The sequence below is a fragment of the Streptomyces sp. NPDC048751 genome, assembly GCF_043198595.1.
GTDB lineage: Bacteria > Actinomycetota > Actinomycetes > Streptomycetales > Streptomycetaceae > Streptomyces.
The window spans coordinates 56,687-269,370 of sequence record NZ_JBICUX010000013.1 but is presented as its reverse complement, the minus strand read 5'-3'; the positions used below and the strand labels follow the sequence as shown (position 1 = coordinate 269,370).

Annotated in this window: 199 protein-coding genes, 7 pseudogenes and 1 riboswitch (1 of these 207 cut by a window edge); of the genes and pseudogenes, 89 read left to right on the top strand and 117 right to left on the bottom strand. The window is 71.7% G+C overall.

The annotated features are described in order from the left end of the window. Nucleotides 1-366, bottom strand: a 366-nt coding sequence (locus ACGFNV_RS35190) for a transposase (protein ID WP_393628200.1), incomplete at its 3' end; no start/stop codon positions are given. 681 nt (nt 367-1,047) lie between these two features. Between ACGFNV_RS35190 and ACGFNV_RS35185 the strand changes: the two genes are divergently transcribed. From ACGFNV_RS35185 to ACGFNV_RS35165, 5 genes and pseudogenes are all read left to right on the top strand, one after another. Further along, entirely contained in the window at nt 1,048-2,238 is a 1,191-nt protein-coding gene (locus ACGFNV_RS35185; protein ID WP_393628179.1) for an IS110 family transposase, read from the top strand. An 81-nt stretch (nt 2,239-2,319) separates the two neighbouring features. Continuing rightward, a pseudogene (locus ACGFNV_RS35180) lies at nt 2,320-2,999 on the top strand (transposase); the annotation flags it as partial. A 555-nt stretch (nt 3,000-3,554) separates the two neighbouring features. Next, nucleotides 3,555-3,722, top strand: a pseudogene (locus tag ACGFNV_RS35175) (transposase); the annotation flags it as partial. A gap of 137 nt (nt 3,723-3,859) precedes the next feature. After that, nucleotides 3,860-4,264 (top strand): DUF4265 domain-containing protein, encoded by a 405-nt coding sequence (locus ACGFNV_RS35170; protein WP_393628177.1) that lies wholly within the window; start codon nt 3,860-3,862, stop codon nt 4,262-4,264. Between the two features lie 39 nt (nt 4,265-4,303). After that, a pseudogene (locus ACGFNV_RS35165) lies at nt 4,304-5,687 on the top strand (NF041680 family putative transposase); the annotation flags it as partial. A gap of 52 nt (nt 5,688-5,739) precedes the next feature. Here ACGFNV_RS35165 and ACGFNV_RS35160 read toward each other — a convergent pair. From ACGFNV_RS35160 to ACGFNV_RS35110, 11 genes and pseudogenes are all read right to left on the bottom strand, one after another. After that, on the bottom strand, nt 5,740-6,861 hold the full coding sequence (locus tag ACGFNV_RS35160) for an FAD-dependent oxidoreductase (protein ID WP_393628175.1): 1,122 nt from the start codon (nt 6,859-6,861) through the stop codon (nt 5,740-5,742). Nucleotides 6,862-7,155: 294 nt separating this feature from the next. Further along, on the bottom strand, nt 7,156-7,569 hold the full coding sequence (locus ACGFNV_RS35155) for a DUF6193 family natural product biosynthesis protein (protein ID WP_393628199.1): 414 nt from the start codon (nt 7,567-7,569) through the stop codon (nt 7,156-7,158). Between the two features lie 116 nt (nt 7,570-7,685). Continuing rightward, on the bottom strand, nt 7,686-8,048 hold the full coding sequence (locus tag ACGFNV_RS35150; RefSeq protein ID WP_393628173.1) for a transposase: 363 nt from the start codon (nt 8,046-8,048) through the stop codon (nt 7,686-7,688). 33 nt (nt 8,049-8,081) lie between these two features. Continuing rightward, nucleotides 8,082-8,267 (bottom strand): annotated as a pseudogene (locus ACGFNV_RS35145) (gfo/Idh/MocA family oxidoreductase); the annotation flags it as partial. Between the two features lie 114 nt (nt 8,268-8,381). Then, a pseudogene (locus ACGFNV_RS35140) lies at nt 8,382-8,531 on the bottom strand (transposase); the annotation flags it as partial. 90 nt (nt 8,532-8,621) lie between these two features. Beyond that, on the bottom strand, nt 8,622-9,155 hold the full coding sequence (locus ACGFNV_RS35135; protein WP_393628198.1) for a transposase family protein: 534 nt from the start codon (nt 9,153-9,155) through the stop codon (nt 8,622-8,624). A 122-nt stretch (nt 9,156-9,277) separates the two neighbouring features. Continuing rightward, nucleotides 9,278-9,927: pseudogene (locus ACGFNV_RS35130) on the bottom strand (IS5 family transposase); the annotation flags it as partial. A gap of 95 nt (nt 9,928-10,022) precedes the next feature. After that, a complete protein-coding gene (locus ACGFNV_RS35125; protein ID WP_393628172.1) occupies nt 10,023-10,628 on the bottom strand; it encodes a hypothetical protein in 606 nt (201 codons plus the stop codon). Nucleotides 10,629-10,678: 50 nt separating this feature from the next. Next, nucleotides 10,679-11,047, bottom strand: coding sequence for a hypothetical protein (locus ACGFNV_RS35120; RefSeq protein ID WP_393628170.1), 369 nt, complete (start codon nt 11,045-11,047; stop codon nt 10,679-10,681). Between the two features lie 481 nt (nt 11,048-11,528). Beyond that, nucleotides 11,529-12,437: pseudogene (locus ACGFNV_RS35115) on the bottom strand (IS110 family transposase); the annotation flags it as partial. Nucleotides 12,438-12,616: 179 nt separating this feature from the next. Further along, entirely contained in the window at nt 12,617-12,790 is a 174-nt protein-coding gene (locus ACGFNV_RS35110) for a hypothetical protein (RefSeq protein WP_393628168.1), read from the bottom strand. Between the two features lie 80 nt (nt 12,791-12,870). On the opposite strand from ACGFNV_RS35110, the gene ACGFNV_RS35105 reads away from it, so the two are divergent. Next, nucleotides 12,871-13,032, top strand: coding sequence for a hypothetical protein (locus ACGFNV_RS35105; RefSeq protein ID WP_393628165.1), 162 nt, complete (start codon nt 12,871-12,873; stop codon nt 13,030-13,032). Nucleotides 13,033-13,203: 171 nt separating this feature from the next. After that, a complete protein-coding gene (locus ACGFNV_RS35100) occupies nt 13,204-13,740 on the top strand; it encodes a GNAT family N-acetyltransferase (RefSeq protein WP_393628163.1) in 537 nt (178 codons plus the stop codon). Nucleotides 13,741-14,184: 444 nt separating this feature from the next. Here the strand turns inward: ACGFNV_RS35100 and ACGFNV_RS35095 are convergent, their stop codons facing one another. Next, complete coding sequence (locus ACGFNV_RS35095) at nt 14,185-14,907, bottom strand: hypothetical protein (RefSeq protein WP_393628162.1); 723 nt, start codon at nt 14,905-14,907, stop codon at nt 14,185-14,187. 295 nt (nt 14,908-15,202) lie between these two features. Next, entirely contained in the window at nt 15,203-15,403 is a 201-nt protein-coding gene (locus tag ACGFNV_RS35090; RefSeq protein ID WP_393628161.1) for a hypothetical protein, read from the bottom strand. A gap of 47 nt (nt 15,404-15,450) precedes the next feature. Here ACGFNV_RS35090 and ACGFNV_RS35085 point away from each other — a divergent pair, with 47 nt between their 5' ends. Next, nucleotides 15,451-16,188: a BTAD domain-containing putative transcriptional regulator gene (locus ACGFNV_RS35085; RefSeq protein WP_393628159.1), complete on the top strand. Its 738-nt coding sequence runs from the start codon at nt 15,451-15,453 to the stop codon at nt 16,186-16,188. Here the strand turns inward: ACGFNV_RS35085 and ACGFNV_RS35080 are convergent. Next, nucleotides 16,116-16,904 (bottom strand): alpha/beta fold hydrolase, encoded by a 789-nt coding sequence (locus tag ACGFNV_RS35080; protein ID WP_393628157.1) that lies wholly within the window; start codon nt 16,902-16,904, stop codon nt 16,116-16,118. The genes ACGFNV_RS35085 and ACGFNV_RS35080 overlap by 73 nt on opposite strands. 70 nt (nt 16,905-16,974) lie before the next feature. Next, complete coding sequence (locus tag ACGFNV_RS35075) at nt 16,975-17,598, bottom strand: LysE family translocator (protein ID WP_393628155.1); 624 nt, start codon at nt 17,596-17,598, stop codon at nt 16,975-16,977. A gap of 110 nt (nt 17,599-17,708) precedes the next feature. On the opposite strand from ACGFNV_RS35075, the gene ACGFNV_RS35070 reads away from it, so the two are divergent. Together ACGFNV_RS35070 and ACGFNV_RS35065 are read left to right on the top strand one after the other, a co-directional pair. Beyond that, entirely contained in the window at nt 17,709-18,656 is a 948-nt protein-coding gene (locus ACGFNV_RS35070; RefSeq protein ID WP_393628153.1) for a LysR family transcriptional regulator, read from the top strand. A gap of 4 nt (nt 18,657-18,660) precedes the next feature. Then, nucleotides 18,661-18,885 (top strand): hypothetical protein, encoded by a 225-nt coding sequence (locus ACGFNV_RS35065; RefSeq protein WP_393628151.1) that lies wholly within the window; start codon nt 18,661-18,663, stop codon nt 18,883-18,885. 572 nt (nt 18,886-19,457) lie between these two features. Here ACGFNV_RS35065 and ACGFNV_RS35060 read toward each other — a convergent pair. After that, on the bottom strand, nt 19,458-19,661 hold the full coding sequence (locus tag ACGFNV_RS35060; protein WP_393628149.1) for a cold-shock protein: 204 nt from the start codon (nt 19,659-19,661) through the stop codon (nt 19,458-19,460). Between ACGFNV_RS35060 and ACGFNV_RS35055 the strand changes: the two genes are divergently transcribed. Further along, the gene (locus ACGFNV_RS35055; protein WP_393628147.1) at nt 19,660-19,839 is read left to right on the top strand and encodes a hypothetical protein; all 180 of its coding nucleotides are present in this window, start codon (nt 19,660-19,662) and stop codon (nt 19,837-19,839) included. The genes ACGFNV_RS35060 and ACGFNV_RS35055 overlap by 2 nt on opposite strands. Nucleotides 19,840-20,153: 314 nt before the next feature. Here the strand turns inward: ACGFNV_RS35055 and ACGFNV_RS35050 are convergent, their stop codons facing one another. Together ACGFNV_RS35050 and ACGFNV_RS35045 are read right to left on the bottom strand one after the other, a co-directional pair. Continuing rightward, nucleotides 20,154-21,143 (bottom strand): aldo/keto reductase, encoded by a 990-nt coding sequence (locus ACGFNV_RS35050; protein ID WP_393628145.1) that lies wholly within the window; start codon nt 21,141-21,143, stop codon nt 20,154-20,156. A 228-nt stretch (nt 21,144-21,371) separates the two neighbouring features. Then, nucleotides 21,372-21,950 carry an alpha/beta hydrolase gene (locus ACGFNV_RS35045; protein ID WP_393628197.1) on the bottom strand — a complete coding sequence of 193 codons (579 nt, stop codon included), beginning with the start codon at nt 21,948-21,950 and terminating at the stop codon, nt 21,372-21,374. On the opposite strand from ACGFNV_RS35045, the gene ACGFNV_RS35040 reads away from it, so the two are divergent. After that, nucleotides 21,879-22,496, top strand: coding sequence for a TetR/AcrR family transcriptional regulator (locus ACGFNV_RS35040; RefSeq protein ID WP_393628143.1), 618 nt, complete (start codon nt 21,879-21,881; stop codon nt 22,494-22,496). The genes ACGFNV_RS35045 and ACGFNV_RS35040 overlap by 72 nt on opposite strands. A 61-nt stretch (nt 22,497-22,557) precedes the next feature. Here the strand turns inward: ACGFNV_RS35040 and ACGFNV_RS35035 are convergent, their stop codons facing one another. Together ACGFNV_RS35035 and ACGFNV_RS35030 are read right to left on the bottom strand one after the other, a co-directional pair. Further along, on the bottom strand, nt 22,558-23,004 hold the full coding sequence (locus tag ACGFNV_RS35035) for a hypothetical protein (protein ID WP_393628141.1): 447 nt from the start codon (nt 23,002-23,004) through the stop codon (nt 22,558-22,560). A gap of 4 nt (nt 23,005-23,008) precedes the next feature. After that, nucleotides 23,009-23,479, bottom strand: coding sequence for a cupredoxin domain-containing protein (locus ACGFNV_RS35030; protein WP_393628140.1), 471 nt, complete (start codon nt 23,477-23,479; stop codon nt 23,009-23,011). Nucleotides 23,480-23,613: 134 nt separating this feature from the next. Here ACGFNV_RS35030 and ACGFNV_RS35025 point away from each other — a divergent pair, with 134 nt between their 5' ends. Both ACGFNV_RS35025 and ACGFNV_RS35020 read left to right on the top strand, forming a co-directional pair. Beyond that, on the top strand, nt 23,614-24,189 hold the full coding sequence (locus tag ACGFNV_RS35025) for an RNA polymerase sigma factor (protein ID WP_393628138.1): 576 nt from the start codon (nt 23,614-23,616) through the stop codon (nt 24,187-24,189). A gap of 5 nt (nt 24,190-24,194) precedes the next feature. Next, the gene (locus tag ACGFNV_RS35020; protein ID WP_393628196.1) at nt 24,195-24,854 is read left to right on the top strand and encodes a hypothetical protein; all 660 of its coding nucleotides are present in this window, start codon (nt 24,195-24,197) and stop codon (nt 24,852-24,854) included. 91 nt (nt 24,855-24,945) lie between these two features. Here ACGFNV_RS35020 and ACGFNV_RS35015 read toward each other — a convergent pair whose 3' ends face one another. After that, nucleotides 24,946-26,148 carry an MFS transporter gene (locus tag ACGFNV_RS35015; protein ID WP_393628136.1) on the bottom strand — a complete coding sequence of 401 codons (1,203 nt, stop codon included), beginning with the start codon at nt 26,146-26,148 and terminating at the stop codon, nt 24,946-24,948. Nucleotides 26,149-26,641: 493 nt separating this feature from the next. After that, entirely contained in the window at nt 26,642-27,241 is a 600-nt protein-coding gene (locus ACGFNV_RS35010) for a TetR/AcrR family transcriptional regulator (protein ID WP_393628135.1), read from the bottom strand. A 62-nt stretch (nt 27,242-27,303) separates the two neighbouring features. On the opposite strand from ACGFNV_RS35010, the gene ACGFNV_RS35005 reads away from it, so the two are divergent. Beyond that, nucleotides 27,304-28,134, top strand: a complete 831-nt coding sequence (locus tag ACGFNV_RS35005) for a class I SAM-dependent methyltransferase (protein ID WP_393628133.1) — start codon at nt 27,304-27,306, stop codon at nt 28,132-28,134. 554 nt (nt 28,135-28,688) lie between these two features. Further along, the gene (locus tag ACGFNV_RS35000; RefSeq protein ID WP_393628131.1) at nt 28,689-30,131 is read left to right on the top strand and encodes an ISL3 family transposase; all 1,443 of its coding nucleotides are present in this window, start codon (nt 28,689-28,691) and stop codon (nt 30,129-30,131) included. Between the two features lie 29 nt (nt 30,132-30,160). Here the strand turns inward: ACGFNV_RS35000 and ACGFNV_RS34995 are convergent, their stop codons facing one another. Continuing rightward, the gene (locus ACGFNV_RS34995; protein ID WP_393628129.1) at nt 30,161-30,652 is read right to left on the bottom strand and encodes a DUF4265 domain-containing protein; all 492 of its coding nucleotides are present in this window, start codon (nt 30,650-30,652) and stop codon (nt 30,161-30,163) included. A 244-nt stretch (nt 30,653-30,896) separates the two neighbouring features. Here ACGFNV_RS34995 and ACGFNV_RS34990 point away from each other — a divergent pair, with 244 nt between their 5' ends. From ACGFNV_RS34990 to ACGFNV_RS34975, 4 genes are all read left to right on the top strand, one after another. Then, nucleotides 30,897-31,430 (top strand): DUF2231 domain-containing protein, encoded by a 534-nt coding sequence (locus ACGFNV_RS34990; RefSeq protein WP_393628128.1) that lies wholly within the window; start codon nt 30,897-30,899, stop codon nt 31,428-31,430. A gap of 323 nt (nt 31,431-31,753) precedes the next feature. Then, nucleotides 31,754-31,903, top strand: a complete 150-nt coding sequence (locus ACGFNV_RS34985) for a hypothetical protein (RefSeq protein WP_393628126.1) — start codon at nt 31,754-31,756, stop codon at nt 31,901-31,903. A 270-nt stretch (nt 31,904-32,173) separates the two neighbouring features. Then, nucleotides 32,174-32,866 carry a GAF and ANTAR domain-containing protein gene (locus tag ACGFNV_RS34980; RefSeq protein ID WP_393628124.1) on the top strand — a complete coding sequence of 231 codons (693 nt, stop codon included), beginning with the start codon at nt 32,174-32,176 and terminating at the stop codon, nt 32,864-32,866. A 198-nt stretch (nt 32,867-33,064) separates the two neighbouring features. Beyond that, entirely contained in the window at nt 33,065-33,592 is a 528-nt protein-coding gene (locus ACGFNV_RS34975; protein ID WP_393628122.1) for an ATP-binding protein, read from the top strand. A 69-nt stretch (nt 33,593-33,661) separates the two neighbouring features. Here ACGFNV_RS34975 and ACGFNV_RS34970 read toward each other — a convergent pair whose 3' ends face one another. The 5 genes from ACGFNV_RS34970 to chvE all read right to left on the bottom strand — a co-directional run bounded on the left by ACGFNV_RS34970 (nt 33,662) and on the right by chvE (nt 38,376). Continuing rightward, nucleotides 33,662-34,468, bottom strand: a complete 807-nt coding sequence (locus ACGFNV_RS34970; RefSeq protein ID WP_393628120.1) for an MBL fold metallo-hydrolase — start codon at nt 34,466-34,468, stop codon at nt 33,662-33,664. A gap of 44 nt (nt 34,469-34,512) precedes the next feature. Further along, nucleotides 34,513-35,127, bottom strand: coding sequence for a DsbA family protein (locus ACGFNV_RS34965; protein WP_393628118.1), 615 nt, complete (start codon nt 35,125-35,127; stop codon nt 34,513-34,515). A 159-nt stretch (nt 35,128-35,286) separates the two neighbouring features. After that, nucleotides 35,287-35,781, bottom strand: a complete 495-nt coding sequence (locus ACGFNV_RS34960) for a MarR family winged helix-turn-helix transcriptional regulator (protein WP_393628116.1) — start codon at nt 35,779-35,781, stop codon at nt 35,287-35,289. Between the two features lie 153 nt (nt 35,782-35,934). Next, the gene (locus ACGFNV_RS34955) at nt 35,935-36,396 is read right to left on the bottom strand and encodes a VOC family protein (protein WP_393628115.1); all 462 of its coding nucleotides are present in this window, start codon (nt 36,394-36,396) and stop codon (nt 35,935-35,937) included. A 903-nt stretch (nt 36,397-37,299) separates the two neighbouring features. Continuing rightward, nucleotides 37,300-38,376: a multiple monosaccharide ABC transporter substrate-binding protein gene (chvE, locus tag ACGFNV_RS34950; RefSeq protein WP_393628113.1), complete on the bottom strand. Its 1,077-nt coding sequence runs from the start codon at nt 38,374-38,376 to the stop codon at nt 37,300-37,302. 535 nt (nt 38,377-38,911) lie between these two features. Between chvE and ACGFNV_RS34945 the strand changes: the two genes are divergently transcribed. Beyond that, a complete protein-coding gene (locus ACGFNV_RS34945) occupies nt 38,912-39,640 on the top strand; it encodes a helix-turn-helix transcriptional regulator (RefSeq protein ID WP_393628111.1) in 729 nt (242 codons plus the stop codon). A 41-nt stretch (nt 39,641-39,681) separates the two neighbouring features. Here the strand turns inward: ACGFNV_RS34945 and ACGFNV_RS34940 are convergent, their stop codons facing one another. After that, nucleotides 39,682-40,635: an NAD-dependent epimerase/dehydratase family protein gene (locus tag ACGFNV_RS34940; RefSeq protein ID WP_393628109.1), complete on the bottom strand. Its 954-nt coding sequence runs from the start codon at nt 40,633-40,635 to the stop codon at nt 39,682-39,684. Nucleotides 40,636-40,775: 140 nt separating this feature from the next. On the opposite strand from ACGFNV_RS34940, the gene ACGFNV_RS34935 reads away from it, so the two are divergent. The 5 genes from ACGFNV_RS34935 (at nt 40,776) to ACGFNV_RS34915 (ending at nt 45,557) form a co-directional block, all read left to right on the top strand. Then, the gene (locus ACGFNV_RS34935; protein WP_393628107.1) at nt 40,776-42,167 is read left to right on the top strand and encodes a M1 family metallopeptidase; all 1,392 of its coding nucleotides are present in this window, start codon (nt 40,776-40,778) and stop codon (nt 42,165-42,167) included. Then, complete coding sequence (locus ACGFNV_RS34930) at nt 42,164-42,574, top strand: DUF2809 domain-containing protein (RefSeq protein ID WP_393628105.1); 411 nt, start codon at nt 42,164-42,166, stop codon at nt 42,572-42,574. Before ACGFNV_RS34935 ends, ACGFNV_RS34930 begins: the two co-directional genes overlap by 4 nt. Nucleotides 42,575-42,615: 41 nt before the next feature. Next, a complete protein-coding gene (locus ACGFNV_RS34925) occupies nt 42,616-43,881 on the top strand; it encodes a glycosyltransferase family 4 protein (RefSeq protein WP_393628104.1) in 1,266 nt (421 codons plus the stop codon). Beyond that, the gene (locus tag ACGFNV_RS34920; protein WP_393628102.1) at nt 43,878-44,696 is read left to right on the top strand and encodes a hypothetical protein; all 819 of its coding nucleotides are present in this window, start codon (nt 43,878-43,880) and stop codon (nt 44,694-44,696) included. Before ACGFNV_RS34925 ends, ACGFNV_RS34920 begins: the two co-directional genes overlap by 4 nt. A 186-nt stretch (nt 44,697-44,882) precedes the next feature. Continuing rightward, on the top strand, nt 44,883-45,557 hold the full coding sequence (locus ACGFNV_RS34915; protein ID WP_393628100.1) for an expansin EXLX1 family cellulose-binding protein: 675 nt from the start codon (nt 44,883-44,885) through the stop codon (nt 45,555-45,557). A 49-nt stretch (nt 45,558-45,606) separates the two neighbouring features. Here the strand turns inward: ACGFNV_RS34915 and ACGFNV_RS34910 are convergent, their stop codons facing one another. Next, on the bottom strand, nt 45,607-45,897 hold the full coding sequence (locus ACGFNV_RS34910; RefSeq protein ID WP_133932888.1) for a zinc-ribbon domain-containing protein: 291 nt from the start codon (nt 45,895-45,897) through the stop codon (nt 45,607-45,609). Between the two features lie 177 nt (nt 45,898-46,074). On the opposite strand from ACGFNV_RS34910, the gene ACGFNV_RS34905 reads away from it, so the two are divergent. Beyond that, a complete protein-coding gene (locus ACGFNV_RS34905; RefSeq protein ID WP_393628098.1) occupies nt 46,075-46,221 on the top strand; it encodes a hypothetical protein in 147 nt (48 codons plus the stop codon). After that, nucleotides 46,218-47,183, top strand: coding sequence for a D-2-hydroxyacid dehydrogenase family protein (locus ACGFNV_RS34900; protein WP_393628096.1), 966 nt, complete (start codon nt 46,218-46,220; stop codon nt 47,181-47,183). Before ACGFNV_RS34905 ends, ACGFNV_RS34900 begins: the two co-directional genes overlap by 4 nt. An 18-nt stretch (nt 47,184-47,201) precedes the next feature. On the opposite strand, the gene ACGFNV_RS34895 is transcribed toward ACGFNV_RS34900, so the two are convergent. Beyond that, nucleotides 47,202-47,567: an STAS domain-containing protein gene (locus ACGFNV_RS34895; RefSeq protein WP_133932886.1), complete on the bottom strand. Its 366-nt coding sequence runs from the start codon at nt 47,565-47,567 to the stop codon at nt 47,202-47,204. Between the two features lie 213 nt (nt 47,568-47,780). Between ACGFNV_RS34895 and ACGFNV_RS34890 the strand changes: the two genes are divergently transcribed. Next, complete coding sequence (locus tag ACGFNV_RS34890; protein ID WP_393628095.1) at nt 47,781-48,194, top strand: ATP-binding protein; 414 nt, start codon at nt 47,781-47,783, stop codon at nt 48,192-48,194. Between the two features lie 107 nt (nt 48,195-48,301). After that, nucleotides 48,302-48,526 carry a hypothetical protein gene (locus ACGFNV_RS34885; RefSeq protein WP_393628093.1) on the top strand — a complete coding sequence of 75 codons (225 nt, stop codon included), beginning with the start codon at nt 48,302-48,304 and terminating at the stop codon, nt 48,524-48,526. Between the two features lie 67 nt (nt 48,527-48,593). On the opposite strand, the gene ACGFNV_RS34880 is transcribed toward ACGFNV_RS34885, so the two are convergent. After that, on the bottom strand, nt 48,594-49,145 hold the full coding sequence (locus ACGFNV_RS34880; RefSeq protein WP_393628091.1) for a hypothetical protein: 552 nt from the start codon (nt 49,143-49,145) through the stop codon (nt 48,594-48,596). Nucleotides 49,146-49,412: 267 nt separating this feature from the next. Between ACGFNV_RS34880 and ACGFNV_RS34875 the strand changes: the two genes are divergently transcribed. Together ACGFNV_RS34875 and ACGFNV_RS34870 are read left to right on the top strand one after the other, a co-directional pair. Next, a complete protein-coding gene (locus tag ACGFNV_RS34875; RefSeq protein WP_393628089.1) occupies nt 49,413-50,417 on the top strand; it encodes a hypothetical protein in 1,005 nt (334 codons plus the stop codon). Between the two features lie 55 nt (nt 50,418-50,472). After that, nucleotides 50,473-50,796 carry a hypothetical protein gene (locus tag ACGFNV_RS34870; protein WP_393628088.1) on the top strand — a complete coding sequence of 108 codons (324 nt, stop codon included), beginning with the start codon at nt 50,473-50,475 and terminating at the stop codon, nt 50,794-50,796. A gap of 18 nt (nt 50,797-50,814) precedes the next feature. On the opposite strand, the gene ACGFNV_RS34865 is transcribed toward ACGFNV_RS34870, so the two are convergent. The 3 genes from ACGFNV_RS34865 to ACGFNV_RS34855 all read right to left on the bottom strand — a co-directional run bounded on the left by ACGFNV_RS34865 (nt 50,815) and on the right by ACGFNV_RS34855 (nt 52,415). Continuing rightward, the gene (locus tag ACGFNV_RS34865) at nt 50,815-51,597 is read right to left on the bottom strand and encodes a YqjF family protein (protein ID WP_393628086.1); all 783 of its coding nucleotides are present in this window, start codon (nt 51,595-51,597) and stop codon (nt 50,815-50,817) included. 71 nt (nt 51,598-51,668) lie between these two features. Then, nucleotides 51,669-51,935: a hypothetical protein gene (locus tag ACGFNV_RS34860; RefSeq protein WP_393628084.1), complete on the bottom strand. Its 267-nt coding sequence runs from the start codon at nt 51,933-51,935 to the stop codon at nt 51,669-51,671. Between the two features lie 90 nt (nt 51,936-52,025). Beyond that, nucleotides 52,026-52,415, bottom strand: a complete 390-nt coding sequence (locus ACGFNV_RS34855; protein ID WP_393628083.1) for an amino acid decarboxylase — start codon at nt 52,413-52,415, stop codon at nt 52,026-52,028. Here ACGFNV_RS34855 and ACGFNV_RS34850 point away from each other — a divergent pair. From ACGFNV_RS34850 to ACGFNV_RS34835, 4 genes are all read left to right on the top strand, one after another. Continuing rightward, nucleotides 52,398-53,141, top strand: coding sequence for a M20/M25/M40 family metallo-hydrolase (locus ACGFNV_RS34850; protein ID WP_393628082.1), 744 nt, complete (start codon nt 52,398-52,400; stop codon nt 53,139-53,141). The genes ACGFNV_RS34855 and ACGFNV_RS34850 overlap by 18 nt on opposite strands. Beyond that, complete coding sequence (locus tag ACGFNV_RS34845) at nt 53,119-53,253, top strand: hypothetical protein (protein ID WP_393628080.1); 135 nt, start codon at nt 53,119-53,121, stop codon at nt 53,251-53,253. The genes ACGFNV_RS34850 and ACGFNV_RS34845 overlap by 23 nt, the downstream gene beginning before the upstream one ends. A gap of 63 nt (nt 53,254-53,316) precedes the next feature. Further along, a complete protein-coding gene (locus ACGFNV_RS34840) occupies nt 53,317-53,874 on the top strand; it encodes a hypothetical protein (RefSeq protein ID WP_393628079.1) in 558 nt (185 codons plus the stop codon). Between the two features lie 9 nt (nt 53,875-53,883). Next, nucleotides 53,884-58,236, top strand: coding sequence for an HAD-IC family P-type ATPase (locus ACGFNV_RS34835; protein WP_393628078.1), 4,353 nt, complete (start codon nt 53,884-53,886; stop codon nt 58,234-58,236). A gap of 36 nt (nt 58,237-58,272) precedes the next feature. Here ACGFNV_RS34835 and ACGFNV_RS34830 read toward each other — a convergent pair whose 3' ends face one another. From ACGFNV_RS34830 to ACGFNV_RS34810, 5 genes are read right to left on the bottom strand one after another with little or no spacing between them, the layout of a single operon-like run. Then, the gene (locus ACGFNV_RS34830; RefSeq protein ID WP_393628076.1) at nt 58,273-60,072 is read right to left on the bottom strand and encodes an ABC transporter ATP-binding protein; all 1,800 of its coding nucleotides are present in this window, start codon (nt 60,070-60,072) and stop codon (nt 58,273-58,275) included. Next, complete coding sequence (locus ACGFNV_RS34825; protein ID WP_393628075.1) at nt 60,069-60,506, bottom strand: lasso peptide biosynthesis B2 protein; 438 nt, start codon at nt 60,504-60,506, stop codon at nt 60,069-60,071. The genes ACGFNV_RS34830 and ACGFNV_RS34825 overlap by 4 nt, the downstream gene beginning before the upstream one ends. Then, complete coding sequence (locus ACGFNV_RS34820) at nt 60,503-60,757, bottom strand: lasso peptide biosynthesis PqqD family chaperone (protein ID WP_133932874.1); 255 nt, start codon at nt 60,755-60,757, stop codon at nt 60,503-60,505. The genes ACGFNV_RS34825 and ACGFNV_RS34820 overlap by 4 nt, the downstream gene beginning before the upstream one ends. 31 nt (nt 60,758-60,788) lie before the next feature. After that, entirely contained in the window at nt 60,789-62,636 is a 1,848-nt protein-coding gene (locus ACGFNV_RS34815; protein WP_393628074.1) for a lasso peptide isopeptide bond-forming cyclase, read from the bottom strand. 24 nt (nt 62,637-62,660) lie between these two features. Further along, a complete protein-coding gene (locus ACGFNV_RS34810; protein WP_107102704.1) occupies nt 62,661-62,771 on the bottom strand; it encodes a keywimysin-related RiPP in 111 nt (36 codons plus the stop codon). Between the two features lie 477 nt (nt 62,772-63,248). On the opposite strand from ACGFNV_RS34810, the gene ACGFNV_RS34805 reads away from it, so the two are divergent. After that, the gene (locus ACGFNV_RS34805) at nt 63,249-63,743 is read left to right on the top strand and encodes a lamin tail domain-containing protein (protein WP_393628072.1); all 495 of its coding nucleotides are present in this window, start codon (nt 63,249-63,251) and stop codon (nt 63,741-63,743) included. Between the two features lie 69 nt (nt 63,744-63,812). On the opposite strand, the gene ACGFNV_RS34800 is transcribed toward ACGFNV_RS34805, so the two are convergent. From ACGFNV_RS34800 to ACGFNV_RS34755, 10 genes are read right to left on the bottom strand one after another with little or no spacing between them, the layout of a single operon-like run. Then, nucleotides 63,813-63,944, bottom strand: a complete 132-nt coding sequence (locus tag ACGFNV_RS34800; protein ID WP_393628070.1) for a hypothetical protein — start codon at nt 63,942-63,944, stop codon at nt 63,813-63,815. Further along, nucleotides 63,941-64,717, bottom strand: coding sequence for a hydrogenase maturation protease (locus tag ACGFNV_RS34795; protein ID WP_393628069.1), 777 nt, complete (start codon nt 64,715-64,717; stop codon nt 63,941-63,943). Before ACGFNV_RS34795 ends, ACGFNV_RS34800 begins: the two co-directional genes overlap by 4 nt. Beyond that, entirely contained in the window at nt 64,714-65,748 is a 1,035-nt protein-coding gene (locus tag ACGFNV_RS34790; RefSeq protein ID WP_393628067.1) for a hypothetical protein, read from the bottom strand. The genes ACGFNV_RS34795 and ACGFNV_RS34790 overlap by 4 nt, the downstream gene beginning before the upstream one ends. Further along, nucleotides 65,745-66,446, bottom strand: a complete 702-nt coding sequence (locus ACGFNV_RS34785; RefSeq protein ID WP_393628065.1) for a DUF6084 family protein — start codon at nt 66,444-66,446, stop codon at nt 65,745-65,747. Before ACGFNV_RS34785 ends, ACGFNV_RS34790 begins: the two co-directional genes overlap by 4 nt. After that, entirely contained in the window at nt 66,443-66,649 is a 207-nt protein-coding gene (locus ACGFNV_RS34780) for a hypothetical protein (protein WP_393628064.1), read from the bottom strand. The genes ACGFNV_RS34785 and ACGFNV_RS34780 overlap by 4 nt, the downstream gene beginning before the upstream one ends. Then, complete coding sequence (locus tag ACGFNV_RS34775; protein WP_393628062.1) at nt 66,634-67,293, bottom strand: DUF5947 family protein; 660 nt, start codon at nt 67,291-67,293, stop codon at nt 66,634-66,636. The genes ACGFNV_RS34780 and ACGFNV_RS34775 overlap by 16 nt, the downstream gene beginning before the upstream one ends. Beyond that, nucleotides 67,290-67,820 carry a NifU family protein gene (locus ACGFNV_RS34770; RefSeq protein WP_393628060.1) on the bottom strand — a complete coding sequence of 177 codons (531 nt, stop codon included), beginning with the start codon at nt 67,818-67,820 and terminating at the stop codon, nt 67,290-67,292. Before ACGFNV_RS34770 ends, ACGFNV_RS34775 begins: the two co-directional genes overlap by 4 nt. 13 nt (nt 67,821-67,833) lie before the next feature. Next, a complete protein-coding gene (locus ACGFNV_RS34765; protein ID WP_393628059.1) occupies nt 67,834-69,624 on the bottom strand; it encodes a nickel-dependent hydrogenase large subunit in 1,791 nt (596 codons plus the stop codon). 51 nt (nt 69,625-69,675) lie between these two features. Then, nucleotides 69,676-70,731, bottom strand: coding sequence for a hydrogenase expression protein HypE (locus tag ACGFNV_RS34760; protein ID WP_393628057.1), 1,056 nt, complete (start codon nt 70,729-70,731; stop codon nt 69,676-69,678). A gap of 50 nt (nt 70,732-70,781) precedes the next feature. Further along, nucleotides 70,782-72,503, bottom strand: coding sequence for an enoyl-CoA hydratase-related protein (locus ACGFNV_RS34755; protein ID WP_393628195.1), 1,722 nt, complete (start codon nt 72,501-72,503; stop codon nt 70,782-70,784). Nucleotides 72,504-72,649: 146 nt separating this feature from the next. On the opposite strand from ACGFNV_RS34755, the gene hypA reads away from it, so the two are divergent. From hypA to hypE, 6 genes are all read left to right on the top strand, one after another. Then, on the top strand, nt 72,650-73,003 hold the full coding sequence (hypA, locus tag ACGFNV_RS34750; RefSeq protein WP_393628055.1) for a hydrogenase maturation nickel metallochaperone HypA: 354 nt from the start codon (nt 72,650-72,652) through the stop codon (nt 73,001-73,003). Further along, nucleotides 73,003-73,773 carry a hydrogenase nickel incorporation protein HypB gene (hypB, locus tag ACGFNV_RS34745; RefSeq protein ID WP_393628054.1) on the top strand — a complete coding sequence of 257 codons (771 nt, stop codon included), beginning with the start codon at nt 73,003-73,005 and terminating at the stop codon, nt 73,771-73,773. Before hypA ends, hypB begins: the two co-directional genes overlap by 1 nt. Further along, nucleotides 73,770-76,118: a carbamoyltransferase HypF gene (gene hypF, locus ACGFNV_RS34740; RefSeq protein ID WP_393628053.1), complete on the top strand. Its 2,349-nt coding sequence runs from the start codon at nt 73,770-73,772 to the stop codon at nt 76,116-76,118. Before hypB ends, hypF begins: the two co-directional genes overlap by 4 nt. Beyond that, nucleotides 76,118-76,426, top strand: coding sequence for a HypC/HybG/HupF family hydrogenase formation chaperone (locus tag ACGFNV_RS34735; protein ID WP_133932862.1), 309 nt, complete (start codon nt 76,118-76,120; stop codon nt 76,424-76,426). The genes hypF and ACGFNV_RS34735 overlap by 1 nt, the downstream gene beginning before the upstream one ends. Next, entirely contained in the window at nt 76,423-77,526 is a 1,104-nt protein-coding gene (gene hypD / locus ACGFNV_RS34730) for a hydrogenase formation protein HypD (RefSeq protein WP_393628051.1), read from the top strand. The genes ACGFNV_RS34735 and hypD overlap by 4 nt, the downstream gene beginning before the upstream one ends. A gap of 70 nt (nt 77,527-77,596) precedes the next feature. Continuing rightward, on the top strand, nt 77,597-78,586 hold the full coding sequence (hypE, locus tag ACGFNV_RS34725; RefSeq protein WP_393628194.1) for a hydrogenase expression/formation protein HypE: 990 nt from the start codon (nt 77,597-77,599) through the stop codon (nt 78,584-78,586). Nucleotides 78,587-78,636: 50 nt separating this feature from the next. Here hypE and ACGFNV_RS34720 read toward each other — a convergent pair whose 3' ends face one another. From ACGFNV_RS34720 to ACGFNV_RS34695, 6 genes are all read right to left on the bottom strand, one after another. Beyond that, complete coding sequence (locus tag ACGFNV_RS34720; protein WP_393628049.1) at nt 78,637-79,998, bottom strand: HEAT repeat domain-containing protein; 1,362 nt, start codon at nt 79,996-79,998, stop codon at nt 78,637-78,639. 91 nt (nt 79,999-80,089) lie between these two features. Further along, nucleotides 80,090-81,055 carry a TIGR03619 family F420-dependent LLM class oxidoreductase gene (locus ACGFNV_RS34715; RefSeq protein WP_393628047.1) on the bottom strand — a complete coding sequence of 322 codons (966 nt, stop codon included), beginning with the start codon at nt 81,053-81,055 and terminating at the stop codon, nt 80,090-80,092. Beyond that, entirely contained in the window at nt 81,052-82,773 is a 1,722-nt protein-coding gene (locus tag ACGFNV_RS34710; RefSeq protein ID WP_393628193.1) for an amidohydrolase, read from the bottom strand. Before ACGFNV_RS34710 ends, ACGFNV_RS34715 begins: the two co-directional genes overlap by 4 nt. Before the next feature lie 58 nt (nt 82,774-82,831). Then, complete coding sequence (locus ACGFNV_RS34705) at nt 82,832-83,830, bottom strand: ABC transporter permease (protein WP_393628045.1); 999 nt, start codon at nt 83,828-83,830, stop codon at nt 82,832-82,834. Between the two features lie 203 nt (nt 83,831-84,033). Continuing rightward, nucleotides 84,034-85,749, bottom strand: coding sequence for a sugar ABC transporter ATP-binding protein (locus ACGFNV_RS34700; RefSeq protein ID WP_393628044.1), 1,716 nt, complete (start codon nt 85,747-85,749; stop codon nt 84,034-84,036). Nucleotides 85,750-85,758: 9 nt separating this feature from the next. Beyond that, nucleotides 85,759-86,793 carry a sugar ABC transporter substrate-binding protein gene (locus ACGFNV_RS34695; RefSeq protein ID WP_393628043.1) on the bottom strand — a complete coding sequence of 345 codons (1,035 nt, stop codon included), beginning with the start codon at nt 86,791-86,793 and terminating at the stop codon, nt 85,759-85,761. Between the two features lie 232 nt (nt 86,794-87,025). On the opposite strand from ACGFNV_RS34695, the gene ACGFNV_RS34690 reads away from it, so the two are divergent. The 6 genes from ACGFNV_RS34690 to ACGFNV_RS34665 all read left to right on the top strand — a co-directional run bounded on the left by ACGFNV_RS34690 (nt 87,026) and on the right by ACGFNV_RS34665 (nt 92,946). Continuing rightward, a complete protein-coding gene (locus ACGFNV_RS34690; protein ID WP_393628041.1) occupies nt 87,026-88,057 on the top strand; it encodes a response regulator transcription factor in 1,032 nt (343 codons plus the stop codon). Between the two features lie 175 nt (nt 88,058-88,232). Beyond that, entirely contained in the window at nt 88,233-89,309 is a 1,077-nt protein-coding gene (locus tag ACGFNV_RS34685) for a hypothetical protein (RefSeq protein ID WP_393628039.1), read from the top strand. Then, nucleotides 89,299-90,969 (top strand): polyprenyl synthetase family protein, encoded by a 1,671-nt coding sequence (locus ACGFNV_RS34680; protein ID WP_393628038.1) that lies wholly within the window; start codon nt 89,299-89,301, stop codon nt 90,967-90,969. The genes ACGFNV_RS34685 and ACGFNV_RS34680 overlap by 11 nt, the downstream gene beginning before the upstream one ends. After that, nucleotides 90,966-91,448: a hypothetical protein gene (locus tag ACGFNV_RS34675; protein ID WP_393628036.1), complete on the top strand. Its 483-nt coding sequence runs from the start codon at nt 90,966-90,968 to the stop codon at nt 91,446-91,448. The genes ACGFNV_RS34680 and ACGFNV_RS34675 overlap by 4 nt, the downstream gene beginning before the upstream one ends. 110 nt (nt 91,449-91,558) lie before the next feature. Next, nucleotides 91,559-92,146, top strand: a complete 588-nt coding sequence (locus ACGFNV_RS34670; protein WP_393628034.1) for a hypothetical protein — start codon at nt 91,559-91,561, stop codon at nt 92,144-92,146. Between the two features lie 113 nt (nt 92,147-92,259). Next, complete coding sequence (locus ACGFNV_RS34665) at nt 92,260-92,946, top strand: class F sortase (protein WP_393628032.1); 687 nt, start codon at nt 92,260-92,262, stop codon at nt 92,944-92,946. Between the two features lie 187 nt (nt 92,947-93,133). Here ACGFNV_RS34665 and ACGFNV_RS34660 read toward each other — a convergent pair whose 3' ends face one another. Further along, a complete protein-coding gene (locus ACGFNV_RS34660; RefSeq protein ID WP_393628030.1) occupies nt 93,134-94,783 on the bottom strand; it encodes an FAD-dependent oxidoreductase in 1,650 nt (549 codons plus the stop codon). Between the two features lie 182 nt (nt 94,784-94,965). On the opposite strand from ACGFNV_RS34660, the gene ACGFNV_RS34655 reads away from it, so the two are divergent. The 3 genes from ACGFNV_RS34655 (at nt 94,966) to ACGFNV_RS34645 (ending at nt 97,318) form a co-directional block, all read left to right on the top strand. Next, entirely contained in the window at nt 94,966-96,105 is a 1,140-nt protein-coding gene (locus ACGFNV_RS34655; protein ID WP_393628028.1) for a SchA/CurD-like domain-containing protein, read from the top strand. A 52-nt stretch (nt 96,106-96,157) separates the two neighbouring features. After that, nucleotides 96,158-96,559, top strand: coding sequence for a cupin domain-containing protein (locus ACGFNV_RS34650; protein ID WP_393628026.1), 402 nt, complete (start codon nt 96,158-96,160; stop codon nt 96,557-96,559). Between the two features lie 216 nt (nt 96,560-96,775). Then, a complete protein-coding gene (locus ACGFNV_RS34645) occupies nt 96,776-97,318 on the top strand; it encodes an AAA family ATPase (protein WP_393628024.1) in 543 nt (180 codons plus the stop codon). 10 nt (nt 97,319-97,328) lie between these two features. On the opposite strand, the gene ACGFNV_RS34640 is transcribed toward ACGFNV_RS34645, so the two are convergent. Then, nucleotides 97,329-97,886: a TetR/AcrR family transcriptional regulator gene (locus tag ACGFNV_RS34640; protein ID WP_393628022.1), complete on the bottom strand. Its 558-nt coding sequence runs from the start codon at nt 97,884-97,886 to the stop codon at nt 97,329-97,331. A 124-nt stretch (nt 97,887-98,010) separates the two neighbouring features. On the opposite strand from ACGFNV_RS34640, the gene ACGFNV_RS34635 reads away from it, so the two are divergent. The 7 genes from ACGFNV_RS34635 (at nt 98,011) to ACGFNV_RS34605 (ending at nt 104,185) form a co-directional block, all read left to right on the top strand. After that, entirely contained in the window at nt 98,011-99,162 is a 1,152-nt protein-coding gene (locus ACGFNV_RS34635) for an FAD-dependent monooxygenase (RefSeq protein WP_393628020.1), read from the top strand. Nucleotides 99,163-99,206: 44 nt separating this feature from the next. After that, entirely contained in the window at nt 99,207-100,274 is a 1,068-nt protein-coding gene (locus tag ACGFNV_RS34630; protein ID WP_393628018.1) for a permease, read from the top strand. Next, complete coding sequence (locus ACGFNV_RS34625; RefSeq protein ID WP_393628016.1) at nt 100,271-101,032, top strand: TIGR03943 family putative permease subunit; 762 nt, start codon at nt 100,271-100,273, stop codon at nt 101,030-101,032. Before ACGFNV_RS34630 ends, ACGFNV_RS34625 begins: the two co-directional genes overlap by 4 nt. Nucleotides 101,033-101,098: 66 nt before the next feature. Beyond that, nucleotides 101,099-102,172 (top strand): YhjD/YihY/BrkB family envelope integrity protein, encoded by a 1,074-nt coding sequence (locus ACGFNV_RS34620; RefSeq protein ID WP_393628015.1) that lies wholly within the window; start codon nt 101,099-101,101, stop codon nt 102,170-102,172. A gap of 216 nt (nt 102,173-102,388) precedes the next feature. Then, nucleotides 102,389-103,102, top strand: coding sequence for an alpha/beta fold hydrolase (locus ACGFNV_RS34615; RefSeq protein ID WP_393628014.1), 714 nt, complete (start codon nt 102,389-102,391; stop codon nt 103,100-103,102). 88 nt (nt 103,103-103,190) lie between these two features. Then, entirely contained in the window at nt 103,191-103,553 is a 363-nt protein-coding gene (locus tag ACGFNV_RS34610; protein ID WP_393628012.1) for a DUF952 domain-containing protein, read from the top strand. Nucleotides 103,554-103,612: 59 nt separating this feature from the next. Further along, a complete protein-coding gene (locus ACGFNV_RS34605) occupies nt 103,613-104,185 on the top strand; it encodes a MarR family winged helix-turn-helix transcriptional regulator (protein ID WP_393628010.1) in 573 nt (190 codons plus the stop codon). A gap of 34 nt (nt 104,186-104,219) precedes the next feature. Here the strand turns inward: ACGFNV_RS34605 and ACGFNV_RS34600 are convergent, their stop codons facing one another. Both ACGFNV_RS34600 and ACGFNV_RS34595 read right to left on the bottom strand, forming a co-directional pair. Beyond that, the gene (locus ACGFNV_RS34600) at nt 104,220-105,452 is read right to left on the bottom strand and encodes an RNA polymerase sigma factor (RefSeq protein WP_393628008.1); all 1,233 of its coding nucleotides are present in this window, start codon (nt 105,450-105,452) and stop codon (nt 104,220-104,222) included. Further along, entirely contained in the window at nt 105,452-105,802 is a 351-nt protein-coding gene (locus ACGFNV_RS34595) for a YciI family protein (RefSeq protein WP_393628006.1), read from the bottom strand. Before ACGFNV_RS34595 ends, ACGFNV_RS34600 begins: the two co-directional genes overlap by 1 nt. Nucleotides 105,803-105,908: 106 nt before the next feature. Here ACGFNV_RS34595 and ACGFNV_RS34590 point away from each other — a divergent pair, with 106 nt between their 5' ends. Continuing rightward, nucleotides 105,909-107,045, top strand: coding sequence for an acyl-CoA dehydrogenase family protein (locus ACGFNV_RS34590; protein WP_393628004.1), 1,137 nt, complete (start codon nt 105,909-105,911; stop codon nt 107,043-107,045). Here ACGFNV_RS34590 and ACGFNV_RS34585 read toward each other — a convergent pair. The 4 genes from ACGFNV_RS34585 to ACGFNV_RS34570 form a co-directional block, all read right to left on the bottom strand. Then, complete coding sequence (locus ACGFNV_RS34585; RefSeq protein ID WP_393628002.1) at nt 107,009-108,148, bottom strand: LLM class flavin-dependent oxidoreductase; 1,140 nt, start codon at nt 108,146-108,148, stop codon at nt 107,009-107,011. The genes ACGFNV_RS34590 and ACGFNV_RS34585 overlap by 37 nt on opposite strands. A gap of 91 nt (nt 108,149-108,239) precedes the next feature. Continuing rightward, nucleotides 108,240-108,794 (bottom strand): NADPH-dependent FMN reductase, encoded by a 555-nt coding sequence (ssuE, locus tag ACGFNV_RS34580; RefSeq protein ID WP_393628000.1) that lies wholly within the window; start codon nt 108,792-108,794, stop codon nt 108,240-108,242. A gap of 308 nt (nt 108,795-109,102) precedes the next feature. Then, nucleotides 109,103-109,180: a putative leader peptide gene (locus ACGFNV_RS34575; protein WP_350786652.1), complete on the bottom strand. Its 78-nt coding sequence runs from the start codon at nt 109,178-109,180 to the stop codon at nt 109,103-109,105. Nucleotides 109,181-109,314: 134 nt separating this feature from the next. Further along, nucleotides 109,315-109,482: a hypothetical protein gene (locus ACGFNV_RS34570; protein ID WP_393627999.1), complete on the bottom strand. Its 168-nt coding sequence runs from the start codon at nt 109,480-109,482 to the stop codon at nt 109,315-109,317. Nucleotides 109,483-109,693: 211 nt separating this feature from the next. Between ACGFNV_RS34570 and ACGFNV_RS34565 the strand changes: the two genes are divergently transcribed. Continuing rightward, complete coding sequence (locus ACGFNV_RS34565; protein ID WP_393627997.1) at nt 109,694-111,250, top strand: SDR family oxidoreductase; 1,557 nt, start codon at nt 109,694-109,696, stop codon at nt 111,248-111,250. A 98-nt stretch (nt 111,251-111,348) separates the two neighbouring features. After that, the gene (locus tag ACGFNV_RS34560) at nt 111,349-112,740 is read left to right on the top strand and encodes a cryptochrome/photolyase family protein (RefSeq protein WP_393627996.1); all 1,392 of its coding nucleotides are present in this window, start codon (nt 111,349-111,351) and stop codon (nt 112,738-112,740) included. Here the strand turns inward: ACGFNV_RS34560 and ACGFNV_RS34555 are convergent. Then, a complete protein-coding gene (locus ACGFNV_RS34555; RefSeq protein WP_393627995.1) occupies nt 112,715-113,731 on the bottom strand; it encodes a MerR family transcriptional regulator in 1,017 nt (338 codons plus the stop codon). The genes ACGFNV_RS34560 and ACGFNV_RS34555 overlap by 26 nt on opposite strands. Before the next feature lie 89 nt (nt 113,732-113,820). On the opposite strand from ACGFNV_RS34555, the gene ACGFNV_RS34550 reads away from it, so the two are divergent. After that, nucleotides 113,821-114,471, top strand: a complete 651-nt coding sequence (locus ACGFNV_RS34550; protein ID WP_393627993.1) for a sigma-70 family RNA polymerase sigma factor — start codon at nt 113,821-113,823, stop codon at nt 114,469-114,471. 89 nt (nt 114,472-114,560) lie between these two features. Next, nucleotides 114,561-114,998, top strand: a complete 438-nt coding sequence (locus tag ACGFNV_RS34545) for an SPW repeat protein (RefSeq protein WP_393627991.1) — start codon at nt 114,561-114,563, stop codon at nt 114,996-114,998. A 111-nt stretch (nt 114,999-115,109) separates the two neighbouring features. Here the strand turns inward: ACGFNV_RS34545 and ACGFNV_RS34540 are convergent, their stop codons facing one another. Next, nucleotides 115,110-115,877 carry an ArsR/SmtB family transcription factor gene (locus tag ACGFNV_RS34540; RefSeq protein ID WP_393628192.1) on the bottom strand — a complete coding sequence of 256 codons (768 nt, stop codon included), beginning with the start codon at nt 115,875-115,877 and terminating at the stop codon, nt 115,110-115,112. 109 nt (nt 115,878-115,986) lie between these two features. After that, nucleotides 115,987-116,958, bottom strand: a complete 972-nt coding sequence (locus tag ACGFNV_RS34535) for a nucleotidyl transferase AbiEii/AbiGii toxin family protein (RefSeq protein WP_393627989.1) — start codon at nt 116,956-116,958, stop codon at nt 115,987-115,989. Between the two features lie 188 nt (nt 116,959-117,146). Here ACGFNV_RS34535 and ACGFNV_RS34530 point away from each other — a divergent pair, with 188 nt between their 5' ends. Continuing rightward, nucleotides 117,147-117,422 carry a GlsB/YeaQ/YmgE family stress response membrane protein gene (locus tag ACGFNV_RS34530; RefSeq protein ID WP_393628191.1) on the top strand — a complete coding sequence of 92 codons (276 nt, stop codon included), beginning with the start codon at nt 117,147-117,149 and terminating at the stop codon, nt 117,420-117,422. Between the two features lie 150 nt (nt 117,423-117,572). Then, a complete protein-coding gene (locus ACGFNV_RS34525; RefSeq protein ID WP_393627987.1) occupies nt 117,573-118,454 on the top strand; it encodes a GNAT family N-acetyltransferase in 882 nt (293 codons plus the stop codon). 34 nt (nt 118,455-118,488) lie between these two features. Here the strand turns inward: ACGFNV_RS34525 and ACGFNV_RS34520 are convergent, their stop codons facing one another. After that, complete coding sequence (locus ACGFNV_RS34520; RefSeq protein ID WP_393627985.1) at nt 118,489-119,268, bottom strand: GNAT family N-acetyltransferase; 780 nt, start codon at nt 119,266-119,268, stop codon at nt 118,489-118,491. A gap of 105 nt (nt 119,269-119,373) precedes the next feature. Between ACGFNV_RS34520 and ACGFNV_RS34515 the strand changes: the two genes are divergently transcribed. Both ACGFNV_RS34515 and ACGFNV_RS34510 read left to right on the top strand, forming a co-directional pair. Continuing rightward, nucleotides 119,374-120,531, top strand: coding sequence for a DUF6183 family protein (locus tag ACGFNV_RS34515; RefSeq protein WP_393627983.1), 1,158 nt, complete (start codon nt 119,374-119,376; stop codon nt 120,529-120,531). 37 nt (nt 120,532-120,568) lie between these two features. Next, nucleotides 120,569-121,051 (top strand): nucleoside deaminase, encoded by a 483-nt coding sequence (locus tag ACGFNV_RS34510; protein ID WP_393627981.1) that lies wholly within the window; start codon nt 120,569-120,571, stop codon nt 121,049-121,051. Between the two features lie 272 nt (nt 121,052-121,323). Here ACGFNV_RS34510 and ACGFNV_RS34505 read toward each other — a convergent pair whose 3' ends face one another. Further along, a complete protein-coding gene (locus ACGFNV_RS34505) occupies nt 121,324-122,082 on the bottom strand; it encodes a chaplin (protein WP_393627979.1) in 759 nt (252 codons plus the stop codon). A gap of 222 nt (nt 122,083-122,304) precedes the next feature. Here ACGFNV_RS34505 and ACGFNV_RS34500 point away from each other — a divergent pair, with 222 nt between their 5' ends. After that, complete coding sequence (locus tag ACGFNV_RS34500) at nt 122,305-123,891, top strand: alpha/beta hydrolase (RefSeq protein ID WP_393627978.1); 1,587 nt, start codon at nt 122,305-122,307, stop codon at nt 123,889-123,891. Nucleotides 123,892-123,895: 4 nt separating this feature from the next. Here the strand turns inward: ACGFNV_RS34500 and ACGFNV_RS34495 are convergent, their stop codons facing one another. From ACGFNV_RS34495 to ACGFNV_RS34475, 5 genes are all read right to left on the bottom strand, one after another. Next, nucleotides 123,896-124,675, bottom strand: coding sequence for an alpha/beta fold hydrolase (locus ACGFNV_RS34495; protein ID WP_393627976.1), 780 nt, complete (start codon nt 124,673-124,675; stop codon nt 123,896-123,898). 62 nt (nt 124,676-124,737) lie between these two features. After that, a complete protein-coding gene (locus tag ACGFNV_RS34490; RefSeq protein WP_393627974.1) occupies nt 124,738-125,871 on the bottom strand; it encodes an alpha/beta hydrolase in 1,134 nt (377 codons plus the stop codon). Next, nucleotides 125,868-128,453 carry a thioester reductase domain-containing protein gene (locus ACGFNV_RS34485; RefSeq protein ID WP_393627973.1) on the bottom strand — a complete coding sequence of 862 codons (2,586 nt, stop codon included), beginning with the start codon at nt 128,451-128,453 and terminating at the stop codon, nt 125,868-125,870. The genes ACGFNV_RS34490 and ACGFNV_RS34485 overlap by 4 nt, the downstream gene beginning before the upstream one ends. Nucleotides 128,454-128,522: 69 nt before the next feature. After that, the gene (locus tag ACGFNV_RS34480; RefSeq protein ID WP_393627971.1) at nt 128,523-142,469 is read right to left on the bottom strand and encodes an SDR family NAD(P)-dependent oxidoreductase; all 13,947 of its coding nucleotides are present in this window, start codon (nt 142,467-142,469) and stop codon (nt 128,523-128,525) included. Between the two features lie 199 nt (nt 142,470-142,668). Next, nucleotides 142,669-144,399: a fatty acyl-AMP ligase gene (locus ACGFNV_RS34475; RefSeq protein ID WP_393627969.1), complete on the bottom strand. Its 1,731-nt coding sequence runs from the start codon at nt 144,397-144,399 to the stop codon at nt 142,669-142,671. Between the two features lie 362 nt (nt 144,400-144,761). On the opposite strand from ACGFNV_RS34475, the gene ACGFNV_RS34470 reads away from it, so the two are divergent. Next, a complete protein-coding gene (locus tag ACGFNV_RS34470; RefSeq protein WP_393627968.1) occupies nt 144,762-145,856 on the top strand; it encodes a chemotaxis protein in 1,095 nt (364 codons plus the stop codon). A 25-nt stretch (nt 145,857-145,881) separates the two neighbouring features. On the opposite strand, the gene ACGFNV_RS34465 is transcribed toward ACGFNV_RS34470, so the two are convergent. Further along, entirely contained in the window at nt 145,882-146,295 is a 414-nt protein-coding gene (locus ACGFNV_RS34465) for an SsgA family sporulation/cell division regulator (protein WP_393627966.1), read from the bottom strand. Between the two features lie 345 nt (nt 146,296-146,640). Here ACGFNV_RS34465 and ACGFNV_RS34460 point away from each other — a divergent pair, with 345 nt between their 5' ends. Continuing rightward, nucleotides 146,641-148,059, top strand: a complete 1,419-nt coding sequence (locus ACGFNV_RS34460) for a PP2C family protein-serine/threonine phosphatase (RefSeq protein ID WP_393627964.1) — start codon at nt 146,641-146,643, stop codon at nt 148,057-148,059. A gap of 21 nt (nt 148,060-148,080) precedes the next feature. Here ACGFNV_RS34460 and ACGFNV_RS34455 read toward each other — a convergent pair whose 3' ends face one another. Beyond that, nucleotides 148,081-149,574 (bottom strand): hypothetical protein, encoded by a 1,494-nt coding sequence (locus ACGFNV_RS34455; protein WP_393627962.1) that lies wholly within the window; start codon nt 149,572-149,574, stop codon nt 148,081-148,083. A 244-nt stretch (nt 149,575-149,818) separates the two neighbouring features. Between ACGFNV_RS34455 and ACGFNV_RS34450 the strand changes: the two genes are divergently transcribed. Both ACGFNV_RS34450 and ACGFNV_RS34445 read left to right on the top strand, forming a co-directional pair. Then, nucleotides 149,819-150,958 carry an aminoglycoside phosphotransferase family protein gene (locus ACGFNV_RS34450; RefSeq protein ID WP_393627961.1) on the top strand — a complete coding sequence of 380 codons (1,140 nt, stop codon included), beginning with the start codon at nt 149,819-149,821 and terminating at the stop codon, nt 150,956-150,958. A gap of 179 nt (nt 150,959-151,137) precedes the next feature. Continuing rightward, on the top strand, nt 151,138-153,084 hold the full coding sequence (locus tag ACGFNV_RS34445) for an N-acetylmuramoyl-L-alanine amidase (protein WP_393627959.1): 1,947 nt from the start codon (nt 151,138-151,140) through the stop codon (nt 153,082-153,084). 16 nt (nt 153,085-153,100) lie between these two features. Here the strand turns inward: ACGFNV_RS34445 and ACGFNV_RS34440 are convergent, their stop codons facing one another. The 8 genes from ACGFNV_RS34440 to ACGFNV_RS34405 all read right to left on the bottom strand — a co-directional run bounded on the left by ACGFNV_RS34440 (nt 153,101) and on the right by ACGFNV_RS34405 (nt 159,884). Then, the gene (locus ACGFNV_RS34440) at nt 153,101-153,598 is read right to left on the bottom strand and encodes a hypothetical protein (RefSeq protein WP_133931641.1); all 498 of its coding nucleotides are present in this window, start codon (nt 153,596-153,598) and stop codon (nt 153,101-153,103) included. A 171-nt stretch (nt 153,599-153,769) separates the two neighbouring features. After that, nucleotides 153,770-154,369 (bottom strand): CGNR zinc finger domain-containing protein, encoded by a 600-nt coding sequence (locus ACGFNV_RS34435; protein WP_393627957.1) that lies wholly within the window; start codon nt 154,367-154,369, stop codon nt 153,770-153,772. Between the two features lie 52 nt (nt 154,370-154,421). Further along, a complete protein-coding gene (locus tag ACGFNV_RS34430; protein WP_393627955.1) occupies nt 154,422-155,321 on the bottom strand; it encodes a universal stress protein in 900 nt (299 codons plus the stop codon). Between the two features lie 158 nt (nt 155,322-155,479). Further along, nucleotides 155,480-155,722: a DUF397 domain-containing protein gene (locus ACGFNV_RS34425; RefSeq protein ID WP_393627953.1), complete on the bottom strand. Its 243-nt coding sequence runs from the start codon at nt 155,720-155,722 to the stop codon at nt 155,480-155,482. 81 nt (nt 155,723-155,803) lie between these two features. Continuing rightward, nucleotides 155,804-156,970, bottom strand: coding sequence for a thiolase domain-containing protein (locus ACGFNV_RS34420; protein ID WP_393627952.1), 1,167 nt, complete (start codon nt 156,968-156,970; stop codon nt 155,804-155,806). After that, complete coding sequence (locus ACGFNV_RS34415; RefSeq protein WP_393627950.1) at nt 156,967-158,010, bottom strand: thiolase domain-containing protein; 1,044 nt, start codon at nt 158,008-158,010, stop codon at nt 156,967-156,969. Before ACGFNV_RS34415 ends, ACGFNV_RS34420 begins: the two co-directional genes overlap by 4 nt. Then, nucleotides 158,007-158,948, bottom strand: coding sequence for a Zn-ribbon domain-containing OB-fold protein (locus tag ACGFNV_RS34410; protein WP_393627949.1), 942 nt, complete (start codon nt 158,946-158,948; stop codon nt 158,007-158,009). Before ACGFNV_RS34410 ends, ACGFNV_RS34415 begins: the two co-directional genes overlap by 4 nt. Nucleotides 158,949-159,083: 135 nt before the next feature. Then, nucleotides 159,084-159,884 (bottom strand): crotonase/enoyl-CoA hydratase family protein, encoded by an 801-nt coding sequence (locus tag ACGFNV_RS34405; RefSeq protein ID WP_393627947.1) that lies wholly within the window; start codon nt 159,882-159,884, stop codon nt 159,084-159,086. Between the two features lie 174 nt (nt 159,885-160,058). Between ACGFNV_RS34405 and ACGFNV_RS34400 the strand changes: the two genes are divergently transcribed. Further along, nucleotides 160,059-161,663 (top strand): acyl-CoA synthetase, encoded by a 1,605-nt coding sequence (locus tag ACGFNV_RS34400; RefSeq protein ID WP_393627945.1) that lies wholly within the window; start codon nt 160,059-160,061, stop codon nt 161,661-161,663. Nucleotides 161,664-161,972: 309 nt separating this feature from the next. Here ACGFNV_RS34400 and ACGFNV_RS34395 read toward each other — a convergent pair whose 3' ends face one another. After that, nucleotides 161,973-162,812 (bottom strand): alpha/beta fold hydrolase, encoded by an 840-nt coding sequence (locus ACGFNV_RS34395; protein WP_393627944.1) that lies wholly within the window; start codon nt 162,810-162,812, stop codon nt 161,973-161,975. 265 nt (nt 162,813-163,077) lie between these two features. On the opposite strand from ACGFNV_RS34395, the gene paaK reads away from it, so the two are divergent. Further along, complete coding sequence (gene paaK / locus ACGFNV_RS34390; protein WP_393627942.1) at nt 163,078-164,379, top strand: phenylacetate--CoA ligase PaaK; 1,302 nt, start codon at nt 163,078-163,080, stop codon at nt 164,377-164,379. On the opposite strand, the gene ACGFNV_RS34385 is transcribed toward paaK, so the two are convergent. Continuing rightward, nucleotides 164,374-165,870, bottom strand: coding sequence for an acyl-CoA synthetase (locus ACGFNV_RS34385; protein WP_393627940.1), 1,497 nt, complete (start codon nt 165,868-165,870; stop codon nt 164,374-164,376). The two genes, paaK and ACGFNV_RS34385, sit on opposite strands and share 6 nt — an antisense overlap. 109 nt (nt 165,871-165,979) lie before the next feature. Here ACGFNV_RS34385 and ACGFNV_RS34380 point away from each other — a divergent pair, with 109 nt between their 5' ends. Further along, nucleotides 165,980-168,382: a penicillin acylase family protein gene (locus ACGFNV_RS34380; protein WP_393627939.1), complete on the top strand. Its 2,403-nt coding sequence runs from the start codon at nt 165,980-165,982 to the stop codon at nt 168,380-168,382. Nucleotides 168,383-168,442: 60 nt separating this feature from the next. On the opposite strand, the gene ACGFNV_RS34375 is transcribed toward ACGFNV_RS34380, so the two are convergent. From ACGFNV_RS34375 to ACGFNV_RS34365, 3 genes are all read right to left on the bottom strand, one after another. Next, a complete protein-coding gene (locus tag ACGFNV_RS34375; protein WP_393627937.1) occupies nt 168,443-170,002 on the bottom strand; it encodes an acyl-CoA synthetase in 1,560 nt (519 codons plus the stop codon). Next, nucleotides 169,999-171,108 (bottom strand): NAD(P)H-dependent flavin oxidoreductase, encoded by a 1,110-nt coding sequence (locus ACGFNV_RS34370; RefSeq protein ID WP_393627936.1) that lies wholly within the window; start codon nt 171,106-171,108, stop codon nt 169,999-170,001. Before ACGFNV_RS34370 ends, ACGFNV_RS34375 begins: the two co-directional genes overlap by 4 nt. Nucleotides 171,109-171,214: 106 nt before the next feature. Continuing rightward, nucleotides 171,215-172,783, bottom strand: coding sequence for a phytoene desaturase family protein (locus ACGFNV_RS34365; protein ID WP_393627935.1), 1,569 nt, complete (start codon nt 172,781-172,783; stop codon nt 171,215-171,217). 110 nt (nt 172,784-172,893) lie between these two features. On the opposite strand from ACGFNV_RS34365, the gene ACGFNV_RS34360 reads away from it, so the two are divergent. Continuing rightward, nucleotides 172,894-173,760, top strand: coding sequence for an NUDIX domain-containing protein (locus ACGFNV_RS34360; RefSeq protein ID WP_393627933.1), 867 nt, complete (start codon nt 172,894-172,896; stop codon nt 173,758-173,760). Between the two features lie 40 nt (nt 173,761-173,800). On the opposite strand, the gene ACGFNV_RS34355 is transcribed toward ACGFNV_RS34360, so the two are convergent. The 4 genes from ACGFNV_RS34355 to ACGFNV_RS34340 form a co-directional block, all read right to left on the bottom strand. Beyond that, entirely contained in the window at nt 173,801-173,998 is a 198-nt protein-coding gene (locus tag ACGFNV_RS34355; RefSeq protein WP_393627932.1) for a hypothetical protein, read from the bottom strand. 21 nt (nt 173,999-174,019) lie between these two features. Then, entirely contained in the window at nt 174,020-176,257 is a 2,238-nt protein-coding gene (locus tag ACGFNV_RS34350; protein ID WP_393627930.1) for a tetratricopeptide repeat protein, read from the bottom strand. A 60-nt stretch (nt 176,258-176,317) separates the two neighbouring features. Then, nucleotides 176,318-177,172 carry an oxygenase MpaB family protein gene (locus ACGFNV_RS34345; protein ID WP_393627928.1) on the bottom strand — a complete coding sequence of 285 codons (855 nt, stop codon included), beginning with the start codon at nt 177,170-177,172 and terminating at the stop codon, nt 176,318-176,320. A gap of 557 nt (nt 177,173-177,729) precedes the next feature. Then, nucleotides 177,730-178,830: a hypothetical protein gene (locus ACGFNV_RS34340; RefSeq protein ID WP_393627927.1), complete on the bottom strand. Its 1,101-nt coding sequence runs from the start codon at nt 178,828-178,830 to the stop codon at nt 177,730-177,732. Nucleotides 178,831-179,307: 477 nt separating this feature from the next. On the opposite strand from ACGFNV_RS34340, the gene ACGFNV_RS34335 reads away from it, so the two are divergent. After that, nucleotides 179,308-179,757, top strand: coding sequence for a DUF1931 family protein (locus ACGFNV_RS34335; RefSeq protein WP_393627926.1), 450 nt, complete (start codon nt 179,308-179,310; stop codon nt 179,755-179,757). A gap of 270 nt (nt 179,758-180,027) precedes the next feature. Here ACGFNV_RS34335 and ACGFNV_RS34330 read toward each other — a convergent pair whose 3' ends face one another. From ACGFNV_RS34330 to ACGFNV_RS34290, 9 genes are read right to left on the bottom strand one after another with little or no spacing between them, the layout of a single operon-like run. After that, nucleotides 180,028-181,809, bottom strand: a complete 1,782-nt coding sequence (locus tag ACGFNV_RS34330) for an FAD-dependent oxidoreductase (RefSeq protein WP_393627924.1) — start codon at nt 181,807-181,809, stop codon at nt 180,028-180,030. Next, nucleotides 181,809-182,072, bottom strand: coding sequence for a UBP-type zinc finger domain-containing protein (locus ACGFNV_RS34325; RefSeq protein ID WP_361235495.1), 264 nt, complete (start codon nt 182,070-182,072; stop codon nt 181,809-181,811). Before ACGFNV_RS34325 ends, ACGFNV_RS34330 begins: the two co-directional genes overlap by 1 nt. 6 nt (nt 182,073-182,078) lie before the next feature. Continuing rightward, a complete protein-coding gene (gene trxA / locus ACGFNV_RS34320) occupies nt 182,079-182,537 on the bottom strand; it encodes a thioredoxin (RefSeq protein WP_030039833.1) in 459 nt (152 codons plus the stop codon). After that, a complete protein-coding gene (clpB, locus tag ACGFNV_RS34315) occupies nt 182,534-185,173 on the bottom strand; it encodes an ATP-dependent chaperone ClpB (protein WP_393627921.1) in 2,640 nt (879 codons plus the stop codon). The genes trxA and clpB overlap by 4 nt, the downstream gene beginning before the upstream one ends. Next, entirely contained in the window at nt 185,164-185,571 is a 408-nt protein-coding gene (locus ACGFNV_RS34310) for a chaperone modulator CbpM (protein WP_393627920.1), read from the bottom strand. Before ACGFNV_RS34310 ends, clpB begins: the two co-directional genes overlap by 10 nt. After that, entirely contained in the window at nt 185,571-186,518 is a 948-nt protein-coding gene (locus ACGFNV_RS34305; RefSeq protein ID WP_393627918.1) for a DnaJ C-terminal domain-containing protein, read from the bottom strand. Before ACGFNV_RS34305 ends, ACGFNV_RS34310 begins: the two co-directional genes overlap by 1 nt. Nucleotides 186,519-186,524: 6 nt before the next feature. After that, nucleotides 186,525-187,142, bottom strand: a complete 618-nt coding sequence (locus tag ACGFNV_RS34300; RefSeq protein ID WP_393627916.1) for a nucleotide exchange factor GrpE — start codon at nt 187,140-187,142, stop codon at nt 186,525-186,527. A gap of 9 nt (nt 187,143-187,151) precedes the next feature. Then, on the bottom strand, nt 187,152-189,062 hold the full coding sequence (dnaK, locus tag ACGFNV_RS34295) for a molecular chaperone DnaK (protein ID WP_393627915.1): 1,911 nt from the start codon (nt 189,060-189,062) through the stop codon (nt 187,152-187,154). A 51-nt stretch (nt 189,063-189,113) separates the two neighbouring features. Continuing rightward, entirely contained in the window at nt 189,114-189,602 is a 489-nt protein-coding gene (locus ACGFNV_RS34290) for a general stress protein (protein WP_393627913.1), read from the bottom strand. Nucleotides 189,603-189,846: 244 nt separating this feature from the next. Here ACGFNV_RS34290 and ACGFNV_RS34285 point away from each other — a divergent pair, with 244 nt between their 5' ends. After that, nucleotides 189,847-191,595, top strand: coding sequence for a PucR family transcriptional regulator (locus ACGFNV_RS34285; RefSeq protein WP_393628190.1), 1,749 nt, complete (start codon nt 189,847-189,849; stop codon nt 191,593-191,595). Nucleotides 191,596-191,827: 232 nt separating this feature from the next. Here the strand turns inward: ACGFNV_RS34285 and ACGFNV_RS34280 are convergent, their stop codons facing one another. The 3 genes from ACGFNV_RS34280 to ACGFNV_RS34270 all read right to left on the bottom strand — a co-directional run bounded on the left by ACGFNV_RS34280 (nt 191,828) and on the right by ACGFNV_RS34270 (nt 194,150). Beyond that, nucleotides 191,828-193,006 (bottom strand): acyl-CoA dehydrogenase family protein, encoded by a 1,179-nt coding sequence (locus ACGFNV_RS34280; RefSeq protein ID WP_393627911.1) that lies wholly within the window; start codon nt 193,004-193,006, stop codon nt 191,828-191,830. Nucleotides 193,007-193,138: 132 nt separating this feature from the next. After that, nucleotides 193,139-193,903, bottom strand: a complete 765-nt coding sequence (locus tag ACGFNV_RS34275; RefSeq protein WP_133931573.1) for a CbtA family protein — start codon at nt 193,901-193,903, stop codon at nt 193,139-193,141. A 25-nt stretch (nt 193,904-193,928) separates the two neighbouring features. Next, complete coding sequence (locus ACGFNV_RS34270; RefSeq protein WP_037679945.1) at nt 193,929-194,150, bottom strand: CbtB-domain containing protein; 222 nt, start codon at nt 194,148-194,150, stop codon at nt 193,929-193,931. Nucleotides 194,151-194,186: 36 nt separating this feature from the next. Further along, a riboswitch (cobalamin riboswitch) is annotated at nt 194,187-194,334 on the bottom strand. A 114-nt stretch (nt 194,335-194,448) separates the two neighbouring features. On the opposite strand from ACGFNV_RS34270, the gene ACGFNV_RS34265 reads away from it, so the two are divergent. Beyond that, a complete protein-coding gene (locus tag ACGFNV_RS34265) occupies nt 194,449-195,027 on the top strand; it encodes a histidine phosphatase family protein (RefSeq protein WP_393627909.1) in 579 nt (192 codons plus the stop codon). 513 nt (nt 195,028-195,540) lie between these two features. Here the strand turns inward: ACGFNV_RS34265 and ACGFNV_RS34260 are convergent. Beyond that, entirely contained in the window at nt 195,541-195,912 is a 372-nt protein-coding gene (locus ACGFNV_RS34260; RefSeq protein ID WP_393628188.1) for a four-helix bundle copper-binding protein, read from the bottom strand. 127 nt (nt 195,913-196,039) lie between these two features. Between ACGFNV_RS34260 and ACGFNV_RS34255 the strand changes: the two genes are divergently transcribed. Both ACGFNV_RS34255 and ACGFNV_RS34250 read left to right on the top strand, forming a co-directional pair. Further along, nucleotides 196,040-196,405: a DUF6479 family protein gene (locus ACGFNV_RS34255; RefSeq protein WP_393627907.1), complete on the top strand. Its 366-nt coding sequence runs from the start codon at nt 196,040-196,042 to the stop codon at nt 196,403-196,405. A gap of 105 nt (nt 196,406-196,510) precedes the next feature. Next, entirely contained in the window at nt 196,511-196,861 is a 351-nt protein-coding gene (locus ACGFNV_RS34250) for a hypothetical protein (RefSeq protein ID WP_393627905.1), read from the top strand. Nucleotides 196,862-196,922: 61 nt separating this feature from the next. Here the strand turns inward: ACGFNV_RS34250 and ACGFNV_RS34245 are convergent, their stop codons facing one another. The 3 genes from ACGFNV_RS34245 to ACGFNV_RS34235 all read right to left on the bottom strand — a co-directional run bounded on the left by ACGFNV_RS34245 (nt 196,923) and on the right by ACGFNV_RS34235 (nt 199,613). Beyond that, the gene (locus ACGFNV_RS34245; RefSeq protein ID WP_393627903.1) at nt 196,923-197,936 is read right to left on the bottom strand and encodes a RimK family alpha-L-glutamate ligase; all 1,014 of its coding nucleotides are present in this window, start codon (nt 197,934-197,936) and stop codon (nt 196,923-196,925) included. A 367-nt stretch (nt 197,937-198,303) separates the two neighbouring features. Continuing rightward, complete coding sequence (locus ACGFNV_RS34240; protein ID WP_393627901.1) at nt 198,304-198,678, bottom strand: RpiB/LacA/LacB family sugar-phosphate isomerase; 375 nt, start codon at nt 198,676-198,678, stop codon at nt 198,304-198,306. Next, on the bottom strand, nt 198,600-199,613 hold the full coding sequence (locus ACGFNV_RS34235; protein ID WP_393627899.1) for a cytochrome P450: 1,014 nt from the start codon (nt 199,611-199,613) through the stop codon (nt 198,600-198,602). The genes ACGFNV_RS34240 and ACGFNV_RS34235 overlap by 79 nt, the downstream gene beginning before the upstream one ends. On the opposite strand from ACGFNV_RS34235, the gene ACGFNV_RS34230 reads away from it, so the two are divergent. Beyond that, a complete protein-coding gene (locus tag ACGFNV_RS34230; RefSeq protein ID WP_393627897.1) occupies nt 199,600-200,523 on the top strand; it encodes a transketolase C-terminal domain-containing protein in 924 nt (307 codons plus the stop codon). The two genes, ACGFNV_RS34235 and ACGFNV_RS34230, sit on opposite strands and share 14 nt — an antisense overlap. 139 nt (nt 200,524-200,662) lie before the next feature. Next, complete coding sequence (locus ACGFNV_RS34225) at nt 200,663-201,412, top strand: 2-oxo acid dehydrogenase subunit E2 (RefSeq protein WP_393627895.1); 750 nt, start codon at nt 200,663-200,665, stop codon at nt 201,410-201,412. On the opposite strand, the gene ACGFNV_RS34220 is transcribed toward ACGFNV_RS34225, so the two are convergent. The 3 genes from ACGFNV_RS34220 to ACGFNV_RS34210 all read right to left on the bottom strand — a co-directional run bounded on the left by ACGFNV_RS34220 (nt 201,348) and on the right by ACGFNV_RS34210 (nt 205,343). Continuing rightward, nucleotides 201,348-202,850 (bottom strand): MFS transporter, encoded by a 1,503-nt coding sequence (locus ACGFNV_RS34220; RefSeq protein WP_393628186.1) that lies wholly within the window; start codon nt 202,848-202,850, stop codon nt 201,348-201,350. The genes ACGFNV_RS34225 and ACGFNV_RS34220 overlap by 65 nt on opposite strands. A 200-nt stretch (nt 202,851-203,050) precedes the next feature. Beyond that, nucleotides 203,051-204,733: a protein kinase gene (locus ACGFNV_RS34215; RefSeq protein ID WP_393627893.1), complete on the bottom strand. Its 1,683-nt coding sequence runs from the start codon at nt 204,731-204,733 to the stop codon at nt 203,051-203,053. Between the two features lie 10 nt (nt 204,734-204,743). After that, nucleotides 204,744-205,343, bottom strand: coding sequence for an exonuclease domain-containing protein (locus tag ACGFNV_RS34210; protein ID WP_393627891.1), 600 nt, complete (start codon nt 205,341-205,343; stop codon nt 204,744-204,746). A gap of 146 nt (nt 205,344-205,489) precedes the next feature. Here ACGFNV_RS34210 and ACGFNV_RS34205 point away from each other — a divergent pair, with 146 nt between their 5' ends. Then, complete coding sequence (locus tag ACGFNV_RS34205; RefSeq protein ID WP_393627889.1) at nt 205,490-206,332, top strand: chitosanase; 843 nt, start codon at nt 205,490-205,492, stop codon at nt 206,330-206,332. Between the two features lie 114 nt (nt 206,333-206,446). Then, nucleotides 206,447-206,956: a molybdenum cofactor biosysynthesis protein gene (locus tag ACGFNV_RS34200; protein ID WP_393627887.1), complete on the top strand. Its 510-nt coding sequence runs from the start codon at nt 206,447-206,449 to the stop codon at nt 206,954-206,956. Nucleotides 206,957-206,961: 5 nt separating this feature from the next. Here ACGFNV_RS34200 and ACGFNV_RS34195 read toward each other — a convergent pair whose 3' ends face one another. Further along, the gene (locus tag ACGFNV_RS34195) at nt 206,962-207,552 is read right to left on the bottom strand and encodes a phosphatase PAP2 family protein (protein WP_393627885.1); all 591 of its coding nucleotides are present in this window, start codon (nt 207,550-207,552) and stop codon (nt 206,962-206,964) included. Continuing rightward, on the bottom strand, nt 207,545-208,906 hold the full coding sequence (locus tag ACGFNV_RS34190) for a diacylglycerol/lipid kinase family protein (RefSeq protein ID WP_393627884.1): 1,362 nt from the start codon (nt 208,904-208,906) through the stop codon (nt 207,545-207,547). Before ACGFNV_RS34190 ends, ACGFNV_RS34195 begins: the two co-directional genes overlap by 8 nt. A 210-nt stretch (nt 208,907-209,116) precedes the next feature. Here ACGFNV_RS34190 and ACGFNV_RS34185 point away from each other — a divergent pair, with 210 nt between their 5' ends. Then, nucleotides 209,117-209,287, top strand: coding sequence for a hydrophobic protein (locus tag ACGFNV_RS34185; protein WP_393627882.1), 171 nt, complete (start codon nt 209,117-209,119; stop codon nt 209,285-209,287). A 76-nt stretch (nt 209,288-209,363) separates the two neighbouring features. On the opposite strand, the gene ACGFNV_RS34180 is transcribed toward ACGFNV_RS34185, so the two are convergent. Both ACGFNV_RS34180 and ACGFNV_RS34175 read right to left on the bottom strand, forming a co-directional pair. Beyond that, on the bottom strand, nt 209,364-210,245 hold the full coding sequence (locus ACGFNV_RS34180; protein ID WP_393627880.1) for a diacylglycerol/lipid kinase family protein: 882 nt from the start codon (nt 210,243-210,245) through the stop codon (nt 209,364-209,366). 77 nt (nt 210,246-210,322) lie between these two features. Continuing rightward, nucleotides 210,323-211,918 carry an FAD-binding oxidoreductase gene (locus tag ACGFNV_RS34175; protein WP_393627878.1) on the bottom strand — a complete coding sequence of 532 codons (1,596 nt, stop codon included), beginning with the start codon at nt 211,916-211,918 and terminating at the stop codon, nt 210,323-210,325. 101 nt (nt 211,919-212,019) lie between these two features. Here ACGFNV_RS34175 and ACGFNV_RS34170 point away from each other — a divergent pair, with 101 nt between their 5' ends. Together ACGFNV_RS34170 and ACGFNV_RS34165 are read left to right on the top strand one after the other, a co-directional pair. Next, complete coding sequence (locus tag ACGFNV_RS34170) at nt 212,020-212,619, top strand: TetR/AcrR family transcriptional regulator (protein ID WP_393627877.1); 600 nt, start codon at nt 212,020-212,022, stop codon at nt 212,617-212,619. Continuing rightward, nucleotides 212,616-212,684, top strand: the beginning of a protein-coding gene (locus ACGFNV_RS34165; RefSeq protein WP_393627875.1) for a glycerol-3-phosphate dehydrogenase/oxidase. The gene runs 1,518 nt beyond the window's last position; the window shows 69 of its 1,587 coding nt (coding positions 1-69); its start codon is at nt 212,616-212,618; the stop codon falls past the right edge of the window. The genes ACGFNV_RS34170 and ACGFNV_RS34165 overlap by 4 nt, the downstream gene beginning before the upstream one ends.

Genomic DNA, 212,684 nt, shown 5'->3' with positions numbered 1-212,684 from the left:
GACGCCCTGGCCGGCGGCGGGGACGCTGGTGGAGGTCTTGACGCTCTGGGCGTCGATCACACAGGCCGATGGCTCGGCGTCCCGTCCCTCCTTCTCCCGCAGCAGCCGCCTGAGCAGGCCGTTGAGCTGAGCGAACACGCCTTCCTGCTGCCACTTGGCGAAGTATCCGTAGACCGTGTTCCAGTGCGGAAAGTCGTGCGGAAGGTAGCGCCACTGCACGCCGGTGCGGTCCACATACAAGATCGCATCCATGATGTCGCGCAGATCGTGCTCGGGCGGCCGGCCGAAGTCCAGGGCCCTGCCACGGCGCTCGAAGCGCCAGGCCGAGAGCACCGGCTTGACCAACTCCCAGCGGGTATCGGACAGATCACTCGGCTACGGGCGTCGCGTCGGCATGCCTCCGGCGTATCGCCACGGACCCGAGTGCGCCCAGGCGCACAGCAGTGGCGACAGAAGCACGCAGCCAGGGTCCTGGGATGAGACAGGAACAAGCCGCATCCCGCCCCACCAGTCACCCCGCCCAGCACACAGGCCTCGAGTACACCCGACTACCTCTTCCGCACCGCGATCCCACACCTCCAGAACCGCCATATATGCGGGCAATGCAGAAGAACACAACCTCTTACCTTGTTCTTTTTCTTCCGGCCTCGAACGGTGTCTCGTACTGAGTCGCTCACCTGAGGGTTTGCCGGACGTGGGGGCGGCCTTCGCCTGATCCTGTGCTCCGACCAAGGTGCACGTGACCGAGACGAAGGCCGTGAGGGTGAGTCTGCTGCCTGATGTTGCGCGGAGGGATGCGTTCGCGGAAGCGTCACGCTTCCCTACGTTGTTCTGCGGGACGTGGTTAGCCCTTCGTATGGTTGACCCGCCCAGGGGCGTCGGGTGTGGCTCTCACGCTTCTGCCGCTTGTGGCTTCCCCGGCTTGGCCGCCCGGCGCCCCACGACGACTCGGCTGCCAATTAGGAAATGCGAATGATCGCTCTGTAGGGAATCGACAGCGAGGTCGTCCGTGGGAGGCACCATGAGTAGACCGCATGGAGGCACCAAATGACCGCGATTTGGGCTGGCATCGACGCAGGCAAGACCCACCACCACTGCGTCGCGATCGACGAGAGCGGCCGCCGGCTGCTGTCACGACGCGTCGCCAACGACGAACCCGACCTCATTGAACTCCTCGCCGATGTCATGGACCTGGGCGATGAGGTGACCTGGGGCATCGACCTGGCTGACGGCGGAGCTGCCCTGGCCATCACGATCCTCCTCAACCACGGCCAGACGATGCACTACATCTCCGGCCGGGCCGTCCACCGCGCTTCGGAGAGCTACCGCGGCGAAGGTAAAACCGATGCCAAAGACGCCGCCGTCATCGCCGACCAGATCCGCATCCGCCGCGACCTGCACCCCTTACGCATCAGCGATGACACGGTGACCGACCTCAAAATTCTCACTGTGCGACGCATGGACCTGGTGGCCGACCGGACGCGGGTCATCAACCGCCTACGTGCTCAACTCAACGGGATATTCCCCAGTTTGGAACGCGCGCTGGACCTCAGCAACACCGGCCCGCTCGTCCTGCTGACGGGCTACCAGACCCCTGCCGCCTTGCGCCGGCTCGGTGTCCGGCGGCTGGAGGCTTGGCTGCGTAACCGCAAAGTCAACCGTGCAAATCGGCTCGCCGAAGCGGCCGTACAGGCCGCCGAGCGCCAGCACACGAGCCTGCCCGGCGAGACACTGGCCGCCCAAATGGTGCACACACTCGCGAAGGAGGTGATGACCCTCAACGAGCAGGTCGCCGAGCTCGACAAGCGCATTGAGGCCCGGTTCCGCGATCACAGCTCCTTCGACGTGATCACCAGCATGCCCGGCCTGGGCGTCATCCTCGGCGCAGAGTTCCTGGCCGCCACCGGCGGCGACATGGCCGCCTTCGGTACACCGGACCGCCTTGCGGGCTTTGGCGGCGTCGCTCCCCTGCCCCGCGACTCCGGAAAGATCAGCGGCAACCTGAAGCGCCCCCAGCGATACAACCGCCGCCTGCAGCGTGTCTTCTACACGTCGGCGTTCTTCAGCATCCGCTACTGCGAGGACTCCAGGCGCTTTTACGAACGCAAGCGAGCCGAGGGCAAGCGACACACCCAGGCGGTTCTCGCCCTCGCGCGACGTCGGGTCAATGTCCTGTGGGCTCTCCTCCGCGACGGGCGATGCTACGAGCCCGCACCACCCATCGCCCTGGCAACTTGACAAACAGCATTAGGAATCCGGGGCGAGTTCTACGAGTGTCTGACCGCTCGGCGCGACGAGTTGTTCGAGCTGACGGATGCGGTGCTATGTGCGGATGGTGCGGTGAAGTCCCCGGTGGACCTGACGCTGCTGCCCGAGCATCGGCGTGGACACGGAGCGATGTACGGAGGCCTGAACCACGGCCGGATCGATGTCGACCAGGTGCGGACGGTGCTGGCCGGGCTGTCGCTGCCGCGGTTCGACGGCGGGCGTCTGATCCTGGCCGTCGATGTGTCGCCATCGCTTCGTTCGGACGCGCCGTGCTCGGCCGAGCGGCTGTTCTGCCATGTCTATGGCCGTGCGAAGACAGCGTCGCAGTTCATCCCGGGCTGGCCCTACTCTTCGGCGCCGTCCTGGAGCCGGGCGCCACCTCTTGGACCGCGATCCTGGACGCGGTCCGGCTCGGACCGGTGGACGACGCCACCGCGGTCACCGCCGCCCAGCTGCGGGGAGTCGTTGAACGGCTCATCGCCGCGGGTCAGTGGCAGGCCGGGGACCCGGACATCGTGATCGGCAGAGATGCTGGCTACGACGTCACCCGCCTGGCCTGGGTCCTGCGCGATCTACCGGTCGAGCTGGTCGGCCGGGTCCGCTCCGACCGCGTCATGCGACTGCCGAAGCCGCCTCGTGTCTACGACCCGAAGGGCGGCCGGCCGCCTAAGCATGGCCCGGAATTCCGCTTCGCCAAGCCGGAGACCTGGCCCGAGCCCGCGATCACCACGGTCACCGCAACTACCAACTACGGCAAGGCCGAGACGCAGGCATGGGACCGGGTCCACCCAAGGCTCACCCACCGCTCCTCATGGCTCGACCATGACGGTGAACTTCCCCTGGTTGAAGGCACGTTGATCCGGTTGAAGGTCGAGCATCTATCGAAGAACCGTGATGCCCCGCCGGTGTGGTTATGGTCCTCCAGGACCGGCCTCACTCCGGACGACGTGGACCGTTTCTGGCAGGCATTTCTCCGCCGCTTCGACCTGGAGCACACCTTCCGCTTCGCGAAGCAGACCCTCGGCTGGACCACTCCGAAGCTCCGTACTCCCGAGGCGGCGGACCGCTGGACCTGGATCCTGATCGTCGCTCACACTCAGCTCCGGCTCGCCCGGCCTCTCGCCGAGGACCTCCGCCGCCCCTGGGAGAAACCCACCACTTCCGACCGGCTCACCCCTGCCCGGGTCCGCCGGGGGTTCAGGAACATCCGCGCTCACCTCGCCTGCCCGACCCGTGTTCACGACAAGTACCGGCGCCTGGTCTGGGGGCTGGGGCTGAAACCGTTGGTCGCTCGCCGTGGAACCGAGCACGGATCCGGGCTGGGCGCTCAACGTTGGGTTGTCGAGCATGCGTTCGCCCATCTGCACTGGTTCCGCCGCCTGCGGATCCGCTGGGAGATGCGCGACGACATCCATGAAGCTTTCCTCGTCCTAGGATGCGCACTGATCTGCTGGCGACGCCTGAACACGCCCCGCTTCAGCGAGGCCGAGGAAGCTGTTGCAGGATCTTGGAGTCGGGACCCAGCTCCGGGAGGCACCCCATCACCATCATCACGCACGAAGACCCGATCGGCCGAGGTCCTACCAACTACATGATCCACGCCGATCTGTCGGACCGGCAGGACGGCTGGCGCGAGCAGCTCTGGACACGCCAGCTCACCGAGGACACGTTCGAGGTGGCCTGTCTGCCGTTCTTCACCTACGGAATCTGCTATCGCGACGTCGTGACCATCGACAGCAACCACCTAGTGACCAGGGTCGTGCGCAAGTCCGGCCACCGGACCCTTCGCGTAGCACTCGTCGTGGAACACGCAGACCGAGACCAGGCACACGAGCTCCTACACGGCAAGGCCGTCGACGCCGGTCTGCCTCATGAGTGGCTTCAGGGCACCTACCTCGCGGTGGACCTCCCGCCTGGCTCGGACGAGGCTCCTTTCGTCGAGGCGCTGGAGCCCCTTGCGCAGGCTGGCACCCTCCACTGGGAGATCGACTCCTGACCCGAAAGGCCATTTCGTTAGGAGCTCTTATTCGACTGCCTGACCGCGCGCGGGGACGAACTGTTCGACCTCGTGGACGCGTTGCTGTGCGCGGACGGGCCGGTGACCTCGCCGGTGGACCTCACACTGGTGGCCGAGCACCGGCGCGGGCACGGCGCGATGTACGAGGCGCTGAACTGCGGGAACGTGGACGTGCCCCGGCTGCGGCAGGTGCTGGCCGGTCTGCCGATGCCGAGGGCCGCCGACGGGCGACTGGTCCTGGCGGTCGACGTCAGCAACTGGCTCCGTCCCGACGCGCCGACCAGCGCGGACCGCCTGTTCTGCCACGTCTACGGCCGCAGCGGACGCTCCTCGGACCAGTTCATCCCCGGCTGGCCGTACTCTTTCGTCGCCGCCCTCGAATCAGGCCGGACGTCCTGGTGCCAGCTCCTGGACGCCGTGCGTCTCGGGCCCGAGGACGACGTCGCCGAGGTCACCGCCACCCAACTCCGCCGTGTGGTCGCGGACCTGATCGAGATGGGCCGCTGGCATGCCGGCGACCGTGACATCCTCATCGTCTTCGACGCCGGCTACGACGCCCCACGCATGGCCCACCTCCTTACCGGTCTCCCGATCGAGGTGCTGGGGCGGATGCGCTCCGACCGCGTCAACCGCGTCATGCGACGGCCGACGCCCACGCTCAAGGAGTACGCCCTGTCCTACCCCAGGGCGGGCGACCGCCGAAGCACGGCAAGGAGTTCCGCTTCGCCAAGCCGGAGACCTGGGGCGAGCCGGACGCGGCAACCGTGCAGGTCACCGACCGGTACCGAACCGTCCGCGCAATGGCCTGGGACCGCATCCACCCCCGCCTGACCACCCGCTCCGCTTGGATCGACCACACCGGCGAACTCCCCATCATCGAAGGCACACTGATCCGCCTCCAGGTCGACCGCCTGCCCGGCGGAGGCGTCCGCTCCCGCTCTGGCTCTGGTCGTCCGCCACCGGCCTGAACAGCGAGGACGTCGACGTGCGCTGGCAGGCATTCCTGCGGCGCTTCGACCTGGAGCACACCTTCCGCATGATCAAACAGACCCTCGGGTGGACCCGTCCGAAGCCGCGAACACCCGAGACCAGCGAGCGCTGGACATGGCTGATCATCGCCGCGCACACCCAGATCCGCCTCCTGCGCGGCGCAGCCGCCGACTTACGGCGGCAGTGGGAGAAGCCCGCCGAGCCCGGCCGGCTCACCCCGGCCCAAGTTCGCCGGGGGTTTCGGAACCTCCGCCCGCACCTGCACTGCCCCGCCCGTGCACCGGCCAAACCCTCAACACCCGGCCCAGGCAGGCCACTTGGCTCGAAGAACCGGCGGCCCGCCACCCGCTACGACGTGGGCAAGACCGTGAAACGACCCGAGAGCATCATCGAACGAAACCGACTCAGACCACAAAGAACAAGCTTAGGCCGTAAGAAGAACATCGGTTCGGGGCTTGAGTGGCTCATTGGCCCTTCTCGGTGAACATGTTGATCAGGCCGTGGGCTGTGTTGTCGGGGGAGTCGATCCCGGGCATCTGGTCGGTCACGGTTTCGGCACTGCGGAGGAACATGGCCTGCTCGTACTCGGTGAGTGCCGTCTCGATGTCGTCGGGGTGCGCGGCGAGGGCTTCACCGAGTTCGGCGCCGTCGAGCATGGCCAGGTTGGCGCCCTCGCCGTTGGGAGCCGCGAGGTGGGCGGCGTCGCCGAGCAGGGTCACCCCCGGCACCCGGTCCCACCGGTGCCCGATCGGCAGAGCATAGAGGGGGCGCAGGACCGGCGCGACGTCGCTGTCGGTGATCAGCGCGGTGAGCTCCGGTGCCCATCGGTCGAATTCCTGCGCGATCCGCGCGGTGGCCGTGGCGGCATCGGCGAAATCGATGGCGGCGAACCAGTCCTGCGGCTCGGACAGACCCACATAGGCGTGCAGCGTGTCGTCCTTTTCCCGGTGAGCGAAGATCTCCCTGCCCGGCGAAGGAGCGATCAGCATCCCGCCGCCGACCGCTTTCGCGGCGGCCGGGTGCCTTATGCCGGCGTCGAACAGGTAGGTCTCGACGACCGACTTGCCGATGTACTCGGGTGTGGCGGTGGACAGCAGCGGCCGGACCCGTGACCAGGCGCCGTCCGCGCCGACCAGCAGGCTGGTGACGACGGCGCCGCCGTCGGCGAACGTCACCTCGTGGCGCCCCTCGCCGAGGGCGCGGGTGCGGCTGACCTTGTGCCCCCACCGGACGGTGCCGGCCGGGAGTGCGTCGAGCAGGACCTGTCGCAGGTCTCCGCGCTGCACCTCGGGGCGTCCACCCGTGCCGTCGTCGGCTTGGTCGAGCATGACGGTCCCGTCCGGGTCGAGGATCCGCAGCGCCTGGCGGCCCTCCAGGATGATGGCGTGGAACTCGTCCATCAGCCCGGCTGCCTGGAGGGCGAGCTGCCCGTTGTAGTCGTGGATGTCGAGCAATCCGCCCTGCGCGCGCTCCGAGGGGGAGGACTCCGCCTCGTAGACCGTGACCGGGATTCCGTGAACGTGCAGGACGCGGGCCAGCGTGAGTCCGCCGAGTCCGGCGCCGATGATCGTGACTGGGGTGTGCATGGTGGCTCCTTCGGGGTCGGGCCGCCCGGTGAGCTCCGGCCAGCCGTCTCTGGAAAGGTGCCAGCTCCCGCCTACGAACCACCGACATCCGACCGACAGCCCCCTGCAGTGCTCCGACATGGCACCGACACCAGATCAGCTGGCTGTCAGGTGGACACGCCCCCTGGTTGAGCCCGCGACCAAGTGGGGAGGGCAAGCGGTGGTGGCCGTTTTCAAGGCTCCGGCCGCTCTATCGTGATGGATCTTGAGGAGAGGCCGCGGGGTGCTGATACCGACGGACGTGGCCACACACCGTCACACGTGCTCGTCCGCGGAGGCGGTGATGACGGGCTCGGGGCCGGTGGGCAGGAGTTCAAGCACCATGGCCACGGCCTCTTCGGCGGTCTCGACTTCGCCGATCACGGCGAAAGGACTGCGTCGGCGAACCTTGAACCGTCCGTTGTGCAGGGGCTCGATCGATCCGGCCTGCACACTCCAGGGGTAGCTGGTGGAGCTGCTGAAGAGCAGGGCAAAGTGGCTGGTAAACGGATACAGCCGTCGGAGTCGTGGTTGAGCGGCGGCAGCCTCCAACAGCGGAACGATGCCCGGATACGGGCGCCCGGGCGAGCGGATCTTGTGTACTGCGTGCCTCCACTGCCAGCTGAGTCGTAGGGACTGCCAATGGGCCTCGACAACGTCAGCTGGCCCGCGACTGCGTGCTGCGGCCATGTCTGGCAGAACTGGCCTTGGAGGCAGGGGCAACTGTTGATCGCGGGTCTCGTCATTCTCGTCCACTGTCATAGTGTCGCGGCCGTTGCCTGAAATCGGTGGCCTGATAACGAAGATCACGGCCGGGTGAGAATGCGTATCCGGAGGAGCCGGAACGAGGCTCGGCCGTACATGGCTCGCTTGAGCGTCTTCACCCGGTTTACGTGTCCTTCGACGACTCCGGAGCTCCAGCGCAGGGTCAGGCCGGCGCTCACTGCGTCGAGGTCCTGGCGGAGGAAACCGGCGGAGCCCTTCATGGGCTTCGGACCGTCCTGCTCGGCCTGTCGGATCCACTCCAGCAAAAGGTATCCGCGCTGGTGACGGACCAGAGCGGCGAACGCCCGAGCGAGATCGCAGGCCCGGGTGATGTCCGGGCAGGCGAGCCGGACTTGCAGGAGTCGCTCGTCCTGGCTTTCGGTGAGCGTCTCCAGGGGACGCATAATCCACGAGGTGATCTTGCGGGGGCTCGGGCGTCACAGCTCGGGCGCGTCCCCGAAGTCCAGGATCTCCAGCCGTACCCCGCCCTGCCGTGCGGACTCGTGCGCGACGATGCCCGGCAGGGTGTAGCGGGCGGCGACCCACGCGTTCACCGACGGCAGGGTGCGGGTGTTGACCGCGGTCACGAAGTCGTCGACCAGGAAGTGATGGCTGCCCTCGTAGCGATGGCGGGTGCGTTCGATGATCTGGGTGGGGGGCGGTTCTGAGGGCGGTAACAGCATCGGGGTCACTTCGGCCACTTCGGCCACTTCAGTCGCCGTCTCCTCTTCGGCACGTTTGCGCAGGCAATTGCGGTGCTGGTGACAGGTCTTCTCCACCGCCGCAGACAGGTTCTGCAACAGGTGCCAGCGATCAGCGACTTCCAGGGCATGAGGGGCAGCTTCCCTGACCGCCTTGGTGTAGGCGGTGGCCCGGTCCCGGCAGATGATCTCCGCTCCGGGATGCTCGGTCAGCCAGGCCGTAACGTCCCGCAGGTGCGATCGGGCAACACGTCCACGACTCGGCCGGCCTCGACGTCAACGAGCACGGTGCCGTAGGTACAGCCCTTGCGGAAGGCGAACTCGTCCACCCTGAGCACCCGCGGCGCACGGGCCGGCACCGTCGGCGCCGTCAACAGGCCGAGCAGCCGGGTCCGGCCCGCGGCCAGCCGCAGGCGGCGGCACAACCGCGCGGCCGGACGTCCGCCGCTCGATCGCGATCGACCGCAGCCAGCCCGTCAGCCAGGTGCTGGAGCGACGGTGCCGCTCGGACAGGCCCGGTACCTGCTCGACGAACGTTTTACGGGAACTACTCTTCCGGTCACACAAGTACCGGCGGACCCGCAGCCGGATCACCACCTGGCGAGATCCCAACGGCCTTTCATTCAGGGCGCGTTGGTACGTGCTGTGTATGCGTCTCGCCTGTTTCCGGCAGTCTGGGCACCGACCGGGGCGAGCGGTGGACGCCGCCTCCACTGTCAGGACGTCGAAGGAGTCGCTGACGCACTCCACTCGCACATCGATCCCGGAAACAGCACAGCCTCGACCGTCTCGCTCGCCATGCCGGGACATACTCTGCCGAAACGATCCCTCGTTCACTTCGCTGACCTGGGGATTCACGTAACTGCGGACAGAGCCAAATTCAAAGAGCGCCAACAGGACTGAGCGAGAGAGCCAATCCGCCCCCGTCTCGCTCAAACTAAGACCGTGTCCAACGTGGTGAGGCGGACGAGTCGCTTGTAGCAGCAGAGGGCGGCTGCGGGTCCGAGGAAGGCCAAGTAGTTGCGGGGATGGCGCTCGTAGCGGGGGCTGAGTCTGCGGTAGCCGGACAGCCAGGACATGGTCCGCTCGATGACCCAGCGGCGTCGCCCTTATTGTTCGCGGGACTCGATCCCTTTTCGGGCGACGCGCACTCCGATCCGTTTCCATCGGAGCCATCTGCGCAGGTCGGCACGATCGTAGGCCTTGTCTGCGTGCAGGCGTTGAGGCTTGAAGTGCCTGCCGTTGTGAGGGTCGTGTTTCGTTTGGTGACCCTCGACCATGAACTTCAGCCCTTCGCTGTCGTGGGTGTTGCCGGCCGAAACGCCGACGACCAGGGGCAGTCCGTTCGCGTCCGACAGGATTGTGCATCTTGGAACCCGGCTTGCCCCGGTCCACGGGGCTCGGACCTGTGGATGCGCCCCCTTTTTTTAGCCCTGACGTGGGCGGTGTCGAGGACGACGCGGGAGACGTCGATGGGGCCGGCGTCGTCGAGCCGGTGCAGCACGGCCTCGTGCAGGCGACCACAGACACCGGCTCTCGACCAGATCAGGAACCGGCGGTGGGCAGTCGACTTCGATATGCCACAACTCCACGTACCCCGCCCCATACCGAGGTCAACGATGCTCACCACGTAGGACACGGTCATAGATGTGCCGTCTCAGGAGGTTGGTGCCACGGTCACGATCCCTGCGCAGTGGGGTTGTTGTAGTCGTTGATAAGGCTGCTGTGGCGTTCGGTGAGTGGGCCAACTCCGAGATCTTCACGCATGAGCTTGCGCATCTTGGCGGCTGCTTTGCCACGTGCCTCCCAGCGGGCGCGATCTTCTGAGCTGTTGACAGCAGTGCCGTCGATGTAGCCATCGCAGATGCGTCGCAGGCAATGGAACACGCTGTTGGATGCCTTGACGACGGATTGGGGGGCGATGAGCCACATTCGTTCCGACGCGATGGCTATTCCTGAATCCCGAAAGGCTTCGCGCAACGCAAGCGCCCGCTCGTCGTCGGAAGGGTGCTCTCGCTCGGCCAAGGCCCGCAGGGTCTCACCGAGGACCTTCACGGTGGTGGTGTACTGCGTGTAGATGTCGAGCCGCAGCCGAAGAGCTTCTTTGACGTCCTCGTGTTTCCACCGATTCCGATCGGCGATGAGAGTAGCGACGATGCCGATCGCGGCGCCCGCGAGGGTGGAGAGCAGTGGCAACCAATCCATGCGGGTCAGCTTGGGCCATCCCGTAACGGTGACACCAGGTGGGCTCCAACGACGAACCTGCACTGCCAGCGCCGCCACCCGACCCTGCCCCCCTAACCAGCCTCCCGAGTCAACCGCTGACTGACGATCTACTCCGCAGACAGTCGCCGACGACCAGCCGTGAGCACCCCGAACTGGCTCATCAGATCCGTGCACAGTTCGTCGGCGCGGTTGGCGTCCTTCGTCGTCTGCCGCCGCGGGAGAGACCACGGTGTGCGCGGGTTGGATGTGGTGGGGCCTGCGAGCGTACAGCGGCTCGGTCTCCGGGCCGTCTCCCCAGCGCGCGTGAAGCGGCCGCGACAAGCCCGCTCGATCTGGTGCTCTGCCATCCAGGCGGTGTGGTCGTTGTCCCGGTACGGGATGACCGCGGCCTGCTGTTCCTTGTCCCGTGCTGCGGTGCCGTACACGAAGTGCGGTGCCATCTCGCTGGCCGGGACGTCGACAACCAGGACGGACACCGCCGAAGTCGGCGGCGACTAGTACGACAGCTTCACTCTGCCCACCGGCCACACCACGGTGATCATCGGCGATGTCACTGGCCACGACCTGCGGCGCGGTCACGATGAGCCAGATGTGCAACATGCTGCGCGGCATCGGCTGCGACCGCCAAGAGCCCTCCGGAACACCCTGCGCCGCCTGGACCTGGCGTACCACAACCTGTATCCGCATGCGACCGCCACCTGCCTGTACGGCCTGCTTGGCGAGCACGAGGACGGCAGGTGGGGGCTGGAGTCTCCAGCCCCGGGCACCCGCCGCCCCTGCTGATCACCCACGACGGCGACACCCGCTACCTCACCGGCGGCCACGGCCTCGACCCCGACGCGCCCGCACGCGACCGAGCCACTGCCCGCCCGCTCCACCGTGTTGCTCTGCACCGACGGACTGATCGAGCGCCTTCTTCACGGCCGGAGTGAGGTTGATGCCCCTATGGATGTCAACTCACGGCTCCAGCCGGGCCCCGTGGGCAACAGCCGTTCTGATGGGGATGATCAGCCGGTAGATCTCGCGCGCGACGTACCGCTTCAGGCAACGGATGATCTCTCGGCGCGTTTTGCCCTCGGCCAGCCGTGGCCGTAGGTAGTCCTGGGAGCGGTCGTCCCAGCGCAGGCGGCTGAGGACGATTCGGTAGAGGGCGGCGTTGGCCTGGCGATCGCCTCCGCGGTTGAGGCGACGTCTCTGGGGCTTGCCGGAGGACGCCTCGACAGGGCTGGTGCCGCATAGGGCGGCGAAGGCCGCCTCGTTGATGAGGCGCTCGGGGTTGTCGCCGGCCGAGATCAGGAGGGCGGCGGCGCTGTCCGGGCCGACGCCGGCCACGTCGAGCAGGCCGGGAACGCTGGCCTCGACACCCTCGGCTATGCGCTTGTTCAGATCGTCGATCTCCACGGTCAGGTGCTGGATCCGGCGAGCCAGGAGTTTCAGAACATGCCTGGCGGTGCCCGGCGGCCCTGCGGTCTCCGTATCGTCCAACTCGGTGCAGCGCTTGAACAGGCGCGGGTTACTCAACCCGGCCAGCGACTCGCGCAGCGCAGCGTCTGCCGAGACCAGGACGCTCTTCAGCTGGTTGATGGCCTGGGTCCTGGACTTGATGGCGGACCCCTTCGCCAGCTTGAGCAGCCGCAGCATCTCGACCGGACCGTCGCTTGCCTTCGCGGTCGCGGTCGCGCGGCCGGACAGCACCGCGCGGGCCGCCGCCTCGGCGTCGATGGCGTCCGTCTTGCCGCCGCGCCGGCGCACGGCCTTGTCCGGCTGGTTGACCTCGGTCACCTCGATGCCCTCGGCGTGCAGGTGACGGGCCAGCGCGGCGCCGTAGGAACCGGTGCACTCCACCCCGGCCCGTCGCAGGGTGCCGAATGAGCGTGCCCAACCGACGAGCTGGCGATACCCGCTGGGCGCTGTGGACGCGGTGGTGGGCTGGAGACGGCCAGCAGGACGCTCTGCGGTACGTGGTACTCGGCGGCCGCCGCGGCGAACTCAGTCGTAGCGCGAGTCAGGCCACCGCTCGAAGCGGCACCCGATCATCCTCACAGTCATAGCGCACCTTGCCCGGCCGGCACCCCGCCCAGCGTGGTCAGCGCGTGGACGTGGCCTTCGAAGAACGCCCGCTGCCCGAACGATCGTGAGATGCGGTGCACGGCCTTGCCCGAGTAGGCCGGCCGGAAGGCGAACAGATAGCAGCGGGTCCGCTGGCCGGCCAGATCCACATAGCCGTCCCGAAGTCGACTTCGGCAGCCGCACCGAGCGCGTTGTGCCGGGTCACGAACGCCTCAACGGGCGCCCCCACGTGAGCGGCGATCTCCTGGCGGCGGCCGCGACAAAGTACCGGACCGTCGGATACGGGATCGCCTCGCCGAACTCCTCCTCGATCTGCGCAACGATGCGCCGCACCGACCGTCTGGCCCTTACCCAGGCCCGGGCTGCCGCACGGGAAGCCACCGCGGGCTGACGTCATACGTGGCCCTTCCTGAACAGGTGCGGCCATCATCACGGCGCCGAGGAAGGTCTCCGGCCTCGGAAGCAAACGATGCCCACTTGGCCTGAACTCCCTGCTCTGGACGGCGCAGATCGGCTGGGGAATCGCTTGGCCAGCGCTCGGCGGAGAGATCATCATGTGGGAATGTCTGAGAACCGATCCACTGTGGCACCGACTGTGGTGCGGCTCGCCCAGTACACGAAGGCGGACCAGGAGGAGATCCTTGGCAATAGCGATGATCCCTTCGGCGTCGCCTGGACCGGTCTGACCTGGCTGCCGAAAGAAGAGCACTTCGGCATCCGGCACGACGGCCGCCTCGTGGCACACGCCGGCCTGTTGCGACTGCCTGCCGCGATCGGCGACGCCGAGACAGAGGTGGTGGGCGTCGGCGGGGTGGCCGTCGCACCCGGCATGCAAGGTCAGGGCCTCGCTCGCCTCGTCGTCGCAGCTGCCCTGGAGCACGCCCGAACGATGGGTCCTCAACACGCACTTCTCTTCTGTCGGCCTCCCCTCGTGTCGCTCTACCAGCGCCTCGGATGGCACCCGCTCGACAAGGACGTACTCGTCGAACAACCCGAAGGCCGCCTGGTGACCATGCCGCTGCGGACCATGGTGACGCCCCTGCGCGACGATGCCCGGTGGCCCTCAGGGCCAGTACGGTTGTTCTCACTCCCTATGTGACGGGCCCCTTTAGCAAGAGCCGCGCAGCGCGGCGACACAGAGTTCACCCACCCCGCACCGGTGTCAGTTCTCACCAACATTTTCCGGCTCTGCGATCAACAAGCGCTGCCCAAACTCGGTGACGAACGGTGTCGGCTCCCGGTTACGAAGCCACGGCGCCGTGGGCGCTGTCGTCATCAACTCCGGCCGCCAGGCGTATGGACCTGCTACCTCAACGACGGCACGTACGGGAATCGGCGGTCCAAGTCCTCCTTGCGGAGGCGCGTGCACAGACCGTTCCCCGCGTCACGCTGACATAGCAACAAGGGCGGCTGCCGCCCCACCGCCCCGGGCCGGGAAGGCCGACGCCGTGCGCACCGCGTACCTGGAAGGCCAGTCCATCGCCAGCCTCGCTGCGCCCTTACCCGAAGAACGTGCCGGCGCCAAGGGCGGGGCCTGTGCAGTTCAGGACAGGAAGCGGCCGTAGGGGCCGTTGCGTATCCCGTCCTTCTGCTGCTGGTTGAAGTGGCAGTCGGGGTAGTCGTAGAACGAGGCGGACATCGGTGTGCCGTCAGTGAACGAGGAGTCGGGCAGACCGAAGGCATGGCCCAACTCGTGCACCATGCCGCCGTACCACCGGTTCATCGCTCCGTTGATCCCGGCGGCGCCGTCGGCGTCGTGGCCGCTGAGGATCACCCAGCCGCCACCCCCACCGCCACCGGAGACATTCGTCTTCTCCGCGCTGACTTCGCCGACGCACAGCCAGCGGGAGTCCGGGGATCTGAGACCGAACCTGGCCATCAGCTCCTGCTGCATGTTGAAGACCACCCACCAGTACGCGTCGCCGCCGTTCGGCGTGTTCTCGTACCAGGCCCGCGTGTGGCTGCCCTGGACCACCTCCACCGCTGGGTCGTTCAATTTGAACGTCACACCGAGTTCCTGGCGGTAGTAGCGCTGCGACTCCCTCATCACACCCGTGATGCCGTTGGGGTACCGATGGTCGTTCGCCACGTCCGAGGGCTTGAGCCAGAACACTCGCACCGTCCCGGACGGCGGATCGGCGGCCACCCGCTCCGCCGGTCCGGCCGCCGCCTGTGCGGTGCCGGTGAACGCCCCGGAACCAAGCCCTGCGATCCCGCCGGCCGCCGCAGCCAACACCGCGCGCCGCGTGAACTTACATCCTTCCATAGGGCATCCTCTCCATTGAGGCGCGAACATGACAAAATTACCTTGTCGGACAGCGTGCGATATCTCGACCGACCGGTACAGGTGACAACAAGCCGTAGTCGTGGGCGCCCAGGACCTGTGTCCTTGGTCAGCGTCAGGCGTCTCGAAGGCGGGTGCTCGCCTGCCTGGGCTACGGTGACGGTGGGGGCGAGGGTGCCCACACCGACCTGCCGCCGAACCCCGGGCAACGTGGAAGGTGATCACATGTGCTCCCCGCGCGGTACGTCCAGTGCGGGCTCGCCGCCCTCCTTGATCCTCAGTCGGCGCAGTCAGCGCCGTGCCGATGCCGAGCTCCTTGAGGCCTTGATGCGGGCCAGATCAGGGCACGGCGGCCTTCCTCGCCGCGCAGGGCGGTGCTGTCGGCGTCCCGGTACGAGGTGACGTCCGTGACGGGCGGCACGTCGCTCACCTCAGCGGCGAGTTCGCGTCCCGCCCGTTCGGTGGCCGGGCTGTCCACGTCACCGCCGCGGGCCGTGACGAGCAGGGCGAGGGTCGGATTTGTCGGTGCGGAAGCCGTCGCGCAGCGCGTTCGCGGCGCGCACGGACTCCGTGCCGGGTGCGTCCCAGCGCGCGAGGCGGAGGTCGTCCTGGGCGCCCGCGCCGTACGCGCCGAGGCCGAGAAAGGCAAGCAGGACGCCGATCAGTACGGCGCGGGTCGAGCTCGGCCGTTCCTACGAGTACGTCCACGAACTCGTTCGCCTTGCCGCCGCACACCCGCTGCGGGAAACCCTGGCGGAACTGCCGATGCTCGCGCTGTGCCGCACGGGCCGCCCCACGGACGCGCTCCTCACGTACGAAGCGATGCGACGGTGGCTCGCCCAGGCGATGGGCGCGGACCTCGGTCCCGCGCTCCGCTCACTGCACCAACGGATCCTGCGTCAGAACCCAGGCGTCCGACCGCGTCCACACCGTGCCCGGCGGATCAGTGCCGGCCTTCCAGAAGGCAGCTCGGGGGATGATGCTGGCTGGCATGATCTGGCGTCCGGAGCCATGGCGGATGGAGAAGTCGCCCAACTCCCCCAGGGCGTCACCGATCTGGAGTCATGTGACCTGTGTGGGTGTCGTACTCCGAGCGACCGTACGCGCGGCGGTACTGGTGGGCTCGGGGCGCCGCGCGTGCGCGGTAGGTATCCGGGGTGGAGGGCGGCCGAGTACCGGCTGCGGTGTTCTTACGGCTCGTGGGCGGTGGTGAGGAAGTCCAGGACGAGGTGGCCGGCGTGGATGCGGAACTCCTCGAAGTAGGCGTGCCGGCCTTCCGGGATCAGGTGCAGTCGGGTGTTGGGGATGCGGTCGGCGAGCAGGGGTGCGTTGGCGGTGGGGTTGAGCAGGTCGTCGCTCCCATGGATGACAAGGGTGGGTGCGCTGATGTCGGGCAGGAGGTCCCAGGCGTTGTGCCGGCTGCTGGCCGCGAGGTGGTGGCGCCGGGCGTGAGCCGGCATGCCGGGGTCGCCGAGGGTGTGGTGCGGGCCGGGATGGGAGGCGAGCCATTGGGGGGTGTACATCAGCTCCAGCAGGGCCTGGCGCGCGGCTCCGGGCTGCGGTTGCGTCAGGGCTCGGCGGACGTCGTTGCCGCGTTCGACACTGTGCGGGCCGCCGGGTGAGGTGCAGCCGAGAACCAGGGCGCCCACCCGGTGGGGGTGGCGGGCCGCGAGCTGCTGGGCCACCCTTCCGCCCATGGATGTGCCGTAGACGTCGGCCCGGTCGATGCCGAGTTCGTCGAGGACGGCGATGACGTCCCGGGCGAACAGTTCGGTGCTGTAGGGGGTGTCGGGCTTGTCGCTGTCACCGGTGCCGCGGTAGTCCAGCGTGAGGGTGCTGCGAGCGGGATGGAAGTCGGCGCGAACCGCGTCCCACCAGTGGTGGTTGTTGGCCTGGCCCGCCAGCAGGACCAGCGGCGCGCCCTGGCCCTGGAGCTGGTAGGCGATGCGGGTTCCGTCCGGCGTCGTAGCGTGCGTCATCGGCTCCCCGTGCACAGGGGCGGCATACGGCTTGGGCGGTCGGATGCTGGGAGGCGCTTCGGCCCGGACCTCAGACACCTGCTGCCACCGCGGCACCCAGCCCGAGCAGGACGACGCCGGTCGTCACACTGAGTCCCCGCAGAACCGTCGGCTGGGACACCAGGTCGCGCCCTCTGCCGACGGCCCAGGCCAGCACCATGTACCAGGAGGCGCTGACCAGCGCCCACAGAACTCCCAGGGCGACGGTCGACAGGAACACCGGGCCTTTCGACGTCACGAACTGGGGCAGCACCGACACGGCGAACACGCCGGCCTTCGGGTTGCCGAGGTTGGTACTCAGGCCGGTGAGGTATCCGCCCGCGAAACCGGTGCGCCGCCGGCCATCGCGGGGCGTGCGGGTGGAGACGGTGGTGAGGGCGGTTCGCAGTGTGTTCACCCCGAGGATCATCAGCACGATGCCGCCTGCGATCCGAAGCACCGCGTACGCGGTGGGGCTGGCCAGCAAGACGGCGGACAGTCCGGCCGCGGCGGCCGTTGACCACAGCAGGAAGCCGGTGGCGTTGCCCGCGAGCGTGCCTCGGAGTGCATGATGGCCGCCTTCCAGGACCTGTCGGATCATCAGGGCCTGACTCGCGCCGGGCAACATCGCCAGGAGCAACGTGGTGGCGATGAAAACGGGCACATGCGTGGGCATGGGGAAAAGACCCCTTCCAGGGGTTGAGGTGGATGGGTGCACCACCAGGCTTGCTGTTCCGCACTCGTAAGAGAAGTTAAAAGAGAAGGGTGCAGCGTTAAGATTGGTGAATGGTGGTGGATCCGGGACAGCTCCGGCTTCTCGCGTTGATCGAGCGGCACGGCTCCCTGACGGCGGCGGCGCACGCCCTCCAACTCACGCCCGCCGCGGTCACACAGCAGGTGACCAAGGCCGAGCGCGACTGGCAGGTGCCCCTGGTGGTCCGTGGTCCTCGCGGGGCGACGCTCACTGCAGCCGGTGCGCTGCTCGCCTTGCACGGTCGAACCGTGGAGGAGGCATCGGACAAGGCCGGGGCGGAACTGGCCGCACTGCTCGGCCACCTCTCCCTACGGTTGCGGATCGGGACGTTCCAGGCGGCTGCCCTGCACCTGCTGCCACCCGCCCTGACGGCACTTCGGCACCGCCATCCGGACGCCGACGTCTCGGTCGTGGACGTGGTGTCCGGGCGCGGGGCGGACGAGATCAGCGCAGGACGCCTGGACGTGGCCATCGTCGCGTCCTGGGGCACGCCGCTCGCGCCGTCCCGGCACCTACGGGCCCACTCGCTCCTGCTGGACCCGATGGTCGTGGTGCTCCCCGACGACCACCCACTGGCCGCCGGGCAGCCCGAGGACACCGAACTGCACCTGGAGCAACTGCGCGACGAATCGTGGGTTTCCATCCTGGCCGGCCACGCCGCCCGCGAACAGTTCCACGACGCTGCCCGGGAGGCCGGCTTCACTCCCACTGTGCGGTTCGAGACCGAGTCCTACGACGTCGCCCAGGCGCTCGTCGGCACAGGCAGCGCAGTGGCCCTGGTCTCGCGCCTGGCGCTGACCCATGCCCCCGGCACCACCCATCGCGAACTGGCCCGCCCCAGGCCCCACCGCCAGCTCTACGCCGTGACCAAGACCGACGCCAGCCTCACACCGCTCGCAGACCTGCTCATCGACCTCCTACGCGACGTCGCCCGCGACATCACCGCCACCTGGGAGGCTCCCCTACAAGAAGATCCATGAGTACGTGCCCGAGAGCGTCTGTCTGTGGGGGTACCGGCTCGCCGACCTCGATGCCGAAGTCGTCTACGGCGGCCTCAAGGAAGTCGCCCGGCACGAGCGGCTCCTCGCCAAGGGCAAGGCCCGCCTGGAACTGGACCACTCGCTGGAGGCCCTGGTCCGCAAGCCCGGCGCCTTTCCCGGTGGGACCGCGTTGAACAGGCCCGCTCCGCAGGCAAGTTCACACCCGTGATGGCCGGCCACCGGGTCCGCTGCACCTCGCCACGAAACCCGTCATCAACGACCGCGCCTCAGCCGATCGACCCAGCGGCCAGCGCCCCGTCGTGGCCAGCGAGAACGCGGCCGAAGCGGCCTGGGATCCCCTGCTCCCGCAGGACCGGCTTCTCCAGGGCTTCGCCCCCAGTGGTCGTCAGGCGACAGGAACGGCGCCTTGCGCTCCGCTTGAGCTCGGATCTCGACGTGGGATTCGTGGGCCGTGATACGGAACGCCTCCTCGTACGAGGCCATGGCCGCACTCATGGCCCCGCCCGCGAGGCCCGGCGACGGGTACGTGATGCCAGCCACGCGAAGAAGCCCAGGACCACTGCGAGGATCGCAACCAAGATCAGGAACGGTAAGAACGCACCCATGGCAGGAGCCTACTTCGTTGATTCCTGAAACCCTCCGATGCCGGCCACCATGGCGGCACCGAGGAAAGCGAGCACCACCTGACCGGTGTCAGTTCTCATCGACTGGAGTTGGCAGTCCCGCCATCCGTAGGCCAGGGCCCGGAGTGCTTGCTCCGGGCCCTGGTCACGTCCGCGCTCAGGCGAGGGTGATGTTCTCCGCCTGCGGGCCCTTCTGGCCCTGGGTGACGTCGAAGGTGACCGCCTGGCCTTCCTGCAGCTCGCGGAAACCGGAGGCGTTGATGTTGGAGTAGTGCGCGAAGACGTCCGGTCCGCCGCCGTCCTGGGCGATGAAGCCGAAGCCCTTCTCCGCGTTGAACCACTTGACGGTTCCGCTGGCCATGCTGGTGCCTCTCGGTCGCTGTCAGGAACCGCACCGCGCGGCCCTGGAGGTGATCGTCCTGGTCCAGCACCGCACAGCAAAGCGCCCGCGCGGAAGCGCGGGCAAGGTACTGAACCACGACGTCTGGCAGCGACGCTACACGGCCCAACGGGCCATCACCACAAAGGCACAGGCATGACGCGCACCGGGTCGGCGGCGCGGGCCGTGAAAGCCCTGCCGGCTGAACGGACCGCCGGTGTTCTCAGCGGTACCCGGACGCCCACGAACCCGCCGTGCAGATCGGCACCGCCGCTGCCGGGCGCCGCGCGCACCGTGGCTTCTCCCGCCGTTCGTCGGCGAACCTCACCCGCACCGCTCGCACACCGGGCGCTGCCGGCGGTGGTGGCGGTGGTGGAAGGCGTCGCCGTCGGAGTGGTCGCGTGCCCTGCTCGCGGCGCCGTGCCGGCCAGGTGTATTGATCACGAGCGTTGTCAACGCTCGTGATCAATACACCTAGCGGTTGACGGCTCGCATCCCTGCCTCGTCATACCGCTCCCCCGCCGCCTCGGGCAGCTCGGCGTCGATGCGGGCCAGGTCGTCCTCGGTCAGCGCGATGTCGACTGCGGCGGCGTTCTGTTCCAGGTAGGTGCGGCGCTTGGTGCCCGGGATCGGTACCAGGTCCTCGCCCTGGGCCAGCACCCAGGCGATGGCCAGCTGCGCCGGGGTCACGTCCTTCTCGGCGGCGATCTCCTTCACCTTTGCCGCCAGGCGCAGGTTCGCCTCCAGGTTGGTGTCCTTGAAGCGCGGGTTTTCCCGGCGCCAGTCGTTCGCGTCCAGCTCGTCCGGCGAGGTGAACCGCCCGGCGAGGAAGCCGCGGCCGAGCGGCGAGTACGGCACGAAACCGATACCCAGCTCCCGGCAGGCGGGCAGCACCTCGGCCTCCACGTCCCGCGACCACAGCGAGTACTCGCTCTGCACCGCGGTGACCGGGTGCACGGCGTGGGCGCGCCGGATGGTCTGCGCGCTCGCCTCGCTCAGCCCGATGTGCCGCACCTTGCCCTCGGCAACCAGCTCGCCCAGCGCACCGACGGTCTCCTCGATCGGCACGTTCGGGTCGACCCGGTGCTGGTAGTACAGGTCGATGTGGTCGGTCCCCAGACGCTGCAGGGAACCGTGGACGGAGCTGCGGACGTGTTCGGCCGAGCCGTCCTGCGGGCCGACCGTGCTGATGTCGCCGGGTACGGCGTTGTCCATCCGGTAGTTGAACTTCGTCGCGATCACGTACTCGTCGCGATGTCCCCGGATCGCCTCACCGACGAGCGACTCGTTGGTGAGCGGCCCGTACATCTGCGCGGTGTCGAGGAAGTTCGTACCGAGTTCGAGGGCACGCCGGATGGTGGCGATCCCCTCCTCGTGGTCGGCGGAGCCGTAGAAGGCGGACATGCCCATGCACCCCAGGCCGATGGCCGACACTCGGAGGTCCCTCAGACTGCGCTTCTGCATGATGTCTCCCAGCCTTTCCCTGCACCGGTTCGTCGTTCGGACGGCTCGAAGCCCCACATCCATCCAGCAACGGATTCCGCCGCCCGGCATCCCCTGAGGGGCGCCGGGCGGGGTGGGCCTCGTAAGCCGCGGTGACTGCGACGCTACGACCTGGAGCGCACTCCAGCGCAAGTCCGCCTCGTGACCGCCACCGAGTCGCCGGACATGGAGGCGGTGAGGAGGCGAGACTCAGCGGGTGGACTTGGCGGCCTCGACGATGAGGTCGGCCACCGCGTCGGGCTGCGAGATGGACGCCGCGTGGGAGGCCTCCACGCGCACCATGTGCGAGCCTGCGCGCTCGGCCATGAACTCCTGCGCCTGAACGGGGATGGCGTTGTCCTGCGTCGCGATCAGCGCCCAGGACGGCAGGGTGCGCCAGGCCGGCGCGCCGGACAGCTCGGCCGTCAGTGCCTGCTGGCGCACCGGGCGCTGGGTGACCGCCAGGACGTCCGTCGTCTGGGCGGGCAGGTCGCCGGCGATGACGTCCTGGTAGTGCTCGGGCAGGATCCGCAGCTCCGGCTCGCCGTCGTGCTCCGTCACGGTGGTGGTGTCCGGTCCCATCTTGGCGCCGGGGAAGCGGGAGGCGTTCTCCAGAGCGCTCTCGCCCTCGTCGGGCTGGAAGGCCGCGACGTAGACCAGGGCCTCGACATTTGTCGCCTCGCGGGCGGCGCGGGTGATGACGGCGCCGGCGTAGGAGTGGCCCACCAGGACGACCGGGCCGCCCACGGCCTGGGTGACGGTGGCGACGTACTGCGCGTCGGACTCCAGCCCAAGGACCGGCTGCTGCGCACCGCGTCGCGCCTGTTCTACGCGGAGGGCATCCACGCCGTGGGCGTCGACCGACTGGTCACCGAGGCCAAGGTCACCCGCGCCACCTTCTATCGGCACTTCCCCAGCAAGGACGACCTCGTCTCCGCCTACCTGACGGCCACCGCCGTGGGGATCCGGGACGCGGTCGGGCGCGCGCGCGAGGGCAGGTCGCCGCGCGAGGCGATCCGCGCGGTCATGGCGGTGCTGGGCGACGCGACCCTCGAAGACGGCTTCCGCGGCTGCCAGTTCCTGAACGCCGCCGCCGAATACCCCGACCGCGCCCACCCGGTGCGCGCGGTGATCGACGACCAGCGCAGGTGGCTGTTCGAGGTGCTCCGCGACCTCTCGGCCGACCTGGGCCACCCGGACCCGGAGCACGCCGCACGTGTCCTCGTGCTGCTGCACGACGGCGCCTTCCAGGCCGCGGAACTCGACGACGCGACGGTCGTCCGCGAAACACTGCGCCGGGCCGTCGACGAGGTCTTCCCCGCCCAGGACACCTGACGGCGCGGTGCGGGCGCCTCTCAGCGACGGTGGGCGGACGGCAGCGCCCGTCTCATGGTCCCTACCTCCTTGTCCCCTCCAGAGTGCGCCCGTGGCGTCGACGGTGGTGATGAGCATGGTGGTGGCTGAAGGCAGCCACCGTCAGAGCGGTCAGGACGGCTGTTCCCGCTGTCTCGACGTACAGGGTCGGGCCGACCAGTTCGGCGTCGGTCGACTCCTCGAAGCCGAACAGGCCTGTGGTGAGGCTCAGGAGCAGTGCGCCCAGCGTTCCCGCCGTGAACAGGGCCGTGACGGCGGCGACCGGGCCGAGCCGGCGCGCGGGCGTGACCAGCAGTGCCACGGTGAGCAGGATGCCGACGACGCCGTTGAGCAGGAAGAGCGGTCCGATGGTGGCGAGGTCCCGGTAGCCCTCGCTCCACAGGCGCAGATGGATCGCGGCCATCGTGGCCGTCAGGCCCGCGCCGGCCAGGCGCAGGACGAGCCTCGTGGCCTCTCCGCCAGTAACCATGGTCCTAGTACCCATTGTTCGAGGATGTGCTGGTGTCGGACGAGGTCGGGGCCGCGCCGACGGTGATCTTCGTCTTCATGCCGAGGTCCTTGTGTCCGTCGACCGGGCAGTAGACGTCGTACGAGCCTGACTTCAGTGTCACCGTGAGAGTCGTGGACTGACCCGGCTGAAGCGTCTTGCTGCGGTTTTCGCCGCCCGGGCCCTCGACCTCCAGGGCGTGTTCGTGCTTGCCCTTGTTCTCCGCGGTGAAGGTGTACCGGCCGGGCTGGTACTTCTGCGTGGAGAGCTGGATGTGGAAGTCGGTCAGCTGCGCCGTGACCTGGGTCGCCGAGGTGCCGGCTTTCGGCGGGGGCGGGGTGGTGGTGCCACCGTTGCTGTCGCTGTTGCCGCCGCCTCCGCAGGCGGCGAGCAGGGCGATGAGGCCGCCGGCGGCCACGCCGAGGAGCAGCGGGCGGCGGGTGTGCGGGGTGGTCATGAGTCGGTCCTCCAGTTCGTCCCCCTGCAAAGGGGTACGGCGCCGGCCCGCCAAAGGATTGCGGACCGCGGGATCGCATGGCGGAGAATTGGCGTCAAGGCAATCCGTTCCGGGCGGCGGAACGTATCCCTGGTATGTGGCGCATGGGCCTTTCCCCCGGGCCGGTGCCCGACGAGGCACTGCTCACCGGCCTGGCGACGGGCGATCCCGAGCTCGTCGTCGCGTTCGTGCGCCGTTTCCAGCGAACGGTCTTCGGCGTGGCCCTCGCGGTCCTCGGTGATCCTCAGCTCGCCGAGGACGTCGCCCAGCAGACCTTCGAGCGGGCCTGGCGGCACGCGCAGGTGTACGACCCTCGGCGTGGCTCGGTGCGGGCCTGGCTGACGGCCATCGCGCACAATCTGGCGATCGACGCGGTACGGGCCCGGCGGGCGGACCCGGTCGCCCCCGAGGATCTGGACACGCTGCTCGGCATCGTGACCGAGACGCCGGAGCGGCGGGCGCTCGCCGACGACAGTGCGCGGCGCGTCCGGCGGGCGGTGGCGGAGCTCCCCCGGGAGCAGGCGCGGGCCCTGGTGATGGCCGGGATCTACGGGATGACGGCACGGGAGGTCGCGGAGGCCGAGGACGTTGCGCTGGGCACGGCGAAGACCCGGATCCGGACCGGGACGCTCAAGCTGCGAGCGCTCCTGGAGACGGAGGAGAAGCGGTGAGGGGCATGGAGTGCGAGCGACTGCGGGAGCTGGGCGCCGAGCTGGCGCTCGGGGTCCTGCCGGCCCGGGACCGGGCCGAGGCGGTCGTCCATCTGGACCGCTGCCCGCACTGCCGGGAGTACGTCGAGCGGCTCACGGCGGTCGGTGACGGTCTCCTCGCGCTGCTTCCGGGTGCCGAGCCGCCGGTCGGTTTCGAGAGCCGGGTCGTACGGGCGCTGGGCGCGACGCCCGCGCCGAAGCCCTTCAGGCGCCGGCTGGGGCTGGCGGCGGCCGGCGTGGCCGCGGCCCTGGCCTGCGGTTTCGGCGGCTGGGCGGTCGGCACGGTGGTTGTGGGCGCCCCGTCGACCGTCTCGCAGCCGACGGCCGGCGGCCTACGGGAGGCGGCCCTGGTCTCCGAGGGCCACGAGGTGGGCCGTTTCTTCGCTCATTCCGGCGGCGAGGGATGGGTGTACATGTCAGTCGACCTCGACGGGGCCGGCCGGGGCCCGGTGCGGTGTCTGCTCGTACACGCCGACGGGTCGACGGTGCCGGCAGGTTCGTTCCCGCTCAAGGGCGGTTACGGGTACTGGGGGGCGCCGGCCGAGGTCGATCCGGCGACGGTGACCGGCGCCCGTCTGGTGGCCCCGGACGGAAGCGTCCTGGCCACGGCGCACTTCAAGAGTTAGGCGTCGCAGGGCGTGAGAGCTGCAGAAGACGGGGCCGGGGGTCCGCGCTGGATGCTCCCGGGGGTCGACTCCGAGGGGTGGTCGTCCGGACTCAGCGTTTCGGCACGGAAGTCTGCGGGGCCGGTCCGGGGCGCCGGTGTGCCAGGCCGAGCACCGAGGCCGCGCCGAGCAGGACGGCGAGAGTCGCGTAGCCGTGGGTGAGGGTCGTCAGCGAGGCCACGGCAGCCACGAGCAAGGGGCCACCGGCGTCACCGAGTTCGCGGCCCAGTTCGGCGGCGCCCATCGTCTGGCCGAGGCGCTCGGTCGGCGTCGAGGCGGCGAGGGCGGCGAAGCCGAGCGGGGTGATCAGCCCGGTTCCGGCACCGATCAGGGCGGCACCGACGAGGACACCGGTCAGGCCGGGCAGCATGGCGCAGGTGAGGCCGACGGCAGTGATGAGCAGCCCGGCGCCCATGCCGCCGCGTGGGGTGAGGCGTCCGTCGTCCAGGGCTCGCCCGGCCCTGGGCTGTACTACGGCCGCGCAGGCGGCCAGCACCGACACGGCCGCGCCGGTGGCTATCGTTCCCAGTCCCGCCGCGCGGCCGGAGACCGGCAGGAAACCCACCCCGACCGAGAGCGCGGCAGTCGCCGCGGCCAGGGCCGACGTCGGGGCGAGGAAGGACGGCTCAGCCAGCCGCCGGGCCAGGTCGAGCACGGTCTGGCGGGCCTTGGGCAGCGGCGGTACGACGGGCACGACGAGCGCCGCCCATACGGCGACGCCCGCGCCGAGTGCCGCGAGCACCGCGAACAACAGGCGCAGCCCCCCGGCCCATGCCAGGACGCCGCCGAGGAGCGGGCCCAGTGTGTAACCGATCGACTTGTGGAAGCCGTAGCTGCCGAACGCGCGGCCGTGCTTGGCCGCCGGGTTGAGCCGGGCCACCAGTGCGGAAGCCGACGGGGAGAACGCCGAGGCCGCCGCCCCTTGGCCGAGGCGGGCCGCCCAGAGCCAGTCCGCGCTGTCCGCCACCACGTACAGGGCGGAGGCGGCGGCGAACGCGACGAGGCCGCCGAGCAGAACGGGGCGGGCGCCGATCCGGTCGGCCAGGGTTCCGAAGACCGGTTTCAGCACGACCTCGGCACCGTCGTACAGGGCGAGCAGTCCGCCCAGCACCAGCAGCGAGGTGACGGCGTCCTGCGAGTAGCCGCCGAGATTCGCGGCGATGCCGTGCGCCCCGAACGCGGTGGTGAATCCCGCCGCGTACAGCGGCCACATCTGCCGGGCCGGCGCGGCCTGCGCCACAGTCGCCGCGCTCATGGGTGCACCTCCGGAGTCTGGCGCAGGGCGGCAAGGACGCGCTCAGGGTAGTCCAGGCAGGCGGCCGTGCACTGTTCGAGCCGTGAGCCGGCCTCGAGCGGTCTGAAGCCCTTCCTCTGGCACAACTCCGGCGGTGCCGACAACACCGGCACCGGCACCCCGTGCGACCTGATGGTCGACGCCGCGACCCACCGCGCGCACCACGGGCGACCACGAACTGGGCCCTGACCGTCTACGGCCAGGAAGCGTGTCTCGTCCCAGGCGACCGGGAGGGCGGCCGGGACGACGCCATGCGGGACTCGCTGATCGGGTTGATGGCGCTCCTTGAAAACGGCCACCTCTTGCTTGGGGCGAACCCATACCTGCTCAGTGGATCTCCCCAGGAAGCTGGCGCATAGCCTGCGGACAGAACTCGCTGCGGATGCCTACCAGCCCCGGGGAGGGAGGGAGGCGGAGGGGCGGGCGGAAGAGACGTGCCACTTGGGCGTTTAGGTCACGATTCAGGTGGCCGCAAGGCACTGGTGATGACGGTGGTCACCATCTTGCGGACGGCGGGGGTCTGCGGTGGGGCGCTGGTCCGGTCGGCGAACAGCAGGTGCCCGGCCCCGACGAGGGTGGGGGCGAGTGTGTCGACGTCGGCGTCACCGGCCAGACGCCCCAGCTCCCGTTCGGCGGTGAGGTATGCAGCGATCATGGCGGTGCCCTGCATAACCAGTGGGATACCGGTCAGACCGGCCTCGCGCAGCCGTGCGCGGAGGCCGTCGCGGAAGGTGATGAGCGCGACGATCGCCACCGTGACCGGCCCGAACAGGTCTTGCAGCGCGTCGGCGAGGTTGTCCACCATGCTCCCGGTGCCGGCGGCCGCGCGCAGAGTCGTGGTCTGATTCTCGATGCCGCGGACGCGGTCGAGGACCAGGTCCGCCAGGAAAGCGTCGAAGTCGGCGAAGTGCCGGTGCAGCACACCTTTGGCGCAGTTCGCCTCCTCCGTGACCGCCCGGCTGGTCAATGCGTCGGGCCCGTCCCTGAGCAGGACGCGCTCGGCGGCTTCGAACAGCTGGCCGCGCACGTTATGGATGTGCACCCCTGTCGGCATGGTCTCCCTTTCCGCGCCGCCCCGCCCTTAACAAGTGGGCAACCGCCCATTAGTGTGGGCGCATGCCCACTTTATCGCAGGGACAGCCGGACGAGTCCGGCCCGGAGCCCCACCGTCACCGTCAGACGGCCGAGTCGTTCGGCGTGGATGCCGAACGCTACGACCGCGCCCGACCGCCGTACCCCCAGGCCCTGGTGGACAGGATCGTCGCGGCAAGCCCCGGTCGGCACGTCCTCGACGTCGGAGCAGGGACCGGCATCGAGGCCCGGCAGTTCCAGGTGGTCGGCTGCACGGTGCTCGGTGTCGAGCCCGACGAGCGGATGGCCGCCTTCGCGCGACGCAGCGGTGTCGAGGTCGAGCTCGCCAGGTTCGAGGACTGGCAGCCGGCCGGGCGGCAGTTCGACGCTGTCATCGCCGGCACCGCCTGGCACTGGGTGGACCCCGTCGCCGGCGCGGTCAAGGCGGCCCAGGTGCTCCGGCCCGGCGGCCGACTCGCCCCCTTCCACCACGTCCCCCAGCTTCCGGCCGAGGTGATCGACGCCCTCGCCGAAGCACTCCAACGGGTCGCCCCCGATTCACCGTTCAACCCCGGCCTACTGAGAGGCTCGGCCGTAGACGCCTACCAGCCACTGTTCGCGAAAATCGCCGACGGGATCCGGCAGACCGGCAGCTTCAGCGAGCCAGAACAGTGGCGCTTCACCTGGGAGCGCACCTACTCCCGAGAGGAGTGGCTCGACCAACTGCCCACCTTCGGCGGTCTCACCCAACTCCCCGCAGACAAAGTGGCGGAGGTCCTGGACAGCGCCGGGACCGCGATCGACAAGCTCGGCGGCCACGCCACCATGCCCTACACATCCGTCGTGATCACCTCGACCCGCTCCCATACAGCCTGACCGTTACAAACGTCGGGCGTCGCCGGACGCGAGCAGACTCGTGATTCGGCGACACCCCCGGGGAAGGCGAGAAAGAGAATCTGCAAGCGGGAAAGGTCCTCCGGCTTCCTGCGCCGAGCCGCAGCCATCAGCAGCGGCGCCACCTACCCGCGGCACGCGTCGAGACGGAGTGACGGTCCTTGCCAGCGCGGGCCCGCACGCTGAGGGCCACCTCCAGGGAGAGCCACGGCCGGCTCGGTACCGGCACTCACTGAAACTTCCCACACCGTTGAAGAGCGCACAGCCTGAAGCGAAGAGCGGCCCTGGCCGTTTTCAAGGCTCTGACCGGAGTTCCGTGATTTCCCAGGTCAGGGCGCGTGCGGGAACGTTCCGGCAGGGCATGCCTGGCTGGTGGGGGTTTGCTCGCTGGATGATGTGCTGTTCCCGGACGTCGATGTTCGTTTGGAGGCCGTGGAGTTCACGGCGGAGGTGCTGGTAGTGGTGGCGGCCGCATGCGGTCCGCCACCCAGATGCCCTGGATGCCCGCACCCAAGCCCGGAGAGTCCACTCCTCCTATGAGCGGAGCCTGGCCGAGCGGCCCATGGCGGTTGCGTCCCGGGAAGAAGCTGCTGCTCAGGCTGAGGGTCCGGCGGTTCTTCTGTGACCGGGCCACGTGTCGGCGTCGGACGTTCGTCGAGCAGGTCACAGGGCTGAGCGAGCGATATCGCCGCTCCAGCCTCGGTCTGAAGTCCTGGTTGCGCCAGGTCGCGGTCGAGCTCGGCGGCCGCGCCGGCGAACGGCTGTGCCGCCGCCTGCACCTCGTCGCTGGCCGCACGCGCCTGCTGGAACTCCTGGACCCTCCGACCGCGCCGGAACGGTCCCCGCGGGTCCTCGGTGTCGACGAGTTCGCCTTCAGCAAGGGCCGCACCTACGGCACTCTCCTGGTCGACGTCGAGGCAGGTCGCGTCGTGGACGTGTTGCCCGACCGGACCTCGGAGACCTTTGCCGCCTGGCTGCGGGATCATCCCGGTGCCGAGATCATCTGCCGCGACCGGGCGACGGCCTACACCCGTGCGATCAAGGAAGCAGCCCCCGATGCGGTGGAGGTCGCCGATCGCTGGCACCTGCTGCAAAACCTCGCTGCCGCGGTGGAGAAGACCTGCCATCAGCACCGCGTCTGCCTGCGCAAACGCGCCGATGAGGAGATCGGCCGCATACCAGATGCGCCTCCGCTGATAGGGCTCTCTCTGTACGAACTTCCCCGGACGCAGATCATCGAGCGGACTCGTCACCGTCACGCAGACGTGCACAAACTCGTCGCGGCTGGCTGGACCGTCAGCACCATCGCCCGCCGGCTCCACCTCGACCGCAAGACTGTCCGGCGGTTCCGCGACACCGACCTCGACCAGCTCCTGGCCTCCGCTCAAGAACGTCGGCCGGCCGGAGTGCTGGAGCCGTTCAAGCCGTACTTGAACACGCGCTTCACCGAGAGCCTCGGCCAGGTCAGCGGCAGCCGCCTCTTCTTGGAGATCAGCGAACGCGGCTACCGCGGCAGCCGCCAGGTCGTCCGCAAGCACCTCGCGGCCCTCCGCGCCGGGAACGCCGAACCCATCCGGGCCGACATCCCCAGCCCCCGCAAGATCACCGGCTGGATCATGCGCCCGCAGGACACCCTCCAGCCCGACCTCGCCCGTCGATTACTGGACGTGCGCATCGCCTGCCCCGACATCGCCCGGGCCTGCGATCTGGCCCGGGCGTTCGCCGAACTCCTCCGGAACAGGCGCGGCTTCCTGCTGACCGAGTGGATCCGCCGGGCCGAGCAGGACGCACCCAAGCCCATAAGCGGATTCGCCGGCTTCCTCCGCGGCGACCTGGGCGCCGTCACCGCCGGACTGACCCTGCACTGGAGCTCAGGCGTCGTCGAAGGCCACGTCAACCGCGTGAAGACGCTCAAGAGAGCCATGTACGGCCGGGCATCCTTCGCCCTGCTCCGCACACGCATCCTCACGAGGCCATGACGTCCGGGCGTTTGGTTCAGCAGGGCAGATCAGCCCTGGACCGAGAACGGCATGGCGTCTGCCCATTCCCAGAAGGCGCGGCCGGTGGACACCTCGCGCTCCATGACGTCGAACAGCTTCGAGGGGTTCGCAGGAGGTGGGATGTCGACGGCGACGTGCCGGTCACCGCTCCACTCACTCAGCAGACCCGCGGCAGTGACTTCCGCCTTGATCCGAGCGATCGTTTCCGCAAGCCGTGCAGGGACCGAGTGGGGCATCAGGAGCATACGCAGAACCCGGTGCGAGGAGTGTCCAACAACCTCGCTGACCTCGTCGTTCTCCGACAGACGTACTCGGTCTCCCAGGGCGAGTCCGTACGTCTGGAACGGGATGCAGGCGACGGAGTAGGTCCCATCGCTGAGAGGCTGTAGCCACAGCTGTTCCATCTGTCCGTCCAACCCGAATGGGGCCAGATCGGCACGAGCGATGTAGTTGTGCTGACTCCGGCCGACGGGGTCGTCGTGGACGATGAAAACTGTCATGTGGTGCCTCCCAGCGGGCTTTCATCCCCATGATCTCGTGGCCGACTGACTGCATCACCAGAGGGGCCGTACGGGCAGCGGCAGCCGATTCACGGAACTCCGGTCAGAGCCGTTTTCAAGAATCGCCATCACGGTCACTAAACGGTCAAATGTCGCGCGCGAGCTGCCCTCGGAAGCCTCGCTTGCGCCATGGGTGAATAAGGCCAACAATCGTTGGTGAAACAGCTCATGCGTGAGGTGCGGCATGACGGTGAACAGCGACCTGAACCAGGCGAAGCAGCCGGTCAGCGGTGCGCTGGCCGGACCGTACGGGCACCCGATCCATCCGATCCTGGTCACGGTGCCGATCGGGGCGTGGGTGTGCAGTCTGGTCTTCGACATCTCCTCACGGATCGTGGACCGGCCCGGCTTCCTGGCGCACGGATCCGCTTGGCTGATCGCCATCGGCGTGCTCGGTGCGCTGGCCGCCGCAGGTGTCGGCTTCCTCGACCTGTTCGCCATCCCCACCGGCACCCCGGCTTTCCGTACGGGCCTGGTGCACATGGCGCTGAACCTCACCGTCACCGCCGCCTACGCGATCGGCTTCGCTTGGCGGCAGAGCGACGGCTACCCGGTCGGCCGCGGCGTCGCTTCCGGCCAACTGGCACTCTCCGCCGTCTCTCTGGCCGCCCTGAGCGTCTCCGGGTTCCTCGGCGGCAAGCTCGCCTACCGCTACGGCGTCCGCGTGGCCACCGAGTCCGTACAGGCCGAGGGCTTCCGCACCGAGGCCCGGTCCTGACCGGTCCGCCGGTCGCCCATTGCCCGATCAACCGGAGCCCCGATATGGAGATCGCCGCTCTCATCGCCTGGGTGGTCACCGCTCTGGGCGGATTCGTGCTCCTCGCCCGCTGGACCGCCCGCGGCGGCCTGCGCCAGCAGTAGACCGGCACCACGCGTTTCCCGGCACCTGTCGTCTTCGGCCACTTCCTGCTCGCGGCAGCCGGCCTGGTCCTCTGGATCATCTACCTGGCCGCCGACACGGACGCCCTGGCCTGGACGGCCTTCGTCCTGCTCGTCGCCGTCGCCCTGCTCGGTTTCACCCTGCTCTCGCGCTGGATCCCCGTGTACCGCACCACCGGCACCCCCGCTGCCGGGGACGAGGCGGCCCCGGCCGAACGGCACCTCCCCGTGCCCGTGGTCGCCGCCCACGGCGTCCTCGCAGCCACGACGCTGGTCCTCGTGCTGCTGGCCGCCCTCGAAGTGGGCGGCTGATCCGGCGCGGGAGGAGCACCCTGTGGACCTTGATCGGCAGCACGGCCATCCGGCCGCGCCCCGCTGACCAGGAGCCCTTGGAGTCGCCGCTCGATCGCGCTTGCACTCTGCGCCTTCGTCATGACGGCGGGTGCCGGACCACGATGCCGACCTCTGCAGGGAGAGGAACACCGTGGGCGCTGTGAGTTCGGTTTCGCGCGAGAGTCAGCGCGGGTGAAAGGCCTGGCTGTGGGTAGGTGTCGCAGGACTGGCGATTGAGGCGGGTGGCGGATGGAGTGGCGGGAGTTCGCCGAGGAGATGGCCCGGCTCGCGCGGAACTTGCTGGCGCAGGAGTCGGTGCAGGGGACGCTGGACGAGATCGTGGCGTCGGCGGTGAACATGGTGGACAACTGTGACGCCGCCGGGATCCTGGCGGTGCGCAAGGGCCGGGCTGTCACGCTGGCCTCCTGTGGGGACATGGTTGCGGAATCCGACCGACTCCAGGGTGAGCTGGGTGAGGGGCCGTGCTTCGATCTCGCCCACCACGCGGGTGGGGAGCGCGTGTTTCGGATCGCGGATACGACCGAGCCCCAGCCGGCTTGGCCGCGGTTCGCAGCGGCGGCCCGCGATCTCGGCATCGGCAGCATGACCGGGATACTGCTCTACACCCACGACGAAGACTTCGGCGCGCTGAACCTGTACGCCGGCCGCCCGGGCGCCTTCAGCAAGGACATCGAAACCGCGGGCTGGCTGCTGGCCTCGCACGCCGCCGTCGCCCTTGCCGACGCCCACACCATCGACCAGTTGCAGCACGCCATGGAGACCCGACACGCCATAGGCGAGGCCATGGGCATGCTCATGGAACGCCATCGGCTGAGCGAGGACGACGCCTTCAACGTGCTGCGCCGCATCTCGCAGCACCACAACATCAAGCTGCGCGACGTCGCCCAGCGCATCCGGGACGAGCGCACCGACCAGGGCTGATCATCCGGCTTCCCGTTCCATTGCCGCGTTGTCGTCGGGAGCGGGCGCGTAGTCCTGGTGTGCCGGCGAGAGGGCGGGGCTCCGTTGCACACGGAAAGGCGAGCGCCGGGCGGATGCCTCCGTGTGCGCGGCCAGTGCCCGGGTAGCCGCACGGGGAAAGCCGTCCAAGAACGGCCGAAGACAACGAAAGAGCTCCGCATGGTCATCCCGCTTATGAAGCAGGCGGAAGATGAGCACGGCACGGACGAGCACGCCCCGCTGCGCTTCGGCGCGGCCTGGGCCGCAGTCGCGGCCCGCGCGGGCGACGCGCGTCAGGCCCTGCACACCTTCCTCACCCACGCCCCTCACGCCGGCCGCACCGCCGTACCGGCCTCGCTGGCAATGGACGCCGGACTCGTCATCAGTGAGCTGGTCACGAATGCAATCGTGCATGCTCCCGGCCCCTGCGGGATGGCGCTCCAGCTGTCCGGGGAGGAGCTGGCCATCACCGTGTGGGACACCTCCACGGAGAAACCGGTGGTGAGGAAGCGCGACCGGCACCGCGTCGGCGGCCACGGACTGCGCCTGGTGCACGCGGTGAGCGACAGAGTCGCCGTCGCACACCGTGCGCGGGGTAAGCAGATCACCGCGTACCTGCGCCTCACCCCGAGCAGCGACGCCAGTGCCGGCCCGTTCGGGCGGGACACAGCGGGCGCCGTGTCCCGCCCGGCAGCCTCTCCCGCCTGAATCCACCGCGTACGACGAAGTAGTGGGCGACGCGGACGTCGATAGCGGTGCCGCCATGGGTCGTGGTGGTCAGCCCCACTTCATCTCGCCCTTGGCGACCTTCGCACCGATCTGGGCGGCGATCAGCATGCCGTTGTCCGGGTGGCGTGCCACCAGTGCGTCGGTCAGCGCGGCGCCGTCGGCGGCCTTGCCCAGTTCCTCCTCGAAGGCGAGCAGGTAGTCGCGGGTGGCGGTGATGGCGGAGGCGTCGGCGGGCGTGCCGGGCAGGCGGTGACCTGGCACGACCAGTTCGGGCTGGAGCGCGGCCATCTCGTCCAGCAGCCTCACCCAGGCCGAGCGGTGCTCGGGGGTCGGGGTGTCGGCGACCCAGACGTGCTCCTGCTGGAACAACAGCACACCGCCGAGGATCGCTCGCTGCTCGGCCTGCCACAGGTAGTGGCGGTCGGGCAGTTCGGCGGGGCCGCCCTTGAGCTCGAAGCGGTGGCCCTCCAGAGTGATGGTCCCGGTCAGCGGCTGGAGGTCGACCAGACGGGTGGGCAGGTTGGCCCCCAGGGCCGCCCACGCCTTGAGCTTGCCTTCGTAGGAGTGCTTGATGTGCTCGATGACGAGCGGGGTGGCGACGAAGCGCGCGTCAGGGAAGGCGTCCGCGAGGATCTCGGCGCCGAAGTAGAAGTCCGGGTCGCCGTGGCTGACGAACACGGTGGTGAGCGTCCTGCCGGAGTCGAGGATCTCGGCAGTCAGGCGGTGACCGTCGGCGCGGGTGAAGCCGGCGTCGACCAGCAGGGCTGCGTTCTCGCCCGTGACGAGGGTGGCGGTCTTGTTCTTGGATCCGGCCGGGAAGTCGAGGTCCAGGATCTTGAAGGAGAGGGCACTCATGTCGGGTTCCTTGGAGGGGAGTTCTGGACGTGTGGGGAGAGGCGTCACGCGGTGAGGGACGCCAGGCGCCGGTCGACGTCGTCGGCGGTGGCATGGCCGCGGGCCAGGGCGGTGGCGCGGTCGCCGTCGACGGCCAGGAGGGTGGGGAAGCCGGTGACACCCAGTTCGGCTGCGTAGCGGAAGTCGGCCTCGGCCGCCGCCTGCGCCTGGGGCGCCTCGAAGGCGGCCACGACGGCGTTCGCGTCCAGTCCGGCCTGTTGGGCGAGCTTCCGGTAGGTGGCGGGTTCGGACAGGCTCAGGCCGTCGACGTAGAAGGCGTCCTGCACAGCGGTGGCCAGTTCGGCCGCCCGGCCGGGGGCAGACCGGCGCAGGGCGGCCACGCCACGCGCGGCGGCCTCGGAGTCCATGACGAAGGCGCCGTCGGCGATCAACTGTTCGTAGGCTTCGCCGAACTGCGCGCCGGTCAGTTCGGCGATCTTGGCGTTCGCGCCCTGGACGTGGCCGAACTCGCGGATCGGTACGCGCCGGGGCCCGGTGAACAGGCCTCCGGAGACCACCTCCACCGGCAGGGAGGGGTGGCGGGAGACGACCTCGCGCAGGGTCGCGGAGAACCCGTGCGACCAGCCGCAGTAGGCGTCGAAGACATGGACGAGCTTCATCGAGGACCTCGGCGCGGTGCGGTGCCCACCCGGTGTGGGCTATTCATCTGACCAAACAGTATCTGCTCAGTCAGGTATTTCTCCGCGTGTGTGGCGGTCGCCACACCTTGTGCTGTTGCCGACGGTCACGGCCGGTGTCCCGGCCGCTCGAAAATGCTGTCAGGGCAGACGGGGCAGCACGTCCCGCGCCGCGTGGCTCAGAACGCGCAGGTTCTCGGCGAACCGCTCCCGGTCCTCGGGCGGCAGGGGCTCCAGGAAGTAGTTCCTGATGTTCTCGACGTGCACCCGGGACGCGGCGACCGCCGTCTCCTCCCCCTTCGGTGTGAGGCGCACCAACCGCCCCCGACGGTCACCGGGATCCTCGGCCCGTCCGACGAGGCCGGCCGCCTCCATACGGTCCACCAGCCGGGTCGCGCCTCCCGTGGTCAGCACCTGCTCCTGGGCGATGGCCCGCATCGACAGCCCGGGCTCCCCGGCCCTCCCCAGGATCAGCAGCACCTCGAACATGAGATGGCTGATGCCGCACTCCTGCTCCAAGGCCCGTCCCAGGATGTACTCCAGCCGGTTCGCCGCCCCTTGCAGCCGCCCGAAGGCCAGCACCAACGCGTTGTTCGCGGCCTCCTCGGCCGTCGAGATCTCCGCCTGCCCGTCCACGTCTGCGCCGCCCTTCTCGTCACGCTGCCGCGCCTTGTCCGTCGATCATGCCGTGTGCCGGGGAGGACTGGGGGTGCGGGCGGGCACGCGGCGGCGGTGGCCTCGGCGACGGGTCAGTACGCGATCCGCGGAGCGGCACGGTGCTGAGCCGGGTCAGTCCAGGCAGAACTCGTTGCCCTCGGGGTCGGTCATCACAATGAAGCCGGCCTCCATCGGAGGAGCAGGCTCGTGGCGACGGACCCGTGTCGCTCCGAGTGCGACGAGCCGGTCGCACTCGGCCTCCAGCGCCGCCATGCGCTCCGCTCCCTGCAGTCCGGGGGCCGCACGGACGTCGAGGTGGACGCGGTTCTTGGCGACCTTGTCCTCGGGAACCTGCTGGAAGAACAGCCGTGGGCCCTGCCCGTCCGGGTCCTCGATGGCCGATCTGGTGTTGCGCTCCTCCTTCGGTACGCCGACCCGAGCCAGGAAGTCGTCCCACGCCGCCAACGGGTCGGCGCCCTCGGGCAGGTCGACGCCGGGCGGGGCGGGGTGGACGTAGCCCAGTGCCTCGCGCCAGAAGTTCGACAGCGCCCGTGGGTCGTGGGCGTCGAAGGTGACCTGGATGTGGCGGCTCATCGCGTTGCTCCGTTCGTAGCGGGTGTCATGGGCAGGCTGCCGAGTTGGGCCTGGAGCCGGGGTTCCAGTGGGGCCCGCACTGCTCGCGCAGCGTCTGGCTCCAGGCGAGGCCGTCTGCGTCCATGGGGCCACCCTGACACCTGTCGCGGACAGATTCGGTCCGCTACTCCCCTGCCGGGTGCGGTGAGCGGGGTACGACGGAGCGGGTGCTCACCCTGCTCGGGCCGCTGGAGCAACGCCGCCTCCCTGTGCAGGGGGCCGCGTTCCAGTGCTCAGGCGTTGGCGTGACGGCGCCAGGCCGGCCTCCGCGGAGCGGCATGGTGCGCGGGAGCGCCCGGGCGGGTGGTCTGTTGGCGCCTCAGCCACAGGGACGTGACGGACAACAGACCGGTGAAGACCGCCAGGAAGATCACCGAGACCCACATCTGCCGGCTTCCGGGATCCTCCCACCCCACCGAGCCAGCGGAGGCTGCCCACAAGACGGCGCCTCCGGCGTAGAACGTGCGGATCCGGCGCAGTTGCCGCAGGGCTCGTACGGATTCAGCGTGATCAGTTTCCGGTGCCATGCCGACGCAAGTACCCCGAAAACGCAACCGTCATCAGCCCCCGCCGACTCTCTGGAGGAGGTGCGCCCCAGGGGCCTGCGGGTGTGAGGGCCGCTGCTTGAAGTCCGCCCCGGCCCTGTGGCGCGACCAGCAGTTCATGGCCCTGCTCGACCAGTTCGCGGCCGTGGGTGCGGAGGGGGCCGACGGCGGGCAGTGAACCCTGCGGGAACCGCGGGGCCACCGGACGCCATCGGCAGGAGTAGGGGCGGCGGAGCGGGAGAGGGTGCTCGGTTCGGAGCACCCCGGCACCCCCGGCGCCCGGGCCGGCCTGGTGGGAGGCGAAGCCTGGGCAGTGCGGCTACTGCAGTTCGGCGGCGGTGTAGTAACCGCCCAGGACCAGGACGTAGTTGTAGTTGGACTTGTCGACGCTCGTCGGCTGCAGCAGGTAGGCGGGTACGGGCTTGGCGCCGTTGTTGTAGGCCCGTCTGCTGTTCACCCTCGGCTGCCTGCCGTTGAGTATGTCGTCGACCATGTTCGCGGTGACCTCGGCGAGTTGGCGCAGGTCCTTGTAGACGGTCTGCGACTGTTCACCCGCGATGATCGACTTCACCGAGGCCAGTTCGGCGTCCTGACCGGTGACGATGGGCAGCGGTTTGCCGCTGGAGCCGTAGCCGTAGGACTTCAGTGCGGACAGGACACCGATGGAGATGCCGTCGTACGGAGCGAGGACCGCGTCGACCTTCCTGTTCGCGTAGGAGGCGGCGAGGATGCGGCTCATGCGCTTCTTAGCGGTGGGCCCGTCCCAGCGCAGGGTGGTGACCTGCTTGAGCGCGGTCTGGCCGGAACGCACGACCAACTGCTTGCTGTCCAGGTACGGCTGCAGGAGGTGCATCGAACCGTCGAAGAAGTACTTGGTGTTGTTGTCGTCGGGAGAGCCGGCGAACAGCTCGATGTTGAACGGGCCCTTGCCGTCCTCCAGACCGAGCTTTTCGATGATGTAGCGGGCCTGGAGCCGACCGACCTGCTCGTTGTCGAAGGAGACGTAATAGTCGACGTTCTTCGTGCCGAGGATGAGTCGGTCGTAGGAGATCACCGGGATCTTCGCGGCGGCGGCCTGCTTGAGCACGCCGTTCAGCGACTCGTTGTCGATGGCCGCGATGATCAGCGCGTCGACGCCCTGCTTGATCAGGTCCTCGATCTGCGCGACCTGCCTTTTCGGGTCGTCCTCGCCGTAGACCAGCTTGGTCTCGTACCCCTTGGCCTTCAGATCCTTGACGACGCTCTTGCCGTCAGTGATCCAGCGCTCGGAGGCCTGGGTCGGCATGGCGATGCCGATCGTGCCGACCTTGGAACTGCTCCCGCTGTTCTGACCGCAGGCGGCCAGAGTCAGCACGAGGGAGGCGGCCCCGGCGAGGACGGCTCTTCGGTTGCGCATGGTGATCGTTCCTTGTTCTTCTCGGCGTTGAGAGGATGGCGGCGTACCAGACGTAACGGCGGCGAAGCGGTGCGGCGGGGACGGGCGAAAGGTGGCGAGCAGGCCGAGAGCCCGACCGGACTCCCGGCCGGGCGGTGCGCCGGCAGGTGGGACTCAGTCCGGCGAACTCGGGGATCTCGGGGATCTTGCTGCGCGCGCCCACTCGAAGCGGCAGGCGGGGGTGTACGCACGTCAGACCGCGCCACGGCATTCCGGCCACACATGTACTTATCCCGGTGATGCGCAGGACACACGCCTTTCAGCCGTTCGAAATACCGCCACACGGTCGGAATGCTGGCGCGAGAATAAAAGGGCGCTCCCGGAGTGTCAACGGGATCAACAGCAACAGTTCCACAAAGCGTCCACTTCGGCGGACGGCTTCAGCAGGCGTTTTTAGCCAGCGGTTTTTGGACTTTCCCGTTTCTCCGGTCGGGCCGGGCTGATCAGCGGGCCATAGGGAGGGGTGCCGCGATGGAATGGGGATTAATGTGAAGGCATGGGTGGCGATATGCACCATATGCCTTCTGTGGATGATCAAGCGATCGACTCCGTCAGCGTTCTCGGTGAGGAATCGCGGCGGCGGTTGTTCGCCTTCGTTCGGCGTGCGCGTCGGCCCGTCACGCGGGACGAGGCTGCCGCGAGCGTGGGTATCTCGCGGAAGCTCGCGGCCTTCCACCTGGACAAACTCGTCGACGCCGGGCTGCTGCGGGCGCGGGACAAGGACCCGGGCGCGGTGCGGAAAGTGGGCCGGCGACCCAAGGTGTACGAACCGAACGGCGCCGATCTCCGCGTCAGCATCCCCGAGCGGCGCCACGAAGCGCTGGCCGATCTGCTGCTGCAGGCCATCCTCACCGAACACAGGGACGAGACCGCCGAACTGGCGGCACTACGCACCGCCCGACAATGCGGACACGCGCTCGGCACGGCCCAACGCGAGCAGACGCGCCCCGGCCGTATGGGCGCCGAGCGCGGCCTCACGGCGTGTGAGCGCATGCTCGAGCGGCACGGCTTCGAACCCTTCAGGGAATCCCTGACTCGGCTACGGCTGCGTAACTGCCCCTTCCAGCCGTTCGCGGCCAAGGCCCCCGACCTGGTGTGCGGCATGAACCACGCGTTCGTCTCCGGCTACCTCCAGGCCATGGAGATCACCGGCGTCGAGGCCGTCCTCGCGCCCCGCCCCGGTGAATGCTGCGTGGAGCTCTGTCCCGCCCAGCCGAAAGCGTGAGGGAAGATCTCTTCGCATGAGCGACGGGTGGCGATGCCCGTTCACCGCCCTCGGGGCGGCATCGCGGCGAGTCCTTCTCGCACGGACGGGTAGGCGGGGGCCCAGTCCAGTTCGTGCCGGGCCTTCGTCGTGGAGACGCGCAGGGTGGTCGACATCATCGTGTGGGCGTACGACATGGGCCTCATCAGCCACAGGGGGACGGTCATCGGTTTCGGCAGGCCGAAGTGTTCCGCCACCGCGTGGACATGGCCGGCGAAGCCCGTCGGTGTGTCGTCCGCGATGTTGTATGCCTCGCCGGGGCGCCCGCGCTCGACGGCCGCGACCACCGCGCGCGCCGCGTCGGTGAGCTCGATCCACGGCAGGACCCGGCCCCGGTCGGCGGACACGGGGAGCTTGCGCCCCCGCAGCAGGGGCAGCAGGGCATCGGTGCCGCCGGGTCCGTAGAACAGCCCGAAGCGCAGGGCGACACCCTCCAGACCCGGTGTGTGGAAGGTGAGCTGCTCCTTGATGCGCATGGCCGCGATGTGCCGCTCCAGTTCCGTGGTGCGGCCGCGGGGGCCGAAGGGGTCCTCCTCGGTCAGGGGCTGGTCGCCGTGATCGCCGTAGCCGTATCCGAAGACCATCGACTCGGCGACGAACCGCCGTGCGCCGGTGGTCCGCGCGGCCTCGATCAGGTGGGCGGTGCCCTCGGTGCGCAGGGCGTTGGTGGCGTGCATGTCACGGTGGCGCAGCGGGGCGTCGCGCAGGGCGGTGGCGGCGTGGACGACCGTGTCGAAGTGGTGGCCCTCCACGGCGCGCAGCAGTGCGTCGCGGTCGAGGAGATCGGCCTGGACACCGTTGGCCGGGCCCCGGCCCAGGCCCGTGACCTTGTGCCCCGCCTCTGTGAGGGCGCGAGTGACATGGCGGCCGAGGACTCCGCTCGCACCCGCGAGGAGAACGCTCTGGTTCTGCCCTCGGGTCCTGTCTTCCTGGCTCTGGTTCGTGTGCGTCGTCATACGGATACGACCGACCGGGTCCGCCGCGATGTGACATCCCGGCGCGAAGTGCCGGGGCACGCGGTGGGAAGTGGAGTCGCCCTTTCGAGTTTCCCGGTGGGGCGATCAATGTCGGCGGTGCTGTGGCAAGATCCGCTGCCATGTCGTCGTTACCCGTGTGGTGGTCGAGAACCCGTCGTCGTCTGCTCGTCGTCCTGCTGGCGCCGCTCGTGGCGTCGGGCGCCATCGTGGCGGATGCCGTCGCGTCGCCGCCGGTCCGGGCGAGCGCGAAGGCCGCTACGCCCGACGGTCTGCGCTACGACGTGACCCTGCGCTCCGACGCCGACGGCTCGCGCTGGACGGGCCGGCAGCGGGTGACGTTCCGCAACGCCTCCGACCGGCCGCTGCGCGAGGTGTACGTGCGGCTGTGGGGCAACGGTGACGACGGGTGCGGCGCACCCGGTAGCCCCTCCCCCGTGACCGTGACCCATGTGCGTGGGGGTACGGCAGGTCGCCTCACGGTGAACTGCACGGCACTGCGCATCACGCTGCCCAGGCCGCTCGCGCGCGGTCAGCGGACGGCCGTCGCCTTCGACGTGTCGATCACCGTGCCCCGGCGCAACAGCCGCTTCGGCCGCGAGGGCGACTTCCGCTTCCTGGGCAACGCACTGCCCGTGCTGGCCGTGCACGACGAGAAGGGGTGGCACCTCGACCCGTACGTGTCCGTCGGCGAGAGCTTCTACGCCCTCGCCGGCGACTTCCGGGTGCGCCTCGACCACCCCGCCGCCCTCAAGGTCCCCGCGACCGGCCGCACCCTGACCAGGCCCGGCGGCCCCGGACGCACCGTCACCCTCAGCGGCGCACACAAGGTGCGGGACTTCGCGTGGGCCGCGGGCCCCTTCCGTACCGCGACCGAGACCTCGCCCGGCGGCGTGCGCGTCAACTCCTACTGGGCGCCCGGCACGTCCGCCGTGGGCGTACGCCTCAACCGGAAGGACGCCGTCGGCGCCGTCGACCGGTTCGGCAGGGAGTTCGGCCGTTATCCGTACGGCGAGATCGACCTCGTCATGACGCCGGAATTCGGTGGCGGCATGGAGTATCCCGGCCTCGTCCTCCTCGGCACGACCGAGGAGGGCAGTGCCGTCGTCCACGAGATCGCCCACCAGTGGTGGTACGGCATCGTCGGCAACGACGAGTACGGCGCACCCTGGCTCGACGAGAGCTTCGCCCAGTACGCCAACGCCCGCTACTACGGCTGGGACACCCAGGGCTGCTGGGGTGAGGAGGACTGGCCCCGTGGCGCCCTCCTGACCAACTCGATGGCGTACTGGAGCCGCCACCGCAACGAATACCACCTGGTCTACACCGCCGGTCCCTGCGCCCTCGCAGACCTTGAACGCACCCTCGGCAGCGGCCCCATGGCCCGCCTGCTCGAGCGGTACGCCCGCGATCACTGGTACGGCGTCTCCACCACCGCCGACTTCAAGAGGGCCGCCCAGGGCATGACCAGCAAGAATCTCGGCCCGTTCTGGAAGGAACACCACATCCAGTGACGCCGGGTCTGCTGCGGATCCGTCTCGCGGCGGCCGGGAGTGCGGTGGTGATCGTCGGGGCCGGGCTGGGATTGCGCGGCATGGCGGTGGGGAGTGTGGCCAAGTACGGCGGGGACGCGTTGTACACCCTGCTGTTGGTCGCTCTGGTCGTGGTGGTGGCGCCGCGGGTGACGCCCCTGACGGCTGCCGCGAGTGCGCTGGCCCTCAGCTGGGGGATCGAGTTCTTCCAGCTGAGTGATGTGCCGGCGGAGCTGTCGCGGCGCAGTGCCGTCGCTCGTCTCGTGCTGGGGTCCACCTTCAATCCGCCCGATCTGTTCTGGTACGCGGTCGGGGCGGCGGCGGGTTGGCTCCTGACCAGCTGGATCGGGCGGTTCCGCCCGGCGCGGACGTGCACTACGAACTGGTAACGAGCCACAACCGTAGGGAAATTGACGTCGTCTAATCCGCCATGAAGATTTCTTTCCTTATTCATAACGCCTACGGGATCGGAGGCACCATCACCACCACCTTCAACTTGGCCCACGCACTGGCCGAGCGGCACGAGGTGGAGATCGTCTCCGTCCTGCGGCACCGGGAGCACCCGAACCTGACCCTGGATCCGAGGGTGTCGCTGCGGGCGTTGGTGGACCTCAGACAGGACAAGGAGCACGCTTTACATCTCAGACCGGCGAAGGTCTTCCCCCGCGCCGAGTACCGGTACCGGCAGTACAGCGAGTTGACCGACCAGCGGATCGCCGAGAGCCTCGCCGCGACCGACGCCGACGTGGTGATCGGCACCCGGCCGGGCCTCAATGTGCACCTCGCGCTCCAGGCGCCGTCGCATGTCGTGCGCATCGGGCAGGAGCACCTCCCCCTGGACAACCATCCGCCCCGACTGCGCACCACACTGCGCCGCGCCTACCGTCGGCTGGACGCGCTCACCACGGTGACCGAGGCCGACGCCGCCGCCTACCGGCGCAAGATGTGGCTGCCCGGCGTACGGGTGGAGGCTCTCCCGAACAGCGTGCCGGATCCCGTGCTGCCGGCCGCGGACGGCAGCGCGAAGGTGGTCGTCGCGGCCGGCCGGCTGGTGCCGGTGAAGCGCTACGACCTGCTGATCGAGGCTTTCGCCGCAGTCGCCGCCGAACACCCGGACTGGCAGCTGCGCATTTACGGCAAGGGTGAGGAGCACGACCGGCTGCGGAAGCTGATCGTGGACCTCGGGTTGTGGAACAACGTCTTCCTGATGGGTGCGGCGATCCCCATGGAGGCGGAGTGGGTGAAGGGTTCGATCGGTGCGGTCGCCTCCGACTTCGAGTCGTTCGGCATGACGATCGTCGAGGCGATGCGCTGCGGACTGCCGGTGGTGAGCACCGACTGTCCCTACGGGCCCGGCGAGATCATCAAGGACGGCGTCGACGGACGGCTCGTGCCCGTGGGAGACCGTGACGCGATGAGTGCGGCCCTGTCGGAGCTGGTCCGGGACGACGAGCGGCGCCGGCGGATGAGCCGGGCGGCCCTGGAGAACGCGCGGCGGTTCGCCCCTGGCCCTGTGGTCGAGCAGGCCGAGCGGCTGATGGCCGAGGCGGTCTCGGCGCGGAAGGCGGGACGAGCGGTCGCGCAGGAACGCGCCGGCGTGCACCGCGTGCTGGTCAGTCAGGGCTTCGCCGCCCGCGACGCCGCGTTCGCGGCGGCCGGCGACGCGCGGCGCGCGATACGGAAGGGGCAGCGGTGAGCGCTGGACAGGGAGTGCAGCCGCGCGCGGGGTGCGTGGTCGACACCGGGGGCCGGATGGTCTTCGACCTGGTGTCACGGCCCGCGCAGGGGCGGCAGTTGCTGCTGCGGCTGCGGCCGGGGAAGGGGCAGCCCGAGAAGGTCCTGCACGCCCTCGACCTGGAGCCCTCCGACGACGGCGGCCGACGCGCCGTTCTGGACACCGACACCGTTCTCGCGGAGGGCCGGTGGGACGTGTACCTGCTCCAGGAGTCCGGGGCCGAGCGGCAGCGTCTGCGTCCGGGCCTGCGCGACCTGCGGGCCCTCGTCGACGGTCACCGTCGGGACTGGCAGACACCGCTGGCCGTACGGGTGCCGTACGCCACCGCGGACGGCTATCTCGCGGTGCGGTCCTGGCTGCGACCCGCCCACGCGGAGGTCGGCCGGATCACCCTCACGGACCGTTCGCTGACGGTCGGCGCCCGCCTGCACGGTGCCACGCTCCAGTCGGGGGCCGTCGTACGGCTGCGGCTGCGGGGCGGCAGCAACCATCTGTGGGACCTTCGGCCGCAGGTCGAGGACGACGGCCGGAGCTTCTCCTTCACCGTGGACCACGGGGAGTTGACCGCCGAGACGGTGGGCGGGAGCGGGGTCTGGGACGTGTTCGTCCAGCCCGCAGTGCAGGCGCCCCTCATCCGTCTGGCCCGTCTGCTCGACGACGTGGCGGGCCGCAATGAGGTGTTCGTCTATCCGACGGTCACGGTCGACGGAACCGGTCTGCGTCCCTTCTACACCGCCGACAACGACTTCTCCGTCGAGGTGACGAAGGCGGGGTGAGGCTCGGGGCGGCGCGAGCCCGAACGGGGTGAACGCCGTCCAGCCGGGGGTGCCTCCGCCGCGCGAGGCACCCTCACGGCCACCGGGGGCGCGGCTGTGGCTGTATTTGCACTTTCAATTGATCTTTCAACGCTGCCAGGATCGCCTCGCTCGAGCACGTCCCCACCGTCCTCGAAAGGCACCTCCATGCGCAGCAGCCCCCTCGCTCTCCTCGCCGGTGCCACCGCCCTGTTATGGGCCACGACGTCACCGGCGTCCGCCTCCGTTCAGCCCGGCACCACCTACTCCGGCGAGGGCACCTTCTACGGCGCGACCGGCGTCGGGAACTGCCTCTACGACGCCACCGCCGACATCGGCATCGCGGCGCTCAACCACACCGACTACGAGAACGCGCGCATGTGCGGAGCGTACCTGCAGGTCAAGGGACCCCGGGGCGAGATCACCGTGAAAATCGTCGACCGCTGCCCCGAGTGCAGACCCGGTGACATCGATCTCAGTGAGCGCGCCTTCGCCCGTATCGCCGACCCGGTGGTGGGCCGGGTGCCGATCACCTGGAAGCTGGTGAGTCCGGACATCGGCGGCACCGTCGCCTACCGCTACAAGGAAGGCTCCTCGCAGTGGTGGTGCGGCATCCAGGTCCGCAACCACCGCAACCCCGTCGCCACCCTGGAGGTCCGCACCGGCTCCACCTGGCGCCAGCTGCCGCGCCAGGACTACAACTACTTCGTCTCCGACAACGGCGCGGGCTGCGGCTCCGACATCCGGATCACGGACATCTACGGCCAGACACTCACCGACACCGGTATCGCCATCACTCCGAACGTCGACCAGCGGGGCAAGGCCCAGTTCAGCAAGCGCTGACCCCGCACCGGATACGGCCGAGTGATGGGCGGGACCGGCCCCGGCCTCGTCAGGACTGGTACGGCTGCTGCTGGGGCTGCCCGTGGGGCTGACCGCCGTGCGGGCTCGCGGCCTGCGCCAGCAGCTGGTCCGCCTGCTCCTTGGTGATCTTCTGCTCGGCGCCGCAGAAGGTGCACTGCGTGGCGTGCTTGGTGGAGATCGGGAACAGCGGCACGAAGAAGAGGGTGAACTTCGTGACGCGCTTCCTCAAGGTGTGGGCGGAGGGGTTGCCGCAGTACCCGCACAGCAGCGTGAGTATCGCGAGCTGGTACAGATATCCCTTGGTGCCGAAGATGATCATATTGGTCCCTCCAGGGTCGATGCCTGCGCACAGTGTCGTGCACGTCGATGTGCCTGGTGCACGCCGGGGGCGGTGTTTTCGTCGGGCCCTTCCCCCGGTTGACCGGCGGGCGGTTTCGGCGGAGGCTGCAGTGCCAGCCTTTTCAACATCATCAACGCGCCCGGAGGAATGAAGCACGTGACACCCGAGTCCCCGGCCCCCGACGACGTCTCCTACGCCGACACCACGCACCGCGACACCCACGAGACCGGTATGGCCGTTCGCAAGGCCGTGACCGAGCGAGTGATCGGCGGGGTGTCCGGCGAGGCGGGTGAGTCGGCATGACCCTGCGGTGCGCCGTCCTCGACGACTACCAGGGCGTCGCCCTCTCCCACGCGGACTGGACACCCCTCGCGGACCGGGTGGACGTACGGGTCCTGCGGGAGCACGTGACGGACCGGGAACAGCTCGTCGACGCGCTCGTGGACTGCGAGATCGTCGTGATCATGCGGGAGCGGACGCCGTTCGACGCGGAGCTCCTGGGGCGTCTGCCGCGGCTGCGGCTGCTGGTGACCACGGGCATGCGCAACGCCTCCGTCGACCTCGCGGCCGCGACCGCGGCCGGGGTGACGGTCTGTGGCACGGCCAGCAGCATCACCGCGCCGGTGGAGCTGACCTGGGCGCTGATCCTGGGACTCGCACGGCAGTTGACGGTCGAGAGCGGGGCCCTGCGGGAGGGCGGCCCCTGGCAGTCCACGGTCGGCCGGGATCTGCACGGCCGGACGCTGGGCCTGCTCGGGCTCGGCAAGATCGGGAGCCGTGTGGCACGTGTCGGGGCGGCCTTCGGCATGGAGGTGCTGGCGTGGAGTCAGCACCTCACCGCAGAGCGGGCGGCGGCGGAGGGTGCGCGACTGGCGCACAGCAAGGAGGACCTGCTGCGGCGCAGTGACGTCGTGTCGGTCCATCTCGTGCTGTCCGAGCGTACGCGTGGTCTGCTCGGGGAGACCGAGTTGCGTGCCATGAAGTCGGACGCCCACCTGGTCAACACGTCCCGTGCCGGGATCGTCGACCGGGAGGCGCTGCTGCGGGCCCTGCGGGAGGGCTGGATCGCCGGGGCCGGTCTCGACGTGTTCGAGTCGGAACCGCTGCCCGCAGAGGATCCGCTGCGCTCCCTGCCCAACGTCCTGGCCACACCCCACCTCGGCTACGTCACCGAGGGCAACTACCGCACGTACTACGGCGAGGTGGTGGAGGACATCGTCGCCTTCCTCGCCGGGGAGCCGGTCCGGCTGCTGCGCGCGGGGTGACCCCGGAGCCCCCGGGGCTCAGTTCTTCAGGGCCTGTTGCAGGTCGGGGTAGCACGGGATGACGGTGTCGACCCCGACCAGCTGCAGGATGCGCAGGACCGGGTTCCTCGGCCCGGCCAGGCGCAGCCAGCCCTGGGCGGCCTGGGCGGCCTGGTGGGCGGCGATGAGGGTGTTGACGCCCGTGGAGTCCATGAAGGTGACCCCACTGAGGTCGACCACCAGCCGCCCCGCGCCCGCGCCGTCGGGCGGGAGCAGTGCCTGGCGGAAGTTGGTTCTGGTCGTGTGGTCGATCTCGCCGTGCGGGACGACGACATCGATGCCGTCGATGACGGAGTGCGCGATCGACAGCCGCTGCGGGGCGGCTGGTTCCTCGGTTTCTGCCACGGTATCCCCAAAGGCGTCGGTCAGGGGGCCGGCCACGGACCGGGCCAGCGTACCTCCGGAGATCCTTCGAGGGGAGACCACCTCCTTCGGCTACAGCTCAGGCGTGCCTTTTGGAACGGCGGAGGCGTACGGGGCGGGCGAGCGGGTACACGCGGGCGTGTGCGTGAAACTAGGGCGGACTGTATGCAATCGGTGATCAGTGGCGGAGGCCGTATGGCGCCGCAGCGTGGTCGTATTCACACCACTGTTGCTCTGGACGGCGATTCCTCCTGCATCGCCGAGGCTCGCCACCACGCGGCCGACTTCCTCACCCGGGTGCAGGCCGAGCACGGTCTGCCGGTCACCGCCCGGGCGATGGACACCACCCGGCTCGTGGTCAGTGAGCTGGTCACCAACGCCAGGAAGTACGCGCCGGGGCCGATTCTGCTCGAGCTGCGGATCTCGGGTGGCGACGTCGAGGTGGTCGTCTGGGACAGCGATCCCGTACTGCCGTTGGCGCGGGCCGCGGATCCCGGGCGGGTGGGCCAGCACGGTCTGGAGATCGTCATGGCCGTGTGCGCGGGGTACGAGGTCCAGCGCGAGCCCGTCGGCAAGCGTGTCACCGTACGCGTGACGCTGCTCGACTGACCGGGGGCCGCGCCCTTTCTGACGCCCTGTCGGCGCCGCCCGCGGTGACATCCCGCGCGGCGCCCTCCTCCCTGTCTGCCCGACTGTTGTCCGAGGTGACCGCGACCGTGTCTGCTCCCGAGGCCCTGCCCGCCCTCACCGCCGGTGTCTCCACCGGCCTGGTGCTGCTCCTCCGCTGGGCCGCCACCCGGAACGCGGACCCCGCCCGCCCGCCGCACAACGGGGATCCGACCGGCCTGGCGCCGGACGACCCGGTCCTGCGGCAGGCCGAGGAGCACGTACGGCACTACTGGGCCCGTGTTCGACCGCTGTACCCCACGCCTCGCGACTGACCAAGGCGGTCCGCGGCCGCTGCGGCCGGCTGCGGGTTCGCGGGTTCTGCGGGTTCAGCCGAGGGTGTCAGTCCTGTGGGTGCGTGCTGTCGGCGGTCTGCCGGAAGGCCTGCGCGGTCTGTTGCGCGTGCAGTCGCTCCAGGGCGCGCAGTTGACCGTGGGCACGTTCCAGCAGGGCGTCCAGTCGGCCCGCGTCCAGGCGTTCCTCGTCGTCGGTCAGGCCGCGCAGCGTCTCCCAGAGGGCGGCCTTGCCGGTCACGCCCGCACGCAGGAACTCCAGCTCGACCAGCGAGGTGAGCGGGGAGCGCTGCAGCAGGCGGCCGTTGGTCTTGAGCCGGCCCGCCTTCTCCGCCAGGTGGCCGGCGACGACCTTGTACCGGCGTACGGGGACGTCGAGCCGCCGCATGATCTCCAGCAGACTCGACCGGTCCTCGGCGATCTCGTCGGCGAGCGGGCCCATGTCGGCCCCGAGGGCCGTGTCCTGCTCGGCCTCGGCCAGGGCCCGGGCGCGGTCCACACCCACGGTGGATCCCGCGAGGTGGTCGTTGAGGTAGATGCCGAGCAGGTCGGCACGTGTGTCCTGCGTGTGATGCCTGTCCCGGATGTCCAGCGTGCGCATCGTGGGTCCCCTCTTGGCCGACGGGACGTCCGGGCGGTGTCGGCGGACGGCCCGGACGTCTGACACCCACCGAGTGACCCCGCACGGCTCTTCCCACACGTCATGGTCCGCACAGACGCCCCCAACAATCCCCCCACGAGTCTCACGCGGGCTGCACACCCCGTTCCGAAAGCCTCGTTAGCGTTGCAAGCTGCTCGATTCCGTGTACGAACGTGACCGGGCCGCCCTCCGGCGGGCCGACGCCATGTCAACCCAGGAAGACCGCAGATGGACTACTGCTCCTCGTGTCGCCGGCATCTCAATGGCGCCCTGGTGTGTCCCGGGTGCGGTGCCTACGCCCCGGACATCGCCCCCACCACCGCCGACGGACGTACCGTTCCGGGCCCGGCCACCGTCGGCACGACGGCAGCGTGGGCACCCGAACCGGACACGTGGCCCGACGGCGGACGTCACGGTGGCGGACTCCACGCCGACGGACTTCACGACGGTCTTCACGGCGCACTTCACGAGGAGGCGGACGGCGGGCTGCACGGCGCGGGCACGGACGAGGATCCCTACGGCGAGCCGTCCGGCGACCTGGAGGGCGTGGCGTCGGCGCCGGAGGGCCGGGCGGCTCGGCGTCGCCAGCGAGCCCGCTGGAAGAAGAACCAGCGCCGGGCCGTGGTCGCGACCGCCGTCGCCCTCGTCGGAGGCGGCCTGACCCTGGGCACGATGGACCGCAACTCCACGAACCGGGCGCAGGCGGCCACCGCCCCGGAGGTGACCGGTCCGGGCACCGACGAGGAGCGGACGTCGCAGGACGCCCTTCCGACTTCGACGCGCCCCGACGCGCACCGCTCCTCCCCCACTCCGACCGCGCCCGCGATCCCCCGCCAGCGGTCCGTCGCCCCGGACGAGCAGGACGCGCTCTCGAACGTTCAGCCGGACTCCGCCGACCGCCCTCGTACGGCCGCGAAGCCGGTGCCGCAGCCGCAGGCCGGCTCCCGGAACTCCGGCGGGTCGGCCGCCGGTGCCTCGACCTCCGGCGGGTCGGGCTCCGGAGGATCGGCCGACGACTCCGGTACCGCGGCGACGCCGACACCGACACCGACGGGTGGCGCCGACAGCAGCAGCAACGCCGGCGGCGACAGCTCCGGTTCTGGCACCAGCTCCAGCTCGTCGAGCTCTTCCAGCTCGGGAACGTCGCAGTCGGGCACCTCGCAGTCGGGAACCTCGCCGTCCGCCACCTCTCCTTCGGGCGAGATCTGCGTGCTCGTGCTCTGCCTGGGCTGACGGCACGACACCGCGCAGGTCCTCTCGTGACCTTCCCCGGGGGGAAGGGGGACACGTGAATCACCCAGGGCCTGCGCGGCTCGACCTGTGCTCCCCCGCCCGGCCCCTATGCGGGGAACGCCTCCTGAGCCCGGTCGAGGGGGAAGCGGGCCTCGATGGCGGCTCCGGGCCTGATGACGGGACGGTCCTCGCTCAGTACGTCTTCGAGACCTCCGGTCACGCCCCCGCCCTGGGCAAGATCACGGACAGCACGGGGCTCGCCAGGACGACGGCTCTGCGGCTGCTCGAGGCCGTGGAGCGCTTCGCCGCCGAGCTCGCGCAGGCGGCCGGGCTCATCTCCGACCAGGGGTTCCGCCATCCGCTCAGCCGCGGCCACTGACCCCTGGGCGCGATGCGGTCAGGGGGTGGGGATGCCGGCCGGGCGGGCCGGGCGGTCGAAACGGACCGACACGCCCGGTGAGTACAGCACGCTCACCGGCTCTCCCAGCGGTCCCCGCACCCCTGCCGCGGCCACCAGGTCCTCCTCGCACTCGATCAGCTCGGCCCGGTGCAGGGGCCAGCGGGGGTGGGCGTTGGGCAGGTACATCGGCCGGCCGAGGAACGCGGTGTGCATCCCCCAGCGGGCGGTCAGGAAGTGCTCCAACTCCGTCGCCTCGCCGATCCGTCCGCCCACCCGCACGGTGATGCGGCTGCGGGCGCCCCGCGGTCCGGGCCAGCGCCGCGAGCTGGTGTACGTGACCGTGTCGCCGTCGCCGCGCACGGCCATCCGGGACCAGACGTACGGCATCCCGAAGCCGGCCCTGCCCACCGCCACCGGCACGAGCCGGGAGGCGTCGAGTGAACGGAAGACCACACCGCGCCGCCCGTGCGCGTCGACCGAGTACAGGCGGACGTTGGTCTCGGGGAACGTCCCCAGGTAGGGGACGCCTGGGAGCCGGAACCAGCCGACGCGGTGCATGCGGAAGGCGACGAGACCCACGTACGTGACCCCGCCCAGGGTGTCGGGGCGGGTCCCCGGCGGCAGCAGACCGGCCACGTCGGCGGGGTCCGCGGCCCAGTGGAGGAAGGTGAGGTCGAGCCAGGACTGGGTGAGCAGCGGACGGCGTATCACCCCCGGCGCGTCGGCCGAGACGGGTTCCGGGGGCGTTTCGGGGCCCGGTGGTGGTGTGCGCCTCACCATGCTCCCTTTCTGTTGGTCACCGCGAAGGTGAGGGGTGGGCGACGTCGGAGGCCTTGTCCGTGTCCCGTGGGTCATGGAAGGTCGCCGTGCCAGTCGAAGCGGCGGCCGTCGGCCTCCCTGGGGGCGTAGAGCGCCCGGCCGCCGGGCCCGTGGCGGCCTATCTCCGTCGGCAGCGCCACGCCGTCGCGCACCTCGTCGTCGGGCCGGTCCGTCACGTCCAGGAGCAGTCCGTCCAAAGGGCCGCCCACCAGCTCCACGTAGGCGCGTCCGGGCCTCGGTGCCGCGTCCTCGTGGTCCGCTCCGTACACCCGGCCGCGCATGAACTCCAGCTCATCCATGACCTGAACGATCGCATCCGGCACTGACAACGGGCCCTCGCCCGCGGGTGCGGTCGGTCCGCCGTCCGGCTCGTCCGGTGCCGCCTTGGCTCATCGCCGCGCCACCACACGCAGCGTCCGGACCGAGGGGTCGGCGGCGTCCGGGATCAGGACGCCGTGGTCGACCCCGCGGCCCAGGTAGTCGAGGACGTCGTCGGTGATCACCGCTCCGGGGGCGATGACGGGCACGCCCGGAGGGTAGGGGCTGACCATCTCCGCGGCGATCCGCCCCGCGGCCCGCTCCGCCGGCACGTGTTCCGCCGGGGCGAAGAACGCCTCACGCGGCAGTACGGCCTGCTCCAGTTCCAGGGTCGAGGCCTCGGGCAGAACGACCGCACCGGAGGCCGCGCGGCCGGCACGCCGGACGATGTCCATGAGCGCGTTCGCGAGGAGGTCGCCGACCGGGCCGACCTGCTGTGGCAGGTGGCCCTGCGGCTGCACGCCGAGCCCGAGTACGCCCTCGCCGAGCAACGGGCCGCGGCCCTGCTGGCGGGCGAGCCGGCACAGGCCGGATTCGAGGTGGACCGCCCCGTGGCCGGCCTGCCGACCGCGTTCACGGCCTGCTACGGCCGGGGCCGCTCTGCCGTGGCGCTCCTGCTCGAGTACGACGCCCTGCCCGGTCTCGGTCACGCCTGCGGCCACAACCTCATCGCGGCCGCGGGCCTCGGAGCGGCACTCGCGGCGTGCGGCGTGCTGGACGACTCCCCCGGATCCGTGATGGCCGTGGGCACGGTCGCCGAGGAGGGCGGAGGCGGCAAGGCCGTCGAGGTGGAGGCCGGGGTGTTCGACGACGTCGACGCGACGCTGATGTTCCATCCCGGGGGGTACGACTGGCAGTGGGCGCCGCTGACCGCGCAGGTGCAGTACCGGGTGTCCTTCCACGGGCGCGCCGCGCATCCCACCGGCGACCCCGCCTCAGGCATCGACGCCCTGGCCGTGCTCGGCCGGCGCCTGTCGGAGGCCTCGCACGTGCAGGGCATCGTCACGCACGGCGGCACGGCCACCCACATCGTCCCCGAGCACGCGCAGGGGCTGTTCGGGCTGCAGGGCGGCCACACGGCGGCCCTGGACGACCTGGTCGGGCAGCTGCGCGACCGCGCCGAGGACGTCGCCCGCGCGACCGGCACCAGGGTGGAGAGGGTGCGTGCCACCCGAGCGGGCCCGTGAGGTGCTGCTCGCGGCGACCGAGGCACTGGCGTGCACCGCCGCGGACGTACTCCCGCGGCCGGATCTGCGCGACGAGGCGTGGGCGCGGCACCGGGAGACCTCGTCGGGGTGAGCCTCCGAAGTGCGGGAACTCGGGTGTTCCGGAAAAGTGAGGCTCCACAGGCGAGGACTGGTCATGGCTGAGCAGAAGTCGGCGCAGGAACGCTTCCCGCAGCCGCTGCGTGCGGCGGCCTCGACGCTGCAGAAGGTGCCGGGCGCCGGGATGGTGAGCAGAGCGGCCGGAGGGACGTTGGACAGGATCGGCACCGTGTCGCCGCGCGGACGGCGGGTGGCGGTCTACACGGGAGCCGGGGTGCTGGGCGTCACCGGCCTGGTGGAGTGGCCCGTCGCGGTCACCGGAGCGGCCGTGGCCTGGCTGACCCAGCCGCGATCCCAGGAGCAGCGGAAGGGGCAGGAGAGGGCAGGGGCCGAGGACACGACGGGCCCTGAGGAGATCGGGGCTTCCGAGGGTGCCGCCGCTGCGGGCACCGCAAGCACCGCCGGCATCGAAGGGACCGCGGGGTCCAGGCCCGCAAACGCCGGTGGTGGCCCTACGAGCGCCCACCGTGACGTCGCTTCGCAGGCCATCGGCGCCGGGACCGCCGAAGCAAGCGGCGAGGTCACCCCTACCGCGAGCCAGGCGTCCCCCTCCAGTGGGAGCGGCGGCGCCGAGCGTACAGGAAAGGCAGGCTGAGGGCGCGACATGAGTGGACTTCTGACGCGTTCCTCGGGTGCCGTGGCCGCGGCCGTCCTGGCCGGGCCCCGGCTCCTCGCGCGGGGGGCACCGCCCGTGGCCGGCGTCGCCGCAGGAGCGGTCGCGGCGACCGCGCGGGCGGGTGTGCGGGGCGCGGACTTCGCCGTACGGGCGGCCCGGGTCGCCCGTACGGCGCTGCCGGGCGATGCCCGCCACTGGCGGGCCGGTGCGCGGGCCCACCTCCCGATGCGGTCGGCGTCGGCGGAGGAGACCCGCGAGAAGCTGGAGCACGCGGCAGGCCGGGTGGCGGAGGCGCTGGCCGAGCACCCGGACGTGGCGGTGGCGTACTGGGACAGCGGATTGTCCCGGCTGGTGGTGACGGCGGTCGAGGACACGGTCGGCGACGCGGTGCTGGAGCGGGCGACGGAACTCGCTGAACGGCACGGGCTGGTGCCCGAGGCCGACCCTCTGGAGGACTTCGACCACCCGGGCGACCCCGCCGCGGTGCGCACCGTGGCCGCGGCCCTCGCGGCCGACCTGGTGGGCGTGGGCGCCGCCTTGACCGCGAACGCGCTGCGTCTGCCGCCCTCGCCGCGGCTGGTCACGGCGGTGTCGACCATACTGCGCGAGAACCCGGCCTTCCGGGGCTGGTTGCGCGGCCGGCTCGGGAACGCCCGCCGCATGGACCTGACGCTGGCCGTCGCCAACGCGGCCGTCCACGGTGCCGGGCAGAGCCCGACGTCGCTGGCGCTCGACGGGGCGCTGCGCATCTGTCAGTTGGCGGAGGCGGTGGCGCGGGGGACCGCGTTCGAGGTGGTGCACGACAAGCTGTGCGTGCCGAGCCGCGACAGCCTGCCCGCGGATCGGTCCGGACGGCCGCCGCTGCGCACCTCCCCGGCCCAGCAGTACGCCGTCCACGCCTCGACCGGCAGTGTGCTGGGCGCGGTGGCGGCACTGCTCGTCAAGCACGACGTGGCCGAGGCAGCGGAGGCGGTGCTCTCGGGATCGCCGAAGGCCGCGCGGTACGGACCCGCCGCCTTCCACGCCGTACTCGGCGCGGCGCTGTCCCGGACGGGTGTGATCGTGCGCGATCCGGACCGGCTGCGGCAGCTGGAGATGGTCGGCACGGTCCTCCTGGATCCGAGTGCGCTGCGCACGCCGGGTGCGGGGGCCGACCCGTGGGCGGAGTCCGTCCTGGACGCGGCGCGGCGGGCCGGGCTGCGTGTGGTGATGGTGGAGGACCCGGCGCTGGCCGACTTCACCGGGCTGGCCGACCAAGTCGTCGCCGCCGGAAGGCCGTTGAGCGAGGTGGTGCGCGAACTGCGCGCGGAGGACGGTGGCGTCGTCACCGTCGTGCGCCCGGCGTCGGGTGACGACCCGGAGGTGCTGTCCGGGCTGCTCAGCGGTGATGTGGCGATCGCCCTGGCGGACGGCGACGCTCCGGTGGCCTGGGGTGCGGACGTCCTGGCCCTGCACGGCCTGGCCGATGTGTGGCGGCTGCTGCGAGCGGTGCCGGCGGCCCGCGCGGTGGGGCGCCGGTCGCAGATCCTGGCGCGGTCCGGTGCCGCGTTGTCCGGACTGCTCGTGGCCGTGGGCGAGTCCCGCGGGGGCCGCGGTTCGGCGCTGCCCGGGCTGCGGCACGCGCCGGTCGACGCGAGCGCGGCGACGGCGCTGCTGTCCGGGGTGCGCGTGGCCCTGGGTGTCGCGACGGCCCACGCCCCGCACCCGCGGCCGCGGGTGGCGTGGCACGCGCTGGACCCGGAGGACGTACGCGAGCGGCTCGCGAAGGAGCACGAGCGCGAACCCGAGCCGAGCGCATACGAGAAGGCGCGCGCGCGGATGCGCGCGCTGGCCGACCGGGCGGGCAACGTGCCCGCGCTGGCGCCGGCGCGGTGGACGGTGGACCTGGCGCGGGCAGTGCGCGGCGAGTTGGACGACCCGCTCACCCCGGTCCTGGCGGTCGGCTCGGCGGCCGAGGCGATCCTCGGGTCCGTCGTGGACGCGCTGCTCGTGGTCGGCGCGCTCGACCTGAACGCGCTGGTGGGCGGTGTGCAGCGGCTGCGGGCGGAGCGGGCCCTCGCCGGGCTGCTGGCGCAGCAGAAGCAGAAGGCGCGGGTCACCGAGGAGGAGTCGCAGGACGCGTCGGTGGAGGCGCACGTCGTGGACGCCGCCAAGCTGGAGCCGGGCCACATCATCGAGTTGAAGGCCGACGACGTCGTACCGGCGGACGCGCGGCTGCTGTGGGAGGACGGTCTGGAGGTGGACGAGTCGGCGCTGACCGGTGAGTCCCTGCCGGTGCACAAGTCGATGGACGTGACGCCGTCGGCCCCCGTGGCCGAGCGCCACTGCATGGTCTTCGAGGGTACGACCGTGGTGGCGGGACGCGCCCAGGCGGTCGTCGTCGACACCGGTGAGCGCACCGAGGCCGCGCGGGCGGTCTCCCTCGCCGCGCGGACGCCGTCGGCCGCGGGCGTCCAGGCCAGGCTGCAGGAACTCACGCGCAAGGCCCTGCCGTTGACGCTGGCGGGCGGGGCGGCGGTGACCGGTCTGTCGCTGCTGCGCGGGACGCCCGTGCGGGAGGCGGTCAGCGGTGGTGTGGCGGTGGCGGTGGCCGCCGTACCGGAGGGGCTGCCGCTGGTGGCGACGGTGGCGCAGCTCGCGGCCGCCCGTCGGCTCGGCCACCGGGGAGTCCTCGTGCGCACGCCGCGCACTTTGGAGGCGCTGGGCCGCATGGACACCATCTGCTTCGACAAGACCGGCACCCTGACCGAGAACCGGCTGCGCCTGGTCCGGGTGGCCGACGCGGACAGCACGGTCCGCCGGGCCGGCGAGCCCGAGGTCGCCGCGGTCGTACGGGCCGCGGCGCGCGCCTGCCCCCGCCTGAACGGTGACGGCGCCCGGCCGACGCACGCCACCGACGAGGCGGTCCTGGACGCCGCCGGGCCCGACGCCGACTGGACGCAGGACGAGGGCCTGCCGTTCGAGACCTCGCGGGGTTACGCAGCCGCGGTCGGGCGCGCCGGGGACGGTTCACGGGTGCTGGTGGTCAAGGGAGCGCCGGAGACCGTGCTGCCGGCCTGTGCCGACCTGCTGTCGCACGTGTCCGACGCGGCGCACGCGCTGGCGGGCGACGGACTGCGCGTCCTGGCGGTGGCGCAGCGGCCGCTGGAGGAGGGCGAGGAGGCGGCGGACGTACTCGAACAGCCGCTGGCGCGCCTGGAGTTCACCGGGTTGCTGGCGCTGGCCGATGTGGCGCGCGAGACGTCCCCGGCGCTGGTGCGCGGGTTGCGCGAGGCGGGCGTACGACCGGTGGTGCTGACCGGCGACCATCCGCAGACGGCCCGTGCCATCGCCGCCGACCTGGGCTGGCCGGAGGACACGACGGTGGTCACCGGCGACGAGCTGGCCGCGGCGGACCGCTCGGCGCGGTCGCGGATGCTGCGCGACGCGGACATCGTGGCGCGGGTGGCTCCGGAGCAGAAGCTCCAGGTGGTGGAGTCCATGCGGGACGCCGGCCGGGTGGTGGGCATGGTCGGTGACGGCGCCAACGACGCCGCGGCCATCCGCGCCGCCGACATCGGCGTGGGCATCAACGCCCGGGGCTCGGCGGCCGCCCGCAACGCCGCCGACATCGTCGTCACCGGCGAGGACCTGCTGGTGCTCGTCGAGGCGGTGCGGGAGGGCCGTTCCCTGTGGCACAGCGTCGCCGACGCGATCGCCATCCTGATCGGCGGCAACGCGGGCGAGGTCGGCTTCGGCATCGTCGGCACGGTGCTGTCGGGCTCCGCTCCCCTGTCCACTCGTCAGATGCTGCTGGTGAACCTGTTCACGGACCTGTTCCCGGCGATGGCGGTGGCCGTGACGCCGAAGGAGTCGGCGAACGGCGAGGAGACACAGGCCGAGGGGACGGAGGCGCCGTTGGGTACGGCCGTTCTCGGCGATCCGCTGATCCGTCAGATCCGGCACCGGGCCATGACGACGTGTCTCGGCGCGACGGCGGCCTGGCTGTTCGGCCGGTTCACCCCGGGTACGGCACGACGCTCGACGACGATGGCCCTGTGCGCCGTGGTCGGCACCCAGCTCGCCCAGACGCTGGCCGACCGCCGCGGCAGCCCTCTGGTGCAGGTCACATCCCTGGGGTCCGCCGCCGCGCTCGTTGCCCTCGTGCAGATCCCGGTGGCCAGCCACGCCTTCGGCTGCACGCCTCTCGGCCCCCTGGCATGGGCGGGCGTGGCCACGTCGATCACGCTGGCACTGGCCGGGCAGCGGGCTCTGCCGTACGTGGAGGAGGCGATCCTGAAGCGGTGGCCGGACACCGCCCGGTCACCGCTGGCGCTGCTCCCTGGGAGTGGCCGTGCGTGAGGCGTCCACCCGGCCGGGCCTCGGACGGCCCGGAACTCAGCGGTCCCGGCCGCCCGGTCTGAGCATCTGGCTCGCGGCCAGTTCACGGTAGAGGGGGCTGTGGGCCAGCAGTTGCTCGTGGCGGCCGCACGCGGAGACGCGGCCGTCGTGCAGCACGACGATCCGGTCGGCGTGCTGCACGGTGGAGAGCCGGTGGGCGACGACCAGCACGGCGCACTCCTCGGCGACCTCCTTCATGACGGCGGTCAGCGCCGACTCGTTGATGGCGTCGAGGTGGGAGGTGGGCTCGTCCAGCAGGAGGAGGGACGGGCGGGCCAGCAACGCCCGGGCCAGGGCGACTCGTTGGCGTTCGCCGCCCGAGAGGGTGCGGCCGCGCTCGCCGACCACGGCGTCGAGACCGGCGGGCAGCCGGGCGAGGACCTCGTCGAGGCGGGCCAGTTCGACGACCCGGCGGATCTCGTCGTCCGTGGCGTCGGGGACGCCGTAGGCGATGTTGTCACGCAGGGTGCCGTGGACGACGTGGGTGTTCTGGTCGACCACGGCGATGCGCCGACGGCACGCGTCGCGGCCGAGTTCGGTGGCGGGCCGCCCGTCGAAGAGGACCTCTCCCGTGTCCGGCTCGTAGAACCGGGCCACCAGGGCGAAGAGCGTGCTCTTGCCGGCGCCGGAGCGGCCGACCAGCGCGACCTGCCGGCGCTGCGGAACACTGAGGGAGACCCCGCGCAGGACCGGCCGGCCCGGGTCGTGGCCGAAGTGGACGTCGCGCAGTTCGAGGGCGGGCGGGACCTCGGCGACGGACCGCCCCGAAGTGCGGGGGCGGGCCTGCGGGACGCGGGCTTCCGTGGGCTCCACGGGCAGGCGCAGCGCCTCGTCGATGCGCTGGTAGGCGCCCATCCCGCGCTGGACGAGGCTCGCGGCGCGGAAGACGGAGGACAGCGGCAGCACCAGGTAGGAGGCGTACAGCAGGAAGGCGACGAGGTCGCCCAGGGAGCCCGCCTCGCCGCCCACGCGTAGACCGCCGATGACCAGGACGATGAGGAAGGAGCCCTGGACGGCGAGTTCGACGGCGGGGCTCATCACGGAGGCGAGCTTCGCGGTGCGTACGCCCGCTCCGTAAGCCGCGTCGACGCGTGCGCCGATACGGGCCGCCTCGCGGGACTCCGCGCGGTGCACCCGGACCATGGACAGCGCGCCGAGAGCGCGTTCCAGGTCGGCGGCGACGGCCCCGACCGCGCTCTGCATGTGTTCGGAGGCCCTTCGGATGCCGGTCAGCAGGGAGGCGACCACGGCGGCAGCGGTGGCCACCGTGAGCGCGACCAGGAACAGCAGCAGCGGGTCGAGCCACGCCATGAGGACGATGGCTCCGGCGGCCACGAGGCTGCCCGTCACGAGATCGACGAGTGCCTGTGAGACGACCTCGCGCAGCAGGGTGGTGTCGGCGGTGACGCGGGAGACGAGATCGCCGCCACGGTGTCGGTCGTACTCCCTCATCTCCAGTCGGAGCAGTCGTGCCACGAGGCCGTGGCGGAGTTGTCGTACGACGCCCTCCCCCATGCGCTCCAGGAGGAAGCGCCCGGCGGATCCGGTCGCCGCCTCGGCGACGAACAGGACGGCGAGCAGGGCGAGCAGCGGCCAGACGACCTGCCCTCGGCCGCCGGCGTCGACGAGGTGCTTGGCGACGAGCGGTTGGGCCAGGCCGAGGGCGGAGCCGACGAGGGTCAGTACGGTGGCGACCGCCACTGCGGCCCGGTGCCCGGCGGTGAGCCGGTACATGGTGGCCACCGCGGCGCGGGTCGACCTGTCGGTGTGGGCGGTCGGGGACGCGGCGCCGTTCATCGGTCCGTCGGCCGGGACGGCGGGGCGACGACCACCAGCCGGGCGAAGTAGCCGTCCGGCACGCCCTCGCCGACGGGGCTGCCCTCCGCCTCGATCCAGGCGTGCGCGGTGAACGGTGGGACCACGCGTACGCCGGCGCACCAGGTGGGCCAGGTCCCGCCGACCCGGCACAGCAGCGCCGCGCCCAGCGACCGCGGCAGGCACCCCTTCGGTCCGGCGCAGCGCAGGCTGGCGGCGCACAGGGCGTCCCGCGCGCGCTGCGCCTGGGCGGGGGTTGCGGGCACGGCGCCGCGGCGCAGCAGGCCGAGGACGGCGCGGATGTGGCGGGGTGGCAGAAAGGCGAGGAGGGTGGCGGGCAGCAGGACGGCGAGGGCGGCGAGACGGCGGGGCAGCGGCACGTCGGTGGGGCGCTCCAGTGCGCTGGGCGTGGTCATGAGGCGAGCCCCGAGCCACGCAGCTGCCCTACGAGCGTTTCGACGTCCCGCAGTGCCTGGTCCCTGTCGATGTCGAACTCGCGGACCAGCGCGGCGGCCGCGTCCGCCTCCTCGCCGCCGTCGAGCAGAGTCCGCACGACCAGGGTGGCGGTCGGGTTCAACTCCCAGTAGGAGCCGGAGCGTTCGTCGAGCAGTACCGTGCCGTAGTCGGTCTCGGCCGTGGACACGTCGGCGCCGAACCGCAGGGGCATGAGGGCCGCCTTTCTGACGCGGTGGAGGGGGTCAGGGATGGGCCACTGGGGTGCGGCGGGCGAGAGAGCGCAGCCACACCTCCGCGGCGATGGTGGAGTAGAGGATGGCGTCGGCCAGGCCCCGGGAGGCCGGCCGCTGGGCGAGGCGGCGCAGTCGGGCGGCGTCCACCAGGCCCAGTTCCGCCAGCCGGGAGTCCTCCCACAGCGCCAGCAGGTCGGCGCGGTGCTCGCGCAGCCCGTTGGCGGCGTCCATGGAGGCCGCGGCCTTGTTGGTGCGGCGCAGGCAGGCCTCGGGCACGATGCCGCGCATCGCGGCGCTCAGTACGGGCTTGTAGCGCCAGGGGGTGACACGGTCCTCCGGCCGTACGGCGAGGCACGCCTCGATGACGCGGTCGTCGAGGAAGGGGGAGGCCATCGGCAGCCCGGCCAGGGCCGCCATCCGGTCCCACTGTCGGATGACGCGGGTGCAGGAGCGGATCTGTTCGAGGTCGCTGTGCAGTCCCCGGTCGGCGTGCAGGGGTGTGGCGGTCGCCGCGGCCCTGAGGAGTGCCTGCCGGGCCGCCCGCTCGGCGTCGGGGGTCACCCAGTCGAACAGTCGCGGTGCCATGCCCCAGCCGAGGCCGGTGGCGACGGACGCGGGCGCGGGGTCGCGCAGGTGGGTGGCGGCGTCCGCGAGCCACTTGCCGTAGGGACGAGTGTCGGTGAGGGCGCGGGCGGTGCCGCCCAGTGGCCACTGCCACAGGGCCCGGAATCCCCGTAGCTGCCGCAGGGCGAACAGTGGGCGGGTGCGCAGCAGCTGGTGGTAGTACGCCTCTGAGCACCAGGCGACGTGGTCGCCGCCGATGCCGGTCAGGTGCAGGCGGCTGCCGCGCGCGGCGAGGGCGGGCAGGTGGTGCAGGACGCGGGAGCGGTCCATGACACCGATGGTGGGTTCGTCGAGGAGGTCGTCGATGCCGAGCAGGTCCTCGTAGACCAGGGGGGAGGCGTCGGCGTCCCAGATGACGTGCTCGACGTCCGGGAGGTGCCGTGCCGCCTGCTCGGCCCAGTGCAGGTCGGTGTCGGCCGGGTCGCGTCCGGGCCAGGTACTGGCCACCACATGGGAGGGAGAGCGGTCGGCCAGGAAGCAGACGGAGGTGGAGTCCAGTCCGCCGGACAGGTCGCAGCTGACCGTGCCGCCCTGTCGGGTGCGCGCGCCGACGGCCCGCTCGAGCGCGGTGCGGATGGCGGGGGCCGCCGTGGCGAGTGGTTCGCAGGGCTCCGGGGGCGTCCACCAGCGGGTGTGCCGTGCCGTGCGTCCGTCGGCGGCGACGATCACGGCGTCCTGCGGGGGTACGGCGGTGACCGCGCGCCAGAGGGAGGTCTCGAACAGCGGGTGCGGTGCGGGCCACAGCAGCCGGACAGCCAGTTCCTCCGGGTCGGGGTCGGCGCCCAGGGCGGCGGCGAGCGTGTCGGCCCGGGAGGCCGTGACGCGTACGCCGTCGATCTGCGCGTGGAAGACCAGCCGGAGGCCGGAGGCCGTGCCCTGGGCCCTGATGCGTCCCTCGTGGGTGGCGACGAGGTGGAAGCTGCCGTGGAGGGTGCGGGCCAGTGCGTCGAGTTCCGCGAGATCGCGCAGCTGTGCGGCCCGGTGCCGCAGTTCGTCGGCGTCGAGGGGGCAGCAGCCGATGACGGCGAGGGCGGTGTGACCGGCGCTCGCCGTCACGATCTCGTCGTCGTGCCAGTTCCCGACCAGCCAGGGACGGCCGGAGGCGTGGGTGAGGGTCCGGGTCGTGGGGCGGGCGAAGGAGCGGGCCACGGCGGCCGCGTCCGCACGGTCGGTGAAGACCGCGAAGTCCGCGTCGCCGGGGCCCGTCCCCGCACGTGCGTGCAGTTCAGTCATGACGTCGGGTCAAGGACCGTCCCGTCAGTTCTTGCTCAGGATCAGCCGGTCGTTGCCGGAGCGACCGAGCAGCCCCGTCTCCTTGCGGAACGTACCGAGCCTGACGAGCGTCGGAGCCTCGTAAGCCTTCTTCATGACCACTCCTCATGTGCAGATGACACACCCGCCTCCCTGGGCCGTCGGCCCACCCAGAGCTCATCGGGAACCCGGGTGACGGAGGGGCGCGGCATCCAGCTAGCTGCAGAACGGGAGGAGCGGACAAGACCGCTTACAGAATTCAGATGATATGCAAAAGTCATGCCGGACCTGCGCGGATGACCGTTCAACTGGCACGCACCGCCTGCGCCACACCCCTGCCGGGACGCCGCACATGTGCGCGGAGAAACGTTTGCACCTGCGTTCCAGTATGTGAGGGAGAGCCGTCCGGGCACGCCTTCCCCCCCAGTCACGGACGGGCGCCGCCGGGGCGCGTTCCGGGTGTGACAACGCGCTCCATTCCCCCTCCGACCCCCACGCCGCTCTTCACCATTTCATCACTTCCTGATCACCTGGCGATCATCTTATGTGTATGCTCCAGGCGCTCCATTCGCACCACCGAGGGGGGACTTCCTCATGCGTAAGCGCCATGTCATGGCCACCGCCGTCACTGCCGGAACGCTCGCGGCTCTCGCCGCCGCCCCGGCGCAGGCCACCGAGTACTCGTCCGCGCTGAAGGTCAAGGGCGTCCAGTACGACGCTCCCGGCAGGGACTCCAACCGGTGCGACGGCGGAAACACCCGGGAGGAGTTCCTGACGATCAAGAACTACTCCCGGACGGCGACCGTCAACCTCAAGGGTTATGTCGTCAAGGACGCCACCGGCAACACGTTCACCTTCAGCGCCAACCACTATCTCCAGCCCGGCGACTACGTGAAGCTGCGCGGCGGACGCGGCACGGACTCCGACGGGGGCAACGTCGTCTACCGCCAGAACTGCAACTTCATATGGAACAACGACAAGGACACGATCTACCTCTACAAGCCGGGCGGCAGCCGGGCCGACGTGCACTCGTACACCAAGTCCGCCAACGACCGTGACGGCAACGGCTACATCAACTACCACGGCTGACGTGCCGCCGCCGAGGCGGCGCAAGGCGATCGCCCCCCGCCGTCGGCGGGGGGCGATCGTCGTCGTGGATCACATGCCCTTCAGTTTGAAGTAGCGGCGTGCCTCCGGCAGTTCCGACAGGGCGATCAGGACCAGGGCGGCGGAGACGGCTCCGACGGTGGCTCTGACGACGTTGGCGGGGATGAAGACGCCTTTCCTCATGGCAGGTTCACCTCCTCTCGGGCGGCTTCGACGAGGATGTCGGCGAGCAGGGACTCGACGAAGGACACGGAGCGCTCCACGGCCTCGCGGACCGGTTCGCTGAGACCGACGACGACGTCCACCTCGGCGCCGGTCATCCGGATCTCGGGCTCGCAACCGACGACGAGGACGCGGGGCAGGTCCCCGTCGCCCAACTGGCGCGCGAGGGCGATGACCTTCACCGGGTCCATGGCGTGCGCCTCCGGCGCGCCCTCGCCGGGCAGCGTGGCGAGGTCGGGCTCGATGACGCTGAGGGTGCCGGGCGGCTGCCCGTGCGGTGTGGCGTCCAGCAGGACGACCGTGTCGTAGCCGTCCAGCATGCGGTACGCGAGGTCCATGCCCCGGATGCCGAAGTCGGCGACGTGGACGCCATCGGGCTGGGAGCGCCGGGCGAGGGCGGTGGCGGCCTCGGGGCCGAAGCCGTCGTCCGCCATGAAGATGTTGCCGACGCCCGCGACGAGCACGCGGTGGCCCGGCGTCTCGCCCTCGGGCCCGGGGAGCGGCTCGAGTTCGTCGGGGGCGAAGAAGAACCGGTGACCGATCTGGCTCGCCGCGCCGAGGTCACGGCCGGGGTCTCCTTCGAGGACGACGGCGATGTACACCTGCCCCTCGAAGTCCTCCTCCACCGCGGTGACTTCGGCGATCCGCCCCGTCAGGGCCAGGTCCATGATGTCCGCCCGCCGGGACGGCTTCAGCCGTACGCGCGTGCCGGGACGGAAGGAGACGCCGTTCACCGTGCCTCCCCGCCGGCCGCGCGGAACTCGCGGATGGTGCCGTGCAGGTTCATCAGGTCGTCGACGCCGAGTCCGGCGCAGCGGTCGAGGATCTCGCGCGCCCGGGGATCACTCGCCCGTGCCTCGGCCCGCTCCTCCTCGGTCATGCTCAGCACGCTCAGCACGAGCAGCTGGTCGATCTCGGTCCCGTCGAACAGGTCGCCCGGGCTCTCGGGCGCGATCCGTGGGAAGTCGTACAGCGTGACCGGTGAGGACAGCACCGTGTGCGCCCGCCCGTCACCCTCGTCGGTGCCCACCAGCACCGGCCAAGTGCCCTTGTTGCGGCAGGCGGAGGCGTGCTCGCGCAGGGCGTCGGGCGGGTCGAGGAGGGAAACGAAGCGTCCGCCCTCGCTGTGCAGCACGGTGTGCGTGGAGACGAAGGCGTACGGGGCCGCGGCCTCCCGCGCGTGCCGGGCGCCGGGGTCCGGCACCGGGCAGGGCGTGCTGTTGGCGATCCGCACGGTCAATTGCCGTACATCGTCCGAGGCGTCGTCCGCGACCGGCTCGGCCGTGACCTCGACGGTGCCGGTGAGCCGCCGCCAGCCGCGGACGAGGCTCGCGGCCCCGCCGGGCAGCTTCTCGGTGTCGGTGCCCTCGGGGATGTCGACGGTCGCGGTGCCGGGGGCGCCGGTCAGCACGACCTCGCGTTCGGTCACCTCCTGCCAGCTGACGTACCGCTCCCCCGCCACCGTCACCTCGTCGACGGGACGGCCGTCCTGGACGACGGTGCGGTCCACGACCTGGAGGAACCGCACGCGCACGGTGAGGTCGTCGGCGGGGCCCTCGTGGAGCACCTGTGTGGTCATGGTGGCCGGTTCGCCGAGCGCGTCGGCGCAGGCGGCGGGGAAGACACCGCCGAAGGTCCAGCGTTTGGCGTTCTTCAGCGCGGACCTGCGATAGGGCCAGAGCAGGTAGCCCTCGTACAGACAGGTCCGGGTGATCTTCTCTACGTCCGAGAGGGCCGCTTGTCGCGGCTGGTCGGTGAGGGTCATGTGGTGGTGGTCCCCGAGTGGTGGAGGGCGGTGCCGTCGAGCAGGGAGCGCACGGCGTCGTCGGGGGTGCCGAGGACGTTGCGGGCGCGGTAGGCGTCGAGGCGGTCGTAGGTGTCGCGGGACAGCCGCAGCCAAGGGCTGCCCGCGTGATAGCGGTCGGTGAGGGAGTTCCACAGGGCGGCGGGCAGGGCGTAGCGGGTGTCGCCGTCCGACCAGGAGATGCGGGAGGCGGCGAGTCCGGGCCCGCCGGGGGCGCGGTGGAAGACGGTGCCGCTGAAGAGGAAGTCGAGCGGCACGTCGCCGTCGTCGCCGACCGCGCGCAGGTACTTGGTGAGGGCCAGCTCGGTGTCGTAGGGGCACTCGACGGGGATGCGTACCGTCGTGCGGTCGTCGAAGGCCGGGACGTGGACGGTGGTCCGGGTCCAGTGGAGCGGCCGCATACTGCTCGCCCACTGGTCGGGCGCCCCGAACAGCTCGCCGAGTGCCTCCTGGGCCTCGGGGGCGTAGCGGCGGCGGGCGACGTCGATGCGGACGACGGTGGTCAGGGCGACCGAGGCGACCGGTTGGCCGCCGGTTCTGGCGATCTCCAGGTCGAAGCGGAGGGTGGGCAGCGCCGCGAAGGGCTCCTCCTCCGCTCCGGTGACGGCGAACGCCAGGATCGGCGCCACCGGAGCGGACAGCGCGGGGGACGCCGTCATGCGGGGGGCAGGTTCGGCATGTCCCGGTCGACCGGGTTGCGGTTCCGCGCGTTGATGCCGGTGGAGCGACGCGCCGTGGAGCGGTCGTCCCTCTTGTGTCCCGGCTGCCGCTTGTACAGGCCCTTGTGGTTGCCGCGCCGTACACCCGCGACGTGCGCGGGCTTGTCGGGCTCGACGTCGGGTTTGCCTACGGTGATGCCCATGACGCCTCCTCGGTGGTGAAGGGGGTGGCTTCGGTCGGTTCGATGAGGTCGACGAAGAAGTCCTCGACCCGCTGCCACACCTCGGGGCCGCCGTCCAGACCCTTCCAGTGTGCGCGCACGACGGCGACCAGGCGGTAGCAGTCGTCGAGCGGGACGAGCCAGTGCTCGGCCGCCCCGCGGGCCCGGTGCACCAGCAGCGCGGTCACGTCGGTGACGTGCTCCGGCAGGTCGGGGTGCCCCTGTTCGACCTGCTGCCAGCTGTCGGCGGGCACGATGGCCCGCAGCGCGCCCAGCGGGCTCGGGTAGGCCGCAGTGACCTCGCCGGTCTCGGCCGATCGGGTGAAGAAGGCGAGGGAGACGGGGACACCGAGACCGGCCCACACGGCGTCGTCGATGTGCAGGCCGTCGAGCCTCCGCCGCTCCTGTGGCAGCAGCCGGTAACCGCCGGCCGAGGTCGCGCCGTGGTCGAACAGCACGGCGCAGGCGCGACAGGCGCACGAGACGGTGCCGCTGGCGGGCTGGAGGACATGGCGGTGCGGGTGCCCGGTCGGCAGCGGCTCGGCGCACAGGTCGCACTGCTCCTCCCGGGCGCCTTGTCCGTCGGCCCGGGACGCCTGCTGGGCCACGCGTCGCAGCCCACTCATCCGCAGGCTCCTCCGCCGACGGGCGTACGGTCGCGGAACAGCGCGTCCACGGGGATCAGCGCCCCGTCGGCCCGGCCGCCTTCCACCCGTACGTCCTCGACTTCCGGTGCCCGCGCGGCCAGCGCCTCCCGTACGGCCTGTTCGGCGCCGGCCGCGCCGCAGCCGCTCTGCTGGATCCGGACCCGTACGGCGGACCCGGACATCTCCAGCAGCTCCGGCGGTCCGGGCAGGTCAGCGAGGGACTGCCGTACCCGGGTCTCGACCGGGACGGGATGCAGGTCGTGGACGAGGAGGAGGTGGCCGACGAGTTCGTCGCCGGCCAACCGCTCCAGCAGGTCGGGGTGGTCCACCAGGTGCGCGGTGATCCGGCCGAGGCACTGCCCGTACAGCCCGACGAGTGTCTCGACCGTCTCGGCGGCCTTCCTCGCGGCGAGTCCGTCCGGCAGGGTGTCCAGGCCGGACAGCCGCTCCTCGGCCAGCGCCACCTGGCCGCGCGCGTGGGCGTCCTCCCAGGGTTCCCAGGTCATGGTCGGGGCCGCCCTAGTCCGCGAGGGTGCCGAAGGTCGGCGAGTGGGACTGGGTGAGGGTGCGGCCGCCGCCGAGGTACATGTGGACACCGCACGGCAGGCAGGGGTCGAAGCTGCGGACGGTGCGCATGATGTCGATGCCCTTGAAGTTCTCCGGCCCGTTCTCCTCGAAGATCGGGCAGCCCTGCACGGCGTCCTCGTAGGGGCCGGGGGTGCCGTAGAAGTCGCGGGGGCTGGCGTTCCACGGGGTCGGCGGGTACGGGTGGTAGTTGGCGATCTTGCCGTCGCGAATGACCATGTGGTGGCTGAGCACACCGCGCACGGCCTCGTGGAAGCCGCAGCCGATGGCGTCCTTGGGCACCTTGAAGTCCTGGAAGGTCTTGGTGACGCCGGAGCGGACCTCGTTCAGGGCCTGGTCGACGAAGTGGAGGGCCATGCCGGCCGCGTAGGCGACGAAGTACATGCGGGCCCGGTTGCGCTCGATGGTGTTGGGGAACGGCGGGGGCGTCCACTCCAGACGGACCTCCGGCGAGGACGGCGTCTTCGGCAGGTCGATCTGCACGCTGTGCCCGGTGGAGCGGACGTACGGCGTGTTCACCTTCCCGGCGAGAGCGGTGGCCCAGAGACGGGCGATGGGGCCGCCGCCGGTGTCCAGGGCGAGGAAGTCGTTGGTGCGCTTGTCGAACCAGCGCGGGCTCATCACCCAGCTGTAGTTGCCGTTCTCCAGGTCACGCTTCTGCGGTGCGGGCAGCGTGGTCTGGTTCCACGGGTGGCGCTTGTCGACCGGGTTGCCCAACGGGTCCTTGTCGACGAAGGTCTCCTCACTCGTCCAGTCCTCGTAGTACGAGCTGCCGAGCAGGATGCGCATGCCGAGGTTGATGTCGACCAGGTCCGTGGTGACGAGCTGGTTGTCGACCACGATGCCCGGGGTGACGAACATGCGGTTGCCCCACTCGTTCATCTTCTTGTAGTCGTAGTCGACGATCTCCGGGTCCTGGAAGGCGCCCCAGCAGCCGAGCATCGTGCGGCGCCGGCCGACCTCCTGGTAGCCCGGCAGGGCCTCGTAGAAGAAGTCGAAGACGTCGTCGTTCATGGCGACCGCACGCTTGACGAAGTCCAGGCAGCGGGTAAGGCGGACCAGGTAGTCCGTGAAGAGCTGGGGCGTGGCGACCGTGCCGACCCCGCCCGGGTAGAGCGTGGAGGGGTGCACGTGGCGGCCCTCCATGAGACAGATCATCTCGCGGGTGAGGCGGCTCATGACCAGTGCCTCTTTGTACGTGGCCCCCTCGAAGGGGTTGTACGAGCTCATGATGTCGCCGATGGTGCGGTGGCCGTGCTGGTCGCCGCGCGGCGCCGGGGTGCGCTCGGCCCGCTCCCACACGCCCGGGTTGGTCTCCTTGACCATGCGTTCGCAGTAGTCGACGAAGACCATGTTGTCCTGGAAGATCGTGTGGTCGAACATGTACTCGGCGGCCTCGCCGAGGTTGATGATCCACTCCGCGAGCGGCGGCGGCTTCACGCCGTACGCCATGTTCTGCGCGTACACCGAACAGGTGGCGTGGTTGTCCCCGCAGATGCCGCAGATGCGGCTGGTGATGAAGTGGGCGTCGCGGGGGTCCTTGCCCTTCATGAAGACGCTGTAGCCACGGAAGATCGACGAGGTGCTCTTGCACTCGACGACCTCCCGGGCGTTGAAGTCGATCTTCGTGTAGATGCCCAGGTTGCCGACGATCCGGGTGATGGGATCAAACGCTACGTCGGTGAGGGTGCGCTGCTCCGCGGGCGCGGCCTGGCTCGTCGTCACTGGACGGTTTCCTTTCGCACAGGGGTCAGGCGTGGGGTTCGGGCGGTCAGGTCACTTGCCGGGCCAGCGCGGCGCGAAGCCGGAGGTGAGCTCGGTGCGGTTGTGACGCCACTTGGGCTCTTTGTTGACCGAACGGTTGGTGATGGCGCGCAGCGTGCGCACCAGCGGGCCGTAGGTGGAGGAGGCGAAGGCGGAGGAGATGCTGGCGCCGGGCGGCTCGTCCATGAACGGCATGAACTTGTCGGGGAAGCCGGGCATGGTGCAGCCGATGCAGATGCCGCCGACGTTGGGGCAGCCGCCGATGCCGTCCATCCAGCCGCGCTTGGTGACGTTGCAGTTGACGACCGGGCCCCAGCAGCCGATCTTCACCTGGCACTTGGGCGAGTTGTAGTCCTTGGCGAAGTCGCCCTGCTCGTAGTAGGCGGCGCGGTCGCAGCCCTCGTGCACGGTCTTGCCGAACAGCCAGGTAGGGCGCAGCTGTTCGTCGAGCGGGATGGGCGGGGCCATCCCCGCGGCCTGGTACAGCAGCCAGGTCACGGTTTCCATGAAGTTGTCGGGCTGGACCGGGCAGCCGGGCACGTTGACGATGGGCAGCCCGCCGGCGGAGCGGAAGCCCCAGCCCAGGTAGTCGGCCAGGCCCATGCAGCCGGTGGGGTTGCCCGCCATGGCGTGGATACCGCCGTACGTGGCACACGTGCCGACCGCGATGACAGCGAAGGCGCCGGGGGCGAGCCGGTCGATCCAGGTGTTGAGGGTGATGGGCTCGCCCGTGCGGGGGTCGTTGCCCATCGAGGTCCAGTAACCGTCGCCGTTGATGCGCTCGTTGGGGATGGAGCCCTCCACGACGAGGACGTACGGGGCGCCGAGCTCACCGTCGGCGGCCTGGTGGAAGGGCCGGGTGAAGTCGTCGGCGCTGTCGTACGAGAGCACCTTGTTGTGCAGGACGACCTTTGGCAGTCCTGGAATGGCGCCGAGGACCACGTCCTCCAGACTGGGCAGCGATGCGGCGGTGACCGAGACGGTGTCGCCGTCGCAGCTCATGCCCTCCGAGGTCCACAGAATGTGAACTTCCTCCACGGCCGCGGGGGCCTGGGTGTCGGTGCTCATGGGATCCCTTCCTGGCGGCGTCCCCCGCAGCAGGCTGACATATCGCACGATTACTGGCTATTCGGACACTCCGTTCGGAGGTGGTCCGGCGTCCCGTTCGGCCGACACTTGCGGACGAAGGCAGAGCGCAGGGCGTGGTAAGGCGCGGTCGGGTCGTCGAAGACGGCGCGCATGCGTTCCAGCTCGGCGGCGCGGTAGGCGCGCAGGGGGCGTACGGCCTCGTCGCGCTCCCGTGCGGCCTTCTTGGCGCCGAGCCGTGCGGGGAGGCTCGCGGAACGAGCCAGACGGTCGGCCATTCGGGTGATCACGTCCGCGAATTCGGTGGGCGCGCAGTCGATGACCTGGTCCACCAGGCCGAGGGAGTGGGCCGAAGTCGCGCTGAGCGGCAGGGCGTCCTCCGTGAGGCGGGCGGCGGCCGCCGGCCCGACCTTGCGGGGCAGGGTGTAGGTCCAGTACTCGGAGCCGTACAGGCCCATCAGGCGGTAGTGGGGGTTGAGGACAGCGCCTCGGCGGCACCACACCTCGTCGGCGGCGAGGGCGAGCATGCTGCCTCCGGCGGCCGCGTTGCCGGGGAGGGCGGCGATGACGAGGCGGTCGGTGGTGGTGAGGATCTCTTCCACGAGGTCGTCGATGGCCTCGATGTTGGCGAGGGACTCGGCGGCGGGGTCGGGGGCGGCCTCGATGGTGTTGAGGTGGATGCCGTTGGAGAAGAAGTCTCGTTCGGCGCCGAGGACGATCACGTCCGTCGGGCGGGTGCGGGCGTGGCGGTAGGCGGTGAGGAGTCGTTGGCACTGGGCGGTGTTCATGGCGCCGCCGGGGAAGCGCAAGGTGAGGTGGCCGACGGTGCCACGCTCCTCGTAGGTGATGTCTGAGTAGCTTCCGCTCGTTGTTGTTCGAGTGCGGGTCGTGGGGGGTTTCTCGCGCCCACGCGGCGGAGCCGCACATGTCTCAGCCCCGCGCCCCTCGAGAGCCGGCTTCGCCGGCAACTTGAATGTTGCCGGGCCGCCTGGTTCGCGACGGGGGCGGAGTTCTGGGATCCACACCGCGCCGTCCGTCGTGGCTCGGCAGATGGCTCCGTGTCTGGTGGCCAGGAGGGCACCCGGGGTGCCTTTGAGGTGGGGTTCCGGGTGGCCGCCGTGCAGGTACCAGTCGGTGCCGAGGAAGGTGTCCAGGACGCCGGGCTGCGAGTCGGCTGCGCGGAGTTTGCGGAGGACCGTCTCCGTGGAGTCGGTGTGCCAGTCGATACGGCGTTCGGCCTGGGTCAGGTACGGCTGCCAGGTGTGGGTGGGGGGTGTGACGGGGGTGTACTCGCCTGAAGCGAAGCGGTCGACGGCGAGCAGGACCGCCCTCAGCGCGGCGTCGGCCAGTTCGCCCCGGTAGAGGTCGCTCTTGCCGATGTCCGGGGGGATGGTGAAGTCCGCCGATGCCCACACGGGGCCCGCGTCCATCTCGGCGACCGCCTGGAGGACGGTGACGCCCCAGTGGTCGCGGCCCTCCTGGATCGCTCGGTCGAGGGAGGACGGGCCGCGGTCGCCGGGCGGGCCCGGGTGGACGATGAGGCAGGGGTACGCCGACCAGACCTCCTCCGGGACGGCGGTCGTCAGCATGGGGGCGATCAGCAGGTCGGGGGCGTGGCCGCGCACCGCTTCGACGAGTCGCTGGTCGTCCCCGAGTGCCAACTCCACGGCGACCGGGTGCCCCAGGTCGCGCAGTTCCGCGTGGACCCGCTGGGTGAGGCTGTTGAAGGCGCTGGCAAGAAGCAGAATCCGCATCACGCGGCGATGCTGCCCGCAGACGACGGCACGGGGCGCGAGGCGCGCCCCCGGGCGTCGTGGGCTTGGGCCGGGCGGGGGAAAACACCTGCCGTCCGCGTGGGCGTGCGGCTGTGGCGCTGCGGCCGTGCCTAGCGTGGCGGACCATGCACGAGCTGTCGATCGCCACCGCCGTCGTGGAGAGCGCCGAGGACGTCGCCCGGGAACACGGGGCGGACGCGGTGGCGGGCGTGACGCTGCGGATCGGCGAACTGGCCGGTGTGGTCCCGGACGCACTGCGCTTCTCCTTCTCACTGGTCGCCGAGGGCACCGCGCTGCACGGCGCGGAACTGGTCATCGAAGAGGTGCCGGCCCGCGCCCGGTGCGGCGGCTGTGACGCGCGCTTCGACGTGGGCTCGCCGCCCGCGCTGTGGTGCCCGCACTGCGACACCGCGGCGGCCGAGCTGCTGACCGGGCGGGAACTGGAACTGGCGGAGGTACGAATGGCAGGGAGCCCGTGATGTGCCGCAGCGTCGACGTACGGACGGCCGTACTGGCCAAGAACGACGGTCTGGCGGCGCAGCTCCGCGCCGACCTGGCGAAGCGGCGGGTGACCGCGGTCAATCTGCTCTCCAGTCCCGGCAGCGGCAAGACCGCGCTGCTCGAACTGGTGCTGCGCCGGTCCCTGGAGCGTGGGGTGGCCGCCGCCGCTCTCACCGCGGACCTGGCCACGGAGAACGACGCCCGTCGCCTCGCCCGCTCCGGAGCGCCCGTGAAGCAGGTGCTGACCGGCGGGCTGTGCCATCTGGAGTCGGCGCAGGTGCGCGGGCTCCTCGAGGGCTGGCTGCCGGAGGCGACCCGGCTGCTGTTCGTGGAGAACGTGGGGAACCTGGTCTGCCCCGCCTCCTACGACCTGGGCGAGACGCTGCGCGTGACGCTCATGTCGGTGACGGAGGGCGAGGACAAGCCACTGAAGTACCCGACCGCCTTCGGAGCGGCTCATCTCGTGGTGGTGACGAAGACCGACCTCGCCGAAGCCGTCGGCTTCGACAGTGTCGCCTTCACGGAGGCCGTGGAGCGCGTCAACCCCGGCGTGGAGATCCTGCGCACCTCGGCCCGTGACGGGCAGGGGGTCAACCTCCTCCTCGACCGCGTGCTCGCCGTCGCGGACGGGGACGCACCGCACACTCCGCTGCTCGCGGCGGACCACATGCGGGCACATGGCCATGATCACGGGCCCGAGCACCCCCACGGTCACGAGCACGCCGCGTCCCGGCCCACCACCGCGTGACCGCCCCGACGACGACCGCCCAGGGCACCGAGCGGCGGCGCGTGACCGTGCGCGGAACCGTGCAGGGCGTGGGGTTCCGGCCCTTCGTGCACCGGTTGGCCGGGGAGTTGGGCCTCGCGGGGCACGTCCGCAACGGTGCGGCGGGGGTGGTCGCCGAGGTGGAGGGTGCCCCCGAGGCCGTGGCCGACTTCTGCCGGGCCCTGACCGAGCGTCCGCCGCCGCTGGCCGACGTCCAGGAGGTGACGTACGAGACCGTCCCGGTCGTCGGCGTGGCCGGTTTCGTCATCCACTCCTCCGAGGGCGACGGGCCGGGCCGCACGCTCATCCCGCCGGACACCGCGACCTGCGAGGACTGTCTGCGGGAACTCGCCGACCCGGCGGACCGGCGGCACCGGCACCCCTTCGTCACGTGCACGCACTGCGGCCCCCGCTTCACCATCTCCACCGCTCTCCCCTACGACCGGGCGACGACCACCATGGCCGTCTTCCCGCTGTGCCCGGCGTGCGCCACCGAATACGCGGACCCCGCCGACCGGCGCTTCCACGCCCAGCCGGTGGCGTGCCACGACTGCGGGCCCAGGCTGCGGCTCACCGTCCCCGGGAGCCGTCCGTACGAGGGTGAGGTGGCGCTGGCCGAGGCGCGGCGGCTGTTGGCGCGGGGCGCCGTGCTGGCCGTCAAGGGCCTCGGGGGTTACCACCTGGCCTGTGACGCCGGTGACGAGCGGGCCGTGGCCGCTCTGCGCTCGCGCAAGGAGCGCGGCGGCAAGCCGTTCGCCGTGATGTGTGCGGATCTCGCGGGGGCCGAGAAGCTGGCGCACATCGGCCCCGAGGAGCGGAAGGTGCTGACGAGCCGTCGGCGGCCGATCGTGCTGCTGCGGCGGCGGGGCGGGGCCGACGGGCTCGCCGAGGCGGTATGTCCGGGCAGTCCGGACGTCGGTGTGATGCTGCCGTACACCCCGCTGCACCGGCTGCTGTTCGGGCTGCCGGGCGATCCGCCGGGTCCGCGGGTGCTGGTGATGACCAGCGGCAACCGTTCAGGGGAGCCGATCGTCACCGATGACGCCGAGGCGCTGGAGCGGCTCACCGGGATCGCCGACGCCTGGCTGGGGCACGACCGGGGCATCGAGGCGCCCTGTGACGACTCCGTGGTGCGTGTGCGGCCGGACGGGGGCGGCGAGGTCGTGCTGCGCCGGTCGCGCGGACATGTTCCCGAGCCCATCGCGCTGCCCGTTCCCGTAGCTCCGGCCCTCGCGGTGGGCGGCGATCTGAAGAACGCCCTGTGCTTGGGAGCCGGGGACCGTGCCTGGTTCTCCCCGCACATCGGTGACATGGGCGACCTGGCCACCGTACGGGCCTTCGAGCGGGCGGCGGGGCGGCTGCGGGTGCTGACGGGGATCGAGCACGGGCTGTTGGCGGCCGACCGGCATCCGGGGTACCACTCGGCCCGCTGGGCTCGGCGGGCCGGGCAGGCGGGCGGTCTTGCGTTGCGGCTGGTGCAGCATCACCACGCCCACATCGCGTCCGTGATGGCCGAGCACGGGCTGGACGGCGGTGCGCGTGTCGTCGGCGTCGCCTTCGACGGCACCGGGTACGGCGACGACGGGGCGGTGTGGGGCGGGGAGGTGCTGGTCGGTGGCTACGCCGGCTTCCACCGCTTCGCGCATCTGCGGTACGCGCCGCTGCCCGGCGGCGACGCGGGCGTGGCCAACCCGTGCCGGATGGCGCTGGCGCGGTTGAGTGCGGCGGGGTTGCCCTGGGATGCCGAACTGCCCTGCGTGGCCACGTGCACGGCTCAGGAACTGCGGCTGCTGGAGCAGCAGTTGGCGCGCGGGACGGCATGTGTGCCGACCTCGTCCATGGGGCGGCTCTTCGACGCGGTCTCCTCGCTCGCGGGGATCTGCCATCGGGCCCGCTATGAGGCGCAGGCCGCGATCGAGCTGGAGGCGGCGGCGGTGCTCGCCTGGCCGGAGGAGACCGGGGCGTACGCCTTTGCCGCCGGCCTGGATCCGGGTCCGGTGCTGGGCGCGATCGTCGCCGATCTACGGCGCGGGGTGCCCGTCGCGGTGATCGCGGCCCGCTTCCACCGCGGGGTCGCGGCGGCCGTGGCGGACGTCTGCCGGGTCGCCCGCCGGGAGACGGGGGCGCGGGTGGCGGCGCTGTCGGGCGGGGTGTTCGCCAACGCGCTGCTCGACGCCGAGTGTGCCGCGCTGCTCGCGGCGGACGGGTTCACGGTGCTCCGCCATCGGCGGGTGCCGCCGGGCGACGGCGGTCTCGCGCTCGGCCAGCTGGTGGTGGCGGCGCGGACGGATCGTTCCGCACTGCAAGAACGACAAGGAGGACGCTGATGTGCCTTGCGGTACCCGGCCGTGTGGTCGGGATCGAGGACCGGGACGGCACGCGCATGGCGCGGGTCGACTTCGGCGGCGTGGTCAAAGAGGTGTGCCTCGCCTACGTCCCTGAGGCCCAGGTGGGCGAGTACGTCATCGTCCACGTCGGTTTCGCGTTGCAGCGGCTGGACGAGGAATCGGCTCGCGCCTCGCTGGAGCTGTTCGAGCAACTCGGGCTGCTGGAAGAGGAGTTCGGCGACGCGTGGGCGCGCGCCGAGGCGGAGGGGACTGCCCCCGAGCCCGCCGGAGAGGAGGGCGTGCGATGAAGTACATCGAGGAGTTCAACGACCCGGAGCTGGCTCGGCGGCTGCTCGACGAGATTCACGCCACGGTCACCCGCCCCTGGGCGATGATGGAGGTCTGCGGCGGGCAGACCCACTCCATCATCCGGCACGGCATCGACCAACTCCTTCCGGAAGAGGTCGAGTTGATTCACGGGCCGGGTTGTCCGGTGTGTGTGACGCCGCTGGAGATGATCGACAAGGCGCTGGCGATCGCGGCCCGCCCGAACGTCGTCTTCTGTTCCTTCGGTGACATGCTGCGCGTGCCGGGCACCGGCCGTGACCTGTTCCGGGTGAAGGGTGAGGGCGGTGACGTACGGGTGGTGTACTCGCCGCTCGACGCCCTGGAGATCGCCCGTCGCGAGCCGGACAAGGAGGTCGTGTTCTTCGGTATCGGCTTCGAGACGACGGCCCCGGCCAACGCGATGACCGTCCACGAGGCCCGCCGGCTCGGCATCCGCAACTTCAGCCTGCTGGTGTCGCACGTGCGGGTGCCGCCCGCGGTCGAGGCGATCATGACGGCGCCCGAGTGCCGGGTCCAGGCGTTCCTCGCGGCCGGCCATGTGTGCAGTGTGATGGGCACCGCCGAGTACCCGGAGCTGGCCGAGCGCCATGGGGTGCCGATCGTGGTGACCGGCTTCGAGCCGCTGGACATCCTGGAGGGCGTGCGCCGTACGGTGCGTCAGCTGGAGCGCGGCGAGCACCGGGTGGAGAACGCCTATCCGCGCGCGGTGCGCGAGGCGGGCAACCCGGCCGCGCTGCGCATGATCGAGGAGGTCTTCGAGGTCACCGACCGGGCCTGGCGCGGCATCGGTGTGATCCCGGACAGCGGCTGGCGGCTGTCCGCGGCCTTCCGGGAGTACGACGCCGAGCACCGCTTCGACGTCGGCGACGTGAAGACGGTCGAGTCCCCCGAGTGCCGCAGTGGCGAGGTGCTGCAGGGCCTGATCAAGCCCAACGAGTGCTCCGCCTTCGGCACCACCTGCACGCCACGCACCCCGCTCGGCGCCACGATGGTCTCCAGTGAGGGTGCCTGCGCGGCGTACTACCTGTACCGGCGACTGGAGGTGGCCCCCGTTGGCTGACACGGACACGGTCGTCGACCCCGCGAACTGGTCCTGCCCCGCTCCCCTGCGCGACCACCCGGTGGTCGTGATGGGCCACGGGGGCGGCGGCGCGCTCTCGGGCGAGCTGACGCAGCACCTGTTCGCGGCGGCGTACGGCAACGAGACGCTCGCCGCGCTCACCGACTCCGCGGCCGTCGAACTGGGCGGGGCCCGGCTGGCGTTCTCCACCGACTCCTATGTCGTACGCCCGCTGTTCTTCCCCGGCGGCAGCATCGGCGACCTGGCCGTCAACGGCACGGTCAACGACCTGGCGATGAGCGGCGCCCGGGCCGCCTATCTGTCGACGGCGTTCATCCTGGAGGAGGGCGTCGAACTGGACGTGGTGGGCCGGGTCGCCCAGGCGCTGGGCGCGGCCGCCTCCGCCGCCGGGGTGACGGTGGTGACCGGGGACACCAAGGTCGTCGAGGCGGGCCACGGGGACGGCGTGTACGTCAACACGTCCGGCATCGGCCTGATCCCGGCCGGTGTCGACATCCGTCCGCAGCGGGCGACGCCGGGTGACGTGGTGATCGTCAGCGGACCGATCGGGGCGCACGGGGTGGCGGTGCTGAGCGTGCGCGAGGGGCTGGAGTTCGGTTCCGACGTCGTCAGCGACACCGCGCCACTGGGCGGGCTGGTGGCCGCGATGCTGGAGGTCACACCGGACGTGCATGTGCTGCGCGATCCGACGCGGGGCGGACTGGGGACCTCGCTGTGCGAGATCGCCGCCGCGTCCGGCACGGGTGTCGTGCTCACGGAGGCCGCGGTCCCGGTGCCCGACTCCGTGGCCGCGGCCTGTGGTTTCCTCGGGCTCGACCCGCTGTACGTCGCCAACGAGGGGCGCCTGGTGGCCTTCGTACCACCCGAGCACGCCGACGCCGTCCTCGCGGCGATGCACGCCCACCCGCAGGGCGCCGGCGCGGCCGTCATCGGTACGTGCGTGGCCGAGCACCCGGGCATGGTGGTCGCCCGGACGGGCCTCGGCGGCACCCGGGTCGTGGACCTCCCGTTGGGGGAGCAGCTGCCGCGCATCTGCTGAGCGGTGAGGGCAGGTCGCCGGCCGGACCGTGCGGTGGAGGCCTGCCCGCCTCAGTTGTCGTCGCCCGCCGCCCGGGCGTCCTTCTCCTGTTTCCACCGCCACAACGCCCAGCTCCGATGGTCGTCGTCGAATCCGGGGCCGAGGGGGCCGACCCGTTCGATGGCTTCCTCGGTGCGCGGGTCGTCGCGTCGGGCGAGACCGTAGGCGGCCTCCAGGCGTACGAGCTGGTCCTCCTCGTCCAGCAACGCGGCCAACGCGTCGGCGATGGGGGGCGTGTGGTCGCGGGATGCGGCCAGTGCCGCCGCGGTGGCCGCGCGGACGGCGGCATCCGGGTCCCGCACCAGCGACAGCACTGCCCGGGTCATCTCCGGCGTGGGGGTGTCGAACGTGGCGGCGATCGCGCACGCGCTGCTCCGTACGCCCGGGTCCGGGTCCCGTATGAGGGTGAGCAACGCGGTCCGGGCCTCGGGGCTGAGGGGGACGCCGTCCGTGGGGAGGATGTACGGCACTTCGCGGCGCACCCTGGGATCCGGGTGGTCCGCGTGGCGGAGACCGGTCGCTTCCAGCCCCGGGTGGTCGTGTTTGGTGAACGTGTCGAACAGTCTGGCGAGGACCGCGCCATCCGTTTCCTGGGCTGCCCAGGTGTCGATGAGTTCGCAGTCCTCCTTCGCGAACCGGCCGCCGTCCGGCGGGGTGACCGACCTGCTCCAGAGGAACCACGCCACGAAGAGGCGGTGGGCCGGATCGGGGTGGTGACGGTGGGCCGTCACCATCGACCAACTCGCCCTGGTGGGGCGTTGACCGAGAACGAACCAGCCCGTCGACCAGTCCACGTGGTGTTCGTCCGGCTGCCTGAGAGCGCGGGCGATGATCTCGTCCACGGGGGTCAGGACGCGGAACGCCCACTCGAGGGCGGTCAGGACGGCGCCGTGTCCGGCCCGCACGGTGAGCCCGCCGAGGGACACCTCGTCGACGTGGTCGCACTCGTCGTCCTGGACCACCACCGTCGTGGCGGGGCCCTGAGCGCCGGTCCTGCGCCGCAGCTCCTCGGCCGCGCCGGTCTCGTACCAGCCCCGGGCCAGGTCGAGGAGGCGTTCGCGGTCGGCCCGGGCGATCCGCAGCCGGGGCTCCTTGCCCAGTACCGCCGAGACGAGCGCCGGGGAGCCGCCGTCGACGGCACGCCACAGCGGGGTCGTCCCGTCCGGCAGCACCCGGTCGGGGTCGGCGCCGCCCTCCACCAACGCGGCGGCGACCTGCTGGTCGTAGGCGGTCACGGCCAGGCACAGCACCGGCAGCCCGTCGCCGCCGTCCGTGTTCGGATCCGCGCCGGCTTCCAGCAGGCTCCGTACCTCGTCGGCGTCCCCCGCCCGGACCGCCGCCGCGAGCCGGCCGTCCAGCCCGACCTCTCCCATACCGCCCCTTGTGCTGTGTCGAGTGCCCCCGCCCCAACAGATCACATCGCTCGCTGATTTGTCAGAGGGTTTCGTGGGGCGGGCGGTTCGGTCAGGCCGTGAGCCCGTCCACGCGGCGCATCACCTCACGGCAGAACGCGCCTATGCCGTCCGGGTCGTCGATGAACTGGTTCGGCTTGATACAGAACGTCGTGAAGCCCTGTTCCAGTTGTTCGGGGATGCCCGCGAGGGCCGCGCCGAGGTCGGCCGTGGAGTGGTCGTCGGGGAAGGTGGCCTGGGTGCCGCCGATCATCTCCAGTTCGGTGACGTCACGGCCGGCCGCTGCCATCGCGTCCTTGAGCAGGTGCAGGTCCTGTGGGGTCGGGCGGCCCAGGGGGTGGAAGCCGTGACCGTACCGGACGAGCCGGCGCAGGACGGGGCCGTGCAGGCGCTGACCACCGATCCACAGGCGTGGGCCCTCGGGGCGGTACGCCTTGGGCTCGAAGTACACGTCACGGAAGGGGTAGTGGTCGCTCTCGTGGGAGATCGGGGAGGGCCCCCAGGCCTTCGCCCAGACATCGAGGTGCTCGTCCAGCAGGCGCCCCCGCCCGGCGAAGGGGACGCCGAGCGCGTCGTACTCGTCCTTGCTCCAGCTGACCGTCGGCTGCACCAGGAGGCGACCCTCGCTGAGCAGGTCGAGGGTGCCCAGTTCCCGCGCCATGAGCAGGGGGTGCCGCAGCGGTGCCAGGACCGCTGCGGCGGCCAGGCGGAGGCGTTCGGTGACGGAGGCGATGGCGGCGAGCAGGAGCAGGGAGTTGGGCCAGGGGGTGTACGGGTCCTGGTTGCCCGGGAGGGCGTAGTCGCGTGGGTTGCCCATGATGCCGTTGGCCGCCGCGTCGGGGCCGAGCACGATGTGTTCGCTGACCATGACGGAGTCGAAGCCGGCGTCCTCGGCCTCGCGCGCCCAGCGCACGGCGGCGGGCAGGTCGGCCCGGCCGCCGGTGAGGGTCCAGTTCTCGCTGAGGACGAGCAGCATGCGGGGTCGGGCGGTTGTGGTGGTCGTGGTTGTCGTGGTCATGCGACACCGGCCTCGTTTCCCGCGCGCTCGTGGACGATCCGGCCGTCGAAGACCGTGAGGTCCACCTCCACGTCCGTGATCTCGTGCGGGTCCAGGTGCAGCAGCGGTCGGTCCAGGACGCACAGGTCCGCGACCTTGCCGGGTTCGACGGATCCCTTCCAGTCCTCGGCGAAGTCCTGACGGGCCGGGTTGACCGTGTAGGCGCGCAGGGCGTCGGCGAGGGACACGCACTCCTCGGGGCCACTGCGACGGCCGCTGGCCTTGGACTCGCGCAGCATCATCCCGGCCACGCCCTGCCGCCAGTCGGGGCGCGTGATGGGCGCGTCGGAGCTGGCGCAGACGGTGACGCCGGCCTCGACGGCGGACCGTACGGGCCACTGGTGGGCGGAGCGTTCGGGGCCGACGACCTCGTCCATCAGGTCGGAGATGGTCCACTTGATGGCGGGGTTCATGTTCACGCCGTAGCCGTGTGCGGCCAGTTTGGTGAGGCTGTCGGCGCCGATGAAGTCGCCGTGGATGACGTAGTGGCGGGCGTCGGGACGGGGGGCGGAGGCGTTCGCCGCGAGGAAGGCGTCCACGACGGTGTCGATGGCCCGGTCGCCGGTGACGTGCACGCCGAGCTGGAAGCCCGCCTCGTGGGCGACGCGGATCATCGCGCGCAGTTCGTCGACCTGGAGCGCGGGGGTGGCGCCGTGCACGCACAGCGCGCCGTGGCCGCCGCCGGCGTAGGGCTCGTTCATCCAGGCCGTACGGTTGGGCGGCACTCCGTCGGCGAAGATCTTGACGCCGATGGCGCGCAGGACGCGTTCGTCCGCGGACTCGGGGCGCCGCAGCTCGCTGAGGCCCTTGCGCACGTCGTCGGCGGAGCCGCCCATCGGCGCGGGCAGCAGCAGCACGCTGATACGGGCCTGGAGTTCGCCGCGCGCGGCGAGGTCGGCGTAGGCCGTCCAGTTGTCGGTGCTCAGGCCGCCGAAGAAGGTCGTGGCGCCGCCCGGGCCGAGGCCGGGCTCGGTGTAGCTGGTGATGCCGCGGGTGTGCAGTTCGCGGACCACGCCCTGGATGGCCTGGCGGCGCTGGGCGACCGTCGGTGAGGGGAGTTCGGCCAGGACGAGTGCCTGGGCGGCCTCGCGGAGGATGCCGGTGAGCTCTCCGTCAGGGTCCTGGTCGACCACGCCGCCCGGCGGTGGCACGCTCGCCGCGTCGATGCCGGAGCGGCGCAGGGCCGCGCTGTTGACCCACACCATGTGCGAGGAGAAGTCGGTCAGACAGACCGGGTTGTCCGGTGCGACCACGTCCAGGTCCCGCCGGTGCGGGAAGCGCAGCGGGTCGGCCAGGCACTCGGCGAGATAGCCGGGGTCCCAGCCCAGGCCCACGATCCACTCGCCGGGGCGGGCCGCCCGCACGGCTCGCCGTACGGCGGCGACGATGTCGGCGATCGAGCGCACCGTGGGGTGGCCGACGTCGATGGCGAAGGGGGGCTTCGTCATGCCGTAGGCGGCTCCGTGCAGATGGGAGTCGTTGATGCCGGGCAGGACGGTCCGTCCGTTCAGTTCGACGATCCGGGTGCCGGGGCCGGCCAGGGCGCGCATCTCGGCGTCGCCGCCGACCGCGACGATGTCGCTGCCGCGCACGGCCACGCCTTCGGCGACCGTGAAGTGGGGGTCGACGGTGAGGACTTGGCCGCCGGTGAGGATGAGGGTGGGGGTCGGGTCGTTCACGTGTGTGTCGTTCGCGTGCGTGTCGTCCATGTTCGGGTGAGTCCTCTCGGGGTGGGGGTCACCTGGTCAGTCGTGGGGCGAAGTAGGCGAGTGCCGCTCCTGCCACCAGGGCGGTGCCCTGGGCCATCTGCTGCCAGAAGGTCGGCACACTCAGCAGTGTCAGGCCGTTCTGGAGACAGCCGAGGAAGAGCACGCCGAGCAGGACGCCGAAGACCGAGCCGGAGCCGCCGGTGAGGGCGACGCCGCCGAGGAGCACCGCGGTGAGCACGGTCAGTTCGAACCCGGTGCCGGACGTCCCGGCGACCACGCTGTCCAGCACCGACGCCTTGATGGCACCGGCCAGCGCGGCGGCGACACCCGTGACGACGAACAGGGCGAAGGGGGTACGGCGGACGTTGATGCCGGAGAGGTAAGCGGCCTCGCGGTTCACGCCGATCGCGAAGACGTGTCGTCCGGCGGGGGTGAGCGCCAGGAACAGAGCGCCCGCCACCAGCACCAGGGCCGCGATGACGACGGGCGCGTCGAGACCGGCGATACGTGAACCGCCGAGCCAGGCGAAGCCGGAGCCGAAGCTGCTGAGGGGCAGCGGGAAGAGCTGCTGCGCCATCCCGCGCACCGCGGTCAGCATGCCCAGCGTGACGATGAACGCCGAGAGTCCGAGATAGCAGCAGAGGGTGCCGTTCACCGCGCCCACCGCCGCACCCACGGCCAGCGCGCCGAGCACGGCGACGACCGGCGACTGGTGCTGTTGCCCTGCCAGCCAGCCGGCGACCAGTCCGCCCAGGGCGAGCGTGGAGCCCACCGAGAGGTCGAGGTAGCCGCTGATGACCAGCAGGGCCAGCGGTACGGCCACGATGGCGAGGGTCGCCGCGTCGGTGGCGATCCCGCGCAGGTTGCCCGCGTCCAGGAAGCTACCCGTCGTCAGCTGGAAGACCAGCACCATCACGGCCAGGACGATCAGCAGCGGATGACGCCGTGCGCCGTGCAGCCCGCTGCTCACCACCCTGCGCGGGCTCGGCAGGACACGGTCGGCGGGGGTGGTGGTCGCGGTGGTCATGCCGCTCCTTCCGGATGCGGGGGCGAGGTGGTGCCGGGCGGGGCGAGGGGGCGTCGGGGGCCGGTGCGGGTGTGTCGGGCGGGGGCAAGGGGGCGTCGGGCCGGGACGGTGGGGCTTCGAGCGACGGCGCGGGTGCGGGTGCGGCCGACATGGGCGCGGGGTGGTCGGGGCGTGCCTCCGGAGCCGAGGGCGTGGGCACGGGATCAGCCGGGCCCGTCGCCGAGGCTGCGGACCGTGCCATCAGGCACCGCCCCCGCCCCGTCCGGCACCGGCTCCGCCCCATCGGTCACCGACCCCACGCCATAGCGCGCCGCCCCCGAGTCATCGGCGTCGTGGATCGCCGACAGCAAAGCCGCCTCGGTGAGTTGGGGGCCGGTCAGCTCGTCGACCACGCGGCCCTCGGAGATGATCAGGCAGCGGTGGGCGAGGGTGGTGATTTCCTCGGGGTCGCTGGAGGCGAACAGGACGGCGGTTGCCCGGCGGGTGGTGAGGGAGGAGACCACCTGGTAGATCTCGTGGCGGGCGCCCACGTCGACGCCTTGGGTGGGCTCGTCGAGGAGCAGGACGTCGACGTCGCGGGCCTCGTTGATCCACCGCCCCAGGACGAGTTTCTGCTGGTTGCCGCCGGAGAAGGAGGCCGCCGGCAGCCTGGGCCGGGCGGGACGCAGGCCCACGGCGTCGGAGAGGGCGCCGAAGATCCGCCGCTCGGCGTTCAGCGCCCGCACACCGTGCCGGGAGAGCGGCCGTACGGTCGGCAGCAGCGCGTTGTCGTGTGCGCTCAGCACGGGGAACAGTCCCTGCCTGCGCCGGTCCGCGGGGACGAGCGCGATGCCCGCGGCGAGTGCCTCGGCGGGGCGGTTCGTGGTGACGGTCCGTTCGCCGAGCCGCACGGTGCCGGCCGAGGCGCGGCGCCTGCCGAAGAGGGTCTCCAGGATGCGCGTACGGCCGGAGCCGATCAGGCCGTACAGTCCGACGATCTCGCCCTCGGCGACCTGGAGGTCGACCGGTCCGAACCCCGGGCCGCACAGCCCGGACACGGTGAGACGGGGCGGGCGTGGTCCGGAGGTGGTGTCCGGCCGTACGAAGGATGGGGACTGCGTGTTGTCACGGGGGCGGGAGGTCGTGCCCGGCTCGGAGCGCCCCAGGGGCGTGTCCACCGCACCGGGGCCCGCGGGCGCGGCCGGGCCCGCGATGGCCTCGACCAACTCGCGCCGTGTGCGCCCGGCACCCACCGAGTGGTGGGACACCCGCCCGTCCCTCAGTACGGTCACCGCGTCCGCGAGCCGCTCGACCTCGCCCAGCAGATGGGTGACGTAGACGATGGCCAGTCCCTGGGTGCGCAGGTCCTCCACCCGCTCGGCGAGGGCGTCGCTCTCCGCTCCGGACAGGGCGGCCGTCGGCTCGTCCAGGACGAGCACCGAGGCACTGCGGCTGAGCGCCTTGGCGATCTCCACCAACTGGCGCTGGCCCATGGGAAGTCCGCCCACCCGGTCGCGGGGAGAGCAGCTCGCCGCCACCCGCTGGAGCAGCCCCGCCGCGACCTCTTCCTGGGCGCGGCGGTCGATGCGGCCGTGCCGGGTCCACTCCTGGCCGAGGAAGACGTTCTCGGCGACGGTGAGGGAGTCGACGACGCTGAGCGTCTGGAAGATGATCGCCACGCCGGCGGCGATCGACTCGCGCGGGCTGAGCCGTGTGTGGCGGGTGCCGCCCACCTCGATCGTGCCCTCGTCCGGTGGGAAGGCCCCGCCGAGACACTTGATCAGGGTGGACTTGCCTGCTCCGTTGTGGCCGAGGAGGGCGTGCACCTGGCCCGCGGGGACGGTGAGGTCCACGTCGTGGAGCGCTCTGACACCACCGAAGGACTTGCTCAGCCCGCGGATACGCAGGTTGGGTTCGGCCGCACCGGTCATGCCCGTCATCGCCACCACCTACGAGTTCTGCGCGAGCAGGGCGTCGATGCGCGCCGCGTCGCCGTGCTGGACGAGTGTGACGGGCACCTGGACGCTGGGGTTCGCCTTGCCCGCGGCGACCGCGAGGGGGACGTCGACGACGGCGTTGGCGATGTCCTGCGGGGCCAGGGCGGCCGAGGCGCGGTAGAAGGTGCCCTGCTTGATGGCGGCGAGCGAGGGGGCCGCGCCGTCCTGGCCGCCGACGAAGGTCTTGGCGTCGGTCGACTTGCGGCCGGTCTGCTGGAGCGCCTTGTAGCCGCCGTAGGCCGCCGCGTCCGTGACGCCGAGGATGATGTTGAGGTCGGGGTGCTTGGCGAGGACGGCACGGGACTTGGACAGCCCGGTGTCCGGGTCGATGGCCTGCTCACGGGCGACCACGTCGACGCCGGGCGCGTGCTTGGTGAAGGCGTCGATCATGCCCTGGGTGCGCTCGCGGCCCAGCTGGATCGTGCTGTCGGTGAGGAAGGCGACCTTGCCCTTGCCGCCGAGCTGCTCGTTGGCCCACTGGGCGGCGGCCTCGCCGAGCAGGGTGCCGCCCTTGAGGAAGCTGAACTGGATGTCCGCGCTCTGGTGCTCCAGCGTTCCGCCGTACGTCACCCAGATCAGTCCGGCGTCGAGCGCGGCCTTGGCGACGGACTCGGTGGCCTCGAAGACCATCGGGAAGGAGACGATCGCGGGGACCTTCTGGGAGACCCAGGTGGTGAGGTTGGTGGCCTGGGTGTCGGCGTTGCTCGCGTCGCTCGTGGTGAGCAGCGAGACGTGCTTCTTCTTCGCGGCGGCGGTGGAGAGCTTGACCAGCGTCGAGTAGAGCGGGAGTTGGGTGAAGGGGTAGTCGAGGCCGATCTTGGTGAGGGTCTTGGGCCCTGCGGCCGCGTTGTCGGCCTTCGCGGAGCCGGTGCCGTCGTCCGGCGCCGAGCAGCCCGTGGCGGCCAGCAGGCTGGCGGCCGCCGCCCCGCCGGACAGGGCGAGGAACTGCCTGCGCGAGGCCGAGGGGGCGTACGGGAATCTGTTCACGGGGCTCTCCGAGGGGCGTGGCCGATACCGTCGGCATCGGGGGTCCGTCTGTGCCGAACAGGAAAGACCCGGTCGGGCCGCCCCGCCATCCGTACAAATACCGACTGTGGAAGCGGCGGGTGACGACCGGTGGAAGCGGGGTCACGAAACGGTGAACGGCTTGTGGGGCACGCCGACCCCGCATATCGTTAGGGATCAAACGACGTCGGTCGTGGGGTTCCCGGAGGCCCGCATGGTCAGCCATCACCAGCTCGCGGCAGCCGCCCGCATCGGCATGCTCACCCGTGAACGCGACACCGCCTCGGCCTGCACCCAGGCGCTGCACGAACTGGGCCGGGCCCTGCCCCTCGACGCGGCCACCCTGCTGGCGATCGACCCGATCACGGGTACGCACGTCCAGGTCGCGGGCATCGGCTACAGCGCCGTGGCCTCGCAGTCGCTGGCCGCCGAGTTCGTCTCGACCCCGTGGTACAGCAACGTGGTCAGACAGCCGCTCCCCCCGTCCATCGCCGAGGACTGCGAGGACGACGGCCAGCGTTTCCGTGACGGCTGGTTCTACGCCGAGCGGATCAGGCCGGCCGGCTTCCGCGACGGACTGACCGGCGCGCTGCGCCACGAGGGACGCCTGGTCGGCATGGTGACCCTGTCCACCTCCGGGCCGGACGTCTACGACACGGAGGCGCGACACCTGCTCGCCTCGGTCCTGCCCGCCCTGGGCGCCCTCGCCGACCCGACGGCCCACACCGGCGACCCGCACGACCTTCCGGCGGACGCAGGGGCGAACCTGGTCACGGCCGACGGGGTCATCGACCTGCCGGGGCGGGACACCGCCGCGGTGCTGGACGACGGCGAGTTCGGCCGTCTGGTGCGTGCGTTCGCGGACTCGGGCGGCCTGCGGTTGCGCGTGCTGTGGCCGGTCGGTGGGCGCGGCTGGTGCCGGGTGGCGCTGCGCCGCTGCACGACCGGTTCGACGCTCGTACGGCATGCGGTCCTCGTGTCCGAGGTGCCCGTCGAGCTGCCGTACGGCCTGAGCCCGCGCGAGCTGGAGGTGCTCACGCGGGCCGCCCGGGGCCAGACCAACCAGGCCATCGCGCAGGCCCTGTTCCTGTCACCGCGGACGGTGCACAGCCACATCGAGCACCTGCTGCGCAAGACGGGCTGCGCGTCACGCGCCGAGGCCACCGCACTGGCCGTGCGGGACGGCGTACTGCGGCCCACGCCCGAGGACCTCGAGCACTTCGTGGAGCGGATGCCCGCGGGGTGAGGAAACGGCCGCCATGGGGATCCGGCCCCGGTGAGGTGGTCGGCTCGGCTCACCCCGACGAGTGACCCCTCGACGAGCGCTGTCGGCCCGACGGCCATGTCCGTACTTGCGATCGACGTCAACCCGGCGCCGCGACAGCAAGTAATCATCGATCACTGGCTGTTACCGTCTGCGCGTGACTACGAGATCAGTGGTGGACGAGCGGCCTCTGGGACCCGCGGGCCCGTTCCCGGGCGGTGTCCTCGGGGGGCTGCGGGGCGGCCCGCTGGAACGGCAGTGGCTGCACTACGCGTTTCTGTCCCGGGGCGGCGACCTGGCCGTGATCGCGAATCTGTCGGCCCTGGGGGCCGAGGGTGCGGACGAGCCGCCGCACCGCCGGGGGATCGTGCTGGTGCACGATCAGGAGGCCGGGTGGGAGGCGAGCCAGTTCAACGCCCGCCGCCAGGAGGTGCCGTGGTCGTCGTTCCGGCTGCCGCGGCCGCGCGAGGCGGACGAGGGCCGGTTCGCGGTGGCGGCGGTGGCCGGGTCGCCGGCGGTCGACGTACGGCTGCGCGGGACCGGACGTGCGTGCACGTCGCAGTGCGCGGCGTTCGGCGACGGCGAGTTCCTGCGCTGGCAGGCCGAACCGGGCGTGGTGGGCTCCGGTGTGGTGACGGCGCACGGGCGGGCCAGGGGGGTTGCGCTGACCGGGTACCACGAGCGGGTCCGGGGCCGGTGGAGCTGGCCGGCGCTGGGCGGCTGGGTGTTCGGGTTCGTCAACGCGCCCCCGGACACGCCCGGCTCACCGGGAGAGCCCGCCGACGCCGCTCCCCCGCCCTCGGCCGTCGTGTTCACGCTGGTGCAGCCCCGCTCGCCCGGCGACGCGGCCAACGGGTCGCTGATGCTGTGGCGCGACGGCCGGCTGTGGCGGCACTTCCCGCGCCGGTGCCTGGAGATGGCGGTGGACGGCTCCCTGGACCGGGACGCCGTCGTACTGGTGCCGCCACTGGCGGAGCTCATCGGCACGCCGTCGGGTGCGACGGTGCCCGGCCGGCTGGTGATCAGCGCCCGGATGGGCCGGGACCATCTGCTGGTGGACTTCGCCGGCCGGACGGCGGCACGGATCGCGAACCCGTGCGAGCGCGGGATGCGGCCGTTCAGCGTGCACGAGACGCTCGGCCCGTGCCGGGTGGAGGGCGTGGTCTCCGGTCGGCCCGTGACGTTCGAGACGCAGGGCGTCGTCGAGTTCGCCGGAGGAGCCGATGAGCACTGACCGAGCGGACGACGGTACGGGTGCGGCGCTGCTGCGGGACACCGTGGTCGCGCTGTCGGAGCGGGCGCCCGCCGTGGTGGCCGCCGCGGCGGAGCACATGCGGGGGCTCCGGCTGGGCCTGTCGTTCAACGACGGTACGGCCGCCTTGCTCACCTCGCGCCACAGCCGCCTGGTGGTCGAGGACGGGCCGGCGGACGCGGCGGACGTCGAAGTGGTGTTCGACGACCGGGCGATGAACCTGCTGTTCGATCTGCAGTATCGTCCGGTGGACCAGGTACTGCCGGGCAGCCTCGACGTACGGGGCGAGCGGGACCAGGTGCTCGCCGTGTGGCGGGTGTTCACCCTGCTGTCGCAGCGGGCGTCGGGGCTGCGGTGCGTCCAGCAGCTGTGGGAGGAGTACCGGCGCCGCTCCCCCGGCCTGTGGGGCGCCCCGCCTCCGGACGCCGGGGACGGCACCGACGTAGCGGACGCGACGGGCTGGGCGGCCCTGGACTATCTCAATCGGCGCCGCCCCGCCCCGGCCTCCGACCGGGAGGAGGGCGGGTCCGTCGGCTGGAGTCCGGCGGCCGCTCCCCGCCTTCTGTGGAACGGGCGTACCGGCACCCCGTGGTGGGAGGAACTCCCCCTCACCGACGCGGACCTGGTGGAGACCATGCGGGTCTGCCGGGACCGGGTGGCGGACGAGATGCGTCGTCTGATCCCGGACCGGGAACCGCGCCGTGACCTGTACGACCTGATGCGGGCGTACCCGGCCCGCCAGGGCAAGGGGCTGCGGCCCACGCTCACGGTCGCGGCCTGCGTGGCTCTCGGCGGACGGGCCCAGGACGCCGTGCGCAGCGCGGCGATGCTGGAGCTGTTCCACAACGCCTTCCTCGTCCACGACGACATCGCGGACGAGTCCACGCACCGTCGCGGACTGCCCACGCTCCACACGGCGTACGGCGCGGGACTCGCGGTGAACGTGGGCGACGGGCTGAACCTGCTCGCCGTCGACACGCTGCTGTCGAACGTGACCACGCTCGGCCTGGCCCGCACCCTGGGCCTGATCCGGGAGACGCTGCACATGTGCCGGGAGAGCGTCGAGGGCCAGGCCATCGAACTGGGCTGGATCCGGCACCGCGAGGTGCCCGCCGACGACACGGCGTACCTCACGATGAGCGGCAAGAAGACCGGCTGGTACACCTGCATCAGCCCCTGCCGAATCGGCGCCGTGTGCGCCGGCGTCACCGACGCGGCCGTGCTCGACCGGTTCGACGAGGCGTTCCGGCTGATCGGCATCGCCTTCCAGATCCAGGACGACGTCCTCAACCTCGTCGGCGACGAGGCCCTCTACGGCAAGGAGGCCCTCGGCGACCTCTGGGAGGGCAAACGGACGGTGATGCTCATCCATCTCCTGCGCACCGTGCCCGACCCCGAGGAGCGGGAACTGCTGCGCAAGATCGTGCTGCGTCCCCGGCAGGAGCAGAACGACGCGGACGTCCGGGTCGTTCTCCGGGCGATGCACCGCCACGGGTCCCTCGACCACGCCGTCGCACTCGCCGACGACCTCGCCGCCCGCGGCATCGCCCACTTCGAGCGGGACCTCGATGTCCTCCCCGAGAACAAGGGCAAGGCCGTGCTCCGTCAGATCGCCCACTACGTCACGTCGAGGCCGCTATGACCACCATCCCCGCGCCGAACTCATCCGACGAGCGCGTACGCGAAGTCCTCGACACAGCCGGCCAGTGGACACGGACCGCCCTGTGCACCCTCGCCCGGCACGGCGCTGCGCTGCGCCGCGACGACCCCGACCGGGGCCGGCACCTGCTGGACACACTCGCCCCGTGGCCGCCCTACAAGGCCGGGCAGTTCCTGTTCGACCTCATGGAGTGGGAGGACTTCATGCTCGACGGCGACCCGCCCACGCCCCTCCCGCTCGACGCGGCCCTCGACGCGGCAGGCCTGCCCCTGGCGTGGCTGCGGGCGGCCGCCGCCCGGGTGTCGGACACATTCGAGGGCGAGTGGGTCCCGCCGACCGTCACCGCGACGGAGGACCTGCCGCAGTTGGAGAGCGGCAGGTACCTCTACCAGGACGTCGTGCTCGGTGCCTGGCAGGCCTGCTCTCTGCTGCTGGAGGCCGGGGCGGGTTCGCCCGAGTGAGCGTCTCGAGTGGTGGGATCGGTGCGGCTGTTTGACGGTGGATCACGTCAAGACCGGGTCCGTTCAGCTGACGAAACGTCGGCTGCCCGGCCATGACGGAAGGACTACCCATGCGTTCTGCCCGCCTGCTCCTGACCACCGCGGCGGCCTCCGCCGTCCTCGCCCTGGCCGCCACCGGCGCCCACGCCGCCGACGGCTGGGACCACGACGACACCTCCTCTTCCTCCTCGCACGGCAAGGAACACGACAAGGACAAGGACGCCGAGCACGGCAAGCCGCACGGCGGCATGCACACCGGCGGCGGCGCCCTGACCGCCGTGACCGGAGGCGACGACTGGGCCACCGCCCACGACCCCAAGTACGACCCCGAGACCTACAAGGAGAAGGACTCCTCCGACGGCCACTCCAAGGACTCCTCCGCCAAGGAGAAGGACGACTGGAGCGGCGCGTCCAAGGAGAAGGACGACTGGAGCGGGGAGTCCAAGGAGAAGGACGACTGGAGCGGGGAGTCCAAGGAGAAGGACGAGGACTCCTGGGGCGGCGGTGACCACGACAAGCCCCACGGCGGCATGCACACCGGCGGCGGCGCCCTCGCCGGCACCACCGGAGTGACCGCCGGCGGCCTCGCCGTCCTCGCCCTGGGCGGCGCCGGCGCCTACACCCTGCGCCGCAGGAAGACCACGGCCGGCCTGGCCTGACCCGCGCCCGACGCGATATCCCGCTGCGGCCGCCACCCGTGACCCACCGGCACGGCGTGGCGGCCCAGCCGCGCTCCCCCGTCCACACCGCGCCCCCGCGAGGTCGCCCCCCGATGACAACGCCCACTGAACCCACTCCCGCCCCGGCCGCCGAGCAGAGCTCCTCCTCACGCGTGACGGTCATGTGCGCCGTAGCCGCGCTCGCCCTGGCCCTGACCCTCATCGGCGGCAACAGCGACACGCCGTCCCCCACCTCCCAGCCGCCCCGCGCCGCACCCGCCGCGCCCACGGCGCCCACGGCGCGGCGGACGGAGGAGAGCGCCGCGCCGGAACAGACCGTCAAGCGCCTCCCCCGTGCGAAACCCCTGCGTCTGCACATCCCGAAGATCGACGTCAACGCCCCCTTCACCGCGCTCTCCCTCGCTTCCAACGGACAGCTCGAGCCGCCACCCGCCGACGACACCAACCTGGTCGGCTGGTACGCCGACGGCGCCTCACCGGGAGAGACCGGCACCTCGATCATCGCCGGGCACGTCGACACCAAGACTTCCGCGGCCGTCTTCGTCAGACTCGTCGAACTCGAGAAGGGCGACGCTTTCTACGTCACCCGCGCCGACGGCCGCCGGGCGACCTTCCGCGTCGACAGCGTCGAGACCTTCGAGAAGGACCGCTTCCCCAGCGAGCGCGTCTACGCCGACACCTCCCGGGCCGAGGCCCGCCTGATCACCTGCACGGGCACCTACGACCGCTCCGTGCGCGACTACACCGACAACCTCGTCGTCTTCGCCCACCTCATCTGACCCACTGCCGTACGGTGCGCGCCGGGCGTGTCGAGAAACCGCCCGTCCGGCTCCGCCCGCGGCTCGAAGCCGCACTTCGGCGGCCACGGCGGCTGCTGTTGTGCGGCTGCTTGCCGCGCGGGCCACCGTGGCGCCGGGGAGGCGACGCCACGGTGTCGTCGCCTCCGTCGTCCTCCGAGGCGAGGTGTCAGGCCCGCGCCAGCAGGGTGGTGAGGACCTGCCGCAGGGTCGCCTCGGGGTCGCGCGCCTTGTCCGGGGAGCGCCACCCGACGAACCCGTCCGGGCGTACGAGTACGGCGCCTTCGGGTGTCGTGCCGTGCACCGCGGACCAGTCACCCTCGGGCATCAGGTCGGCCTCGGGGCCGTCGCCCACCCGGTACGAGATCAACGGCACCGACAGCTCACCGGCAAGGCGGGTGGCGGCCTCGTGCCATCCGGTCCCGGCGGTGGCGTCGCTGAGCAGGACCAGGGACCGCTCGTAGAGGTCGAGGGTGGAGACCCGCTCGCCCTCGTGTCGCACCCACAGGTGGGGTGCCCTGGAGCCGGGCTCACCCGTGAGGTTCAGCCCCTCCGGGACGACCGGGGTCGCGGGGTCGGCGTCGACGACGGCGCCCTGCGGATACCGGTAGCCGAGGGCCACGTTGAGGATGCCCTTCTGCGGGCCGCCGCCCGCGCCGGGCGCCGGGGCGAAACCGGGGTGGCTGTGCTCGACCGAGCGGGCGGCGGCACGGGCGCTCGTCGTCTCCGCGACCGGGCGGCGTTCGGCGTCGTAGGTGTCCAGCAGCCCGTCCCCGGCCCAGCCGCCGAGGACCGCGGCCAGCTTCCAGGCGAGGTTGTGGGCGTCCTGGATGCCGGTGTTGGAGCCGAACGCGCCGGTGGGCGACATCTCGTGGGCGGAGTCGCCGGCCAGGAAGACGCGGCCCGACCGGTAGCTGCGGGCGACGCGCTGGGCGGCGTGCCAGGGCGCCCGGCCGGTGATCTCGACGTCGAGGTCCGCGACGCCGACCGCGCGGCGGATGTGTTCCACGCACCTCTCGTCGGTGAACTCCTCCAGCGTCTCGCCGTGTTCGGGGTGCCAGGGGGCGTGGAAGACCCAGTTCTCCCGGTTGTCCACGGGCAGCAGGGCGCCGTCGGCGTCGGGGCTGGTCAGGTAGCAGACGATGAAGCGGCGGTCGCCGACCACGTCGGCGAGGCCGCGGGAGCGGAAGGTGACGCTGATGTTGTGGAAGAGGTCGCCGGGGCCGCTCTGTCCGATGCCGAGCTGTTCGCGGACGGGGCTGCGGGGACCGTCGGCGGCGACGAGGTAGTCGGCGTGGATGGTGGTGTGCTCGCCCGTGTCACGGCTCTTGACCACGGCGGTGACGCCTTCGGAGTCGGCGTCGAACGACATCAGTTCGGTGTGGTAGCGCAGGTCGCCGCCGAGTTGCCGGGCGTGGTCGAGCAGTACGGGCTCCAGGTCGTTCTGGCTGCACAGGCACCAGGAGCTGGGGCTGAAGCGGGCCAGGCCGTTGCCCGGGTCGATCTGGCGGAACAGCCACTCGCCGGCGTCGCCGACCAGGGTGGGCGTCTGCAGGATGCCGTGGTTCTCGGCCAGGATTGCCGCTGCCTCGTGGATCGCCGGTTCGGCGCCTGCCACCCGGAAGAGCTCCATGGTGCGGACGTTGTTGCCCCGGCCGCGCGGATGGATGGAGGTGCCGGCGTGGCGCTCCACCAGGGTGTGCGGCACCCCCAGCCGGCCCAGGAACAGCGAGGTCGACAGCCCGACCAGGGAACCGCCGACGATGAGGACCGGGACCTTGTGGGTCTTGTTGTCGGTCTGCTCGGTTCTTGTTTTCATCTCTCGCCTCCAGCACGTCGGGTCCGCGGACATCGGCCGCGTACGGCACGGCCGGGCCCTCCATGCATGCCACCCGCGGCGCGCGGCGGCTCAGGCTTCACCCGCTTGACCCGCCTGGTTAGCGGTGCTCGGGGGCACGACCCACGATCGTCCTTACGTGTCCCGAGGAAGAGGTGTGCCGGATGTCGGTCTCCCCTGCCGTGCCGTCGGATCCGGATGGTGTCTCCACCACCGCGTTCGACGGATCCCGAGTGCGGGTCGTCCTGATGCTGGACATCCACGACGGAACCCAGCGGGAGTTCCTGGACGCGTACGAGTACATGCGCGACCGGGTGGCCGCCGTGCCGGGCCACATCGGCGACCAGCTGTGCCAGTCCCTCGAGAACCCCACGCAGTGGCTCATCACCAGCGAGTGGGAGAGCGCGCCGCCCTTCCTCGCCTGGGTCAACAGCGAGGAGCACCTGGACACGGTGCAGCCGCTGCAGAGCTGCGTCCGCGACACCCGCTCGATGCGCTACAGCGTCCTGCGGGAGACCGGGGGCGCTCAGCCGCGCGTGCCGGCCGACGAGACGCTCCGGCCCGCTCCCCGCGTGGGCGGCAACGTCGTACGGCACGCGTTGACGTTCACCGTCCGGCCGGGCTGCGAGTCCAAGGTCGCGGAGATCCTGTCGGGTTACGCGTCGCCCGAGGCCCGCGTGGACGACTCCACGCGCCTGCTGCGCACCTCGCTGTACCTGTACGGCCATCGGGTCGTGCGCGCGGTCGAGGTGCGGGGCGACCTCCAGGCCGCGCTGCGCCATGTGGCCCGGCAGCCCGAGGTGCGGACCGTCGAGGAGGCCATCAACCCGTGTCTGGTGCAGGCGAGGGACCTCGACGATCCGCGGTCCGCCCGCCTGTTCTTCACCCGCGCCGCCCTGCCCGCCGTCCACCATGTGACGTCCGGGCATCCGGACGGGCCGCGTGTGCGGCGGTGCGCCCTGCAGTACCCGGTCCGGCCCGGCGCCGCCCAGACGTTGGCCCGGCTGCTGGCGCGGCAGGACGAGGCCGCCGCGTCCGACCCGGCGAGTCCGGTCCGCGCCGCCACCGTGTTCCACCGCGACGACATCGTCGTACGGCTCGTCGACGTGGACGGCGAGCCGGACGAAGCGCCCGCGTACGCCCTCGCCCTGCACGAGCCCGTCGGTGTCGCGGAGGCGGGGCGCTTGCTGGACCTGGCCGCCCTGGGCATCGACGGGCCGCCGACCGACGAGCGCACGCTGCTGCGTCTCCTCGCGCACACGCGCATGCAGCCGTTGACCGACCGCCGTTCACCGGCCTCCTGACCGACCGTCCTTCCCGTACATCCCCCCGCTTCCCGCCTTCGGAGTGACTGACATGACTGAGCGACAGGCCCGTATCGTCTCCCTCGCCGACGCCGCACCGAACCGCCGACGCGGCGGTGACGTCCGCGCCCTGCTGACGCCCACCACGGTCGGCTCGACCAGTGGCTTCATGGGCGTGGCCCTGGTGCAGCCCGGGGAGCGCATCGCGGAGCACTACCACCCGTACTCGGAGGAGTTCGTGTACGTCACGCACGGCACGTTCGAGGTGGATCTGGACGGGGAGCCGCATCCCCTGAGCATCGGTCAGGGGCTGCTGATCCCGCCGTATCTGCGCCACCGCTTCCGCAACGTGGGAGACGGCGAGGCGCGTCTGGTGTTCCACCTGGGGCCGTTGGCCCCGCGTCCCGACCTCGGGCATGTGGACACGGAGGAGGCGGCGGAGGCGGTGTCCTAGAAACGGTCTCGCGGGAACGGCCTCACGCGACGAACCCCATCCCCGATACTTCGGGGATGGGGTTCGATTCGGAGCGCCGGGCAGGCCTTGCACCTGCATTTCCCCGCAGGAAGCGGGGCGTCTTTCCTTGGACCACCAACGCGTGGCACCGCCACCGGAGTTCCGGCGGCCTGCTCAAGATCAAGCTTACCCTACTTTCGACGATGGGCCGACCGGATGACGACGTCCCCTCCCGTTACCCAGCTCGTGGTCCTGCGCGGCAACAGCGCGTCCGGCAAGAGCTCCGTGGCGGCCGGCCTGCGTGAGCGGTACGGCCGGGGCATCGCCCTGGTGAGCCAGGACGTCCTGCGCCGCGAGGTGCTGCGCGAGCGGGACATGCCCGGCGCCGCCAACATCGGCCTGATCGACCTGACCGTCCGGCACGCCCTCGACCACGGCTTCCACACGGTGCTCGAAGGCATCCTGTACGTGGCGCACTACGGCGACATGCTCACCGGGCTGCTGGCCGACTACCCGGGACGCAGCCACTGCTTCTATCTGGACGTCCCCTTCGAGGAGACATTGGCCCGCCACGCCACCAAGTCGTTCGCCGACGAGATCACCGAGTCTGAACTCCGCTCGTGGTACCGGCCGTTGGACCTGCTGCCGGGCGGCGTCGAGACGGTGGTGCCCGCCGACAGCTCGCTCGCGGCGACGATCGACCAGGTGCTGCGTGTGTCCGGACTCGGCGTGCCCGCCGAGGTGCCGGGCGGCCGCTGACCGGGGAGGCTCACCGCAGGGCCGCCGCCACCAGCCCACGGATCTCCGCCTCGGACACGCCTCCGCCGCTCACCAGCCGGTCGAAGACCAGCCCGTCGACGCAGACCAGCAGCGTGATGGTGCGCTCCCCGGCGTCCGCGTACCCCCGGGCGGCCAGAAAGTCCTGCGCGACCTGCCTGGCCGCGTTCTCACGCGGTACGAGGATCTCCCGCAGCTCGGGATGGCGCACGCTCTCCAGGGCGCAGGCGTAACGGGCCAGGGAGCGGCGTCGCCCTTCTCCCGTGAGCCGGAGTTCGACGAAGGCGGCGAGCCCGGCGACGAGTTCCTCGGCGTTCCGCGGGACGGGCGTCCGCTGCCCGATCGCCTGCAGTTCGGCCTGGTCGAGCGCGACCAGCCGACGGACCAGGGCGGTGAGCAGCGCCTGGCGGGTGCGGTAGTAGGCGGAGGTCGTGCCGGGCGGCAGGTTCACCGCCCGGTCGACGGCGCGATGGGTCAGGCCGCGCATTCCTTCCCGGGCGAGCACGTCGATGGCCGCGTCGGCGAGGAGGGTGCGTCGATCGGTGGGCATCCCCCCTTTCTACACCCGTAGAGGGTGGGAGTAGTGTCGTGAGCCGCTCGTCTTCTACATCTGTAGAAGACGAGCGGCTCAGTCGGGGAGAAGACGGCGGCACGGGTGAACAAGGAGGCCCACCATGGGCGGCAGTGCGGTTGTGGTCGGGGCAGGTATCGGCGGGCTGGCGGCCGCGATCGGGCTGCGTCTGGTCGGCTGGGAGGTGACGGTCGTCGAACGCGCCCCCGTCCTGGCGGACGTGGGCGCGGGGATCTCCCTCCACGCCAACGGCGTCCGCGCGCTGGACGCGCTCGGCGTCGGCCTCGGCGCGGCCGCGCGGCCCCAGTACGAGGGAGGCACCCGAAGCCCCGACGGCGGTTGGCTGGCCCGGATGGACGGCGGCGTGCTCGAGCGCGAGCTGGGCACACCGATCGTCGGCCTACCGCGGGCCGAGCTGCACCGGCTGTTGCGCGCCGCGCTGCCGGCGGAGTGCGTGGTGGTCGGGGCCGAGGTGACGTCCGTCGCGCGCACCGGCTCGGGTCGGATGCGGGTGCCCGTGGGGGACGGCGTACGGGAGGTGGATCTGGTCGTGGGCGCCGACGGGGTCAACAGTCGGCTGCGTGCGCAGGTGTTCCCCGACCACCCCGGGCCCGCCTACAGCGGTTCGACCGTCGTGCGGGCCATCACGGAACGTCCCGTGGAGGTCGACACCGACTTCGAGCTGACCTGGGGCGGGGGTGCCGAGTTCGGTCACATCGTGTTCGCCGACGGCCGGGCCGAGTGGCACGCGGTGTACAACGCGCCCGCAGGGGTGCGGCACCCGGACACGCTCACGGAGATGCGCCGTCGCTTCGGCGCCTGGCACGACCCGATTCCGGCGCTGCTCGACGGCACGCGACCGGACGCCGTGCTGCACCACGACATCCATGAGCTGGTGACGCCCCTGCCCGCCTTCGCCGCGGGCCGGATCGCCCTGCTCGGCGACGCCGCCCACGCGATGACGCCTCACCTCGGCCAGGGCGCCTGCCAGGCGCTGGAGGACGCGGTCACGCTCGCCGCCGCGCTCGCCGCCGGGCCCACGGTCGAGGCGGCTCTGTCCCGCTACGACGCCGAGCGCCGCCCGCGCAGTCAGTCCGTGGCCCGCGCCGCGCGCCGGGCCGGACGGATGGGGCAGCGGCTCGCCCACCCGTTGGCCGTCGCCGTACGCGACACCGCGCTGCGGCTGGCCCCGTCCCGCGCGACCGTCCGCGCCGTCCTGCGGCACGCCGACTGGAGGCCGCCGGGCCTGGGCTGACCGACTGGGGGCGGGGCGGTGAAGGGCGGGTTGCGGCGAGCGCTATGTTCGACGCGAACAACCAAGGGGTGGGGATGCAGAAGACAGACGAACGGAACGAGGAGGCGGAGGCAGCGGTCGCGGGCCCGGCGGGGACCGACGGCGCCTCCGCACGCGGCTGGCCGCGCTCCTGGGTGCTCCTGCTGGCGGGGGCGGCCGTCGTACCCGGTACGGCGCTCTTCGTCGTCGGCCGGTTCATGGACGCCCCGGCCATGCAGGCGTGGCGGACGGTCTGTCTCGCCATCACCGTGCAGGCGATGCCCTTCCTGCTGCTGGGTACGGCCCTGTCCGGGGCGATCAACGCGTTCGTGCCGGCGCGGGTGTTCACCCGGATCCTGCCGAAGCGGCCCGTGCTCGCCGTCCCGGTGGCCGGGGTCGCCGGAGTCGTCCTGCCGGGCTGTGAGTGCGCGTCGGTGCCGGTGGCGAACAGTCTGATAGGGCGCGGTGTCACCCCGGCCGCCGCCTTCGCGTTCCTGTTGTCGGCCCCCGCCATCAATCCGGTCGTGCTGACCGCCACGGCCATCGCGTTCCCCGGCAGCCCCGCCATGGTGCTGGCCCGGCTGCTGGCCTCGCTCGCCACCGCCGCCGTGATGGGCTGGCTGTGGCTCTGGCTGGGGCGCGCGGAGTGGCTGCGGCCGTCGGTGCGGCACACCGGGCACCGGCCGGGGCACAGCCGCTGGACGGAGTTCCGGCTCGGCTTCCAGCACGACTTCCTGCACGCGGGCGGTTTCCTGGTCGTCGGGGCCATGGCGGCGGCCACCTTCAACGTGGCGGTACCGCGCTCCGTGCTCGACGCCTTCACCGGCTCGCCCTGGCTGTCGGTGCTGTTCCTGGCGGCGCTCGCCATCCTGCTCGCGGTGTGCTCCGAGGCCGACGCGTTCGTCGCCGCGTCGCTCACCGGTTTCTCGCCCGTCGCGCGGCTGACGTTCCTGGTGGTCGGGCCGATGGTCGACCTGAAGCTCATCGCCCTCCAGGCGGGCACCTTCGGCCGGGCCTTCGCGGTCCGCTTCTCCACCGCGACGACGGTCGTCGCCATCCTGTGCAGCGTGCTGATCGGAGGGGTGCTGCTGTGAGAAGGCCCGTACAGATGGTCCTGCTGGTGCTCAGCGGCCTCGCCCTGCTGCACGCCTCGCTCCTCACCGACCTCTACCTCAGGTACGTCAAGCCGGGAATGCGTCCGATGCTGATCGCTTCGGGAGCGCTGCTGCTCGTACTGGGAGCGGCGGAAGTCTGGTCGTACTGGCGGTCGAGGGGCGGTCACGACCACGGCGCGCCGGACAGCGAAGGGGGCGGCCATGGCCACGACCACTCCACCACGCCCAGGGTCGCCTGGCTGCTGCTCCTCCCCGCGCTGAGCCTGCTCTTCTACGCCCCACCGACCCTCGGCGCCTACACCGCCTCCCGTGCGGAGCCCAAGGCCGTCGCGAAGGTCGAGGAACAGGACGACTTCGAGCCGCTGCCCGCGACGTCACCGTTGCCGATGACCCTCACCGACTTCACCGAGCGGGTGCAGCAGGACCGCAAGCAGGCCATCAAGGGACGCAGTGTGCAGCTCACCGGGTTCGTGACGCCGGTCAAGGGCGGCGACGGCTGGGAGCTGACCCGGATCATCTTCACGTGCTGCGCAGCCGACGCCCAGTCCGTGAAGGTGCGGGTCCATGGGACCCCGGCCCTGAAGGCGGACACCTGGGTGGCCGTCACCGGCACCTGGCATCCCGGCGGGACCCTGGGCACGAGCTCCGCTCCGGCCGCGCTCGACGCGAGCGACGTGAAGAAGATCGACCGACCGGTGAACTACTACCAGGACGCTCTGCCGCTCAACCCGTCCTGATGGGCGCCCGTCCGGAAGAGCGCCCCGCCCACGCATGAGCCCGGCGAGCGGGGATACCCCGGCCACATGGGACGAATCACAAAATCCAATCACCGAGCCGGCCGACCATCCGAGCAGGTCGAACACGAGGGCCAGAGGGAAGAGGAGCAGAGGCAAGAGGGGCTGAGGGAACAGACGCCGGAAACGGAACAGCGGGAGCCGGAACAGCCGGCGCAGTTGCCCCGGCAGTCCTGGCTGGCCGTGCTCAAGGGGACGGTCAAGGAGTTCAAGGACGACGAGCTCACCGACCGCGCCGCGGCACTGACGTACTACGGCGTACTGGCGATGTTCCCCGCCCTCCTGGTGCTGGTCTCGATGCTGGGGCTCGCGGGCAAGTCGGCCACCGACGAGGTCCTGAACAACATCAAGACGCTGGCGCCGGGCTCGGCCCGGGACATCATCAGCGACGCGGTGCAGCAACTGCAGGGCCGGGGCGGCATCGGTTCGGTCATGGCCGTGGTCGGCCTGGTGCTGGCGGTGTGGTCGGCGTCCGGCTACGTCGCGGCGTTCATCCGCTCGGCCAACGCCGTGTACGACATCCCGGAGGGGCGCCCCGTCTGGAAGGTGCTGCCGGTCCGCCTGGGCGTGACGGTGTCGCTGCTGGTGCTGGCGGTCGTGAGCGCGCTGATCGTGGTGTTCACCGGTGAAATCGCCCGCCAGGCCGGTGCGACGCTGGGGATCGGGGACACGGCGCTGACGGTGTGGGCGTTCGTGAAGTGGCCGGTGCTGGTCGTACTCGTCACCGTCATGATCGCGCTCCTGTACTGGGCGGCACCCAACGTCAAGGGCCGCGGCTTCAAGTGGATCACCCCGGGCAGTGTGCTGGCCCTGCTGATCTGGCTGGTCGCCTCGGCGGGGTTCGCGTTCTACGTGGCGAACTTCGCCTCCTACAACAAGACCTACGGCACGCTCGCCGGAGTGATCGTCTTCCTGGTGTGGCTGTGGATCAGCAACATCGCGATCCTGCTCGGCCTGGAGTTCGACGCGGAGCTGTCCCGTCAGCGTGCCGTCGCCGGGGGCATGCCGCCCGAGGAGGAGCCGTACCTCCCGCCACGCGACACGCGCGCGTGGAGCGAGGAGGACCAGCGCCGCATGGAATGACTGGCGGGTCGGATCTGACCAGGTGCTCACCAGGCCCTCGCCGGGTGTCCGCCGCGGTGTGCGCGGGCAGCACGGTGTCCGTGCGCGCTGAGGCAACCCGGGTGCCGGAACGTGGGTGAGATGGAGGCCGGAGCACGGCAGGTGCCGCCGGCCGGCGGTTTCCGTGGCCCGTAGAGCAGGTCTCGTCGTGCGCGTGATGATCAGGAGAAGTGACCCATGACCGGTAAGAAGCCCACCGTCGTTCTCGTGCACGGGGCGTTCGCCGAATCCTCCGCCTGGAACTCCGTCACCGAGCGCCTCCAGGCGGCCGGGCACCGGGTGATCGCGTTCGCCAACCCCCTGCGCAGCCTGTCCGGCGACGCCGAGGCCCTGCGGAGCCTGCTCACCTCGGTCGAGGAGCCGGTCGTGCTCGTCGGCCACTCCTACGGCGGGGCGGTGGCCTCCAACGCGGCGCGTGACGTTCCCGGCGTGCGCGCGCTGGTGTTCGTGGCCGCGTTCGCCCCGGAGTCCGGTGAGAGCATCGGCGAGCTGACCGGCAAGTTCCCCGGCAGCACCCTGCCCGACGTCCTGGACACCGTGCCGCTCGCGGACGGCACCACCGACTTCTACATCCGCCAGGACGCCTTCCACCAGCAATTCGCCGCCGACCTGCCCGCGAAGGAGGCGGCCCTGAACGCCGCGGCCCAGCGCCCGCTGCGCGACACCGCGCTCAACGAGGCCTCCGGTGAGCCGGCCTGGAAGAGCGTCCCGTCGTGGTTCGTCTTCCCTGAGCTGGACCGCAACATCCCGCTGGAGGCGCACAGCTTCATGGCCGAACGCGCGGCCGCCAGGGAGGCCACGCTCGTACCGGGCGCCTCCCACGCGCTGCCGGCCTCCAGCCCCGAGGCCGTCACCACCACGATCCTCAACGCCGCGAACAGTGTCGCCTGACCGAGGTGAGTCGGGGGCAGGCCGGGGGCGCGTTCCCGGGACGCGCCCCCGGCTCGCTCGCCCTCGGCGACCAGATATAACCGGCACCATGATCTATCACCTCGTTCCGCTGCCCGAATGGAACGCCCTTCCCGGCCAGCCCTACGCCCCCGCCTCCCTCGCGGACGAAGGCTTCGTGCACTGCTCCCCCGACGAGGCGACCACTCTGGCCGTCGCCAACGCCTTCTACGCGAACGCCCCGAGGCCGCTGCTGGCCCTGGTGCTGGACGAAGACCGGCTCACCGCCGGGCTGGAGTGGGAGAGGGCGGTCCCCGCCCCGCCGCCCGGCGTCGCCGACGACGTCTCCTTCCCCCATGTCTTCGGACCCCTCAACCGCGAAGCCGTGGCCGAGGTCCTGGAGGTCGAGTGGGACGCGGAGGGCCGGGCCACGGCCTTGCGGAACACGACCTGACGGCGCCGGGCTGCCCGGCCCTACAATTTGGTGCCGAACGATCAAAGGAGCGTGTTCCTGTGCCCGGTCATCGGTCCATCACCGAGGCGGAGAAGCTGGCGGCGGCGAAGCTCGGCGGCATCCCGATCCGACGCGCGCAGATGGCCGTCGTCGCCAACATCTACCGCGCCGCCTCGGCCGTCCGGCAGCACCTGGAGAACTCGGTGCTGCGCGGTGCCGATCTGACCTGGACGGCGTTCGTCGTGCTGTGGGTCGTCTGGGTGTGGGGCGAGTCGGAGACCCGGCATGTCGCGGAGGAGGCCGGCATCTCCAAGGGAACGCTCACCGGCGTGTCGCGCACGTTGGAGAGCCGCGGGCTCGTCCGGCGGACCGGGCACCCCACCGACGGCAGGCTGGTCCTGCTCAGCCTCACCGAGGAGGGAGAGGCGCTGATGCAGCGGGTGTTCCCCGCCTTCAACGAGGAGGAGGCGTTCGTCGCCGGACGGCTCAGCGACGAGGAGTGCCGGACCGTCGCCGACGGCCTGCGCCAGGTCGTACGGCAGGTCGAGGAGAACGGTGAGGAGCGCCGCCTGACCCTCCTCGACGGCGCCGAGCCCGCCCCGCGCCGCAGCGGACGCCGACCGAAGGCCTGAAGGGGCTTCCGGACACGCCCGTGGCGCGCCGCCCTCACCCCCGGCTCAGTTCCTCGCGTCGGCGCTCCAGGAAGCCGCGCTCCGCCGGGCTTTCCACGAGGGCGAGGGCGGCGTCGTACGCCTGTACCGCCTCGGTGTCGCGGCCCAGGCGGCGCAGCAGGTCGGCGCGCACGGCGTGGAAGACGTGGTAGCCGGTGAGGTCGAGGTCGTCCAGCGCGGCGAGGGCCGGCCCCGTGCCCTCGGTCTCGGCGAGGGCGACGGCTCGGTTGAGCGCCACGACGGGGCTGGGTGCGAGGGTCATGAGCTGGTCGTAGAGCCGCAGGATCTGCCCCCAGTCGGTGGTGTCGGCGGTCGGCGCGTCGCTGTGGACGGCCTGGATCGCGGCCTGGATCTGGTAGGGGCCGGGCCGGTCGCGGCGCAGGCAGCGGCGGACGAGCGACTGGCCCTCGGCGACCAGGTCGCGGTCCCACCGGGTGCGGTCCTGTTCGCCCAGCGCCACGAGCTCGCCCTCTTCGCCTTCGCCGACACGGGCGGGTCGGCGCGACTCGACGAGCAGCATCAACGCCAGCAGCCCGGTCACCTCCGGTTCGTCCGGCATCAGCCGGGCGAGGAGCCGCCCCAGCCGTACGGCTTCGGCGCACAGCTCCGCGTCGCCGGTGTAGCCCTCGTTGAAGATCAGGTACACGACCGCCAGGACACCCCGCAGCCGGTCGGGCAGATCGGCGTCGCTGGGCACGCGGTACGGGATCCGGGCGTCACGGATCTTCGCCTTGGCCCGCACCAGGCGCTGGGCCATCGTCGGTTCCGGCACGAGGAAGGCCCGCGCGATCTGGGCGGTGCCGAGTCCGCCGAGGAGGCGCAGGGTCAGGGCGACCTGGGCCCGGGTGGCGAGCGCGGGGTGGCAGCAGGTGAAGATCAGTCGCAGCCGGTCGTCGTGCACGGGGCCCTCCGTCGGCGTGTCGGGCGCGTACAGCAGGGCGGCCTCGGCGTGGCGGGCGTCCCGGGTGGACTCGCGGCGCAGCCGGTCGATGGCCCGGTTGCGTGCGGTGGTGATGATCCAGCCCGCCGGACTGGGCGGCACCCCGGTGTCCGGCCACTTCCGCACGGCTGTCGTGAAGGCGTCCTGCACCGCTTCCTCGGCGAGGTCGATGTCGCCGAGGAAGCGGACGAGGACGGCGACCGCGCGGCCGTACTCCGCGCGGAAGACGGCCTCGACGTCGGGGGAGGGCGGCTCCACGCCCCCTGCTCCCCCGACCTCGGCGTGCATCAGGCCTCGCCCATGAAGGGGCGCACCTCGACGGGGAGTGTGGTGGCCCAGGTCGCCCGGCGGCCCCACCGCAGGGCCGCGTCCAGGTCGGGGGCCTTGATCAGGCAGATGCCTCCCAGGTACTCCTTGCCCTCGGCGTACGGGCCGTCGGTGATCAGCACGTCACCGCCTTCGGGGCGCAGTACGGTGGCCGTCTCCGGGCCGTGCAGTCCGCCGGCGAAGACCCAGGCTCCGGCCTCGCGCAGCTCCTGGTGGAAGGTCTCGAGATTGCGGCTGATCTCCGCGAGTCCCTCGGCGGAGGGCGGCTCGCCCTCGCTGGGCTGGACCACGCTGAGCAGGTAGTACTTCATGACGTCCTCCTTGGCGTCGGGCGGTCGGCTCGGTGTGCCTCACCTGCTACACGAACAGCTGGCGACCAGATCGACACCGCGCCCCACGACACCGAAGAATCGTCCCATGACCACGACACCGCACCCCCTCGTCAGCCGTGCGCGCCGACTGGCCGATGACCTCCTCGCCCCGCAGGCGGAGCGCGTCGACCAGGAGGGCGTCCCGCGGGAGCACCTCGCGGAGATCAGGCGGTCCGGGCTGCTCGGCGTGAACGCGCCGAAGGAGTACGGCGGTGCGGACGCGCCCGCCGCGGTGGCTCGGGAGACGGCGGAGATCCTGGCCGGGGCGTGCTGTTCGACGTGGTTCGTGCAGACCCAGCACCACACCCCGGTGGCCACGCTGGCGAGGAGCGAGAGCGCCGTACGGGAACGGCTGCTCGGCCCGCTGGCCCGCGGCGAGCTGCTGTCCGGCGTGGCCTACGCCCATCTGCGCGCTCACCCGCGGACTCCGGTACGGGTCACCCGCGAGCGCTCCGGCTGGCGCTTCGACGGCACGGTGCCGTGGTACACCGGCTGGGGTCTCAACGACGTGATGCTGCTCGCCGGGATCACCGACGCCGACGAAGCGCTCTTCGCCTTCACGGACGCCCGGGAACAACCGGGCCTGCGCGCGTCGGCACCGATGCGCCTCGCGGCCCTCACCGCCTCGCAGACGGTCTCCCTGGAGCTGGACGGCCTGTGGCTCCCCGAGGAGTCCGTAGCCCTGCGCCGGCCGTACGCACAGTGGGCCGCGACCGACCGAGTGAAGACCCTCAACGCCTCCCCCGCGGCCTTCGGCATCACGGAGACGGCCCTCGCCCTCCTGGACGACGACACGGCCGCCCCGCTCCGCGCCCGCCTCCAGAAGATCCGCACCAGTGCCTACGCCCTGGCAGACCACCCCACCCCGCACGAGCACGAGCAGGAACGACTGGCACTGCGCACCCAGTCGTTCGAACTCCTGCGCGCGGCCACCACAGCGGCGGTGGTAACCGGCGGCGGCCGCACCATGACCCTCACCGACAAGGCCCAACGCCTGGCCCGCGAGGCCCTGTTCCTCCTGGTCCAGGGCCAGACACCGGAATCACGCCGAGCCCATCTCAACGCCCTGACTGTTCAAGGGACGCGGGGAACTGCGCGATCAACCCAAGACAACGCGCACCCGCCGAACAACGGAAACCACGCCCCTCACCCGGCGAACGGCACCTGCACCGACGGCGCCTGAACAGCGAACGGATGCTTCCACACCCCTTCCCGGCCCAGCCGCGGCAGCACCCCCTCCCCGAACCAGTACGCCTCCTCCAGATGCGGATACCCGGACAGCACGAACTCCTCGATCCCCAGCCCGGCATACTCCTTGATCCGCTCAGCCACCTCCTCATGGCTGCCGACCAGCGCCGTTCCCGCACCCCCACGCACCAGTCCGATCCCCGCCCACAGGTTCGGATGGATCTCCAGCCCGTCCCGGCGACCGCCGTGCAGGGCGAGCATCCGCCGCTGCCCCTCGGACTCGCTGCGGGCGAGCCCGGCCTGTACGGACCTTACGGTCTCCGGGTCGAAGCCCTCCAGCAGCCGGTCGGCCTCCGCCCAGGCCTGCGCGGCGGTGTCACGGGTGATGACGTGCAGCCGGATCCCGAAGCGCACGGTGCGTCCCTGCTGCGCGGCCATCCCCCGGATCCACGCGATCTTCTCCGCGACCCGGGCGGGCGGCTCGCCCCAGGTGAGGTAGACGTCGGCGTGCCGGGCGGCGATCTCACCGGCGATGGGCGAGGACCCGCCGAAGTACACCTCGGGCACCGGGTCGGGGACCCGGGCCAGTTCGGCGCCCTCGACCTGGAGGTGCTCCCCCTTCAGGTCGACGGTCTTGCCCTCCCACAACGCCCGTACGATCTCGAGGAATTCGCCGGTACGGCGGTAACGGTCGTCCTTGTCGAGGAAGTCGCCGTACGCCCGCTGCTCCTGGCTCTCGCCGCCCGTGACCACGTTGAGGAGCAACCGTCCGCCGGTCTGCCGCTGGAAGGTGGACGCCATCTGCGCGGCGAGCGTCGGCGAGACGGAGCCGGGCCGGAAGGCGACGAGGAACTTCAGTCGCTCGCTCGCTTGGCTGACCATCGCGGTGGTCAGCCAGGCGTCCTCGCACCAGGCGCCGGTGGGCGTGAGCGCACCCTCGAAGCCCAGATCCTCCGCGGCGCGGGCGATCTGGCTCAGGTAGGCGACCGTCGGCGGCCGATCCCGTCCGGAAGCGGTGGCCGGGGTGCCGTGGCCGCCGCCGACGACATGGCGGCTGTCGCCGTTGGTCGGGAGGAACCAGTGGAAGGTGAGGGACACGTGGGGTCTCCGATCAGGATGGTCCGCGGGAAGAGGTCATCGGGGATGCGCTTCGGAGCAGGCCGGACGCCGTCGTGGGCGGAAAGGGTGCTCAGCCCGCCGCGGCCAGGAGCGGGGTGCGTCCGAGGGCCAGGGAGAACTGGTCGATCACCTGGGTGAGCGCCTCGGTGGCGCTCGGCGTGACGCTCAGCGAGCCGTCGTCGTGCACGGTGATGTCCTTGTCGAGGGTGAACCAGCCCTGCACGATGTGGGCCGCGCCCATGGAGGTGAGGACGGGACGCAGGGCGTAGTCGATGGCCAGGACGTGGGCGATGCTGCCGCCCGTGGCGAGCGGCAGCACCGTCTTGCCGGTGAGCGCGTACTGCGGCAGCAGGTCGAGGAGCGCCTTGAGGACGCCGGAGTACGACGCCTTGTACACGGGTGTGCCGACCACGACACCGTCGGCGCGCTCGAACAGCTCGGTGGCCTCGACGATCGCGGGGTGCCGGAAGTCCGCCCCGAGCAGGGCCTCGGCGGGGATCGTGCGGACGTCGAGCGGGATCACCTCGTGGCCCTGCGCGACGAGACGCTGGTCGAGGTGGCGCAGCAGGCGGTTGGTGCGGGAGGAGACGGAAGGGCTGCCGGAGACGGACAGGACGGTGGCCATGGGTTCTCTTTCTTCGCGGTGCCGGCGGGAAGGCGTGGCGGTGGTCAGGCGCGGGCGGGAACCGACACGCGCTCGGGGTCCGGCAGTTGGGCGTCGAGGACCCAGCAGGCGAATTGCGGCGGTGTTGCGGGCATGCGGAACTCCTGTTGCGGAATCTCTTTTCGGGCATGCCGAATTCACGTGACGCGACAGGGCGTCACCTTCGGGGGGCGCGAAGGCGAAAACGCACGGCACACGACTGCCTGGCGACAGAAGGCATGCGGATGCGGGTGCCGGTGCGAATGAAAAGGGCGGCGGAATACGGGGAATCAGGCCGCGGCGCAACAGGAGGCGCTGGAGACGCGTGCGAGGTCGACATGGCGTCGCCGCGTGAGGTCCAGTCGCATCTTCATGTCATCGATCGTGGCAGTCGTCGACGTCGGCCGTCAAGGTAAACCCGACCGGTCTCGAATCGCGGACCATCGAATTTCATGAAGACGCGACAGGAAAACACTTCAATGGACGGGGTTTTGGGAGCCCGTCAGTCGTCCTCACGCACCGGGATCACCACGAGGAACGCATCCGACTTCAGATCCATGACCACGGTCGCGGGCTCACCCTCCGCACGGCGAGCCGCCGCGTACTCCTCCGCCGGCCACGACCCGCGCGGAGCTCCCGCAGGAAAACGCTCCAACACCTTCGCGCCCATAGCGGCAGCACCTCCGACGTCCACTGTCGACTTGATCGGACCACTTCTCTCTTCGGTTCGACTGCCCCGGATCGCCGTGTCCATGTTCATCCCCGTTCATCCGGACGCCCCGCGACCAGGGGCGTACACCCTTTCGCCGCATCCGATACGGGGTGCGCCGGGGAAGTGATCCGCAGGGGGACACCGACACGAAGGGCCGAGGAGAGGATCGATGAAGGGTGATGACGAGAGCGAGGGGCCGCGCTGTCTCGTGACCGGTGCCACGGGCTACATCGGTGGCCGGCTCGTCCCGGAGCTGCTCGCCGCCGGGTACCGGGTGCGCTGCCTCGCCCGCTCCCCCGACCGGCTGCGCGGCCACCCGTGGACCGAGGACGTCGAAGTGGTGCAGGGAGACGTCACGGATGCCGACTCGATGGCCGAGGCCATGCGGGACGTGGAGGTCGCGTACTACCTGGTGCACGCGCTCGGCTCCGGTGCGGACTTCGAGGAGACCGACCGCACGGCGGCGCGCGTCTTCAGCGAACGGGCCCGGGCGGCGGGCGTGCGCCGCATCGTCTATCTGGGCGGTCTCACCCCGGCCGGGGTGCCCGAGCACACGCTGTCGCCGCATCTGCGCTCGCGGACCGAGGTCGGCCGGATCCTGCTCGCCTCCGGGGTCCCGGCCACCGTGCTGCGCGCGGCGGTGATCATCGGATCCGGCTCGGCCTCCTTCGAGATGCTGCGCTACCTCACCGAGCGTCTCCCGGTGATGGTCACCCCGAGCTGGGTGCACACCCGCATCCAGCCCGTGGCCGTAGGGGACGTGCTGCGGGCCCTCGTGGGCAGCGCCCGTATGCCCGACGACGTCAACCGGGCCTTCGACATCGGCGGGCCGGACGTCCTGACGTACCGGGAGATGATGCTCAGGTACGCGGCGGTGGCGGGCCTGCCGCGCCGGTTCATCCTGCCGCTTCCCGTGCTCACCCCGGGCCTGTCCAGTCTCTGGGTGGGCCTGGTCACTCCCGTGCCGGCGTCCATCGCCCGGCCGCTCACCGAGTCGCTGCGGCACGAGGTCGTCTGCCACGAGCACGACATCGCCCGCCACGTGCCCGATCCCCCCGGCTACCCGCTCGGCTTCGACGCGGCGGTACGGCTGGCCCTGCAGCGTGTGCGGGACGCCCGGGTGACGACCCGGTGGTCGTCCGCCTCCCTGCCCGGCGCCCCGAGCGACCCCCTGCCCACCGACCCCGACTGGGCCGGCGGGAGCCTCTACACCGACTGCCGGGAACTGACCGTCGAGGCCTCGCCCGAGGCGCTGTGGCGGGTTGTCGAGGGCATCGGGGGTGAGAACGGCTGGTACTCCTTCCCGCTCGCCTGGGCGGTGCGCGGCTGGCTGGACCGGCTGGTCGGCGGGGTGGGGCTGCGCCGCGGGCGCCGGGACGCGGCGCGGCTACGGGTCGGTGACTCGCTGGACTTCTGGCGGGTGGAGGAGATCGAGCGGGGCCGGCTGCTGCGGCTGCGGGCCGAGATGCGGCTGCCGGGGCTCGCCTGGTTGGAGATGCGCTGCGAGGTGGACGGCGACGGCCGCACCCGCTACCGCCAGCGCGCCCTGTTCCATCCGCACGGGCTGCTCGGCCAGGCCTACTGGTGGAGCGTCTCGCCCTTCCATGCCGTGGTCTTCGGCGGCATGGCCCGCAACATCGCGCAGGCGGCGGAGACGGGTGGGGTGGCAGGGGGCGGGGGCGCACCGATCGGTTGGGGGTCACATCCGCTGAGATGCGTCCGCTGAGGTGCATCCGAGGTGCATCCGCTGAGGTGCATCCGAAGGCCGCTTCCGCGCCGAAGCACATACGTACCCGACTCGTTCTTCTCCTCGGAGTTGGCCCCATGAACGTCTCCGTCGTCCTGTTCACCGCGGATCTGCGGCTGCACGACCATCCGCCGCTGCGGGCGGCCCTCGACGGCTCCCGCGGCTCCCACGCCTCCCGCGAGGTGGTTCCGCTGTTCGTCCGGGACCGGGCGGTGGACGCCGCCGGGTTCGCCGTACCGAACCGGCTGGCCTTCCTCGCCGACTGCCTGCGGGACCTCGACGCGGGCCTGCGCGAGCGGGGCGGCCGGCTGGTCGTCCGCTCCGGTGACCTCGTCGAGGAGGTGTGCAAGGTCGCCGCGGACGCGGACGCCGACGAGGTGCACATGGCGGCCGACGTCAGCGCCCACGCCCACCGGCGCGAGCGGCGGCTGCGGCGCGCTCTGGAGGCGGAGGGGCTGCGGCTGCACGTGCACGACACGGTGACCACGGCGGTCGCGCCCGGGGCGGTGACCCCGGCCTCCTCGGACCACTTCGCCGTGTTCACGCCGTACTACGGGCAGTGGGCGCGTCAGGGGCTGCGCGCCGTGCTCGACGCGCCCCGGTTCGTGAGGGTCCCGGACGGGGTCGGGTCGGAGGAGCTTCCCTCCCGCGAGAAGGTGTCGGGGGTCTCGCCCGGACTCGCCCCCGGCGGCGAGACGGAGGGCAGGGGGCGGCTCACCGCATGGCTGCGTGGCGGTGTCGCCGACTACGAGGACCGCCACGACGACCTCGCGGGCGACGCGACCTCCCGCCTCTCGCCCCATCTGCACTTCGGCACCCTCTCCCCCGTCGAGTTGGTCCGGCGGACGCGCGAGGTGGGTGGGCCGGGTGCCGAGGCGTTCGTACGGCAGGTCGCGTGGCGCGACTTCCACCGGCAGGTGCTCGCCGCGCGGCCGGGCGCGTCCACCGCCGACTACCGTACGAAGTGCGACCGTTGGCGGTCCGAACGCACCGCGCGCGAGGACGTCGAGGCGTGGAGGGAGGGCCGCACCGGATATCCGGTCGTCGACGCGGCCATGCGCCAGTTGCGGCACGAGGGCTGGATGCACAACCGCGGCCGTCTGCTGACCGCGAGCTTCCTCGCCAAGACGCTGTACGTCGACTGGCGGGTCGGCGCCCGGTACTTCCTGGACCTGCTGGTCGACGGAGACGTGGCCAACAACCAGCTCAACTGGCAGTGGATGGCCGGAACAGGCACCGACAGCCGGCCGAACCGCGTCCTCAACCCCCTCACCCAGGCCAAGCGCTACGACCCGGACGGGGCGTACGTAAGGCGCTGGGTCTCGGAGCTGCGGGAGCTTCCGGGAGCGGCCGTGCACGAGCCGTGGAAACTGCGGGGCCTTGAGCGGGCCGCCGTGGACTACCCGGACCCGATCGTCGACCTCGCGGAGGGGCTCGCGCGGTTCAGGCGGGGCCGGGAGCGCGACTGAGGGAGCGGTGGGACGGCTGGGGTGGGGACGGGCGGGCGTACAGGTCGGACAACGTGTCCAGTGCGTCCCGGAGGGCCGTCGGGCGCAGCATCCTCGGTGTGCGGTGCCCGAGCCAGCCGGGACCGCACAGCAGCACCGTGGGCCGTGTGCGGGCGCCCCTGACGCCCCACTCAGCGTCGGCGACGTGCCGGGCCAGGGGCACGCTCGCCGTGGAGCGGGCCTGTGCCCACAGCACCACGGCCGCGGGGCCGAGCCGGTCCACCGCGGCGATGAGTGCCTCGGCGGGCACGGCGGCGCCGAACATCCGCGTGGGCAGCCCGAGTTGGGAGAGTCCGGCGTTGAGTGCCTCCAGCGGCAGTGTGTGCTGTTCGCCGGGTACGCAGGCCAGTACGACAGGTCCCGCGCCGGCCGTGGCGCCCGACCCCGCCGCAGGGCGGGTGTGCCGACGCAGTGTGCTGGAGACGTGCCAGGACAGCAGGTGCTCGACCTCGACGTACCGGTCACCGGACGAGGCCCACTTGCGCCCCACGGCGTGCAGCGTCGGGACCATCACCTCGTGCCAGGCGACGACCAGGCCGTGTTCCGCGACGGTGGACCCCAACAGCTCCTCCACGGCCGGCGCGTCGAGCCGCACCGCGGCGCGGGCGAGACCGCGGCACTCCCGGCGCACGTCGCCGAGGGGCAGCGAGCCCGCGGCCCGCGAGCGGGCGCGGGGTTCCTCGGGCGCCTGCTCGGGCACGTCGACCGCGCCCCCTCCCCTGGCCGCGCGGGCCGCCTCGGCGGGTGGCACTCCGGCGGACGTCAGCCGGCACATGGTCTCCAGCACGGCCACGTCCTGGGGGCTCCACCGTCGGTGGCGGCCGTCGGCACGGACCGCGGGTCCGATGCCGTACCGGCGGTCCCAGGAGCGCAGGGTCGTGGGCGACACGCCCAGCCGACGTGCCAGCGCACCGGTCGTGAGGCTCGCGGCCGCGTCCGCGGAATTCGCCATGGAAGCGACTGTACGACGCAAAATCGATGCAAGTTGAGCGGCGCGGCGGGCCGCTCACACCCTGGCGGCACCTGAGAGGAGCCGCCGCGATGAGATCGCATCCGAGCACCGCCGAGCCGCGCCGTCACCCGGTCCGCACCGCCGAGCCGGGCGCCGTCACCGACGTCTGCCTGTGGGCCCCGGTCGAGGAGTCGCTCGCCGACGAGGAACTGGCGCGGGGGCTGGTGGCCGGCGACGAGGCATGTCTGGCCGCCGCCTACCGCCGCTGGTCGGCCCTGGTGCACACGCTCGCCCGGCGTTCGCTCGGCGATGTGAGGGAGGCCGAGGACGTCACCCAGCAGGTTTTCCTCGGCGTGTGGCGCGGACGGCGGGGATACCGGCCCGAGCGCGGCACGATCATCGGCTGGATCCTGGGCATCACCAGGCGGAAGATCGCCGACGCACTGTCCGCCCGGAGCCGCCGCGGTGACCTCGTCGCCTCGGCCGGATCCTCCCTCGTCCTGACCGACCCGTACGGCGGCCGCCCGGAAGCCGCCCTTGACCGCGTCCTGGTGCGCGGCGAGCTGGCCAAGCTGCCTTCGGCCCAGCAACGGGTGCTGCGGCTCACCTTCTACGAGGACCTGACCCAGACCCAGATCGCCGAGCGCACGGGCTGGCCCCTGGGCACGGTCAAGAGCCACGCGCGGCGCGGACTGCACCGGTTGCGGCGCCGCCTGGAGCCTCCCGACCTCTACACATAAAGGTGAAATAAGCGCAGACTGAGTTTACGCGGCGCTTACCGCATACCGCCCCAGAAGCGGTCAGGCCTGCAAGTCGAAGGAGACGAGTCATGGCCGACGTCTCACACAGCAGAGACATGACGACTCACCCCGATGTTTCCGAAATGCGGGAACGGTACGACCGCGTGCTCGGCGGTCGCGATGTGGCGCTCGTGGACGGACCGGTGTTCCTGCTCGGTCTGTACTGCGCGGCGTCCCCGTGGATAGTCCACTACACCACCAGCCAGCCCCCGCTCGTGACGCACAACCTGATCTTCGGCATCGCGATCGGTCTGCTGGCCGTCGGGTTCACCACGACCCCCGAGCGCATGTACGGCCTGAGCTGGGCCATGTGCGCGATGGGCGTCTGGATGATCGTCGCGCCGTGGATCGTGGGCGACAGCCCCGACGCCGGCGTGATCTGGAACAACGTCGTCATCGGTGCGCTGGCCCTGATTCTGGGGATGCTGTGCGCCGCCACGGCGGCACGCAGCGCGCCCCAGCGGTAGGAACGGGACACGGAACCGCACGGACACCGCCGAGGGAGAGAGGCCGGCCGGCCCGCACTCCGCGAACCGGTCGGCCGTCGCACGCCCTCACCAGCTCGCCACCGCAGCCCCTCACGGCCTCGGCGCGAGCCACGGTTCCTGCGGCAGCGTGCTGCCGGTCTCCAGGAGCGACTTGAGGTTGGACAGCACCGCCGGCCACCCGAAGGACACCTCGGCGCGCGCCTCCTCGTCGGGCAGGTCCTCGTGGGTGACGGTCAGCCGGACGATGTCGGCGTGCTTCTCGATGTCGAAGGTGACCCGGGTGGACGCGTCCTCCCGCCCCTCCTGGTCCGGAGGCCCCCAGGTGGTCACCAGGCGGGTCGGGCGCTCGCTCTCCACGACGGTGCCGGTCACGTCGGCGACGCCGGAGCCGTCCGTGCGGACGTGCTCCCAGCGGGAGCCCTGCTTCCAGTCCGAGACGTTGCTGTGGCCCCAGTAGGCGGCGGTCAGATCGGCGTCGGTGAGCGCGTCCCACACCTTCTCGGGCGTGCTCGCGATGTAGGTGACGTACACGAAGGTGGGCTTGTCGGTCATGGCTTCCTCGGCTCGTCGCTTGACTGCGCCGAGCGCGCGCAGACGCGGGCGCTCGAACTTGTCGATCCACCGCTCCTGGATCTCGTGGAGCGGTACCGGATTGAGGTAGTGCAGCTTCTCCCGCCCCCGCCGCACCGTGCTGACCAGGTTGGCCGCCTCCAGAACGGCCAGGTGCTGCGTCACCGACTGCCGTCTCATGTCGATCCGCTCGCACAGCTCACCCAGCGTCTGCCCGTTGTGCTCGTGCAGCCGGTCGAGGAGGCGCCTGCGGGTTTCGTCGGCGAGCGCCTTGAAGACCTTGTCCATCTGAGGGTCCATCTCGGGGGCACCGTCTGATCGCACACTCGACGTTATGCAGGTGATTGCCTGCATGTCAAGGCCGGGCGGTCTCGTCCAGCCCGACCCGCGCGCCGCTTCAACCGGTGGCGTCGAACACTGGAGTGAGCGCCCGGACCAGTCGGCCGAGCCAGTCCTCCGCCGACCCCTGTATCCAGGGGTGCTCCGCGCGGAATCCGTTCCACTCGATCTGCCACCGGGCCATCGCTGCCGGGCCGAGCTCGTCGGCCCCGCCGCCCATCGTGCGGCGCAGCACTTTTCGCAGCAGCCGCGGTGAGAGGCTGACTCCTTCGGCTTCGGCAAGCAGGACCGCGTCGTACAGGTCCTTGCCCTGTGCGCGTCCCTCTGCCGCGCAGTCGGCGTGCAGCCACAGCACCTTCCAGGCCAGAGAGAGCTCCCGGCTCGCGGTCTGTACGGCGACGGGTGTGCCGTCGCCTCGCGGGATCAGCGTCCAGACCGGGGCCTCCGGCAGCAGTTCGTCGCGGGCGAAGTCGAGGCGTACCGCGCCGGGCGGCAGCCCTTCCGCGTGCCAGGGGATGATCAGGCGTACGCCGGGTGTGTCGTACTCCGTGTAGGTCCAGGTGCCGTCCTGGTCCGCCTTGTTGGCAGAGAGCATGACCCCGGGCGCCGCCTCCGGACTCGTGCGCACCCGGTCCAGCAGGTCCATGTACGGGGGGCTCGGCTCCGCGTTCTCCGGGTCGGCGCGTATCCAGTGCAGGCCCTCCGGCGGCAGGATGGGGCGCTGTCCGCCGGTGCCGAACTCCTCGGCCTCCCACATCTCGTAGCAGACGGCGCCGTCCGCCGCTTCCGGCCACTGCTGGACGATGTCGACCCGGTCCACGTACGGGTACGGGTGCAGTGGGTCCACCAGCACCTCGTCCTCCAGGACCACCCAGTCGAGGTCGGCCGGTTCGCGTGCCGCGTCCCCTGCCCAGGCGGCCATGGTCATGCTGCCGCGCAGGACGAGGGACGTACTCCAGGGGGCGTCCGCGATCAGGCCGAGCACGTGGTCTAGGGCCGCCCGGTGGGCCACGCGCCGTTCACGGCTCACCGAGCACCCGCCTCGGAGGCGCACCCCAGCACCGGGAGGTCGGCACCGTCATGTCCATTCACGGCACCCGACGCTATCAACGGGCACTGACATCGACGGAAAGCGCGGGCAATGACCGGCGCCGGACTGTCACCGCCCTCCAGCGGGCATGGGCATTGCAGCGGGATCCCGAAAAAAAGGGGGCGGAGATGGAGATCTCCAGCATCATCAGTGCCGTTTTCATCGGCATCGTCATCGGTGTCCTGGGGAGGCTCGTGGTTCCCGGGCGCCAGCGGATCGGCATCCTGTGGACGATCCTCGTCGGCATCGCCGCCGCGCTGCTCGGCACGGCGATCGCGAAGGCGCTCGGCGTGGCCGACACCAACGGCGTCGACTGGGTCGAGTGGGTCATCCAGATCGGTCTGGCCGCGGTCGGCGTCGCGGCCCTCGACCGGAGCAGGGGAAGGGGCCGCGTCCGCCACTGACCGCACCAGTGCCGTTGAACGCCTTTCACCGCAGAAGGGGCGGGGTGCGGGGCTGCACGCGAGTACGGCGGTAAATGCGTTGCGGCCGGCATCCCGCTCCTGTTGGCTTCCGCGGGTCGCCACGCCCGATCCGATCCCGACGGAGCCCTCTTGTCTCTGCGCATCACACCGCTCACCGACCCCGAAGCAGGCGGCGCGAGCCGTCGCCTGGTCTGGCTGGCCGCCGGAGCCGACGGCGCTCCGGTCGGCTCAGCCTCACTGCGGCTGTTCACGCGCGAGGGGCAGCGTCATCTCGCCGAGTTGGAGGTCGCGGTGCACGGCGCGGAGCGACGGCAGGGCGTCGGCTCGCGGCTGCTGGAGGCCGCCGTCGCAGCCGCGAGGTCGGAGGGCCGACGTTCGGTCCTCGTCCAGGCCGAGGCGGGCTCCCCCGCCGGAGGGTTCCTGACGGCACGCGGATTCCGCCGGGTGCTGACCCTGACGTACGCGCGTCTGCCGCTGGCCGACGCCGACCTCGCTGCGATCGAGAAGGATGCCCAACGCCCCTGCCGTGGCTACCGGTTGACGGAGTGGGACGGCTCCGTGCCCGCCGAGCTGGCTCAGTCGTACGCCGACTCGCGGCGGGCCATGGACGACATGCCGATGGACGACACGGACTTCGGCACGGTCGTGTGGGACGTGGAGCGTGTCGTCGCGGCGGCCGAGGCGGTCGCACGCCGCGGTGAACTGCTGCACACCGTCGCCGCGGTGGACGAGTCGGACGGCTCGTTGGTCGGGTTCTCCGAACTCGTCGTCCCGGGCGACGGCCGGGGCGACGCCCAGCACTACGGCACGGCGGTCCTCCCCGAGCACCGGGGCCGTGGTCTCGCGCGCTGGATGAAGGCGACCTCGATCCTCCGGGCGCGCGAGCGGCACCCCCTGCTGGCCGGGCTGCTCACGGACACGGCGGAGGGCAACGCGCCGATGCGCGCGGTCAACGACGCACTCGGCTACGTGGCGACCCATCAGGCCATGGAGTACCAGCTGGACCTGTAGCGCGGCCTACGGCAGCGCGTGAACGTGGGGCGGTCTACGACTGGACGTACAGGTACGGCGTCGTCGTGCTCAGTGCCGCGAAGCCCAGGCGTTCCAGGATGGGGCGGCTCTGGTCGGAGGCGTCGACCTGGAGGTAGGGGTAGCCGCGGCCGGCGGCGACGCGGGCGCGGTGGGCGACGAGTGCGCGGTAGATGCCGCGGCCGCGCCAGCCCTCGACGGTGCCACCTCCCCACAGGCCGGCGAACCCGGTGCCGGGGACGAGTTCCATCCGGGCCGAGCTGACCGGCACGTCCCCGGCGAGGGCGACGACGGCGACGACCGTGTCTGGGTCGGCGGCGAGCCGGGCGATCAACTGGAGCCGCAGCCGTTCGCTGTCCGTGCCGAACGCCTTCTCGTGCACGTCGGCCACCAGGTCGACGCCCGCCGCGTCGGTGACGGGGACGATGCGGACTCCCTCCGGCGGTTCGGCGTCCAGGACCGGCCCGGTGGCCTCACCGATCATCAGGGTCTCCTCGGGCTCGGGCGTGAAACCGGCCGCCCTGAGTCGCTGCCCGAGGTCGGTGGGCCGGTCGTGTCCGTACAGTTTCCACTCGAAGTCCCGGCCGAGCGCGGTGAAGTGGGCGATCTGCTCGGCGATCGCCGCGTCGGCGTCCGTCTCGTCCAGATCGGCCCACAGGACACCGTTCCAGCCCTGACCTGACGCCACTTGGCGGACCACCTTCCCCGCCCGCTCGATCCGCGCGTCGGGGCCGTCGGGGCGGGCGCCTTCGCGCAGGTCCCGGTCGTGCAGGGCGAGTACCGCGGCATGATCCATGCGGTCATCGGACCACCGACTCACCTCGGAGGCAACGGAATTACGCCGGCCCGCCTCGGGGAAATGGGGCGGCGGCCCGGCGCGCCGGGCACCTAGGCTCGCGCTGTGACCGACGAGATCGAGACCATCGTGAGGACCCTGCCCGACCTGGAGAACGTCAGGGGCGTGAACGAGGTGGCCGGCCGCCGCCATGCCCAGGGAGACGTCGCCTTTCCGGCCGACCTGGGCGTCGCGCTGGCCCGGCGGTACGGACGTCCCGGTGCCGAAGAGATCTGGCAGTACGGCAGCGTCTTCACCCATCTGTTCCGCCTGCTCGCCACGACGCCCGGCGCCGAGAACGTCCGTCAGGCGCTGCGGCTGATCGCCGCGGCGGGGGCGGGCGACCGGAACCTGGAGCGCTCCGCCGCGTCCGTCCTCGCCTCCGGCCATTCAGCGGAGGAACTCGCCGTGGTCTTCACCGGCGGTGGGGGCGGGAGCGGGGCTGTGCCGGGCGCCTCGGAGGAGCTGCGGGCCTGTCTCGTACAGGAGTTGGTGCTCAGGGGTGTCGCCGTCGCCGACACGCCCGGCATCGCTGGGTGGGCGTCCTCGCCCCACCGGCGGTTCCATCCGCTGACCTGGCTGCCCCTGGTGGCGTCGCCCCTGGAGGCGCACGCCGTGCTGCCGCACTACAGCGTCAACGGCAGCAGCCACGCGATCCCGTACGGGCTGTCGAAGGACGGCGCGCCGGTGGGGGACGCGCGGGCGCGTGTGCCGTCGGCGGTGGAGACGACGCCGAGGGAGCGGGAGACGCGCATCGCCGAGGCGGTCGCGAACTGGGCGGCCGAGTCGAACGGCCGCAGCGAGGCGTGCACCTTCGAACTGGACGAGCCCCTCACCCCGGGCGCGCTGCCCGCCACCCTCGCCGAGTTGGGCCTGGAGTGCCTGGTGGGTGAGGGGCCCGGGAACAGGCTCACGGTCAAGACGAGTGTGGCGGCCGAGGTGTGGGGCGTGCTGTTCGCCGCCGCGTCCACGGGTGGGGCCTACAACCGCGGCTGCGGCGGCGCGTACGGCCGCCTGGCCGCGTGGCGGTCGCTCGCCGGGCTGTGCGGGGCGCCGGAGGGTGCGTCCGCCGGGGAGGTGGAGGCGCGCGCGTCGGAGTGCGCGTGGTACGCCTTCGACGCGCCGACGGACTGGTTCGAGCAGGTGGCCTGGGACATCGGCCTCGCGGCCGTGTCCCCGAACGGCCTCGAACTGGCCGTGCTGGCGGCGACGGACACCGACTGAACGGTGTGGAGTTCTTTCTGAGGAGGGTCGTACGACGATGGTGAAGGACAGCGAACTGCGGTACCTGCGGCGCTGTGTGGCACTCGCCGCCGAGGCGCTGGCCGAGGGGGACCAGCCGTTCGGGTCGGTGCTGGTGGCAGGGGACGGCGCGGTGCTCGCGGAGGACCACAACCGGGTGGCGTCCGGCGACCGGACACGACATCCGGAGTTCGAGCTGGCCCGCTGGGCGGCGGCACACCTGACCGTCGAGGAGCGGGCGGCGGCGACCGTCTACACCTCCGGCGAGCACTGCCCGATGTGCGCCGCCGCACATGCCTGGGTGGGCCTCGGACGCATCGTGTACGCCGTGTCGTCGGCGCAGCTGGCGTCGTGGCTGACCGAGTGGGACGTCCCGCTGCCTCCGGTGCGGATGCTGCCGGTGGAGGAGGTCGCCCCCGGGGTGACCGTGGAGGGGCCGGTACCGGAGCTGGCGGAGGAGGTACGGGCCCTTCACCGGCGTTTTCTTGAGCGGGGCCGGTGAGGCCGCGAGGGGGCGGATGCCGGGGAGCCGGCCTGAGGCGGGACTCCGGTAGCTGACCTGGCGCGGGGTCCCCGGAGCCGGCAGCCCTGGGGAAGCGACGGGGCCTCGAGGCCGACACGCGGCAGGGCCCCGCCTGTGGTCGATCGGCGGGGCCCCGAGCCGTACGCCGGGCCGTGCCGCGGTAGGAACGCCCGTCGGCGAGAGGCATACCGCGTCACCGGGAGACACCCCCGAAACGCGACGCACGCCGCGTCGACGCGAAGCGCGCCGCCTCAGCGCGTCTGCTGGGGCCGGCTGCGTCGGTACAGGGTCGCTCCACCCAGGACGAGGGCCGCGCTGGCCAGGGCCGCGGGGAGCATGGCGTCCGCTCCCGTGCTGGCGAGGGAGGAGACGGACGAGGCCTGGGCGGGGGCCGGTGCGTGCGGGGACGCCTGGTGGACCTTGGGGGGCGTGTGGGGCGACGCGGGCGGTGTGCGAGGCGTGGTCGGGTGCTCGGGCCGGGGCTCGGCGGGGTGCACGGGCCGGTCGCCGGAGGTGTTCACGGACTCGTTGCCGAAGGCGGGGTTGCCGACGCCGACCACGTTCGTGGTGTTGCCGCTGACGTTCACCGGGAGATCCACCGGCAACTGCACGACGTTGCCGGACACGACGCCGGGCGAGTCCTTGGCCACGCCGTCCGCGGTCGCGCCGCCGGAGCCGGAGCCCGAGCCGGAACCGGAGCCCGCGCCGAGGCCGGACCCGGGACCAGACCCGGAGCCGGACCCGAGGCCGGAGCCATGGTTCCCGCCCCCGTCCTTGTTGGCGCACGCGTTGCCCGCGGCGGGGTTGAGCAGCCCGACCACGTTGACGGTGTTGCCGCACAGGTTCGCCGGCACGTGGACCGGGAGCTGGATGGTGTTGCCCGAGACCACCCCGGGCGAGCCGAGCGCCGCGCCGTCGGCGGCGGAGTCGGCGAACGCCGACCCAGTCACAGCCATCGCGCCGGACGCGGCGGCGACGGCGATCACACCGTTTCGGGTAACCCGTTTCATGGGTCCCTGCCTTCCAGACATGTTCGCGGGCGCTCGCCCGCACCGGATAGAACGCGGACGAACCGTCCGAAGTTATGGCCAATTCCTTGTTCACCCCATTGAGGGGACGTACGGGCCCTGTCGAACGAAGGTGCGGGGCGCACCGCTCGTCTCCGGAGGCAGCCACCGCGAGGGCCGCATATCGTGATCGAGGGCGCCGCTGGCGTCCCTGGAGGCACTGTGATGCTGGCCAAGCTGTCGACGCGGCCCGGGGCCCGGCGCCGCGTCCTCACCGGAGCCCTGGGCGCCTTCGGGCTCGCTCTGCTGGGTGCGGGGCTGCCCGCGGCGGGCGCGGACGGGGACGAGCCGGACCTGTCCCGGTTCCACGACCAGAAGATCACCTGGTCGAGGTGCGAGGGCGAGGACATGCCCAAGGACCTGCAGTGCGGAAAGGTCACCGTCCCGCTCGACTACGCCAGGCCCCGCGCCGGAACCCTCGACCTGGCCCTCGCCCGCTACCGGGCCACGGGGCACAAGCGCGGCTCCGTGCTGCTGAACTTCGGCGGCCCGGGCGGTCCCGGGGTACCGGAACTCGCGTACGGCGGCAAGGACTTCATGGAGCTGACCAACCGCTACGACGTGGTCACCTTCGACCCGCGGGGCGTCGGCAGGTCCTCCCCGGTCAGCTGCGGCGACGGCGAGGAGGACGCGTTCGCCGCCATCGACGGCACGGAGGACGACCTGAGTCATCCGCGGGACGTGCTCGACCAGTTGAAGAAGGCGGCCGCCCTGTGCGCCGCGCACTCCGGGCCCGTGCTGAAGCACATCGGCACGGTGGACTCGGCACGCGACATGGACGTGCTGCGCGCGGCCCTCGGCGACAAGAAGCTCAACTACCTCGGCTTCTCCTACGGCACCCGCCTCGGCGCGGTGTACGCGGCGCAGTTCCCGGACAAGGTGGGGCGGGTGGCGCTGGACGGCGTGGACACGTTGACCGAGCCGCTGACCGAGCAGGGCGCGGCGGGCGCCCGGGGGCAGCAGATCGCGCTGGACGGCTTCGTCGACTGGTGCGTGGAGGACATAGCGTGCCCATTCGGGCAGGACGCCCGCTCGGCGAGGGAGCATGTGTTGCGGCTCGTGCGGTCCCTCGACGAGGACCCGGTGCCGACGGACTTCGGTGAGCCGTTCTCCGGCCAGGACCTGGTGAGCGCCTTCAGTCAGGCGCTCTACAGCAAGGAGTGGTGGCCCTCGCTGGAGCGGGCCCTGGCCCAGTTGGTGGAGGACGGCGACGCGAGCGGTGTCATGGCGTTCGCGACCCGCGGCACCACCCTCCCGGTGCGGCAGCGGGCCGGCGGCCTCGTCGACGAGGAGGACGTGCCGCTCGACAACCTGCCGGCGGCACTCATGGCGATCAACTGCGCGGACGACCCGGACCGTCCCGGTGCCGCCGGGCTCACAAAGGAGCTCAGCGGGCTGCGCGCCGCGTACGAGCAGGCCTCGCCGATCTTCGGCCGGTACCGGCTCACCCAGGTTCTCATGTGCTACGGCCGTCCCAAGGGCACCGACTTCATACGGGAGAAGGTGAAGGACGTCGACACGCCGAGGATGCTCCTGGTGGGGACCCGTGGCGACCCGGCGACGCCGTACCGCTGGACCGAGGAGACGGCGAAGCGGCTCGGCGACTCGGCGGTCGTGCTGGACAACAAGGGCGAGGGGCACACCGGGTACGCATCGTCGAAGTGCGTGCACCGCAAGGTGACCGAGTTCCTGCTGTACGGCACCCTGCCGCCCAGCGGAAGCTCCTGCGGGGCGGAGGAGAGGCGCCGCTGAGCCCTCAGGTGCGGGCCGTGAGGAATCCGTCGAGGGCGGCGGTGAGCTCGGCCGGCTTCTCCACGGGCAGCTCGTGGCCGGCGTCGATGATGCGGATCACCGCGTCCGGGTAGCCGGTGGCCATCCGCAGCATCTGCTTCACCGGCAGCTGGATGTCGTGGTAGCCGTGCACGAGCAGGGTGGGCACGCGGATCTCGCCGACCCGGTCGAGGACGTCGAAGGCCCGCATCGCGCCGTAGAGGGTCATGACGACCTCTCTCGGGGTGTCGGCGGAGGAACGGATGTACGAGCGGATCTCCTCGCGGGGGTAGCCGGGTGCGAAGGCCCGCTGGATGTTGGTGGCGACGAACAGCTTGAACGGGACGAGGGTGGAGGCCGCCATCAGCAGACCGCGGCCCCGGCTGTACGTCATACGGCTGATGGAGTTCACCAGCACCAGGCGCTCGACCCGCTCGGGGTGGGTGAGCGCGAGGGTCTGCGCGATCATCCCGCCCATGGAGTGGCCGACGGGGACGAAGCGGTCGACCTTCAGGTGGTCGAGGAGGGCGACGACGTCCGTCGCCAGCTCCTCGATCGTGCGCACCCCGGCCCCGTCGCTCTCGCCGTGCCCGCGCAGGTCGAGCCGGATCACCCGCCGCTGTTCGGCGAAGTGCGCCACCTGGTGGTCCCAGCGGTGCCGGTTCGCCGTCCAGCCGTGGATGAACACCAAGGGCACCTCCGCCGCGTCGCGGGGGCCCTCGTCGTCGTACGTCAGGGCTACGCCGTCGACTTCGAGCTGCGGCATGGGTGCCTCCTGGATACGCTCCGGTTACTGCCGCGTACGGTAACCGGCGGACCGGGTCGCCGTCACCGCCGTTCGCCCAGGAAATCAAGGATGTGTCCGAACACGTCGAGGGCGGCGCCCCGGCCGAGGAACGTGTCCAGGTGGCCGTAGCCCGGGATCTCGGTGTACGTCACGTCCAGCTGGGGCTGCCGGTGGGCGAGGACGTCGCGGCAGAGCTTCTGGGAGTCCAGCCACAGCCCGTTCTCGCTGCCGGCGAGCAGCAGGACTGGCGTGTCGATCCGGGCGGCCGCGTCCAGCGCGTTGGGCGGCAGGGCGCGGTAGCGCTGGTCGGTGTCGTGCCAGCGGACCACGCTGCGGGCCAGCTCGATACGGCGCAGGTGCGGCAGGATCCACAGCGGCGCGGGACCGAGCAGCTCCGCGAGCCGGTCGTGGGTGGCGTCCGCCAGGTGCTCGTGCACGAACAGCGACGCGCCCGTGCCCCAGGCCGAGTTGTGCAGGATCTGGCAGGTCGGGTCCGGGCAGCTCGCCTTGCGGGAGGCCAGGGCGAACAGCGGGGTGTACTTCGACCACAGGCCCACCTTGCGGAAGTCGACCGGGATGTGGTCGATCCGCGTCTTCAGCAGCTCCCCGGCGACCGACATCCGCAGCGAGGTGCGGCCGGCGAGCTTGGGCGTCAGGAACACGCCCTGCGAGACGACGCCGGCGAGGCCGGGCACCAGGCCCGCCGCCATGCTCAGCGACAGGGTGAGGGAGCCGATGCAGTGGGCGACCACGAACAGCGGCCGGTCACCGATGCGTTCGCGGATGTGGGAGACGGCAGCGGGGATGTCGTACAGGGCGACGTCGTCGTACGTGTACCGCTGACCGGTCTCGTTGTACGGCAGTCGGCAGCTGCCCCGCCAGTCGAGGAGCCAGGGTTCGTAGCCGTCGTCGAGGAGGGCGTCGACGAGGTTGCGGGTCTCCGGGAGCAGGAACATGTCGGCGGACGCGGTGTGCCCGTGCAGGAGCAGTACGGCGGGTCGGTCGCTGTCACCCGTGTCGACGCGGGTCAGGCCGAGGCGGACGCCGTCGGCCGCGCGGAAGGGGATCTCCTCGACGCGGGCGGGGTCGAGGCGGTGACGGAGGGGGCGCAGCGCGGTGGTGGTGCGGACCTTGCGGAGCGCCCGCCTGGGGGCCGGGGTCGTCTTGAAGATCATCGGTTGCGCTCCGTGAGGGTCGGGGTGCGGCGCAGGTCGAGCAGGTCGGCGGCGGCGCGGGTGAACGGGCCGAGCAGGCCGCGGCCCATCTCCAGGCCGAACCAGGCGAGCCACGTCAGCTTGGCGGCCCGCTTCTCCTGGCCGGTGAGGTGCGGGGCGACCCGGATGCCGTCGATCTGGTCGCGGACGTAGGAGTCGGCGGGGACGACGACCTCGCCGGCCAGTGTGGCACCTTCGCCCTCGCGGCCGATCTCGACGGTCAGCGCACGGGTCTGCCGCCACAGGTCGCGGCGGGCCCGGGCGTACTTGTGGCCCTCCAGCCACCAGTGTCCGCCGTCGGCGTCACGCAACCGCAGCCGGTAGCGCAGGAGTTGGTGCTTCATGCCGTGCTGCTGGGGGATGCCCTCCTCGGGCCGCACCCAGAGGTCGCCGCGCTCGACGGTGAGCGGCTCGGGGTGGATCGCCGCGCAGGTCACCTCGCCGGTGACGTCGACGCGGCGCTCCTTGACCAGCTGGTACATGCTCGCGATGGAGAGGGTCAGCGCCATGGAGCACGGTGTGTCGGCGGGGGCGCCGACCGGGCCGACCGCGCCCTCGGTGGTCTCGGGGAACCACAGGTACGGCTGGTCGTCCTTGTGCGGCAGCCGGGCGAGGCCGTCGTCGGCGAGCTTCTCGAACGTCCTCAGCTGGGCCTGGGCGTCGTACCGGGCGGCCGGCGGCAGGCCGAGCGCCTCTACGAGCGCGTCGGTGCGTTCGGCGACGGCGGCGGGGCCCTTGAGGGTGGCCTCGCACAGCTTCAGGGCGGTGGGGCTCTGCAACACCCGGCTGAGGAAGGTGAGTTCGGGTACCGGGTCCGCTTCGAGGCGTGCCAGGGTGTCGGTGCGCCACTCGTCCCAGTCCTGCACGCGCACGTGCATCCCGCCGAACGCCATGTCCCGTACGACGTCGTCGAGGGTGTTGGGCACGCCGGTCAGGTTGTAGTCGAAACCCCACGCGTCGGGTTCGCACACGACGGCCACCGCGACCCGGCTCACCCAGTCCACCGGCGCCGCGTTCAGGTAACGGAAGGCGGGGACGGTCCGGAAGCGACCGAAGGCGGAGATGAGGCCGCTGCTGAGGTCCTGGGGGTTGTAGGCGCCGGTTTTGGTGTGTCCGCCGATGCCTCCGGGGCGCAGGGCGCTGACGATCAGGCCGTGGTCGCGGGCGCGGCGCAGGGCGGCCTCTGCGGCCCACTTCGTCTGGTCGTAGCCCGCGATCAGGCGGTCGACGTGGGCGAACGGGTCGTCCTCACCCATCGAGGTGATGCCGACCTCGTTGAAGACGGCGATCGAGGAAATGTGGTGCAGCGGCTTGGGCCGGCCGGTGGTCGCGAGTTCGGCCAGGGTCAGGGTGCCGAGGACGTTGCTCTTCCTGAGCGACTGGTAGCCGCGCAGGAAGTCCACGGCCGCCGCGACGCCGACGACGCTGTCCACCTCTCGCGCCAGCGTGTGCCACAGCTCGTCGGAGAGGCCCAGGCGCGGTTCCCGCATGTCACCGGGGAGCACCGTCACCCGGCGCCGGACCTCCGAGGACCACGGCAACCGGTAGCTGCGCAGCGCCGTGCCGAGCCGCTCGGCGGCGGCCTCCTCGTCGGCGGCGCGGACCAGGCAGTACACGTGCGCGTCGCTGTGGCGCAGCAGGTCGAGGAGCATGTGACTGCCCAGGAAGCCGGTCGCACCGGTCAGCAGGATCCGGCGCGGCGGCACCGGCTCGGGCGAGGCGGTGAACGGCAGCCGGTCGGCGAGCGCGAGGTCGGCCAGGATCTGGTCCAGGTCCTCGCGGCGGGCGGTGGTGTGGGGGGCGATGCCGCTGGTGGGTACCGGGGTTGTGGACGCCGGGGGTGCGGGCTGGGTGAAGGTGCTGGGAGCGGTCGGCAGGGGAAGGGTGCTGGGCGCCGACGCGGCGGTGGTACGGGTGGTCGGCGCAGGCGCGGGAGCCGCAGGTCCAGCCGGAGCCGAGGCCGCCGAAGCCCGCGGCCCCTCGGGAGCCACAGAAACCCCCGAAGCCGCCTGAGCCGCCTGAGCCGCCTGAGCCGCCTGAGCCGCCTGAGCCGCCTGAGCCGCCTGAGCCGCCTGAGCCGCCTGAGCCGCCTGAGCCGCCAGGGGCGAATCCCCACCGGCCTTGCCTGCCGAATCCCCGGCCCCGGGCCTGCCCTCGTGCGTCGACAACCAACGGCGGGCCAGGCTCGCCGGACGGGCGTCCGCGAACACGTCGTCCAGGCTCAGATGGACCCCCCAGTCCCTCTCCAGCTCCGCCGCCAGTTCCACGGCGTGCACGGACGTGCCGCCCGCGTCGAAGAAGTCGGCGTCGGGCGGGAGGTGCCCGGCGGGCAGGTAGCGGCCCGCCGCGGTGGCGATCGCGGCGGTGAGGCCCTCCAGGTCCGGGGCCGGAGCGACGGCGGGCGCCTCGGGCGTCGCGGTCGTCATGACCTTGGCGAGCAGGTCGGTCACGCTCAGGCCGCCCGCTCCCCCGCCCCGCTCGATCGACTCGGCGGTCGTCCGCTGTCCGGCGTACGCCGCCGCGTCCTCGTTCATGTCACGCATGAGAGCCCTTCACCATGTGCACGGTCCTTTCCTTCACTGCCCGGGGCCCCGCTGTCGCGCGGGACGCCCTCATCGCCGCTCCCACGACCGGAACGTCCGCAGCTGCTCCGGCGTGGCCACGGTCTCCAGCAGCTCGTCGTCCTGGTCCCCGCCGCCGAGCGCCGCCACGACACGGCGGGCCGGGGTGTTGCGCGGGGTGCGTTCGGCGGTCAACCGGACTTTGGTGCAGCCCAGTTCGTCGGCCCGGTCGGCGAGCCATCCGAGCAGTCGCTCCTCGACTCCACGGCCGAGCGCCCGGCAACTCATCAGCCAGGCGAGGACGTCGAGCCGGTCCCCGTCCTGCCGTACGGCGAGCAGCCCGATCTGGCCGTAGTCGCCGAACCGGTCCCGGGCCGCGGCCGTCCACACCTCGCCGTGTTCCCGCCAGCGGGCGAGGTCCCCGCCGTCGGCGGAGCGGGCGCGCAGGGTGAACTGGTTGGTGCGGCGGACGAGTTGCTCGGCCCGCTGGAGGTCGTCCTCGGACAGTTCCCGGATGTCCACCTCGAGCTGAAGCTGGGCCAGGAAGTCCTCGAACCCGGCCTCTTCGCGTACGGCGTCCCGTTCCCGCTCCTGCTCGTAGAACCGGGCGCGCAACGCGTCCTCCGCGGTCGCCGCGGCGGGCACGAGCGGCCACAACCGGTGCAGGAACTCCTCCAGTTCGGCCGCGGGCGGGCAGGTCACCGACAGCACCTGGGGCAGCGCGGACCGCATCTTGCCGATCTCGGCCGGATTGTCGTCCAGGAACAGGAAGCTGTCGAGTCCGAGGTTGAGCGTGCGTGCCGCCTCCGCCAGGCGGCCCGGCTTCGGGCCCCACTCCGCGGACAGCACGCTGAAGTGCTCGGCCTTGAGCAAGCTGTCCGACCGGTCCAGTACGGCCCGGACGGTCTCCTCGTCGTTGTTGCTGACCAGTGCCAGCAGCGCGCCCGCCTCCCGCCACTGGAGCAGCCTGCGTGCGAGCAGGGCGCGCGGTCCGGTCAGGTCGACCGCCTCGGGGCCGGCCTCCCCGGCCACGCCGCCCCACAGGGTCTCGTCGCCGTCGACGGCGATCACCTTCGGCGCGGGCCGCCGCACCGCCCGTACGACCTCGGCGAGGTGCAGAGCGACGGCCGCCTGGAAGTGCGGGGTGAACGGCAGGTGGGCGAGCCGTTCGGTGCGTTCGTCGAAGGGTTCCTCGACCGGGTGCAGCCAGGTCCAGTCGTCGGGTCCGAGGACCGCGATCCCGGGCCGTTCGGCCAGCTCGGCCGCGATGTCGCGCTCCCACCGGGTGAGGCGGTCGTCGCGGTGGGCGGAGGGCAGGATCCCGACGACCAGCGGCCTGCGGGTGCGTTCGGCCAGAGCGCGCAGGGCCGCCGGGTACTCGGTGCGCAATTCGGCGAGGAGCGTGTCGTCCACCGGGCCGAACCGTTCCAGGTCGACCGCCCGCAGCAGCACCACGCCGACCGCGGTTCCCGGGTCGGCGAAGACGCCCGACGGGTCGCGCAGGCTCGCGAGTACCTGGTGGTACGGGGCTTCGGCGACGGTCAGGGTCCCGTCCCCCGCGCCGTCGTTGACGGCCGCCTCGCACATCAGGGGCAGGTTGCCGAGCGCGAAGGTGGCGGCGAGGGCCAGGGAGCGGGGCGTCGGCGGTGCCTGTGTCGCCGCACGCACGAGTGCCGCAGCGTCCTCCGTCGCCGCACGCACCGGCGCCGAGGCGTCCTCCGCCACCTCTCCCAGCAGCCGTACGAACTCCTCCCCCAGCCCCACCGTGACCGCCTCGTCGAGGATGTCGAGGTTGTGGTCGAGGCGGAGTCGGCCGGCGTCCGGGGTCATGGTGATCATCAGGTCGAGGTCGGTGTAGCCCGTGCCGCCGGGCAGCACCTCGACGTGGGTCAAACTCCCCGCGTAGCGCACGAAGTTGAAGTACACCTCGACGAGCGGTGCGTTGTCGCGGTGCAGGCCCTGCCGGGCCAGCGTGGCGAGGACGTCCGAGAACATGGCGCCCCTGGTGAGGATTCGCTGGAGGCGCCCGTCGGTGCGGCGCAGCACCTCCTCGACCGGCTCGCCCGCCCGGGCCTCGGCCGGGAACGGCACCGGGACGCCGTAGAAGCCCACCGCGTCGTACGCGTCGGCGTGGATGCGGGTGTCGACGGGAACGGCGAGCACGAACCGCTCGCGCTCCCGCTTCCTGGCGAGGAGCACGGTGAGGGTGCCGAGGCAGAGGGCGGCGGGGGTGATGGCGAGCCGGCTCGCTGCGGCCGACACCCGGTCCATGAGGCCGTCGGGGAGGGCCACGGTGACGCTGCCCGCCCGGTACGAGCGCCGCTCGGGACGCGGGCCCGCCAGGGTCAGGTCGAGGCGTTCGCTGCCGTGGAAGTTCTCGCGCCACTCGGCCGCGTCGCCGCCCTCGCCCGTCTGCTGGGCCTCGATGAGGAGGTGGACGTCCCGGTTGGTGACGTCGGCGGCGAGGGGGCTGCCGGACAGCTCGGTGTCGATCTCACCGGCGACCAGGAGCAGCGACTGAAGGTCGCTGACGGCGTGGTGCGCGCCGAAGACCAGGATCTGGCCGTGGGCGCCGCCGTCCAGCAGCTCGAACCGCCACAGCGGTGCCGTCGCCAGGTCGAACGGGGGCTCCAGCAGTTCCCGGAGCCGGTCGGCGGCGTCGACGGCGGTCTCCCCGGCCACGTCCGTCCAGCGCAGCGGCGGCTCCGGCAGCGACCGGTCCACGCGCAGCCGCCAACCGCCCTCGGGGTCGTGGACGATCGCCGTGCGCAGGGCGGCGTGCCGGGCGGTGAGGCGGTCGACGATGTCCGTGAGGGTCTCGCGGGTGACCGGCGTGGTGAGCCGGAGCGCGAGGCCGACGCCGTGGGCGGCGTGCGGCATGCCCGGCTGGGCGCTGCGCAGCAGCCGTACGACGTCACGGGTCGCGGGCCGCAGCTCGCTCTCCGGCACCTCCGCGGCCGACTCGGCGGGCCGTTCGGGGGCGGTGGCCCGCCGCTCGGGCAGGGCATCGCCGAGTGCGCGGGCGAGGCCGCGGATGTCGGAGGCGGAGAAGACCTCGGCGGTGGGGAGTTCGACACCCAGTTCACGGGCGAAGGCGTTGCGCAACCGCACCAGCATCAGGGAGTCCAGGCCCAGTTCCTTCAGGGCAGTGGTCGCGGAGACGTCCACGACACCTCCCGAGACCTCGCCGACACGGGCCCGGACGTACGCCTCCAGCCAGGCGGCGCGGTCCTGCTCCGTGGTCGCGGCGAACACCTTCTTCACCAGGCCGTCGGAGTCCGCGGTGCCGGTGGGCACGGTGATCAGGTCGCCGAGGATCGGGCGGGTGCGGGCCGCGTCCGGGGCGAGCGCGAGCATCTCCCAGTCGAGGGCGAGGGGCGCGAGCTGCCGCCGTGCGGTGCCCAGTATCCGCTCGAACAGCTCTCCGCCCTCCTGCGGGGAGAAGGCGACCAGGCCGGTGCGGCTGGTCTCGGCGGTGCGCACGCCCGACTCGGCGACCATGCCGACGCCGGCCCAGGCGCCCCAGTCGAGGCTGAGCGCCCGTCGTCCGGTACGGGAGAGGTGGTGGGCCCACGCGTCGAGGAACGCGTTCGCCGCCGAGTACGGGCTCTGTCCGGCCGAGCCGAGCAGACCGGCCGCCGAGGCGAACAGCACCAGGTCGTCGGCCTCCGGCACCAGTTCGGTGAGCAGGGCGGTGCCGAGGACCTTGGGGGCGAGGACGCGCAGGACGCGGTCGTCCGCCAGGTTCGCCACCGTGGCGTCGTCCAGGACACCGGCCGCGTGGACGATCCCGGCGATGGGTCCCGCCTCCCGTCGTACGGCGTCCAGGGCGGCGGCGAGTCCGGCGCGGTCGGCGACGTCGGCGCGGGGCAGGTGGACGGTGACGCCCCGGGCTTCGAGCTCCCGGATCCAGCGGAGGGCGTCCGGGCCGGGGGTGCCGCGGCTCATCAGGGCCAGCGTGCGGGCGCCGCGTCGGACCAGGCGTTCGGCGACGATCCGGCCGAGGCCGCCCAGACCACCGGTGATCAGGTGGACGCCGTCGGCGGTGGTCCCGGCGCGGCCCGCGTCGTCGTCCGGGCGGGTGCGGGCGAGGCGGGGCACCAGGCGTCCCGACTCCCGCAGCGCGACGAGCCGTTCGTCGTCGGCGTGCCACAGCTGGGTCCACAGGGCGTCCGTGCCGCCCTCGGCGGGCAGGTCGATCAGTGTGGTCCCCAGCTCGGGGTACTCCTGCGCCACGGTGAGTCCGAAGCCCCAGGCGAGCGCCTGCTGCGGGTGGGCGACCTGGATGCTGTCCCCGGCGGCCTGGCTGCCGCGGGCGACCACGAAGAGGCGCGGCGCGCGGCCCTGTGGCCGGTCGGCGAGGGTGCGCACCAGGTGCAGGGTGCTCAGGCAGCACAGTCGTGCCGCCTCCTCGGCCGTACGGTCGTCGCTGACGGCCGGGGCGTCGAGCGCGGTCAGCTGGACCACCCGCTCGGGCGTGCCGCCCGCGAAGGCCTCGTCGAGGAGCCGCGCCAAGTGCGCCGGATCGGTCGGGTCGAGGACGTACCGGCCGGGCTCCTCGGCGGCGAACTCCTCGCCCCTGCGGGCGATCACATGGGGTACGGAGGTGCCGAGCCGTTCGGTGAGTTCGGCGGCCACGCCCGACTCGTCCGCGAGGATCAGCCAGGTGCCCGTGGCGGGCGGCTCCTGTGCGGCCGGGCGCGGCTGCCAGCGCGTCTCGAAGAGGGCGCCGTCCAGGGCGGAGAGCGCGGCGAGCTGGAAGTCCCGTGCCTCCAGGACGAGTTGCTCGTCCTCGTCCCACAGGCGCAGGTCGAGGGTGGCGGTGTCGCCGTCTACCGACTTCAGCGCGCAGCTCACCCAGACGGGCGTGGTGCGCCTGCCGGTGAACGTCAGTCGCCCGAAGCCCGCGGGTACGAAGGCGCGTCCTTCGGGCGCGTCGCCGGGCAGGGCGGCGGTGTGGAAGGCGGCGTCGAGGGTGGCGGGGTGCAGCAAATGTCCGGCGGCGGGCTTGGCGGCCAGCCGGGCGAGCGCCTCCGTCGCGGAGCGGTGGCCCGACTGCAGGCCCCGGAAGGCGGGGCCGTACTCGATGCCGAGGGCGGCGAGTCCGGTGTAGACGGCGGGCAGGTCGACCGGTTCCGTGCACTGCTCGCGTACGTCGGCGAGCCGGGCGTCCGTCGCGGCCTCGTCCACGGTGATCCGTCCGGTGACGTGCCTCTCCCATCGGCCGCCGACCGGCGACGAGGCGACGGTGAACTCGCGTACGCCGTCCTGGGCGGGCCGCAGCACCAGTTGCAGCCGTACGGGCCGGTCCGGGTCGAGCCGGAGCGGCTGGACGAACCTGACGTCGGCGAGCTGGACCGGGACGCCGTCCTGGAGCGTGGCGGCGGCACCGAGGGCCATGTCCAGGAAAGCGGCGCCGGGCAGCCAGACCTCGCCGGTGACCTGATGGTCGGTCAGGTAGGTGAACCGGCTGTCACGCAGGTCGAGTTCGGCCTGGAAGACGTGCCGGTCGGGCTCGTCGCTGGCCTCGACGTGCGTGCCGAGCAGAGGTGAACCGCCCGAGGTGCCGGTGTGGGGGGCGGGGGCGAGCCAGTGGCGCTCGCGGGCGAAGGCGTAGGTGGGCAGGGCGGTCCGGCGCCCGGTCGGGAACAGCGTCGGCCAGTCGGGGGTGTGCCCGGCGGTGTAGAGCTCCCCCATCCGGCCCAGCAGCACGTCGTGGGCGTCCTGGCCCCGGCGCAGGGAGCCGACGCTGACGGCGTCGATGCCGGCCTCGGCGGCCACCGCCTCGATGGAGGAGGTGAGCGACGGGTGCGGGCTGAGCTCGACGAAGTAGCGGTAGCCGTCGTCCAGCATGCGGCGGACGGTGTCCGCGAAGCGTACGGGCCGGCGGAGGTTGTCGAACCAGTAGGCGGCGTCCAGGTGGTCGCCGGCGACGGGTTCGGCCAGGACGGAGGAGTAAAGCGGGGTGGGTGTGCTGGTGCCGTGGACGCCGGAGAAGCGGTCCAGGAGTTCGGTGCGGAGGGGTTCCATCAGGGGCGTGTGCGAGGCGAACGGCGTCGACAGGCGTCGTACGGTGACGCCCCGTTCCTCCAGCGCGCGCTGCAGTTCGGCCAGGGCCTCGGCGTCGCCGGAGACGGCCGTGGAGGTGGCGCTGTTGACGGCGCCGACGAACAACCGGTCGCCGTAGGCCTCCAGCAGTTGCTCGACCTCGGCGGGCGGCAGGCCGACGGCCAGCATGCCGCCGTGTCCGACCAGTGGGACGACCGACTCGGCGCGCGCGGTGACCACGGCGACGGCGTCGTCCAGGGTGAGCGCGCCCGCGCGGTACGCGGCGGCGATCTCACCGAGGCTGTGCCCCACCACGGCGTCCGGCGTGACGCCGAGGGCCTGCCAGGCGGCGGCGAGCGCCGCGTTGATCGCGAACAGGGTGGGTTGCAGGTACTCGGTCCGGTTGAGCGGCGAGAACTCCTCGGGTGCGCGCAGCGTGTTGAGGACGGACCAGCCGGCCTGCCGGTGCAGGGCCTCGTCGATCCGGGTCAGCTCCTCGCGGAACGCGTCCGAGCCGCGCATCAGGTCCAGGCCCATACCCGCCCATTGGCCGCCGTGCCCGGCGAACACGAAGGCCACCTTGCCGGTCTGGTCCTCACGGGGCGCTGCCGACGGCGTGCGTCCGGCGGCCAACCCGTCGAGCTGCGCGAGCAGTTCGTCCCGGTCGCCCGCCACGATCGCCGCCCGCCGCTCGAAGTGACTGCGGTGCACGGCCAGGGTGTGGGCGACATCCGGCAGGGAGGCGTCGGAGCCCACATGACGGGCGAGCCGGGCCGCCTGCCCGCGCAGGGCGGCCTCGCTGCGGGCGGAGAGCACGAACAGCCGCTTGGCCGGGGCGGATTCGGCACCCGCAGGTGGAAGGACTTCGCTCCGCCTGCCCAGGAGGGGCTCCGGACGCTGCCCGAGGACGGCTTCGGCCGTCCCGACCGGGGCATCCGCGGCCCTCTGTTCCGGGACATCTTCGCTCGTCTCCCCCGGGGCGGCCGCAGCCCCCCGATCCAGGACGGCTTCGGCGATCCCACCGGGGCCGGCCTCGGCCATCCTCCCCGAAACCGCCTCACGCCTCCGGCCCGGTGCGGTCCCGGCCTGTGGGTCGGTCATCGCTCCCGGCCGGGGCTCGGTGTCATGCTCGGCCGCGCGCCTCGGCGCCTCCTCGACGATCACATGCGCGTTGGTCCCGCTGATCCCGAAGGCGCTCACGCCCGCCCGGCGGATGCGGGTGTCCGTCTCCGGCCACGGCAGGTCCGCCTGGAGGAGGTGCAGTCCGCTCTCCTCCCAGTCGACGTGTCGGCTGGGCGTGCCTGCGTGCAGGGTGCGCGGAAGGGTCTGGTGACGCAGGGACTGGATCACCTTGATGAGCCCGGCGACGCCCGAAGCGGCCTGGGTGTGACCGACGTTGGACTTCAACGAGCCCAGGTACAGCGGCCGGCCCTCGGGGCGCGAGGCGCCGAAGACCTCCGAGAGGGCGTTGGCCTCGATGGGGTCGCCGAGTGTGGTGCCGGTGCCGTGGGCCTCGACGTAGTCGAGGTCGGCGGGGGCGAGCCCGGCGACCTCCAGCGCGCGTCGGACCACCTGCTCCTGGGCCGGGCCGTTCGGCGCGGAGAGGCCCTGGCTGCGGCCGTCCTGGTTGACGGCCGTGCCGCGCAGCACGGCGAGCACCTCGTCGCCGTCGCGCCGCGCGTCGCTCAGCCTCTTCAGGACGAGCATGCCCGCGCCCTCCGCCCAGATGGCGCCGTCGGCGTCGTCGGAGAAGGAGCGGCAGCGGCCGGTGGCGGACAGTCCGCGCAGGCGGCTGAACTCGACGAAGGTCTGCGGGGTGACCATCAGCGTCACACCGCCGGCGAGGGCGAGGTCGCACTCGCCGGAGCGCAGCGCCTGCGCCGCCAGGTGCGTCGCCACCAGGGACGACGAGCACGCGGTGTCGACGGTCATCGCCGGGCCGTGCAGTCCGAGCGCGTACGCCAGCCGGCCCGAGGCCACGCTCAGCGCCGAGCCGGTACCGACGTAGCCGTCGAGCTGGTCGAGCCGGGAGCCCGCCAGGTAGTCGCTGCCGAACATGCCGACGTACACGCCGGTGGTGCTGCCCGCGAGCCGGGCGGGCACGATCCCGGCGCGTTCCAGCGCCTCCCAGGCGGTCTCCAGGAGCAGCCGCTGCTGCGGGTCCATGGCGGCGGCCTCCTTCGGGGTGATCCCGAAGAAGCCCGCGTCGAAGGACTCGATGTCGTCCAGGAAGCCGCCTTCGCGGGCGTACGACTTGCCCGGGGCCTCCGGGTCGGGGTCGTAGAGCGCCGCCACGTCCCAGCGGCGCGCCGGGAAGGGGCCGACCGCGTCCTGGCCCGCGGCGACCAGGTGCCACAGGTCCTCGGGGTCGTTCACTCCGCCCGGCAGCCGGCACGCCATGGCCACGACGGCGATCGGCTCGTCGGCCACCGGTGTGGCCGTGGCGGCGGGGCGCGTCCGCGTACGGCGTGTCGTACGGGCGTCCGTGGCGAGCGCGCCGCTCAGCAGGTACTCGGCGAGCCGGGCCGGGGTGGGGTGGTCGAAGAGGAGGGTGGCGGGGAGCTTGGCGCCGATGCGGGCGCCGATGCGGTTGCGCAGTTCGACGGCCGTCACCGAGTCCATGCCGAGTTCGCGCAGGGGCTGGTCGGCGCGGACGGACTCCGCCGAGCGCAGGCCGAGGGCGCGGGAGGCCTCCTCGCGGACCAGGGTGAGGACGCGTTCGGCGCGTTCGGCCTCGGGCAGCCGGGCCAGCCGGTCGGCGAGGGTGGTCTGCCGTCCACTGGGGCGGGGCGCGGGGAGCAGGGAGCGCCACAGGGCTCCCGTGGTGCTGTCCCGCAGTCGGGCCAGGTCCAGTGCCCAGGCGACCTGGTGGGGTGCGCCCCGCCGCAGGGCGAGTTCGGTGAGGTCGCGGCCCTGGTCGGGGTTGAGGGCGCGGTGGCCGAGGCGGGCCATGCGCTCCAGGTCGGCGTGTTCGGCGGCCAGGCCCTCCCCCGCCCACACGCCGAAGGAGACGGAGACACCCGGCAGGCCCAGGGCCTGGCGGTGGTGGGCGAGCTGGTCGAGGAAGACGTTGGCCGCCGCGTAGTTGCCCTGCCCGGCGTTGCCGACGACACCGGCGGCGGAGGAGACCAGCAGGAAGAGGTCGAGCGGCAGCTCCGCGGTGAGCCGGTGCAGATGGGCGGCGCCGTCGACCTTGGGGCGCATCACCCGCGCGAGGCGTTCGGGCGTCAGCTCGGCGACGACCCCGTCGTCCAGTACGCCGGCGCAGTGCACGACGCCGCGCAGCGGCAGCTCCTCGCCGACGCCCGCGATCACTTCGGCGAGGGCGTCGGCGTCCGCCGCGTCGCAGGCGGCCACCTCGGCCTCGGCACCCAACGCGGCCAGCTCGGCGACGGCCTCGGAAGTACGCGGGTCAGCGGCTCCCTGACGGGAGGTCAACAGCAGGCGGGGTACGCCCCGTTCGGCGAGGAGGCGAGCGAGATGGCGGCCGACGGCGCCGAGTCCGCCGGTGATGAGCACGGTGCCGTCCGTGGGCACCCGACCGGGCGCGACCTCCGAGGAGCGGGCGCGGACCAGCCGCGGGGCGAGCAAAACGCCCGCCCGGAGCGCGAGTTCGGGCTCGTCGACGTGGGCCACGGCCGCTCGGAGAGCATCCGTGGGCTCGTCGGAGTCGTCGAGGTCGAGCAGGGTCAGCCCGAGGTCCGGGTGTTCCGCGCGGGCGCTGCGGGCCAGGCCCCACAGCACCGACTGGGCGAGCCCCGGCACGGTGTCGCCGGTGCCGGCCGCGACCGCGCCCCGGGTCACCCAGACGGTCCGTCCCGGTGCCTCGTCCGGCGGGAGGGCGATCAGCGCCCGCAGCTCCGCCAGCGCGGTGGCGGCCGCTTCATGCGCCGCGGGCGCGTCCGTCGCCGAGCGCGGCCAGAACCGTACGACCGCGTCGGAGCCCTCGTCACCCAGCCCGAGCACGGCCGCCGCGACCAGCGGGTCCGTGCGGTCACCGACGACGGTCCAGGTGGCGTCCGACGTCCCCACGGGCTCTTCCCCCGCGGGCTCCTCGGTGAGGGCCGTCCACGCCACCTCGTACAAGTGCCGGGCGTTCTCCGAGCCGGCGGCCAGGTCGGCCGGGCTCACGGCGCGCAGTCGTACGTCCTCCAGGTGCCCCGCGGGCAGGCCGTCGGCGTCCCACAGGGTCACGTCCAGCGTGACGTCGGTGGCGGTGCCGCCGGTACGCCGTACGGACACGGTGAGGTCCGTCGCACCGCCGGGCGGCAGGACGCAGCGGCCGACGGCGACCGGCAGCAGCACCCGGTCGTCGGAGGCGTCGAACCCGGCCGTGACGTGCAGCGCGGCGTCGAGCAGCGCCGGGTGGACGGGGTACGGGTCGGCCGTGTCACGGGCCATGGTCGGTAGCGCGAGGCGGGCCAGCAGCTCTCCGTCGCCGGTGAGTACGGCCTCCCGTACGCCCTGGAAGGCAGGGCCGTAGCCGAGGCCGAGGTCGGTCAGCCGCTCGTACGTCTCCGGGCTCCAGGCCGGCCGGGCCGTCTGCGGCCACTCCGGGGGCCGAGGTGGCGTGGCCTCGCCGGGCCCGGCCGCCGAGGCGGTGGCGTGCAGGGTCCAGCCGGTGGCCTCCTGGGCGCGCGGGCGGCTGTGCACGGTGATCTCGGCGGCCGGGCCGTCGGTGACGACCTCGACGGAGACCTCGACGGTGCCGGAGGCGGGGAGCGTGAGGGGAGTCAGGAGGAGCAGTCCGGCGAGGTCGGCCGGTTCGTCCGGGCGGGTCGCGGCGAGGGCGGCGCGGCAGATCTCCAGCAGGGTCGTGCCCGAGACGACGGTCCGGCCGAAGACGGCGTGGTCGGGCAGCCAGTCCGCGGTGGCCGTCGACCACTCGTTGCGGAAGGTCCAGCGGGTCTCGTCGGCCGACTGGAGCTGGATGCCGAGGAGGGGGTGCGCGGCGCGGTCGAAGAGGCCGGGGGCCGCTCCGGTGGCGGGCTCGGGCTCGATCCAGTGGCGCTGCGGGTCCCAGGCGTAGGTCGGCAGGTCCGTGGGTTCCGTGTCGGTGACCAGACGGCGCCAGTCGGTCGGCCTGCCGTGGACGTGGAGTTCGGCGGCGGCACGGTCCAGGCAGGCGGGGCCGTCCTCGTCGCGGCGCAGCGAGCCGACGGCGACGAGGTCCTCGTCGACGGTCTTCACGGAGGTGACGAGGGACGGGTGGGGGCCGAGTTCCACGAAGCAGCGGTAGCCGTCGGCGGCCATGCGCTCCACGGTGGGCGCGAAGCGGACGGGCTCGCGCAGGTTGGTGTACCAGTAGTCGGCCTCTAGCTCCTCGGTGACCGGCTCGCCGGTGACGGTGGAGTACCAGGTGACGGAGGTCGGGTACGCGGTGACGCCGTCGAGTTCGTCGAGGAGCGTCGCGCGGACGGGCTCGACCTGGGCGCTGTGGGAGGCGTAGTCGACGTCGAGGCGGCGGACGAAGACCTGCTCACGGTCGAGGTCGGCGAGCAGCGCCTCCAGGGGTTCCACGTCGCCGGCGATCACGGTCGAGCGGCCGCTGTTGACGGCGGCGACCGAGACGCGGCCGTCGAGAGCGGCGAGGCGGCCCTCGACGTCGGTGTGCGGCAGGGCTACCACGGCCATGGCGCCGGTGCCGGCGAGGCCGGTCAGAGCCTGGCTGCGCAGGGCGACCACCGCCGCCGCGTCGGCGAGGCTGAGGGCACCTGCGACGCAGGCCGCGGCGACCTCGCCCTGGCTGTGCCCGATCACGGCATCGGGGCGGACGCCCCGGGCCCGCCACACTGCGGCCAGCGACACCATCACGGCGAACAGAACCGGCTGCACCACGTCCACGCGCTCCAGGGAGGGAGCGCCCGTGTCACCGCGCAGCACGGACGCCACGGACCAGCCCGTGAACGGGCGCAGGGCGCCGTCACAGCGGTCCAGTTCGTCGGCGAACACCGGGTCACGGTCGAGGAGGTCCCTGGCCATGCCGGTCCACTGGGCCCCCTGACCGGGGAAGACGAACGCCACCTTGCCCGCTCCGGCGGCCTGTACATGGCCGACGGCGGTCTCGGGGCCGTGCTGCCCGTCCGCGAGTTCCCGCAGCGCCGTGAGCAGGCCGTCGCGGTCGGCTGCCTGGACGACGGCCCGGTGCTCGAAGTGCGTACGGCGGTGGGCGAGCGTCGCGGCGACGGCGGGCAGGGACGCCTCGGGGTGCCGTACGAGGTGCTCCTGGAGGCGCGTGGCCTGCTCCTGGAGGGAGGCGGGGGTGCGTCCGGAGAGGGGGAAGAGGGCCGGGCCGGCCGGGCCGCTGACGGCGTCCCCTTCGCGCTCCTCCCCCGGCGCCTCCTCCAGCACGACGTGCGCGTTGGTCCCGCTGATCCCGAAGGCGCTCACCCCGGCCCGTCGCACCCGGTCCGCGGTCCGCGGCCACTTCAGGGCGTCGGCGCTCACCCGCAGGCCGCTGTCCGGCCACCGGATGTGCTCGGTCGGGGTCTCGGCGTGCAGGGAGGCCGGTATGTGCTCGTGGCCGAGGGCGAGCACCGTCTTGATGACGCCGCCGATGCCCGCGGCGGCCTGCGCGTGGCCGATGTTGGACTTCAGGGAGCCGACGGCGAGCGGCCGGTCGACGGGGCGGCCGGGTCCGAAGACGGCGGCCAGGGCGTTGCCCTCGATGGGGTCGCCGAGCCGGGTGCCGGTGCCGTGGGCCTCCACGTAGTCGATGTCGTCGGGGCCGAGCCCGGCCGCGTCGAGGGCGGCCCGCAGCACCCGCTCCTGCGCGAGCCCGTTGGGCGCGCTCAGGCCCTGGCTGCGGCCGTCCTGGTTGATCGCCGAGCCCTTGACGACCGCGAGAACGCGGTCGCCGTCCCGGCGGGCGTCCGCGAGGCGCTTGAGCAGCACCAGGCCGCAGCCCTCGGCCCACACCACACCGTCCGCCTCCGTGGAGAAGGGGCTGCATCGCCCGGACGGCGACAGTCCGCGCAGTCTGCTGAACTCGACGTGCCCACGGGGGGTGACCAGCAGGGTCGCCCCTCCGGCCAGCGCGAGGTCGCACTCCCCCGCGGCCAGTGCGCGGGCCGCGAGGTGCAGGGCGACGAGGGAGGAGGAGCAGGCGGTGTCGACGGTGACCGCCGGGCCCTGGAGTCCGAGGGTGTAGGCGATGCGCCCGGAGGCCACGCTGGCGGCCGAGCCGGTGCCGACGTGCCCGTCGAGTTGGCCGAGCGGGGCGGAGGCCAGGTACCCACTGTCGTACAGGCCGATGTAGACACCCGTGGAGCTGCCGTTCAGCGTGTCCGGGACGATCCCGGCGCGTTCGAGCGTCTCCCAGGACGTCTGGAGCAGCAGCCGCTGCTGCGGGTCCATGGCCGCGGCCTCGCGCGGGGAGATGCCGAAGAAGGACGCGTCGAAGCGGTCGATGTTGGAGAGGAATCCGCCGCGCAGCGTGTACGCCTTGCCGGTGGCCTCCGGGTCGGGGTCGTAGAGCCCCTGGGTGTCCCAACGGCCGGGCGGAACCTCGCAGATGGCGTCCTCACCGGCGGCCAGCAGCCGCCACAGCGTCTCGGGGTCGTCGGCGCCGCCGGGGAAGCGGCAGGCCATGGAGATGATGGCGATGTCGTCGTCGGCCCGCACGGGCGGGTCCGCAGCGCCGGCCGATGTCACGGCGTCCGGCACCGCGGGTCCCTCGTCGAAGACGGCCTCGGCGATCGCCGCGACGGTGGGGTGGTTGAAGACGAGGGAGGGTTCGAGGAGTCGGCCGGTGCGGGTCGAGAGCTCGGCCGCGAGTGTGACCAACTGTCGTGAGCCGAGGCCGAATTCGGCGATCGGGCGGTGCGGGTCGACGGTCAGCGGGTCGAGCCCGGCCGCCTCGGCGACGGCCGCCGTCAGCCAGCTCCGCACACCCTCGGCGGTCGTCACGGACGGCTCGGTGGACTGCTTCGGGGACTCGTTGGCAGACATCTGGGCAGGCGTCCTCACGACGGGTTCGGGCGGATTGCGTACGACGGGTACGGCGGGCGCGGCCGGTTGCAGGCGTGCGTCGCGTACGCGGGTACGGCGGACTCGGGTGACGTACGGCTCGGTACGAGGCGGCGTCGACCCGGGAAACGGACGGACGGGCCGCCGTCGGCGCGAGCGGGCGCGCCGACGGCGAGCGGTGTCATCTCCGGGCGGGTGCGCCGATCAGGGAGAGGGTGCCGTCGAGGTAGGCCGTCCGGGAGGCGCGGCGCTGGATCTTGCCGCTGGACGTCTTGGGGATGGTGCCGGGGTGGACCAGCACGACATCCCTCACGGACAGGCCGTGGGCGTCGCCGATCGCGCCGCGGACGAGGTCGGTGATCTTCTCCGACTCGTCGGCCGCCTCCGGGGCGACCTCGGCGACGAGAACGGGCTGTTCGCCCGTCACCCCGCTGTCGACGGAGAACGCGGCGGTGCAGCCGGGGCGCAGCGCGGGGTGGGACATCTCGGCGGACAGTTCGAGGTCCTGCGGGTAGTGGTTGCGTCCGTCGATGACCATCAGGTCCTTCAGGCGGCCGGTGACGAACAGCTCGCCGTCGCGCAGGAATCCGAGGTCACCGGTGCGCAGGAAGCGGCCCTCGTGGCCCGGCAGGGTGGCGCGGAAGGTCTCGCGGGTGGCGAGGGTGTTGCGCCAGTAGCCCTTGGCGACACTCGCGCCGCCGACCCAGATCTCGCCGACCTCGCCCTCGGGCAGCTCCACCTGCCGCTCCGGGTCGGCGATCACGACCGTCACGCCCGGGCCGGGACGGCCGCAGCCGACCGCGGCCGCGTCCGTGGGTTCGGCCTGCGACGTGGCCCCTTCGGTGTCGGTGTCGAGGAGGACCGGCGGGGTGTCCACGGTGCCGCCGGTGACCATGAGGGTGGCCTCGGCCAGGCCGTAGCACGGGTAGAGGGCCTCGCGGCGGAAGCCGGCCTTCCCGAAGGTCTCGGCGAACCGGCGCAGGGTGGCCGCGCGCACCGGTTCGGCGCCGTTGAAGGCGACCTGCCAGCTGCTCAGGTCGAGACCGTCGAGGAGTTCGGGCGTGGCGTGCTTCAGGCAGAGCTCGTACGCGAAGTTGGGGGCGCCGCTGGTGTGCGGGCGGTAGCGGCTGACGGCGGTGAGCCAGCGGTCGGGGCGCTGCAGGAAGTGCAGGGGCGAGAAGAGCGTGGTGGTGGCGCCGAGGTAGACGGTGTTGAGGACCGGCCCGATGAGGCCCATGTCGTGGTAGACGGGCAGCCAGCTGACGAACAGTTCGTGGTCGTGCCGGGCGATCGCGTCCGGGGTGTGGCCCATCCGCTCGGCGATGACCCGCTCGTTGTCCACGAGGTTGCCGTGGGTGACCATCACGCCGCGTGGGGCGGAGGTGGAGCCGGAGGTGTACTGGAGGAAGGCGACCGAGTCGGCGCCGAGGTCGGGTTCTCGCCAGGCGTCGGCCGCGTCGTCGGGTATGTCCTCGGTGGCCACGCAGCGTATCTCGGCGAGTTCGGGCAGGTGTTCCGCCATGGTGCCGAGAGCGGCGATCACCTCGCGTCCGCCGAGGATGACCTTGGCGTCCGCGTCGGCGATCAGTCGCTTCATGCGGGTCAGGGCGCGGTGGTTCTGCGAGCGGCCCTGCGGGGGCACGCCGGGTACGGCGATCACACCGGCGGAGAGACAGCCCAGGTAGGCACGGATGAACTCGAGGCCGGGCGGGTGGAGCAGCATGGCGCGGGAACCGGCCAGGCCGTTGTCCTGCAACCAGGCGGCGACGGCCCGGGAGCGGCGGGCGAGACCCCCGTACGTGATCTCCTGGACCTCTCCGTCACTGTCGCCCGTGACGAGGTAACGGTAGGCGGTCCGGTCGGGCTGCTGCGAGGCGTGCGCGGTCAGTAAATCGACCAGGGTCTGAGCCATCGGACGAGTCTCACCTGTCTGGATCGTGAGCGAGGAAACTGGAGTTCGAGAGCCACGTGCTGCGACGCTGCAGAATCCGCGGCCGGTCCGGCTCCCTTGCCGGACCGTCCGTCTCGACGACCCACCCGTGAAACGCGGCGACAGAATCAGCCGGCTCCACGCGTCCCCCCGTTCGGCGTGCTGCCAACGAGTAAGACCATAGCAAGACAATCCGCACGGCAGGTCGAACATATGTAAACCCGGCGTGTCCAAAGAAGTTCAAAGTGCCTGGCGAGCGCGATGGATCCGGCGCACGACCGTCCGCTTATGTGTGAATCTTGCACCGCATGCCCCGCGGGCGATTCGGTCATATCGTGCTGTATATGGAGCACGCACTCAGTCCCGCGACACTCACCGAGCTGCGCCGTCGGCGCGCCTATCCCGCGGTGTCGGTGCTGACGCCGACCCACCGCCGCGATCCCGACACCGCCCAGGATCCGGTCCGGCTGCGCAACGTGGTGGCCGAGGCGAAGAAACAGCTGGAGGCCGACCCCGGGGTCACCCGGGAGCGGCGTGCCGCCGTCGCCCAGGAACTGGACCGAGCTCTCGCCGAGGTCGATCTCACGCACGCCGAGGACGGTCTGGTGATCTTCGCCGCACCGGGCGAGCACCAGGTGTGGTCCCTCGCGCGGCCCGTACCCGAACGCGTCGTGCTCTCGGACACCTTCCTGACCCGCAACCTGGTCTCCGCGCAGGCCGCCGAGCGGCCCTTCTGGGTGCTGTCGGTCTCCGCCGACCGCGTCACGCTGTGGAGCGGCGGGGTCGACCGGGTCACCGAGGACCACTCCGGCGGGTTCCCGCTGACCAGGACCCGTGAGAACTTCGACGCCGAGCGCCAGGAGCGGATCGGCGACATGCCGAGCACCTTCCGCGACGAGGACACCCGCCACTTCCTGCGCGACGCGGACGCGGTGATGAGCCGCGTCCTGCGGGAGGACCCGCGGCCGCTGTACATCACCGGTGAGCAGGCGGCCCTGTCCCTGCTCGACGAGATCGGCACCGTCACCAAGGACGCGGTCCACGTCCGGCACGGCGGCCTCGCCCACGGATCCGCGGAGGCCGTGTGGCAGGCGGTGCGTCCGCGGCACGACGCGGAGGCCCGCCGGGACACCGCGTCCGTGGCACGGGTCCTGGAGTCGGCGCGCGGACACCGCGCGTTCGCGGCCGGGGTCGACGAGGTCTGGCGCAGCGCCCGGGAGGGCCGGGTGCGGCTGCTCGCGGTCGAGGAGAACTACCGCGTGACGGTGCGCGACGACGGAGACCACCTCGTCCCGGCCGAGAGCGGCGACCTCGACGCCCGCGAGGACATCGTGGACGAGATCGTCGAGCAGTGCCTGGACAAGGGCGCACAGGTGCGCTTCGTCCCGGACGGCGCACTCGGCGAGGCGCACGGGATCGCGGGCGTGCTGCGCTTCTGAACGGACCGCCACGCGGCCCGCGCGCTCAGACGCCGTCGAACAGGCTGCTCAGGCCGCGCTCGACGGCCTCGCCCACGTCCTCCTGCCCGGCTTCCACCACGGCGTGGCTGCGCAGCAGGAAGCGGTCCAGGTCCGGCGTGTCGAACTCGACCAGCGCCAGCCCGTACGGCGAGTGGAACTCCATGATCGTACGGGCGTGTCCGCACGGCCGGAGCCGTACGTCCCCGCCGCCGGCCGGAGCGCTCAGCCCCTCCTCCAGGAGGACGCGGGCGAAGGTCCAGGTGACGGCGGTGCCGTCGAGGGAGGCCGTGGGCGGGAAGTCGACGTGCACGGCCAGCGGGTCGGCGGAGCTGTAGCGGAAGGCGGCGCGCACGGGAAGCTCCTGCTCCTCCGCCGTGATCAGACGGCCGCGGACGGACTGCGCGAGGGTGGTCTCCATCGTCATGTTGTTACGACTTCGCGGGGGCCCTTCACGTACACCCGGCGGGTAAAGATTCACCCCGGATTTCCACCACCGAACACGCGCCCGTCGAACACCCGGATGAGCGTCGACCGACGCACCTCGCGGGCCCGTCAAGTGGCGTACGCTGCCTACGACTTGACCCATCCGACGACGTACTCCAAACACACCGCACAACCAGTCCGTGAAGACGGTGGCATATGCCAGAAGCACCACCGTATCGTGTGTTGCCAAATCCCTTACACGGCGTCGCGGGCTGTGCAACAGTCGTAACGGTCCTTCCGTCACAGTCCTGGCCGTACCGTCCCCCCATCGGAGTGCGTCATGCCGTCCCATCTGTCTGCGGACCGCCCAGCCGCCCAGCCGCCGGGAGGCGGCTCGGTCGAAGCGCTGATATCGCAGACGCGGCGGCTCAAGGGCGACGTGGACGCCGTACGACGGGACGCGCAGGGCGACGGATCGGACCCGCAGGGACGCTGGCAGCGCGCGCTGTACGACTTGGCGCTGCACCAACTCAACGATCTTGACGAGCACTTGGCGCAGCTGAAGGACGGCCCGGCCCCCGCGGTCGCCGAGACGTCGACCGCCACGCGTGCCGTCCCGGACGCGCCCGCCGAGGACTCGCTGCTCAGCCGGGTCGGCAGCGCGGAGTGGAACTTGCTCACGGACGAGGCCAGTTGGTCGGGTGAGCTGTACCGCATCCTGGGCCGTGCCCCGGACGCTCCCCCGCTCACCCTCGACGAACTGCCCTCCGTCGTCCTCGAGGAGGACCGGCCCCGGCTGACCGCGATGGTCACCGACTGCCTCGTCGACGCCAAGCCGATCGACGGGGAGTTCCGGATCGTGCGCCCGGGCGGTGAGGTCCGGACCGTGCACATGATGGGCGAACCGGTGCTCGACACCGACGGCAGCACCGCCGCGATGTGGGCGGTGCTGCGGGACGTGAGCGAGCTGCGCCGCAGCCAGCGGACGGTGAGCGAGACCCGTGACTCGCTCCAGCGCCACCGGCACCGCGCGCAGACCGAGCACCGGCTCGCGGTCGAGTTGCAGGAAGCCGTGCTGCCGCCGTGGCGTGGCTCCCTGCGGCTCCCGCACCAGGGCCCCGAGGCCCTCGACCTGGCCGGCCGCTATCTGCCGGCCTCGACGAGCGCGCTGATCGGCGGCGACTGGTACGACGCGCTGGAGCTGTCCGACGGCGAGACGCTCCTCACCGTCGGCGACCTCACCGGGCACGGCCCCGCCGTCACCTCGAACATGGCGATGCTGCTGGGCGCCCTGCGCGGCATGGCGATGGCCGGCACCCGGCCGGGTCAACTGATGACCCTGCTCAACCAGTTATTGGACGCCACCGTCCAGCCGGCCCTCGGCAGCGCCGTCTGCTGCCGCTACCGGCCGGAGAACCGCACCCTGGTGTGGGCGCAGGCCGGACACCCCGTCCCGCTGCTGTACCGCGACGGAACGGGGCGCAGGCTGAACGCGCCCGACGGCGTCCTGCTCGGTGCCACCTCGACAGCCGCCTACGGGCAGGCCGAGGAGACCCTGGAGGCGGGCGACCTGCTCCTGCTGCACACCGAGGGGCTGGTGCCCGGTGGTGCCCCGGCCGTGGACCGCCTCCTCGACCTGGCCCCGGACTTCGCCGGGGCCCACACCGCACAGGACTGCCTGCGGATGGTCGTGGAGGAGTTCGGCGAGACCGAGCGCGAGGACGACGCCTGTGTGCTGGTCGCCAGGGTGACTTCATAGAACCAGGGGCACACAGGCCCCCTACGCCGGTGCGCTGCCCCCCTTGCCGCTGCGCGGCTTGGGCAGGGCCAGCCTGATCTCCTCCCGCAGTTCCTTGATCCTCGGGTAGCCGGCGTACTCCGCGGTGAGCCGGTACATCTGGCGCAGCCGGTCCCAGGTGCGCCGGGAGGAGTTCTGCCCCATCGACATCAGGGCGAGGCGTGCGAACCGGTCCGCCTGTTCGGGGTCGTCGGCAATGAAGCAGGCGGAGGCCATGGACAGGAAGTCGAAGATCTTCGACCGCCCCTGCGCGTCGATCCGCAGGGCCAGCGCCTTGTCCGCGTAGTGCTGGGCGTGGACGGCCGCGCCCGGCTCGAACTCCGCGAGCGTGCGATAGGCGAGAGCCTGCATGCCGTACAGGTCTGCCTCGTTGAACAGCTGCATCCAGCTGGGCGGGGGCACGTCGCTCTTGTCGGAGACGAACAGGTCCTCCGCCTGCCCGAGGGTGCGGCGCATCGCCTGGCCCTTGCCCATCGACGCCTGTGCCCAGGCCTCGATGGTGTGGAACATCGCCCTGGTGCGCGGCAGTACCTGCTCACCGGAGCCGGACTGGGCGAGCTTCATCAGGTCCAGCGCGTCGTCGGGCCGGCCCAGGTGCACCATCTGGCGGGCGGCCCGGGACAGGGCCTCCCCGGCGCGGGGCCGGTCCCCGCCCTCTCTCGCGGCATGGGCGGCGATGACGAAGTACTTCTGCGCCGTGGGTTCCAGGCCGACGTCGTGCGACATCCAGCCCGCCAGGACGGCGAGGTTGGCGGCGACGCCCCACAGGCGCCGCTGGAGATGGGCCGGGTGGTGGTAGGCGAGCATGCCTCCCACCTCGTTGAGCTGTCCCACGACGGCCTTGCGCTGGAGCCCGCCGCCGCGGGCCGCGTCCCAGGCCCGGAACACCTCGACCGAGCGTTCGAGCTCGTCGACCTCCTCGGTCCCGATGGGGGCGGCTTCGTAGCGGTCGAACCCTGCCGGTTCGGCGTTCGGAGTGTGGTCGATGACGGGAGCGTCGGCGGAGAGAGTCGGATCGGTGTGCAGCCAGTCGTACATGGCGCTGCTGAGTGCGGATCCGGCGGCGAGCGCGGCACCCGCGCCCACCAAGCCGCGTCGGTTGAGCATGAGGTCCATTCCCGTGAATTCGGTGAGGACCGCGGCAGTCCGCTCGGGCGCCCACGGCACATCGTCGGGATGCTCGTCGCTCCCGTCGCCCTGCCGTTTCCCCGCACGCCCGTGCCGGACCAGACCGAGGTCCTCGATGGTCACGACACGGCCGAGACGCTCCGTGAACAGAGCCGCCAGCACCCGCGGCACCGGATCGCGCGGGATCTCTCCCGTGTCGATCCACCGCCGCACCCGGGAGGTGTCGGTCGCGAGCTGCGGGTGGCCCATGGCCGCCGCCTGCTTGTTGACCAGCCTCGCGAGTTCGCCCTTGGACCAGCCGGCCAGGCCGAACAGGTCCGAGAGCCGGGTGTTGGGTTGTCCGCTCACGTAAGCCCCCAGGTTCTCGGCTGAGTTGACAGTAGCCCGGTGCGAGTTGCCGGGCGACTATTCGCCAGGGTTCGCCAGGGTGCGCCAGATGGTGTGCCACTGGTCATCGGGTGTCAGGTAGGAACGCGCCACCTCGACCCGGTCGCCTTCTTGCTACGGCGGGTGCATTCCCCAGGGTGCACCCGGGCGTCCGGGTCGGGCAGCGCATTGACGTCGCAGGCACACGAAGGGATCTGTCTCCCCCATGTACGCAGCATCGTCCTCCGTGTCCGCCCCACCCCGGTCGCTGCGCCCCCGCCCGGCGGGCAGCGGCCCCTACCTCGACCCCGCCCGCCCGGCGGCTCCCGTGCTCGGCGCGGGCCGGGCCCGGCGGCCCGCGGGGGTCGGCACGCAACCGCTCAGCGGCAGACTCGACCTGTCCGGCCCTCAGGGCGCCCAGCTGCGCACGTCGATCGCGTCGGTGCACCGGATCTGCCCGGAGTTCGCCCCGGTCCAGGTGCTGCGCCGCAGCGGACGCTCCGTGCTCCTGGTCGGCACGACAGGGCGCAGTACGGCAGTGGCGAAGTGTTTACTGGACCACTCCCCCGTGTGGTCCGAGCGGATCCGCCACGAGATAGCGGCATACCGCACGTTCGTCCGGCACCGCCCTCCGGTGCGTGTGCCGAGACTGATCGCGGCGGACCCGGACAACTGCACCCTGGTGATCGAGCGGATGCCTGGACGGGTGGCAGCGCTGCACCGGCATCCGGCGGAGGCCCCGCCGCGCGCCGACATCCGGGCGGCGCTCGGCGCGATCTGCCGGCTGAACGCCTGGCGGCCGCCGGCGGGCACCTTCGACGCCCCGCTGGACTACGCGGCCCGCATCGCCCGCTTCCACGAGCTGGGGCTGCTGACCGACCGCGACATGGGCGACCTCCAGAAGCTGCTGCACGGCATCGCGACCACCGCGGGCCGGCAGGGCATGGGCCAGTTCTGCCACGGCGACGCACTGTTGTCGAACATCCTTCTGTCACCGGCCGGTCCAGTGCTGGTGGACTGGGAGCACGCGGGCTGGTACCTGCCGGGTTACGATCTCGCCACCCTGTGGTCGGTGCTCGCTGACGCCCCCGTGGCGCGGCGGCAGATCAGCCAGATCGCCCAGTCGGCGGGACCCGCGTCCCGTGACGCCTTCCTGGTCAACCTGATGCTCGTACTGACCCGGGAGATCCGTACGTACGAGACGGCCGTGCAGCGTTCGATGCACGACACGACCCCGACGGCACCGGGAGTGGCCCATCCGGGTGCCGCGCCGTCCGGCGAGGAACAGCGGCTGCTGCTGAGGCGGCTGCACGACGACTGCCAGATGGCCCGCCGGGCCGTCCGTGCGGCGGTCGGCACTCGCTGAGGGGACGACGGCCCGCGGTGCGCCTGGAGGGCGCACCGCGGGCTTTCGTGTGTCCATCGAGGGAAAGCCCATGCTCCTGGGCATCATTGACGGATCGTCGGCCGACCGGTACCCCGGTACCACTGACCCACCGCTCGGCCCCGCACGCCCCCCACGCTCCATCGGCCCTGGAGGCTGTCATGCGAGGATCCGTCCCCCACCTCAGACATACACGCGGAGCCGCCGCAGTGGTGGCGTCCGCGGCCCTGCTGCTGCCCCTGCTCGGAGCGGCCCCGGCGGGCGGCGCGCCGGAGCCCTCCGGCGACCGGCTGCAACGGGCGTTCGCCGCGGCGGCCGCCGAGTACCACGTACCGCAGAGCGTCCTGCTGGCCGTCTCCTATCTCCAGTCCCGTTGGGAGGCGCACGGCGGTGCGCCGAGCGTGACCGGCGGCTACGGCCCGATGCACCTGACCGACGCCCGCACCGCGCTGGCCACGGCCCCGCACCACAGCGAGGGCACGGAGGACGCCCGCGGCGACCAGGCCCGTTCCCCGCTCCACTCCGACGCGAAGGTGCCGGAGTACACCGAACTGCCCGCCCGTCTGAAGACGCTGCCGAGGGCGGCCGAGCTGACCGGTGTCCCCGCCGCCGAGCTGCGGACCGACGAGGCCGCCAACATCGCCGGCGGGGCCGCCCTGCTGGCCGCCGCGCAGAAGCAACTGGGCGAGCCGCTGAGCGCGGACCCGGCGGACTGGTACGGAGCGGTGGCCCGCTTCTCCGGCGCGGACGACCGCGCGACGGCCGCGACGTACGCGAACGACGTGTACGACGTCCTGCGCACCGGCGAGGCACGCACCACGAGCGAGGGGCAACGCGTCGCGCTGGCGGCCCGCCCCGGCCTGGCGCCCGACACCGCCCGGTTGGGGCGGGCGGGGCTGCGCTCGGCGTCCGCCGACGGCACCGAGTGCCCCTCGACCGTCTCCTGCGAGTGGATCCCGGCTCCGTACGAGGAGTTCGGCGACCACGACTACGGCAACCACGACCTGGGCGACCGGCCGAAGGCGCAGAGCATCAAGTACATCGTCGTCCATGACACCGAGGGCGGCTGGGAGGGTGTCCTGGACCTGGTCCAGGACCCTACCTACGTGTCGTGGCAGTACACGCTGCGCTCCACCGACGGCCACATCGCCCAGCACGTGAAGGCCAAGGACGTGGCCTGGCACGCGGGCAACTGGTACGTCAACGCGAAGTCGATCGGCCTGGAGCACGAGGGTTTCCTGGCGGATCCGGACGCCTGGTACACGGAGGCGATGTACCGGTCCTCGGCGCGCCTGGTGAGGTACCTCGCCGCGAAGTACGGCGTGCCGCTGGACCGGCAGCACATCCTGGGCCACGACACGGTGCCGGGGCCGACCACCGCGGCGGTGCCCGGCATGCACACCGACCCGGGCCCGTACTGGGACTGGCGGCACTACTTCGAGCTGCTGGGCCACCCGTTCGAGTGGACCAGGGTCAAGGGCGGGGGTCTGGTGACGGTCCTGCCGGACTACGCCGCCAACCGGCCCGTGTACACGGGGTGCGACGCCAAGGGCGAGCCGTGCGCGCCGCACGGTTCCAGCGAGGTGCGGCTGTACTCGGACCACGACGAGAACTCCGCCCTGATCAAGGACGTCGGTCTCGGCACGGACCCGACCACGGGTGTGAACGACCTCTCCTCGCGGGTCTCCACCGGTCAGCGGTACGCGGTCGCCGACCGGTGGGGGGACTGGACCGCGATCTGGTACCTGGGGCAGAAGGCCTGGTTCAGGAACCCGAGGAAGCAGCCGACCGCCGTGGAGTCGGCAGGGCTGGTCGTCACGCCGAAGGCCGGCCTGGACAGCGTCCCGGTGTACGGGCGGGCCTATCCGGAGGCGGCGGCCTACCCGGCGGACGTGCCGGTCCAGCCCGTGTCACCGCTGCCGTACACCCTGGCGAAGGGGCAACAGTACGTCGTCGGTGACAAGGTGCCGGGCGAGTACTACTACGCGGTCACCTTCGCCACGGATCCGCACCCGGTCGTGGTCGGCAAGGACCTGTACTACGAGATCCAGTTCGGCCACCGGGTGGCGTTCGTCCGGGCCGCGGACGTGCGGCTGTCGATCTCCTGAGCCGGCCGCCGACCGGTCAGCCCTGCTGGAACAGCTCCGCGGGCAGCGGCTTCAGCAGGGCGTACAGGTCGTCGGTGATGGGGCGGTCCCAGGCGGCGATGGTGACCAGCACGTTGTCGCTGCGGTCGAACTGGACGCAGGAGATACGCCCCTCGGAGAGCTTGAGGCGGCGCACGATCAGGAGGTTGTCGCCCTGCATCACCGGCACGTCCTCGGCGCCGACGACGGTCACCTCCTCGTCGTTCTCCAGCGCGAGCAGCAGCTGGGCGACCTCGAAGGGGACCTCGTCCTCGGCGACCTCGCGGGCCGGGGAGCCCTCGGGCAGGTTGCCGATGATCATCGCCGGGCCGCGGCCGCCGAACAGGTCGTAACGCAGGAACACACCCTGGCAGGTGCCGTCGGGCGCGGGGAGCAGACCGGCGCCGAGATTGCCGGGCCAGTCGCCCGGGTCCATGGCCAGTACGTCGAAGTCGGGCCCGGCGGGCGTTGCGCTACGGCGGCGGAGGAACGACATGCCGCCCATGGTACGTGCCCGAAGGACGTCGACGTCGTGCGGGCGCCCCCTGTCCGCCGCATGCCGCTGGGCCGGTGCCGGCCTAGGGCCTGTCGTTTGGATCAGGCCGGCTGTAAGACGCGGTGCCTTGCAGCGGACCCCGCTACGCCGGGATGATCCAAACGACAGGCCCTAAGCCGCTTTCTTGTGCCGTTCGTGGTGGCGGGCCACGCGGGCGCGGTTGCCGCAGGCGGGTTGGCACCACTCCTGGCGGGGGTGCTCCTTGAGGAAGTAGCGCACGCAGCGCGGCGCGTGGCAGGCGCGCAGCCGCGTGCGGTCGGGGCCGGCGAGGAAGGCGATGGCGGCCTGTGCGAGCACCGCGGTGAGCTCGCCGGCACCCTGTGCGGCCTGCCGGTGTGTCTCGGGTTCGGTGCCGTCGGCCCAGTGCAGGACGGGGACGGTGGGGGTGCGGGCGGCCGCCGCGTTGAGGCGTTCGACGGCCTGGTGCACGGGCATGAGCCGGGTGGCGTCGGCGGGGCTCGGCTCGTCGGGGCGTACGGCGTGGGCGAAGAGCGCGCGGACGGCCCCGCGCACGTCACGGACGGCCGCGAGGGTTGCTTCGTCGGCGACGAACCCGGCGGGCTCCGCCACGGTGTCGGGGTGCACGCGGACCCACGCCGTGAGGCCCACCGGTTCGGCCAGATCGTCGACGACCCCGCCATGGCCGTCCTGCCGGATGGTGAGCGCGAGGTCGAGGGCCAGGTGAGCGTCTCTGCTGAGCGAGTCCTGCATGAGGCTAATGATAGGCAGGTGGCCGGCCATTAGCCTCCGGCCCCACCACCCTTCACTCCTCCCCAGCCGACGGCGGCACGACCGCCACCGGGCTTGCCGCGTGGAGCAGTACGGCGTTGGTGACGGAGCCGAGCAGGCGGGCGGGGGCGAGGAGGCGGCGGCGGTGGCGGCCCACGACGACCAGGTCGGCGCCTTCGGAGGCGGCGACGAGGTGGCCGGCGGCGTCGCCGGGGGCCGGGAAGGGCTCGACCCGGACGTCGGGGTGGCGCTCGCGGTACGGGGCGAGAAGGCCCTCGGCGAGGGTCCGGGTCTCGCTCTCGACGGTGTCCTGGGCGATCACCGGCTGGACCATGTCGTCGGGGGCCGCCCAGGCCTGTACGGGCCAGGGGTAGGCGGCGACGACCTGGAGGCGGGCGTCGCGCAGCGCGGCCTCGGTGAAGGCGAAGTCGAGCGTGGCGTCGTCGGGGCCGTCCACCTTGAGGCCCACGACCACCCGGGGCCCGGGCTCCGTCTCCGGCGCCCCTTCGACCTTTCGCCCGGGCCGCGGCACCACCACGACCGGACACTCGGCGTCCCGCGCGGCCGCGAGGCCGTTGGAGCCGAGCAGCAGGCTGGCGAATCCGCCGCGGCCCCGGGAGCCGAGCACCAGGAGCCGGGCGAACTGCCCTTGCGCGGCCAGCACGGGACCGACGGCGCCGTCGAGCCCGGCGTACTCCGTCGGGGGCATGCCGGGCAGACCTTCGAGGTGGGCCCGTGCCGCGGCGAGCACCCAGTCGGCCTCCGGGTCCGGGGGCACGACGACGGGGGCGCTGGGGGTCCAGGTGTGGTACTGCCTCACGTGGACCACCCGCAGTGATCCCGCGCGCCCGCGTGCGGTGTCGACGGCCCAGTCCAGGGCACGCAGGCTGTCGCGTGAACCGTCGACCGCCACGACGACAGGCAGGGTGCTCATGGTTCCTCACCTCCGGAAGACGACCTTCCTCCTGTGGGGCCAGCCTCGCTCAGGTGGCGGCCCGGGAGGGCGCACAAAGGCGCGTGTCCGGAAACCGGTGGGAAACAGGCACCCGCCGGTCTCTCAGGTCGAACCGGAGTCCGCAGCCGGTCGGCACCTCACGTGAGGTCGAACTCCCCCTCCCGCGCTCCCGACACGAACGCGCCCCACTCCGCGGGGGTGAAGATCAGGGAAGGGCTCTGTGGGCGGTCGCTGTTGCGCATCGCGATGAACCCCTCGACAAAGGCGATCTGTACATCCCCCAGGCCTCGACTGCTGGACTGCCACTCGGCGTTGCTGAGATCCAGCTCGGGCTTGTCCCAGCTCGCGAGCGGCTGCTGCTGGATGGTGCTCTCGGCCACGTCCGTGCTCCTCCCGTTTCGTCGTCCGCGGCCAGCCTAGCGATCGACTCCTGCCCTCAACAGGCCACACAAGGGGGACCTTCAGGAGGTGGGGGGTTCGGAACCCACCAGCCACATGGAGAAGAACTGCGATCCGCCGCCGTAGGCGTGCCCGAGGACCCGCCTGGCGCCGTCCACCTGATGGTCTCCGGCCTGTCCCCGCACCTGGAGCGCCGCCTCCGCGAACCGGATCATGCCGGAGGCCCCGATGGGGTTGGTCGACAGGACACCCCCCGACATGTTGACGGGCAGGTCCCCGTCCAGCTCGGTCACGCCGGCCTCGGTGAGCTTCCAGCCCTCGCCCTCGTCGGCGAAGCCGAGGTTCTCCAGCCACATGGGCTCGTACCAGGAGAACGGCACGTACATCTCGACGGCGTCGATGTCCCGGCGTGGGTCGGCGATGCCGGCCTGCCGGTACACGTCGGCGGCGCAGTCCTGGCCGGCCCGCGGCGAGACGAAGTCCTTGCCGGCGAAGAGGGTCGGCTCGCTGCGCATGGCGCCGCCGAGCATCCAGGCGGGTCGGCGCGGGGCGCGGGCGGCTCCGGCGCGGTCGGTGAGGACCATCGCGCAGGCGCCGTCGGAGGAGGGGCAGGTCTCGGAGTAGCGGATGGGGTCCCAGAGCATGGGCGAGGCCTGGACCTTCGCCAGGGTGATGTCGTGCTCGTGCAGATGGGCGTAGGGGTTCTTCAGGGCGTTGCGCCGGTCCTTGTACGCGACCAGCGAGCCGACCGTGTCGGGGGCGCCGCTGCGCCGCATGTAGGCGCGCACATGCGGGGCGAAGAAGCCGCCCGCGCCGGCGAGGAGCGGCTGTTGGAAGGGGATCGGCAGGGACAGGCCCCACATGGCGTTGGACTCGGACTGCTTTTCGAAGGCCAACGTCAGTACGGTCCCGTGGACACGGGCGGCGACCAGGTTGGCGGCGACCAGCGCGGTCGAGCCGCCGACCGAGCCGGCCGTGTGCACGCGCAGCATCGGCTTGCCCACCGCGCCGAGCGCGTCGGCGAGGTAGAGCTCGGGCATCATGACGCCCTCGAAGAAGTCGGGCGCCTTGCCGATGACGACGGCGTCGATGTCGGCCCAGGTCAACTCGGCGTCGTCGAGGGCGTGTCGGGCGGCCTCCCGGACCAGTCCGGCGATGGACACGTCCCTGCGGGCCGCCACGTGCTTGGTCTGGCCGATACCGACGACGGCCACGGGCTCCTTGCTCATCGCGGATCCCCTTCGAGTACGGCGACCAGGTTCTGTTGCAGGCACGGGCCGGAGGTGGCGTGGGCGAGGGCGCGGTCGGACTCGCCCCGGTGGATGCGCACGGCTGCCTCGCCGATGCGGGCGAGGCCCGCGGCCATCATCGGGTTGGCGGCCAGAGCGCCGCCGGACGGATTGATCCGTACGCTGTCGTCGAGCGCGAGGGCCTTGCGCAGGACTACCTCCTGCGCGGTGAACGGCGCGTGCAACTCGGCGGTGTCCACGGGCCGTTCGAAGGCGCCGGCCCGTTCGGCGGCCAGGCGGGCGGAGGGCGAGTCGGTGAGGTCGCGGACGCCGAGCGAGTGGGCCTCGACGCGGTGGTCGACGCCCCGGATCCAGGCCGGCCGCGCGCACAGTTCGCGTGCCCGGTCCCCGGCCGCGAGGATCACGGCCGCCGCGCCGTCGCCGACGGGCGGGCAGTCGCCGGTGCGCAGGGGCCGTACGAGGTACTCCCCCTGCGGCACCGGGCCCCGCAGCTGCGCGTGCGGGTTGTCGGTGGCGCGACTGCGGGCGGCGATGGTGGCGAGGGCGGGCTCGTCGGTGTCGCCCGCGTCGATCAGGGTCTGCGCCTGGAGGGCGGCGAGGGCGACTGAGTCGGGCCACAGCGGGGCCACGTAGTAGGGGTCGAGTTGGCGGGTGAGCACGTCCCGTACGGACCCGGGCGAGGACTTGCCGTACGAGTACACCAGCGCGGTGTCGGCGTCCCCCGTCAGCAGCTTCGTCCACGCCTCGTACAGCGCCCATGCGCCGTCCATCTCGACGTGGGACTCGGAGATCGGCGGCCAGGCGCCGACGCCGTCCAGGGCGAGGGTGAACGAGAAGGCGCGGCCGGCCAGGTAGTCGCATGAGCCGGAGCAGGTGAAGCCGATGTCGGCGGTCTTGAGACCGGTCTGTTCCAGCACGTCGTGCAGGACCGGCATGAGCATCTCCACTTCGGAGTGCTCCTCGGTGGTGCGCAGGGTGTCCGTCTGCGCGAAGGCCACGACGGCGATCTCCCGGGTCACAGCAGCTCCTTGTACGTCTCGTAGTCCGCGTCGGGCTCGCCGGTCGGCCGGTAGTGGTCCGGGTAGCGGCCGCCCTGCGTCCACACCGGCTCGACGCGCAGGCCCATGCGCACCTCGTCGTACGGGATGCCGCCGATACGGCCGTGCAGCGCGAGGTCGGCTCCGTCGAGGGCGATGTGGGCGTAGACGTAGGGGACTTCGATGTCGAGGTTCTTCGCCTTGATGTTGACGATGCAGAACGTGGTGACGGTGCCGCGCGGGCCGACCTCGACCTGCTCCGCGGTGGCCACGCCGCAGGTGGGGCAGGCGCCGCGGGGTGGGACGTACACCTTGTGGCAGGAGGGGCAGCGTTCGCCTACGGTGCGTTGGTCGGCTAGGGCGTGGATGTAGGCGGACTGGGCGCGGCCGGGCGAGTAGGTGTAGTCGAGGCGGGCGTGGGCGACGATGCCGGTCACCGGGTCCTCGAACTCCCCTGCGTGTCCGCCGGGTCGGGCCGCCTCGCCGTCGTACGGCTCGAAGCAGGCGATGTCCGTGATGGCGCCGGCGCGGTCCTCGGCCCAGCGGACGCGGACGCGCATACCGGTGTGGACGGCTTCGGGGCCGGGGGCGTCGAGGGCGTGCAGGAGGGCGGTGTCGGCTCCGTCTAGGCGGACGAGGACCCAGGCGAACGGTGTGTCGAGGGGCTGACCACGGCGGGGGGCGTGGTTCCAGGCCCAGGTGGTGACAGTGCCGGTGGGGGCGACTTCGACCAGGTCGCGCAGTTCGTCGGCGGTGACGGGGTCGTACTCGACGGGCGGGACGAGGACGCGGTCGTCGGTGGTCCGTACACCGAGGACGACGCATTCACGCAGGCCGGTCAGGAAGGCGCTCTGGACGGGGCCGAGGGATCGGGTGAAGGGGAACTCCACGACGAGGGGAGCTTTCAGGACTTCGGGCATGGGGTGCTTGCCTCCTGGGGGAGGTCGGTGGAAGCGCGCCCGAGGGGCGCAGGACTGTGACATCTGCGGCTCCGCCGTGTGGGCGCGACCGGCCACGGACGGCCCGCACGTCCGAACCGCCCCTCCGGCGGAGCGTCATTCCCTCCGGTAGACGGCCGGCCGTTTCTCCGCGAAGGCGCGGGCGCCTTCCTTGGCGTCGGCGGTGTCGAAGATCGGCCAGCCGCGCTTGAGTTCGGAGGCGAGGCCGTCGGTCTCCGTCATCTCGGCGGTGTCGTACACGGACGCCTTGACGGCCTCGACGGCCAGCGGGCCGCAGGCGTTGATCCGCTCGGCGATCTCCAGGGCCTTCGCGAGCGCGGTGCCGTCCGGGACGACGTGTCCCACGAGGCCGATGTCGGCGGCCTCCCGGGCGCTGTAGGGGCGTCCGGTGAGGAGCATCTCCAGGGCGTGGGTGCGCGGGATCTGGCGCTGGAGGCGGACGGTGGAGCCGCCGATCGGGAACAGGCCGCGCCTGACCTCGAACAGGCCGAAGGTCGCGGACTCGCCCGCGACCCGGATGTCGGTGCCCTGGAGGATTTCGGTGCCGCCCGCGACGCAGTACCCCTCGACGGCGGCGATCACCGGCTTGCGGGGCCGGTGATGGCGCAGCATCGCCTTCCAGTGCAGGTCGGGGTCGGCGTCGAGCCGGGCCCGGTATCCCTGCCCTTCCATGCCCTTTCCGGCCAGGGCCTTGAGGTCCATGCCGGCGCAGAAGGCGCCGCCGGAGCCGGTGAGCACGATCGAGCGGACGGCGTCGTCCTCGTCGGCCTCGAGCCAGCCGTCGTAGAGGCCGACGAGCATCGGCAACGAGAGCGCGTTCCTGGCCTCGGGCCTGTTGAGTGTGAGCACCAGTGTGGCGCCTTCGCGCTGCACGGTGAGGTGTTCGGTCCCGCCCATGCCCATCTCCCCTCTGACAGAACGAGAACAGGTTGCAGTAGGCGGAGTGGCACTTCAAGGGTTTTCTGACAGACAGTCAGATTTCTTGGCGCGAGCCCTTCACACTTGCGGCGCCCTTTGCTCTGATGACCGGCGAACCGTCGAGGAGCAGGCCGTCCGAGGTCAGGAGGAGCGGTGGAGTACAACCTTGCCGACCTGTTCGAGTCGGTCGTGGACGTGATCCCGGACCGCGAGGCACTCGTCTACGTCGACCATCCCGGCACCGGGGCCGAACGCCGTCTGGCCTATGCCGAGTTGGACGCGGCCGCGAACCGCGTCGGCCATCATCTCCTCGATGCCGGGATACGCCCCGGCGAGCACCTGGGGCTCCATCTCTACAACGGCGTGGAGTATCTGCAGACCGTACTCGGCTGCCTGAAGGCGCGGATCGTCCCGGTCAACGTCAACTACCGGTACGTCGAGGAGGAGTTGGTCTACCTTTATCGGGACGCGGATCTGGCGGCGCTGGTCTTCGACGCGGAGTTCACGGACCGGGTGGCGGCGGTGCTGCCCAGGGCGCCGAAGCTGCGGCATCTGCTGCGGGTGGGAGGGGCGGGAGCGCTCGGCCTGCCCTTCGAGGGGGCCGAGGCCGAGGGGTCGCCCGAGCGGGGGTTCCCGGCTCGTTCCGGCGACGACCAGTTCATCATCTACACCGGCGGTACGACCGGCATGCCCAAGGGCGTGATGTGGCGTCAGGAGGACCTCTTCTTCGCGGGGTTGGGTGGCGGTGCGCCGACCGGGGAGCCGGTGAAGAAACCGGAGGAACTGGCCGAGCGCGTGGCGTCGGGCGGGTCGGGGATCACCTTCTTCCCCACTCCCCCGCTGATGCACGGCACCTCCACCCTGACGGCGTTCATCGGCTTCAACTTCGGTCAACGGGTCGTGATCCACCGTAAGTTCGTGGCGGAGGAAGTGTTGCGGACCATCGCGAAGGAGAAGGTCACCGCCATGTCGCTGGTGGGCGACGCGATGCTGCGGCCGCTCATCGACGCGCTCGGCGGCCCGATGAAGGGCACGGACTGCTCGTCCCTGTTCAGCGTCTCGTCGTCGGGCGCGATGATGTCGGACACGGTCCGCAGACAGTTCCTCGCCCTCGTCCCGAACGTCATGCTGCTCAACAACTTCGGGTCCTCCGAGTCCGGCTTCAACGGCACGGCGACCGAGGACGCCGGGCCCGAGCGCGGCTTCCGCATCCGCGTCAACTCCCGTACGCAGGTGGTCGATCCGGCGACGCACGAGCCGATCGGGGTGGGCGAGGTGGGCCGTGTCGCGCAGTGCGGCCACGTGCCGCTCGGCTACTACAACGACCCCGTGAAGACCGCCGAGACCTTCTTCGAGAAGGACGGCGAACGGTGGGTGCTGCTCGGCGACATGGCGACCGTCGACAAGGACGGCGTGGTCACCGTCCTCGGCCGGGGCTCTCAGTGCATCAACACCGGGGGCGAGAAAGTGTACCCGGAGGAGGTCGAGCAGGCACTCAAGTCCCACCCGGACGTGTACGACGCGCTGGTCGCCGGGGTGCCGGACCCGACCTGGGGCAACCACGTCACGGCCGTGATCCAGTTGCGCGGGGGCGCGCCACGGCCGTCCCTGGAGGACATCCAGACCCACTGCCGCACCCGGCTCGCCGGCTACAAGATCCCGCGCCAGCTGGTGATCACCGACACCATCCGCCGCTCACCGAGCGGCAAGGCGGACTACCGGTGGGCGCGGGAGGTGGCGGTGGCGGCACAGGGGTGACACCCCCGGGCCTGCACGCCTCAGCGCTCCCCGGATGGCGCCCGCCGCCATGGCGCGCTCCAGGTTGCCGGGTGCGGATGCTGCAGCAGTCGGAGTTCGTCGACATGCGCCACGCTCCGCGGGACGTCACCCGCACTTATCTGCCCTAAGGGCTGTCCCGTAATCCCTGGTGGATCAGCGTGCGGCGTCAGATGCGGTGCATCGCAAGGCGGAGGGACGTCCGCATACTGGATGTATGCGGACGTCCCGACAACGCGGCGAGGTGCCGTAGCTGTCGTCGCACGCCCGCCAGGGATTACGGGACAGCCCTTAGTGGGCGTCCAGGAACGCGGCGATCCGCCCGGCGAACCACTCCGGGTCGTCCAGCCAGGGGTAGTGCCCCGCCCCGGGCTGCACAGCGAACTCGGCGTTCGGGAAGGCGTCGGCGGCGCGTCGGGCGAGGTCGGGGCTGGGGCCTCCGTCGATTCCGCCCGCGAACACGAGGACAGGGGCGGTGACACCGGCGAGCGCGGCACGGGTCGCGGGCGGGTCGTAGGCGCCGGCGGACCCGTACAGGTCGGCGGCGGCTTCGTTGTACCCCTCGTCGGCGCGGGCATTGTGCTCACGGGCGGCGTCGTCCCAGCGGCCGTAGAAGAACGGCACGAACGCCGGGTCGAAGTCGGCGTCCGCCAAGAGCCATGCCTCGAACGCCGGAAACGCCTCCTCGAACCACGGCTCGTCCTTGCGCAGACGGGCAGCGAGCAGCCGGTCCTCGGCGCTCGCCGGCAGCCCCAGTGCCCACGGGATGGCGGTGACGAGCACCAGCCGTGCCACCCGCCGCGGATACCGCGCCGCGTACAGCATCGCGAGGCTGCCACCCGCGGAGTGCGCGAGCACGTCCATCCGCTCCAGCCCCAGATGGACGCGCAGCGCCTCCACGTCGTCGACCAGCCGGTCGCACCGGTACGTCGCCGGATCCTCGGGCATTGCCGAGTCCCCTGTGCCCCGCAGGTCGAGAAGGATCAGCGTGCGGTGGGCGGTCAACCCACCGAGGTCTCCGAGGTAGCGGGAGGCCAGCATGGGCCCTCCGGGCAGAACGACGAGGGGCTCTCCCTGGCCCCGGACCTGGTAGGCGAGTGCGGTTCCGTCGGGTGCGGTGAACGTCGGCATGGCTCCGATCATCGACTCGCACAGACGGCGCGGGCAACACGATAAAGAGATCATGGATCCGCATCGCGGCTCTGCAGCTCGCCTAGTTCCACAGTCCGTCCTTCCGACCGGCCCGACCCGCCTTCCGCAGACGAACGGCGCCTTGGGCGACACACCGGGAACCTACCTCTTGCACCGTCGCCGGTCGGCCTGAACTACTGATCCCGAGCACCTCGACCGAATGCTCGGTCGTCCGTATTGACGTGGTTGACAAGGGAGAGGCCCCATGGCGGAGGCGACGGACCTGCTGGACGCGGGGGAACGGCTCGACATGGCGGCGTTGCGCGCGCTGCAACTGGAGCGGCTGCGCGCCTCGTTGCGGCACGCCTACGTCAACGTGCCGTTCTACCGGGCGTCCTTCGACAAGGCAGGGTTCCGTCCCGACGACTGCCGCACCCTGGAGGACCTGGCCAGGTTCCCCTTCACGACCAAGGCGGACCTGCGGGAGAACTACCCGTACGGGATGTTCGCTGTCCCCCGGGAGCGGGTCCGTCGGATTCACGCGTCGAGCGGGACGACCGGGCGCCCCACGGTGGTCGGGTACACGGAGGCCGACCTGTCGATGTGGGCCGACATGGTGGCCCGTTCGATCCGCGCGGCGGGGGGCCGGCCCGGGGACACGGTGCATGTGGCGTACGGCTATGGCTTGTTCACCGGCGGTCTGGGCGCCCACTACGGCGCCGAACGCCTCGGCTGTACGGTGATCCCCGCGTCCGGCGGAATGACGGCCCGCCAGGTGCAGCTGATCCAGGACCTGAAGCCCGGCATCATCATGGTGACCCCGTCCTACATGCTCACCCTGCTCGACGAGTTCGAACGGCAGGGCGTCGATCCGCGCGGCACCTCGCTGCGCGTGGGCGTCTTCGGCGCGGAGCCGTGGACCGAGCGGATGCGCGAGGAGATCGAGGAGCGGTTCGCGATCGACGCGGTCGACATATACGGCCTGTCGGAGGTGATCGGTCCGGGTGTCGCCCAGGAGTGCGTGGAGACGAAGGACGGTCTGCACATCTGGGAGGACCACTTCTTCCCGGAGGTCGTCGACCCGGTCACCGGGGAGGCGCTGCCCGAGGGCGAGGAGGGGGAACTGGTCTTCACCTCGCTCACCAAGGAGGCCATGCCGGTCGTCCGGTACCGGACCCGCGACCTGACACGCCTGCTGCCGGGCACGGCGCGGGTCTTCCGGCGGATGCGGAAGATCACCGGCCGCAGCGACGACATGGTGATCCTGCGTGGGGTGAACCTCTTCCCCACCCAGATCGAGGAGATCGTGCTGCGCACCCCGGGCGTGGCCCCCCACTTCCAGCTCCGCCTCACCCGCGAGGCCCGCCTCGACACGCTCACCGTCCGCGCGGAGGCCCGCCCGGACGCCCCCGCCGAGACCCGCGACGCGGCCGCCCACGCCATCGCGGCGGCCGTGAAGGACGGCATCGGTGTCTCGGTCGGCGTCGAGATCGTCGAACCGGAGTCCCTGGAGCGGTCGGTGGGCAAGATCAGGCGGATCGTGGACGAGCGCCCCCGGGAGTCATGACCCGAACCGGTCCCGCAGCTCGCGCTTGAGGATCTTCCCGCTCGCGTTGCGGGGCAGTTCGTCCACGAAGACGACCCGCTTCGGTGCCTTGAAGGCGGCGAGCTTCTCGCGCGCGTGGCCGATCAGTTCGGTCTCCGTCACCTCGCCGCGGGGGACGACGACCGCCGTGACGGACTCGATCCACTTCTCGTCGGGGAGACCGATGACGGCGACCTCGGCGACGGAGTCGTGGGTGTAGAGGGCGTCCTCGACCTGGCGTGAGGCGACCAGGACGCCGCCGGAGTTGATGACGTCCTTGACCCGGTCGACGATGGTGAAGTACCCGTGCGCGTCGCGGACCGCGAGGTCCCCGGAGTGGAACCAGCCGTCGCGGAAGGCCTCGGCGGTCTCCTCGGGCTTGTCCCAGTACCCCTCGCAGAGCTGCGGGGAGCGGTAGACGATCTCGCCGGGGGTGCCGTCGGGAACGTCCTCGCCGTTCTCGTCGACCACCCGGGCGTCCACGAACAGGACGGTGCGGCCGCAGGAGTCCATGCGGCCCTTGTGCTCGTCGGGGGCGAGGACCGTCGCCAGCGGGCCGATCTCGCTCTGGCCGAAGCAGTTGTAGAAGCCGAGCTTCGGCAGCCGCTCCCGGAGCCGTTCGAGGACCGGCACCGGCATGATCGACGCCCCGTAGTACGCCTTGCGCAGGCCGCTCAGGTCACGGGTGGTGAAGTCGGGGCGGTTCGACAGACCGATCCACACCGTCGGCGGGGCGAAGAGGCTGTCCACGCGGTCCGCCTCGATCAGGTCGAAGAGCCGGTCGCCGTCGGGCGCGTCGAGGATGATGTTCGTGGCGCCGACCGCGAGGTAGGGCAGCAGGAACACATGCATCTGCGCCGAGTGGTACAGCGGCAGCGCGTGCGCCGGCCGGTCCCCCGCGCTCAGGTCGAGCGCCGTGATCGCGCTCAGGTACTCGTGGACCAGCGACCGGTGCGTCATCATCGCGCCCTTGGGCAGGGCCGTCGTACCCGAGGTGTACAGCAGCTGTACCAGGTCCTCGCTGCGCGGCTCGGGGCCGTCGTACGGCGGGGTGGCGGCCAGCCGCGCCAGCAGCGAGTCGTCGGCGTCGCGCAGCGGCAGCGTACGAACGCCGTCGGGCAGCCGCCCGGCGAGGTCCGGGTCGGTCAGGACCAGCGTGCTCCCCGACTGGCCGACGATGTACGCGAGGTCGTCGCCGGTGAGGTTCTGGTTGACCGGCACATGGACCAGGCCCGCGCGGGCGCAGGCGAGGAAGCCGATGAGGTAGGCGTCGGAGTTGTGGCCGTAGGCGCCGACCCGGTCGCCGGGGGTGAGTCCCTGGGCGAGCAGCAGGCTCGCCGCACGCGAGACGGCGTCGTCGAGTTCCTCGTACGTCCAGGAGCGGTCGCGGTGCTCGACCGCGACGCGCGCCGGGGTGCGGCGGGCGCTGCGGCGCAGCACCCCGTCAACCGTACTGCCGTGTCCAGGCGTCATGACACATGATCCTCGGTCGGCCGAAGAACGAGGTCAAGCAACCGGGCCGAGGGCACATACCCGTTGGTACGCTCAACCGCCCCTTCCCTCAACGACGTTGGGAGGCACGATGCGCACCCGCTTCAGACGCCTCGTCGTCACGGCCGTCGCCCTGCTGACCGCCATGGCCACCCTGCCCGCGGCCGCAAGCGAAAGGCAGGACCGGCTGGACCAGCGACAGGAACGTCCCGCGCACGGCGGACTGTCCGCCGTCATCCGCTACACCGAGTACGGCATCCCGCACATCGTCGCCCGCGACTACGCGGACCTCGGCTTCGGCACCGGCTGGGCGCAGGCCGCCGACCAGGTGTGCGCGCTCGCCGACGGTTTCGTGACCGTGCGCGGCGAGCGGTCACGCTTCTTCGGGCCCGACGCGGCGCCCGACTTCTCGCTCTCCTCCGCGACGAAGAACCTCTCCAGCGACCTCTACTTCCGCGGGGTGCGGGAGGCGGGCACGGTGGAGCGGCTGCTCGCCGAACCCGCGCCGGCCGGGCCGAGCCGGGCGTCGAAGGACCTCATGCGTGGCTTCGCCGCCGGGTACAACGCCTGGCTGCGGCAGCACCGGATCACCGATCCCGCCTGCGCGGGCGCCGCCTGGGTACGCCCCGTCACGGCCACCGACGTCGCCGCGCGCACCTACGCGCTGGCCGTCCTCGGCGGTCAGGGCCGGGGAGTGGACGGCATCACGGCCGCGCAGCCGCCCACGACGACGGTCACGGGTGGGCCCGATGCCGGGAGGACCGCCCGTGCCGCCCGTGAGCTGCTGGCCGCCGACACCTCCGACATGGGCTCCAACGCCGTCGCCTTCGGTGGCTCCACCACGGCGAACGGTCGCGGGCTGCTGCTCGGCAACCCGCACTACCCCTGGCAGGGCGGCCGCCGTTTCTGGCAGATGCAGCAGACCATCCCGGGCAAGCTCAACGTGTCGGGCGGCGCGCTGCTCGGCACGGCGACGGTGTGCATCGGCCACAACGACCGCGTGGCCTGGAGCCACACGGTCGCCACGGGCGTCACCCTCGACCTCCACCAGCTGACACTGGATGCGTCCGACCCGACGGTCTACCTGGTCGACGGCGCGCCGGAACGGATGACCCGTCGGACCGTCACCGTCCCCGCGAAGGACGGCACGTCGGTGACCCGCACCCAGTGGTGGACGCGCTACGGCCCGGTGGTCACCTCACTCGGCGCCACCCTGCCCCTCCCCTGGACGAACACGACGGCGTACGCGCTCGACGACCCCAACGTGAGGAACCTCCGCGCCTCCGACACCTCCCTCGGCTTCGCCACCGCCCGGGACACGGACGGCGTCCTGGACTCCCTGCGCCGCACGCAGGGCCTGCCGTGGGTCAACACCGTCGCCGCCGACTCGCGCGGCCACACGCTGTTCACCCAGTCCCAGGTGCTGCCCCGCATCACCGACGAGCTGGCCCAGCGCTGCTCCACACCGCTCGGCAAGGCCACCTACCCCTCCTCGGGGCTGGCCGTCCTGGACGGATCACGCGGGGACTGCGCACTCGGCAGCGACGCCGACGCCGTGCAGCCGGGGATCTTCGGGCCCGCGAAGATGCCGGTGCTGCGGGACGCGCCGTACGCGGAGAACTCCAACGACAGCGCCTGGCTGGCCAACGTGGAGCGGCCGCTGACGGGGTACGAGCGGATCTTCGGCACGATCGGGACCGCGCGCTCCCTGCGGACGCGGGGCGCGCTCGAGGACGTGGCGGCGATGGCCCGGCGCGGTGGTCTGACCGTACGGGATCTCCAGGCGCAGCAGTACGCCGACCGGGTGCCGGCGGGTGATCTGGTCGCGGCGGACGCGGCGAAGGCGTGCGCGGCCCTGCCGGGCGGTACGGCAACGGGCAGCGGAGGCACGGCCGTCGACGTGCGCGAGGCGTGCGGGGTGCTCGCGGGCTGGGAGCGCACAGCGAACACCGACAGTCGGGGCGCCCTGCTCTTCGACCGCTTCTGGCGCAGACTGGCCGCCTCACCACTGTGGCGGGTGCCGTTCTCGGCCGCGGCCCCCGTGCACACCCCGAATACGCTCGACACCACCGCCCCCGCCTTCGCTACGGCTCTCGCGGACGCGGTCGCCGAACTGCGTGCGGCGGGCATTCCCCTCGACGCCCCGCTCGGCGCCCACCAGTTCGTCGTGCGGAACGGGCCGCGCATACCCGTCCCGGGCGGCACGGAGTCGCTCGGTGTGTGGAACAAGGTCGAGCCGGTGTGGAACCCGGCGGGCGGCGGCTACACGGAGGTGACGACCGGCTCCAGCTATGTGCAGGCCGTGGGCTTCGACCGCAGTCGCTGTCCGGTGGCCCGTACGGTGCTGACGTACTCCCAGTCGTCGAACCCGAACTCGTCCCACTACAGCGACCAGACCCGGTTGTTCTCGACCGGGAGGTGGGTGACGTCCCGGTTCTGCGAGAAGGACATCCTGTCGTCGCCGGCGCTGCGGGTGGTCCGGGTGCGCTCGTAGTCGGGGCGTCGGCCCGCCGTCGTCAGGGCGGCGGGCCGCGGGATGTGTCTGGCCCCGGCGTCACAGGGCGCGCTCGTGGCCTTCCCAGTACGGCTCGCGCAGGCGTCGCTTGTACAGCTTGCCGTTGGGGTCGCGGGGCATCTCCGGGGTGAAGTCGATGCTCTTGGGGCGTTTGTAGCCGGCGAGGTGTTCGGCGCAGTGGTCGAGGAGGGCGGTGGCGAGGGCGGCGCCGGGTTCGTGGCCGGGGGCGGGTTCGACGACGGCCTTGACCTCCTCGCCCCAGTCGTCGTGCGGGATGCCGAAGGCGGCGGCGTCGGCGACGGCGGGGTGGGAGAGGAGGGCGGACTCGATCTCCGCCGGGTAGATGTTCACGCCACCGGAGATGATCATGTCGATCTTCCGGTCACGGAGGAAGAGGTAGCCGTCCTCGTCGAGGATCCCCAGGTCGCCGACGGTGAAGAAGTCGCCGATGCGGTTCTTCCTCGTCTTCGCCTCGTCCTTGTGGTAGGCGAAGCCGCCGGTCGTCATCCTCATGTAGACGGTGCCGAGTTCACCGGGCGGCAGACGGTTGCCGTCGTCGTCGAAGATCGCCAACTCGCTGATGGGCCAGGCCTTTCCGACCGTGCCCGGCTTCTTCAGCCAGTCCTCCGCCGTCGCGAAGGCGCCACCGCCCTCGCTGGCGGCGTAGTACTCCTCCACGCAGGGGCCCCACCAGTCGAGCATGGCCCGCTTCACGTGGTCGGGGCAGGGGGCGGCGCCATGGATGGCGTGGCGCATGGACGTGACGTCGTAGCGCGCCCTGGTGTCGTCCGGCAGCGCCAGCAGGCGGTGGAACTGGGTCGGGACCATGTGGGTGTGCGTGCACTTGTGGGCGTCGATAAGCCGGAGCATCTCCTCGGGCGTCCACTTGTCCATCAGGGCCAGGCGGTGGCCGATGTGCAGGGACGCGCCCGCGAACTGGAGGACGGCCGTGTGGTAGAGCGGCGAGCAGACCAGGTGCACGTTGTCGTCGAACGGCTTGATGCCGAAGATGCCGAGGAAGCCGCCGAGGTAGGCCTCCTCGGGGAGCTTGCCGGGCAGCGGGCGCCGGATGCCGCGGGGGCGGCCTGTGGTGCCCGAGGTGTAGTTCATGACCCAGCCGAGGGTGCGGTCGGCGGGTGCCGACTCCGGCTGCCCGTCGAGGAGTCGGGCGTACGGAAGGAAGCCCTCGACCGTGCCGACCGCGTACCGGTGGCCGGCCGGCAGGCCCGCCTCGTCGGCGGCCCGGCGGGCCGCGTCGGCGAAGCGTTCGTGGGCGAGGAGCACCTTGGCGCCGGAGTCGGAGACGATCCAGGCGATCTCGGGCCCCACGAGGTGGTGGTTGACGGGGACGAGGTAGAACCCGGCCTGGGTGGCGGCCAGGTAGGCGGTCAGGAACTCGACACCGTTGGGCAGGACGACGGCGAAGGCGTCACCGCGTTCGAGCCCGGCGGCGCGCAGGCCGTGGACGAGCCGGTTGGCGGCGGCGTGCAGGCGTCCGGCGGTCCACTGCTCGCCGTCGGGGGCGACCAGGACCGTGCGGTCGGGGTCCTGAGTGGCCTGGGCCCAGAAACCGGCGGGGGGTGTGCTCGTGCTCGTCACTGGCCGCTCCTTCCGGCGATGCGGTTGACGCGGTCGACGGCTCGTTCGAAGCCTCGGGTGAGGTCGTCGAAGACGGCCTGGACACTGCGTTCGCTGTTCATCCGGCCGACGATCTGGCCGACGGGGGTGCCGAGCAGCGGCTCGACCTCGTACTTCTGGATGCGGGAGACGGCCTCCGCGACGAGCAGCCCCTGGAGGGGCATGGGGAGGGTCCCGGGGCCGTCCGGGTCGTCCCAGGCGTCGGTCCACTCGGTGCGCAGCTGGCGGGCGGGCTTCCCGGTGAGGGCGCGGGAGCGCACGGTGTCGCCGGAGCCGGCGGCGAGCAGCTTGCGGGTCAGGGCCGGCGAGTGCAGGTCGGCCTCGGTGGTGGTGAGCCAGACGGAGCCGAGCCAGACGCCCTGGGCGCCGAGGGCGAGGGCGGCGGCGACCTGCTGCCCGCTGCCGATGCCGCCCGCGGCCAGGACCGGCAGCGGGTCCACGGCCTCGACGACTTCGGGAGTGAGCACCATGGAGGCGATCTCACCGGTGTGCCCGCCGGCCTCGTACCCCTGCGCCACGACGATGTCGATGCCGGCTTCCTGATGCTTGCGGGCGTGCCGGGCGCTCCCGGCGAGGGCGGCGACGAGGACGCCCCGGTCGTGGGCGCGGGCCACGACGTCGGCGGGGGGTGAGCCGAGGGCGTTGGCGAGCAGCCGGATCGGGTAGTCGAAGGCCACGTCGATCTGTGTGCGGGCGACCTGCTCCATCCAGCCGGTGATGCGCCAGCCCGACGCCTCGCCCTCGGCCAGCTCGGGCACGCCGTGCTTGGCGAGGGTGTCCCGGACGAACTCCCGGTGCGGCTCGGGGATCATCGCCTCGACGTCGGCCTCGCTGACGCCCTCGACCTTCTTGGCGGGCATGACGACGTCAAGGCCGTACGGCCGCCCGTCGATGTGCGCCTCGATCCAGTCGAGGTCGCGTTTGAGTTCGTCGGGGGCGGTGTAGCGGACCGCGCCGAGCACTCCGAAACCGCCGGCCCGGCTGATGGCCGCGGCGACGGCGGGGAACGGCGTGAAGCCGAAGACGGCGTGCTCGACTCCGAGTTGGTTGCTCAGCTCCGTCTGCATGGGCGCAGGATGCCGCAGCCGTCCGGACGACGGAAGAGATATTCTGATGCTCCGTCAGATTTTATGGCTGACGACCTTGTCGTCGGCCACCCGCGTATGCGATCCGTCAGCCGCCGACCCCCTCCAGCACCGCCATCGCCGCGTTGTGCCCCGGCACCCCGCTCACCCCTCCCCCGCGCACCGCCCCGGCCCCGCACAGCAGCACGTTCGCGTGCCGGGTCTCCACGCCCCAACGGCCCGTACCCTCCTGGGCGTACGGCCAGGACAGGTCGCGGTGGAAGATGTTGCCGCCGGGCAGCCGCAGGTCGCGCTCCAGGTCCAGCGGGGTCTTCGCCTCGATGCAGGGGCGGCCGTCGGCGTCGGTGGCGAGGCAGTCGGCGAGGGGTTCGGCGAGGTGGGCGTCGAGCTGGGCGAGGGTGAGCTTCAGCAGTTCCTCGCGTACGGCGTCGTTGTCCTGTGCAAAGAGGCGGGCGGGTGTGTGAAGGCCGAACAACGTCAGCGTCTGGTGGCCCTGTTCGATCAGCTCCGGGCCGAGGATCGTCGGGTCGGTGAGTGAGTGGCAGTAGATCTCCGAGGGCGGGGCGGCCGGCAGTTCGCCGGCTGCGGCCTGGGCGTGGGCGGTGGCGAGCTGGTCGTAGCCCTCGGCGACGTGGAAGGTGCCGGCGAAGGCCTCGCGCGGGTCGACGGAGGTGTCCCGCAGCCTGGGCAGCCGCTTCAGCAGCATGTTCACCTTGAGCTGGGCGCCCTCGGCGGGCGTGGGCGGTGCGTCGCCGGTGAGGGCCGCGAGGTGCTGCGGCGAGGCGTTCACCAGGACGCGCCGGGCGGCGACGGTGCCCTCCGTGCCGGCCGTCCGGTAGGCGACCTCGGCGGTCGTGCCGTCGGTGTCGATCCGTACGGCCTCGTGTCCGGTGGCCAGGACGGCACCCGCGGCGCGCGCGGCGTCGGCCAGGGCGTCGGTCAGGGCGCCCATGCCGCCGACGGGGACGTCCCAGGCGCCGGTGCCGCCGCCGATGACGTGGTAGAGGAAGCAGCGGTTCTGCTTGAGGGAGGCGTCGTGCGCGTCGGCGAAGGTGCCGATGAGGGCGTCGGTGAGCACCACGCCCCGGACCAGGTCGTCGGTGAAGTGCTCCTCGATGGCGACGCCGATGGGTTCCTCGAAGAGCGCTCGCCAGGTGTCCTCGTCGTCGATGCGGCGGCGCAGCTCGTCCCGGGTGGGCAGCGGCTCGGTGAGGGTGGGGAACACCCGCTGGGCCACGCGGCCCGTCCGGTCGTAGAAGCGCTGCCAGGCCGCGTACTCGCGCTCGCCGCCGGTCAGCCGGGCGAACGCCTCGCGGGTGCGCCGTTCGCCGCCGCCCACGAGAAGTCCGGTGGGCCCGCCCCCGCGCTCGACGGGGGTGTACGAGGAGATCGTGCGGCCGCGGACGCGGAAGTCCAGGCCCAGGTCCCGCACGATCTTCTTCGGCAGCAGGCTGACCAGGTACGAGTATCGCGACAGCCGGGCGTCGACGCCGGCGAAGGGGCGGGTGGAGACGGCGGCGCCCCCGGTGTGGTCCAGCCGCTCCAGCACCAGCACGGACCGTCCGGCCCGGGCGAGGTAGGCGGCGGCGACGAGGCCGTTGTGGCCGCCGCCGACGATGACGGCGTCGTAAGCGCGGTGTCCCTCGAGTGCAGGCATGGTTCTTCGTAACACGGGGTGATCTCGATCGGCCAGAGACAGGCCCGGCGGACGGCGGCGGATCCGGCGTTCCGGCCCGCCACGCCGAGCGGCCCGTGTTCACTGTCCTGGTGACGAGCGAACTCCCCGAACCCACCCAGACCGCCGCGCTGCTGGTCAACCGGCGTGGCCAGTACCTTCTCCATCTGCGCGACGCGCACAGGCCCATCTGCGATCCGGGAACCTGGTCCCTGCCCGGAGGCGCCCGCGAGGGCACCGAGACGCCCGCGGAGGCGATCGCCCGCGAGTTGCTGGAGGAGACCGGGCTCCGCGTCGAAGGGCTCGTCCCCTACACGGTCTTCCAGAACCACATCACGGTGTTCCTGGGCCGCTGGGACGGCGACCCCTCGCGGCTGCCGGTGACCGAGGGCATCATGTTCGCCTTCTTCGACGCCGCGACCACCGCACAGCTGACGATGGCGCCCTGGGCCGCGGAGGTCATCGCCCGGCACCGGGCCGACGGTACGGTCGCTGCGCCGGCCTGTTCGAGCAGCGGCGGGGAGACCGTTCCGAACGTCCTCGGCGTTCACCTGTACCTGGAGCGCGACGGCGAGGTCCTGCTCGGGCTGCGCCATCCCGACTCGGCCTTCGCCCCGCTGCAGCACCACTTCCTGGCCGGTCACTGCGAGCAGGAGTCCGCCGTCGCCTGTCTCGTCCGCGAGGCCCAGGAGGAGGCGGGCCTGCGCGTCGACGCCGCGGACGTCGAGTTCGTGCACGCCGTCCACCTCTCCCAGGGCCCCGGCACACGCCCGCGGCTCCAGCTCGTCTTCCGTGCGCGACGTTGGCAGGGCGAGCCGCAGGTACTGGAGCCGGACAAGTGCGTCGGCTGGGGCTGGTGGCCCGCGGACGCCCTGCCGGAGCCGACGGTGACGTACACGCGGGCGGCGATCGACGGGATCCGGAACGGTCGGTTGTACACCGAGATGGGGTGGGGCTGAGCGCGAGGACGGTGCCGGGCCCAGGGTGGAAAGGTGCGCGTCAGGCGGGGAGGACCTGGGTTCGGGCGGGAACGTGCTTGTGCCAGGGGGTGCCGGCGATGGGGTCGCGCCGGGAAAGGTCCATGGGGGTGTTCAGGGCGGCGCCGATGCGTTCGGTGGTGTCGTCGCCGTTGGGCAGGTCGAGGCCGTACTCACCCTGATGACCGAGTACGGCGCAGGCACCCCGCGCGGGCTGCACTCATGGGGCCACGCGCTCCCCTCAGCCCTCGCCCGCCGCCCGCTGCCGCCGCTCCGCGACCTTGCGGTACAGCTCGACCGCCTCCGGTCCACGGCCGAGCTGTTCCAGGCAGTGGGCCTCGTCGTTGCGGCTGGAGAGGGTGTCGGGGTGGTCGGGGCCGAGGACGCGTTCGCGGGCCGTGGCGACGCGGCGGTACTCGGTGAGGGCGTCGGCCCAGCGGCCGAGCCAGCCGAGGCCGACGGCGACCTCGCGTCGGCTGACGAGGGTGTCGGGGTGCTCGGCGCCCAGGACGCGCTCGCGGATCGCGCACACGTCGCGGGATTCGGCGAGGGCCTCCTCCCAGCGTTCGAGGCGGCCGAGGTTGACGCCGAGGCCGTGGCGGGCGCGGAGGGTCTCGGGGTGGGCGGGGCCGTGGACGCGGGTGCGGTCGTCGATCAGCTCGCGGTACAGCCGCAGTGCCTCCGAGCTGCGGCCCAGCCGGCCGAGGCTGATGCCGATCTCGTAGCGGGCGGCGAGGGTGTCCGGGTGGTCGGGGCCCAGGGCCTGGGCGCGGGCAGCGGCGACCTCGCGGTAGGTCCGCAGCGCCTCCTGCCAGCGACCCAACTGGCCCAGCGCGTAGGCCACTTCGTAACGGGTGACGAGGGTGTCCGGGTGCTCGGGGCCCAGGACCCGGGTGCGGGCCGCGGCCACCTCGCACGCCATGCGGTACGACTCCTCGTGGCGGCCGAGCCTGCTGAGGTTGAAGGCGAGGTTGTGCCGGCAGCGCAGGGTGTCGGGGTGGTCGGGCCCCGTCAGGTTCTCCCGGGCCGCCAGCACCGACACGTACACCTTGTGGGCGTCCTCGTGGCGGCCCAACTGGCCGAGTACGTACGCCATTTCCTGACGGACGGCGAGCGTGTCCGGGTGATCGGCGCCCAACGCCCGGATGCGGGCGGCGGCCACGTGCTTGTACTCGCGCAGCGCGTCCGCGGCGCGGCCGGTGCGACTGAGGGTGAAGGCGACCTCGTAGCGGCTGGCGAGGGTGTCGGGGTGGTCGGAGCCGAGGAGTCGCTCGCGTTCGGCGGCGACCGCGCGGTGCACCTCGCCGGCCTCGGCCCAACGGCCGAGCCGCCCCAGGCTGAGGCCGGCGTTGTGACGTCCGGCCAGCGCGGTGAGGGTCTGCGGGGGTGGGGCGGTCGGTTCCTCGGGAGTGCCGGGCGGCTGAGCGCTGTCAGACGGCGGGCGGGGGATCCACTCGCCGGTGAGGGCCGCGCCGGCGTCCGGCGCGGTGGCGGGCAGTCCGGCGCCGGTCGCCTTGTGACCGGTGGTCATGCCCCGCGTCCAGGACGGCAGGCGGGGTTCGCGCGCGGCCCGTTCGGGCGGGCGGAAGTCGGGCTGGGGCGTGACCACGGTCGGCACGTACGCCGGTGTCGTACGGCCCAGGCCGATCCTGCGGCCCAGCTCGCGCCCGTCGCTCGGGCGTTCCTCGGGGAGCTTGGCCAGCAGGTCGAGGATGACCTTCTCCAGGTAGACGGGCAGCTCGGAGCGGTGGCTGCGCGGCGGACGGGGCGGGGTGTCGCGGTGGCCGACGAGGATCGCCCAGGGGTCGTCGAGGTCGAACGGCGGTGCGCCCGTGGCGATCTCGTACAGCACGCACCCGAGCGAGTAGAGGTCGCTGCGCTGGTCGACCTCGGTGCCGCTGATCTGCTCCGGTGACATGTAGTGCGGGGTGCCCATGGCGATGCCGGTGCCGGTGAGGCGGGAGGTGAAGCCGATGTCGTGGCCGAGGCGGGCGATGCCGAAGTCGCAGATCTTCACCGTGCCGTCGGTGAGCCGCATGATGTTGGCGGGCTTGAGGTCGCGGTGCACGATGCCCTGCTGGTGCGTGTAGGCGAGGGCGGCGGCGACCTGGTCGGCGATCTCGACGACGTCGGCCACGGGCAGCGGATGGTGCTTGTTGTCCTCCAGGAGCTGACTCAGGTTGCGGCCCTCCAGCAGCTCCATCACCAGGAACAGGATGCCGTCGGACTCGCCGAAGTCGTGCACGACGGTCACCCCGCGGTGCTGGAGCGCGGCGGCCACCCGGGCCTCGCGGCGGAACCGCTCCCGCAGGACGCGGGTGAACGCCTGGTCGCGCTGCGGCCCCAGCGGCTTGAGGCACTTGACGGCGACCTGTCGGCCCAGCGACTCGTCCCGCGCGCGCCACACCTCGCCCATACCGCCGCGCCCGATCAGATCGAGCAGCCGGTACCGGCCCTGGATCAGCCTGGTGTCCGCCATCCCCTACCGCCGCCCCGTCACCGTCGCGCCCTCCCCTGGCCCGTCCAGTATGGCGGCCTATCACCCGACTTTGTACGGTGCCGGGCGGGCCTCGGGACCCAGCCGGGCCATGGCGCGCAGGATGTGTTTGGGCGGGAGCTGCCAGCGCAGACGTGCGGGAACGCTGCGCAGCAGGGTGCCCGTGGCACGCAACTGGCGGGTGACGACAGCCGGTTGCGGTGCGGGTCTGCCGTACAGCTCGTGGGCGTACGGCGGCAGGGAGGCGTACGCCAGACGCGCCACGCGCCGCCACAGCACCTCGCGCGCCGGGACGAGGAGCGGGTGGATCGGCGGGCGGCGCAGGAAGTCGTCCACCTCGCGTGCGCCGGGTCCGGCGGCGAGGTCGGGGCGCACCTTCTCGAAGTACGCCTCCATGTCGGCCCGGTTTCCGGGGACGGCGTCGGGGTCGAGTCCCACCAGGCGGGCGCTGACGCGGTGTTCGTCGAGGTAGCGGTCGGCCTGGGCGTCGGTGAGCGGGAACCCGGAGCGGCGCAGCACGTGCAGATACGAGTCGATCTCGGCGCAGTGCACCCACAGCAGCAGTTCGGGTTCGTCGACTCCGTACCGCTCTCCCGTGTCCGGGTCGGTGGCGGACAGCATGCTGTGGATCTTCCGGACGCGGGCGCCCGCCTTCTCGGCGGCCTCCGTGGTGCCGTACGTGGTCGTACCCACGAAGTTCGCCGTGCGCATGAGCCGGCCCCAGGCGTCGCGCCGGAAGTCGCTGTTCTGGATGACGCCGCGCACCGCGCGCGGGTGCAGGGCCTGGAGGTAGAGGGCGCGGATGCCGGCGATCCACATCATGGGGTCGCCGTGCATCTGCCAGGTCACCGAGGAAGGCGTGAACAGCCCTGGATCACCCGTGCGGTCGCCAGTCATACCGGCAGTGTGACCGGGCTCGCTGGTTGGCACCAGGACTTTCACGGTAGGGCGCGATTCCGCATCGCGGTCTCGCGTCGCTGCCATCACTGTGACAGCTGTCATGGCAGTCGTGGCGCCGGGCCGGTGGGGCAGGTGCTTCAGCGGCTCCAGGATGATCCGTACGGTGACCGGCGCCGTTCTCCTGCTCCACGGTCGTGCAGGGACGCGCGGAGGTGCGCTGCTGAGGGACGGCCGAGCCGGACCGGGGCTGCGGCAGGGCGGCCGGGCCCTTCGGGGCGGTGCCTGTCGCGGGCCCGGCCCCGGGCTGCGGTGCAGTGAGGTTCCTCCGATTGACGACGAGACGGAGCGTGCTGGGGTCCACCAGTCGGCGGACCGGGGCAACCGGCTGTCCGGCGGGGACGACGGGGACGACGGAGACCCGACTGAGCACGATTACGGGATGTACAGGCCCCTGGCCACCGGTCGTCGGCGAGGTTCCCGCATCCGGCACCTTCCCCTTTCGTCCGGCCGCGTCGGTCCGCCTCGTCCCCCTGCTGGTGGTGCCGGTAATCGGTTCACTTCGAGGGCTGGTCACCGTGGTCTTGGAGCATGTGACGACGTTCCTGTTCGCGCTTGGAGTAGGCGGCTGCCCGGATCGCATCATCGCTCTCCAAGCCTGATCCCAGCGCGCCGCCCACGGTGGCGACCGAAGCGACGAACCAGGACAGCGTGAAGTACTCCTCGGCGTCCAGGGGGGTTCGTGTCACGGAAGCGAACGCTTGGTCGTTGAGGATGAACAGCGCCCACACCCAGTTGATGACCATCAAACCCACGTAGCAGACGAGCACCCCGATTCCCACGGTCACGACCGTCGAGGCGTTGTAGAGCCGCGCCCTCTGCCTCGCCTCCGGCGAGCTCTCTGCTGATCGATGCCACAGCTCCGCGTCTATGATCAGCCAGCCGATCATGAGCGCGACAGATCCGACCGTGGCGATCACGAGGCGTGGCGTGCTGAGGGACGCGGCCAGGCTCCAGACGGTGGAGTTCACGGTGGCGACTGCTCCTGTGGCGAGTGCGGCCGCCAGGGCTTTCGACAAGCCCGGCACCAACCGCCACGGCCGGTTGGCGCGGACCATACCGACGAGCACCCGCAGGTAACCGCGCGGCCCGCTGACGACGTACCGAAGATCGTCGGTCTCCTTCTCACCGGTTGGGCCCGGATGAACAGGCGCGAGACGATTGGCGGAGGGCCCCAGAAGCGGCTGACTTCGCGGAGGTCCTTCAGCCTCAGTGGTATGCGGCCCCGCCAAGCCGAGCACGGCTTCTTCGACGGCCCGTCGGGCCCTCGTCTGCAGCCGCAGGCCTCCGAGTGAAGGAAGAGAGAGCAGCGCCAAGCCGTGTTCGTGATTCAGGTTCACAGCGAGCCTGCGGCCGTGTAAGTGCAGCGGAAGGTCGGTGAGGGCCACGATGATGTCCCAGTTCTCCGCACTCCCACGGTCCATGATCCGGCGCATCAGGGTGGGCGGGTCCTCCGTCCCCGACGTGAAGGGCTCACTGACCACCTCGACGTCGAACCGTCGCCCCTGGCCCGACTTGTCGGCGAGCCGAGCAGAAAGTGTCCGGGCCATGTGCTGCGCGATCTCCGTCGGCGTGTCCGGATCCGCCAGGAGAGCCACGACCGTAACGCCCTGAGACGACACTCGCATGACTGGACCCTCCTCGTCGGCTGCCCCGCGATCCCAAGTGCCCACAGACGCCGCCGAGGTAACGTCGACGCCGCGTGACACACCGGCCCCCGCCAGCAGGTGCAGGCGGTACGGCCAGATCTCCTCGTCTTCCCAGAAAATCCAGACCGCCTGCGAGGTACAGCGCTACGTCCTGCCCGGCGTAGGGGCGGCCGGTGGGCGGGATGGGCCGCGTCAACCGGCCCTGGCTGCTGCTCACCGGCCTCTCCCGAACGCTCTCTGGCCCTGCTGTCGGTCCGCACGCCCGTCCGACAACCCAGGCAGTCGGACGCATGGGCCTGGCAGGGCAATACAGGGAGGCCAATTGGGCCCGACGTGCGCATGCGTTCGCGCGCCCCCGTCGGCCAGGCTGGCTGGGAAGCCCATGGGCCGGGAGCCACCCGGCTCCCGCAGCCGGAGGTTGCCGTCATGACCGTGATGTCCATCGCCAGGTTCGAGAGGTTCTTTCGCGCGGCCGCAGGACTGAACGTCGACAAGAACGATCTCAAGCGCTACAGCGACTTCGTCGACGCCAAGCTCTACGATCTGCTGACCGTCGCCCAGGCCACTGCCAAGGCCAACGGGCGCGACATCATCCGGACCTGTGACCTGCCGATCACGAAAGGCCTGCAGGAGAGCATTCACCACTTCCGGAAGATCGACCAGGAAGTAGAACTCAAGCCGATCCTGGAACAGCTCGCCACCCATCCCGCTCTGGACCGCACGCCCGATGAGGAGACCGAGGCGGCCTATCCGGACATCATCGGCGGACTCAGCCTGGCCCTTGCCCAGGGCTTCAAGATCCTCCACCCCGACCTGAAAAACCCCCAGACCCAGCACTGGGACGAGGCTCGAGCCGTCTTCGACCTCCTGCTGTGAGTGGCGGCGACCGGAACAGGCGGTGCAGACCACAGCCGAACAGCGTCAGCGCGTTCTGCTTCCTCGGCTGCCGCAGCGACCTGCCGACTGCCGCGGGGGCTCGTCCACGTCCAGGTGCTGCCGAAAGGTCCAGGTGCTGCCGAAAGCGGTCCTGGTCGGTGAGCCGGCCGAGACCGCGGCGGGTATCCGCCGGCTGCTGGAGCAGAGGGCGAGCCCCAGCCCTCCAGGCTGATCGGCCCACAGACTCGTGATCTCGTCGCCCGCTGAGTGTCATGCGAGCCAGGCGGACTCCTTCGGACGGGTGTGCGGGGAGCTGTCGGTGCCACCGGGCGCGGCCGTGTGGCCCAGGTAGCGGTGCACGAAGTGGATGCTCATCGCGCCTTCGCCGACCGCGGAGGCCACGCGTTTCACCGAGCCGCTGCGGACGTCGCCGGCGGCGAAGACGCCAGGCAGGCTGGTCTCCAACGTCAGGCAGTCGCGGCCCAGGCTCTGCCACAGTTCGGGGACGGAGCAGGCCTGCGCCTCCGCGCCGGTGAGCACGAAGCCGCGCGCGTCGAGGGCGAGCGCGCCGGACAGCCACTCGGTGTGGGGGTCGGCGCCGGTGAAGACGAACAGGGCCCGCACCGCGAGGTGGCGATGCTCGCCCGTACGGTGGTCGACCACGGTGACCGCCTCCAGCTCCTTGTCGCCGAGTGCCTCGGTCATCTCCGTGTGCAGCAGCACGCGCACCCGCGGGTGGCGCTCGACCTGATCGATCAGGTAGCGGGACATGTGCGCCTCGAGGCTCGGCCCACGGACGAGCAGATTCACCTGCGGTGCGTACCCGGCCAGGAAGAGCACGGCCTGGCCCGCGGAGTTGCCTCCGCCGACGACGGCCACCGGGTCGGTGCGGCACTGCTGGGCCTCGTAGACGGTCGCCGAGTAGTGGACGCTCGTTCCCTCCAGGCGTTCGATGCCGGGCACCTGGAGGCGGCGGTAGCGAGCGCCGGTGGCCAGGACGACGGTACGGGCGGTGATCTCGCTGCCGTCGGCGAACCCGACGGCGTAGTGCCCGTCCCGCCGTTCGAGCCGAGCCGCCTCCGCCGGGACGCTGATCCTGGCGCCGAACTTGTCGGTCTGGAGCACAGCGCGTTCGGCGAGTTCGGCGCCGGAGATGCCGGAGGGAAAGCCGAGCAGATTCTCGATGCGGGACGACGTGGCGGCCTGGCCGCCGCTGGCCATGGCCTCGACCACGGTCGTGCCGAGGCCCTCCGAGGCGGCGTTCACCGCGGCTGCGAGACCAGCGGGTCCGGAGCCGACGATCAGGAGATCGCCGTGATGGTTTCCGGCAGGTAGCGACGGCAGGCCCATGAGCCGGGCCAGTTCCGCGTTGCTGGGGTTGCGCAACAGAGTGGTGTCCCGCCAGATGACGAGCGGGGTCTCCTCCGGGCCGACGCCGAAGCGGCGCAGCAGTTCCTCGGCCTCCTCGTCGGTCTCCAGATCGATCCAGCGGTGCGGCAGCCGGTTGCGGGCGGCGAACTCGCGCAGCCGCCGGGTATCGGGCGAATAGCGCGAGCCGATGATGCGGAAACCGGCTCCCTGCCCGACGAGCAGGGCACGGCGGCCCAGGCAGGCGCGCAGCACCACATCACCAAGCGTGGAGTCCCGGGTCACCAGGTGACGCAGCTGATCCATGGACAGCGCGAGGACCTCGCCGGGGTCCCTGACCATCGCGGTGTAGAAGGCCACCTGCCCGTACAGCAGGCCGAGTTCGCCGATGAATCGACCAGGGCCATGCACACGTAGCAGGCGTTCACCGGGCGTGCCGTAGCCCTCGACGACGGCGACCGAGCCACTGAGGACGACGTAGAACGTCTCGCACCGCTCCCCCTCCCGGATCAGCACGTCACCGGCGTCGACCGCGCGCCGCCGGCCATGCTGCGCCAGGCGGGCCAGCTGGTCGTCCGGCAGGCGGGGATAGGCGCCGTAGATGTCGGCGGTCTCGAAGGGGACGCTCTTCTCCGCCTCGTCCGGCACAGGCGCCGGGCTTGGCCGCGTCTCGTCGCCGGGCATCACACGAACGCCTCGTGGACGAAGCACCACCGCCAGTCCTCGCCGGGCTCCAGTGACGCCACGATCGGATGGCCGTCGGCGGCGGCGTGACGGCGCGCGTGCCGGTTCGGCGACGAATCGCAGCAGCCGACGTGGCCGCAGGTCAGGCAGAGCCTGAGGTGGACCCACGGGGAGCCGAGCAGCAGACACTCTTGACACCCTTCGGGGGTCAGTGGCTGGACCGGCCGGATCAGCGCGAGGTGGGGGTCGGTTCGTACGGTCATGGCTGATCACCCTTTCCCGGCCGGTTCGCGGCCCGCGATCGACTGCTCCACCCACCGCTGCAGGGCAGGGGCAGGTGCGGCACCCGCCTGCCGGGCGATGGTCTGTCCTTTGTCGAGGACCAACAGCGTCGGTACTGCCTGGACCTCGAACCGCTGCGCCAAGCGCGGGTTCTTGTCGATGTCGACCTTGACCAGCTTGATCTTTCCCGCGAGGTCGGCGGCGACCTTCTCCAGCGCGGGGCTCACCATGCGGCAGGGGCCGCACCAGGTGGCCCACAGGTCGACGACGACGGGCACGGTGGCCTGCTCGACGACCTCGGTGAAGTCGTCGTCGCCCGCGTCGGCCATCCACGGCAGAGGCTGCTTGCAGTTGGCGCACCTGGGGCGGCCCTCGGCGGCCACGGGTACCCGGTTGGTGCGCCCGCAGTGCGGGCAGGTGACGTTGGTGGCTTGCACGGTACTCATGCCGCCCTCGCTCCCTTCACGTCCTCGGGCTGGTCGTAGGTGACGACCAGCTCTCCGTGCTCGGCGTCGACGCGGACCTTCGCGCCGTCCTGGACGTCGCCGCGCAGCAGGGCGCGCCCGACCAGCGTCTCGACCTCGTGGGAGATGTAACGCCGCAGCGGCCGGGCCCCGTAGACCGGGTCGTAGCCCTGGTGGGCGATCACCTCCCGTGCTGCGTCGGTGAGTTCGACGGTGATGCGGCGTTCGGCGACCCGTTGCCGCAGCTCGTCGAACTGCAGCTCCACGATCCGCTCGATCTGCCGCTCACCGAGCGGCTTGAACAGCACGATGTCGTCGACGCGGTTGAGGAACTCCGGGCGGAAGTGCCCGCGCAGCTCACCCATCACCAGGGCGCGGGCGTCCGGCTTGATCTCACCCTCGGCGGTGACGCCGTCGAGGAGGTGCTCGGAGCCGATGTTGGACGTCATGATGATCACGGTGTTGCGGAAGTCGACGGTGCGGCCCTGAGCATCGGTGATGCGGCCGTCGTCGAGGATCTGCAGCAGGGTGTTGAAGACATCGGTGTGCGCCTTCTCGATCTCGTCGAACAGCACAACCGAGTACGGCTTGCGGCGTACGGCCTCCGTGAGTTGACCGCCTTCCTCGTAGCCGACGTACCCGGGCGGGGCACCCATCAGCCGGCTGACGGTGTGCCGCTCCTGGTACTCGCTCATGTCGAGGCGGACCATGTTCTCCTCGGAGTCGAAGAGAGCTCGGGCGAGGGTCTTGGCCAGCTCGGTCTTCCCGACGCCGGTGGGGCCGAGGAAGATGAACGAGCCGATGGGGCGGCGCGGGTCCCGGATGCCGGAGCGGGCGCGGATGATGGCGTCGGCGACGAGCTTGACGGCCTCGTCCTGGCCGATGACGCGCTCGCGCAGGATCTCGTCGAGGCGCAGCAGCTTCTCGCGTTCGCCCTCCTGGAGACGGGCGACGGGGACGCCGGTCCAGGCGGCGACGATCTCGGCGATCTCCTCCTCCGTGACGACCTCACGCAGCAGCCGGTTCTGCCCCTGCTTGGCGGCCAGTTGCTCCTCCTCTGCGGCGAGCCGGCGCTCCAGGTCCTGGAGGCGGCCGTAGCGGAGTTCGGCGGCGCGGTTGAGGTCGTAGGCGCGTTCTGCCTCCTCCGCCTCGTGGCGGACCTGCTCCAGTTCCTGGCGCAGTTCCTGCACGCGGCGGATGGCCTGCCGTTCGGCCTCCCACTGGGCGTGCTTGGCGTCTGCCTCGCCGCGCAGGTCGGCGAGTTCCCTGCGCAGTTCCTCGAGGCGGGTTTTGCTCGCGAGGTCGGTCTCCTTGGAGAGGGCGGCCTCCTCGATCTCCAGGCGGGTGACGCGGCGGGTGATCTCGTCGAGTTCGGCGGGCATCGAGTCGATCTCGGTACGCAACCGGGCGCACGCCTCGTCGACGAGGTCGATGGCCTTGTCGGGCAGGAACCGATCGGTGATGTAGCGGTGGCTGAGGGTGGCCGCGGAGACCAGCGCGGTGTCCTGGATCTTCACGCCGTGGAAGATTTCCAGGCGTTCGCGCAGTCCGCGCAGGATGGAGATGGTGTCCTCCACGCTCGGCTCGTCGACCAGCACCTGCTGGAAGCGGCGTTCGAGGGCGGCGTCCTTCTCGATGTGCTTGCGGTACTCGTCGAGGGTGGTGGCACCGATCATGTGGAGTTCGCCACGGGCGAGCATCGGCTTGAGCATGTTGCCCGCGTCCATGGCTCCTTCGGCGGCGCCCGCGCCTACGACGGTGTGGAGTTCGTCGACGAAGAGCAGGATGTGCCCCTGGGCGGCCTTCACCTCGGACAGCACGGCCTTGAGGCGTTCCTCGAACTCGCCCCGGTACTTCGCCCCGGCCACCAGCGAGCCCATGTCGAGAGCGAACACGGTCTTGTCGCGCAGTCCTTCGGGCACGTCGCCGCGGACGATGCGCTGGGCGAGGCCCTCGACGATGGCGGTCTTGCCGACGCCTGGGTCGCCGATGAGGACGGGGTTGTTCTTGGTCTTGCGGCTGAGGATCTGGGTGACGCGGCGGATCTCGGCGTCCCGGCCGATGACCGGGTCGAGTTTGCCGTCCCTGGCCTCGGCGACCAGGTCGCGGCCGTACTTCTCCAGGGCTTCGTACGCCACTTCGGGGTTGGCCGAGGTCACGCGCTGGTTGCCGCGGATCCGGGTCAGCGCGCTCAGGAACGAGTCCCGGGTGATGCCGTGCTCCTTGAGCAGCCGTCCGGCGGCGGTGGACGAGCCCTCCTCGGCCAGGGCCAGCAGGAGGTGCTCCACGGACACGTATTCGTCCTTGAGGCGTTTGGCCTCCCGCTCGGCCGCGTCCAGCAGGCGCGCGAGCCGCTGGGTGACGAGCACCTGACCTGGGGCCGCGCCGGGTCCGGTGACACTGGGGCGGCGCGCCAGCTCTTCGCGCACGGCTTCCCGGAGCTGCCCGGGCTCCCTGCCCGCCTGTTGCAGCAGCCGGGGGATCAGGCCGTCCTCCTGGTCGAGGAGCGCGAGCAGCAGGTGCTCACCGTCTACCTCGGTCTGCCCCATGCGGACGGCGGCGGTCTGCGCCTCCTGGAGGGCTTCCTGTGACTTCTGGGTGAGACGGTTCATGTCCATGGGGGTGAGTCACTCCTCCTGCCGCGCTCGCGCAGTGCGGCTTCGAGCAGGCTGATGCGGTCGAGCAGGTCGAGCACCAGACCGATGGATGCGTAGTTGAGGCAGAGTCCGGAGCGCAGCCGCTGGACGCGGGCGAGGACCGCCGGGGCCGCGGGGTCGAACACGAGGTGCCCCGCGGCGTCGCGCTCGGCGTCGACCAGTCCGAGGGCGACGAACCGGCGGACCAGGTCGGGGTGGAGGCCCGAGCGGAGGGCCACGGTGTCCAGGGAAAGCCTGGGCACGGGGACGAGCGCGTACCGCACGGCCGTGGAGCCGGCGCTCGTCCGTACGGGACGCCCGCCCGCGTCGGCCCGGGCGGTCCGACCGCCGGTCGACGCCCATGAGGGTCGGTCGCTCATCACGTCCTCCTGGGGTCGTACGAAGAGGTGGCGGCGAGCTCCTCGAACAGCTCGCGCTCCCGGTCGCCGAGGGCGGGCGGCACCATGACGCGGAGTTCGGCGTACAGGTCACCGTTCGCGCCGCGCGGGTTCGGCATGCCCTCGCCGCGCAGCCGCAGTCGCCGGCCGCTGGACGAGCCCGCGGGCACCGTGACCTTGGCCGTGCCGCCGCCGGGGGTGGGCACCGGCACGGTCGCACCCAGGGCCGCCTCCCAGGGGGTGACGGGGAGCTGTACGTGGACGTCGCGGCCGTCCAGCCGGAACCGGGGGTGGGGCTGGATACGCACCCGCAGGTACAGGTCGCCCGCGGCGGCGTCACCACTGCCCCGGCCGCCCTCGCCCGCCAGGCGGATGCGCTGCCCGTCGGTGACGCCGGGCGGTACGTCGACCTCGTACCGTCGCGGCTGCCCGGTGGGGCCGGCGAGCGTGACGGTACGGCGGCCGCCCCTGTACGCCTCCTCGACGGTGAGCGGCAGCTCGGCCTCCTGGTCGGCCCCCGGTACACCGCCGGGGGCGGCGCCTGCTCCGAAGAGCGAGCCGAGCAGGTCCTCGATGTCGACGCCCTCCGCTGCGAAGTCGTCGCCGAAGCCGGTGTACCGGACGCGGGGGCCGCCCGCACCAGCGGTCCTCCGAGCGCGGAAGCCGCCGCCCGCTCCGGCCGCGACCCGTTCGTCGAAGTCCTCGGGGATCTTGCGGAAGTCCTCACCGAAGCGGTCGTAACGGGCCCGTGTCCTGGGGTCCGAAAGGACGCTGTACGCCTCGTTGAGGTCCTTGAAGCGTTCCTCCGCCCCCGGGTCCTTGTTGACGTCGGGGTGGTACTTGCGGGCGAGTTGGCGATATGCCTGCTGGATCTCGTCCTGGCTCGCGGTCCGTGACACGCCCAGCACCTCGTAGAAGTCCTGTGCCATGACCGGTCACTCCCGCTTCGCGACAGTCACGGCGGCGGGCCTGAGCTGCCGTTCCCCGTCCCCGTAGCCCGGGCGCAGCACCTCGACGACCGTGCCCGGTGGGGCGTCGGGGTCCTGGACGACGCCGACCACCTCGTGCCGGGCGGGGTCGAAGGCGACGCCGGTTTCCGCGTGCCGCGGGTAGCCGAGCAGTTCGAGGACGTTCACCGCCTGGTCGCGGACCGCCCTGACACCCTCCACGATCGCGCCGGGGTCGGATCCGGCATGGATCAGGGCGAGTTCGAGGTTGTCCAGCACGGGCAGGAAGGCGGCGGCCGTGCGGGACCGCTCGGCCGTCCGCTCCCGCTCCAGTTCCCTGGTGTGGCGCTTGCGGAAGTTGTCGAGGTCGGCGAGCGCGCGCCGCCAGCGGTCCTCGAGTTCCTTGAGCTCGGCCGTGAGCTCGTCCTCGGACGGTGCGGGGCCGCCGGCCGCGTCGGGGCCGGGTTCCGCGTCCGTGTCAGCCCCCGGCCCCGTCGGCGTGCCCGAGCGCGGAAGATCCCCTCGGGGAGGGCGTACGGCGCCCTCCGGAGCCGGGTCGGCCGGGTCCGGCACGGCCGGGTCGGATTCCCTGGGGTGGATCGGCATGGCGGTTCCTCAGTCCTTGTCGAACTCGGCATCGATGACGTCGTCGTCACCGCCACCGCCGCTCGGGCCGCCGCCGGTCGCACCGTCCCCGGTGGTGCCCTGGTCGGGACCGCCCGTGGTGGCGCCGCCCTGATGCGCCGCCAGCCCTGACAGCACCTGCTGGAGTTCGGAGGTCAGGGGCCGCACCCGCTCCACGCCTGCCTCCTCCTTGACCGCCGCCCGGGCATCCGACACCAGCATCTCGGCGCGTGCCTTCTCGTGCGCGGGTGCGGCGTCGCCCAGCTCGGCGAGGCGCTTGTCGACCTGGTAGGCGACGGCGTCGAGCTCGTTGCGGGCGTCGACGGCCTCGCGCAGGGCCTGGTCCTGGCCCTGGTTGCGCTCGGCCTCCTGGACCATGCGCTCGACCTCGCTCCGGTCGAGGTTGGAGCTCTCGGTGATGGTGATGCCCTGTTCCTTGCCGGTGTCCCGGTCTCGGGCCTTGACGTTGAGAATGCCGTTGGCGTCGATGTCGAAGGTGACCTCGACCTGCGGTTCGCCGCGCGGCGCCGGACGGATGTCGGTGAGCTGGAAGCGGCCGAGCACCCGGTTGTCGGCTGCCCGTTCGCGCTCGCCCTGGAGTACGACGATGTCGACGGCGGGCTGGTTGTCCTCGGCGGTGGAGAAGGTCTCGCTGCGGCGCACCGGGATGGTGGTGTTCCGCTCGATGATCTTCGTCATCACGCCGCCGCGTGTCTCGACACCCAGCGACAGGGGCGTGACATCGAGCAGCAGGACGTCCTTGACCTCGCCCTTGAGCACCCCGGCCTGGATCGCGGCACCCAGGGCCACGACCTCGTCGGGGTTGACGCTCATGTTGGGTTCCTTGCCGCCGGTCAGCCGGCGCACGAGGGCCTGGACGGCGGGGATGCGGGTGGAACCGCCGACGAGGATGACCTCGTCGATGTCGCTCTCGCCGACCTTGGCGTCGGCCATGGCCTGCTGGACCGGTCCCAGGCACCGCTCCACCAGGTCGCTGGTGATCTGATCGAACGTGGACCGCATGACCGAGTCGGTGAGGTGCTTGGGGCCCGAGGCATCGGCGGTGATGAACGGCAGGCTGACCTGTGTCTGCGTCACCGAACTCAGCTCGGTCTTGGCCTTCTCCGCCGCTTCGAACAGACGTTGCAGGGCCTGCGGATCCTTGCGCAGATCGATGCCGTTCTCCTTCTGGAAGTCGTCCGCGAGGTAATCCACCAGTCGCCGGTCGAAGTCGTCACCGCCCAGGTGACTGTCGCCCGCTGTGGAACGCACCTCCACCACGCCGTCGCCCACGTCGAGGATGCTCACGTCGAACGTGCCGCCGCCGAGGTCGAAGACCAGCACCGTCTCGTGCTGCTTCTTGTCCATGCCGTACGCGAGGGCGGCCGCGGTCGGCTCGTTGATGATCCGCAGCACTTCCAGTCCCGCGATCCGCCCGGCGTCCTTGGTGGCGGTGCGCTGGGCGTCGTTGAAGTAGGCGGGCACGGTGATGACGGCCTCCGTGACCCGTTCCCCGAGTTGCTTGGAGGCGTCGTCGGCGAGTTTGCGCAGCACCTGGGCGCTGATCTCCTCGGGAGCATAGAGCTTGTCGCGCACCTTGAAGCGGGCGACGCCGCCCGGGCCCTCGACGACGTCGTACGCCACCGCCCTGGCCTCGTCCGGGATCTCGTCGAAGTGCCGGCCGATGAACCGCTTGGCCGAGTAGATGGTGCCCTTGGGGTTGAGGATCGCCTGGCGCCGGGCCAGTTGACCCACCAGCCGTTCCCCGGTGTCGGTGAAGGCCACCACGGACGGTGTCGTACGGTTGCCCTCGCTGTTGGGCACGACGGAAGGTTCGCCGCCCTCCCACACGGCGATCACCGAGTTTGTGGTGCCCAGGTCGATGCCCACTGCCTTGGCCATGAGGAACTCCTCCCGGTGCGGCGGCATGCGCCGCACCTGCGGTCCGATCGTTCATGTATGGGCGGGACGTCCGCCGACGCCGGTGGTCTGCAGCCCGCCGAGCAGCCGTACGGCCTCATCGGCGACTGCTTCGTCCACGACGACGTCGTACCGGGTGGGCTGCATCGAGCGGACGGAGGCGAAGTCCCGTCGGCCGCCCTGCAGGGCGTACAGCAGCAGGCCGAACAGCGCGCCCACGATCGCTCCGAAAATCAGGCCGTAGAGGGCGACGAGCAGCGCGGATACGAGCGGGTCCACCCAGTCGACCAGGCCGAAGAGCCAGCCGATCAGCGCTCCGGGAAGGGCCCCGCTCCCCGCTCCGTGCAGGGCGGCCCTGCCATAGTCCATACGGCCGACGACCTGCTCGACGAGGCGGACGTCCTGGCCGATGATGGCCACCCTCTGCACGGGAAACCCCTGGTCCGAGAGGTGGTCGACAGCGCGTTCGGCTTCCTGGTACGTCTCGTACGTGGCAACGTTCCTACGAGGCTGCTCGCTCATCGCCCAGCCCTTCCTGCCGGTGCGCACGGCGGCCCCCGGCACGCCCCAGACTCGCGAACCGAACAGCTCTGCGCCTGCACCCGGCAGGTCAAAGAACAACGGAGCCCGTCCCCCCGCGAGCACGAGACGGAGCCTCCCGGACATCTCGGGTACGTTGCGGGGAAGGCGTAGAGGAGAGGCGCTGTCACTTCTCCGGGGGCTCAGGGAAGGGAGTGATCCCATGGCCGGCTTCAGGGGCCGGAGCATGCACCGACGCCGTCCCGACCGGGAAGGCGGCCTTCCGCCGGGCCGTCTGGGACAGCACCCCACGATCTCGCGGCGAGGGTCCCGCCGGTCCCTTTCCACCCTGGCATCCCACATGCTGTCGGCAGTCTCTCGCGCCCAGTTCGACACTCGGGACGAAAGCGAGATCCTGCGCCTGGCCATGGACCACGTGTCGGCTGTCGGCCCGTACAGAGCCGAGGCCGGATACCTCACGGTGCACGGCCATATGGTTCCCAGCCCGCAGGTCGGGCCGGGTCATACGTCAGCCGTCGACCGGACGGTGCGAGAGCTGACAGGGCGGGACGTCCCCGTAACCGTTCCCGGCCGGTCCAGGGGCCGGGCCTTGGCCCTGCACGGACCCGGTGGACTGCACGGCTACCTTGTGGTGACGTCCCGGTCCCGGCCCACCGAAGCCCAGCACGTCCTGCTCGCCATGCTCGTACGCCTCACCGCCGCGGCCCTGTCGGTCGCCGTCGCGCACCGCCTGCAGCGGGAAGACGCCCTGGAGCTGCACCGACTGCGACGGGAACGGGCAGCCTTCCAGCAGCGGCTGATCTCTCTCGTGGTCGAGCTGGGATATCAGCGGGCCGTGCACGAGGCCCTCGCCGAGGTCGCGTCCTCGGGCGGCGGCGAGGAGGCCATCACCAGCGCACTGCATGAGCTCACCGGATTTCCCGTGCTGGTGGAGGACCGCTTCGGCCGACTGCGGTCCTGGACCGGTCCCGGCCGACCCGACCCCTATCCGGAACCGGACCCCGCACGCCATGAGGAGATGCTCCAGACCATCGCCCGGAGAGCCGGAGCTGTGCGCATCAAGGACCGGCTGATCTCCCTGGTACGCCCCCGCGGTGAGGTCCTCGGAGTACTGGCCCTGGTCGATCCCCGGGACGACGCCGACGAGTACACCGTGTTCGCGCTGGAGCACGCCGCCACGTCACTCGCCGTGGAACTGTCGCACGTGCGCCATCTGGCTGAGGTCGAGCTGCGATTGTGCCGCGAACTGGTCGACGATCTTCTGGAGGGCACGGACGAGGCGAGCGCCTACGCCCGGTCCGAGGCGTTCGGACACGACCTGCACCGCATCCAGTACGTGGTCGTCGTGCAGTGGGGGAACCGGGCCGCGGACGACGCTTTCGCGCGGACCGTGGGCCGGGCGGCTTCGGCCGTGGGCATGCCGTCGCTGGTGACTCGGCGTTCCGACCACGTGGTCCTGGTCGCCGAGGGCAGGCCCCACGACCACGCCTTGTACGAGTCGCTCGCCCGGGAGACCGGGACACCGGACGGGATGATCGGGGTGAGCGCCCGCTGCGACACCCCGGACGGTATCCCCGGCCGCTACCAGGAAGCACTGCGTGCCCTGGAGGTACGGCGCCGGTCCCGAAGTCGATACGGCACGACGTTCTTCGACGATCTGGGCCTCTACCGCATCCTGGGGCCTGGAAACGAACACCAGGAGCTGGAGGCCTTCGTTCGGGAATGGCTCGGACAGCTCGTCGACTACGACGGCCGGCACCGTACGGCGCTCGTGGAGACCCTGTCCCGGTACTTCGACTGCGGCGGCAACTACGCCGAGACCGCCGAATCCCTCGCGATCCACCGCAGCACGCTGCGCTACCGGCTCCAGCGCATCCGTGAGATCAGCGGCCATGACCTCACGGACGTGGAGGACCGCCTCAACCTGCAGGTCGCGACCCGGGTGTGGAAGATCATGCTGGGCGGACCGGGTTGAGGAGCCCACGGCGAGGGGACGGGCTCAGCTGTCCCTGTCGCCGTGGGCAGCAGGCTGCACTCCGCCGAATTGGCTCGTCAGGCATCACGCAGACCGCCGCCAGCGGCTCGAAGGCGATGGCCGGCCGCACATCCTGCATCGAGGTGTGCGCCGGCACCTCTCAAAGCCCCCGTGATCTTGGTGCCAGTTATCCCTCTTCTGAGCCGACTAAAAATCCTCGTCACAAAGCAGGCTAACGCCGGACCCTCGGCATCCCCAGACCGATCCACGAGATGATCTCGCGTTGGATCTCGTTGTTGCCGCCGCCGAAGGTGAAGATGACCGCCGAGCGGTAGCCGCGCTCCAGTTCGCCGCGGAGGACCGCGCCGGCCGAGCCCTCCCGCAGCGCGCCGGGAGCGGCGACGATCTCCAGGAGTGCCGCGTAGGCGTCCCGGCGCGCCTCGGAGCCGTAGACCTTGACGGCGGAGGCGTCCTGCGGGGTGAGGGTGCCGTTCTGGACGGCGGTGACCATCTGCCAGTTGAGGAGCTTGAGGGCGTCGAGCCGGGTGTGGGTGCGGGCGAGGAGACGGCGCACCCAGGGCAGGTCGACCACGCGGCGGCCGTCGGCGAGCTTGGTCTCCATGGCCCAGCGCTGCACGTCGTGCAGGGCGCGGATGGCCATGGTGCCGTGGGCGGCGAGGGTGACGCGCTCGTGGTTGAGCTGGTTGGTGATCAGCCGCCAGCCCTGGTTCTCGGCGCCGACGCGGCGGGAGACGGGGACGCGGATGTCCTCGTAGTAGCTGGCCGTGGTGTCGTGCCCGGCGAGGGTGTTGATGAGGGTGCAGGAGTAGCCGGGGTCGGTGGTCGGGACGAGGAGCATGGTGATGCCCTTGTGGGGCGGTGCCTCGGGGTCGGTGCGGACGGCGAGCCACACCCAGTCGGCGGTGTCGCCGTTGGTGGTCCAGATCTTCTGGCCGTTGACGACGTACTCCTCGCCCTCGCGCACCGCGCGGGTCTTCAGGGACGCCAGGTCGGTGCCCGCGCCGGGCTCGCTGTAGCCGATCGCGAAGTCGATCTCGCCCGAGAGGATCCTCGGCAGGAAGTACGCCTTCTGCTCGTCCGTGCCGAACCGCATGATCGTGGGGCCGACGGTGTTGAGCGCCATCAGGGGCAGCGGGACGCCCGCCTGGGCGGCCTCGTCGAAGAAGATGAACTGTTCCATCGCGGTCAGTCCGCGCCCGCCGTACTCCGTGGGCCAGCCCACGCCGAGCCAGCCGTCCGTGCCGAGCCGCCGGATCGTCTCGCGGTAGAAGCGCTTCTGGGCGGCGGGGTCGGCGTGCCGGGTGTGGGCGTTGTCGGGCACCAACTCGGCGAAGTAGGCGCGCAGTTCACTGCGCAGCCGCTGCTGCTCGGGCGTGTGGTCGAGATGCACGGCGCCTCCTGGCTCCCCTGGGCCGGTCCTGACGGCGCACACGGTAGAACGTGTTCCAATAATTGGGAATGGCGGGGAGACATGAAGAGGCCCTCGGCCCGGGCGCCGAGGGCCTGTTCTACCGGGAACCGGTCACGATGCCACGGGAGTCGGCCGTGCGGCGGCGACCTCCTGCGCCGTGGTCCGTGGCGCGAGGACGCGTTCCGCGAGCAGCCCGAAGACCAGCCCGAAGGTGGTCCACAGGGTGGCCTGCACGGCGAGTGCCGCCAGGCGGAACTGCCACAGCAGGGTGGCCGGGAAGTGCTCGGGGACCTCGTTGAAGGACGGCAGGAAGGCGTACGCCAGCCCGACGGCCAGGACGAAGAACGCGCCCGCGACGAGGGTCGCGTTCCAGTTGCCCAGGCGCGGCGCAAGGCGCCGGCCCAGGATGACGGTGGCGACGGCGAGCAGGACGCTCAGCACCACCATTAGGAAATAGAGGGTCGTTCGCTGTCCGATCGTGTCGGGGTCGCCGACGGCGGGCGGGTTGGCGGGGTACTTCAGGAACGGCACGACGTACACCGCGACCAGGCCGGCCGTCGCCAGGAGCAGCGCGCTCGCGCGCGGCCCGAAGCGACCGATGCGGCCGAGGGCGAAGCAGTACGCGAGGGCGGCGATGCCGCCGAACGCGACGCCGTAGACGAGGACACCGGTGGACAGGCCCGCGGTGGACTGCATCGTGCGGCTGACGGGTTCGGCGCCTCCCCCGTGGTGGTGGGCGTGCGCCTCCTCGAAGGCGATGGCGGCGTCGACCCTCGACTCGCCCAGGAAGTAGGCGACGACGAGGGCGAGCAGGCCCGCGGCGAGGCCCGCGAGCATGCCCCGCACCAGGAGGGTGCGGACCGTGGTGGAGTTCATGGGCGGGTACGTCCTTCCCCGGCCGTCAGTGGCAGGGGAAGCCGAGCAGGTGGCGCGCGTCGTGCACCCACTCGTGGACGTCCTCGCCGGACATCACGGAGGTGGCGCCCTGTTCGGCGCCGACGAAGTAGAGCAGGACCAGCATCAGGATGCCGAAGAAGACCGCCCAGGGGACGATCGCGCCGATCGGCAGCTTCTCGGGTACGGCAGTGGGGGCAGCGCTCGGCTGGACGGCGGACTGCGCCATGGCAGGACCTCCTGGGGGAACTCGCGTCCCGTATCGGTGGTGCACAGGACGACGGACGCGGGTCTGACTCACCCGGCCCGCACCGCAGTGCGTGCCCGGCATACAGTGGCGCGACCGTGCCGGATTCCCACCGGCTTCCACGTACCGTCGTCGGTTTCGACGTGACCGTACCGCGACGCAGGGAATCGGCCAAGGGCGCGTGTTCGGCCGCGTGCGCCCGGACGGGACTGGTCACCCGTCAAGTCACCGTATATGGAGGGGTGTTGAGCGCGGGAGTGACGAGGATGACGGAGTGGGCATGACAAGCCGAGTGATGTTGATCTCACCGGCGATCAGCGCGGCGCTGCGGGAGGCCCGCTTCGACGACGGCTGCCCCCTCGACCCGGCGGGGCTGCGCCGGGCCCGGGCCGCCGCGGGCACCCTGCCGGCCTGGGAGAGGGCCTGGTCCTCTCCTACCGCGCGCTGCCGCGAGACGGCCGAGGCGCTCGGGCTCGACGCCGCGACCGGGCCCGAGCTCGCGGGGCTCGACGCGGGCCGCTGGCGCGGGGCGACCCTGGCGGAGGTGAGCGCGGCCGAACCCGCGGCTCTCGCCGAGTGGCTGTCGGATCCGGGCTCCGCCCCGCACGGCGGGGAGTCGGTGCGGACGCTGTGCGACCGCGTGGCCGCCTGGCTGGAAACGGCTGCCGGTACGTCGGGGCGGACCATCGCCGTCGTCGAGCCGGAGGTGTCCCGAGCCGCGATCGTCCGCGCCCTCGGCGCACCGGACCAGTCCCTGTGGCGCACAGACGTCCCACCCCTCACAGCCGTCGAACTCAGCGGCAGATCGGGCCGCTGGAACGTCACGGTCGGACACCCGCTGGGCGGGGCGGCACACTGAGCCGCTCACCCCGGAGGGGCTTGGATCAGACGGTCGCGGGCCTCGGCGCTTCGCGACCCACCCCGTGACCCACCCGCTGTCCGATAGCGCGTCGGCGACCGGACCTGCGGCAGCCTTGCGGCACGCGGGTGCCCCGGGACGGCTGCCGTGGCGGACGGCCGTGACTCCCGCACGGTCCCACCGCAACGCAAAGACGGTCGGACGGGCGCCCGGCGACGGCGGCCGTGACTCCGGGACGGCTGACAACCGCTCGGCGAAGACCCACCGAGCCACCCGGCTTCAAGGCATCCATGAAACATGCGCCCGCACCAGTCGACACGTCAGGATCTGCCGGGCGGCCACGATCGCGCGGGGGTTCCCGGGGAGGCCGGGCGGGCGGTGGGCGTCGGAGGGCCGATGGCCTGTCGGCGGCAGCCGTGGATGTCGGGTAACGGGCCGGGACGCATCGCCGAGGGTCGCCGTGGCGCTCCCGGCGGTCCGGGGTGCCGGGGGCGCAGCCAGACGGTCAGACGGTCAGACCAGGGTGGCGATGAACTCCGTGCAGGCCTTCGCGCAGGCGCGGCACGCCTCCGCGCTCTCCTCGGCGCCCGGTTGCCCGTCGAAGACGTGTGCGGACTCCAGGCAGACGGTCCGGCACCACTCCAGCTGGACGCGGATACCCGCCTCGTCCAGATGGTTCTGCTCGGACAGCACACGGCAGGTGGCGTCGCACACCTCCGCGCACATGATGCCCTTGCGTCGTACGAGTTCCTGCTGTTCGGTCCCGTCCGGATCCACGAGGCTCGCGCGCAGCGCGCACGCACGGGCGCACTCGGTACACGCCTGCGCACACGCGAAACGGTCCTCCAGGAACCGGAAGAGCTCCTGCTGGGATGTCGTCGGTATCACGTAAGGGCGGGTAGCCGGTGCGGAGCCCGTCAAACCCGTGCCGTGGCCCCCTGCGGGAGGTCATCGGGCGGTCGCGGAAGCGGATCGGCCGGTTCGCTCCCCCTTCGGGGGGTATTCAGCTGGTATGAGTACCGCAACCATGCAGCTGGCCGAAGCGAGCGGGCTGCTCAGCATCGCGCTCTTCGTGGTGGGGGTGGCGGTCGTGGCCATACTGGGCGGTGGCCTGTGGCTGGGCTACCGCGTCAAGCTCAACGAGTCGCCCCGGCCGCGACCGGACGAGCAGCCACACCTTCCCCCTGAGGGACCCGTCCACGAGGTCCAGCAGAACCGGGAACCCGACGAGATCCCCCAGATTCCCAAGGACGGCCATGCGCTCACCCCGTACGAGCTGACCAACATGCAGACCCGTCCGAGCTCCTCCAAACGGCGGCCGCGCTGGGGCCGCGGCAGCAGCGGTTCCTTCGGCGGGGGCGGCCTGGGGGCCCACTGAGGCCGGTGAGCCCACGCCGAGAAGGGCCGTCCCGTGAGGCGGGCCGTGAGGCGGGCCGCCGTCGCGGTTCGGGCCCAGACCTTCGATCCCCAGGGAGTGAGACCCATGGCCGACTCCGGCCGCGGCGCCCTGCCACTGCCCGATTACGACCATCTGCCGATCGGCAGCCTGGAGAGCCGCGTGCGGTCGCTGACCGCCGGCGAAGTCGAGGAGCTGATCGCGTACGAGCACCAGCACGCCGACCGACGCCCGGTGACGACGGTGCTGGCCTCCCGTCTGGAGCAGCTGCACGCGGGCGCGGAACCGACGTCCGGCGACCCCGGGGCCCTGCGCCCCGAGCAGAGCCGGGGGCGGACGGGCTCCCCCGTCTCCCCGGCGACCTCGTCCCAGCCCTTCAGTCCACCCCCGCACGGCACCCCGGACCAGCGGGGCCGGCCGAAGGGCGACCGGATCTGAGCAGGTGCGGGCATCCCGACCGCGTTCGGCGCGGCCGGGATGCCGGTGCGTACGCCTGCTCTCAGTGTGATGACAGGCGGCCCCCTCGGCCGAGCGGCGCCCTCGTCCGGGGTGCGACCATGGGCCGGTCGCCCCGGGCGAGGGTGAGGGCGTCCAGGTGGGCCTGGATGTACGGGACGGCCACCCTCTCCAGTTCGATCTCCCCGTCCACGAAGGCGGGGTGCACGTTGACCTCGAACACGACCCCGCCGTTCTCGACGGCCAGGTCGACACCCGCGAAGGGCAGGCCGACGGAGGCGGTGGCCGCGACGGCGAGTTCGGTGAGGCGCGCGGGCAGGTCCCTCGGGGCGATGTGGACGGCGGTGGCGCCCTGGCAGGTGTTGCACGGGATGTCGGTCCGGGGCTGGATGTGCTCCCGGGCGTGGACGACCCGGCCGCCGAGGACGAAGACGCGGAACTGGTGACGGGCGCCGTCGGGCAGGATGTTCCCGGCGTCCCGGGAGAGCAGCCAGTCGGTCTCGCGCTCCGCGTAGAAGGCCGCGGCGTCCTTGAGCCGGTCCGGCGTGGTGACGTGGAAGGTGTCGTTGCCTCCCGTGCCGATCACGGGCCGGGCCCAGGTGTCCCCGCCGAGCCGGTCGAAGGCCGCCTCCGCCTCGCGTGGGCCGGGCCGGGACAGGACGACGGTCTCCATCTGGGCGACGCCGTCCCGGGTGAAGCGTTCCACGGTGAGGTTCTTCTCGGTCGCCGTGCGCCAGGCGTCCGTGCCGGTGGCGAGGGTGACCACGTGGTGGAGTTCGAGGAGCTGTTGGAAGGCGGCGAGTTCCCGGCGGCGGTGCGGCTGGATCTCGTAGACCACGACGACGTCGGGCACGAAGTCCAGCCCCTCCTCGGGGACCCGCAGCCGTAAGCGGTCGCCGTCGCGGACTCCGCGGCCGGATCCGTCGGTGGCGAAGTGCCGGGCGTCGATACGGACGGGGGGTGCGCCGGTGAGCAGTTCGACGGCTGTGGCCAGGTACTCGCGGCAGCCTTCGGACGAGGTGGGGTCGGCGATGAGGGCGATGCACGGTCGGGACACAGCGGCCTCCAAGGGCTCTGGACACGCGCTCGGACCGCGGACACTCGGCTGCGGGGTCCGAGCGGTTTCACGGGGGTGGTGCCTGTCGCGCGAGTGGTCCTCGGGACACGTCGCTCCGGCCGCCGCGTCCGTGTGCGGGGCGCGTCGGGAGAGGTCGCGACGGCCGGGCGGGGCGGCCGGTGACCACAAGGGTGGGGCTCGTGGGGCTCCGCCCTGCCGACGGACGGCACAGGGCTGGGCGCCACACTGTAAGTGCCCGGCGGGACCCTGTAACAGGGCGCACGCACGCCGGTCTCCTGCTCCCGCCTCTGCGCCGTTCGCCCCGATGTGTGCGCCCTGCGGCGGGCCGTGGGACGGGGGAACGGGTTCAGGAGTCGGCGCGGACGCGATCCAGCCGCCCGACGTGGGCCACGTTCTCCCGGTCCTCGGCGTCCTCGCTGGCGTCGGCGGCGAACCAGGCGTCAAGGATCTCCTTGAGCAGCGGCTCGGAGGTCAGCCGCAGGCTCAGCGCGAGTACGTTGGCGTCGTTCCAGCGACGGGCGCCGTCCGCGGTGTACGCGTCCGTGCACAGCGCCGCCCGTACTCCTGGCACCTTGTTCGCGGCGATGGACGCGCCCGTTCCGGTCCAGCAGCACACCACCGCCTGGTCCGCCGTCCCGGCGGTCACCTCACGGGCGGCGGCCTCCGAGCACACCGCCCACTGCGGGTCGTCGCCGTCCCGCAGCGCCCCGTGCGTACGCACCTCGTGGCCCCGGGCCCGCAGGTGCTCGACGAGGGAGCGGGCGACGGGTTCGTCCATGTCGGAGGAGACGGAGATACGCATGCCTCGGAGCCTAGTCGGGCGAGCCCCCGTCTCACGCTCACTCCCCTGTCTTTCCCCTGCCGCTCCCCTTGTGTCGGTCCCCCTTCAGTGCCAGCGGCAGTGAGCTGAGGCCGCTGAGGAAGTTCGAGTAGACCGGCCGCGTCGGCCCGTCCGCTCCAGCTCCGCCACCGTCTCGCGCAGCCCCGCCAGGACGGCCCCGATCTCGGCCCGGGCCAGGTAGGCGCCGAGGCAGAAGTCGGCCCGTAGGCGAAGGTGACGTGTTTGTCGGGGGTCCGGTCGAGACGGAGTCGGTCGGGCTCGTCGAACACGCGCTCGTCGCGGTTGGCGGAGGCGTTCCAGACGGTGACGACGTCACCGGCGCCGACCGGCCACCCGCCGACCTCGGTGTCGGTGGTGGCGGTGCGTCCCGAGTGCAGGGCGGGAGTCGTCCAGCGGAGCATCTCCTCGACCGCGGTGTCGATCCCGGTGTCGCCCCGCTTGAGCGCCTGCCACTGGTCGGGGTGGTCCGCCAGGGCGAGGGCGGCGCCGACCATGGACAGCCGGGCCGTCCCGTCGCCGCCGAGGATCAGGCTGTAGCAGTTGAGCATGATCTCGTCGTCGTCCAGCGGCAGCCCGTTCACCCGGCTGGCCGCGAGCAGCGCGATGACGTCGGCGTGCCCGCCCGCCCGCCGCTCGCGGGCGAGGTTGGCGAAGGAGAGCAGGATCTCGCTCTTGGCGATCCACGCGTCCGCCGCCGTGCTGTCCGCGTCGTGCGAGCCCAGCGCCGAGGAGGTCAGTCGCAGCACCTCCACCCGGTCGCCGTCCGGGACCCCGAGCAGGTCGCAGATGGCGCCGAGCGGGATGCCCGCGGCCACGTCGGCAGCGAAGTCGCAGGTGCCCTTCTCGATCGCCTCCCGCAGCAGCCGCCGTACCGGGCGACGCCCTGCGGGCCGAGTTGGAGGGCTGGTCGTCCGCGTCCCCTACGGCGGCGGCCTCGGCGGCGTGGAGCACCACGGTGACTCCAGCGAGGCGTACTGTGCGCACACCGCGGGCCTGAAGGTCGTGACCCCGGCGACGGCGGCGGACGCGTACTCGCTGCTGCGCGAGGCGATCGACGATCCCGATCCGGTGATCTTCCTGGAGCCCAAGCGTCTGTACTGGACCAGGGAGACGGTGCAACTCCCCGTCCGCACCGGGTCGTTCGGCACCGCCGCCGTGCGCCGCGCCGGCCGCGACGCCACGCTCGTCGCGTACGGCCCGTCGGTCGCCGTCGCCCTGGAGGCGGCGCACACGGCCGCGGCCGAGGGCCTGGACGTCGAGGTGCTCGACCTGCGCACCCTCGTCCCGCTCGACGACCAGGCCCTCACCGCGTCCGTACGACGGACCGGGCGGTGCCTGGTGGTGCACGAGGCGCAGGGTTTCGCCGGTGTGGGCGCGGAGATCGCGGCCCGTGTGCAGGAGCGGTGCTTCGACGCGCTGCGGGGGCCGGTGCTGCGGGTCACGGGGCTCGACATCCCGTATCCGCCGCCGCTGTTGGAGAAGGCGCATCTGCCGGGCGTCGGCCGGGTGCTCGACGGACTGCGCAGACTGCTGCCCGCCACACCCGCGGCCGGTTCACACAACCCGGCCCCCTCCGAGGCGAACTCGCCCGGCCTCACCTTTCATCTCCCGGATCTGGGCGAGGGGTTGGCGGACGCCGAGGTCCTGGAGTGGAAGGTCGCCGTGGGCGACAGCTCGCCCCCGACCAGGTCGTGGTGGAGGTGGAGACGGCCAAGTCGGTGGTGACGCTGCCGAGTCCGCACGCCGGGACGGTCACGGCCCTGCACTGCCGGTCCGGCGAGGTGGTCAAGGTGGGGGCGCCGCTGCTCACGGTGTCGGAGCGTGAGCCGGGAGGTGGATCGGTACGGAGTCCGGGTCGGGTGCGGTGCTCACCGGGTACGGGACGAACGGGTCGGCGTCGTTCGCCGGGGCGTACACCAGGTCGGCCACCCGCATCCCCCTCGACTCCACCACCGCCGACAAGTTCCTCCGCGGCCACCGTGACACCCCCGCCGTCACCATCTGGGCCGACGCCGACGCCACTGCGCTCCTCGCCGCCCGTGCCACCCACGGCACCGGCCTGCTGCCGCTGCTCGCCCGAGCGTGTCTGGCCGGGCTCGCCGCGCATCCCGCGCTCAAAGCCCGTGTCGACACCGAGCGTGCGGAGATCGTCCTGCTCCCCGCGGTGCACCTCGGTTTCGCCGCGCAGACCGCCCACGGTCTTGTCGTCCCGGTCGTGCGGGACGCCGACCGGCTCTCCCTCGACGACCTGGCGAAGGAGTTGCGCCGCCTGACCGACCTGGCCCGCCGGGACGCGCTCCCGTCGGGCCTGCGCACCGGCGGCACGTTCACCCTGAACAACTACGGGGTCTTCGACGTCGACGGCGCCACACCGATCCTGAACCACCCTCAGACGGCGATGCTCGGCGTGGGCCGTGTCGTCGACCGCCCCTGGGCGGTGGACGGCAGGGTGGAGGTGCGCAAGGTCGTGCACCTCTCCCTGACCTTCGACCACCGCGTCTGCGACGGCGCGACCGCGGCGGGCTTCCTCCGCCACGTCGCCGCCGGCGTCACCGCTCCCGACGGCCCGGAACGGAGGACGCCTCTTCCGCGTCCCCGGACGGCTTCCGAGTGAAGCGGTACAACTCCTGGGACGTGCTGATCAGTTCCCGCTGCTCCTCCTGCGAGCCGACCATGGGCTGCGACCCGCGCAGCGGCACCTGGGCGCTCTCCGGCAGGAAGCGCACGGTGACCAGGCCGATGACACCGGCCAGGATCAAGTAGTACGCGGGCATCATGTCGTCCCCGGTGACGTTGATCAGCGCCTCGGTGACCAGCGGCGTGGTGCCGCCGAACGCGGCGACGGCGAAGTTGAAGCCGATGCCCATGGCCGCGTACCGGACCGCGGTCGGGAAGAGCGCGGGCAGGGTGGCGGCGCTCGGCGCGGCGAAGCAGGCCAGCAGGGTGGACAGGATCAGCACGCCGAGGATGGGCGGCCAGGTGCCCTGCATCTTGATCAGCATGAAGGAGGGCACGGCGAGGAGGATCATCGCGACCGCTGCGAAGCCGTAGACCGGACGCCTGCCGACCCGGTCGCTGAGCCGTCCGATGAACGTGATCAGCACCACGATCCACAGCATGCCGACGAGCACCAGCACGTCGGCGGAGCTGCTGGAGCGGTTCAGGGTCTCCGTCTGGTACGTCGGCAGGAAGCCGGTGACCATGTAGTTGGTGACGTTGTACAGCAGCACCAGGCCCATGCAGATGAGCAGCGGCTTCCAGTGGTTCCTGACGATGCTCTTGAGCTCGCTGCCCGCCGACTCCTGGGCGAGGCTCTTCTCGTGCTCGTCGAGCTGCTGCTGGAAGGCCGGGGACTCCTCCAGCTTCAGCCGCATGTACAGACCGATCACGCCGAGCGGACCGGCGATCAGGAACGGCACGCGCCAGCCCCAGGAGAGCATCTCCGCGTCGGTGAGGAGCAGGTTCAGCAGGGTGACCAGGGCCGAGCCGAGCGCGTAGCCCACGAAGGTGCCGAAGTCGAGCCAGCTGGACAGGAAACCCCGGCGGCGGTCCGGTGAGTACTCGGCGACGAAGGTGGTGGCGCCCCCGTACTCGCCGCCCGTCGAGAAGCCCTGGACCATACGGGCCAGGAGCAGCAGGACCGGGGCGGCGATGCCGATGGTCGCGTAGCTGGGGATCAGACCGATGGCGAAGGTGCCCGCCGCCATCATGATCATGGTGGTGGCCAGCACCTTCTGCCTGCCGAGCCGGTCACCGAGCGGCCCGAACACGAGTCCGCCGAGCGGACGTACGACGAAGGCCGCGGCGAAGGTCGCGAACGAGGAGATCAGCTGGGCGCCCGGGGAGGCGCCGGGGAAGAAGACCTTGCCGATGGTCGCGGCGAGATAGCTGTAGACCCCGAAGTCGAACCACTCCATACAGTTTCCGAGCGCCGAGGCTCCCACCGCGCGTTTCAGCAACGGCGGTTCGACGACCTGGACGTCCTCCTCGCGGAAGGCCCGCTTACTGCGGCGCAGCCTTCGGGTCAGGTCCTCCCTGACCTGCCGAGGCATGTCCACGATCGCCTTCGCCACTCCGGACCTGGGCTGCCCGCCGGGCTTGGCGTTCACCACTGTCAACCCTTTCTCTCGATCTTCGCCTACGCGAATCCTGCACAGGCTCGATCGACCCGCGCACCCCAAAGCTCCTGCCCGGGTTTACTCGGGACATACGGGTATCAGTGGTCACACTGGCGGCCGCGAGCCGCCACACATCAGCCGGAAACGACCCTGAGCACGTTTCCCTGCGGGTCGGCCAACAGATAGCCGCCTTCGCCGTAGTCGTTGCTGATGTACACAGCCATGCTCTCTGTCGCGTCCCGTCGGTCGTTCGCCGGCTGCACCAACAGGTAACGACTTGTCGGCTTGTCGACTTTCAACTCCTTCTCTGCGCGCGCCAGCAGGGCGGGGACGGCGTCCCAGTCGAAGTCGTCCGCCCGCATCGGCTTGTCACCGCCGATCAGGGTGCCCTTGATGATGCTCGTTTCCACGCCGCGATCGACCCAGTAGTCGAAGGTGTCGTAGCGGGTCCGGCTGCCGCTGACCATCACCTTGGCCGAGGCGTGTTCCGGGTAGACGCTGAGAGAGCCGTAGCTCCTGCTCCCCGTCTTCTTGTCGAAGGCCTCGACGACTTCGCGGATCCCGGCGGGGGTCAGCAGGTCGGTGACCGGTGCGGTGCTGTCCGGGGAGGGCGCCTTGGTATTCTTCCCGGACGGGCTCGCGGTGCCCTGCTCGGACGGCGTCCCCCTCCGGTCCGAGGCGGTGGGCGAGTTGCTCCTGGTTTCCCGGAGAGCGCCCGCGGACCCGCCGGTACGATCCTCGCCCCCGGGCAGCGCCACCCAGAGGGCTCCGCCCACCAGCACCGCGCCGAGCCCGACGGCGAGGAGCGCGACGCGCCGGGGCCGGGCGGACGGACGGGCGTCGGTGGGCGCGTGCGTCGGGGCGGACCACACCGGCGCCTGCTGCGGGGGTGTCCACGCCGGTGGCGCGAGCGGGTAGGACGTGGGCTCCTGGCCCGCCGCGGCCTGGGACGCGGCCGGGTGCGGGCCGGTGTCGGGCCGGGCCGCCGCAGCGGCCCCCAGCATCCGGGCCACCGTCCCGGCATCCGGACGTGCCGCGGGATCCCGTACCAGTACCGCTGTCAGCAGGGGCGTCAGAGCGCCGGCCCTGGTCGGTGGGGCCACGTCGTCGTGCAGGACGGCGGCCAGGGTGGCGAGGGTGGTGCCGCGGCGCAGCGGGTGGTGCCCCTCCACGGCCACGTACAGCATCATCGCCAGGGACCACAGGTCCGCCGAGGGCCCGCCCGGGTGGCCGGAGACCCGCTCGGGAGCCATGTAGTCGGGGGTCCCGATGATCGACCCCGTCGCGGTCAGGGTCGTGGCCTCGCGGATCGCGGCGATCCCGAAGTCCGTGAGCACCGGCCGGCCGTCGGCGCGCAGCAGCACGTTGGCCGGTTTCACATCACGGTGCTCGACGCCGGCGTCGTGGGCGGCCCGCAGGGCGTCCAGCACTCCGCGGCCCAGCTCGGCGGCTGCCGCCGGGGTCATCGGCCCGCGGGCGAGACCGTCGGCGAGCGAACCGCCGTCGACCAGTTCCATGACGATCCAGGGGAAGGTGCCCTCCCCGCCGTCGACGATGTGATGGATCGTCACCACGTTGGGGTGGTCGATCCTCGCGAGGGCCCTGGCCTCGCGCAGGACGCGTTCGCGCAGCATCCGCGCCCGGTCGGGGTCGTGGGCGTACTCCACGTCCGGCGGCCGCACTTCCTTGACGGCCACATCGCGTCGCAGGACCAGGTCATGTGCGCGCCACACCGTGCCCATGCCGCCGCCACCGAGCCTGACCCGCAGTTCGAAGCGGCCGTCGACGACGCGTCTGCCGCTGTCCCCCTCGTTCATGGCGAGGAGCTTAGGGGACGGCTTGATCTGTGCGGTCACCGAGGGCGTCGGGCCAGGATCCGCGTCCGGTCAGGTCCAGTACGAGGGCCGCGATGTTCCAGGCGTCGTCCTCGCCCCGGTGGTGGCGCCCTTCGAGGGGCAGCCCCGCGATCTTCAGCGCCTGGGCCATGCCGGGGCGCTTGCGCAGGCCGTACGCCTCGGTGAAGACGGCCTTGGCGTTGGTGTGGCGGCGGCCGAAGGGGTACGGCGTGCGGGTCGCCGCGCACTGCCGGGTGAACTGGTTCCGGTCGTAGTCGCCCCAGCTCGCCCACGCCCGCTCACCGGCCCGGTGGAGGGCCGCCAGTTGTCGGCAGGCCTCGGCGAAGTCGACACCGGTGTCGACCTCTGCCTGAGTGAGGCCGGTCAGCTCGGTGCAGAACTCGCTCACGGCGGACCGCGCGGGCCGCACCAGGAGACGATGCCGGGCGACGCGTTCCCGGGCCGCCAGGTCGACGACGGTCAGCCCGATCTCGATGATCTCGCTGACGGCGCCGGGCGGCGGGGATCCCCGCCAGCAGGTGGCTTCGACGTCGACGACGTTCAGCAGCGGCGCTCGCCCGTTTCCGTTCATGGCGCGCAGCGTAGGGAGGGCGCCCGGCTTCAGGCATCCGATTTTCCCGCACCTCATTTGGCTTCGCACGGCTGTTCACTTGACCCCTCATCTGATAGGAAACGTTCCTATCAACTGGCCGCCCCCACAAGCCACTTGGAGTCTCAGTGGTACGCATCCTCAACGAGGCGGAACGTTCCGCCTCCGGTCCCTCCCGCCGTACTCTCCTCACGCTGCTGGGCGCCTCCCTGGCCGCCGTCCCCCTGTGGGGCGCCCCGCACGCCTCCGCCGCCGCCCGCGCGGTGGGCCTCGACGACCCGGCGAAGAAGGAGATCGCCATGAAGCTGGTCTCGAGCGCGGAGAACTCCTCGCTCGACTGGAAGGCGCAGTACAAGTACATCGAGGACATCGGCGACGGCCGCGGCTACACCGCCGGCATCATCGGCTTCTGCTCCGGCACCGGCGACATGCTCGACCTCGTGGAGCTGTACGCCGACCGCAAGCCCGGCAACGTGCTCGCCAGGTACCTGCCCGCCCTGCGCCGCGTGAACGGCACCGACTCGCACAACGGCCTCGACCCCTCGTTCCCCGCCGACTGGCGTACGGCGGCCCGTGACACGGTGTTCCAGCAGGCGCAGAACGACGAACGCGACCGCGTGTACTTCAACCCGGCCGTCAAGCAGGGCAAGGCCGACGGGCTGCGCGTGCTGGGTCAGTTCGCGTACTACGACGCCATCGTCATGCACGGCGACGGCACCGACCCGACCAGCTTCCGCAACATACGCAAGCGCGCCCTGCGCTCCGCGAAGCCGCCGGCGCAGGGCGGCGACGAGGTCGCGTACCTCAACGCCTTCCTGGACGCCCGGGTCTGGGCGATGAAGCAGGAGGAGGCGCACAGCGACACCAGCCGGGTGGACACCGCTCAGCGGGTCTTCCTGCGCAAGGGCAACCTGGACCTGACTCCGCCGCTGGACTGGAAGGTGTACGGGGACAGCTACCACATCGGCTGACCGGTCCGCCTCCGGCACCGCGGCCACCTCGACCCCGGCCCCCGGCCGGAACGTCACGTCCGCCGGCTCCCTTACGGGTCCTTGCACTATGCAAGGACCCGTAAGCTGGGGCGCATGGTCGAGGTCGAGGTGGTCCAGCTCCTGGTCTCGTCGGCGCACCGGCTGGCGGGACGACCCTCGGACGGGCTACCCGCCGCACCGGACGACGAACTGGTGCGGCAGGTGGAGGTGCGCGACGGGCTCGGGCTGGTCGGCGACCGTTACTTCGGCCGACGGGCCCATCGGAACGCGGCCGTGACGATCATGGCCGCGGAACGCCTCCCCCTGGACATCCATCCGGGCGTCGGACTGCTCCAGACGCGCCGGAACATCCTGATCCGCGGCTTCGACATCGACTCCTGCGTCGGTTCGACGCTCTCCCTCGACACCGGCACCGGTCCCGTCGTGTTCGCCGTGAACCGTCCGGCCAGGCCGTGCGCGTGGATGGACGTCACGGTCGGCCCGGGCGCCCAGCGCGCGCTGCGCGGCGGGGGCGGCGTGCGGTGCACGCCCCTGTCCGACGGAGTGCTCACTCTGGGGAAGGCGGCCCTGTCCGTGATCGACGAGCCGCCCACCGGCCGGTAGCCCCGTCACTTCTCCAGGCGGGTTTCCAGGTGGGCCGTCGCGGCGAGCACCACCGCCGCCGCACCGGTCCCCAGCACGGCCCCCGCGACGACGTCGCCCGGATAGTGCACCCCCGTGTGGATCCGCGAGTAGCCCACCGCGCAGGCGAGCAGGCCGAGCGGCACCGTGGCGGCCGGCCACGCGGGCCCCACGGCGGCGGCGAAGGCGACGGCGGAGGCGGTGTGGCCGGAGGGGAACGACGCGGACTCCGGCATCGGCACATGCCGCCCGGGGAACGGCGAGTCCTCGGCCCGGTGGGGCCGGGGACGGCGTACGAGACGCTTGCCGAGCAGGTTGGCGGTCGCCGAGGCCACGCCGATGGCGGCGACACCGAGGGCGGCGGCGCGGCGGGGGCGGCCGGGGAACAGGGCCAGGAGCCCGGCGACCGTGAACGAGATCTTGGAGTGGTCCGCCGCGGCGGACAGCCGCCGCAGGGCGGAGTCCAGCGCGGGGGTCTCGGTGATCGTCACGGCCTCGTACAGCGTCTGGTCGAGGGTGGCGAGGTCGCGCACCAGGCTGCGCAGGGCCGGGTGTTCCCGCGACGGGTGGTCAAGCATCGCTGTGCTCCTGAGTCGTACGGGGTCGGTCGGGTGACCGGGTCAGCGCGAGGCGGACCACGCGCCGCCAGTCGACGGACGGTGCCACGTACGTGGCGCCCGGGCGGTGTCTCGGTACCCGCACCCGCAGCGCACCGGGCCGTACGGTGCACACGACGGGCGTGGGCAGGGTGAGCGCCTCCCCGTCGACGGCCACCGGGATGGACTCCTCGTCGGCCTCGACGACCACGCGACGTGACGTCAACACAGTAATGCCGCTGGCCCGTTCGCCGCGCAGAGCCAGCTCCGCGGCCTGGGCCGGACCCTCCACACGCACCGCGACCACCCCGAGCGCGCCCGCGTCGAGCCGGGGCCTGCGCCCGCCGCCCAGGGGATCGACCCGCCCATAGGCGTTGTTGCTGACCAGCAGCGCCTGCGGGGCGTGCACGCGTGTGTCGTCGGTCCGCACGTCCAGGGACGTACCACCGTCGCCGACCAGCAGATCCGGCAGCTGGTCGAGTGCGGTCGCCGCCTTGGCGTCACGGTAGTCCGGGTTCTGCACGATCTCCGCGTACGTGCCGAAGGAGACGGTGTTGACGAACGACCGCCCGTTCACGTCCCCGAGGTCGATGCGCAGTTCCACGCCGTCGGTGAGCGCGTCGAGGCCGGTCGCCGGGTCGTCGCGGTCCAGGCCCAGGTCCATGGCGAAGTGGTTGCGCGTTCCGGCGGCCACGACCAGGAAAGGGATGCCGTGTTCGGCGGCCACGGCCGCCACCAGCGCCTGGGTGCCGTCGCCGCCCGCGACGCCGAGCAGGTCCGCGCCCTCGGCGACGGCCCCTCGCGCCAGGGCCACGGGGTCCGGGTGGGCGTCGAGGTCGAGCAGCACCACGCGGGCGCCCAGCGCCTCGGCCCGCTCCACGAGCCCGTGCCGGCCGACCTTCCCGCCCCCGGACCGCGGATTCATGATCAGGACCGGTCGGCGGGGCGGTCGGGTCGAACGGCTGTGCATGCCATGCGGTCGGCGGAGGCGGCGCAGGGCGCTGCGCGCGCACGCCAGCGCGGCCGTCCATGCCGCGAGCGCGGCCACCGCCACGACCCACAGGCCCGACACGGCGTAGAGCACCAGGACGCCCACGGGTGCGGCCAGGGCCAGCAGGGTGCCGAACAGCCGGACCGCTCCCCGGTGCGCCAGGGTCCACCAGATGCCGGCGCCCGCCAGGGCGAGGCCGACGAGACCCAACAGCAGGATCAGCCACCCACCGGAGCCCCCGCCGACGACCACCGCCGCCACGGCACCGGCGACGCACAGCAGGGCGAGCTGGGCCCAGGCCCGCGCCACACCCGCACCTCGGTCCGAGCCGCCGGGCTTGGCCATCGGTCTCCTCCGTACACGCACCGCCACCCTTCCTCCTCCCCATGGTCGTGACCGCCCACAGATTCGGCATCCCGGCCTTCATGCGCACAAGCCTTCGGCAGGCAGGTGCGAACCGCTTCGAATGCCCCGCCCTTTGTGGAACAAACGTGCGGATTGTGGGTGCGTGATGGGCTTTTCGCGGGGCACTTGAATCCTTGGAGGTTGATAAAAATGGTTCCCCTGCTTCTTGTTCTGCTTCTGGCACTGGTCCTCTTCGGCGCCGGTTTCGCGCTCAAGGCCCTGTGGTGGATCGCAGTCATCGTGTTGGTGCTATGGCTGGTGGGCTTCCTGGTACGGCCCGCGGGGGCCGGCGGCCGTAGGGGTCGCTGGTACCGCTGGTAGGCGGGAATCGCGGCATGAGTGGGCCCCGTCGGCATACCGCCGACGGGGCCCACTGGTGTCCGTGACCGACTCCGGTTCAGCACAGCACCCGGAGTGCTCCCGGCAGGACCCTGGCCGTGACCGGGAGAACGGCCTCGACCTCGCCGTCGGCGCCGTACGGCACGGGCCGGTCGGCCTCGACCCGGATCTCCCTTCCACGCAGGATCCGCACCTGCGGCCGTGCCACGTGGGCGCCCGAGCGGAGTTCGTTCATCAGGGTGAAGAACAGGTGCCGCGGCGCCTCACGGATCATCACGACGTCCAGCAGGCCGTCGTCGACACGGGCACCGGGCGCGATGATCCGGCCCGATCCGTAGAAGCCGGAGTTGGCGATCACCACGGTGTAACCGCTGTGCGCGTGCTCCTCGCCGTCGATCGTGACCCAGTAGTGCGCCGGACGCCAGGTGGTGACCGCCCGTAGCCCACCGACGTAGTAGGCGGCGGCGCCCCGCAGCACCTTCGCCCTGTTGGCGTGCCGGTTGGCGACCGCGTCGACGCCCGCGTACACACTGCCGAGCACGGCGGTGCCGTGGTGGACGGCCGACTCCACCTCGATGGTGTCGACGGCGCGCGGCTCGCCGCGGAGCAGCACCTCGGCCAGCGCGGCCGCCTCCGTCGGCAGCCCGAGGGCCCGCGCGAAGTCGTTCCCGCGCCCGGCCGGTACCAGGCCGAGGGTCGCGCCGGTACCGCTGAGAGCTCCTCCGACGGCCCCGGCGATGCCGTCCCCGCCCACCGCCAGCACCACGCGCCCCTGCCGCCCGGCCTCCCGGGCGAGGTCCTGCGCGTGCGCCAGGCTGCGGCTGTACTCCGTCTCCAACTCCGCGCCGGCCTCCCGCAGCAGCCGCGCCACCGCGAGCAGCGCGGCAGCCCCGGTGGAGCCGCCTGCGGTGGGGTTGACGACGGCGGTGAACTGTCGCATCGGGGGCCTCCGGACTGACGGCTGGTTGTTCGATGAGCAGAAGAGAAGGCGACGAGGTGTCGACTCGGTCCGCGGCCTCAGCCCGCGGGCAGCAGGACGCCGGGGTTGAGCACTCCCGACGGGTCCAGCCGCTCCTTGACGGCCCGTAGGGCGTCGACGCCCAGGGGGCCTGCCTCCCGGACGTACCAGTCCCGGTGGTCGGTGCCGACGCCGTGGTGATGGCTGATCGTGCCTCCGGCGGCGAGGATCGCCTCGTTGGCGGCGCGCTTGGCCCGCGTCCAGTGCGCGACGGGGTCGTCGCCCTGGGCGGAGACCACGGTGAAGTACAGCGAGGCGCCGTTGTCGTAGACGTGGGAGATGTGGCACATGACCAGGGGCGGGGTGCCGGACTCGGTGAGGGTCTTGGTGAGCGTTTCGCGGACGGAGGCGTACAGGTCCGGGACACGGGACCAGAAGGTGGCGGTCTCCAGCGTCTCGGCGAACGCGCCCGCGTCGAGCAGCGCGTCCCGCAGGTAGGGGGCCGAGTAGCGGCCCTGGGCCCACTTCTCCCCCGGTTCCGCACCGAGGGGCGTGCCGCCGCAGTCGCGCAGTACGGCGGCGGCGCGCTCCCGGCGGTGGGCGGTGTCCCGCGGTGTGCCCTCGAAGCCGGCGATCGCCAGGCATCCCGCGTTCTGTTCGGCGCCGGAGCCGATGGCGTCGGGCTGGGCCAGGCCGATGAGCGTCTCGGTCTCGTCGGACAGCCGCAGCACGGTCGGGCGCGGGCCGTCCTGGGCGAGCCTGCGCAGCGCGTCGGCGCCCTCCTGGAACGAGGCGAAGCGCCAGCCCTCGTAGAGGCGGGTCTGCGGAACGGGTCGGATGCGCACGGTCACGGACGTGATGACGCCGAACGCCCCCTCCGAACCCAGGACCAGCTGGCGCAGGTCGGGTCCGGCGGCCGAGCGGGGGGCGCGACCGGTGTCGAGGGTGCCCCGGGGTGTGGCGAGGGTCAGGCCGAGAACCATCTCGTCGAAGCGGCCGTAGCCCGCGGAGGCCTGTCCGCTGGAGCGGGTCGCGGCGAACCCGCCTATGGTGGCCCACTCGTAGGACTGGGGGAAGTGCCCCAGGGTGAAGCCGTGCTCGGCCAGCAGCGCCTCGGCCTGCGGGGCGCGCAGCCCCGGCTGGAGCGTGGCGGTGCGGGAGACGGGGTCGAGGGCGAGCAGGCGGTCCATGCGGCGCAGGTCCAGGGCGACGAAGGCGCCGCGCCGACCGGGGGTGAGACCGCCGACCACCGAGGTGCCGCCGCCGAACGGCACCAGCGCCAGGCCGTGTTCCTCACACACCGCCAGCACCGCGAGCACCTCGTCGTGACTCTCCGGGAGCACCACGGCGGCGGGCACGTCGTCGACGTCGCCGCCCCGGATCCGCAGCAGGTCGGGCGTGGACTTGCCGCGGGTGTGCCGTACGCGCGTCTCCGCGTCGGTCCGCAGGCACGGGGCCCGGCCGCCGACGGCGACGAGCAGCGCGCGCAGCGTGCCCGTGTCGAGGGTCGGTTCGGGTACGGCGATCGCGTCGAGGGCGACCGGTTCGGCGTCGCTCGGCTGCACGCCGAGGAGATCGCGCAGCAGTCCGATCACCGTGTCCGGCAGGGGCGTCGCCCTGGCCGGGTCGCCCCAGCCGCTCCACAGCATGTCCATGGCGTGCGTCCTCACCGGTCGATGGAGGGATGGCGTCTCCTGTGCGGTCGGGGCAGGCGGAAGTGCCTCGCCCGGCCTCAGAGGGAGTTACACTGTGACACATGACGCCTATTCGTCACAACCATTCGGACAGCGACGCGGTGCTCGACGCGGTGCGCGACTGTGTCCTGGCCGTGGGAGTCCGGCGTACGACGCTGACCGACGTGGCCCGTCGCGCGGGGGTCTCGCGCATGACGATCTACCGGCGCTGGCCCGATGTGCGCTCGCTGGTCGGTGACCTGATGACCCGTGAGTGGGTCGACGTGGCCACCCGCGCGATGCCCGAGCGCCGCCCGGGGACGGACGCGCGGTCCCTGGTCGTCGACGGGCTCGTGGCCGGCGTGGACGCCTTCCGCGCCCATCCGCTCTTCCGCAAGATCGTCGACGTCGATCCCGAGCTGCTGCTCCCTTACGTCCTGGACCGTCGCGGGGCCAGCCAGGAGGCGCTGCTGCAGCTGCTCTCCGACGGCCTGCGGGAAGGTCACGCCGACGGGTCGGTCCGGGCTGGTCACGCCGAACGGCAGGCCCGCTCCCTGCTGCTGGTCGTGCAGTCCTTCACGCTGTCGCTGCGGACCATGACCGACGAGGAGGACGCCGACCTGAACTCCCCGGCGTTCCTCGCCGAGTTGCGGTTCATCCTGGAGAGGACCCTCACGCCGTGAACCCCGCCACCACTCCCCCGGCCTCCGGATCGTCACTGTCCGCCGCCCGGCGTTCGCGTGAACTC

Coding starts and splice junctions, on each gene's coding strand:
- ACGFNV_RS34550 (WP_393627993.1), top strand. CDS start 113,821: ATGAGATCGCATCCGAGCACCGCCGAGCCGCGCCGTCACCCGGTCCGC.
- ACGFNV_RS34690 (WP_393628041.1), top strand. CDS start 87,026: ATGGTCAGCCATCACCAGCTCGCGGCAGCCGCCCGCATCGGCATGCTC.
- ACGFNV_RS34180 (WP_393627880.1), bottom strand. CDS start 210,245: ATGCGACAGTTCACCGCCGTCGTCAACCCCACCGCAGGCGGCTCCACC.
- ACGFNV_RS34770 (WP_393628060.1), bottom strand. CDS start 67,820: ATGACCTGGGAACCCTGGGAGGACGCCCACGCGCGCGGCCAGGTGGCG.
- ACGFNV_RS34300 (WP_393627916.1), bottom strand. CDS start 187,142: ATGCCGATCCACCCCAGGGAATCCGACCCGGCCGTGCCGGACCCGGCC.
- ACGFNV_RS35050 (WP_393628145.1), bottom strand. CDS start 21,143: ATGCAGAAGCGCAGTCTGAGGGACCTCCGAGTGTCGGCCATCGGCCTG.
- ACGFNV_RS34820 (WP_133932874.1), bottom strand. CDS start 60,757: ATGCCCCTGCGGTTCGGCGCCGACGTGTCCACGGCCGAGACCGACTAC.
- ACGFNV_RS34350 (WP_393627930.1), bottom strand. CDS start 176,257: ATGGCGGACACCAGGCTGATCCAGGGCCGGTACCGGCTGCTCGATCTG.
- ACGFNV_RS34410 (WP_393627949.1), bottom strand. CDS start 158,948: ATGCCCGAAGTCCTGAAAGCTCCCCTCGTCGTGGAGTTCCCCTTCACC.
- ACGFNV_RS35005 (WP_393628133.1), top strand. CDS start 27,304: ATGCCCACTTTATCGCAGGGACAGCCGGACGAGTCCGGCCCGGAGCCC.
- ACGFNV_RS34485 (WP_393627973.1), bottom strand. CDS start 128,453: ATGCGTGACATGAACGAGGACGCGGCGGCGTACGCCGGACAGCGGACG.
- ACGFNV_RS34335 (WP_393627926.1), top strand. CDS start 179,308: ATGACCGTGATGTCCATCGCCAGGTTCGAGAGGTTCTTTCGCGCGGCC.
- ACGFNV_RS34660 (WP_393628030.1), bottom strand. CDS start 94,783: ATGAAAACAAGAACCGAGCAGACCGACAACAAGACCCACAAGGTCCCG.
- ACGFNV_RS34600 (WP_393628008.1), bottom strand. CDS start 105,452: ATGCACGCCGAGGTCGGGGGAGCAGGGGGCGTGGAGCCGCCCTCCCCC.
- ACGFNV_RS34185 (WP_393627882.1), top strand. CDS start 209,117: ATGGTTCCCCTGCTTCTTGTTCTGCTTCTGGCACTGGTCCTCTTCGGC.
- ACGFNV_RS34875 (WP_393628089.1), top strand. CDS start 49,413: ATGGACTACTGCTCCTCGTGTCGCCGGCATCTCAATGGCGCCCTGGTG.
- ACGFNV_RS34310 (WP_393627920.1), bottom strand. CDS start 185,571: ATGAGCGACCGACCCTCATGGGCGTCGACCGGCGGTCGGACCGCCCGG.
- ACGFNV_RS34325 (WP_361235495.1), bottom strand. CDS start 182,072: ATGACCGTACGAACCGACCCCCACCTCGCGCTGATCCGGCCGGTCCAG.
- ACGFNV_RS34630 (WP_393628018.1), top strand. CDS start 99,207: ATGTTCGACGCGAACAACCAAGGGGTGGGGATGCAGAAGACAGACGAA.
- ACGFNV_RS34835 (WP_393628078.1), top strand. CDS start 53,884: ATGAGTGGACTTCTGACGCGTTCCTCGGGTGCCGTGGCCGCGGCCGTC.
- ACGFNV_RS34610 (WP_393628012.1), top strand. CDS start 103,191: ATGATCTATCACCTCGTTCCGCTGCCCGAATGGAACGCCCTTCCCGGC.
- ACGFNV_RS34665 (WP_393628032.1), top strand. CDS start 92,260: ATGACAACGCCCACTGAACCCACTCCCGCCCCGGCCGCCGAGCAGAGC.
- ACGFNV_RS34975 (WP_393628122.1), top strand. CDS start 33,065: ATGGTCATCCCGCTTATGAAGCAGGCGGAAGATGAGCACGGCACGGAC.
- ACGFNV_RS35135 (WP_393628198.1), bottom strand. CDS start 9,155: ATGTCCCGGCATGGCGAGCGAGACGGTCGAGGCTGTGCTGTTTCCGGG.
- ACGFNV_RS34395 (WP_393627944.1), bottom strand. CDS start 162,812: ATGCCGACGTTCACCGCACCCGACGGAACCGCACTCGCCTACCAGGTC.
- ACGFNV_RS34270 (WP_037679945.1), bottom strand. CDS start 194,150: ATGGCGCAGTCCGCCGTCCAGCCGAGCGCTGCCCCCACTGCCGTACCC.
- ACGFNV_RS35150 (WP_393628173.1), bottom strand. CDS start 8,048: ATGCGTCCCCTGGAGACGCTCACCGAAAGCCAGGACGAGCGACTCCTG.
- ACGFNV_RS34230 (WP_393627897.1), top strand. CDS start 199,600: ATGCCCGCGGCCACGTCGGCAGCGAAGTCGCAGGTGCCCTTCTCGATC.
- ACGFNV_RS35070 (WP_393628153.1), top strand. CDS start 17,709: ATGGTGGTGGATCCGGGACAGCTCCGGCTTCTCGCGTTGATCGAGCGG.
- ACGFNV_RS34790 (WP_393628067.1), bottom strand. CDS start 65,748: ATGACCCTCACCGACCAGCCGCGACAAGCGGCCCTCTCGGACGTAGAG.
- ACGFNV_RS34565 (WP_393627997.1), top strand. CDS start 109,694: ATGAAGGGTGATGACGAGAGCGAGGGGCCGCGCTGTCTCGTGACCGGT.
- ACGFNV_RS34560 (WP_393627996.1), top strand. CDS start 111,349: ATGAACGTCTCCGTCGTCCTGTTCACCGCGGATCTGCGGCTGCACGAC.
- hypA (WP_393628055.1), top strand. CDS start 72,650: ATGCACGAGCTGTCGATCGCCACCGCCGTCGTGGAGAGCGCCGAGGAC.
- ACGFNV_RS34935 (WP_393628107.1), top strand. CDS start 40,776: ATGTCGTCGTTACCCGTGTGGTGGTCGAGAACCCGTCGTCGTCTGCTC.
- ACGFNV_RS34210 (WP_393627891.1), bottom strand. CDS start 205,343: ATGAACGGAAACGGGCGAGCGCCGCTGCTGAACGTCGTCGACGTCGAA.
- ACGFNV_RS35155 (WP_393628199.1), bottom strand. CDS start 7,569: ATGGCCGCAGCACGCAGTCGCGGGCCAGCTGACGTTGTCGAGGCCCAT.
- ACGFNV_RS35185 (WP_393628179.1), top strand. CDS start 1,048: ATGACCGCGATTTGGGCTGGCATCGACGCAGGCAAGACCCACCACCAC.
- ACGFNV_RS34760 (WP_393628057.1), bottom strand. CDS start 70,731: ATGAGCACCGACACCCAGGCCCCCGCGGCCGTGGAGGAAGTTCACATT.
- ACGFNV_RS34440 (WP_133931641.1), bottom strand. CDS start 153,598: ATGTCGTTCCTCCGCCGCCGTAGCGCAACGCCCGCCGGGCCCGACTTC.
- ACGFNV_RS34500 (WP_393627978.1), top strand. CDS start 122,305: ATGCTGGCCAAGCTGTCGACGCGGCCCGGGGCCCGGCGCCGCGTCCTC.
- trxA (WP_030039833.1), bottom strand. CDS start 182,537: ATGAGTACCGTGCAAGCCACCAACGTCACCTGCCCGCACTGCGGGCGC.
- ACGFNV_RS34715 (WP_393628047.1), bottom strand. CDS start 81,055: ATGACCACGACAACCACGACCACCACAACCGCCCGACCCCGCATGCTG.
- ACGFNV_RS34575 (WP_350786652.1), bottom strand. CDS start 109,180: ATGCGACTGGACCTCACGCGGCGACGCCATGTCGACCTCGCACGCGTC.
- ACGFNV_RS34675 (WP_393628036.1), top strand. CDS start 90,966: ATGACCACCATCCCCGCGCCGAACTCATCCGACGAGCGCGTACGCGAA.
- ACGFNV_RS35160 (WP_393628175.1), bottom strand. CDS start 6,861: ATGCACACCCCAGTCACGATCATCGGCGCCGGACTCGGCGGACTCACG.
- ACGFNV_RS34615 (WP_393628014.1), top strand. CDS start 102,389: ATGACCGGTAAGAAGCCCACCGTCGTTCTCGTGCACGGGGCGTTCGCC.
- ACGFNV_RS34755 (WP_393628195.1), bottom strand. CDS start 72,503: ATGCGGATTCTGCTTCTTGCCAGCGCCTTCAACAGCCTCACCCAGCGG.
- ACGFNV_RS35170 (WP_393628177.1), top strand. CDS start 3,860: ATGATCCACGCCGATCTGTCGGACCGGCAGGACGGCTGGCGCGAGCAG.
- ACGFNV_RS34720 (WP_393628049.1), bottom strand. CDS start 79,998: ATGGGAGAGGTCGGGCTGGACGGCCGGCTCGCGGCGGCGGTCCGGGCG.
- ACGFNV_RS34570 (WP_393627999.1), bottom strand. CDS start 109,482: ATGGGCGCGAAGGTGTTGGAGCGTTTTCCTGCGGGAGCTCCGCGCGGG.
- clpB (WP_393627921.1), bottom strand. CDS start 185,173: ATGGACATGAACCGTCTCACCCAGAAGTCACAGGAAGCCCTCCAGGAG.
- ACGFNV_RS34170 (WP_393627877.1), top strand. CDS start 212,020: ATGACGCCTATTCGTCACAACCATTCGGACAGCGACGCGGTGCTCGAC.
- ACGFNV_RS34520 (WP_393627985.1), bottom strand. CDS start 119,268: ATGGATCATGCCGCGGTACTCGCCCTGCACGACCGGGACCTGCGCGAA.
- ACGFNV_RS34945 (WP_393628111.1), top strand. CDS start 38,912: ATGGGTGGCGATATGCACCATATGCCTTCTGTGGATGATCAAGCGATC.
- ACGFNV_RS34190 (WP_393627884.1), bottom strand. CDS start 208,906: ATGGCCAAGCCCGGCGGCTCGGACCGAGGTGCGGGTGTGGCGCGGGCC.
- ACGFNV_RS35075 (WP_393628155.1), bottom strand. CDS start 17,598: ATGCCCACGCATGTGCCCGTTTTCATCGCCACCACGTTGCTCCTGGCG.
- ACGFNV_RS34880 (WP_393628091.1), bottom strand. CDS start 49,145: ATGCGCACGCTGGACATCCGGGACAGGCATCACACGCAGGACACACGT.
- ACGFNV_RS34590 (WP_393628004.1), top strand. CDS start 105,909: ATGACCACGACACCGCACCCCCTCGTCAGCCGTGCGCGCCGACTGGCC.
- ACGFNV_RS34780 (WP_393628064.1), bottom strand. CDS start 66,649: ATGGGCATCACCGTAGGCAAACCCGACGTCGAGCCCGACAAGCCCGCG.
- ACGFNV_RS34540 (WP_393628192.1), bottom strand. CDS start 115,877: ATGGACAAGGTCTTCAAGGCGCTCGCCGACGAAACCCGCAGGCGCCTC.
- ACGFNV_RS34445 (WP_393627959.1), top strand. CDS start 151,138: ATGCGAGGATCCGTCCCCCACCTCAGACATACACGCGGAGCCGCCGCA.
- ACGFNV_RS34640 (WP_393628022.1), bottom strand. CDS start 97,886: ATGCCCACCGATCGACGCACCCTCCTCGCCGACGCGGCCATCGACGTG.
- ACGFNV_RS34815 (WP_393628074.1), bottom strand. CDS start 62,636: ATGACTGAACTGCACGCACGTGCGGGGACGGGCCCCGGCGACGCGGAC.
- ACGFNV_RS34195 (WP_393627885.1), bottom strand. CDS start 207,552: ATGCTTGACCACCCGTCGCGGGAACACCCGGCCCTGCGCAGCCTGGTG.
- ACGFNV_RS35030 (WP_393628140.1), bottom strand. CDS start 23,479: ATGACCACCCCGCACACCCGCCGCCCGCTGCTCCTCGGCGTGGCCGCC.
- ACGFNV_RS35025 (WP_393628138.1), top strand. CDS start 23,614: ATGTGGCGCATGGGCCTTTCCCCCGGGCCGGTGCCCGACGAGGCACTG.
- ACGFNV_RS35035 (WP_393628141.1), bottom strand. CDS start 23,004: ATGGTTACTGGCGGAGAGGCCACGAGGCTCGTCCTGCGCCTGGCCGGC.
- ACGFNV_RS34635 (WP_393628020.1), top strand. CDS start 98,011: ATGGGCGGCAGTGCGGTTGTGGTCGGGGCAGGTATCGGCGGGCTGGCG.
- ACGFNV_RS34620 (WP_393628015.1), top strand. CDS start 101,099: ATGGGACGAATCACAAAATCCAATCACCGAGCCGGCCGACCATCCGAG.
- ACGFNV_RS34995 (WP_393628129.1), bottom strand. CDS start 30,652: ATGACAGTTTTCATCGTCCACGACGACCCCGTCGGCCGGAGTCAGCAC.
- ACGFNV_RS34830 (WP_393628076.1), bottom strand. CDS start 60,072: ATGAACGGCGCCGCGTCCCCGACCGCCCACACCGACAGGTCGACCCGC.
- ACGFNV_RS34785 (WP_393628065.1), bottom strand. CDS start 66,446: ATGACGGCGTCCCCCGCGCTGTCCGCTCCGGTGGCGCCGATCCTGGCG.
- ACGFNV_RS34490 (WP_393627974.1), bottom strand. CDS start 125,871: ATGATCTTCAAGACGACCCCGGCCCCCAGGCGGGCGCTCCGCAAGGTC.
- ACGFNV_RS35060 (WP_393628149.1), bottom strand. CDS start 19,661: ATGGCCAGCGGAACCGTCAAGTGGTTCAACGCGGAGAAGGGCTTCGGC.
- ACGFNV_RS34705 (WP_393628045.1), bottom strand. CDS start 83,830: ATGACCACCGCGACCACCACCCCCGCCGACCGTGTCCTGCCGAGCCCG.
- ACGFNV_RS34200 (WP_393627887.1), top strand. CDS start 206,447: ATGGTCGAGGTCGAGGTGGTCCAGCTCCTGGTCTCGTCGGCGCACCGG.
- ACGFNV_RS34700 (WP_393628044.1), bottom strand. CDS start 85,749: ATGACGGGCATGACCGGTGCGGCCGAACCCAACCTGCGTATCCGCGGG.
- ACGFNV_RS34215 (WP_393627893.1), bottom strand. CDS start 204,733: ATGAACGAGGGGGACAGCGGCAGACGCGTCGTCGACGGCCGCTTCGAA.
- ACGFNV_RS34290 (WP_393627913.1), bottom strand. CDS start 189,602: ATGAGCGAGCAGCCTCGTAGGAACGTTGCCACGTACGAGACGTACCAG.
- ACGFNV_RS34980 (WP_393628124.1), top strand. CDS start 32,174: ATGGAGTGGCGGGAGTTCGCCGAGGAGATGGCCCGGCTCGCGCGGAAC.
- ACGFNV_RS34805 (WP_393628072.1), top strand. CDS start 63,249: ATGCGTAAGCGCCATGTCATGGCCACCGCCGTCACTGCCGGAACGCTC.
- ACGFNV_RS34655 (WP_393628028.1), top strand. CDS start 94,966: ATGTCGGTCTCCCCTGCCGTGCCGTCGGATCCGGATGGTGTCTCCACC.
- ACGFNV_RS34285 (WP_393628190.1), top strand. CDS start 189,847: ATGCACCGACGCCGTCCCGACCGGGAAGGCGGCCTTCCGCCGGGCCGT.
- ACGFNV_RS34405 (WP_393627947.1), bottom strand. CDS start 159,884: ATGGGCGGGACCGAACACCTCACCGTGCAGCGCGAAGGCGCCACACTG.
- hypB (WP_393628054.1), top strand. CDS start 73,003: ATGTGCCGCAGCGTCGACGTACGGACGGCCGTACTGGCCAAGAACGAC.
- ACGFNV_RS34220 (WP_393628186.1), bottom strand. CDS start 202,850: ATGCCTCGGCAGGTCAGGGAGGACCTGACCCGAAGGCTGCGCCGCAGT.
- ACGFNV_RS34865 (WP_393628086.1), bottom strand. CDS start 51,597: ATGGTGAGGCGCACACCACCACCGGGCCCCGAAACGCCCCCGGAACCC.
- ACGFNV_RS34255 (WP_393627907.1), top strand. CDS start 196,040: ATGAGTACCGCAACCATGCAGCTGGCCGAAGCGAGCGGGCTGCTCAGC.
- ACGFNV_RS34595 (WP_393628006.1), bottom strand. CDS start 105,802: ATGAAGTACTACCTGCTCAGCGTGGTCCAGCCCAGCGAGGGCGAGCCG.
- ACGFNV_RS34505 (WP_393627979.1), bottom strand. CDS start 122,082: ATGAAACGGGTTACCCGAAACGGTGTGATCGCCGTCGCCGCCGCGTCC.
- ACGFNV_RS34275 (WP_133931573.1), bottom strand. CDS start 193,903: ATGAACTCCACCACGGTCCGCACCCTCCTGGTGCGGGGCATGCTCGCG.
- ACGFNV_RS34775 (WP_393628062.1), bottom strand. CDS start 67,293: ATGAGTGGGCTGCGACGCGTGGCCCAGCAGGCGTCCCGGGCCGACGGA.
- ACGFNV_RS34965 (WP_393628118.1), bottom strand. CDS start 35,127: ATGAAGCTCGTCCATGTCTTCGACGCCTACTGCGGCTGGTCGCACGGG.
- ACGFNV_RS35095 (WP_393628162.1), bottom strand. CDS start 14,907: ATGGAAGGATGTAAGTTCACGCGGCGCGCGGTGTTGGCTGCGGCGGCC.
- ACGFNV_RS34475 (WP_393627969.1), bottom strand. CDS start 144,399: ATGGCTCAGACCCTGGTCGATTTACTGACCGCGCACGCCTCGCAGCAG.
- paaK (WP_393627942.1), top strand. CDS start 163,078: ATGGCGGAGGCGACGGACCTGCTGGACGCGGGGGAACGGCTCGACATG.
- ACGFNV_RS34800 (WP_393628070.1), bottom strand. CDS start 63,944: ATGAGGAAAGGCGTCTTCATCCCCGCCAACGTCGTCAGAGCCACCGTC.
- ACGFNV_RS34955 (WP_393628115.1), bottom strand. CDS start 36,396: ATGAGCCGCCACATCCAGGTCACCTTCGACGCCCACGACCCACGGGCG.
- ACGFNV_RS34900 (WP_393628096.1), top strand. CDS start 46,218: ATGACCCTGCGGTGCGCCGTCCTCGACGACTACCAGGGCGTCGCCCTC.
- ACGFNV_RS34545 (WP_393627991.1), top strand. CDS start 114,561: ATGGCCGACGTCTCACACAGCAGAGACATGACGACTCACCCCGATGTT.
- ACGFNV_RS34305 (WP_393627918.1), bottom strand. CDS start 186,518: ATGGCACAGGACTTCTACGAGGTGCTGGGCGTGTCACGGACCGCGAGC.
- ACGFNV_RS34465 (WP_393627966.1), bottom strand. CDS start 146,295: ATGGAGACCACCCTCGCGCAGTCCGTCCGCGGCCGTCTGATCACGGCG.
- ACGFNV_RS35020 (WP_393628196.1), top strand. CDS start 24,195: ATGGAGTGCGAGCGACTGCGGGAGCTGGGCGCCGAGCTGGCGCTCGGG.
- ACGFNV_RS34265 (WP_393627909.1), top strand. CDS start 194,449: ATGACAAGCCGAGTGATGTTGATCTCACCGGCGATCAGCGCGGCGCTG.
- ACGFNV_RS34915 (WP_393628100.1), top strand. CDS start 44,883: ATGCGCAGCAGCCCCCTCGCTCTCCTCGCCGGTGCCACCGCCCTGTTA.
- ACGFNV_RS34250 (WP_393627905.1), top strand. CDS start 196,511: ATGGCCGACTCCGGCCGCGGCGCCCTGCCACTGCCCGATTACGACCAT.
- ACGFNV_RS34495 (WP_393627976.1), bottom strand. CDS start 124,675: ATGCCGCAGCTCGAAGTCGACGGCGTAGCCCTGACGTACGACGACGAG.
- ACGFNV_RS34670 (WP_393628034.1), top strand. CDS start 91,559: ATGCGTTCTGCCCGCCTGCTCCTGACCACCGCGGCGGCCTCCGCCGTC.
- chvE (WP_393628113.1), bottom strand. CDS start 38,376: ATGCGCAACCGAAGAGCCGTCCTCGCCGGGGCCGCCTCCCTCGTGCTG.
- ACGFNV_RS34380 (WP_393627939.1), top strand. CDS start 165,980: ATGCGCACCCGCTTCAGACGCCTCGTCGTCACGGCCGTCGCCCTGCTG.
- ACGFNV_RS34925 (WP_393628104.1), top strand. CDS start 42,616: ATGAAGATTTCTTTCCTTATTCATAACGCCTACGGGATCGGAGGCACC.
- ACGFNV_RS34840 (WP_393628079.1), top strand. CDS start 53,317: ATGGCTGAGCAGAAGTCGGCGCAGGAACGCTTCCCGCAGCCGCTGCGT.
- ACGFNV_RS34650 (WP_393628026.1), top strand. CDS start 96,158: ATGACTGAGCGACAGGCCCGTATCGTCTCCCTCGCCGACGCCGCACCG.
- ssuE (WP_393628000.1), bottom strand. CDS start 108,794: ATGGCCACCGTCCTGTCCGTCTCCGGCAGCCCTTCCGTCTCCTCCCGC.
- ACGFNV_RS35015 (WP_393628136.1), bottom strand. CDS start 26,148: ATGAGCGCGGCGACTGTGGCGCAGGCCGCGCCGGCCCGGCAGATGTGG.
- ACGFNV_RS34810 (WP_107102704.1), bottom strand. CDS start 62,771: ATGAAGAAGGCTTACGAGGCTCCGACGCTCGTCAGGCTCGGTACGTTC.
- hypE (WP_393628194.1), top strand. CDS start 77,597: ATGGGCCACGGGGGCGGCGGCGCGCTCTCGGGCGAGCTGACGCAGCAC.
- ACGFNV_RS34530 (WP_393628191.1), top strand. CDS start 117,147: ATGGAGATCTCCAGCATCATCAGTGCCGTTTTCATCGGCATCGTCATC.
- ACGFNV_RS34680 (WP_393628038.1), top strand. CDS start 89,299: ATGAGCACTGACCGAGCGGACGACGGTACGGGTGCGGCGCTGCTGCGG.
- ACGFNV_RS34735 (WP_133932862.1), top strand. CDS start 76,118: ATGTGCCTTGCGGTACCCGGCCGTGTGGTCGGGATCGAGGACCGGGAC.
- ACGFNV_RS34940 (WP_393628109.1), bottom strand. CDS start 40,635: ATGACGACGCACACGAACCAGAGCCAGGAAGACAGGACCCGAGGGCAG.
- ACGFNV_RS34345 (WP_393627928.1), bottom strand. CDS start 177,172: ATGACTGGCGACCGCACGGGTGATCCAGGGCTGTTCACGCCTTCCTCG.
- ACGFNV_RS34970 (WP_393628120.1), bottom strand. CDS start 34,468: ATGAGTGCCCTCTCCTTCAAGATCCTGGACCTCGACTTCCCGGCCGGA.
- ACGFNV_RS34555 (WP_393627995.1), bottom strand. CDS start 113,731: ATGGCGAATTCCGCGGACGCGGCCGCGAGCCTCACGACCGGTGCGCTG.
- ACGFNV_RS35080 (WP_393628157.1), bottom strand. CDS start 16,904: ATGACGCACGCTACGACGCCGGACGGAACCCGCATCGCCTACCAGCTC.
- ACGFNV_RS34435 (WP_393627957.1), bottom strand. CDS start 154,369: ATGCAGGACTCGCTCAGCAGAGACGCTCACCTGGCCCTCGACCTCGCG.
- ACGFNV_RS34175 (WP_393627878.1), bottom strand. CDS start 211,918: ATGGACATGCTGTGGAGCGGCTGGGGCGACCCGGCCAGGGCGACGCCC.
- ACGFNV_RS34450 (WP_393627961.1), top strand. CDS start 149,819: ATGTACGCAGCATCGTCCTCCGTGTCCGCCCCACCCCGGTCGCTGCGC.
- ACGFNV_RS34890 (WP_393628095.1), top strand. CDS start 47,781: ATGGCGCCGCAGCGTGGTCGTATTCACACCACTGTTGCTCTGGACGGC.
- ACGFNV_RS34330 (WP_393627924.1), bottom strand. CDS start 181,809: ATGCCCGGCGACGAGACGCGGCCAAGCCCGGCGCCTGTGCCGGACGAG.
- ACGFNV_RS35000 (WP_393628131.1), top strand. CDS start 28,689: ATGAGCGGAGCCTGGCCGAGCGGCCCATGGCGGTTGCGTCCCGGGAAG.
- ACGFNV_RS34385 (WP_393627940.1), bottom strand. CDS start 165,870: ATGACGCCTGGACACGGCAGTACGGTTGACGGGGTGCTGCGCCGCAGC.
- ACGFNV_RS34860 (WP_393628084.1), bottom strand. CDS start 51,935: ATGGATGAGCTGGAGTTCATGCGCGGCCGGGTGTACGGAGCGGACCAC.
- ACGFNV_RS34460 (WP_393627964.1), top strand. CDS start 146,641: ATGCCGTCCCATCTGTCTGCGGACCGCCCAGCCGCCCAGCCGCCGGGA.
- ACGFNV_RS35055 (WP_393628147.1), top strand. CDS start 19,660: ATGCTGGTGCCTCTCGGTCGCTGTCAGGAACCGCACCGCGCGGCCCTG.
- ACGFNV_RS34430 (WP_393627955.1), bottom strand. CDS start 155,321: ATGAGCACCCTGCCTGTCGTCGTGGCGGTCGACGGTTCACGCGACAGC.
- ACGFNV_RS34365 (WP_393627935.1), bottom strand. CDS start 172,783: ATGCCTGCACTCGAGGGACACCGCGCTTACGACGCCGTCATCGTCGGC.
- hypD (WP_393628051.1), top strand. CDS start 76,423: ATGAAGTACATCGAGGAGTTCAACGACCCGGAGCTGGCTCGGCGGCTG.
- ACGFNV_RS34470 (WP_393627968.1), top strand. CDS start 144,762: ATGGAGCACGCACTCAGTCCCGCGACACTCACCGAGCTGCGCCGTCGG.
- ACGFNV_RS34910 (WP_133932888.1), bottom strand. CDS start 45,897: ATGATCATCTTCGGCACCAAGGGATATCTGTACCAGCTCGCGATACTC.
- ACGFNV_RS34825 (WP_393628075.1), bottom strand. CDS start 60,506: ATGACCACGCCCAGCGCACTGGAGCGCCCCACCGACGTGCCGCTGCCC.
- ACGFNV_RS34645 (WP_393628024.1), top strand. CDS start 96,776: ATGACGACGTCCCCTCCCGTTACCCAGCTCGTGGTCCTGCGCGGCAAC.
- ACGFNV_RS34480 (WP_393627971.1), bottom strand. CDS start 142,469: ATGTCTGCCAACGAGTCCCCGAAGCAGTCCACCGAGCCGTCCGTGACG.
- ACGFNV_RS34990 (WP_393628128.1), top strand. CDS start 30,897: ATGACGGTGAACAGCGACCTGAACCAGGCGAAGCAGCCGGTCAGCGGT.
- ACGFNV_RS34420 (WP_393627952.1), bottom strand. CDS start 156,970: ATGAGCAAGGAGCCCGTGGCCGTCGTCGGTATCGGCCAGACCAAGCAC.
- ACGFNV_RS35100 (WP_393628163.1), top strand. CDS start 13,204: ATGTCTGAGAACCGATCCACTGTGGCACCGACTGTGGTGCGGCTCGCC.
- dnaK (WP_393627915.1), bottom strand. CDS start 189,062: ATGGCCAAGGCAGTGGGCATCGACCTGGGCACCACAAACTCGGTGATC.
- ACGFNV_RS35010 (WP_393628135.1), bottom strand. CDS start 27,241: ATGCCGACAGGGGTGCACATCCATAACGTGCGCGGCCAGCTGTTCGAA.
- ACGFNV_RS34370 (WP_393627936.1), bottom strand. CDS start 171,108: ATGCAGACGGAGCTGAGCAACCAACTCGGAGTCGAGCACGCCGTCTTC.
- ACGFNV_RS34510 (WP_393627981.1), top strand. CDS start 120,569: ATGGTGAAGGACAGCGAACTGCGGTACCTGCGGCGCTGTGTGGCACTC.